This window comes from Petropleomorpha daqingensis (genome assembly GCF_013408985.1).
In the GTDB taxonomy this organism is placed as follows: domain Bacteria; phylum Actinomycetota; class Actinomycetes; order Mycobacteriales; family Geodermatophilaceae; genus Petropleomorpha; species Petropleomorpha daqingensis.
The window spans coordinates 2534200-2764885 of record NZ_JACBZT010000001.1 but is presented as its reverse complement, the minus strand read 5'-3'; the positions used below and the strand labels follow the sequence as shown (position 1 = coordinate 2764885).

At 73.3% G+C, this 230686-nt stretch carries 207 protein-coding genes, 4 tRNA genes and 3 pseudogenes (2 of these 214 running past the window's edge); 106 read left to right on the top strand and 108 right to left on the bottom strand.

Annotation, left to right across the window (positions count from 1 at the left end):
* A protein-coding gene (locus GGQ55_RS13575) for an ATP-binding protein (RefSeq protein WP_179717502.1) crosses the window boundary here: on the top strand, positions 1-2225 show its 3' portion. 604 nt of this gene lie to the left of the window's left edge; only the last 2225 of its 2829 coding nucleotides appear in the window; the start codon falls outside the window, past its left edge; the stop codon is at positions 2223-2225.
* A gap of 40 nt (positions 2226-2265) precedes the next feature.
* On the opposite strand, the gene GGQ55_RS13570 is transcribed toward GGQ55_RS13575, so the two are convergent.
* The 6 genes from GGQ55_RS13570 to GGQ55_RS13545 all read right to left on the bottom strand — a co-directional run bounded on the left by GGQ55_RS13570 (position 2266) and on the right by GGQ55_RS13545 (position 9958).
* The gene (locus GGQ55_RS13570; RefSeq protein WP_179717500.1) at positions 2266-3198 is read right to left on the bottom strand and encodes an FHA domain-containing protein; all 933 of its coding nucleotides are present in this window, start codon (positions 3196-3198) and stop codon (positions 2266-2268) included.
* Positions 3199-3236: 38 nt separating this feature from the next.
* Complete coding sequence (bshB1, locus tag GGQ55_RS13565) at positions 3237-3962, bottom strand: bacillithiol biosynthesis deacetylase BshB1 (RefSeq protein ID WP_218859274.1); 726 nt, start codon at positions 3960-3962, stop codon at positions 3237-3239.
* Positions 3959-5101, bottom strand: coding sequence for a hypothetical protein (locus GGQ55_RS13560; RefSeq protein WP_179717498.1), 1143 nt, complete (start codon positions 5099-5101; stop codon positions 3959-3961). Before GGQ55_RS13560 ends, bshB1 begins: the two co-directional genes overlap by 4 nt.
* 5 nt (positions 5102-5106) lie before the next feature.
* A complete protein-coding gene (gene bshA, locus GGQ55_RS13555) occupies positions 5107-6279 on the bottom strand; it encodes an N-acetyl-alpha-D-glucosaminyl L-malate synthase BshA (RefSeq protein ID WP_179717496.1) in 1173 nt (390 codons plus the stop codon).
* Entirely contained in the window at positions 6276-9254 is a 2979-nt protein-coding gene (locus GGQ55_RS13550) for a cyclic nucleotide-binding domain-containing protein (protein ID WP_179717494.1), read from the bottom strand. The genes bshA and GGQ55_RS13550 overlap by 4 nt, the downstream gene beginning before the upstream one ends.
* Positions 9255-9490: 236 nt before the next feature.
* Complete coding sequence (locus GGQ55_RS13545; RefSeq protein WP_179717492.1) at positions 9491-9958, bottom strand: CBS domain-containing protein; 468 nt, start codon at positions 9956-9958, stop codon at positions 9491-9493.
* A 128-nt stretch (positions 9959-10086) separates the two neighbouring features.
* Between GGQ55_RS13545 and GGQ55_RS13540 the strand changes: the two genes are divergently transcribed.
* The 6 genes and pseudogenes from GGQ55_RS13540 to GGQ55_RS13515 all read left to right on the top strand — a co-directional run.
* The gene (locus GGQ55_RS13540; protein WP_179717490.1) at positions 10087-13506 is read left to right on the top strand and encodes a cytochrome b5 domain-containing protein; all 3420 of its coding nucleotides are present in this window, start codon (positions 10087-10089) and stop codon (positions 13504-13506) included.
* A gap of 10 nt (positions 13507-13516) precedes the next feature.
* Entirely contained in the window at positions 13517-13963 is a 447-nt protein-coding gene (locus tag GGQ55_RS13535; RefSeq protein ID WP_179717488.1) for a hypothetical protein, read from the top strand.
* Positions 13964-13984: 21 nt separating this feature from the next.
* Positions 13985-14509, top strand: coding sequence for a flavin reductase family protein (locus GGQ55_RS13530; RefSeq protein WP_179717486.1), 525 nt, complete (start codon positions 13985-13987; stop codon positions 14507-14509).
* A gap of 65 nt (positions 14510-14574) precedes the next feature.
* Positions 14575-15156 (top strand): carboxymuconolactone decarboxylase family protein, encoded by a 582-nt coding sequence (locus tag GGQ55_RS13525; RefSeq protein ID WP_179717484.1) that lies wholly within the window; start codon positions 14575-14577, stop codon positions 15154-15156.
* Positions 15153-16022, top strand: a complete 870-nt coding sequence (locus GGQ55_RS13520; protein ID WP_179717482.1) for an RNA polymerase sigma-70 factor — start codon at positions 15153-15155, stop codon at positions 16020-16022. The genes GGQ55_RS13525 and GGQ55_RS13520 overlap by 4 nt, the downstream gene beginning before the upstream one ends.
* A gap of 98 nt (positions 16023-16120) precedes the next feature.
* Positions 16121-18805, top strand: a pseudogene (locus tag GGQ55_RS13515) (helix-turn-helix transcriptional regulator); the annotation flags it as partial.
* 54 nt (positions 18806-18859) lie between these two features.
* On the opposite strand, the gene GGQ55_RS26990 reads toward GGQ55_RS13515, so the two are convergent.
* Positions 18860-19639: an SDR family NAD(P)-dependent oxidoreductase gene (locus tag GGQ55_RS26990; protein WP_246323809.1), complete on the bottom strand. Its 780-nt coding sequence runs from the start codon at positions 19637-19639 to the stop codon at positions 18860-18862.
* A gap of 196 nt (positions 19640-19835) precedes the next feature.
* Here GGQ55_RS26990 and GGQ55_RS13510 point away from each other — a divergent pair, with 196 nt between their 5' ends.
* Positions 19836-20684, top strand: coding sequence for an alpha/beta hydrolase (locus tag GGQ55_RS13510; RefSeq protein ID WP_179717478.1), 849 nt, complete (start codon positions 19836-19838; stop codon positions 20682-20684).
* 57 nt (positions 20685-20741) lie between these two features.
* Here GGQ55_RS13510 and GGQ55_RS13505 read toward each other — a convergent pair whose 3' ends face one another.
* On the bottom strand, positions 20742-21110 hold the full coding sequence (locus GGQ55_RS13505; RefSeq protein ID WP_218859273.1) for a Rid family detoxifying hydrolase: 369 nt from the start codon (positions 21108-21110) through the stop codon (positions 20742-20744).
* A gap of 112 nt (positions 21111-21222) precedes the next feature.
* On the opposite strand from GGQ55_RS13505, the gene GGQ55_RS13500 reads away from it, so the two are divergent.
* The 4 genes from GGQ55_RS13500 (at position 21223) to GGQ55_RS13485 (ending at position 23786) form a co-directional block, all read left to right on the top strand.
* Entirely contained in the window at positions 21223-21663 is a 441-nt protein-coding gene (locus GGQ55_RS13500) for a VOC family protein (RefSeq protein WP_179717474.1), read from the top strand.
* 103 nt (positions 21664-21766) lie between these two features.
* Entirely contained in the window at positions 21767-22855 is a 1089-nt protein-coding gene (locus GGQ55_RS13495) for an FAD-dependent oxidoreductase (protein WP_179717472.1), read from the top strand.
* On the top strand, positions 22852-23325 hold the full coding sequence (locus tag GGQ55_RS13490; RefSeq protein ID WP_179717470.1) for a nuclear transport factor 2 family protein: 474 nt from the start codon (positions 22852-22854) through the stop codon (positions 23323-23325). The genes GGQ55_RS13495 and GGQ55_RS13490 overlap by 4 nt, the downstream gene beginning before the upstream one ends.
* A gap of 155 nt (positions 23326-23480) precedes the next feature.
* Positions 23481-23786 carry a hypothetical protein gene (locus GGQ55_RS13485; RefSeq protein WP_179717469.1) on the top strand — a complete coding sequence of 102 codons (306 nt, stop codon included), beginning with the start codon at positions 23481-23483 and terminating at the stop codon, positions 23784-23786.
* Between the two features lie 43 nt (positions 23787-23829).
* Here GGQ55_RS13485 and ychF read toward each other — a convergent pair whose 3' ends face one another.
* The 3 genes from ychF to GGQ55_RS13470 all read right to left on the bottom strand — a co-directional run bounded on the left by ychF (position 23830) and on the right by GGQ55_RS13470 (position 26684).
* Positions 23830-24903, bottom strand: a complete 1074-nt coding sequence (gene ychF, locus GGQ55_RS13480) for a redox-regulated ATPase YchF (RefSeq protein WP_179717467.1) — start codon at positions 24901-24903, stop codon at positions 23830-23832.
* 111 nt (positions 24904-25014) lie between these two features.
* Positions 25015-25560, bottom strand: coding sequence for a cysteine hydrolase family protein (locus GGQ55_RS13475; RefSeq protein WP_179717465.1), 546 nt, complete (start codon positions 25558-25560; stop codon positions 25015-25017).
* Between the two features lie 26 nt (positions 25561-25586).
* Positions 25587-26684 carry a calcium:cation antiporter gene (locus GGQ55_RS13470; RefSeq protein ID WP_218859272.1) on the bottom strand — a complete coding sequence of 366 codons (1098 nt, stop codon included), beginning with the start codon at positions 26682-26684 and terminating at the stop codon, positions 25587-25589.
* Between the two features lie 81 nt (positions 26685-26765).
* Here GGQ55_RS13470 and GGQ55_RS13465 point away from each other — a divergent pair, with 81 nt between their 5' ends.
* Complete coding sequence (locus GGQ55_RS13465; RefSeq protein ID WP_179717463.1) at positions 26766-28808, top strand: transglycosylase domain-containing protein; 2043 nt, start codon at positions 26766-26768, stop codon at positions 28806-28808.
* A gap of 149 nt (positions 28809-28957) precedes the next feature.
* On the top strand, positions 28958-29140 hold the full coding sequence (locus GGQ55_RS13460; protein WP_179717461.1) for a hypothetical protein: 183 nt from the start codon (positions 28958-28960) through the stop codon (positions 29138-29140).
* Here GGQ55_RS13460 and GGQ55_RS26490 read toward each other — a convergent pair.
* From GGQ55_RS26490 to GGQ55_RS13430, 7 genes are read right to left on the bottom strand one after another with little or no spacing between them, the layout of a single operon-like run.
* Complete coding sequence (locus GGQ55_RS26490; RefSeq protein WP_281371615.1) at positions 29115-29411, bottom strand: LytR C-terminal domain-containing protein; 297 nt, start codon at positions 29409-29411, stop codon at positions 29115-29117. The two genes, GGQ55_RS13460 and GGQ55_RS26490, sit on opposite strands and share 26 nt — an antisense overlap.
* 9 nt (positions 29412-29420) lie before the next feature.
* Entirely contained in the window at positions 29421-30494 is a 1074-nt protein-coding gene (locus tag GGQ55_RS13455) for an LCP family protein (protein WP_218859270.1), read from the bottom strand.
* A gap of 37 nt (positions 30495-30531) precedes the next feature.
* Complete coding sequence (locus GGQ55_RS26485) at positions 30532-32145, bottom strand: serine/threonine-protein kinase (RefSeq protein ID WP_218859269.1); 1614 nt, start codon at positions 32143-32145, stop codon at positions 30532-30534.
* Positions 32146-32190: 45 nt separating this feature from the next.
* A complete protein-coding gene (locus GGQ55_RS13445; RefSeq protein WP_179717459.1) occupies positions 32191-32829 on the bottom strand; it encodes a response regulator in 639 nt (212 codons plus the stop codon).
* Complete coding sequence (locus GGQ55_RS13440; protein ID WP_366489258.1) at positions 32826-34031, bottom strand: ATP-binding protein; 1206 nt, start codon at positions 34029-34031, stop codon at positions 32826-32828. Before GGQ55_RS13440 ends, GGQ55_RS13445 begins: the two co-directional genes overlap by 4 nt.
* A complete protein-coding gene (locus GGQ55_RS13435) occupies positions 34028-34849 on the bottom strand; it encodes an ABC transporter permease (protein WP_179717455.1) in 822 nt (273 codons plus the stop codon). Before GGQ55_RS13435 ends, GGQ55_RS13440 begins: the two co-directional genes overlap by 4 nt.
* The gene (locus GGQ55_RS13430) at positions 34846-35676 is read right to left on the bottom strand and encodes an ABC transporter ATP-binding protein (RefSeq protein WP_366489256.1); all 831 of its coding nucleotides are present in this window, start codon (positions 35674-35676) and stop codon (positions 34846-34848) included. The genes GGQ55_RS13435 and GGQ55_RS13430 overlap by 4 nt, the downstream gene beginning before the upstream one ends.
* Before the next feature lie 202 nt (positions 35677-35878).
* Here GGQ55_RS13430 and GGQ55_RS13425 point away from each other — a divergent pair, with 202 nt between their 5' ends.
* The 4 genes from GGQ55_RS13425 (at position 35879) to GGQ55_RS13410 (ending at position 40318) form a co-directional block, all read left to right on the top strand.
* Entirely contained in the window at positions 35879-37348 is a 1470-nt protein-coding gene (locus GGQ55_RS13425) for an AlkA N-terminal domain-containing protein (RefSeq protein WP_179717451.1), read from the top strand.
* The gene (locus GGQ55_RS28420) at positions 37345-37851 is read left to right on the top strand and encodes a methylated-DNA--[protein]-cysteine S-methyltransferase (protein WP_179717450.1); all 507 of its coding nucleotides are present in this window, start codon (positions 37345-37347) and stop codon (positions 37849-37851) included. The genes GGQ55_RS13425 and GGQ55_RS28420 overlap by 4 nt, the downstream gene beginning before the upstream one ends.
* Before the next feature lie 428 nt (positions 37852-38279).
* Complete coding sequence (locus GGQ55_RS13415) at positions 38280-39365, top strand: DNA recombination protein RmuC (protein WP_179717448.1); 1086 nt, start codon at positions 38280-38282, stop codon at positions 39363-39365.
* A gap of 206 nt (positions 39366-39571) precedes the next feature.
* A complete protein-coding gene (locus GGQ55_RS13410) occupies positions 39572-40318 on the top strand; it encodes a DUF6542 domain-containing protein (protein ID WP_179717446.1) in 747 nt (248 codons plus the stop codon).
* A 105-nt stretch (positions 40319-40423) separates the two neighbouring features.
* Here the strand turns inward: GGQ55_RS13410 and GGQ55_RS13405 are convergent, their stop codons facing one another.
* A complete protein-coding gene (locus tag GGQ55_RS13405; protein WP_179717444.1) occupies positions 40424-41374 on the bottom strand; it encodes a 4-hydroxy-3-methylbut-2-enyl diphosphate reductase in 951 nt (316 codons plus the stop codon).
* A 118-nt stretch (positions 41375-41492) separates the two neighbouring features.
* Between GGQ55_RS13405 and GGQ55_RS13400 the strand changes: the two genes are divergently transcribed.
* The 3 genes from GGQ55_RS13400 to GGQ55_RS13390 are packed head-to-tail and all read left to right on the top strand — an operon-like array spanning position 41493 to position 43931.
* Positions 41493-42452, top strand: coding sequence for a lipid droplet-associated protein (locus tag GGQ55_RS13400; protein WP_179717441.1), 960 nt, complete (start codon positions 41493-41495; stop codon positions 42450-42452).
* A 31-nt stretch (positions 42453-42483) separates the two neighbouring features.
* Positions 42484-43713: an exodeoxyribonuclease VII large subunit gene (gene xseA / locus GGQ55_RS13395; RefSeq protein ID WP_179717439.1), complete on the top strand. Its 1230-nt coding sequence runs from the start codon at positions 42484-42486 to the stop codon at positions 43711-43713.
* Positions 43710-43931 (top strand): exodeoxyribonuclease VII small subunit, encoded by a 222-nt coding sequence (locus GGQ55_RS13390; protein ID WP_179717437.1) that lies wholly within the window; start codon positions 43710-43712, stop codon positions 43929-43931. Before xseA ends, GGQ55_RS13390 begins: the two co-directional genes overlap by 4 nt.
* 66 nt (positions 43932-43997) lie before the next feature.
* On the opposite strand, the gene GGQ55_RS13385 is transcribed toward GGQ55_RS13390, so the two are convergent.
* Positions 43998-44615, bottom strand: coding sequence for a DUF4245 domain-containing protein (locus GGQ55_RS13385; RefSeq protein WP_179717435.1), 618 nt, complete (start codon positions 44613-44615; stop codon positions 43998-44000).
* Between the two features lie 44 nt (positions 44616-44659).
* Here GGQ55_RS13385 and glpX point away from each other — a divergent pair, with 44 nt between their 5' ends.
* Complete coding sequence (gene glpX / locus GGQ55_RS13380) at positions 44660-45718, top strand: class II fructose-bisphosphatase (RefSeq protein ID WP_436277831.1); 1059 nt, start codon at positions 44660-44662, stop codon at positions 45716-45718.
* Here the strand turns inward: glpX and GGQ55_RS13375 are convergent.
* The 3 genes from GGQ55_RS13375 to GGQ55_RS13365 form a co-directional block, all read right to left on the bottom strand.
* Positions 45715-47004 (bottom strand): serine/threonine-protein kinase, encoded by a 1290-nt coding sequence (locus tag GGQ55_RS13375; protein ID WP_218859268.1) that lies wholly within the window; start codon positions 47002-47004, stop codon positions 45715-45717. The two genes, glpX and GGQ55_RS13375, sit on opposite strands and share 4 nt — an antisense overlap.
* A 151-nt stretch (positions 47005-47155) precedes the next feature.
* Positions 47156-48064, bottom strand: a complete 909-nt coding sequence (locus GGQ55_RS13370; RefSeq protein WP_179714520.1) for a hypothetical protein — start codon at positions 48062-48064, stop codon at positions 47156-47158.
* Between the two features lie 131 nt (positions 48065-48195).
* Positions 48196-48900 carry a hypothetical protein gene (locus GGQ55_RS13365; protein ID WP_179717433.1) on the bottom strand — a complete coding sequence of 235 codons (705 nt, stop codon included), beginning with the start codon at positions 48898-48900 and terminating at the stop codon, positions 48196-48198.
* Between the two features lie 149 nt (positions 48901-49049).
* Between GGQ55_RS13365 and GGQ55_RS13360 the strand changes: the two genes are divergently transcribed.
* Genes GGQ55_RS13360 through GGQ55_RS13350 form a run of 3 tightly spaced genes read left to right on the top strand, consistent with a single transcriptional unit; the run spans position 49050 to position 52128 of the window.
* The gene (locus GGQ55_RS13360; protein ID WP_179717431.1) at positions 49050-50453 is read left to right on the top strand and encodes a class II fumarate hydratase; all 1404 of its coding nucleotides are present in this window, start codon (positions 49050-49052) and stop codon (positions 50451-50453) included.
* Positions 50454-50456: 3 nt separating this feature from the next.
* Positions 50457-51419, top strand: coding sequence for a glycoside hydrolase family protein (locus GGQ55_RS13355; protein WP_179717429.1), 963 nt, complete (start codon positions 50457-50459; stop codon positions 51417-51419).
* A gap of 16 nt (positions 51420-51435) precedes the next feature.
* The gene (locus tag GGQ55_RS13350; protein WP_179717427.1) at positions 51436-52128 is read left to right on the top strand and encodes an acetyltransferase; all 693 of its coding nucleotides are present in this window, start codon (positions 51436-51438) and stop codon (positions 52126-52128) included.
* 10 nt (positions 52129-52138) lie between these two features.
* On the opposite strand, the gene GGQ55_RS13345 is transcribed toward GGQ55_RS13350, so the two are convergent.
* On the bottom strand, positions 52139-53059 hold the full coding sequence (locus GGQ55_RS13345; RefSeq protein WP_179717425.1) for a GNAT family N-acetyltransferase: 921 nt from the start codon (positions 53057-53059) through the stop codon (positions 52139-52141).
* Between the two features lie 132 nt (positions 53060-53191).
* Between GGQ55_RS13345 and GGQ55_RS13340 the strand changes: the two genes are divergently transcribed.
* From GGQ55_RS13340 to GGQ55_RS27800, 6 genes are all read left to right on the top strand, one after another.
* Positions 53192-53644: a sugar 3,4-ketoisomerase gene (locus GGQ55_RS13340; RefSeq protein ID WP_366489250.1), complete on the top strand. Its 453-nt coding sequence runs from the start codon at positions 53192-53194 to the stop codon at positions 53642-53644.
* On the top strand, positions 53641-54756 hold the full coding sequence (locus GGQ55_RS13335; protein ID WP_179717421.1) for a DegT/DnrJ/EryC1/StrS family aminotransferase: 1116 nt from the start codon (positions 53641-53643) through the stop codon (positions 54754-54756). Before GGQ55_RS13340 ends, GGQ55_RS13335 begins: the two co-directional genes overlap by 4 nt.
* Positions 54753-56096, top strand: coding sequence for a glycosyltransferase family 2 protein (locus GGQ55_RS13330; RefSeq protein WP_179717419.1), 1344 nt, complete (start codon positions 54753-54755; stop codon positions 56094-56096). Before GGQ55_RS13335 ends, GGQ55_RS13330 begins: the two co-directional genes overlap by 4 nt.
* Complete coding sequence (locus GGQ55_RS13325; protein ID WP_179717417.1) at positions 56096-57385, top strand: citrate synthase; 1290 nt, start codon at positions 56096-56098, stop codon at positions 57383-57385. Before GGQ55_RS13330 ends, GGQ55_RS13325 begins: the two co-directional genes overlap by 1 nt.
* Before the next feature lie 120 nt (positions 57386-57505).
* Positions 57506-57697 (top strand): hypothetical protein, encoded by a 192-nt coding sequence (locus GGQ55_RS13320; protein ID WP_179717415.1) that lies wholly within the window; start codon positions 57506-57508, stop codon positions 57695-57697.
* A 158-nt stretch (positions 57698-57855) separates the two neighbouring features.
* Positions 57856-59766 (top strand): NlpC/P60 family protein, encoded by a 1911-nt coding sequence (locus GGQ55_RS27800; RefSeq protein WP_366489247.1) that lies wholly within the window; start codon positions 57856-57858, stop codon positions 59764-59766.
* 60 nt (positions 59767-59826) lie between these two features.
* Here the strand turns inward: GGQ55_RS27800 and GGQ55_RS13310 are convergent, their stop codons facing one another.
* Together GGQ55_RS13310 and GGQ55_RS13305 are read right to left on the bottom strand one after the other, a co-directional pair.
* Positions 59827-60591, bottom strand: a complete 765-nt coding sequence (locus GGQ55_RS13310; protein WP_179717414.1) for a hypothetical protein — start codon at positions 60589-60591, stop codon at positions 59827-59829.
* Positions 60588-60932 (bottom strand): hypothetical protein, encoded by a 345-nt coding sequence (locus GGQ55_RS13305; protein WP_179717412.1) that lies wholly within the window; start codon positions 60930-60932, stop codon positions 60588-60590. Before GGQ55_RS13305 ends, GGQ55_RS13310 begins: the two co-directional genes overlap by 4 nt.
* Before the next feature lie 220 nt (positions 60933-61152).
* On the opposite strand from GGQ55_RS13305, the gene GGQ55_RS13300 reads away from it, so the two are divergent.
* Positions 61153-62421: a YncE family protein gene (locus GGQ55_RS13300; RefSeq protein WP_179717410.1), complete on the top strand. Its 1269-nt coding sequence runs from the start codon at positions 61153-61155 to the stop codon at positions 62419-62421.
* 40 nt (positions 62422-62461) lie between these two features.
* On the opposite strand, the gene GGQ55_RS13295 is transcribed toward GGQ55_RS13300, so the two are convergent.
* The 7 genes from GGQ55_RS13295 to GGQ55_RS13265 all read right to left on the bottom strand — a co-directional run bounded on the left by GGQ55_RS13295 (position 62462) and on the right by GGQ55_RS13265 (position 67835).
* Complete coding sequence (locus tag GGQ55_RS13295) at positions 62462-63553, bottom strand: sigma-70 family RNA polymerase sigma factor (protein WP_366489245.1); 1092 nt, start codon at positions 63551-63553, stop codon at positions 62462-62464.
* 68 nt (positions 63554-63621) lie between these two features.
* Positions 63622-64059 (bottom strand): hypothetical protein, encoded by a 438-nt coding sequence (locus tag GGQ55_RS13290; protein WP_179717406.1) that lies wholly within the window; start codon positions 64057-64059, stop codon positions 63622-63624.
* Positions 64060-64258: 199 nt separating this feature from the next.
* Positions 64259-64552, bottom strand: coding sequence for a carbon storage regulator CsrA (gene csrA / locus GGQ55_RS28725; RefSeq protein WP_179717404.1), 294 nt, complete (start codon positions 64550-64552; stop codon positions 64259-64261).
* A gap of 73 nt (positions 64553-64625) precedes the next feature.
* On the bottom strand, positions 64626-65030 hold the full coding sequence (gene fliW / locus GGQ55_RS13280; RefSeq protein WP_179717402.1) for a flagellar assembly protein FliW: 405 nt from the start codon (positions 65028-65030) through the stop codon (positions 64626-64628).
* Positions 65027-65929: a flagellar hook-associated protein FlgL gene (flgL, locus tag GGQ55_RS13275; RefSeq protein ID WP_179717400.1), complete on the bottom strand. Its 903-nt coding sequence runs from the start codon at positions 65927-65929 to the stop codon at positions 65027-65029. Before flgL ends, fliW begins: the two co-directional genes overlap by 4 nt.
* A gap of 11 nt (positions 65930-65940) precedes the next feature.
* Entirely contained in the window at positions 65941-67353 is a 1413-nt protein-coding gene (flgK, locus tag GGQ55_RS13270; protein WP_179717397.1) for a flagellar hook-associated protein FlgK, read from the bottom strand.
* The gene (locus GGQ55_RS13265; protein WP_179717395.1) at positions 67350-67835 is read right to left on the bottom strand and encodes a flagellar protein FlgN; all 486 of its coding nucleotides are present in this window, start codon (positions 67833-67835) and stop codon (positions 67350-67352) included. Before GGQ55_RS13265 ends, flgK begins: the two co-directional genes overlap by 4 nt.
* Before the next feature lie 165 nt (positions 67836-68000).
* Here GGQ55_RS13265 and GGQ55_RS13260 point away from each other — a divergent pair, with 165 nt between their 5' ends.
* From GGQ55_RS13260 to GGQ55_RS13100, 33 genes are all read left to right on the top strand, one after another.
* On the top strand, positions 68001-68915 hold the full coding sequence (locus GGQ55_RS13260; protein WP_179717393.1) for a sigma-70 family RNA polymerase sigma factor: 915 nt from the start codon (positions 68001-68003) through the stop codon (positions 68913-68915).
* A 132-nt stretch (positions 68916-69047) separates the two neighbouring features.
* Positions 69048-70340, top strand: coding sequence for a flagellin N-terminal helical domain-containing protein (locus GGQ55_RS27790; RefSeq protein WP_179717391.1), 1293 nt, complete (start codon positions 69048-69050; stop codon positions 70338-70340).
* A 110-nt stretch (positions 70341-70450) separates the two neighbouring features.
* Positions 70451-71878 carry a flagellar filament capping protein FliD gene (gene fliD / locus GGQ55_RS13250; protein WP_179717389.1) on the top strand — a complete coding sequence of 476 codons (1428 nt, stop codon included), beginning with the start codon at positions 70451-70453 and terminating at the stop codon, positions 71876-71878.
* A 53-nt stretch (positions 71879-71931) separates the two neighbouring features.
* Entirely contained in the window at positions 71932-72318 is a 387-nt protein-coding gene (gene fliS / locus GGQ55_RS13245; RefSeq protein ID WP_179717387.1) for a flagellar export chaperone FliS, read from the top strand.
* Entirely contained in the window at positions 72315-72674 is a 360-nt protein-coding gene (locus GGQ55_RS13240) for a hypothetical protein (RefSeq protein ID WP_246323808.1), read from the top strand. Before fliS ends, GGQ55_RS13240 begins: the two co-directional genes overlap by 4 nt.
* 88 nt (positions 72675-72762) lie before the next feature.
* Positions 72763-73851 carry a glycosyltransferase family protein gene (locus tag GGQ55_RS13235; protein WP_179717386.1) on the top strand — a complete coding sequence of 363 codons (1089 nt, stop codon included), beginning with the start codon at positions 72763-72765 and terminating at the stop codon, positions 73849-73851.
* 316 nt (positions 73852-74167) lie between these two features.
* A complete protein-coding gene (locus GGQ55_RS13230; protein ID WP_246323807.1) occupies positions 74168-74518 on the top strand; it encodes a flagellar basal body rod protein FlgB in 351 nt (116 codons plus the stop codon).
* Between the two features lies 1 nt (position 74519).
* Positions 74520-74924, top strand: coding sequence for a flagellar basal body rod protein FlgC (locus GGQ55_RS13225; protein WP_179717384.1), 405 nt, complete (start codon positions 74520-74522; stop codon positions 74922-74924).
* A 2-nt stretch (positions 74925-74926) separates the two neighbouring features.
* Positions 74927-75244, top strand: a complete 318-nt coding sequence (fliE, locus tag GGQ55_RS13220) for a flagellar hook-basal body complex protein FliE (protein WP_179717382.1) — start codon at positions 74927-74929, stop codon at positions 75242-75244.
* Positions 75244-76836 (top strand): flagellar basal-body MS-ring/collar protein FliF, encoded by a 1593-nt coding sequence (gene fliF / locus GGQ55_RS13215; protein ID WP_179717380.1) that lies wholly within the window; start codon positions 75244-75246, stop codon positions 76834-76836. Before fliE ends, fliF begins: the two co-directional genes overlap by 1 nt.
* Positions 76833-77924 (top strand): flagellar motor switch protein FliG, encoded by a 1092-nt coding sequence (gene fliG, locus GGQ55_RS13210; RefSeq protein ID WP_179717378.1) that lies wholly within the window; start codon positions 76833-76835, stop codon positions 77922-77924. Before fliF ends, fliG begins: the two co-directional genes overlap by 4 nt.
* On the top strand, positions 77908-78696 hold the full coding sequence (locus tag GGQ55_RS13205; RefSeq protein WP_179717376.1) for a FliH/SctL family protein: 789 nt from the start codon (positions 77908-77910) through the stop codon (positions 78694-78696). Before fliG ends, GGQ55_RS13205 begins: the two co-directional genes overlap by 17 nt.
* On the top strand, positions 78693-80012 hold the full coding sequence (locus tag GGQ55_RS13200) for a FliI/YscN family ATPase (protein WP_179717374.1): 1320 nt from the start codon (positions 78693-78695) through the stop codon (positions 80010-80012). The genes GGQ55_RS13205 and GGQ55_RS13200 overlap by 4 nt, the downstream gene beginning before the upstream one ends.
* Positions 80012-80476, top strand: coding sequence for a flagellar FliJ family protein (locus GGQ55_RS13195; RefSeq protein ID WP_179717373.1), 465 nt, complete (start codon positions 80012-80014; stop codon positions 80474-80476). Before GGQ55_RS13200 ends, GGQ55_RS13195 begins: the two co-directional genes overlap by 1 nt.
* Positions 80464-81408 (top strand): transglycosylase SLT domain-containing protein, encoded by a 945-nt coding sequence (locus GGQ55_RS28410; RefSeq protein ID WP_179717370.1) that lies wholly within the window; start codon positions 80464-80466, stop codon positions 81406-81408. The genes GGQ55_RS13195 and GGQ55_RS28410 overlap by 13 nt, the downstream gene beginning before the upstream one ends.
* Positions 81405-82898 (top strand): flagellar hook-length control protein FliK, encoded by a 1494-nt coding sequence (locus tag GGQ55_RS13185; RefSeq protein WP_179717368.1) that lies wholly within the window; start codon positions 81405-81407, stop codon positions 82896-82898. Before GGQ55_RS28410 ends, GGQ55_RS13185 begins: the two co-directional genes overlap by 4 nt.
* A gap of 14 nt (positions 82899-82912) precedes the next feature.
* Positions 82913-83326 carry a flagellar hook assembly protein FlgD gene (locus GGQ55_RS13180; RefSeq protein ID WP_179717366.1) on the top strand — a complete coding sequence of 138 codons (414 nt, stop codon included), beginning with the start codon at positions 82913-82915 and terminating at the stop codon, positions 83324-83326.
* Between the two features lie 54 nt (positions 83327-83380).
* Positions 83381-84670, top strand: a complete 1290-nt coding sequence (locus GGQ55_RS13175; RefSeq protein ID WP_179717364.1) for a flagellar hook protein FlgE — start codon at positions 83381-83383, stop codon at positions 84668-84670.
* 331 nt (positions 84671-85001) lie between these two features.
* The gene (locus GGQ55_RS13170; RefSeq protein ID WP_366489238.1) at positions 85002-85271 is read left to right on the top strand and encodes a flagellar FlbD family protein; all 270 of its coding nucleotides are present in this window, start codon (positions 85002-85004) and stop codon (positions 85269-85271) included.
* Positions 85272-85274: 3 nt separating this feature from the next.
* On the top strand, positions 85275-86048 hold the full coding sequence (locus GGQ55_RS13165) for a flagellar motor protein (protein ID WP_179717360.1): 774 nt from the start codon (positions 85275-85277) through the stop codon (positions 86046-86048).
* A gap of 79 nt (positions 86049-86127) precedes the next feature.
* Complete coding sequence (locus GGQ55_RS13160) at positions 86128-87036, top strand: OmpA/MotB family protein (protein WP_179717358.1); 909 nt, start codon at positions 86128-86130, stop codon at positions 87034-87036.
* 9 nt (positions 87037-87045) lie between these two features.
* Positions 87046-87495 (top strand): flagellar basal body-associated FliL family protein, encoded by a 450-nt coding sequence (locus GGQ55_RS13155; RefSeq protein WP_179717356.1) that lies wholly within the window; start codon positions 87046-87048, stop codon positions 87493-87495.
* 162 nt (positions 87496-87657) lie between these two features.
* Complete coding sequence (locus tag GGQ55_RS13150; protein WP_366489235.1) at positions 87658-88626, top strand: flagellar motor switch protein FliM; 969 nt, start codon at positions 87658-87660, stop codon at positions 88624-88626.
* Positions 88623-89363: a flagellar motor switch protein FliN gene (fliN, locus tag GGQ55_RS13145; protein ID WP_179717352.1), complete on the top strand. Its 741-nt coding sequence runs from the start codon at positions 88623-88625 to the stop codon at positions 89361-89363. Before GGQ55_RS13150 ends, fliN begins: the two co-directional genes overlap by 4 nt.
* Before the next feature lies 1 nt (position 89364).
* Positions 89365-89814, top strand: a complete 450-nt coding sequence (locus tag GGQ55_RS13140; protein ID WP_179717350.1) for a FliO/MopB family protein — start codon at positions 89365-89367, stop codon at positions 89812-89814.
* Complete coding sequence (fliP, locus tag GGQ55_RS13135; RefSeq protein ID WP_366489232.1) at positions 89811-90662, top strand: flagellar type III secretion system pore protein FliP; 852 nt, start codon at positions 89811-89813, stop codon at positions 90660-90662. The genes GGQ55_RS13140 and fliP overlap by 4 nt, the downstream gene beginning before the upstream one ends.
* A 4-nt stretch (positions 90663-90666) precedes the next feature.
* The gene (gene fliQ, locus GGQ55_RS13130; protein ID WP_179717348.1) at positions 90667-90942 is read left to right on the top strand and encodes a flagellar biosynthesis protein FliQ; all 276 of its coding nucleotides are present in this window, start codon (positions 90667-90669) and stop codon (positions 90940-90942) included.
* 4 nt (positions 90943-90946) lie between these two features.
* A complete protein-coding gene (gene fliR / locus GGQ55_RS13125) occupies positions 90947-91711 on the top strand; it encodes a flagellar biosynthetic protein FliR (RefSeq protein ID WP_179717346.1) in 765 nt (254 codons plus the stop codon).
* 4 nt (positions 91712-91715) lie between these two features.
* A complete protein-coding gene (locus GGQ55_RS13120) occupies positions 91716-92864 on the top strand; it encodes an EscU/YscU/HrcU family type III secretion system export apparatus switch protein (protein ID WP_179717345.1) in 1149 nt (382 codons plus the stop codon).
* Positions 92865-92980: 116 nt separating this feature from the next.
* The gene (gene flhA, locus GGQ55_RS13115) at positions 92981-95017 is read left to right on the top strand and encodes a flagellar biosynthesis protein FlhA (RefSeq protein WP_218859266.1); all 2037 of its coding nucleotides are present in this window, start codon (positions 92981-92983) and stop codon (positions 95015-95017) included.
* On the top strand, positions 94998-97556 hold the full coding sequence (locus GGQ55_RS13110; protein ID WP_179717341.1) for a hypothetical protein: 2559 nt from the start codon (positions 94998-95000) through the stop codon (positions 97554-97556). The genes flhA and GGQ55_RS13110 overlap by 20 nt, the downstream gene beginning before the upstream one ends.
* Positions 97553-97801 (top strand): hypothetical protein, encoded by a 249-nt coding sequence (locus GGQ55_RS13105; protein ID WP_179717339.1) that lies wholly within the window; start codon positions 97553-97555, stop codon positions 97799-97801. Before GGQ55_RS13110 ends, GGQ55_RS13105 begins: the two co-directional genes overlap by 4 nt.
* Positions 97802-97950: 149 nt before the next feature.
* Complete coding sequence (locus GGQ55_RS13100; RefSeq protein WP_179717338.1) at positions 97951-98853, top strand: type IV toxin-antitoxin system AbiEi family antitoxin domain-containing protein; 903 nt, start codon at positions 97951-97953, stop codon at positions 98851-98853.
* Positions 98854-98974: 121 nt separating this feature from the next.
* Here GGQ55_RS13100 and GGQ55_RS13095 read toward each other — a convergent pair.
* The 8 genes and pseudogenes from GGQ55_RS13095 to GGQ55_RS13060 all read right to left on the bottom strand — a co-directional run bounded on the left by GGQ55_RS13095 (position 98975) and on the right by GGQ55_RS13060 (position 106374).
* Positions 98975-99929, bottom strand: a pseudogene (locus tag GGQ55_RS13095) (IS481 family transposase).
* Between the two features lie 110 nt (positions 99930-100039).
* Complete coding sequence (gene phoH2 / locus GGQ55_RS13090; protein WP_179717336.1) at positions 100040-101335, bottom strand: RNA 5'-3' helicase PhoH2; 1296 nt, start codon at positions 101333-101335, stop codon at positions 100040-100042.
* Positions 101336-101576: 241 nt separating this feature from the next.
* Positions 101577-102365 (bottom strand): ABC transporter permease, encoded by a 789-nt coding sequence (locus GGQ55_RS13085; RefSeq protein ID WP_218859265.1) that lies wholly within the window; start codon positions 102363-102365, stop codon positions 101577-101579.
* Positions 102362-103360, bottom strand: coding sequence for an ATP-binding cassette domain-containing protein (locus GGQ55_RS13080; protein WP_179717334.1), 999 nt, complete (start codon positions 103358-103360; stop codon positions 102362-102364). Before GGQ55_RS13080 ends, GGQ55_RS13085 begins: the two co-directional genes overlap by 4 nt.
* A gap of 33 nt (positions 103361-103393) precedes the next feature.
* On the bottom strand, positions 103394-104014 hold the full coding sequence (locus GGQ55_RS13075; protein ID WP_179717332.1) for a PadR family transcriptional regulator: 621 nt from the start codon (positions 104012-104014) through the stop codon (positions 103394-103396).
* A 43-nt stretch (positions 104015-104057) separates the two neighbouring features.
* Positions 104058-104363, bottom strand: coding sequence for a hypothetical protein (locus GGQ55_RS13070; protein ID WP_179717330.1), 306 nt, complete (start codon positions 104361-104363; stop codon positions 104058-104060).
* Positions 104364-104366: 3 nt separating this feature from the next.
* Positions 104367-105581, bottom strand: coding sequence for a DUF885 domain-containing protein (locus GGQ55_RS13065; protein WP_179717328.1), 1215 nt, complete (start codon positions 105579-105581; stop codon positions 104367-104369).
* A gap of 13 nt (positions 105582-105594) precedes the next feature.
* Entirely contained in the window at positions 105595-106374 is a 780-nt protein-coding gene (locus tag GGQ55_RS13060; protein ID WP_179717326.1) for an isoprenyl transferase, read from the bottom strand.
* A 123-nt stretch (positions 106375-106497) separates the two neighbouring features.
* On the opposite strand from GGQ55_RS13060, the gene trhA reads away from it, so the two are divergent.
* Complete coding sequence (gene trhA / locus GGQ55_RS13055) at positions 106498-107316, top strand: PAQR family membrane homeostasis protein TrhA (RefSeq protein WP_179717325.1); 819 nt, start codon at positions 106498-106500, stop codon at positions 107314-107316.
* Positions 107317-107368: 52 nt separating this feature from the next.
* Here trhA and GGQ55_RS13050 read toward each other — a convergent pair whose 3' ends face one another.
* From GGQ55_RS13050 to GGQ55_RS13040, 3 genes are read right to left on the bottom strand one after another with little or no spacing between them, the layout of a single operon-like run.
* Positions 107369-108604, bottom strand: coding sequence for a geranylgeranyl reductase family protein (locus GGQ55_RS13050; RefSeq protein ID WP_179717323.1), 1236 nt, complete (start codon positions 108602-108604; stop codon positions 107369-107371).
* 18 nt (positions 108605-108622) lie between these two features.
* Positions 108623-109225 carry an ATP-binding transcription factor AbmR gene (gene abmR / locus GGQ55_RS13045; RefSeq protein WP_179717321.1) on the bottom strand — a complete coding sequence of 201 codons (603 nt, stop codon included), beginning with the start codon at positions 109223-109225 and terminating at the stop codon, positions 108623-108625.
* A gap of 59 nt (positions 109226-109284) precedes the next feature.
* A complete protein-coding gene (locus GGQ55_RS13040; protein WP_179717319.1) occupies positions 109285-111279 on the bottom strand; it encodes a thioredoxin domain-containing protein in 1995 nt (664 codons plus the stop codon).
* A gap of 76 nt (positions 111280-111355) precedes the next feature.
* On the opposite strand from GGQ55_RS13040, the gene GGQ55_RS13035 reads away from it, so the two are divergent.
* From GGQ55_RS13035 to GGQ55_RS13010, 6 genes are all read left to right on the top strand, one after another.
* Complete coding sequence (locus tag GGQ55_RS13035; RefSeq protein ID WP_179717317.1) at positions 111356-112495, top strand: NHL repeat-containing protein; 1140 nt, start codon at positions 111356-111358, stop codon at positions 112493-112495.
* 62 nt (positions 112496-112557) lie between these two features.
* Positions 112558-113430: an ABC transporter substrate-binding protein gene (locus GGQ55_RS13030; RefSeq protein ID WP_179717315.1), complete on the top strand. Its 873-nt coding sequence runs from the start codon at positions 112558-112560 to the stop codon at positions 113428-113430.
* A 201-nt stretch (positions 113431-113631) separates the two neighbouring features.
* Positions 113632-114177 carry an AMIN-like domain-containing (lipo)protein gene (locus tag GGQ55_RS13025; protein ID WP_179717313.1) on the top strand — a complete coding sequence of 182 codons (546 nt, stop codon included), beginning with the start codon at positions 113632-113634 and terminating at the stop codon, positions 114175-114177.
* 117 nt (positions 114178-114294) lie between these two features.
* A complete protein-coding gene (locus GGQ55_RS13020; protein ID WP_179717311.1) occupies positions 114295-114990 on the top strand; it encodes a PadR family transcriptional regulator in 696 nt (231 codons plus the stop codon).
* Between the two features lie 140 nt (positions 114991-115130).
* A complete protein-coding gene (locus GGQ55_RS13015) occupies positions 115131-116108 on the top strand; it encodes an ATP-binding cassette domain-containing protein (RefSeq protein ID WP_179717309.1) in 978 nt (325 codons plus the stop codon).
* On the top strand, positions 116105-116932 hold the full coding sequence (locus GGQ55_RS13010) for an ABC transporter permease (RefSeq protein WP_179717307.1): 828 nt from the start codon (positions 116105-116107) through the stop codon (positions 116930-116932). The genes GGQ55_RS13015 and GGQ55_RS13010 overlap by 4 nt, the downstream gene beginning before the upstream one ends.
* A gap of 18 nt (positions 116933-116950) precedes the next feature.
* On the opposite strand, the gene GGQ55_RS13005 is transcribed toward GGQ55_RS13010, so the two are convergent.
* Together GGQ55_RS13005 and mca are read right to left on the bottom strand one after the other, a co-directional pair.
* Positions 116951-117259 carry a hypothetical protein gene (locus GGQ55_RS13005; RefSeq protein WP_179717305.1) on the bottom strand — a complete coding sequence of 103 codons (309 nt, stop codon included), beginning with the start codon at positions 117257-117259 and terminating at the stop codon, positions 116951-116953.
* Positions 117256-118167 (bottom strand): mycothiol conjugate amidase Mca, encoded by a 912-nt coding sequence (gene mca, locus GGQ55_RS13000; protein ID WP_179717303.1) that lies wholly within the window; start codon positions 118165-118167, stop codon positions 117256-117258. Before mca ends, GGQ55_RS13005 begins: the two co-directional genes overlap by 4 nt.
* Positions 118168-118414: 247 nt before the next feature.
* Here mca and greA point away from each other — a divergent pair, with 247 nt between their 5' ends.
* The 3 genes from greA (at position 118415) to GGQ55_RS12985 (ending at position 120076) form a co-directional block, all read left to right on the top strand.
* Positions 118415-118918, top strand: a complete 504-nt coding sequence (gene greA / locus GGQ55_RS12995) for a transcription elongation factor GreA (RefSeq protein ID WP_366489224.1) — start codon at positions 118415-118417, stop codon at positions 118916-118918.
* 8 nt (positions 118919-118926) lie between these two features.
* Positions 118927-119250, top strand: coding sequence for an RNHCP domain-containing protein (locus GGQ55_RS12990; RefSeq protein ID WP_366489223.1), 324 nt, complete (start codon positions 118927-118929; stop codon positions 119248-119250).
* 157 nt (positions 119251-119407) lie between these two features.
* A complete protein-coding gene (locus GGQ55_RS12985; RefSeq protein WP_179717299.1) occupies positions 119408-120076 on the top strand; it encodes a phosphatase PAP2 family protein in 669 nt (222 codons plus the stop codon).
* A 47-nt stretch (positions 120077-120123) separates the two neighbouring features.
* Here the strand turns inward: GGQ55_RS12985 and GGQ55_RS12980 are convergent, their stop codons facing one another.
* From GGQ55_RS12980 to ilvA, 4 genes are all read right to left on the bottom strand, one after another.
* Positions 120124-122184, bottom strand: coding sequence for a M3 family metallopeptidase (locus tag GGQ55_RS12980; protein WP_179717297.1), 2061 nt, complete (start codon positions 122182-122184; stop codon positions 120124-120126).
* A 129-nt stretch (positions 122185-122313) separates the two neighbouring features.
* The gene (locus tag GGQ55_RS12975; RefSeq protein ID WP_179717295.1) at positions 122314-123117 is read right to left on the bottom strand and encodes an ABC transporter permease; all 804 of its coding nucleotides are present in this window, start codon (positions 123115-123117) and stop codon (positions 122314-122316) included.
* Positions 123114-124106 (bottom strand): ATP-binding cassette domain-containing protein, encoded by a 993-nt coding sequence (locus GGQ55_RS12970; RefSeq protein ID WP_179717293.1) that lies wholly within the window; start codon positions 124104-124106, stop codon positions 123114-123116. The genes GGQ55_RS12975 and GGQ55_RS12970 overlap by 4 nt, the downstream gene beginning before the upstream one ends.
* Before the next feature lie 121 nt (positions 124107-124227).
* The gene (ilvA, locus tag GGQ55_RS12965; protein WP_179717291.1) at positions 124228-125451 is read right to left on the bottom strand and encodes a threonine ammonia-lyase; all 1224 of its coding nucleotides are present in this window, start codon (positions 125449-125451) and stop codon (positions 124228-124230) included.
* Between the two features lie 70 nt (positions 125452-125521).
* Here ilvA and GGQ55_RS12960 point away from each other — a divergent pair, with 70 nt between their 5' ends.
* The 5 genes from GGQ55_RS12960 (at position 125522) to GGQ55_RS12940 (ending at position 131826) form a co-directional block, all read left to right on the top strand.
* Complete coding sequence (locus tag GGQ55_RS12960) at positions 125522-126961, top strand: sigma 54-interacting transcriptional regulator (RefSeq protein WP_246323806.1); 1440 nt, start codon at positions 125522-125524, stop codon at positions 126959-126961.
* Between the two features lies 1 nt (position 126962).
* Positions 126963-128948, top strand: a complete 1986-nt coding sequence (locus GGQ55_RS12955) for a vWA domain-containing protein (protein ID WP_179717287.1) — start codon at positions 126963-126965, stop codon at positions 128946-128948.
* A gap of 14 nt (positions 128949-128962) precedes the next feature.
* Positions 128963-129427 (top strand): GNAT family N-acetyltransferase, encoded by a 465-nt coding sequence (locus tag GGQ55_RS12950; RefSeq protein ID WP_179717285.1) that lies wholly within the window; start codon positions 128963-128965, stop codon positions 129425-129427.
* Between the two features lie 84 nt (positions 129428-129511).
* Positions 129512-130534: an SGNH/GDSL hydrolase family protein gene (locus GGQ55_RS12945; RefSeq protein WP_179717283.1), complete on the top strand. Its 1023-nt coding sequence runs from the start codon at positions 129512-129514 to the stop codon at positions 130532-130534.
* Positions 130535-130605: 71 nt separating this feature from the next.
* Positions 130606-131826 carry an acetyl-CoA C-acetyltransferase gene (locus tag GGQ55_RS12940; RefSeq protein WP_179717281.1) on the top strand — a complete coding sequence of 407 codons (1221 nt, stop codon included), beginning with the start codon at positions 130606-130608 and terminating at the stop codon, positions 131824-131826.
* Positions 131827-131989: 163 nt separating this feature from the next.
* On the opposite strand, the gene GGQ55_RS12935 is transcribed toward GGQ55_RS12940, so the two are convergent.
* The 7 genes from GGQ55_RS12935 to eno all read right to left on the bottom strand — a co-directional run bounded on the left by GGQ55_RS12935 (position 131990) and on the right by eno (position 137222).
* Entirely contained in the window at positions 131990-132790 is an 801-nt protein-coding gene (locus GGQ55_RS12935; RefSeq protein ID WP_179717279.1) for a Bax inhibitor-1/YccA family protein, read from the bottom strand.
* Between the two features lie 187 nt (positions 132791-132977).
* Positions 132978-133051, bottom strand: a tRNA-Leu gene (locus GGQ55_RS12930).
* Positions 133052-133117: 66 nt separating this feature from the next.
* Complete coding sequence (locus GGQ55_RS12925) at positions 133118-133885, bottom strand: uracil-DNA glycosylase (RefSeq protein ID WP_179717277.1); 768 nt, start codon at positions 133883-133885, stop codon at positions 133118-133120.
* 3 nt (positions 133886-133888) lie between these two features.
* On the bottom strand, positions 133889-134836 hold the full coding sequence (locus GGQ55_RS12920; RefSeq protein ID WP_179717275.1) for a Ppx/GppA phosphatase family protein: 948 nt from the start codon (positions 134834-134836) through the stop codon (positions 133889-133891).
* Positions 134833-135336, bottom strand: coding sequence for a DUF501 domain-containing protein (locus GGQ55_RS12915; protein WP_179717273.1), 504 nt, complete (start codon positions 135334-135336; stop codon positions 134833-134835). Before GGQ55_RS12915 ends, GGQ55_RS12920 begins: the two co-directional genes overlap by 4 nt.
* Positions 135329-135925 carry an FtsB family cell division protein gene (locus GGQ55_RS12910; RefSeq protein ID WP_366489218.1) on the bottom strand — a complete coding sequence of 199 codons (597 nt, stop codon included), beginning with the start codon at positions 135923-135925 and terminating at the stop codon, positions 135329-135331. Before GGQ55_RS12910 ends, GGQ55_RS12915 begins: the two co-directional genes overlap by 8 nt.
* A 10-nt stretch (positions 135926-135935) precedes the next feature.
* Positions 135936-137222: a phosphopyruvate hydratase gene (gene eno / locus GGQ55_RS12905; protein WP_179717270.1), complete on the bottom strand. Its 1287-nt coding sequence runs from the start codon at positions 137220-137222 to the stop codon at positions 135936-135938.
* 72 nt (positions 137223-137294) lie between these two features.
* On the opposite strand from eno, the gene GGQ55_RS12900 reads away from it, so the two are divergent.
* Positions 137295-138260: a hypothetical protein gene (locus GGQ55_RS12900; protein ID WP_179717268.1), complete on the top strand. Its 966-nt coding sequence runs from the start codon at positions 137295-137297 to the stop codon at positions 138258-138260.
* Positions 138261-138315: 55 nt separating this feature from the next.
* Here the strand turns inward: GGQ55_RS12900 and GGQ55_RS12895 are convergent, their stop codons facing one another.
* The 3 genes from GGQ55_RS12895 to GGQ55_RS12885 all read right to left on the bottom strand — a co-directional run bounded on the left by GGQ55_RS12895 (position 138316) and on the right by GGQ55_RS12885 (position 141588).
* Complete coding sequence (locus GGQ55_RS12895; protein WP_366489215.1) at positions 138316-139395, bottom strand: mechanosensitive ion channel family protein; 1080 nt, start codon at positions 139393-139395, stop codon at positions 138316-138318.
* Positions 139396-139672: 277 nt separating this feature from the next.
* The gene (locus GGQ55_RS12890) at positions 139673-140578 is read right to left on the bottom strand and encodes a nucleoside triphosphate pyrophosphohydrolase (RefSeq protein WP_179717266.1); all 906 of its coding nucleotides are present in this window, start codon (positions 140576-140578) and stop codon (positions 139673-139675) included.
* A gap of 5 nt (positions 140579-140583) precedes the next feature.
* Positions 140584-141588: a peptidylprolyl isomerase gene (locus GGQ55_RS12885; RefSeq protein ID WP_179717264.1), complete on the bottom strand. Its 1005-nt coding sequence runs from the start codon at positions 141586-141588 to the stop codon at positions 140584-140586.
* A gap of 124 nt (positions 141589-141712) precedes the next feature.
* Between GGQ55_RS12885 and GGQ55_RS12880 the strand changes: the two genes are divergently transcribed.
* Positions 141713-142594 carry a DMT family transporter gene (locus GGQ55_RS12880; protein ID WP_179717262.1) on the top strand — a complete coding sequence of 294 codons (882 nt, stop codon included), beginning with the start codon at positions 141713-141715 and terminating at the stop codon, positions 142592-142594.
* Between the two features lie 9 nt (positions 142595-142603).
* On the opposite strand, the gene mfd is transcribed toward GGQ55_RS12880, so the two are convergent.
* Positions 142604-146134, bottom strand: a complete 3531-nt coding sequence (gene mfd, locus GGQ55_RS12875) for a transcription-repair coupling factor (protein ID WP_366489213.1) — start codon at positions 146132-146134, stop codon at positions 142604-142606.
* A gap of 112 nt (positions 146135-146246) precedes the next feature.
* A complete protein-coding gene (locus GGQ55_RS12870; protein WP_179717260.1) occupies positions 146247-146705 on the bottom strand; it encodes an FAD synthase family protein in 459 nt (152 codons plus the stop codon).
* Positions 146706-146976: 271 nt separating this feature from the next.
* Here GGQ55_RS12870 and GGQ55_RS12865 point away from each other — a divergent pair, with 271 nt between their 5' ends.
* Both GGQ55_RS12865 and GGQ55_RS12860 read left to right on the top strand, forming a co-directional pair.
* The gene (locus tag GGQ55_RS12865) at positions 146977-148182 is read left to right on the top strand and encodes a hypothetical protein (protein ID WP_179717258.1); all 1206 of its coding nucleotides are present in this window, start codon (positions 146977-146979) and stop codon (positions 148180-148182) included.
* Positions 148183-148365: 183 nt separating this feature from the next.
* Positions 148366-149589, top strand: coding sequence for a YveK family protein (locus tag GGQ55_RS12860; RefSeq protein WP_179717256.1), 1224 nt, complete (start codon positions 148366-148368; stop codon positions 149587-149589).
* 147 nt (positions 149590-149736) lie between these two features.
* On the opposite strand, the gene GGQ55_RS12855 is transcribed toward GGQ55_RS12860, so the two are convergent.
* A complete protein-coding gene (locus GGQ55_RS12855; RefSeq protein WP_179717254.1) occupies positions 149737-150981 on the bottom strand; it encodes an O-antigen ligase family protein in 1245 nt (414 codons plus the stop codon).
* A 104-nt stretch (positions 150982-151085) separates the two neighbouring features.
* On the opposite strand from GGQ55_RS12855, the gene GGQ55_RS28405 reads away from it, so the two are divergent.
* A complete protein-coding gene (locus GGQ55_RS28405; RefSeq protein ID WP_179717253.1) occupies positions 151086-152147 on the top strand; it encodes a glycosyltransferase family 4 protein in 1062 nt (353 codons plus the stop codon).
* A 5-nt stretch (positions 152148-152152) separates the two neighbouring features.
* On the opposite strand, the gene GGQ55_RS12845 is transcribed toward GGQ55_RS28405, so the two are convergent.
* The 16 genes from GGQ55_RS12845 to GGQ55_RS12770 all read right to left on the bottom strand — a co-directional run bounded on the left by GGQ55_RS12845 (position 152153) and on the right by GGQ55_RS12770 (position 188726).
* Entirely contained in the window at positions 152153-153424 is a 1272-nt protein-coding gene (locus GGQ55_RS12845; protein WP_366489210.1) for an MATE family efflux transporter, read from the bottom strand.
* 129 nt (positions 153425-153553) lie between these two features.
* Positions 153554-157090 carry a PKD domain-containing protein gene (locus GGQ55_RS12840; protein WP_179717249.1) on the bottom strand — a complete coding sequence of 1179 codons (3537 nt, stop codon included), beginning with the start codon at positions 157088-157090 and terminating at the stop codon, positions 153554-153556.
* 208 nt (positions 157091-157298) lie between these two features.
* Positions 157299-161759 carry a PKD domain-containing protein gene (locus GGQ55_RS12835; RefSeq protein WP_179717246.1) on the bottom strand — a complete coding sequence of 1487 codons (4461 nt, stop codon included), beginning with the start codon at positions 161757-161759 and terminating at the stop codon, positions 157299-157301.
* A 200-nt stretch (positions 161760-161959) separates the two neighbouring features.
* Positions 161960-167521, bottom strand: coding sequence for a beta strand repeat-containing protein (locus tag GGQ55_RS12830; protein ID WP_179717244.1), 5562 nt, complete (start codon positions 167519-167521; stop codon positions 161960-161962).
* A gap of 221 nt (positions 167522-167742) precedes the next feature.
* The gene (locus tag GGQ55_RS27775; RefSeq protein WP_179717242.1) at positions 167743-172239 is read right to left on the bottom strand and encodes a PKD domain-containing protein; all 4497 of its coding nucleotides are present in this window, start codon (positions 172237-172239) and stop codon (positions 167743-167745) included.
* Between the two features lie 235 nt (positions 172240-172474).
* Complete coding sequence (locus tag GGQ55_RS12820; protein WP_179717240.1) at positions 172475-176041, bottom strand: PKD domain-containing protein; 3567 nt, start codon at positions 176039-176041, stop codon at positions 172475-172477.
* A gap of 158 nt (positions 176042-176199) precedes the next feature.
* The gene (locus GGQ55_RS12815) at positions 176200-179739 is read right to left on the bottom strand and encodes a PKD domain-containing protein (RefSeq protein WP_179717238.1); all 3540 of its coding nucleotides are present in this window, start codon (positions 179737-179739) and stop codon (positions 176200-176202) included.
* A 239-nt stretch (positions 179740-179978) separates the two neighbouring features.
* Positions 179979-180638, bottom strand: coding sequence for a hypothetical protein (locus GGQ55_RS12810; protein WP_179717236.1), 660 nt, complete (start codon positions 180636-180638; stop codon positions 179979-179981).
* A 53-nt stretch (positions 180639-180691) separates the two neighbouring features.
* On the bottom strand, positions 180692-181453 hold the full coding sequence (locus tag GGQ55_RS12805; protein ID WP_179717234.1) for a CDP-alcohol phosphatidyltransferase family protein: 762 nt from the start codon (positions 181451-181453) through the stop codon (positions 180692-180694).
* A 61-nt stretch (positions 181454-181514) separates the two neighbouring features.
* Entirely contained in the window at positions 181515-182714 is a 1200-nt protein-coding gene (locus tag GGQ55_RS12800; RefSeq protein WP_366489207.1) for a DUF1972 domain-containing protein, read from the bottom strand.
* A gap of 135 nt (positions 182715-182849) precedes the next feature.
* A complete protein-coding gene (locus GGQ55_RS12795; protein WP_179717232.1) occupies positions 182850-184349 on the bottom strand; it encodes a sugar transferase in 1500 nt (499 codons plus the stop codon).
* A gap of 185 nt (positions 184350-184534) precedes the next feature.
* A complete protein-coding gene (pth, locus tag GGQ55_RS12790) occupies positions 184535-185122 on the bottom strand; it encodes an aminoacyl-tRNA hydrolase (protein WP_179717230.1) in 588 nt (195 codons plus the stop codon).
* Positions 185123-185183: 61 nt separating this feature from the next.
* On the bottom strand, positions 185184-185897 hold the full coding sequence (locus GGQ55_RS12785) for a 50S ribosomal protein L25/general stress protein Ctc (protein ID WP_179717228.1): 714 nt from the start codon (positions 185895-185897) through the stop codon (positions 185184-185186).
* A gap of 236 nt (positions 185898-186133) precedes the next feature.
* Entirely contained in the window at positions 186134-187117 is a 984-nt protein-coding gene (locus GGQ55_RS12780; RefSeq protein WP_179717226.1) for a ribose-phosphate diphosphokinase, read from the bottom strand.
* 19 nt (positions 187118-187136) lie between these two features.
* Complete coding sequence (glmU, locus tag GGQ55_RS12775) at positions 187137-188618, bottom strand: bifunctional UDP-N-acetylglucosamine diphosphorylase/glucosamine-1-phosphate N-acetyltransferase GlmU (RefSeq protein ID WP_366489204.1); 1482 nt, start codon at positions 188616-188618, stop codon at positions 187137-187139.
* Between the two features lie 32 nt (positions 188619-188650).
* A tRNA-Gln gene (locus GGQ55_RS12770) sits at positions 188651-188726 on the bottom strand.
* Positions 188727-188899: 173 nt separating this feature from the next.
* Between GGQ55_RS12770 and GGQ55_RS12765 the strand changes: the two genes are divergently transcribed.
* Positions 188900-189895 carry an acyl-CoA desaturase gene (locus GGQ55_RS12765; RefSeq protein ID WP_179717224.1) on the top strand — a complete coding sequence of 332 codons (996 nt, stop codon included), beginning with the start codon at positions 188900-188902 and terminating at the stop codon, positions 189893-189895.
* A 79-nt stretch (positions 189896-189974) separates the two neighbouring features.
* A complete protein-coding gene (locus GGQ55_RS12760; protein WP_179717222.1) occupies positions 189975-190610 on the top strand; it encodes a TetR/AcrR family transcriptional regulator in 636 nt (211 codons plus the stop codon).
* Here GGQ55_RS12760 and GGQ55_RS12755 read toward each other — a convergent pair.
* From GGQ55_RS12755 to GGQ55_RS12720, 8 genes are all read right to left on the bottom strand, one after another.
* Positions 190607-191575, bottom strand: a complete 969-nt coding sequence (locus tag GGQ55_RS12755; protein WP_179717220.1) for a 4-(cytidine 5'-diphospho)-2-C-methyl-D-erythritol kinase — start codon at positions 191573-191575, stop codon at positions 190607-190609. The genes GGQ55_RS12760 and GGQ55_RS12755 overlap by 4 nt on opposite strands.
* A gap of 78 nt (positions 191576-191653) precedes the next feature.
* Positions 191654-192385 carry a 16S rRNA (adenine(1518)-N(6)/adenine(1519)-N(6))-dimethyltransferase RsmA gene (rsmA, locus tag GGQ55_RS12750; protein WP_366490346.1) on the bottom strand — a complete coding sequence of 244 codons (732 nt, stop codon included), beginning with the start codon at positions 192383-192385 and terminating at the stop codon, positions 191654-191656.
* Positions 192386-192530: 145 nt separating this feature from the next.
* The gene (locus GGQ55_RS26930) at positions 192531-193643 is read right to left on the bottom strand and encodes a resuscitation-promoting factor (RefSeq protein ID WP_179717218.1); all 1113 of its coding nucleotides are present in this window, start codon (positions 193641-193643) and stop codon (positions 192531-192533) included.
* A gap of 283 nt (positions 193644-193926) precedes the next feature.
* Positions 193927-194766 (bottom strand): hypothetical protein, encoded by an 840-nt coding sequence (locus GGQ55_RS12740; RefSeq protein ID WP_179717216.1) that lies wholly within the window; start codon positions 194764-194766, stop codon positions 193927-193929.
* A 38-nt stretch (positions 194767-194804) separates the two neighbouring features.
* Positions 194805-195698, bottom strand: a complete 894-nt coding sequence (locus GGQ55_RS12735) for a TatD family hydrolase (RefSeq protein ID WP_179717214.1) — start codon at positions 195696-195698, stop codon at positions 194805-194807.
* Positions 195695-197491 carry a methionine--tRNA ligase gene (gene metG / locus GGQ55_RS12730; RefSeq protein WP_179717212.1) on the bottom strand — a complete coding sequence of 599 codons (1797 nt, stop codon included), beginning with the start codon at positions 197489-197491 and terminating at the stop codon, positions 195695-195697. Before metG ends, GGQ55_RS12735 begins: the two co-directional genes overlap by 4 nt.
* 37 nt (positions 197492-197528) lie before the next feature.
* Positions 197529-198200, bottom strand: a complete 672-nt coding sequence (locus tag GGQ55_RS12725) for a hypothetical protein (RefSeq protein WP_179717210.1) — start codon at positions 198198-198200, stop codon at positions 197529-197531.
* A gap of 81 nt (positions 198201-198281) precedes the next feature.
* Positions 198282-199778 carry an amino acid permease gene (locus tag GGQ55_RS12720; RefSeq protein WP_179717208.1) on the bottom strand — a complete coding sequence of 499 codons (1497 nt, stop codon included), beginning with the start codon at positions 199776-199778 and terminating at the stop codon, positions 198282-198284.
* A 97-nt stretch (positions 199779-199875) separates the two neighbouring features.
* On the opposite strand from GGQ55_RS12720, the gene corA reads away from it, so the two are divergent.
* Positions 199876-200988 (top strand): magnesium/cobalt transporter CorA, encoded by a 1113-nt coding sequence (gene corA, locus GGQ55_RS12715; RefSeq protein WP_179717206.1) that lies wholly within the window; start codon positions 199876-199878, stop codon positions 200986-200988.
* Positions 200989-201139: 151 nt separating this feature from the next.
* Positions 201140-202078 (top strand): PDDEXK-like endonuclease domain-containing protein, encoded by a 939-nt coding sequence (locus GGQ55_RS12710; protein WP_366489200.1) that lies wholly within the window; start codon positions 201140-201142, stop codon positions 202076-202078.
* Between the two features lie 65 nt (positions 202079-202143).
* Here the strand turns inward: GGQ55_RS12710 and rsmI are convergent, their stop codons facing one another.
* Positions 202144-202995, bottom strand: a complete 852-nt coding sequence (gene rsmI / locus GGQ55_RS12705; RefSeq protein WP_179717204.1) for a 16S rRNA (cytidine(1402)-2'-O)-methyltransferase — start codon at positions 202993-202995, stop codon at positions 202144-202146.
* A 54-nt stretch (positions 202996-203049) separates the two neighbouring features.
* Here rsmI and GGQ55_RS12700 point away from each other — a divergent pair, with 54 nt between their 5' ends.
* From GGQ55_RS12700 to GGQ55_RS12685, 4 genes are all read left to right on the top strand, one after another.
* Positions 203050-204570 carry a dolichyl-phosphate-mannose--protein mannosyltransferase gene (locus GGQ55_RS12700; RefSeq protein ID WP_179717202.1) on the top strand — a complete coding sequence of 507 codons (1521 nt, stop codon included), beginning with the start codon at positions 203050-203052 and terminating at the stop codon, positions 204568-204570.
* Between the two features lie 119 nt (positions 204571-204689).
* Positions 204690-205136, top strand: coding sequence for a MarR family winged helix-turn-helix transcriptional regulator (locus GGQ55_RS12695; RefSeq protein WP_218859264.1), 447 nt, complete (start codon positions 204690-204692; stop codon positions 205134-205136).
* A complete protein-coding gene (locus GGQ55_RS12690) occupies positions 205133-206437 on the top strand; it encodes an MFS transporter (RefSeq protein WP_179717198.1) in 1305 nt (434 codons plus the stop codon). The genes GGQ55_RS12695 and GGQ55_RS12690 overlap by 4 nt, the downstream gene beginning before the upstream one ends.
* Before the next feature lie 59 nt (positions 206438-206496).
* Complete coding sequence (locus GGQ55_RS12685) at positions 206497-207291, top strand: enoyl-CoA hydratase/isomerase family protein (protein ID WP_179717196.1); 795 nt, start codon at positions 206497-206499, stop codon at positions 207289-207291.
* Here GGQ55_RS12685 and GGQ55_RS12680 read toward each other — a convergent pair.
* The 7 genes from GGQ55_RS12680 to galU form a co-directional block, all read right to left on the bottom strand.
* Positions 207288-208445, bottom strand: a complete 1158-nt coding sequence (locus GGQ55_RS12680; protein ID WP_179717194.1) for a flotillin family protein — start codon at positions 208443-208445, stop codon at positions 207288-207290. The two genes, GGQ55_RS12685 and GGQ55_RS12680, sit on opposite strands and share 4 nt — an antisense overlap.
* Before the next feature lie 24 nt (positions 208446-208469).
* Positions 208470-208685, bottom strand: a complete 216-nt coding sequence (locus tag GGQ55_RS12675; RefSeq protein ID WP_218859263.1) for an NfeD C-terminal domain-containing protein — start codon at positions 208683-208685, stop codon at positions 208470-208472.
* A gap of 159 nt (positions 208686-208844) precedes the next feature.
* Positions 208845-208918, bottom strand: a tRNA-Ala gene (locus GGQ55_RS12670).
* 61 nt (positions 208919-208979) lie between these two features.
* A complete protein-coding gene (locus tag GGQ55_RS12665) occupies positions 208980-209660 on the bottom strand; it encodes a hypothetical protein (protein WP_179717193.1) in 681 nt (226 codons plus the stop codon).
* Between the two features lie 157 nt (positions 209661-209817).
* Positions 209818-210438 carry a GNAT family N-acetyltransferase gene (locus GGQ55_RS12660; RefSeq protein WP_179717191.1) on the bottom strand — a complete coding sequence of 207 codons (621 nt, stop codon included), beginning with the start codon at positions 210436-210438 and terminating at the stop codon, positions 209818-209820.
* A gap of 10 nt (positions 210439-210448) precedes the next feature.
* Entirely contained in the window at positions 210449-211846 is a 1398-nt protein-coding gene (glp, locus tag GGQ55_RS12655) for a molybdotransferase-like divisome protein Glp (RefSeq protein WP_179717189.1), read from the bottom strand.
* 111 nt (positions 211847-211957) lie between these two features.
* Entirely contained in the window at positions 211958-212857 is a 900-nt protein-coding gene (galU, locus tag GGQ55_RS12650; RefSeq protein WP_179717187.1) for a UTP--glucose-1-phosphate uridylyltransferase GalU, read from the bottom strand.
* Positions 212858-212884: 27 nt separating this feature from the next.
* On the opposite strand from galU, the gene GGQ55_RS12645 reads away from it, so the two are divergent.
* Genes GGQ55_RS12645 through GGQ55_RS12635 form a run of 3 tightly spaced genes read left to right on the top strand, consistent with a single transcriptional unit; the run spans position 212885 to position 216290 of the window.
* On the top strand, positions 212885-213490 hold the full coding sequence (locus tag GGQ55_RS12645; RefSeq protein ID WP_179717185.1) for a 5-formyltetrahydrofolate cyclo-ligase: 606 nt from the start codon (positions 212885-212887) through the stop codon (positions 213488-213490).
* A gap of 41 nt (positions 213491-213531) precedes the next feature.
* Positions 213532-214764 carry a CaiB/BaiF CoA transferase family protein gene (locus tag GGQ55_RS12640; RefSeq protein WP_179717183.1) on the top strand — a complete coding sequence of 411 codons (1233 nt, stop codon included), beginning with the start codon at positions 213532-213534 and terminating at the stop codon, positions 214762-214764.
* Entirely contained in the window at positions 214761-216290 is a 1530-nt protein-coding gene (locus tag GGQ55_RS12635; RefSeq protein WP_179717180.1) for a carboxyl transferase domain-containing protein, read from the top strand. The genes GGQ55_RS12640 and GGQ55_RS12635 overlap by 4 nt, the downstream gene beginning before the upstream one ends.
* Before the next feature lie 3 nt (positions 216291-216293).
* On the opposite strand, the gene GGQ55_RS12630 is transcribed toward GGQ55_RS12635, so the two are convergent.
* Entirely contained in the window at positions 216294-216794 is a 501-nt protein-coding gene (locus tag GGQ55_RS12630; protein ID WP_179717178.1) for a MarR family winged helix-turn-helix transcriptional regulator, read from the bottom strand.
* A 110-nt stretch (positions 216795-216904) separates the two neighbouring features.
* Between GGQ55_RS12630 and GGQ55_RS12625 the strand changes: the two genes are divergently transcribed.
* Together GGQ55_RS12625 and GGQ55_RS28400 are read left to right on the top strand one after the other, a co-directional pair.
* A complete protein-coding gene (locus GGQ55_RS12625) occupies positions 216905-218434 on the top strand; it encodes a PP2C family protein-serine/threonine phosphatase (RefSeq protein ID WP_179717176.1) in 1530 nt (509 codons plus the stop codon).
* An 11-nt stretch (positions 218435-218445) separates the two neighbouring features.
* Positions 218446-218727: pseudogene (locus GGQ55_RS28400) on the top strand (FmdB family zinc ribbon protein); the annotation flags it as partial.
* Between the two features lie 14 nt (positions 218728-218741).
* Here the strand turns inward: GGQ55_RS28400 and GGQ55_RS28395 are convergent.
* Positions 218742-218963: a hypothetical protein gene (locus GGQ55_RS28395; RefSeq protein ID WP_366490367.1), complete on the bottom strand. Its 222-nt coding sequence runs from the start codon at positions 218961-218963 to the stop codon at positions 218742-218744.
* Between the two features lie 72 nt (positions 218964-219035).
* On the opposite strand from GGQ55_RS28395, the gene cpaB reads away from it, so the two are divergent.
* Both cpaB and mscL read left to right on the top strand, forming a co-directional pair.
* Positions 219036-219656 (top strand): Flp pilus assembly protein CpaB, encoded by a 621-nt coding sequence (gene cpaB, locus GGQ55_RS12615; protein ID WP_179717172.1) that lies wholly within the window; start codon positions 219036-219038, stop codon positions 219654-219656.
* 48 nt (positions 219657-219704) lie between these two features.
* The gene (gene mscL / locus GGQ55_RS12610; RefSeq protein WP_179717170.1) at positions 219705-220142 is read left to right on the top strand and encodes a large conductance mechanosensitive channel protein MscL; all 438 of its coding nucleotides are present in this window, start codon (positions 219705-219707) and stop codon (positions 220140-220142) included.
* Between the two features lie 2 nt (positions 220143-220144).
* Here the strand turns inward: mscL and GGQ55_RS12605 are convergent, their stop codons facing one another.
* Positions 220145-220819 (bottom strand): YbaK/EbsC family protein, encoded by a 675-nt coding sequence (locus GGQ55_RS12605; protein ID WP_179717168.1) that lies wholly within the window; start codon positions 220817-220819, stop codon positions 220145-220147.
* A 146-nt stretch (positions 220820-220965) separates the two neighbouring features.
* Between GGQ55_RS12605 and GGQ55_RS12600 the strand changes: the two genes are divergently transcribed.
* From GGQ55_RS12600 to GGQ55_RS12590, 3 genes are read left to right on the top strand one after another with little or no spacing between them, the layout of a single operon-like run.
* Positions 220966-221325, top strand: a complete 360-nt coding sequence (locus tag GGQ55_RS12600) for a VOC family protein (protein WP_179717166.1) — start codon at positions 220966-220968, stop codon at positions 221323-221325.
* Positions 221322-221741 carry a PaaI family thioesterase gene (locus GGQ55_RS12595; RefSeq protein ID WP_179717164.1) on the top strand — a complete coding sequence of 140 codons (420 nt, stop codon included), beginning with the start codon at positions 221322-221324 and terminating at the stop codon, positions 221739-221741. The genes GGQ55_RS12600 and GGQ55_RS12595 overlap by 4 nt, the downstream gene beginning before the upstream one ends.
* On the top strand, positions 221738-222586 hold the full coding sequence (locus tag GGQ55_RS12590; protein WP_179717163.1) for a phosphotransferase: 849 nt from the start codon (positions 221738-221740) through the stop codon (positions 222584-222586). Before GGQ55_RS12595 ends, GGQ55_RS12590 begins: the two co-directional genes overlap by 4 nt.
* 18 nt (positions 222587-222604) lie before the next feature.
* Here the strand turns inward: GGQ55_RS12590 and GGQ55_RS12585 are convergent, their stop codons facing one another.
* From GGQ55_RS12585 to GGQ55_RS12555, 7 genes are all read right to left on the bottom strand, one after another.
* A complete protein-coding gene (locus GGQ55_RS12585) occupies positions 222605-223522 on the bottom strand; it encodes an MSMEG_6728 family protein (protein WP_179717161.1) in 918 nt (305 codons plus the stop codon).
* Between the two features lie 39 nt (positions 223523-223561).
* Complete coding sequence (locus tag GGQ55_RS12580) at positions 223562-223789, bottom strand: biopolymer transporter Tol (protein ID WP_246323805.1); 228 nt, start codon at positions 223787-223789, stop codon at positions 223562-223564.
* Positions 223790-223861: 72 nt separating this feature from the next.
* Positions 223862-224722, bottom strand: a complete 861-nt coding sequence (locus GGQ55_RS12575; RefSeq protein WP_366489193.1) for an NAD-dependent protein deacetylase — start codon at positions 224720-224722, stop codon at positions 223862-223864.
* Between the two features lie 41 nt (positions 224723-224763).
* Positions 224764-225204, bottom strand: coding sequence for an SRPBCC family protein (locus tag GGQ55_RS12570; RefSeq protein ID WP_179717157.1), 441 nt, complete (start codon positions 225202-225204; stop codon positions 224764-224766).
* Positions 225205-225225: 21 nt separating this feature from the next.
* Entirely contained in the window at positions 225226-225549 is a 324-nt protein-coding gene (locus GGQ55_RS12565; protein WP_366489191.1) for a DUF2695 domain-containing protein, read from the bottom strand.
* Between the two features lie 71 nt (positions 225550-225620).
* Entirely contained in the window at positions 225621-226319 is a 699-nt protein-coding gene (locus tag GGQ55_RS12560; RefSeq protein WP_179717155.1) for a haloacid dehalogenase type II, read from the bottom strand.
* Between the two features lie 3 nt (positions 226320-226322).
* Positions 226323-226706, bottom strand: a complete 384-nt coding sequence (locus GGQ55_RS12555; RefSeq protein WP_179717153.1) for a hypothetical protein — start codon at positions 226704-226706, stop codon at positions 226323-226325.
* A gap of 125 nt (positions 226707-226831) precedes the next feature.
* On the opposite strand from GGQ55_RS12555, the gene GGQ55_RS12550 reads away from it, so the two are divergent.
* Positions 226832-228754, top strand: a complete 1923-nt coding sequence (locus GGQ55_RS12550; RefSeq protein WP_179717151.1) for a PKD domain-containing protein — start codon at positions 226832-226834, stop codon at positions 228752-228754.
* 22 nt (positions 228755-228776) lie between these two features.
* Here GGQ55_RS12550 and GGQ55_RS12545 read toward each other — a convergent pair.
* From GGQ55_RS12545 to GGQ55_RS12535, 3 genes are all read right to left on the bottom strand, one after another.
* Positions 228777-228849: transfer RNA gene (locus tag GGQ55_RS12545), tRNA-Arg, on the bottom strand.
* A gap of 91 nt (positions 228850-228940) precedes the next feature.
* Positions 228941-229285, bottom strand: coding sequence for a ClpX C4-type zinc finger protein (locus GGQ55_RS12540; RefSeq protein ID WP_179717149.1), 345 nt, complete (start codon positions 229283-229285; stop codon positions 228941-228943).
* Positions 229286-229303: 18 nt separating this feature from the next.
* A complete protein-coding gene (locus GGQ55_RS12535; protein WP_179717147.1) occupies positions 229304-229957 on the bottom strand; it encodes a class I SAM-dependent DNA methyltransferase in 654 nt (217 codons plus the stop codon).
* 244 nt (positions 229958-230201) lie between these two features.
* Here GGQ55_RS12535 and GGQ55_RS12530 point away from each other — a divergent pair, with 244 nt between their 5' ends.
* Together GGQ55_RS12530 and GGQ55_RS12525 are read left to right on the top strand one after the other, a co-directional pair.
* Positions 230202-230522: a GNAT family N-acetyltransferase gene (locus GGQ55_RS12530; protein ID WP_179717145.1), complete on the top strand. Its 321-nt coding sequence runs from the start codon at positions 230202-230204 to the stop codon at positions 230520-230522.
* A 37-nt stretch (positions 230523-230559) separates the two neighbouring features.
* Positions 230560-230686, top strand: partial view of a cryptochrome/photolyase family protein gene (locus GGQ55_RS12525; RefSeq protein WP_179717143.1) — the beginning only. 1247 nt of this gene lie beyond the right edge of the window; only the first 127 of its 1374 coding nucleotides appear in the window; it begins with the start codon at positions 230560-230562; the stop codon falls past the right edge of the window.

The following is a 230686-nucleotide window of genomic DNA, read 5'->3' as shown; positions in this document are numbered from 1 at the left end:
TCGGGCCGGACGCCGTCGCCGAGCTGGTCCGGGAGCGGCTGCCCGACGCCGGGCCGGCCTTCGTGCGCGCCTGCCACGAGGTCACCGGGGGCAACCCGTTCCTGCTGCACGCGCTGCTCGACCACCTGCTCGCCGAGGGGCTGGCGCCGAGCGCCGACGTGGCGACCACGCTGACCGCGTTCGGGCCGGAGCAGGTCGCGCGCAGCGTGCGGCAGCAGCTGGCCCGGCTGCCCGCCGGAGCGGGCGAGCTGGCGATCGCCTTCGCCGTCCTGGGCCGCGACGCCCCGCTGCGGCAGGCGGGCGCCCTGGCGGGGCTCGCGCCGCCGGTCGCGCTGCGGCTGGCCGACCAGCTGCGGGCCACCGGGCTGCTCGTGGCCGAGGGTGGGCAGTACGCGTTCGCGCACCCGCTGGTGATGGGCGCCCTCTACAACGCGCTGCCCCCGGGCGAGCGGGGGCTCCGGCACGGCGCCGCCGCCCGGCTGCTCGAGTACGAGCGGGCCGATCCGGAGCTGGTCGCGCTGCACCTGCTGCACACCGAGCCGTTCGGCGAGCTGGCCACGGTCGGCCGGCTGCGGATCGCCGCCGACCACGCGACGGCCCGGGGGGCGCCGGACAGCGCCGTGGTGTTCCTGCGCCGCGCCCTCGCCGAGCCGCCGGACAGCCGGGCGGCCGAGGCGGACCTGCGCAGCGAGCTGGGCCAGGCGCTCGCCGCCCGCCTGAGCCCGGAGTCCCTCGAGCAGCTGAGCCAGGCCGTCGCGCTCGCCGACACACCCGACCAGCAGGCCCGGATCGCGCTCGCGGCCGGCCGGGCCCTCGCGTTCGCCGGCCACTTCGAGGCCGCGATCGCGGTCTGCCGCAGCGGGCTGGCCACCGGCACGACGCCGGCGCTGGCGATCCGGCTCGAGGCCGAGCTCGTCGGCGTCGCCCTGCTGCAGTCCTGGACGGCGGAGGAGGCGCGGGAGCGGGTGCGCGCCGCATCACCGGAGACCGGCGCGACGTGGCTGTGGCGGATCCTCGCCGGGTGGCAGGCCGCGGCCGACGCCCGCCCGGCGGCCGAAGCGCTCGACCACCTGTACGCGGCCCTGCAGGACGACGGCACCTTCCCGGAGGCCGACACGATCCTCGGCAGCTGCGCCAAGATCGCCTTCATCACCTGCGGCGACCTGGCCACCGCCGAGGCCCTGTGCGCAGGGCTGATCGACGTGGCGCGGCCGCGGGGCTGGCTGATCGCCCTGGCGCACGGCAGCTTCATGCGGGCGATCGCGTACGTGCACGCCGGGCGGGTGCGCGAGGCCGAGACGGACGCCCGGCTGTCGTGGGAGTACAAGCTGCACAGCAGCCCGCTCCCGGCGCTGATGTGGTCGGTGTTCCCGCTGGTCGACGCGCTGACCGAGCTGGACGACCCCACGGGCGCCGACGCGGTGCTCGTCCGGACCGGTCTGCTCGGCGACCCGCCGGCCGGGGCCCTGGCCGGTGCGGTGCTGCTGGAGAGCAGGGCCCGGTTGCGGCTGACCCAGGGCCGCCCGGCCGAGGCGCACGCCGATGCGGCGCAGGCCGGTCGCCGGTGGGCGGAGCTCGGGTTCGCGCACCCGGCGCTGGCCGCCTGGCGGGTGGTCGACGCGGAGGCCCTCGTGGCGCTGGGCGACCGGGCGGGGGCGCGGCGGCTGGCGGTCGAGCACCTGGAGCTGGCCGCGCGGGTGGGGCTGCCCGAGCCGCGCGGTGCCGGGTTGCGGGCGCTGGCCCGGGCGGCGGACCGCGACGAGGCCGTCGGGCTGCTCCAGCAGGCGGTCGCCGTCCTGGCCGACTCCCCCGCGCAGCTGGAGCACGTGCGCGCGCTGGTCGACCTCGGCACCGCGCTGGCGCGGACCGGGTGCCGCGAGCAGGCGAGCGACGTGCTGCGCCGGGCGCTGGACCTGGCCGACCGCGGCGGTCTGCAGCGGCTGGCCCGGCTCAGCCGCGACGAGCTGCACGCCTGCGGCGCGCGGCCACGGCGGACCGCGGTCAGCGGGGTCGAGTCGCTCACCCCGGCCGAGCACCGGGTCGCCGTCCTGGCCGCTCGCGGGCTGAGCAACCCGGAGATCGCGCAAGAGCTGTACGTCACCCGGCGCACGGTGGAGACGCACCTGACGCACGTCTTCCAGAAGCTGTGCATCCCGACGCGGTCGGAGCTGCCGGCGCAGCTGCAGGGCAGGGTCCTCGATCCCTCTGTGGTTTCGCGTGCTTAACCGCGCGCGGTTAAGCACGCGAAACCACCGTTTCGGTGGGTCAGGCGCGGCCGAGCAGGGGGTAGACCGTCTCCTCGCCGGTGCGGCCCTTGGTCGGCACCCGCACCGGCTCACCCCAGACGAACCGGTCGACGACGGCCTCCCGCGCCACCTCGGTGACGAGCACCGGGGCGTGGCCCTGCCGGCCGGAGATCCCGGAGAGCCGGAAAGCCAGGTTGGTGGCGTCGCCGAGCACGCTCACCGCCGAGTGCGGCAGGCCGATCACGGTGCCCGGCCCGCGGACGACGCCCCAGCCCATCTGCACCGGCGCGCCGTCCGGGCCGCGCAGCGGCAGCTGCGGCGCCACCTCGAGCACACGCTGGTGGACGGCGAGGGCGAAGTCGACGGCCAGCGCGTTGGCGTCGGGGATGTGCTTGAGCTCCCAGACGGCGTAGAGCGCGTCGCCGGCGTAGCTGCTGAGCGTGCCGCGGTGCCCGGTGAGCACCGTGGTCAGCTCCGCGTACAGCGACTGCAGGGCCGTGGCGACCACCCCGCCGTCGGTGACCTGCGAGATCGTCGAGTAGTTGGTGATGTCGCCGACGACGAACATCATGGTCGACTGCGTGATCGCCGACCGGGTCGCACCCATGTCGTCCTGGGCGTCGCCGGCGAACCGGTCGGAGCGGAACTCCAGCTCGGTCTCCCCCACCGTGATCCGGTCGCCGGGCCGGATGATCTCGGCCAGCGCCCGGCCCAGCCGGGATCCGTTCAGGTACGAGCCGTTGGTGCTGGTGTCGATGACGTAGGCCTGGTTGCGTTCGACGTCCAGCCGGATCTCCAGGTGCGTGCGCGACACCGAGTAGTCCTCGATGAGCACCCGCCGCTCCGGTTCGATGCCGGCGCACTGCCGCCCGACGAAGATGCGATCGGGGATGGGGACCACGCGCTCGGCCGGTGAGCCGGGAGCGACGACCAGGAGGGCTGGCGCGACCACGGGGGGAATGTAGGGGCTGGTCACCGGCAGCGGAACGTTCAGATGAACGAGCGGTAGACCGGGCCCTCGCCCGAGGGCAGGTCGGGCAGCCGGTCGAGACCCAGCGGACCGGTGCAGGAGAACGGCTCGCCCCACGCCGCGCCGATCATCGCGCCGAACACCCGGGCGCGGGCGGCGAGCAGCTCGAGGAAGCCGCCGCCGTCGATCGCCGTCCGCCGGTCGCCCGGCGCGGCGGAGAACTGGCTCTCGAACGCGGCGATCGCGGCGGTGCGCTGCTCCCACACCGGCGTCACGTCGACGACGAAGGTCGGCTCGAAGACGGTGTGCAGCATGTAGTGGTGCACCCGCGCCGTGCGGTGCGGGTCGCCGTCCCCCCACTTGGCCACCCCGGCCAGGAAGGCCGCGTCGCGCACCAGCCGGCCGGCGGCGGCGTGGTCGGGGTGCCGGTCGTCGAGGTGGTAGGGCGCCAGCACCAGCCGCGGCCGGAGGTCGCGCAGCAGGCCGACGACGGCGGCCCGGTGCTCGGGGCCCAGGCCGCCGTCGGGCAGGTCGAGGGTCGTCCGGCTCTGCACGCCGAGGATGTCCCCTGCCCGCCGGGCCTCGTCCGCCCGCAGCTCACGCGTGCCACGGGTCCCGAGTTCCCCGGCGGTCAGGTCGGCGATCGCCACCCGCATCCCGGCCTGCGCGCACAGCGCGAGCACCCCGCCGCAGCCGACCTCGACGTCGTCGGGGTGCGCCCCCACGGCCAGGACGTCGACGCTCACGGGCCGAGCAGGTGGTCGACCAGCAGCGTCGGCGGCTCGCTGCCCGGACGCGGCGCCGAGGACAGGTCCGGCGGGATCCAGCCCGGGATCGGCCGCCCGCCGAGCACCCTGTCGATCACGGCGTTGAGCACGAGGCCGTAGAGGGCGGTGCTGCGGCCGACGACCCAGCCGCTCGCGGCGTCGTTGCAGTGCACCGGCAGCGAGACGTCGGGGCTCCACCGGCCGGTCGCGCCCAGCTCGCCGAGGCCGCCGCCCAGGTCGAAGCGGTACCCGGTGCCGCACCGGCACGTGGCAGCCGCGGCGCCGTCCACGAGGGACAGCCGCAGCCGGGTGCCGTCGGTCGGGCAGGAGTAGTGCAGCGGCAGGTGGTCCTCGGGCAGCGGGCGGACCTGCGGGTCGACGTCCTGGGCGACGAGCTCGGCGACGGCCTCGTTGAAGACGGCGACGACGTCCTCCCGCCGCTCGAGGTAGGCCTCCAGCGACTCGGTGAACGCGCCCTGCTCGAGCACCGCCGAGAGGGTCACGGCGGGCAGCGAGACGCCGAGCCGGTCCCGCAGCAGGAAGGTGGCGAACGCGGCGTCGACCTCCCCGAGCGTCTCGGGCTTCTCCGCGTGCACGGCCTCGGAGAGCGCGGCCAGCCGCTCCCGGGCCGCGGCGCGGTCGGGCTTCGGCCGGTCCTTGACCGCCTGCTCCAGCCAGCCGCCCAGCTCGCGGAAGGCCTGGTCGAGCGTGGCCGGCGAGACCGGGACGAACCGCGGCTCGCTGCCGCCGGCCGCGCGCGGCGCGAACCAGATGCCGCGCAGCTTCGAGCCCGACGGCAGCACCAGCCGCTGGCCGTAGCGCTCGGCCTCCGCGGAGTACATGTCGTGCCAGAGCAGCACCGGGGCGGCGTCGTCGTAGCCGGCGAGCTGCGCGCCCGCGACGAACTTGGTCAGCGTCCACGGCGCGTAGTCGGCGCAGACCTGCTGCCCGATGTGCACCAGCGGCGCACCCGTGGGCAGACCCGCGGCGGCGGTCAGGGCGTCGCGGACCGGCGGCCGGAGGGCGGCGCGGAACTCGTCGACGTCGGTGAACAGCCCGCGCTCGGCGAGGAACTCCCGGCCGGAGTCGGTGTCGAGGAGGTCGAAGAGGGTGCGCATCGCCGTCACTCCCCCGCGGCGGCCAGGGTCAGGTCGTCCCGCGTGCGCCCGAGCACGTCGGCGTAGAGCCGCTCGTAGCGCGGGATCACCGCGGCGGTGGACAGGCTCCGGGCCCGGGTGAGCGCACCGGCGCTCAGCCGGCGCTGGAGAGCGGGGTCGGCGAGGTAGACCAGCACCAGCCGGGCGGCGCCCTCCTCGTCGCCGGGCTCGAACAGCAGCCCGCTGATCCCGTGCTCGACGAGTTCGGGCAGCCCGCCGACCCGCGGCGCGACGACGGGGACACCGGAGGCCATGGCCTCCAGCGCGACGAGGCAGAAGCTCTCCATCCGGCTGCTGACCAGCAGCAGGTCGGTGTGCGGCAGCAGGTTCTCGACGTCGAGCCGGACGCCGAGCAGCCGCACCCGCCCGTCGGCGATGGGGTCCTCGAGGATCGACTCGACGGCGGGCATCCGCTCGCCGGTGCCGACCAGCCACAGCTCGGACGGGGCGGCGGCGAGCACGCGTCCGGCGATGCGGGCCATGCTCTCGGGCCGCTTGACCTGCCGGAAGTTGGAGACGTGCACCAGCCGGGGCGCCCGCCCGTGCGCCGGCGGGTGCGCGACGGTGCGGAAGCGGTCGAGGTCGACGAAGTTGGGGATCACGTCCGGCGGTTCCGGCAGCCGGAAGATCCGCGTCGCCAGCGCCGCGTGGTGGTCGGAGACCGTGGTGACGGCGTCGAGCGCGGCCAGCGCCGGCTCGAGCCTGCGGCGCACGGCGGGTCGCCGTCCCAAGACGCTCACGTCGGTGCCGTGCAGGGTCCCGACGACGGCGGGGCGGTCCTCCCCCAGCCGGCGGACGACGTCCTGGACCACCCACGCGAACGGCACGGCGTAGTGGAAGTGCAGCACCTGCAGCCGCTCGCGCTGCACCACGGAGGCGACGAGCTCGGCCAGGCCGTGCAGCTCGGCGGTGGTCCAGTCGACGTCCAGCCGGGTGGTGACGTCGTCGGTGGCGGTCAGCCGGTGCACCCTGACCCCGGGCGGCGGCGTCTCCAGCCCGGGCGGGGTGGAGCGGGCGACGACGTGCACGTCGTGGCCGCGGGCGGCCAGCTGCCGGGCCAGCCCGACGGCGACCATCGCGCTGCCGCCGACGCCGCGGTGGCACAGCAGGCCCACCCGCAGCCCCCCGCGCAGGCTCACGACAGCTGGCCCGTCGTCTCGACGACCCGGTGGGCGAGCCGGCGCATCATGCCGCGGCCCAGGTCGGGGTGGCGCTGCAGCCACTCCTCCAGGGCGTCGTCCCGGATGACCAGGACGACCACGTCGGTGGCCGCGCGCAGGCTGGCCGAGCGCGGGATGTCGGCCAGCAGCGTCAGCTCGCCGAGCTCCTCCCCCGGCCCCGCGACGTGCACGAGCCGCTCGCCGTCACCCTCCCCGTGGAGGACCTCGACCGAGCCGTCGACCAGGATGAACATCTCGTGCCCGCGCTCGCCCTCGCGGGCCAGGTAGGCGCCGGCGTCGACCCAGCGCTCGGACACGCTGCGCGCGGCCTCGTACAGCTGGGCCTCGGTCATGAACCGGAACAGCTCGAGCTCGCCGAGCCGCGCCATCCGCTCGCGCACCCGGACCTCGGCCAGCCCGAGCAGGTTGGCGAACAGCCGCACCGCGCCGGCCACACCGGCCGGGATCTGCCGGTGGAAGGAGTATGCGGCGTAGACGTAGGTGCCGCGCCCGAACGACGCCGTGAGCAGCCCGCCCTCCCGGGGCGGCTCGCCGACGTCGGCGCTGGCCAGCACCGGCGTGTACCGGCGGTCCCACTCCCCCAGGAAGTACAGCCCGCGGTCGTGCACCCAGCCGTCGAAGTCGGCCGGCCCGATCGCGTTGGGCGCGGTGAGCACCGGGTTCGCCGGGTCGACGAGCGTGACCGGCGCCTGCGGATCGGTGACCCGGTCGTGCGGCTGGGAGAACCGGACCGGGAACGGGGTGAGGCCTCCGACGTCGTAGCCGTAGGTCTGGTACTGCACGACCAGCGTGCCGCCCTGGGCGACGAAGTCGAGCAGCCGCGCGGCCGAGCGGCGGACGGCGGGCCGCACCGAGTAGGCGTTCGGGCCGAGGACGATCGCGTCGAACTCGCCGAGGTCGGCGAACTCGAGCTGGTCGTCGCCGACCTCGGCCAGGTCGAGCTCGAAGCGCGCCAGCGACGGCACGATCGACTCCTCCAGGCCGTGCACGTAGCCGTAGCGCAGCGTCTTGATGAACCGGGCGTCGACCAGGTCGACCGCCACGGACACGGGGCGGAGCAGGTATGCCTCGACGACCGCGGTGTGCTCGTCCGGCGGCGCGGTCGCGCCCGGCACACCCAGCCGGACCGGCCGCAGCTCGAGGTCGTAGCTGCGCCCGCCGCACTGCAGCTCGTAGCGCAGCGCGTAGCCGCCGGGCGCCGCCGACGCCGGCACGTGCACGCGGAACCGGCGGGTGACGGTGTCGCCGGCGCCGCCGAGCAGCACCTCCCGCGCGGGCGGGTCGACGGTCCACCCGTCCGGGGCGACGGGGGTCAGCACCGCCCGGGCGCCGTCGGGCTCGATGCACTGCACGGTGACGTCGAGGTCGAGCACCCGCTGCAGGCCGGTGATCGGCAGGATCTCGCGCTGCTGGCGGGGACTCAGCGCGACCGGGGGCAGCACGGTGAGCGGCAGCAGCCGCGAGCCGCCGGGGAACCCGCTGCGCTGCACCGCCGCGCTGCGCACGGTGCAGGTGGCGCCGGCCCCGCGGACGACGACCTCGGTCCACACGAGCGGTTCGTCCAGGGGCTGACCGAGTGACGGCGAGCGCTCCGGCCACGCGTAGCGGTACGGCCCGCGGGGTGCGCGCAGCCAGTAGGGCGCCTGCGGTTCGACGTCCGCGGGCACCGTGACGAGGTAGACGACCTCGTGCTGCGCGGTGTGCGAGGGGTGCGGCGGGCCGTCGTCGGCGGACGTGCGGACGGCGAGCCAGCCGTCGGGGACGTGCAGCTCCACCTTCTCGACGTCGACCGGGTCCGCGCCGCCCCAGACGCGGACGACGACCCGGACCTCGCGGCCCGGCGTGATCCGGGCGCGGTCGGCGAGGCACTCGACGCGGACCGAGAGGAACCCGGCGACCACCTCCTCGATCTCGGCGGTGCGGCGGGTGAGGTAGCGGGCGAGCGCCTCGTCGTCCTCGACCGCTTCGAGGGCGCTCAGCGCCTCCCACGCCTCGACCAGCCGGGGCAGGCAGGCGGTGGGGCGGTCGGGCCGGAAGTTCTCCGCCGCCGTCTCGAGGGCGGCGCGGGCGGCGGTCAGCCGGGGGTCGTCGCCGAGGCCGGTGAGCAGCGGATCGAGGCCGTCGTAGAAGCTCGCCTCCCTGCTCGGCGGCGCGCTCGGGCTGCGGACCAGGCGGTAGTAGTAGAAGTACGGCCCCGGCTCGGGCACGAAGCCGATGCCCTGCGAGCGGTGCCGGTTGACCGCGGTGTGCGCCTGCTCCTGGTAGCTCACCTCGGCGACCGGGTCGACCTCGCCGGTGTCCAGGCGCAGGTAGCCGGCCTGCTCGTACTCCGGCACGAGGACGCCGAAGCTGCCGTCCTCCCCGGGCTGCCAGTCGCCGGCCACCGACCGGTAGAGCTTCGCCGCCCGCCACGGCGGCAGCCCGAGCTCCGGGAACCGCTCCGGATCGGCGGCCGCGTCGAACGCCTCCTCGGCGACCAGGCCGACGGCCTGGTGGTGGCCGTGCCCGTCGTCCGCCGTCCCGGACCACCGGCAGACCACCACCAGCGGCTGCACCGACCGGATCGCGCGGACCACCTCGCCGACCACGGCGTCGCGGCCCCACCGGCGCAGGGTGTCCTCGCCGCTCTTGGAGAACCCGAAGTCGTAGAACGGCCCGTAGAGCACCTCGCCGCCGTCCAGCCGGCGGGCGTCGAGGCTCTCCCAGGTGCGGACCACGCCGAGCGCCTCGTTGCGCTCCGGGCCGCGGCGGTTCTGCCCGCCCTCGCCCCGCGTGGCCGACCAGTAGACGGTGCGCGCCGCGTGCCGGCGGGACATGTAGGCGACCATGCCGCTGTCCTCGTCGTCCGGGTGCGCGCCGAGGTGCAGCACCGCGCCGGCGTTGGCCAGGGCGCGGATGCGGTCGTGCTGGCGCGCCACCTGCTCCGGGGCCACGGCGAGGACAGGACGGACGACGGGATCGACGCGCTGTGCCGGCCAGGTCGAGCGTGGGCACATGGGCTGCGCTCCTCCCCCGGCTGCGGGCGGCCGGACGCTACTCGGGACCTGGACGGCCCGACAAGGAGATCCGCCCCGGCTCAGACCACGGAAAGGGCCAGGTGATGTGCGTTGATGGCGGGTTCTGGCGCCAGAACCCGCCACCGACGCACATCACCGCCCGCCGGGCCGGGTCAGCCGACGCCGACCGCCAGCCCCGCGAGCTGGCCGACGACCGCGTTGCAGACGTCGGCCCGGGAGATGACGCCGAGCAGCCGCCCGTCGCTGACCACCGGCAGCAGCCGGATCCCGCGCTCCACGAGGACGACGACCGCCCGCGTGACGTGATCGTCCGGCGCGACGGTGATCGGGTTGCGGATGATCAGCGGCGCGATCGGCAGCGCGGACAGGTCGTGCGCCTTCTCGACGAACCGGCCGAAGGCCACGTCGAGGGAGCCGCCGGCCTCGAGGATCTCCTCGACGTCGGGCAGCGCCGCCCGCAGGATGTCGCCCTCGGAGAGGACGCCGACGAATCCGCCGTCCTCCCCGATGACCATCAAGTCGCTGGAGCCGGCGAGAGCGACCGTCTCCGCGGCCTGGAACATCGTCGACCCCGCCCGGATGCGGGCGAAGCGGTTCGACATGGCCTCCTGGACCTGCACGCGGGCAACGTAGAAGCCCCGACCCGGCCGGGGCAATGAGTTGCGACGCCGAGGAGCGTTGCCCTGCGTGCCGCGGGCCAATAGGTTGCGGCGCCATCGCCCCGCGGTGCTCTGGATGGGAGCCGGTGATGGCCGTTGCCTCGCGCACCGTGCTGGAGGAGGCCCAGGCGCACAACCGTGCCGTCGGGCACGAGAACCTCGGCTTCCTGAGCGAGTCGCACGGCAACATCCCCTCGACGCCGCCGCTGCTGGCGATGTCGGGCAGCCACCGGGCGTGGGACGAGATCGCGGTGCAGCTCCCCCGGCTGTTCAAGACGGTCACGCTGCGGCGGGCGTTCGACGACCTGCCGGTGCTCTCCGCGCTGCCCGACGACCTGCCCGACGCCGAACTGCTGCGCGCCTCGACGCTGCTCGGGATGTTCGCGCACTCCTACCAGCGGGTGCTCCAGGTCCCGGCGCCGGAACTGCCGCCGTCGATCCAGCACCCGTGGGAGCAGGTCTCGGCCCGCCTGGACCGGACCGCCCCGCACCTGTCCTACATCGACCTGATCACCTACAACTGGCGGCTGCTCGACCCCGACCGGGCCGATCCGATGCGCATCGAGAACCTCGAGCTGCTCGTGCCGTCGGTCGACAACCAGGAGGAGCGGGTCTTCTACCTGGTGCAGGTGGAGATCGCCGCCCAGACGGCACCGGTGGTGGCCGCCGCGGTACGGGCGCAGGAGGCGGCCGAGCGCGACGACCCCGCGGCGCTGATCGGCGAGTTCATCGGCATCGCCGACACGCTGCAGCGGGTGGCGCGGGAGTCGTTCCTCAAGATCCGGCCCGACCCGTACGCGCCGTCCTTCGTCGACAGCGTCGTCTGGGCGAAGACCGTCGCGCCGTTCGCCGTCCCGATCAACCCGGGCGTGCCCGGGCCGAGCGGCACCAACGCGATGCTCTTCCACGTCATGGACGCCCTGCTCGGCCGGACGCGCTACGCCTCCCGGTTCGGCGGCGAGGTCGAGCACCTGCGCGGGACGTTCCCGGTGTTCTGGCGGCAGTTCCTCGCCGCGCTGCGCGGGACCTCGGTGCGGGACTACGTGGCCCAGCGCGGCGACCCGGAGCTGGCCGGCATCTTCACCGAGCTGCTGGAGGCGTACTCCGGGGAGCGCGGCTTCCTCATGCGCCACCGGCTGAAGGTGCACGGCTTCCTGGACATCGCGTTCAAGGCCGGCCGCTCGGTCACGATCACCGGCTTCGAGGGCAAGTTCAAGGACCGCACGTGGGAGGAGGTCGACGCCGAGCTCGGCGCCTCGATCGACGAGCGGCGGGTCGACTCGCCGTCGCCGGTCCGCCACGCCCAGGTGGCCGCCGTCGTCCCGGTGCACGTCGAGGGCGACAACTGGGTCAAGCAGGTGACGCTCGGGGTGGCCGGCAGCGGAGTGCGTTACCAGCCCGGTGACCGGATCGCGATCCTGCCGGAGAACAGCCGGGAGCTGGTCGACGCGACGCTGTCGGCGCTGCGCGCCACCGGTGAGGAGGAGGTGCAGCTCAGCCCGCTCTGGCGGGAGGCGGTGACCTCCCGCAACGGGACGGCGAGCCCGACGCACCTGCCGCTGCGCTCGCTGCTGGCGATGGGCCGGATCCGGCCGGTCGAGCGCGAGGTCGCCAAGACGCTGCTGGCGCTGTCCGGCGACGAGGCGCTGCGGGACGTCGTCGAGGCGCGGGCCGAGGACCAGTGGGAGCTGTGGGACCTGCTCGAGCTGCTGACCCGGCGCGGGTTCGATCCCCGGACGCTGTGGCGCGCGCAGCCCGGGGAACGCGAGCACATCTGCCGGCTCGTCCCGCCGGAGAAGGCGCGGATGTACTCGATCTCCTCGACGATGGGCGACGGGCGGACCGCGACCGAGCTGAGCCTCACCATCGGCGGGCTGCGCTACTCGAGCGCCGACGCGCCCCGGTCGGTGGGTGCGGCGAAGCGGGGCACGGCCTCGACCTACCTGGGCGATCCCGACTCGTGGATCGAGGAGGTCGGCACGCCGGTGGCGTTCACCGTCGTCCGGCCGCCGCGCTTCGCGCTGCCCGCCGACGGTGCCGAGCCGGTCGTCATGTTCGCCGGCGGAACGGGCATCGCGCCCTTCCGCGGCTTCCTGCAGGAACGCGTGCGACGAGGGGTCGACGGCGAGAGCTGGCTGTTCCTCGGCACGCGGACGACGGCCGACCTCTACTACCGGTCGGAGCTGGAAACGGCCGTGGCCGCCGGCTCGCTGAACCTGCGGGTGGCGTTCTCGCGGGACCCGCTGACCGCGCGCACCGTGTCGGACGGCGACGGCCGCCGGCTCGTGCTCGAACCGGGCGAGACCCGGCACATCGGGGCGGAGATGCTCGCCTGCGCCGACGAGCTGTGGGAGCTGCTGCGGCCGCGATCCGAGGGTGGCCGCGGCGGCCGGTTCTACATCTGCGGCCGGACCGGCTTCGCGAGGGCGGTGTTCGACGGGATCAAGGAGGTCGGCCGCCGGAAGGGCGGGCTCGACGACGCCGGGGCCTCGCACCTGCTCGGGCTGCTCACCGCGGAGGGGCGGCTGCAGCTCGACGTCTTCACCACCTACCCGGGGCCGCACGCCCTGCAGCCGGCGCGCTACGACGCGTCGGAGGTCGTGCTGCACAACGACGACGAGCACGGCTGGTGGCTGGTCGTCGACGGGCGGGTGTACGACGTCGGCGAGTTCCTGGAGATGCACCCCGGCGGGGCGAAGATCGTGCAGGCCTACGGCGGGGTGGACGCGACGCGCGCCTACCGGGCGGTGCGGCACCACATCGAGCCGGAGGTCGACGCGCAGCGCGGGATCTACGAGATCGGCACCATCCGCCGGCTCGACTTCGGCGCCGAGTGGGGCGTGGCGATCGGGCCCTCCGGCCTGCACCACGTGCCGCTGGCCGAGCTGTACAAGAGCTGGGCGCGGTTCCTGTACGCGATCGTGGAGATGACGAACGCGCTGCGGCTGGACTACACGATCCACCAGCCGCCGCTGACCCGCCGCGATGCGCCCGGGGAGATGACGCCGTACCGGCTCGGGTTCCTGATGGAGGCGCACGACCGGTTCGTGCACAGCTACCTGGACTTCTCGATCGGTGAGGACGTGCAGGACCTCTGGGCGCTGACCAGCGGCCTGTGCTCGTCGTCGGAGCGCGTGACCTACGTCCGGGACGAGATCGCACGGGTGCAGGCGTCCGAGACGGCGGAGGCGGTGGTCCGGGCGACGGCGCACGGGCCCCAGGCGCTGGCCCTCGTGGGGCCGGCCGCGGGTGCCGCGGTCATGGGCGCGATCGTGCGCTGGGTCGACGCGCTGGAGGCGGAGAACAAGCGCTACCTCCACGAGCTCAAGGCGATCGTGCGGGACGGGCTGCTGGTGTTCGAGGAGTTCGGACCGGACGCCGTCCGGCGCGGCGGCGACCGCCTGCTGGAACGGCTGCGCGCGATCCCGGTGCTGCTGGAGTCGTACTACGCCGGCCTCGAACCCCACGCCCGCGCGGTCGAGGGGTTGCTCCAGCCGATCGTCGTCTAGCGGGGGGGTCATGCGGAAGGTCGCCGCACTCGTGGCCGCCGGGCTCGTCCTGGCGGGTTGTTCCTCCACCGTGCAGGGCGTGGCGTCGCCGGCCGGACCCGACGGCAGCCAGAACTACGCGAGCGTGAAAGACCTCTACGAGGACATCGTCGCCGGCGGCACCGACTGCGGGAACTTCCAGGAGGAGTCCTCCTCCGGTATCGCCGAGGAAGCAGGCAACTGCGAGCTCGGTGGGGGCGACCAGCTGGTTCTGACCCTGTGGAAGGACGCCGCCGCCCGGGACGACGGCTTGTCCCAGCTCGAGGACACCCTGGACTCGATCGAGGTCGACTACTGCTTCGTGGTCGGCCGCGGCGACTCCGGCACCTGGCTGGTCAACGCCGGTGACGCGCCCGACGTCTGCCGGGCGGTCGCGGCCGATCTCGGCGGACAGATCGACAGGTCCGCGGGTTCCTAGATCGGGCGTTAGCCTCCGCCGATGAGCGAGGACGCGTTCGACGACCTGATCGCCGCACTCGACCCGGCGATGGCGATCGTCACCACGGTGTCCGGCGGTGAGCGGGCCGGCTGCCTGATCGGGTTCCACGCCCAGTGCAGCATCAGCCCGCCGCGATACGTCGTGTGGCTGTCCAAGGCCAACCACACGTTCCGCGTCGGCGTGCACGCCCGCTCGTTCGCCGTGCACTTCCTCGGCCAGGACGACGAGCACCTCGCGCAGCTGTTCGGCACCACCTCCGGCGACGACGGCGACAAGTTCGGCGAGTGCGCCTGGGAGGAGGCGGACGGCGGCGTGCCCCTCCTCAGCGACTGCCCCAACCGGTTCGTGGCCGAGCGCGTGGCGCTGCTGGACGAGGGCAGCGACCACGTCTGCCTGGTGCTCCATCCGACCGCGGCGTCCGCCCGGACCCCGTTCCGGCCGCTGCGCCTCTCGCAGGTCGAGCACCTCCAGCCCGGGCACGAGTCCGAGGAGCGGCCCAAGCCCGCGGAGGAACGCAGCGCCTGAGAGGGGATGTCACACGGCGGGACCCGGCCGGTGTCTCCATGTCGACGCCCATCCATGGAGGAGACATGACGCGCATCCCCGCCACCGAGATCACCGGCATCTACGGAGCGCTGCTGAAGACGGTCAGCCGCAAGATGATCGGCCAGGTACCCGAGTCGGCCGGCGTCTTCTGGCACTACCCCGCCGTCCTCAAGGACCTGATGGGGTTCGGCCGCAAGGTCGACTCCTGGAACCGGCTGGACCCCGACCTGGCGTCCTTCGCCGGCATGGCCGCGGCCGCCTCGATCGGCTGCAGCTTCTGCCTGGACTTCCACTACTTCCTGACCCACAACCGCTGGCTCGACGAGACCAAGGCGCGCGAGGTGCCGCGGTGGCGGGAGTCCACGGTGTTCAGCCCGCTGGAGCGGCGGGTGCTGGAGTACGCCGAAGCGATGAGCCAGACGCCCCCGACCGTGACCGACGAGCTGTCGGCGGCCCTGCTCGAGGACCTCGGCGCGCCCGCCCTGCTGGAGCTGACGGCCAGGATCGGCGCGATGAACATGACCGCCCGGGGCAACGTCGCCCTCGGCATCCGGTCGCAGGAGTTCTCGGCGTCCTGCGGCCTGCCGCCGCTCGCGGCCGCGTCCCGGGACGGCGACTCGGCATGACCGACGACCCCTTCGTCGCCCACCGCGGCCTGCTGTTCACCGTCGCCTACGAGATGCTCGGCTCGGCCGCCGACGCGGACGACGTGGTGCAGGAGACGTGGCTGCGGTGGGCCGAGGTGGACCGGGCCGTCGTCCGGGACCCGCGCGCCTACCTCGTCCGGATCGTCACCCGGCAGGCGCTCAACCGGCTGCGCACGCTGTCCCGCCGCCGGGAGGACTACGTCGGCGAGTGGCTGCCCGAGCCGCTGCTGACCAGCCCGGACGTCGCCGAGGACGCCGAGCTCGCCGAGAGCGTCTCGATGGCGATGCTGACCGTGCTCGAGACGCTCGGCCCGACCGAGCGCGCCGTCCTCGTGCTGCACGAGGTGTTCGACGTGCCCTACGAGGAGATCGCCGAGGCGGTCGGCAAGTCGGCGGCCGCGGTCCGGCAGATCGCGCACCGGGCGCGCGAGCACGTGGCCGCCCGCCGCCCGCGGATGACCGTGAGCCGGACCGAGCAGCAGCAGGTCGTCGACCGGTTCCTCGCCGCGCTGACCGGGGGCGACGTGCAGGGCCTCATGGACGTGCTCGCACCCGACGTCGTCGTGGTCGCCGACAGCGGCGGCCTCGCGCCAGCAGCGCTGCGCCCGGTCTCGGGCCAATGGCGGGTAGCGAACGCGTTCTCCCGCTTCGCGGCGCTGGCACCCCGGGTCGAGATCACCACCCCGCTGGTCAACGGCACCGTCGGCGCGCGGATCGACCCGGGCGGCGATTTCGACACGGCGATCACGTTCGTCGTCGAGGACGGCCGGATCACCCGCATGTACGCGATGCGCAACCCGCACAAGCTGGGCCGCCTGGACGAGCCGGCCGACCTGCAGCGGTGAACAATCTGCCGCCGCGTCCCGGCAGGGCTGTCCGTCGTCGCTCCCGTCTCCCATAGTGACCCGCGGCGGCACAGCTCTGCCGAGGGGAGCAGTTCGGGATGGACCTGGTGGGCCGGGAGTCCGATCTCGCCACCCTGGACGGCTTGGTCAGCGACATCGGCAGCGGAGGCCGTGCGGTCGTGCTGCGGGGCGACCCGGGGGTGGGCAAGAGCGCGCTGCTCGCGGAGCTCGATCGCCGGGTGACGGCCGCCGGCTGGCGCGTCCTGCGGTCGGAGGGCGTGCTCACCGAGCAGCGGCTACCGCTGGCAGGGCTGGAGAAGCTGATCCGTCCCGTCCTTCGGCACAGCGAGCGGCTGCGCCCGCCCCAGCGGGAAGTGCTCGAGACCGCCTTCGGTCTGCGCGAGGGCGACGCCGAGTTCTTCCGCATCGCGCTCGCCGCGCTCGATCTCCTCTGCGACCTGGCTGCCGACCGCCCGCTGGCGGTGCTCGTCGACGACGGCCACTGGCTGGACCGGGCCTCCGCCGAGGTGCTGTCCTTCATCGGACGCCGCATCGCACCGGAACCGATCCTCTGCGTGGTGTGTACCCGGCCGGCTCCCGAGAGCCCGTTCGCCGAGGCCGGGTTGCCCGAAGTGGCCGTCGGTCCGCTCGGCTCCGACAGCGCTGCCGAGTTGCTGGACGCGGCCGCTCCTGACCTGGATCCCGCCCGGCGCAGGCGCGTCCTCGAGGCCGCGCAAGGCAATCCGCTGGCGCTCCTGGAACTGCCCCAGGCGCTCCGCGACCTCGCGCCGGGGACGAGTCCGGATCACCTGCCGCTCACCGCCCGCCTGGAGCGAGCGTTCGCCGATCGAGCGGGTGATCTGCCCGAGCGCACCCGGCAGCTCCTGGTGCTCAGCGCCGTCAACGACTCCCCGCGCCTGTTCGAGACGCTCGCCGCGGCCGAACGTCTGTCCGGCTCGCCGTACGGGCTCGACGACCTGGACGCCGCCCTCCGCGTCGGTCTCGTCCAGCTCGACTCCCAGCACCTGCGCTTCCGGCATCCTCTCGTCCGCTCCGCGCTCGTCCAGAGCACCTCGCCGGGGCAGCGGCAGCGCGCCCACGCCGCCCTGGCCGGTGTGGTCGGGGACGATCCCGACCGGCGTGCGTGGCACCTCGGGCTCGCCACGGTCGGAGCCGATGATGCCGTGGCCGCGGAACTGGAGGCGACCGCCGACCGGGCCTTCCGCCGAGGGGCCGCGCTGGGTGCCGTCGACGCCCTGGAGCGGTCGGCGCGGCTGAGCGGGTCGGCGACGCAGCGGTCGCGGCGCCTGCTCCGCGCCGCGGAGATCGCGTGCGAGACCGGCCGCAGCGACCTGACCAGGAGGCTGCTGGACGAGGCCCGCCCGGATCTCCGCTCGACGTCCGACCGGCTCCGGTACGCAGTCGTGGAGGACCTCACCGACGAGTCCCTCGCCGGCGGCGCCGAGCAGGTGCAGGCGCTGGTCGACCGCGCCGATGCGGCCGGGGGCATCCCCGACGTCGACCTCGCGCTCCGGTTCCTGATGCGGGCTGCGACCCGGTGCTGGCATCTGGACTTCGGATCCGAGGTGGAGCAGCGGGTCCTGGATGCACTCGACCGGCTTCCCGTCGGGAACGGTGACCCCCGCCGCCTGGTGATCCGGGCGTACACGTCGCCCCTCCAGCACGGCGTCGAGATCGCCGGCATCGTGGCCGAGCAGTCCATCCGGATCGATGATCCCGGCGATCTCCTGCTCCTCGGGTACGCCGCCGCCTGCGTGGGCGCCTCCCGCGAAGCCGACACCATCTGCGCCCGGGCCGCCGACCGGCTGCGCGAGCTCGGCCGGCTGACCGGGCTCGCCGAAGCTCTCAGCCTGCAGGCCTGGGCGGCTCTCCGCCGGGGTCGGTTCGACGTCGTGGAGACGGTGGCGCGGGAGTGCGCCGAGGTCGCAGCGGACATCCGGCGGCCGATCCCCCAGGCCGCCGCCCTCGCGGCGCTGGCCGCCGTGGCCGGGATCCGCGGCGACACCGCCCGGGCCACCGAGCTGGCCACGCGGGCCGAGCAGTTGGCCGTGACCGGCCGCAACACCATCGGCCTGGCCGTGACCCAGGTAGCGCGGGGACTGACCGCGGCGACCGCCGGACGGCCGGACGAGGCGTTCGAGCAACTGGAGCAGCTCTGCTCACGTGGCGGCCGCGCCCACCAGCGCATGCAAGCGTGCTGGGCGCTGGGCAGCTTCGCCGAGGTGGCGGCCCAATCGGGGCATGGCGCATCCGCGAAGGAGGCGCTCGACAGCTGGGAGAACTCAGCCCCCGCGGAGAGAACGCCGGGAGTGGACCTGGCCCTGCGGTCCGCACGCGCCCTGCTCGCCACGCCGGCGGGAGCGGATGAGGCGTACCGGTCCGCGCTGGCCCTCGACTGGAGCGACCGGCCCTTCGACCACGGCCGCCTTCTGCTGGCTTACGGGAGGTGGCTCCGGCACTGCCACCGCGTCGTCGAGTCCCGCATGCCACTGCGCGCGGCCCGCGACGCCTTCGTCCGGACAGGCGCCCAGCCCTGGGTGGAGCGTGCGCGCCGGGAGCTGCGCGCTGCCGGCGCCGGTTCCACGGCGGCACCTCCCGGTGCGGCGGCTCGGCTCTCCCCCCAGGAGCTCCAGATCGCCCGCCTCGTGGCCGAGGGCCTGGGCAACAAGGAGATCGGCCAGCGGCTCTACCTCTCCCACCGGACGGTGGGCAGCCACCTGTACCGGATCTTCCCGAAGCTCGGGGTGAGCTCCCGGGCGCAGGTGGCGCGAGTGCTCGACCGGCTCGAACGGGAGCAGCACCGCCGCGATCGGGGGTCACAGTCCCGGGCTGAGACCGCCGTCGACGGTCAACCCGGCGCCGGTGACGTTGCCGGCACGGTCGCTCGCGAGGAGAACCAGCAGCTGGGCGACCTCCTCGGGGGTGGTGAACCGGCCCGTGGCGCTGCCGGCGACGGCGGACTCGGCGACCTGCTGGGGTGACCGGCCCGAGGTCGCCGAGAGCTGGGCGGCGACCCCGGAGCCCCCGAGCCACAGGTCGGTCGCCACCGGTCCCGGGTTGACCGTCACGACCCGGACACCCCGTGGGCCTACTTCCTTGGACAGTGCCTTGAGTGCGTTGACGAGGGCCGCCTTGGCCGCCCCGTAGTCCAGCACGAGCGGGTCGGGCAGGAAGGCGTTGACCGAGCCGACGGTCGCGATCACGCCACGGCCCGCTGCCAGCATCGGCGGCAGTGCCGCCCGGATCGCCCGCACCGCGGCCATGAGGTCCAGCTGCAGCGTCGCCTCCCATTGCGCATCGGTGATCTCGAGGAACCCTCCGGCCCGCGTGGACACGCCGCCCACGTTGTTCACCAGGATGTCCAGACGAGGGCCCGCGGCCGCGACCAGCCGGGCCGGCGCCTCTGGCTGGGCGAGGTCTCCCAGCACGACCTCGACCGATCCGGTCTCGGCCAGCGCGTCGAGCTCGTCGGAGGAGCGGTGGGCACCGGCGACCACCCGGACGCCGGCCTCCACCAGGCAACGCGTCGTGGCCAGCCCGATCCCCCGGCTCGCCCCGGTGACCACCGCGACCCGGCCGTCCAGTCCGAGATCCATCGCTGCCCCTCACCTCTCGCGACATCCGTGCCGGCGACGGTAGGAGCAGACCTGGCCGCCCGGCTTGGGTCATCCGACCGAAATCGGCGTCGATGTCGTGCGTCGACCGATGCAGTCGTTCGACGCAAGCGGCCCGGTGGTCGGGCCGGTCAGGGTGACAGCGCCGTCCCGACCCGACCGAGAGGAACCACCGACGATGAGCTCCCCCGCCTCACCCCAGCCCGTGCTGTTCATCCACGGTCTGTGGCTACACGCCTCGTCTTGGCAACCCTGGATCGACCTGTTCCAGGACGCCGGCTACGCGGCGAGCGCGGTCGCGTGGCCGGGCGAGGCGGCGACGGTGGCGGAGACCCGCGCGCATCCGGAGGACGTCGCCGGCCACGGCATCGAGGAGGTCACCCGGCACGTCGCCGCGACCATCGAGGCGATGGACCGCCCGCCGATCCTCATCGGCCACAGCTTCGGCGGCATGATCGCCGAGAAGCTGCTGGGCGAAGGGTACGGAGCCGCGGCCGTCGGCATCGACGCGGCGCAGATCAAGGGTGTGCTCCCCCTTCCCCTCAGCTCGCTGCGGGCCACCCTGCCGGTCTTCAAGAACCTGGCGAACAGCCACCGCGCGGTCTCGCTGACCGCCGAGGAGTTCCGCTACAGCTTCGGCAACACGCTGTCACCGGAGGAGTCCGACGCCCTGCACGAGCGGTGGACGATCCCCTCACCGGGCAAGCCCCTCTTCGAGGCCGCGGCCGCCAACCTGTCGCCGCACTCCCCCGCCGCCGTCCACACCGAGAACGAGGATCGCGGCCCGCTCCTGCTGATCATGGGCGGTCAGGACCACACTGTCCCCGAGGTGATCACCAAGTCGACCGTGAAGCAGTACCGCCACTCCTCGGCCGTGACCGATCTGCTGGAGTTCGCCGACCGGGGTCACTCCCTCACCATCGACGGGGGGTGGCGCGAGGTCGCCGACGCGTGCCTGGGATGGCTGGTCGAGCACGGCCTGGGCGGATCAGCCCGTCAGCTGTCCGAAGCCGTTCCCGGGGAGTGACGCTCCGCGCAACCCGGGGCCGCCGGGACGGGCCGGCCGACGTGCAGCGGAAACCGGTCAGCTCGGCAGGACGGCGATCGCGTCGATCGAGATGAGCAGCCCGCGCGGCAGTCGGACGTTGGCCGGCGCCGACCGCGCGGGCGGTGGGTCCGGCACGTGCCTGGCGTAGATGTCGTTGATGACGGCGAAGTCGTCGACGTCGGCGTAGAAGATCGTGACCTTGACCAGGTCGTCCATCGAGGCGCCGGCGGACTCGAGGACGGCGGCGAGGTTCTTCAGCGCCTGGTGGGTCTGCGACTCGATCCCGTTCGCGGGGACGCCCTCCACCGGGTCGATGCCCGCTTGGCCGGAGCAGAAGACGAAGCCGCCGGCGACGATCGCCTGGCTGTAGGGCCCGAGTGCGGCCGGGGCACGATCGCTCGACACTGCTCGCCGATCCATGCTCCTGAGCACGGACGGCGGGAGTGATCGGATCACGACGTCGAGAACCGGCCCCCGGCTCCGTCCCCCGTACGACCTGCATCTGGAGGAGGACCTCATGTCGGACACACCCCGCTTCGACCACGTCGGGATCACGGTCGCCGACCTCGACGTCGTGACGGCGTTCTTCGTCGGGCTGGGGCTCGAGGTCGAGGGCCGGACGTTCGTGGAGGGCGAGTTCCTGGACACCGTCTGCGGCATCCCGAACTCGCGCACCGAGATCGTCATGCTCCGGCCGCCGGGCGGGGGTACCTGCCTGGAGCTGTCCAGCTTCGTCCGGCCCGCCCACGAGCCCGGGTCGCCGAACGCGATGGCCAACGAGCTGGGGCTGCGCAACGTGTCGTTCGAGGTCGAGGACCTGCCGGCGATCGTCGACCGGCTGGGCGCCGACGGCTACGGCCTGGTGGGCGGCATCGGCGAGTACGAGGGCGTCTGGCGTATGGCCTACGTGCGCGGACCGGAGGGGCTCATCGTGTCGCTTGCCCAGCGGATCGGCTGACCCGGGAGCTGCCGTGCTCTTGAGGTGATCCGGACGGCGCCCCTAGCCTCGCCGCTGCAGGTTCGCCGGGTGGAAGGCGGGACCCCATGGCCGGACACGTCCGATGACCCGGGCGGTCGTCGTCGGAGCCGGGATCGTCGGGCTGACCACGGGGCTGGCGCTCCGGCGGGCCGGCTTGGACGTGGTGGTGACCGAGCAGGCCCCGGACATCCGGGTAGCCGGTGCGACCTTGGGCCTGTGGCGCAACGCCCTCGACGTCTTCGACGTGCTGGGCGTCAGCGAGCCGGTGCGGGCGATCGGCAAGGCCGCCGAGATGTGGTTCCACGACCCAGGCGGCCGGCCGATCCCGACGCCCGGCTTCGGCCCGGGCGACCACAGCTACCTGCTGGTGCACCGGGTGAAGCTCAACGAGGCGCTCGCCGACGCCGTCGGCCGCGACGCGATCCGGTTCGACGCCCGCCTGACCGGCTACGACGAGGACGACGACGGCGTCACGGCGCGCTACGCCGACGGCAGCACCGAGCACGCCGACCTGCTCGTCGGTGCCGACGGCCTGTACTCGGCGGTGCGTGCGCAGCTCGCACCCGAGACCGCGGCGCAGGAGCACGCCGGGCACTACGCCTGGCGCGCGGTGATCGATCCCGGCGACATCCTGATCGAGCGGGACGTCCTGGTGATCGGCCACGAGCGGACGCGCGGTGGCTACGCGAGGACGTACGACGGTCAGGCGCTCTGGCTCCTCGCCCAGTTCGGTTCGGCCCCGCCGAACGGCTCGCGCCAGGCCGAGGCGCTGCAGCGGGCCGTGCACCTCGACGACGGTGGGTGGAACTCGGCGCTGGCCGAGCTCATCGCGGCGACCCCGGACGAGCGCATCCTGCAGAACCAGATCATGGTCGTCCCACCGATGCCCCGGTGGGCGTCGGACCGGGTGGTGCTCGTCGGCGACGCGGCGCACGCGATGTCGCCGCACGTCACCGCCGGTGCGTCGCTCGGTGTCCAGGACGCGGCCGTGCTCGCCCGATGCCTGCAGGCCTCCCCCGACATCGCCTCGGCGCTGCGCGGCTACGAGGCCGACCGCATCCCGCGCTACGAGGAGGTCGCGAGGCGTTCCGGCGCGGTCGAGGCCGCCGGGACTCCGGAGGAGTTCGCCGAGCAGTACGCCGCCTTCAGCCACTGGATGACCACGTCATGACGACACCCCAGCTGCTCCTCGACCGCGCGGCCATCGAGGACGTCGTCGCCCGCTTGGCCCACACGCAGGACGACAAGGACTTCGCCGGCTTCGGGGCGCTGTTCGCCGACCAGGTGGGGCTGCGGATGTCCGGCCAGGACGGCGCGCAGGTCCTGTCGCGGGACGAGATGGCGGACCTCGGCCGCTCGGTTCTCGGTGGCTTCACCAGCACCCAGCACCTGACGTCCAACGTGCCCTGCGAGATCGACGGCGACACCGCCCGGTGCCGGGCGAGCGTGCAGGCCTACCACCACGTCCCCACCGAGCCGGGCGTCGCCGACTGGTGCATCCAGCGCAACAGGTGGGAGCTGGAGCTGCGCCGGACCGCGGACGGCTGGCGGATCACCGCCTGGTCGATGGTGCCGAACGGGCCGATCGAGGGATACCCCGGCGTGTACCGGGTCGCCGCGGCCGCTGTCGCCGACGCCTGACGCCCTGTTCGGGGCTCCTGGGCCGGCCGGGACGGAAGTGGCGAGCGGCGCACCCCTGAGGCGGTTGGCGGAGATGAACAAGACGAGCGCCGCACCTGACAGCCCGGTGCGGCGCTCGCCATGACCCAAGCGGGGGCGACTTGGGAGGACACGCGATGGCGAATCAGCTGATCGACACCACCGGGGACGGCGTGCCCCGACTCGCGGCGATCGAGCTGCGGTACGAGCTCGCCAAGGCGCGCATCACACGGGCCGCCGTCCCGGCGGAGAGCAACGGAACGGTGCACGACACGATCGCAGTGGACGTGGAGACCACCAAGCCGCCGCTGGTCCCCGTCCCACTGCCGGACCCGACGCACGATCGCGGCACCCATGCTGCGGAAGCACCCCAGCGAGGACGGCGACTCTGGCGCTCACTGCGCATGTCCCGGTTCGCCTGGACCGGCCTGCCGACGGCGTAGCCGCAGGCTCGGTGGCCCAGGTCGTCGTGGCCGCCGGGGACCGTCAGACGTTGAAGCGGAACTCCACGACGTCGCCGTCCTGCATGACGTAGTCCTTGCCCTCCATGCGCACCCAGCCGTGCGCCCGGGCCTCGGCCATGGAGCCGGCCTCGACGAGCTGGTCGAACGAGACGATCTCCGCCTTGATGAACCCGCGCTGGAAGTCGGTGTGGATCACGCCGGCCGCCTGCGGGGCGGTCGCGCCGATCGGGATCGTCCAGGCCCGCGACTCCTTCGGCCCCGCCGTCAGGTAGGTCTGCAGGCCCAGGGTCGCGAAGCCGACCCGCGCCAGCTGGTGCAGGCCGGGCTCGTCCTGACCGACGGCGGCCAGCAGCTCGGCGGCCTCCTCCTCGGGCAGCTCGGCGAGCTCGGCCTCGATCTTGGCGTCCATCAGGATCGCCTCGGCCGGGGCGACCAGCGCCCGCAGCTCGGCGATCTTCTCCTCGTCGGCCAGTTCCTCCTCGTCGACGTTGAACACGTAGAGGAACGGCTTGGTGGTGAGCAGGGACAGGTCGCGCAGCGGCTCGAGGTCGATGCCGGCGGAGTACAGCGTGCGGCCCTCGTCGAGGATGGCCTGCGCCGAGACGGCCGCGCCCAGCAGCGCCGCCTTCTCCTTGTCCTTGCGCGACTCCTTCTCCAGCCGCGGGATCGCCTTCTCCAGCGTCTGCAGGTCGGCGAGGATCAGCTCGGTGTTGATCGTCTCGATGTCGTCCTTCGGGCTCACCCGGCCCTCGACGTGGACGACGTCGGAGTCGGTGAACGCCCGGATGACCTGGCAGATGGCGTCGCTCTCGCGGATGTTGGCCAGGAACTTGTTGCCCAGCCCCTGACCCTCGCTCGCCCCGCGCACGATGCCGGCGATGTCGACGAACGACACGGTCGCCGGGATGACCTTCTGCGAGTCGAACATCTCGGCGAGCGTGCCCAGCCGCGGGTCCGGTACGCCGACGACACCGATGTTCGGCTCGATCGTGGCGAACGGGTAGTTCGCCGCCAGGACGTCGTTCTTGGTCAGCGCGTTGAACAGCGTCGACTTGCCGACGTTGGGCAGTCCGACGATCCCGATGGTGAGACTCACGGGAGTCCAGCCTACGTGGCCACCTGCCAGGGCTTCGCGATCATGAAGTTCGGGGAGGGACACGCCGAGGCGCAATGGTGTGTTGCTTCCCGAACTTCATGATCGCGGGGCTCAGGGGCGCCAGTCCGCGGACGCGATCACCTCGGCCTGCCGCGGGAACACCTTCTGGGTGAGCACGCGGTGCACCTCCTCGTCCGCGTCGAGGCAGAGGTCCTCCAGCACGGTCAGCGCGTAGTCGCGGTCGGCCGCCTCGCGCACGGTCGACAGGACGACGCCGCCGGTGGAGATCCCGCCGAGCACGAGCTCGGTCACGTCGTGGGACCGCAGGATCACCTCGAGGTCGCTGCCGGCGAACGCGCTCACCCGCTTCTTGGTGACGACGACCTCGCCCTTGCCGCGCAGCAGCCGGTCGTGCGGCTCCGAGCCCCGGTCGTCGGCACCGACCGACATCGAACGCGCCGCGGCGAACATCTTGTTGCGCGGCGAGATCTCCGGCCGCCCCGGCGCGAACTTCACCCGCACCAGCACGACGAGCAGACCCGCCTGCTCCGCCCGCTCCTGCGCGGCGACGACGCGGTCGAGGAAGTCTCCCGACGCCGGCCCGTACCGCTCGAGGATCGTGTTCTGCAGGTCCATCAGCAGCAACGCGGTGGTCATGTCCCCGACGCTGCCACAGCGACCTGTCAGGGGTTGGCGGCCAGGAACATGAACGCCGCGAGCAGCACCAGGTGGACGACGCCCTGCAGCCGGGTCGCCCGGCCGGGGACGACGGTCAGCAGCCCGACCACCACCGTGACCGCGAGCAGCACCATCTGCGTGCCGTCGAGGCCGAGCAGCAGCGGCCCCTCCAGCCAGATCGAGGCGATCGCGATCGCCGGGATGGTCAGGCCGATGCTCGCCATCGCCGAGCCGAACGCCAGGTTGAGGCTGATCTGCAGCCGGTCCCGCCGCGCGGCGCGGGCCGCGGCCAGGGTCTCCGGCGCCAGCACGAGCAGCGCGATCACCACGCCCACGAACGACTGCGGGAAGCCCACCGCCGCGACGACGTCCTCGATCGCCGGCGACTCCACCTTCGCCAGCCCGACCACCGCGACCAGCGCGACCAGCAGCAGACCGAGGCTCACCAGCGCCGCCCGCGCGGTGGGCGGCTCGGCGTGCTCGTCCTCCTCCAGCGGCGCCCCCTCGGGAGCCACGGGCAGGAAGAAGTCACGGTGCCGCACGGTCTGCGTGAGCACGAACGCGCCGTAGAGCACGAGCGACGCGACCGCGGCGAAGGTCAGCTGGGCCGTCGAGAACTGCGGCCCCGGCAGCCCGATCGTGAAGGTCGGCAGCACCAGGCTGAGCACGGCCAGGGTGGTCACCGTCGCGAGCTCGGCGCCGGCGCCCTCGGCGTTGAAGACGACGACGTTGTGCCGCAGCGCCCCGAGCAGCACCGCGAGCCCGAGGATGCCGTTGCAGGTGATCATCACCGCGGCGAAGACCGTGTCCCGCGGCAGCGACGCGGCCTCGTCGCCGCCGGAGATCATCAGCGTGACGATCAGCGCGACCTCGATCACCGTCACCGCGACCGCCAGCACCAGCGACCCGAACGGCTCACCGACCCGGTGCGCGACCACCTCGGCGTGGTGCACGGCCGCCAGCACCGCACCGACCAGCACGATCGCCACGAGCACCGCCGGTACCGCCGGCAGCGACCGGCCCCAGCTGACCGCGAGCACGAGCAGCGCGAAAACGGGGACGACGGTGGTCCAGGTCAGGAGCGGGTGGCGGATCGCTGTCACGATCGTTCAACCGCGACCCGTCACGGGTCTCTCCCATCCGTCGTGCAGCCCGCTCCCAGAGAGCCGGCGAACCGTGGTCACATGCGTGCGCGCGTCCTCCTGCGCCTTGCGCTGGGCGTCGTCCTCGCCGGCGCCCTGCTGGCCGCCCTCGCCGTCCCACTGTTCCTGACCCCTGGCCTGGCCACCACCTGGCTGGCCGCCGAGGTGAACCTGCGGCCGACCGCCTCCATCGACGACCCGCTGCCCGGCGACACCCGGGTGCTCGCCGCGGACGGCTCGCTGATCACGGACTTCTACACCCGTGACCGCACGCCCGTGACCAGCGACCAGATCGCGCCGGTGATGAAGCAGGCGATCATCGACATCGAGGACTCCCGCTTCTACCAGCACGGCGCCCTCGACCTGCGCGGCACGCTGCGCGCCCTGGTCACCGACGTGGGCGGCGGCGCCGTCCAGGGCGGTTCGACGCTGACCCAGCAGCTGGTCAAGCAGACCCTCGTGCAGGAGGCCAGGACGCCGGCGCAGGCGGAGGCCGCGATCGCCGACACGCTCACCCGCAAGATCGTCGAGGCGCACGACGCCCTCCAGCTGGAAGGCCACCTCTCCAAGGACCAGATCCTCGACCGGTACCTGAACACGGTGTACTTCGGCCACGGCGCCTACGGCGTGCAGTCCGCGGCGCGCACCTACTTCTCCACCGACGCCGTGCACCTCACCACGACCCAGGCGGCCACCCTCGCCGGGCTCGTCCAGGACCCGGCCACCCTCGACCCGATCGACCACCCGGAGGCCGCGCAGCAACGGCGCGACGACGTCCTCACCCGCATGCACCAGCTCGGCCACCTCGACGACGCCGACGTCACGGCCGACACCGCGGCACCGGTCGCCGTCCAGCCGGGCGGCGCCTCCCCCAACGGCTGCGCCGAGGCGACGACCGGCGGCTTCTTCTGCGGCTACCTGCAGAACTACCTGACCGGCACGCTGCACCTCACCCAGCAGCAGCTCGACGACGGCGGGCTGGTCGTCAGGACGACGCTGCGGCCGGACCTGCAGCGCGCGGGCGACGCCGCCGTCGTCGCCACCCTGCCGCTGGGCGACTCCCTCGCCGGCATCTACACCGTCGTCGAACCCGGCACCGGCAAGGTGCTGGCGATGAGCGTGAACCGGCAGTTCGGCTGCGACGGCGCCGGCTGCACCTCCGTCGTGCTCAACGACGCCGCGGCGGCCGGGTCGGGCTCGACGTACAAGGTGTTCACGACCGCCGACGCGCTGCTCGACGGTTACCGGTTCGACTTCACCCAGACGACGTCGGACCCCTACACGTCGCAGGTCTACAAGCAGAACGGCGGCACCCGCGGCGCTCCCTACGTGGTCAGCAACGCCGGGCACTACCCGCCGACGCTGAACCTCGCCGAGGCGCTGGTCATGTCGTCGAACACCTTCTTCGTCGGCCTGGAGGACCACCTCGGCGCGATCGACGGACCGGTGCACACCGCACAGCGGATGGGCCTCTACTCGCTCACCGACGCCGACGCGCAGACCCTCATCGCCGACCGCGCGGGCTCGTTCACCCTCGGCCCGCTGCCGACCAGCCCGCTCGCCCTGGCCGGCGCGTACGCGACCGTGTTCTCCGGGGGCACGCAGTGCGACCCGACGCCGGTCACCGCCGTCCTCGGCCCCGACGGCTCACCGCTGCCCGGCGTGGACACCTCGACCCACTGCACCGCCAACGTGCTGCCCGCCGGCCTCGCGCACACGATGGCGCAGGTGATGCGCGGCGACGTCGAGAGCGACCTGGGCACCGCCACCCGCGCGAACATCCCCGGGCACGAGATCTCCGGCAAGACCGGGACCAGCCAGAACAACTTCTCGGTCGCCTTCGTCGGCTCGACGCCGGAGTACACGGCGAGCGTCATGGTCGAGAACCCCGACCACAACCAGGACGTCGGCGGCTTCGGCGGCGGCAAGGGCGCCCAGATCTGGCACGACGCGATGCTGCCGATCCTCTCCGGGCAGTCGACCGCGGACTTCCCGCCGGCCGACGCGGCCTACCTCGGCTCGCTCGCGCACACCACCGGCGGCGGGTGCTCCTTCGCGGTCGGCAACCTGCAACTGCCCTGCTGACGCTGGCAGGCAATGTGCGTCTGTGGCGGGTTTTCGGCCGAGAACCCGCCACAGACGCACATCACCCGGCGTGGAGGGCGGCTCGCATGATCACTTCGGGTGCAGCCGTGCCTCACCGGCGCCGAGGCAACGGTGGATCCGAGGTGATCGTGAGCGGCGGGCGCCGGGCCGACCCGGAGGTCTACTTCACCGTCTCCCACTTCGACGGGTGGGCGGCCGTGCTGTGCCAGCTGGACAGGTTGGACGAGCGGTCGCTCGTCGAACTGGCCGAGGACGCCTGGGCTGCTCGGGCACCGAAGCGACTGCTCAGTTCACGCACGACGCGGAGCTGAAGGACTTCGGTGCCGACGTCGTCGACGCAGAGGACGACGAAGAGGACGACGGCGCCGCGGACGACGAGGCCGCCGTCGGCACCCGCACCCCGTCGCTGCCGAGCGTCAGCGTCACCTGGTCGACGGCCGACGACGCCGCCACCGAGGCCCCCGGCACCGCGTCCGCGACCGCCTTGGCCTGCGCCTCCATGCCCGGCGGATAGGTCACCGTGGTCAGCCCGGTCGTCGCGGCCGTGGGATCCACCCGGGACGCGAAGCCGAGGTCCCGCAGCGCCGTCGCCTAACCGGCCGCCAACCCCGCCTGCCCCGTGCCGTTGACCACCCACACAGTCACCGACGACGGCACAGCAGCCGTGGCGTCCGTGTAGGCGGAGGGCTCCCCGACGATCCGGGTGATGAACGCCGGCAGGGCGGCCGTGTCGACCGCGACGATCGAGACGTTCGCGCCGCTCGAGTCGCGGATGGTCGGCGTCCCGAGGGTCGGGATCGTCGTGAAGGTGACGTCGCCGGCCGACAGCGACGAGAACTGCGACGCGAACGACAGCAGGTCCAGGCCCGGGTCGGTCTGCACCGCCGAGCCGACGGCGGACAGCAGCCGGTGCAGCCTGACCGGGTTGAGCAGCACGCCGCTGGAACTGACCTTGCCCAGCTCCGCGGCGAGGAAGTACTGCTGGCGCACCTCCCGGTCGAGGTCGCCGCGCGGCAGCCCGTGCCGCTGGCGGACGAACGACAGCGCCTGCTTCGCGTCCAGCGTGGAGACGCCGGCCGGCAGCACGGTGCCCGAGTACGGGTCGTCCACCGCCTGGTTCAGGCAGACCTGGATCGGCCCGAGCACCTGCGCGATCTCGTAGAAGCCGAGCAGCGACACCCGCGCGAAGTGGTCGATCTGCAGGCCGGTCAGGTTCTGCACCGTCTCGATGAGCAGCTTCATGCCGCCGGCGTCGCCACCGCCGTCCGCGGCACCGTCGGCGAACGCCGAGTTGAGCTTGCCCTTGCCGACGCCCGGGATGTCCACCCACGAGTCGCGCGGCAGCGAGATCACCGTGGGCTTCCCGCCGGCCGCCGGGGTGTGCAGCACCATCATCGTGTCGGTGTTGGTCGACCCGCCGTCCTCGCCGGTGCTCAGCTCGGCCAGCACCTGCGGGCTCGCGTTCGCCGGCCGGTGGTCGTCGCCGACCAGCAGGATGTTCTCCGCCGGGTCGTCCGCGGCGCCGTTCCCGGCGGGCAGGCCGGCCACGTGCGTGATCGAGTCGCCGAGGGTCCGGTAGGCGACCCAGCCGTATCCGCTGCCGACCAGCACGGCCAGCGACACCAGGGTCGCGAGGCCGCGCGAGATCCGGACGGCGAGACGCACTCCTCCGACCGTATGCAGCCGACCTGCGAGTTCCCTGTCAGGAGCTGTGCTGCACCGAGGCCAGGATGTCGTCGAAGGTCGGTTTCCAGTCGTCGTAGATCGAGGTGGGCGCGGCGAAGACGAGCAGGATCTTCCCGCCCACGGAGGCTCCGTAGATGCGCAGCTCCTGGTCGCCGCTCAGCCGGTAGACGCCCTCCAGCTCCACGGCGTCCTGGCCGTCGACCTGCACCGTCCCGGTGGCGGTCAGCCCGGACCCGGACGGGAACACCGACAGGATCTGGCTGGCGACGTCGGCGGGCTGCTCGTTCTCCAGCCCCGACGCGGGGTCGACGTAGAGGCTGACCAGCCGCTCGGGGTCGTCCGCGGCGATCCCGGCGGCGGTGTTCAGGGTGTCGGCGTCGTTCGACGTCGGGTTGTACAGGTCGGGCGGCCCGAAGGTGACCGCGTTGGTGCTGTCCGCCGGTGGGTGCGACTGCCAGCCGACGGGCAGGTCCGCCTGGTACGGGACGACGCCGAGCTGCCGGGTCACCAGGTCCGGACCGGCCCAGGGCCGCCACACCAGCAGGACGGCGCCGATGACGAGCACCGCCGCGACCGCGGCGTAGGCCACCCACCGCCGCCGCTTCGGAGGGGGCTCGACCGGAGGCGGCGCGGCGACCACCGGCGGGGGCGGCTGGGCAGCGGGCGGGGCCAGCGGCTGCACCGGCGTGGCGCGGCGGGCCTGCTGCACGGTCTCCCCCGCGGCGCGCGGCGGTGGCACGGGCGGCCGCCGGGACGACGGCACCACCACCGGCTCCCCCAGGGCGGAGCGCAGGTCCCGCACCAGCTCGCCGCAGGACGCCGGCCGGTAGCCGCGCTCCTTGGCCATCCCGCCGGCGAGCACGTCGTCGACCGCCGGCGGCAGCTCCGGCCGCACGTCGGTCAGCGGCCGCGGCTCCACCGACATGTGCGCCCACAGCAGGGCGGCGTCCTGGTCCTGCACGAACGGCGGCTCGCCGGCCAGGAGCTCGAACGCGACGCAGGCCAGCGCGTAGACGTCGGTGCGCGGGTCGACCTCCTCGCCGCGGATCTGCTCGGGCGCGACGTAGTGCAGCGAGCCGAGGAACTGCCCGGTGCGGGTCAGCCCCGACACCGACGTGGCGCGCTTGGTCAGGCCGAAGTCGGTGAGGTAGACGTGCGTGCGCGGCGGCAGCGACGTGGCCGTGGCGCCGGCGAGCAGGAAGTTGCCCGGCTTCACGTCACGGTGCACCAGCCCCGCCTCGTGCGCCGCGTCGAGCGCCTCGGCGCCCTGGGTCAGCAGGTCCGTGGCGGTCGGCGGGTCCAGCGCGCCCCGGGTGGCGAGCACGGTGTGCAGGTCGACCCCGCGGACGAAGCGCATGGCCAGGTAGAGCAGGCCGTTCCAGTCGTCGGCCTCGTAGACCGGGATGACGTGCGGGTGGTCGACGGCGGCGGCCAGCCGCGACTCGCGCACGAACCGCTCGCGGAAGCGCTCGTCCTCCGACAGTTCCGGGGAGAGCACCTTCAGCGCGACCGGCCGGTCGAGCCGGACGTCGGTGGCCCGGTAGACCAGCCCCATCCCGCCGCGGGCGTGCAGCTCCTCGACGCGGTAGCGGGAGACGACGGTCCCCGGCTCGAGCCCTGCCTGCAGCATGGGGACCTCCCCTGGGAGGCGGCCAAGCCTAGGGCCGGAGGGCGCTCAGGTGGCGCTGCCCGGACCCGGCAGCAGGCCCCGCTCGACGGCGACGAGCACCGCGCGGGTCCGGTCGTCGACGCCGAGCTTGGCGAACACCCGCAGCAGATGGGTCTTCACCGTCGCCTCGCCGATGAACAGCTCCCGGCCGATCTCGGCGTTCGTCAGCCCGCGCGCCACACCGGCAAGCACCTCGAGCTCGCGTGCCGTCGGGGCCTCCGGCGCCGGCGCGCGCAGCCGCGACACCAGCCGGGCGGCGACCGGGGGCGCCAGCACGGTCTCGCCGCGGGCCGCGGCGCGCACCGCGTCGGCCAGCTGCGGCAGCGGCGCGTCCTTGAGCAGGTAGCCGGACGCGCCGGCCTCGACCGCGCGCACGATGTCGGCGTCGGTGTCGTAGGTGGTCAGCACGAGCACCCGGACGCCGGGGTGCGTCGCGGCGAGCCGCTCGATGGCCGCGACGCCGTCCATCCGCGGCATCCGCAGGTCCATGAGGACGACGTCCGGCGTCGTCTCGGCGACCCGGGCGAGCGCCTCCTGCCCGTCGCCGGCCTCCCCGACGACCGCGAGGTCGGGCTGCGCGTCCAGCCAGCCGACCAGGCCGCCGCGCACCACCGGGTGGTCGTCCACCACCAGGACCGTGATCATGCGCCCGGCACCCGCACCGTCACCCGCGTCCCCTCACCCGGCGCCGACACGACGTCCAGCTCGCCGCCCACCTCGGCCACCCGGCTGCGCAGCCCGGCCAGACCGTGGCCGGCCGGCGCGGACGGGTCGAAGCCGACGCCGTCGTCCTCGACGTGCACCGACACCGCACCTCCCACCGTCGACAGGCGCAGGACGACGGCGCTCGCCCCGGCGTGCCGGCGGACGTTGCTCAGCGCCTCCTGGGCGCCGCGCAGCAGCACCACCTCGTCGTTGCGGGACAGCGCCGGCGCGCCGTCCAGCGCCGCGGTGTCCACGCGGGTGCTCACCCCGGTCTCCCGGCCGAAGCGCTCGGCCAGCCGGTACAGCGCCTCGACCAGCGTGGCCTCCTCCAGCGGCACCGGCGAGAAGGCGGCGACCATGGCCCGCGCCTCGGCGAGGTTCTCCCGGGCCACCTCCTCGATGAGCGCCAGCCGCTCCCGGGCGGCGGCCGGGTCGGTGCCCAGCTGGGCCGCGGCGGTCTGGGACAGGACGACGATGCTCGTGTAGCCCTGGGCCAGCGTGTCGTGCACCTCCCGCGCCAAGCGCTCCCGCTCGGCCACCACCCCGGCCTCGTGGTGGGCGGAGGCGAGCTCGGCCCGGGTCTGCTCGAGCTGCTCGATCAGCGCCGCCCGCTGGGCGCTGAGCGCGAGGCTGCGGGTGATCCACAGCCCCAGCAGCAGGCTCAGCACCGCCCCGACGAGGGTCTCGCCGGGCCCCCACAGCGGTTCGTCCCCCTGCGCCCACGCGATCGTCGGCCCGAGCAGCCCGGCCACGGCCAGCGCGAGCGTCCAGAGCACCCCGGCGCGGATCGTGTCGACCACGAACCACACCAGCGGATAGGCCACGAACATCACGAACAGCAGCGACGGCTGCTCCCAGGCCAGCACCCCGACGACGGCGACGTGCACCGCGAGGAAGGCCCGCGGCCGCCACCCCGACTGGTCGACGAACGCGGGCACCGCCAGCAGGGCGTAGGCCACGGCCCAGATCCCGAGGCAGGCGAGCAGCAGCCCCCGCGAGCCGTCGACGTGGCCGGTCGCCACCTGGACGGCCGCGAGCGCCACCAGGACGGCGAAGGTGGCGGAGAAGGCCACCACGACGGCGCGCCCCGAGGCGGCGGTGGACACCAGCCGCCCCGGGGCCGGGGCCGAGGACGAGGTCACCGGTCGGTCCGGCGCCAGCGGAAGGTCCGGGTGCACACCACGATCCCGATGATCACCCATGCGACCAGCACGAGCGCCGTCTTCCCGTGCTCCCATCCGCCCGCGATCTCGAACGCGCCGTCCGAGTCGGGCAGGAACGCCGAGCGCATGCCCTGCGTCAGCCACTTCAGCGGGAACAGCGCGGCGACCTGCTGCATCCAGCCCGGCAGCTCCAGGAAGCCGAAGAACACCCCGGAGAAGAACTGCAGGACGATGGCGAACGCCGTGATCGCGGTGGTGGTCGCCGTCGCGCTCCCCGGCAGCGCCGAGGCCGCGATGCCCAGCACCGTGCCGGAGAGCGCGCCGAGCGCGGCGACCCACAGGAACGTGGCCCAGTGCGCGGCGTCGGCCGGCATCGGCACGTCGTACGCGACGTGCGCCAAGGGCAGCAGCAGCGCGAGCTGCAGGGCCGCGGTCACCAGCACCTGGCCGGCCTTGCCGGCGAAGTAGGCCGCCGGCGGGGTGCCGAGCAGCTGCAGCCGCTCCAGCCCGCCGGTCTCGCGCTCGGCGGCCACGGCGGAGCCGACCGCCTGGAAGCTGGTCAGCATGATCCCGGTCGCGGCGATCCCGGCCAGGAAGTAGTGCGTGAACGGGACGCCGCCCGGGCGCTCGTCGCCGCCCAGGACGGCGGCGAAGATCACCAGCATCACCAGCGGGTAGGCGAAGCCGAACACCACCTGCTGCCGCTCGCGGAAGTACAGCCGCACCTCGAGGCCCACGCGGGCACGGGCGATCCGCAGCGCCGAGGGCGGTGCGGGACGGGTGAGGGTCGTGGTCATCGGGTTCCTCCTTCGACGAGCTGGAGGTAGACGTCCTCCAGGCCGGGGCGGGTGACGGACAGGCCGGGGACCTCGCGGTGCGCGGCCAGCAGGTCGCGCAGGACGGTGGAGGGTTCCTCGGTGCGGACCGAGCGGCGGTCGCCGTCCTCGGTCCAGGAGACGGTGGTGACCCGCCGCAGGGCGCCGCCGAGCTCGTCGGGCGGGGCGACCTCGACCAGCCGGCCGGCGGACAGCACCCCGACCCGGTCGGCCAGCTGCGCGGCCTCGTCGAGGTAGTGGGTGGTGAGCAGGACCGTCGTCCCGTCGGCGCGCAGGCCCTGGATCAGCGCCCAGAACTGCCGGCGCGCCACCGGGTCCATGCCGGTGGTCGGCTCGTCGAGGAACACCAGCTCCGGCCGGCCCTGCACGCCGAGGGCGACCTCGAACCGGCGGCGCTGGCCGCCGGAGAGCCGGTCCACCCGGGTCCGCGCCTGCTCGGTGAGCCCGACCGCGGCGAGCAGCTCGCCGCTGTCCCGCGGCACCGCGTGGTAGCGGGCGAAGTGGTCGAGGGTGTCCCGGACACCCAGTGCGGCGCTCGCGCCGGCGGTCTGGCCCACGACACCCACCCGGTCCCGCCAGGACCGGCCGGCCCGCGCCGGGTCCGCGCCGAGGACGGCGACCTCGCCGCCGTCCCGCCGCCGGACGCCCTCGAGGATCTCGATCGTCGTCGTCTTGCCCGCCCCGTTGGGGCCCAGCAGCGCGAAGACCTCCCCGCGCCGCACCTCCAGGTCGAGGCCGTCGACGACGGTCCGCTGCCCGTACCGCTTGACCAGGCCGCGCACTCGCACGGCCGGTTCCTCTTGGGGCGCGGGGGCGAACGACCCCGGCGCCGCTGCTGTGCTCTGCATGGCCATGACACTCCCGGCCGGCGCGCGGGCGCGGGACGACCGAAGCGCTGGTCCTGCCGTCCACCGATCGGTGGACGGCGCACCCACGGTGACGTCCGGAAACCGCCAGTGGACGTCGGACCCCGGTGGCAGGCTCTGCGCCGTGGACCTCGAGTTCGAGCGGTGCTACCGGGCGGTCGCCAGCCGCGACGCCCGGTTCGACGGCTGGTTCTTCACCGCCGTGCACACCACCGGCATCTACTGCCGCCCGTCGTGCCCGGCGCGCACGCCGATGGCCCGCAACGTCTCCTTCTTCTCCACCGCCGCGGCCGCGCAGGCCGCCGGGTTCCGCGCCTGCCGCCGCTGCCGGCCCGACGCCGCCCCCGGTTCACCCGAGTGGGACGTGCGCGCCGACGTCGTCGCCCGGGCGATGCGGCTGATCGCCGACGGCGAGGTCGAGCGCTCCGGCGTCCCCGGGCTGGCCCGGCGGCTGGGCTACTCCGAGCGGCAGCTGCACCGGCTGCTGGTCGGCGAGCTCGGCGTCGGCGCCCTGGCGCTGGCCCGCGCCCGCCGGGCGCAGACCGCCCGGGTGCTGATCGAGACCACCGACCTGCCCATGGCCGACGTCGCGTTCGCCGCAGGGTTCGCCAGCATCCGGCAGTTCAACGACACCGTCCGCGAGGTGTTCGCGACGACGCCGACGGCGCTGCGGGCCAAGCGGCGCGGCACGCCGGGCACCCCGGGTGAGCTGACCCTCCGGCTCACCGCCCGGGCGCCCTACGACGCGGCCGAGGTGCTGCTGTTCCTCGGCGCGCACGCGGTCCCCGGCCTGGAGGAGTGGGACGGGACGACGTACGCCCGCGTGCTCGACCTGCCGCACGGCCCCGCGGTGGTCCGCCTCTCCCCCGCCGCCGACGGTTCGGTGAGCGCCCGGCTGCGGCTGACCTCGCTGCGCGACCTGGGCGCCGCGGTCAGCCGCTGCCGCCGCATGCTCGACCTCGACGCCGACCCCTCGGCCGTCGACGAGGTGCTCGGTGCCGACCCCGCGCTGGCCGCGCTCGTGGCCGGCGCGCCGGGCCGGAGGGTGCCCGCGTCGCCGGACGCCGCAGAGCTGGCGATCCGTGCCGTCCTGGGCCAGCAGGTCTCGGTCGCCGGCGCCCGCACGCTGACCGGCCGCGTGCTGCACGCCGCCGGCACGCCGCTGCCCGAGCCGGTCGGCACGCTGACCCACGCCTTCCCCCGGCCCGAGGCGCTGGCCGACGCCGACCTGACCGCCGTCGGGCTCACCGGCTCGCGGCGGCGCACGGTGCACGCGCTGGCCGCCGCGCTCGCCGACGGCGACATCCCGCTCGACCCCGGTGCCGACCGGGCCGAGGCGTCGCGGGCGCTGGTCGCCGTCCCGGGGATCGGGCCGTGGACCGCCGCACTGGTCGGCCTGCGCGGCCTGGCCGACCCCGACGTCTGGCTGCCCGGCGACCTCGCGCTGCGCCGCTCGCTGGCCGCGCTCGGCAGCTCCGACACCGATGCGGCCGGCCGCTGGCAGCCGTGGCGCTCCTACGCGGTGATGCACCTGTGGGCGCTCGCCGTGCCCACGCTGTTCACCCGAGCTCCGGCACTGAGGAGCGCCTCGTGACCGCCCGCTCGGCCACCGTCGCCACCCCGCCCGGGCCGTTCACCGTCGTGGTGGACGACGACGACGCCGTCCTCGCGGCCGGGTGGACCGCGGAGGTCGCCGACCTGCTGCCGGTCGTGCACCGCACGCTGCAGCCGGCCGCCCTGGAACGCGTGCACCACCTGCCGGTGCTCGACGTCGTCGAGGCCTTCCACGCCGGCGAGGTGGGGATCATCGACGGCGTGGTGGTGCGGCAGCGGTCGGGGCCGTTCCTGCAGGACGCCTGGGAGCAGCTGCGCCGCGTGCCGGCCGGTTCCCCGGCGACGTACGCCGAGTTCGCCGTGCGCTGCGGCCGGCCGGCGGCGATCCGGGCGGCCGCCAACGCCTGCGCCCGCAACGCCGCCGCGCTGTTCGTGCCGTGCCACCGGGTGATCGGGTCGGACGGCGGGCTCACCGGCTTCCGCTGGGGCACGCCGGTCAAGCGCTGGCTGCTCGACCACGAGGCGACGCACAGCGTGGCCTGACATGCGGTCAACGGCCGGCCGGCGTGGCCGGCCTGGAAGAAGAAGAACCCGAGCCGGCCGATGCCCGGCGGGGTGCCGGCGGTGGGCTCGACCGTGAGAGCCGCGCTCAGCCAGTTCTCCGGCATGCGGAGTCGACCGGGCCGCCGCCGGTGACCGCCGGGTCGCTCAGGTCGGCCTGGATGATGACCGGGCCGGCCCTCGGCGCGCTCGCGGGCGAGCCGGCTGCCGGGCTCGACGTCGCAGCCGCGCTCGCCCGGGCCGCCGGGGCAGCCGTCAGGTGATGGGCCAGCCCTGCGCCGTCATCCCCCCCCCCCCCCCCCGTCTCGATCCCGGCGGAGTAGAGCACGTCGGCGCGGCGGAATCCAGAACGACGCGGTCCCGCCTGTCGGTACCGGAACTGTCGGTGGTCTCCGGCAGCCTGCCGGACCATGGACGCCGCTTCCCTGCTCCTCGGGCTGCTGCTCGGCGCGCTGCTGGCCACCGCCGTCACCCTCGGCGTGGTCACGCTGCTCGCGCGCCGCCGGCCGGCCGAGTCCGGCCTCGAGCCGGTGCACGAGTCGCTGGACCACCTGCACCGGCTGATCGCCGGCATGGAGCGCGCCCGCGCCACCGCGCACGGCGAGCTGCGCGAGCAGATGGGCACGGTCGGGCAGACCTCGGCGCAGCTGAAGCAGGAGACCGCCGCACTGGTCACGGCCCTGCGCACCCCGCACGTCCGCGGCCGCTGGGGCGAGGTGCAGCTGCGGCGGGTGGTCGAGGTCGCCGGGCTGCTGGAGCACTGCGACTTCGTCGAGCAGCCGGCCTCGGTCAACGACTCCGGCGCAGGCGTCCGCCCCGACCTCGTGGTCACCCTCGCCGACGGCCGGCAGGTGATCGTCGACGCCAAGGTGCCGTTCACCGGCTACATCGAGGCGGTGCAGGCGACCGACGAGGCCACCCGCCAGCAGCGGATGAGCGCGCACGCCCGGCAGCTGCGCGCGCACGTCGACGCGCTGGCCGCCCGCCGCTACCCGACCGCGTTCCGCCCGGCGGCGCCGTTCACCGTGCTGTTCGTCCCGTCCGACGGTTTCCTCACCACCGCGCTGGAGGCCGAGCCCGGGCTGCTCGAGTACGGCTTCGGCCGCGACGTCGTCCTGGCCACGCCGAGCACGCTGCTGGCCCTGCTGCGCACGGTCGCCTACTCGTGGCGGCAGGAGCGGCTGGCCCGCGACGCCGACCAGGTGCTGGAGGTGGGCCGGCGACTGCACGCGCGGCTGACCACGCTGTCCGGGCACCTCACCCGGCTCGGCTCGGCGCTCGGCGCGACGATGGCCCGCTACAACGAGACGGTCGGCTCCTACGAGACCTCGGTGCTCACCGCGGCGCGCCGCTTCGACGACCTCGGCGTGGGCGAGCAGCCGGTGCCCGAACCGCAGCAGCTGGAGGCGACGGTCCGCGCGCTGCGCCCGGCCGAGCTCGGCAACGAGGCGGCACCGCCGTGCGAGAACGACACGCGCAACGGAACGCACGGATAGCGGATCCGGGCACAAACCGTCCGTCCCACCCGTTGCACCCGGTCGAACACCGGCAGTCCTGTCGTTCCGTTCCCGTGTCGACTTCGGCACTTGTTGACAGAGCGACTCGGCCTGGACCTCCCGCGGTGTCGCGGTCGCACTGGTTACCGTGACCCTCGACAGGAGGTGGCCGTTCCGGGCTGCCCGCGAACGGACGGGAGGGGCGCATGGCGGTGAACGCAGCCGACGCCTGGCAGCAGAGCGGGTCCCGCGCCGACCGGCCGTACCGGCCCGCGCCGCGCGATCGGGCGATGGCGTCCGAGCGCCCCGCGCGCCCGCGCGGCAGCGTCCCGCCCCGCCGGAGCGCCGACCGCGCCGCCGAGCGTCCCCGCGAGCGCAGCCGCGCCGACTACTACGACGAGGCGCCGCAGTACTCGCGGCCGCCGGTCCCCCGCCGTCCCGAGACCAGCCGCCCCGTGCCGCGTGACCACGACCGCGCCGCTGAGCGCGAGCGTCCGGCGCGCCGTCCGGTCGAGCGCCGTCCGGTCGAGCGTCCCGACACCGAGCGCCCCGCCCGCCGTCCGGCCCCGGCCGTCGAGACCGGCGGCGGCAAGCTGCGCGGCCTGCTCGCCGTCCTGGCCGTCTTCCTGGTCACCCTGGCCGCCGCCGGCGTCGAGTCGTTCATCGCCACCGGCCTCGGGATCATGACCACGATCGCGCTGGCCGCCTCGACCGCGGTCGCCGCGCTCGTCGTCCGCCGTCGCGACCTGCTCAGCGTGCTGGTCTGCCCGCCGATCGTGTTCTCCGCGGTCGCCGTCGTGAACATGGTGGCGGCGCCGTCGGTGCACATCTCCGGCGTCAAGGCGTTCGGCCTGCTCATGATCACGATGCTGGTGCAGAACTTCCCGGCGATGGGGATCGCCACGGGCATCGCCCTGGTGATCGGCCTCGTCCGGCTCGCCGCGCGCCGCTGACCTACCGCTTCCCGCCTCCCGCGATCATGACGTTCGGGGAGGGACGCACCGTTCGACGACGGCGTGTCCCTCCCCGAACGTCATGATCGTCTCGGAAGGGAGCTCTCAGCTGCGGCGCGGGCGCAGCTCCGGCGGCAACGCGAAGACCAGCCGCTCCTCGGCGGCCTTGACCGTCTCGACGTCGGGGTAGCCGCGCTCGGCGAGCCAGTCGAGCACCTCGCTGACCAGCACCTCCGGCACCGAGGCGCCGCTGGTGACGCCGACCGTGGTCACGCCGTCGAGCCACGTCTCGTCGACCTCGTGCGCGAAGTCGACCAGGTGCGCGGCCCGCGCGCCGGCCTCGAGCGCGACCTCGACCAGGCGCACCGAGTTCGAGGAGTTGGTCGAGCCGACCACGATCACCAGGTCGCAGTCCGGCGCCATCTGCTTGACCGCCTGCTGCCGGTTCTGCGTGGCGTAGCAGATGTCGTCGCTGGGCGGGGACTGCAGGCCGGGGAACCGCTCGCGCAGCTTGTCGACCGTGGAGAGCGTCTCGTCGACCGAGAGCGTGGTCTGCGAGAGCCACACGACCTTCTCCGGATCGCGGACCTGCACGTTCGCGACGTCGTCGGCACCGTCGACGAGCTGGATCCGCTCGGGCGCCTCGCCGGAGGTGCCCTCGACCTCCTCGTGACCGCGGTGGCCGATCAGCAGGATGTCGTAGTCGTCCTTGGCGAACCGGCGGGCCTCCGCGTGCACCTTGGTGACCAGCGGGCAGGTCGCGTCGATGGTCCGCAGCGAGCGGGCGGCCGCCTCCGCGTGCACCGCGGGCGAGACGCCGTGGGCGCTGAAGACGACGACCGAGCCCTCGGGCACCTCGTCGGTCTCGTCGACGAAGATCGCGCCGCGCCGCTCGAGCGTGGCGACGACGTGCTTGTTGTGGACGATCTGCTTGCGGACGTAGACCGGCGCCCCGTGCAGCTCCAGCGCCTTCTCGACCGCGATCACCGCGCGGTCGACGCCGGCGCAGTAGCCACGCGGGTCGGCGAGCAGGACGCGTCCGCGCTGATCAGCCATGCCTCCCAGCGTACGTGCGCGGCCCGGACCGCCCCGGCGGATGAGACGAGCACCACGCTCGGGTGTAACCCCTGCCACCCCGTGTGTCGGGCGCACGGTTGTGGGGCAGGCTGTGCCCATGGCTCGTGAGATCCCCGAGGTTGTCCGCGCCGCCGCCGGGCTGGCCGCCACCGTGCTGGACGAGGCGCGCAAGCTGCCCGAGACGCTGCCCGGCCTGCCGGTCCGGGTGATCGGCTTCGCCATGCAGAAGGCGATGTGGGCGCAGCAGCAGTACGCCGGCCTGGTGGCCCGCGGTGACGAGCTGTTCACCGGGCTGCGCGGCGAGGACGAGCCCGGCCTGGCCACCTTCGACGACGACCTGCCCGAGGACGTCGCCCCGGCCACCGGGGCCGGCTACCGCGAGTCGGCCTTCGACCGCGCCGAGGTGCCCGCCGACGAGGACCTGCTGTCCGGCCTGCCCGAGGACGACGTCGCGCTGCCCGACGTCGGCGCCGCGGAGGAGGCCGACGCCGACGTCCGCGCGGAGTTCGAGGACAACCGGGCCGAGGAGGCGCTCGACGAGATCGCCCTCGACGAGCTCGTGGACGACGAGACCGCGGGTCTGCCGCCGGAGCCGTCGCCGGCCGAGGTGGTCGAGGCCGTCGAGGAGATCACCGCGCAGGTCGAGGACGCCGACGTCCTCGCAGCCGACGCGGCCGAGACCGCTGCCGGCGCCGACGAGGTCGACGTCGTGACCCCCGACGGCGAGGTGGCCACCGTCGAGGCGACCGTCACCGACGAGGGCGTCGCCGCCCCCGAGGCCGAGGCGGTCGACGAGGGCGGCACGACCGTGGCCGCCGCGACCGGACCGAGCACCTCGGCCCCCGCCACCGCGCCGGTCGAGGGCTACGACGCGTGGTCGATCGCGCAGCTGCGCGGCCGGCTGCGCGGCTACCAGGCGAAGACCGTCGTCGAACTCGTCGCCTACGAGGAAGCCACCCGCTCGCGCGAGCCGTACCTGCGCATGCTGCGCAACCGGCTGGAGAAGCTGGACGAGCAGGCGGTCGAGGCCAGCCCGCTCGCCCCGCGCGGCGCCTGAGCCGTCGGAGGCACATGGCAGTCTCGGGGGTGTGACTGCTCCCTCCTCCGCCGAGGCGCCGTGGCCGGTGCGCACGGTCGCCCGCAAGGTGGCGGAGTGGATCGGCCGGCTCGGTGAGGTGTGGGTCGAGGGCCAGGTCGCCCAGCTCTCCCGCCGCGGCGTGAGCAGCACGGTGTTCCTCACCCTCCGCGACCCCGCCGCCGACCTGTCGATCCCGGTCACCTGCGCGCGCGACGTCGTCGACCGCCCGGGCCTGGAGCTCGCCGAGGGCGCCCGGGTCGTCGTCCGCGCCCGGCCCGACTACTACATCGCCCGCGGCTCCTTCAGCCTGCGCGCCACCGAGATCCGCGCGGTCGGCCTGGGCGAACTGCTCGCCCGCATCGAGCGGATCCGGCGGCTGCTCGCCGCCGAGGGCCTGTTCGACGCCGCCCGCAAGCGGCCGCTGCCGTTCGCGCCGGCCGTCGTCGGCGTCATCACCGGCCGCGACAGCGCCGCCGAGCGCGACGTCGTCGTCACCGCCCGCCGCCGCTGGCCGGCGATCCGGTTCGCGGTGCACCACAGCCTCGTGCAGGGGCCCATGGCCGCGGCGAGCGTCATCGAGGGGCTGGAGAAGCTCGACCGCGACCCCGCCGTCGAGGTCATCGTGATCGCCCGCGGCGGCGGCTCGGTCGAGGACCTGCTGCCGTTCTCCGACGAGGGCCTGGTCCGCGCGATCGCCGCCTGCCGCACGCCCGTGGTCACCGCGGTCGGCCACGAGACCGACACGACCCTGGTCGACCACGTCGCCGACGTCCGCGCGGCCACCCCGACCGACGCCGCGCACCGGATCGTCCCGGAGATCGGCGAGCAGCGGCGGCTGGTCGAGTCCATGCGCGCCCGCGCCCGCCAGGTGCTCGCCGCCCGGCTGGAACAGCAGGAGCGGTGGCTGGAGTCGGTGCGCAGCCGCCCGGCGCTCGCCGCCCCCGAACGGATGCTCCACGGCCGGCAGGACGACGTGACGCAGCTGCGCGACCGGGCCCTGCGCACCGTCACCCACCGGATCGAGGGCGCCGAGCGCGACCTCGAGCACGCCCGCGCCCGCGTGGCCGCCCTCTCCCCCGCCGCGACCCTGGAGCGCGGCTACGCCGTCGTCCAGCGGGCCGACGGCGAGCTCGTCCGCGATCCCGACGCCGTCGCCGACGGCGAGCGGCTGCGGGTGCGGGTCGCCGGGGGCCGGCTGCCGGTGCGCGTCGACCGGACCAGCGACGAGGAGGAACCGTGACCGCCACCCCCGAGCCCACCCAGACCTACGAGCAGGCCCGCGAGGAGCTCGCCGAGGTGGTCCGCAAGCTCGAGGCCGGCGGGCTCACCCTGGAGGAGTCGCTGGCGCTGTGGGAGCGCGGCGAGCAGCTCGCCGAGCTGTGCCAGCACTGGCTGGACCGCGCCCGCGAGCGGCTGGCCGCCGCGAAACCAGAAGAGCGGCCTGACGAGACGAGCTGACCACGGCCGGCGTTGCAGGGGCCCGCGCCGAGCGGAGCGAGGCGTGGGGGGCAACGGGGTCCTTCGTCAGCCGGAGTAGGGCTGCACCGAGCCGGCGACGGCCTCCAGCTCCGCCTCCGACGCCGATCCGCTCACGACGACGGTGACGCCGTCGACGGTGCGGGAGAGCACGGTCTCCTCGTCGCGCTCGTGCAGACGGGTCGCGCGGGTCCAGGTGTCCGCGCCGATCTGCACGCTGCCGGCGGCGGTCGCGTCGTTGAGCAGCGAGGTGACGGGGTCGGCGCGCGGGTCGTCGCTCACCACGAACTCGGCGAACTGGTCCGACGGCGTCACGTAGCCGATCTCCAGCGTCACCGGGTCGCCCTCCCCCGCGTTCCCGGCGTCCGTGCGGATGCTCGTCGGGCGGTAGCCGCGCGGCAGGTCCGTCGGCACGAGCAGCGGGTAGCCGGCACGGTTGGCGGCCAGCTGCACGGTGGTCGCCGTCTCGATCGGCTTGACCGGCTGGACGTCGGGGCTCTGCCGGAACGAGGTCCACCAGACGACGCCCAGGATGATGAGCACCAACGGCACCAGCGAGCGCAGCATGTTCGCGAACGTCTGCTTCGACCGGCGGTCGGACACGGGCGGGGCGGGCTGCTCCTCCACCGGAGGTTGCGGTCGCTGGTCGGTCGGGCCTGAGGGCATGCACATAGGATCCCAGGACCCGGTGGTCGCTCGAGGAGGTCTGCGTGTCGCTGCACGATTCCCTGCCCACGAGCCCGGGGGCCGCCTTCCGGGCCGACCGCCCCGCGCCCGATCGCAACCTCGCCATGGAGCTGGTCCGCGTGACCGAGGCCGCGGCGATGGCGGCCGGCCGCTGGGTGGGCCGCGGGGACAAGAACGGGGGCGACGGTGCGGCCGTCGACGCGATGCGCGCGCTGATCGGCACGGTCAGCATGAACGGCGTCGTCGTCATCGGTGAGGGCGAGAAGGACCAGGCGCCGATGCTCTACAACGGCGAGCAGGTCGGCGACGGCCACGGTCCCGACTGCGACGTCGCCGTCGACCCGATCGACGGGACGACGCTGATGGCCAAGGGCATGCCCAACGCCATCGCCGTCATGGCGGTGGCCGACCGCGGCGCCATGTACGACCCGTCCGCCGTCTTCTACATGGAGAAGATCGCCACCGGACCCGACGCCGCCGACGCCATCGACATCACCGCGCCGGTCGCCGAGAACATCCGCCGGGTCGCGAAGGCCAAGCACTGCTCGACCGGCGACGTCACCGTCTGCATCCTCGACCGGCCGCGGCACGAGCAGCTGGTCGGCGAGGTCCGCGACGCCGGCGCGCGGATCAGGTTCATCACCGACGGCGACGTCGCCGGGGCGATCGCCGCGGCCCGCGAGGGCACCGGCGTCGACCTGCTGCTGGGCATCGGCGGCACGCCGGAGGGCATCATCGCCGCCTGCGCCCTCAAGTGCATGGGCGGGGCGCTGCAGGGCCGGCTCTGGCCCCGGGACGACGACGAGCGGCAGAAGGCCCTCGACGCCGGCCACGACCTCGACCGCGTGCTCACCCTCGACGACCTCGTCCGCGGCGACGTGTTCTTCGTCGCCACCGGCATCACCGACGGCGAGCTGCTGCGCGGCGTGCAGTACCGCGCCGGCGGGTGCACCACGCAGTCGCTGGTCATGCGCTCGCGCTCGGGCACCATCCGGATGATCGACAGCCGGCACTCCCTGGCCAAGCTGCGCGCCTACTCCGCGGTGCCGTTCGAGGCCGAGGGCGAGCGGGTCCTCGACTAACCGAGCACGAGGACCAGCGCCACCGCGACCCCGGCCACGACCAGCGCGACGAGCACCAGCACCAGCGGCAGCCGGGAGCGCATCGACGGGCGCTGGTCGTACTGGGGGCGCGCGGAGATCGGCTTGGGCCCGTCGACCCAGGCGACCGGCGCCGGCGCCCGCTGCTCCCCGGACACCGCTCGTTGCGGACTGCTGATCGGTCCCAGCGGCGGCGCGCTCGGCGGCCGCGGCGGCGGTGCGGAGAAGTTGATCCGGGAGGCGGGCGGGGCCGGCGTCGCCGGGCTCGCGGCCGGGTTCCGCTGCGCGGGGATGCGCGGCGAGGCGGCCGGGATGGCCGACGTCGGCGGCTCGGCACCCGCCCCGGACGCCGGCAGGCCACCGGTCGGGTTGGTCACCGGCCGCTGCAGGATCGACGTCTTCGGCGCCTGCGGGACGACGACCTGCGGCCGGGACGGCGGGACGCTGACCGCCTTGCGGGCCGCGGACGCGAGCGCACCGGCCGAGGCGTAGCGCTCGTCCGGGTCCTTGGCCAGGCCCTTCTTGACGACCTCGTCCAGGCCGCGGGGCACGCCGCGGCGCATGGTCGACGGGGCCGGCGCGTCGACCTTCAGGTGCGCGTACATCAGCGCCGCCAGGCCGTCACCGACGAACGGCCGCCGCCCGGTCAGGCACTCGTAGAGGACGCAGGCCAGCGAGTAGACGTCGACCCGCTCGTCGAGCGGCTGCTCGAGGAACCGCTCGGGGGCCATGTAGTCCACCGAACCGAGGGCGGCGCCGGTCATGGTCAGCGCCGGGCCGTCGGCATCGGTCAGCGAGCGGGCGATGCCGAAGTCGAGCAGGTAGGCGAAGTCGTCGTCCTCCTCGGTGAGCCGGATGTTCGACGGCTTCACGTCGCGGTGCACCAGCCCGTCGGCGTGCGCGGCGTCCAGGGCGCGGGCCACCTGGCCGACGATCGACACCGCGCGCTGCGCCGGCAGCGTGCCCTCGACCTCGAGCACCTGCGCGAGGTCGCGACCGGGCACCAGCCGCATGTCGAGGAAGAGCCGGCCGTCGATCTCGCCGTAGCGGTGGATCGGCACGATGTGCGGCTCGTTGAGCCGCGCGCACAGGTGCGCCTCGCGCCGGAACCGCTCGCGGTAGTTGCGGTCGGCCGCGAGCTCGGTGGACAGCACCTTGAGCGCGACGACCCGGTCGTGGCGGGTGTCGTAGGCCCGGTAGACCTCGCCCATGCCGCCCCGGCCGAGCATCGCCTCCAGGCGGTAGTCGCCGAACTGTTCCCGTTCCACCCGCGGCCCCCCACTGGTCCGGCGGAAGCCGCCCTCGCCGGTCTCGTCGCCGGCTGCGGTCGGGCGGAGTCTAAGGACCACAAGGCCTCCCCGGAAGACGAGAACGGCCCGGCTCCTCGAAGGGAACCGGGCCGTTCCGTGTCCGGGGGGCTCAGCCGGGGAAGGCGTCGGTGCAGTACGTCTGCGAACCCGGCGGCTGACGGCCGGCGCAGGTGTCGGCGTAGTCGGTGTAGGCAGCCAGGCCCGGGTCGTCCTTGGTGCCCAGGAACAGCAGGTCGCAGGAGGCCATCAACCCGTCGTGGCAGCTCTGGGCCAGCTCGTTCCAGGTCGGGTCGCTGCCCAGGCCGGTCGGGTCGATGGTCGCCGGTGGGATGTTGCCGTTGGTCGCGGTCTCCTCGGTGCTGGTCGAGGTGTCCTCCGTGGAGGTCTCCTCGCTGCTGGTCGAGGTGTCCTCGGTGGTGGTCGCCGCGTCCTCGGTGGTGGTGCTCGCCGAGGTCGTGCTGCCGGCCTGGCTGGTGTTGTCGTCCTTGTTCAGGAACAGGATCAGCCCGACGATCACGCCCGCGACGACGATCACTCCCGCGACGACCAGCGCGATGATCGTGCCCTTGTTGCTCTTCGGCGGCTGCTGGCCGTACCCCGGCTGAGGGTAGCCGGGCTGGCCGTAGGGCTGCTGCCCGTACTGCGACTGCTGGCCGTACTGCGGCTGCTGCCCGTACTGGCCGTACTCGGGCTGCTGGCCGTACTGCGGCTGCTGCCCGTACTCCGGTTGCTGCCCGTACCCGGGCTGCTGCCCGTACCCCGGCTGCTGCGGGTACTGCGGCTGCTGGCCGTACTGCGGCTGCTGACCCGGGCCGGGCGGCGGGTACTGGCCCGGCGCCGGGAACTGCGTCGTGTCGTCGCGCTGACCCCCGCCCTGCGCGGGGCCGCTCCCGGTCGAGCCGAACTGCTGCGTCGGCTCGTCCTGCGAGGGCTGCCCGGGTTGTCCCCAGCCCTGCTGTCCGGGCTGCTGCCCCGAGGGCTCAGTGCCCCCCGGAGGCGGGTACGGAGGCTGTGACATGTGCCGATCTCCTCGGGTCGGGGGGCGCCGGTGCGGATGCTAGGTGGCGCAACGCAACCGAACCAGCACAATCGGCGTCCCGGTTCCGACCTGATCGGCGCGTCGCCCGGATCCGTCCCCAGGCCGGTCGGTCAGTCGCCGTCGAGGTCCTCGCACGTGGCCGCGGTCAGCACGTCGACCCGACCACCGCAGGTCATCCCGTATCGCTCGTACTCCGTCATCGGGGGCGACAGGGAGTAGAGGTCGTCGCAGGCCGAGAGCAGCCCGTCGTAGCAGCGCTGCGCGTAGCCGTCCAGCCCCGGGTCGTCCGCGACCGGCGGCGCCGACGGCGGCGAGGTGGCCTCCGGCTCGAGCTCCGCGCAGGCCGCGACGTCGAAGGCCTTGACCCGCCCGCCGCAGGTCATGCCGTACTGCTCGTAGGACGAGCCCGACGGCGACCCGTCGAACAGGGCGTCGCAGGCCGTCATCGAGCCGTCGTGGCACTGCCGGGCCAGGCCGTCGAGATCGGTGTCGGTCCCGAGACCCGCGGGGTCCGACGGGGGCGCCGTCGTCGGGGCGGCCCCCAACCCGGGCCCGAAGCCGCCGCCGGCCAGCGCGGTCGCCTGGGTGTGGCCGACGTTGAGCCCGGCGACGACGACCAGCACGACCAGTCCGGCGACGAGCACCGCACCGCCGGCGACCAGGGCGACGGTCTTCCGTGTCCAGCGCCGTCGCGGCGGCGGGGGCGCGCCCCACGGCCCGGGCGGCGTCCCCCAGTACGGCGCCGACCAGCCGGGACCGGCACCGTAGGGAGGCGGCGGCGGTGCGGCGGGCGGGTACGACGGCGGGTGGGTCACGACGGGGCCTTCCGGGGCGAGGGTTCCGGCGGAGCCTAGGTGCGGGCGGGTACCGGAACCGCGGAGGCGACCCCTGACCCCTCCGAACGGGGGATCTAGGGTCGCTCCTGGAGCAGCATCCCCATCGACACCACCGCAGGAGCGCAGCAATGCCCGCAGACCAGGACGGCGCGGAGTTCCGCATCGAGCACGACTCCATGGGCGAGGTCCGGGTCCCGGCCTGGGCCAAGTGGCGGGCGCAGACGCAGCGGGCCGTCGAGAACTTCCCCATCTCCGGCACCCGCATCGAGCGGGAGCTCATCGCCGCGCTGGCCGCCATCAAGGGCGCCGCGGCCGCGGTGAACACCGACCTCGGCGTCCTCCCCGGCGAGGTCGCGAAGGCGATCGCCGACGCCGCCGGCGAGGTGGCCGCGGGGAGCTGGGACGAGCACTTCCCCATCGACGTCTTCCAGACCGGCTCCGGGACGTCGAGCAACATGAACACCAACGAGGTCATCGCCTCGCTGGCCACCGAGGCGCTCGGCAAGCCGGTGCACCCCAACGACCACGTGAACGCCTCGCAGTCCTCGAACGACGTCTTCCCCTCGGCGATCCACGTGGCGACGACGCGGGCGATCGTCCGCGACCTCATCCCGGCGCTGCGGCACCTCGAGTCCTCGCTGTCCCGCAAGGCCGAGGAGTTCGCGACGGTGGTCAAGAGCGGCCGCACCCACCTCATGGACGCCACCCCGGTGACCCTCGGCCAGGAGTTCGGCGGGTACGCCGCGACCGTCCGCTACGGCGTCGAGCGGCTGCAGTCCTCGCTGGCGCGGATCGGCGAGCTGCCGCTGGGCGGCACCGCCGTCGGCACCGGCATCAACACCCCGCCCGGGTTCGCCGCGGCGATCATCGACAAGCTGGCCGCCGAGCTCGACCTGCCGCTGTCGGAGGCGCGTGACCACTTCGAGGCGCAGAGCTCCCGCGACTCGCTCGTCGAGGCCTCGGGCCAGCTGCGCACCATCGCCGTCGGGCTGGTGAAGATCGCCAACGACCTGCGCTGGATGGGTTCCGGCCCCCGCACCGGGCTCGGCGAGATCAACCTGCCCGACCTGCAGCCGGGCAGCTCGATCATGCCGGGCAAGGTCAACCCGGTGATCCCCGAGGCGACCGTCCAGGTCGCCGCGCAGGTCATCGGCAACGACGCGGCCGTCGCCTTCGCCGGCACCACCGGCAGCTTCGAGCTGAACGTGACGCTGCCGCTCATGGCCCGCAACGTGCTCGAGTCGATCCGGCTGCTGGCCAACGTGAGCCGGCTGCTGGCCGACCGCTGCGTCGACGGCATCACCGCCAACGTCGAGCAGTGCCGTGAGTACGCCGAGTCCTCCCCCTCGATCGTCACGCCGCTGAACAAGTACATCGGCTACGAGGAGGCGGCGAAGGTCGCCAAGCAGTCGCTGGCCGAGCAGAAGACGATCCGCCAGGTGGTTCTCGAGCGGGGTTACGTGGATCGCGGCGAGCTCACCGAGCAGCAGCTCGACGAGGCGCTCGACGTCCTGTCGATGACCCACCCCTGAGCCGTGGGCGACCCGGGCCCCGACGCGGGCGCCATGGAGTGGGAGAAGCTCGGCCTCGTCTGGACGGCACCGGCCACCAGTGGACGCACCGGCGCGCTGCAACCCACCCCGCTGGTGCTCGACGACCGCATCCGGGTGTTCACCGGCTGCCGCGACGCCGACGGCGCCAGCGCCGTCTGGTGGGTCGACCTCGACCCGGAGGACCCCACCCGGGTCCTGGCCGAGGCGACCGAGCCGGCGCTCGCGCCCGGCCCGCCGGGCAGCTTCGACGCCGCCGGGGTCGTGCCGTGCGCCGTCGCGAGGGTCGGGGGCCAGGTCCGGCTGTACTACGCCGGGTACCAGCCCCCCGGCGGACCCGGCGAGCGGTTCCGCGTCTTCTCCGGGATCGCCACGGCGCCGGCCGGTGAGACGGAGACGTTCACCCGCCTCCGGGAGACGCCGCTGCTGCGCACCACCGCCGACGAGCGGCTGTTCCGGGTCGTGCACTCGATCCTGCCTACTACCGGCGGGTGGCGCTCCTGGTACGGCGCGGGGCACGAGTTCCGGCAGGGCCGCACCAAGCTGCTGCCGGTCTACGACATCCGGCAGATGGACTCCCCCGACGGCCTGGACTTCCCCGACGCGGGGGAGATCGCCGTCCCGCTCGCCTCGCCCGACGAGCACCGGGTGGGCCGGCCCTACGTCGTCCCGCACGACGGCGGCTACCGGATGTACTTCGGCGCCGGCACCGAGGAGACCACGTACCGGCTCACCTTCGCCGACTCCGCGGACGGGCGGACGTGGCACCGCCACGACGGACGGCTCGGCCTCGACGTGAGCCGGTCGGGCTGGGACTCCGAGATGGTCGCCTACCCGGCCGTGGTGACCACGCCGCGCGCTACGTTCCTGCTCTACAACGGCAACGGCTACGGCCGCGACGGGTTCGGCGCGGCCGTCCTGCGCCGCCCGCTTGCGCTGCAGACCTGACCCCGGGGAGGGCCGCATGGCCGCGAAGAAGCCGATCGTCATCGTGGGTGCCGGCGAGACCGCCGACATCGCCTACGAGTACTTCACGGTCGACTCCGATCGCGAGGTCGTCGCCTTCTCCGTGGAGCGGCAGTACCTCCCCGACGGCCGGTCCCAGGCCGACGGTCTGCCGTTCGTGGCCTTCGAGGACCTCGCCGACACGCACCCTCCGGCGCAGGTCGACACGTTCGTGGCCCTCTCCTCCACCTGGCTGAACCGGGCCCGCGCCCGGCTGTTCCGCGCGGTCAAGGAGCAGGGCTACACCTGCGCCTCCTTCGTCAGCCCGCACGCCTTCGTCTGGCGCACCGCCACCGTCGGCGAGAACTCCTTCATCTTCGAGAACAACGTGCTCCAGCACGGGGTCGTGGTCGGCGACGACGTCGTGCTGTGGAGCGGCAACCACATCGGCCACCAGACCGTGATCGAGGACCACGTCTTCATCGCCTCGCACGTGGTCGTGTCCGGGTTCTGCCGGATCGGCAGCTCGACCTTCATGGGCGTGAACGCCTCCGTCGGCGACGGCGTCACCATCGGGGCCGACAGCGTGGTCGGGGCCGGCGCCGTCGTCGTCAAGGACCTGCCGCCGCGCGGGGTCTACGTGGGCAGCCCGGCCAAGCCGACCGGCGGCGACCCCTTCGACTCGTTCAAGGTCCCGGCCGAGCAGCGGTGAGCCCGGGCGGTCAGCCGACTGCCCGCGTGAACACCTTCCGGGTGCCGGGGACGCCCCCGATGCTGCGCTTGAAGTTGACCAGCCCGACGTTGGGTGTGCCGTCCTTCTCGCTGGACGGACCCAGGTCGAGCAGCCGTGCTCCCCGCTGCACGGACCCGGTGACCAGCAGGTGGGCCAGCAGGTCCATCGGTGAGGTCCGGAGGTCGTGGGCGGCGTCGCCCCAGGCGACGAGCAGGTCGACGTCGTCGAGCACCCGGTAGACCACAGCGGCGGCCACCGGCTGCCCCTCCACCCGCAGGAGCAGCAGCCGGACCCGGTCGGGGAACGCGGCCCGGGCCCGCTCGAGGTAGTCCCGCGGCAGGCCGGCCGGTCGCCCGTGCGCAGCACGGTTGGTGGCGAGGATGCCGTGGAGCGTGGTGAGGTCCTCGCCTCCCGTCGCCTCGACCAGCTCGTGCGGGGCGGCGAGCGCGGCGCGCAGGAGCGCCCGCTTGTTCTTGCGCACCAGCGAGAACGGGTCGGCGCCGGCGTGCAGCGGCTGCAGGTCGACGTGCTGGTTGAGGTCGCAGTGCTCGACGGCGAAGCGGCGGTGCAGCAGGACGTACTCCAGCAGCGGCTCGGCGGCGGAGTACACGGGCGGACGGGCACGCAACCGCACCGTGCGCACACCGGCCTCCGCTGCCGCGGCCAGCGCCCCGTCCACGAGATCCACCAGCTCGTCGACCGTCGGGTCGGCGCGGACCAGATCGGGGCCGCCGAACGGCGCGCTGTGCCCGGACAGCAGGACGCCGTCGTCGACCACCCCGTCGAGGACGCCGACGAGCCGGCCCTCCCGGTGGTGCTCGTACCGCCACCGGTCGGCTGCGGGGACGGCGTTGAGGTCGTGGAACCGAGGGTCGCAGAACAGCAGTCCCCCACCCAGCAGCTGCCTCACCGATGCGCTCCCGTCCTCGTCCGTCGGTTCCACCGATCCTCTCCCCTGCCGATGACTGAGCCCGTGACGACCCAGCTCAACCCTGCCGGCACGTCCTCGCGCGACCGCCGGTCCGGCCTCCCCGGACGCCGCGTGACCGACTGGAACCCCGCGCCTGAGGGCAACGGCGCCGGCTGCCGCATCGTGGACCTCCCGCGCATCACCGATCCTCGCGGCAACCTGACCTTCATCGAGGGCGGCTCGCAGATCCCGTTCGACGTGGCGCGGGTCTACTACCTGTACGACGTGCCGGGCGGCGAGTCCCGCGGCGGGCACGCGCACCAGCAGCTCGAGCAGCTGATCATCGCGGCGGCCGGCAGCTTCGACGTCATCGTCGACGACGGCACCGAGACGGCGCGCTTCCACCTGAACCGGTCCTACTACGGCCTGTACGTGCCGCGGCTGACCTGGCGCGAGCTCGGCAACTTCTCCTCCGGCAGCGTGTGCCTCGTCCTCGCCTCGCAGCCCTACGAGGAGGCGGACTACCACCGCGAGTACGACGGGTTCCTCGCGGCCCGGGCCGTGGCCGACGGAGCGGCCGGGTGACCACCACGTCGACCACCGTCCCGTTCCTCGACCTGAGGGCCCTCCACGCGGAGCTGCAGGACGAGCTGGACGCCGCCGCTCTGGGCGTGCTCCGCAGCGAGCGGGTGCTGCTGGGGCCCGAGCTGGAGCGCTTCGAATCGGCGTGGGCGCAGGCGGTCGGTGCCGGTTCCGCGGTCGGCGTCGGCAGCGGCCTCGACGCCCTGGTCCTCGCGCTGCGGGCCCTGGACGTCGGCCCCGGCGACGAGGTCGTCGTGCCGGCGCACACGTTCGTCGCCACCTGGCTGGCGGTGCTGCACGTCGGTGCCACGCCGGTCCCGGTGGACGCCTCGCCCGAGACCGGCACGTGGGACGTCGACGCCGTCGCGGCCGCGATCGGCCCCCGCACCCGCGTGCTGCTCCCGGTGCACCTGTACGGACAGCCGGTCGAGCTCGACCCGCTGCTCCGGCTGGCCGAGCGCCACGGCCTCGCCGTGCTCGACGACGCGGCCCAGGCGCACGGCGCCCGGTACGGCGACCGTCCCGTCGGCGGGCTGACCACGCTGACCGCCTGGAGCTTCTACCCCGGCAAGAACCTGGGCGCGCTCGGGGACGGCGGCGCGGTGACCACCTCGGACCCCGCCCTCGACCGGCGGCTGCGCTCGCTGCGCAACTACGGCTCCGCGGAGAAGTACGTCCACACCGAGGTGGGCTGGAACAGCCGCCTGGACGAGCTGCAGGCCGCGTTCCTGTCGGTCAAGCTCGCTCGGCTCGACGAGCACAACGCCCGCCGTGCCCGGGTCGCCGACCGGTACGCCGCGGAGCTCGCGGGCACCGGACTGCTGCTCCCGGCGACGGCAGCCGGCACGACACCGGTCTGGCACCTCTACGTCGTCCGCACGCCGGCACGCGACGCGCTGCGCGAGCACCTCGCCGCGCACGGGGTCGAGACCGGCATCCACTACCCCGTCCCCTGCCACCACCAGGCGGCGTTCGCCGACTCCCCGCTGGGCCGCCTCGCGCTGCCCGGCGCGGAGCAGCTCAGCCGGGAGGTGCTCAGCCTCCCCATGGGCCCGCACCTGTCCGACGCGGACCAGGACCGCGTGATCGCCGCGATCAAGGAGTTCCGCCCGTGACCGAGCCCCTCGTCAGCGTGCTCATCCCCGCCTACAACGGCGAGCGCTTCCTCAAGACCGCGGTGCGCTCGGCGCTGGACCAGAGCTACAAGAACATCGAGGTGATCGTCGGCGACGACGCCTCCACCGACCGCACGCCGGAGATCCTCGCGGCCCTCGCCGCCGGCGACCCGCGCCTGCGGGTGATCCGCCACGAGGCGAACGTCGGTGGCTTCGAGAACCCGCGGCTGCTGTTCGGCGAGGCGCAGGGCGAGTACGTGAAGTACCTGCTGCACGACGACGTGCTGGCCCCCGACTGCATCCGCGTGCTGGTCCGCGGGCTGCAGGCCACGCCGGGCGCCGTCATGGCCTTCTCCCGCCGCAACCTCGTCAACGAGGACGGCCGGCCGATCCCGGGCGGGGAGCTGAAGCCGCTGCAGGACAAGGCCGGTCCCATCGACGGCTGGGAGCTGGGCAACGCCTGCCTCGAGGCCGGTTCCAACATCATCGGCGAGCTCACCACCGTGCTGTTCCGGAAGGACGCCGTCACCACCGACTTCATGTGGCAGGTCGACGGTCGGCGGCTCGACGTCCTCGGCGATCTGAGCCTCTGGCTGCGACTGCTCGCCCGGGGACCGGTCTTCTACAGCCCGCAGGCGCTCAGCCGCTTCCGGCAGCACTCCACGCAGACCTCCCAGGACCCGCGGCTGATCGCCCGCGGCATCCGCGACTGGCCCCGGCTGCTCGACTGGGCCGTCCGGCAGGGCTTCCTCACCGACACCGCCCAGCAGCGCCGCGCGTTCGCCCGGATCCTCGCCGGCGCGGCGGCGCGGGTGCACGCCCTCGCCGAGGGCCCGGCGTTCGTACCCTCCCTCGAGGCCGTCGTCCTGGCCACCGCCCGGCTCGTCGAGCTCGGCGCGCGGAACCCGGGCGCCCTCGACCGCCCGCTGGAGCAGCGGGCGCACGGGGAGCAGGCGCTCGCCCACCTGGCCCAGGAGCTCGACGTCTGGTTCGACACCTTCCCGGTCGCGGTGGCCACGGCCACGGCGGACGCCGAGGCGGTGCGCACGGCCGTGCGGGGCTTCCGGGACGTCCAGGACGCCGGTGCCGCCACCCGGTTCGTGCTCGCGGTGGAGCCCGGCGCGCTCGAGCAGTGCGCACCGCTCGTGGCCGACGCCGACGCCGGCGCCGACCTCGACATCGAGCTCGTGCCGACCGATTCACCTGCGTCGTTGTTCCGGACAGGGTGGCTCGCGGTCACGCTGAGGGACGACACCTGGCACGAGGGACGGGCCGACGCGGTCTGGTACGTGGATCCGCCGCGCGTGCTGCGGGGAGGACGCAGTAGCGTCGACGCTTGATGAGCGAGACAGATGTAGCCCTGCGCTACCCCGGTGGAGAACTGCCCCTTCCCGTCGTCAAGGCGACCGAGGGCGCAGACGGCATCGACACGAGCAAGCTGCTGGCGACGACCGGCCAGGTCGCGCTCGACATCGGCTTCGTCAACACGGCGTCGTGCACGTCGGCGATCACCTACATCGACGGTGACGCGGGCATCCTCCGCTACCGCGGGTACCCGATCGACCAGCTCGCCGAGCAGTCGAGCTTCCTGGAGGTCACCTACCTCCTGATCTACGGCGAGCTGCCGACGGCCGACGAGCTGAACGCGTTCGACCAGCGGATCCGCCGGCACACGCTGCTGCACGAGGACCTGAAGCAGTTCTTCAACGGGTTCCCGCGCGACGCGCACCCGATGCCGGTGCTCTCCTCGGCGGTCAGCGCCCTGTCGACCTTCTACCAGGACTCGCTGGACCCGTTCAACCACGAGCAGGTCGAGCTGTCCACGGTGCGGCTGCTGGCCAAGCTGCCGACGATCGCGGCCTACGCGTACAAGAAGTCGGTCGGCCAGCCGTTCCTGTACCCGGACAACTCCTGCGGGCTGGTCGAGAACTTCCTGCGGATGACCTTCGGGTTCCCGGCCGAGCCGTACGAGCAGGACCCGGACCTGGTCAAGGCCCTGGACATGCTGTTCATCCTGCACGCCGACCACGAGCAGAACTGCTCCACGTCGACGGTCCGCCTGGTCGGCTCCTCGCACGCCAACCTGTTCGCCTCCGTCTCGGCGGGCATCAACGCGCTGTTCGGCCCGCTGCACGGCGGGGCCAACCAGTCGGTGCTGGAGATGCTCGAGGCCATCCAGAAGGACGGCGGCAACATCCCACGCTTCGTCGAGCGGGTGAAGAACAAGGAGCCCGGCGTCAAGCTCATGGGCTTCGGGCACCGGGTCTACAAGAACTACGACCCGCGCGCGGCGATCGTGAAGCAGACCGCCGACCAGGTGCTGGACAAGCTCGGCGGCAACAACGAGCTCCTCGACCTGGCCCGCCAGCTGGAGGAGATCGCGCTGTCCGACGACTACTTCATCCAGCGCAAGCTCTACCCGAACGTCGACTTCTACACGGGCCTGATCTACCGGGCGATGGGCTTCCCCACCCGGATGTTCACCGTGCTGTTCGCGCTCGGCCGGCTCCCCGGCTGGATCGCGCAGTGGCGCGAGATGATCAACGACCCGGCCACGAAGATCGGCCGGCCGCGCCAGCTCTACACCGGCGCCACCGAGCGCGACTACGTGGACGTCGCCAAGCGCTGATCGCTCTCCCGCGGGGCCGGTGTCGTCGACACCGGCCCCGCGGCACGTCCGCGCCCGGGTGTCCTCGCTGGTCGGGGGCCCCTACGGTGGGTGGGGCACCACGCTTCCTGGAGGACGCCCATGGCAGAGCCACCCGCCGAGGACGTCCTCGTGCTGCCCCCGATCCCGCTGGCCACCGGCAGCCTCCTCGAGCCCGAGGACGACGGCGAGCCGGTCCGCATCACCAAGCTGGAGTTCGTCGTCTCCACCGAGGACGGCGGCGAGCTGCGCATCCCCCTCGTGCACCGGCACGGCGCGTGGTGGGCGCCCTGATCGGGTGACGATCCCCTGATTTCACCCTCCCCCCATGGGGTGAGAGCACCTCCCCGGCCTCTCCGGCCGCCCCGCCGGCCCGTCGATGGACGGCTAGCGCTCCGTTGCGAACCCGCACGGAGCCGGCCATCGCCGACGAGACCGCGGGGGACGACGCAGTGCCCGGAACACGCACGGCCGCGTCGACCCGTACGGCCTCCGGCCGCCCGGCGTCCGGCCGTCCCGTGCTCACCGCGCGCGAGGCCGCCGCCCTGCAGCAGCTGCTCGCGGAGCGGGCCGCGGCGGAAGGCCGCCCGATCCCGCGCCAGGTCGTCCGGCAGCCCAACCGCAAGAAGCCCGCCTCCCGGCGGCCGCGGACCCGTGCCGCCCGAGAGGCGCGAGCGGCGCAGCGGAAGCTCACCCGCCGGCGCTGGGCCAAGCGGCTCGCGCTCGGCGTGCCCGTGCTGGCGGTGCCGGCCCTGATCGCACTGCTGCTGCCCTCCGGCGCCGCCCCGCCGACGACCGGCCCGCCGGCCGACGCGACCTCGCTGGCCCTCACCGCGCAGACCACGCTGCTCGACGCCGCCGGTCGCTACCGGCAGATGGAGCAGCAGGTCACCCAGCGCACGGCCGAGCTGGCCACGACCGAGCAGGCGTTGAGCGACGCCCGCGCGGCCGACACCGCCGCGCGAGCCGCCGTCGGCAGCTCGGCCGCCGACCTGTACCGCGCGTCCCCCACCAGCCGCTTCCCCGTGCTGGGCCTGGACGCCACCGACCCGGCCGGCGCCGCCGACGCCCTGACCCTGCAGGCCGTGGCCGACGACGCCGACGAGCGGCTGCAGGGCGCCGTCGTGCGCGCCGACCGGGCCGCCGACGCCGTGGCCACCGCCGAGCAGAACGTCGCGATCGCCCGCGGCGCGCTGCGGGTGGCCGAGGCGCGGGCCGCCGACGCCCTGGCCGCCGTGCGCGCGAAGGCCGACGGCCTGCCCACCGACGTCACGCTCACCCTCGCCGGGCTGAGCACGGCCGTGTCCGGTCCGCAGCAGGACCGCAACGCCGCCGCGCAGCAGCGCTGGCAGGCCTACCTGTCCTCGCTGGCCTCGGCGGGGATCGTCCCGCCGTCCGCGACCGAGCTGGCCGATCCCTCGACCATGCCCGCCGGCTTCTCCCCCGCGCTCGACGCGAGCGGGCAGCCGATCCCGGGCGTGGCCTGGGCGATCATCGGCAGCAGCCCGGTCACCGTGGTCTCCTCCGAGACGGTGGCCGCGGTGAGCACCGCGCTGTCGCAGCTGGGCAAGCCCTACGTGCCGGGTGCGACCGGTCCGGACGCCTACGACTGCGGTGGCTTCACCTCGTCGTCCTGGCTGCTGGCCGGGTACGCGCTGCCGGTGAGCCCGGCCGACCAGTGGGCGGTGAGCGCCGCCGTCCCGGTGGAGCAGCTGCAGGTCGGTGACCTGGTCGTCGGCGACGGCGGGCTCGACGTCGGCATCTACCTGGGCAACGGGGAGATGGTCGGCTCGTCCGGCAAGGACTTCCTCGTCGAGGTGCGCGCGGTGCCGGCCGACGTCCGCGCCGTCCGGGTGACCCTGGACCTGCCGTCGACGCCGAACCCGGCGCTGACCCCGGCCGCCGGCATGGGCGCCTGCGGTGCGCCGCTGCCGCCGGCGGTGGTGGCGAACCCGGCGTGGGGTGGCTATGCCAACGGCCGCATCCCGGCGACCTCCCTGTGCCCGCTGGGCGTGGCCGGCCACCGGCTGCGCTGCGACGCGGCGGCGTCCTACGCGGCGATGAGCGCCGCCTTCGCCGCGGCGTTCGGCACCCCGCTGTGCATCACCGACTCCTACCGCGACTACGCCGCCCAGGTGGCCGCGTACCGGGCCAAGCCGCGGCTGGCCGCGTGGCCGGGGACGTCGAACCACGGGTGGGCGCTGGCCGTCGACCTCTGCGGCGGCATCAACATCGCCTACAGCCCGCAGTGGACGTGGATGCAGGCCAACGCCGGGCGGTTCGGCTTCATCAACCCGCCGTGGGCGCAGCCGGGCGCCGAGAAGCCCGAGCCCTGGCACTGGGAGTACGGCAACTTCGGCTAAGCCTCGGTGCGCTTTATCGCGACAAAGCACGCGTGCTTTATCGCGATAAAGCGCGGGAGGTCAGGTCCAGGGGAGGTCGGCGAGGGCGCGCCAGGGCAGGATCACGCACGCCTCGCCGGTCTCGCCCGCGAGCCGCGCGGCCACGGCGGGCCCGGCGCAGGCGACCGGACGGCGCGGCGTCACGACCACCGACATCTCGGCCAGCTCGAGGCCGGCCGCGGCGGTCCGGGCGATCATCCGCTCCGGCGCCACCAGGCCGGCGGTGGCCAGCAGCGGCGCGGTCGGGTGCGACCAGAGGCCGACCGGTCCCTCGATCCGCAGGTCCAGCTCCACGGCGTCCGCGCGGCCCAGGGCGGCCGAGCGCACCCGGTGCAGCAGCCGCAGGTCGACGGCGGCCGAGGGAGTCCAGGGCACCAGCACGTCCCGACGGCGGACGACGACCCGCCAGCCGATCCGGGTCTCCGTGGCGTCGGCCCAGTCGAGCACGGCGATGCCCGCGATGGCCGCGGCCTCGTCGCTCACCGGGCGCCGGTCGACCCAGGCGACCAGCGCCGCCTCGATCGCCTCCGGGGTGGCCCGCACGCCCGCGTCGGTCATGTCCGCGGCGAGATCGGCGAGGTGCACGCGCAGGTAGCGCTCGTCCTCCTCGAGGACGACGACCGGCCCGTCCGCGGCGCGGTCGACCACGGAGATGCGCAGCTGCGCGGTGGCGAGGTCGGGCAGCACCGCGTCGATCGCGTCGCGCAGGTCGTCGACGTCGACCGGCTCGGGCCGCAGCCGCTGCAGCAGGCCCAGCGAGGAGCGCCCGAAGGGGCCGTCCCTCACGCGTGCTCCCCCAACAGCACCGCCCGCAGGTGCGCCGGCAGCGTCGGGACAGCGAGGACGCCGGCCAGTTCCGCGGCGGAGAGCCGGACCGGGAGGACGTCGGCGTCCCAGCCGGTGGCCATCCGGACCCGGGCGGCCGAGGCCGGCCAGACCGCATCGCGCGCGGCGGCGACGTGCAGCTCGGTGAGCACGTCCTGCAGGTGGATCGCGGCGACGGGGTGCACCGGTCGCCCGTCGATCGCCGCGCGGATCGCCGCGGCGAGCTCGTCCCGCTGGGCGGAGGTCAGCCAGTGCGGTACGAGGACCTGGGGCGCCGGGTCGCCTGCGTAGATGGCGGTCACCGGTGCCCCTCCCCCGTTCGGCGCGGCGGCCCGGCTGCTGTGCAGCGGCTGGGAATCCGTCGCGATGTCACGGGTTGGATATCGGCAGCGGGAGAGCCCGATGGACCCGGGTCACGGGCGAAATCCGACAGCGTTCGCGGCGGATGCGCGTAACTGTTGCAGGCGAGGCGCGTTCTTCCCGGGAAAGCCGGATCTGCCCCACCGCCCGGGAGGCACCTCCATGCGCCGCACCGCCGTCCTCACCCTCGCCGCCGCGCTCGGCGCGGGCGTGCTGTCCGCCTCCGCCGCGCAGGCGGAGACCGCAGCTCTGCGCAGCGTCATGTTCGTCGGCAACAACTGGGACGGGACGGCGACCATCGTCGACGCCGTCACCCACGAGCCGCTGCGGACGATCGACACGATCCCCGACCGCGACGCGCGGATGACCGAGATCCTCACCCACCCCGACAAGCTCGCCTTCTACCTGGCGATCAACCAGGGGGTCGGCGAGGGGCACGACCAGTACACCGACGACATGTTCTCCACCCCGGACGGCACGCTGGTCGCGGTGAGCCGGCCCAGCTTCGCCGACGTGGTCGGCATCGACCTGGCCACCGGCTCGATCGTCTGGCGCTTCCCGATGGAGGGCTACCGCGCCGACCACATGGCGGTCTCCCCCGACGGCACGCGGCTGCTGGTCAGCGACTCCACCGCTAACAAGGTGCACGAGCTCGACCTGCGCACCGGGGTGAAGCTCCGCGAGTTCGCCTCGGGCGACACCCCGCACGAGAGCAACTACACGCGCGACGGCTCGCGGATCTTCCACGCCAGCATCGGCCGCGTGTACACGCCCGTCGACCGCCCGGAGCTCGGCGTGGCCTACGACACCGAGAAGGGCGAGCGGGTCTTCCAGATCGTCGACAACGCCACCTTCGCCGTCACCGAGCGGTGGGACATGGGCAAGGAGCTCGCCGAGGCCGGCTACCTGGGCATGAGCTCGGCGGTCCGGCCGATGGCGATCGCTCCGGACGAGCGGTACGTCTACCTGCAGGTGTCGTTCTTCCACGGCTTCGTCGAGTTCGACACCCAGGCGCCCGACCCGACCGTCACCTACCCCGGCGAGCCGACGGTCGGCGCGGTCACCCGGGTGGTCCCGCTGCCGGACCGGACGAACGGCATGCCGCGCGAGCAGTACCTGCTCGACAGCGCGCACCACGGCATCGCGATCGACCGCACCGGGACGACGCTGTGCGTCGCCGGGACGATGGACGACTACGCGGCCCTGGTCGACCGCGCCTCGGGCCGGTACTCGATCCTCGACGTCGGCGCCAAGCCCTACTGGGCCACCGACGGGCCGAGCGGCGACGAGTGCTGGGTGTCGATCAGCGGTGACGACCGGGTCGCCGTCCTCGACTACGCGACCGGGCAGCAGGTGGCCACCGTCCCGGTCGGCGACCACCCGCAGCGCGTCCGCCCGGGCGTCATCACCGAGGACGCCCTGGCCAGCTGAACCGGCGTCCTACCTCAGCGCAACGGCTCCTGGCCGAGCGCTAGTCGGCCAGTTCGGCGAGGCGGTCCTTGAGCGCCTTCTCCACGCGGTCGGCGTAGACGTTCATGTTGCGCACCGACGTGTTGAGCTCGTTGGACAGCTGCGTCTTGGTCCGGCCACCCCAGGTCGTGAGGTACCAGGTCGCCCAGCCCAGCACGTTCGGCTGGCCGGCCCGCTGGTCGCGCCGGGCATCGGGGTCGGGGGCGCAGGCGGCGGTCAGCGCGTGCGAGAGGAGGGTCTGCTCGGCCTCGCCCATGATCTCGTCGGGCGCCTCGGAGGAGTCCGGGAGCAGCACCTCGGCGGTGTCCGGCCCGCCGTCCAGCGACTGCAGGTTGCGCAGCCCGTTCAGCGTCGCCACGGTCTGCGAGTTGCGCCGCAGCGTGGCCACGCTCTGCCCCATGAACGCGGCCAGCTCCTTCTCGCTGGGCCGCCGCTGGTGCTCGGCGATGAAGGCCGCGATCGCCTTCTGCTGCTTGTGCTCGGTGTCGGCGGCGGTGCGGCCGTGGGCGTTGCGGCCCAGGTCGTGCACCCACTTCGACAGCTGGGTGGCCAGGAACGCGCCGAAGGGCACGCCCTTGGTCTCGTCGTACTGGCTGACCGCCTTGAGCACCCACTCGTACACCTGCTGGCCCAGGTCGTCCGGGTCGGGCAGGTGCAGCCGGATCGTGCTCATGTTCCGCTGCAGGCGCTTGAGGCTCACCGGCCCGTAGTGCCGGCAGAGATCGGCGAGGAACGCCGGCGGCAGGTCGCGCGGGCTCCGCCGGCGGACGTCGGTCTCGGCCCGCAGGCCCACGGTGCTCGCACCGTGCCGTGCGCACCACGCCTTCACCCAGTCGGCCAGCACCGACGCCGAGCCGGGCGCGCCGTCGACGCGGTAGAGGCCGTCGCCCTGGTCGTAGCTGACGGTGACGCCGTCGGGGGCGTCGGTCCGGAACTCCTCGAGGGGCAGGTCGCGGTCGACGCGGAAGTGGACACGGTCCCGCGGGGTGATCGGCACGCGCTCCCAGCCTTCGGCCTCGGGGAGGCCGCCGAAGACCAGCGGGGCGCGGACAGCGGACGACGGACGGGACGGGGACAGCAGACGGTCGGACACCGGCACTCCTGGTACTGCGGGGAAGAAGAGGGAAGCCCGGAGGGCGGGAGAGGCCTCGACGTCGAGGATCAGGCGGAGATGCGCTCGGCCGCAGCGACCGTGCGCGGTGCCGGCACCGACTCGAGCCCGGCGCCGCGCGCAGCGCTCTCGACCAGGGCGGCCGCCGCCGTGCGCTCCTCGGCGCTGGGCTCGGCGGTGTACACCGGCATGTGGTCGTACAGCGCGGTGAACAGCGCGCTGACGAACGCGTAGGCGGCCTGGGCCTGCGGCGAGAACTTGGCGATCGCCGCGCGCGGGCCCAGCTCGACACCGACGGTCAGCCGGACGACGCGGTCGTCCTTGCTGACCCCGCTGATCGCGAAGGCGACCGTCTCGTGCTCAGCAGCCAGCGCGGCCAGCGCGGCCAGGCACTTGCGGGTCGCGCCGCGCCGCGGGCGCAGTTGCACGTGCACGACCACGGTCTCGTTGTCGACCGCGGCGGTGCCGCTCATAACACTGCGTTCCATGGTGATCGCCCCCTGTTTCGTGCCTGGGGGAAATCTGCCTCATGGAAGCCCGATCGGCGGCACACAACATGCCGTGTCCTACGCAGTTATGACGGGGTTGGTTCGGCAGGTCTTGCCCGTGTCGCACAGCGACGAGCCCGCTAGGCAGGACTCGCTGGCGAACGGTGCCAAAACTGACCGAACCGCCCCGCGACATCTGTCAGGACGACGGCTGCTCCGCGGCGCTCTCCGCCTCGTCGGCAGCGGCCTCGGGCTGCGCCGCCGCCGGGACGGGCACGAACGCGGCCAGCGCGCCGAGGCTGTCCGCCGTCACCTGGGCGGCCAGCAGGTTGGCCTCGGCGATCTGGCGGTAGACCTCTTCGCGGTGGATGGGCACCTCGCGGGGGGCCTTGAACCCCAGCCGCACCGTGCCGCCGCGGACCTCGACGACGTGCACCTCGATGTCGTCGCCGATGCGGATCGTCTCGCCGACGCTGCGCGTGAGAGTGAGCATCTGTTACCCCTCCATGGGTTGTGGTGGCCTCCTGGCACGGGCGGCCGGCCTCAGCCTCCGCCGCCCAGCATCGTTATCGGCGCAGGGGACGCCGGATCGGATGCGTCCCGTCGGCGAGCACGACCTGGCGGGCGCGTCCGGCGGCGGGGTTGACGACGACGGGAGCCCGCAGGTTCGCCGTCGCGGCGCTGACGTCCCCGTTCGGGACGGTCAGCAGGCAGTACAGCTGCGCGTCGGCCGGGTCCTCCAGGTCCAGCTCGGCGCAGACGGTCCCGGGCAGGACCGGGGCGTAGTCGGGGAAGTAGCGGGCCGGGGGCACGGCCAGGAACCGCGGACCGTCGGGAGCCATCGACTGCAGCCAGTACACCAGCCCGTCGTTGTCGGCGCCGACCAGCACGTAGTCCCGGTGCTTCGGGAACCCGGGCAGCGGGTCGACCAGCCCGAGCACCACGACGGATGCGGGCAGGACGGCGGTCACTTGAGGAAGTCGAGCAGGGTCGGCTGGATCACCTTCGCCGTGGCCTGCAGAGCCGCCTGGTAGCCGTTCTGCTGCATCTGCATTTCCATGATCGTCTTCGGCAGGTCGACGTCCTCGGTGTCGCTCAAGGTGGTCTTCAGGCTCAGCGCCTGGCCCGTGTTGACCGTCCCCGCTGTCTGCATGCGCGACGACCGGGTGCCGATGTCGGCGGCGGCGGCGAGCAGGCCGTCCCGGACGGTGTCGAGGTCCTTGAGGTCGTCGGTCAGCGCGGTGGTGTCGGCGACGTTGGCGACGACCGAGTTGATGACCGAGAACAGGTCCTTGCCCGACGCCGGGTCGCCGAACGCCTCGGGGCCGGTCATGTCGACTCGGATGGTCTCGACGTCGGACACGCGACGGGTCAGCGGCTGGACGGCGACTCCGCCGGTCCCGCCCACGCCGACGTACGCGCCGCTGTCGTCGTAGGCCTTGCTCCCGGCGGTCACGCCGCCGAAGAGCGGCCGGCCCTGCACGACCTGGTTGGCCTGCCCGAGCAGGCTCTGCCGGATGCCGGCGACCTCCGTGGCGATGGCCTGCTGCGACGCCTCCGACTGCGCGCCGCCGTTGAGCGCCTGCACGGTGAGGTCCCGCACCCGGGCGAGCTGGCTGAGCATGTCCTGGATCGACGAGTCGGTGGCGTCGAGGAACGTCTGCCCGTCGGAGATGTTGCGGGCGTACTGGGCGTTGCCCGACATCGCCTGCCGGGTGATCAGCGAGGTGTTCGTCCCGGTCGGCGAGTCCGAGGGCCGGCTGATCGTCTTGCCCGAGGTCAGCTGCTGCTGGAGCCGGTTGTACGCCGCGAGGTTCGAGTTCAGCCCCTGCAGGCTGTTCTGGACGATGGCGCGCTGGGTGATCCTCATCATCGTCTACGTCACCGCACCATGTTGATCAGCGTGTCGAGCATGTCGTTGACGGCGGAGACGAGCTTGCCGGCCGCCGCGTACGCGTGCTGGTACTGCAGCAGGTTGCTCATCTCCTCGTCGAGGTTGACGCCCGAGACCGACTCGCGGGAGGCGTCGACCTGCGAGCTGATCACGCTCTGCGCGCTCAGCCGGTTGGTCGCCGTGGAGGCCTGGACACCGAGGCCCACGATCATCTTCCGGTAGCTGGCGTCCGTGCCGGTGGTCGACAGGCTCAGCTGGTAGATGGCGTCGGCGTTGGTGCTGTCGCCGGAGGCGCTGCCGCCGGCCGCTGCCGGGGACAGCGTCGAGGCGGCGAGCTTGCGGCCGTCGGTGATCGCCAGGGTCAGGTTCGCCGCGGTGATCTTCGTGGGGTCGCCGGCGCCGTCATCGAGCAGCGCCACGCCCTGGACGCCGTCCTGGTCGTAGCCCGCCTGGTGCGCGGCGTTCAGCTCGGTCGCCAGGTTCTTCGCCAGGCTGTCGATCGCGTTGCGGTACTGCGGGATCGTGGACGTCATCGCCGTGAGCTGCCCCTCGGCGGTGCCGCCGGGGCGCACCAGCGTGCCCACCGGGTCGGTGACCACCCGCGGCGGGTCGGTGGCCAGGTCATCGGGGTCGCTGCTGCCGACCAGCTGCAGCTTGAGCGCCGAGCCCCCGGAGACGAGGGTTGCGCCCCCGACCGAGACGGTGATCCTGCCGTCGTCCGCCGGGGCCGACGTCGCGCCGATCTGCTGCGACAGCTGGAGCACCAGCGCGTCCCGCTTGTCGGCGAGCTCGTTGCTCGGGAGCCCGTTGATCGTGGCACGGCGGATCGACTCGTTGAGGTCGGCGATCGACGAGGCCGTGGCGTTCACGTCCTGGACCAGCGTCTTCAGTCCGTCGTAGTTGCCGCCCCACTGCTGGTCGAGCGCCGCCCGGGTGGTGCGGATGCCGGACACCAGGGTCTGCGTGCGCTCGAGGACCTCGCTGCGCGGACCGGGGTTGGTGGAGTTGTCGTGCACGTCGCCCCAGGCCGCCCACATGTCCGACAGCTGCGCCTGGATGCCGGTGTCCCCCGGCTCGCGGAAGGCGTCCTCGATCTGCGAGTAGGTCGTGTCGGCCACGGTCATGCTGGCTGTGGTGGCCTGCTCCAGCTGGGCGCGCGACTCCAGGAAGGCATCGCGGATCCGGCTGACCTTCTCGGCGCTGACGCCCTCGCCCACGTTGTTGTTGACGGCGTACGTCGCCGGGACGGCGGTGCCGCCGAGCGACTGCAGCTCGGCCCGCTGCCGCGAGTAGCCGACCGTGTTCATGTTGGCGATGTTCTGGCCGGTCACGTCCATGGCCCGCTGCTGCGCCCAGAGCGCCGTGCGCGCCGTGTTCAGACCCGAGAAGGTCCCGCTCACAGGGCACCGTCCAGGGTCACCGCGCGGTGGTCGCCGTTGTGCGTGCGCCCGGTGGCGCCGTAGGTGCCGGCGCTCGGCGAGCGGACCGACAGCAGTGCGTCGCCCAGGACGGCCATGCCGCCCTCGATGAGCTCGCGGTTGGCGTCGGACAGGCTGCGCAGGTCGGTCACCAGGACCAGGAGCGCCTCGTGGTGCTTGGCGAACAGGTCGTTCCACGGCGTCGGCGCCTTCTCGGCGACCTGCCGCAGCGACGGGTTCGCGCCGAGCCCGAGCTGCACCGCGAGCGCCTCGGTCGCCGCCGCGCGCTCGACCTCCAGCGTGCGCAGCTGGTCGAGGACGACCTCGATCTCGTGCGCGATGCGGGCCAGCCAGCGCGTCTTGCCCGTGAGGATCAGGTACTGCTTCTCCTCGGCCTTGAACAGCAGCAGGTCGAGCAGCTCCTGCTCGCGCCAGAGCAACGTCGACAAGTGCTGGTAGTCCACGCCGTCCACCGCCTTCCTCTTCTCGCTTTGTCGACACCTGCATCGGCACGCCGGCGGAGGGGGTCAAGCCGAAATCCGGACACGAGCGAGTGATGCGTTCGGGCGCCGGAGGAAATCTGCCGACGACGGTGCGGTGGGGTGCCCAACCCGCCGAGAAGGAACGGCGTGAGACCTGCCCGCGCCCTGGCGACCGATCGCCCCGGCTCCCGGACGCCGCACGAGCGGCGATCGGCGGCCGACGTCGACGCGCTGGTGACCGAGCACCTGCCTCTCGCGCACTTCGCAGTCAATGCGGTGGCCTCGCGGATCTCCCTCCCGGGCCACGTCAGCCGCGACGACCTGATCTCGTGCGCGCAGCTGGCCCTGGTCGAGGTCGCCCGCCGGTTCGACCCCTCCGCCGGCGCTTCGTTCGCCACCTATGCCCTCGCCCGGCTGCAGGGCGCCGTCCTCGACGAGCTGCGCAGCGGTGACTGGGCCAGTCGCTCGGTCCGCGCCGCGGCCCGCCGCACCGACGCCGCCGCCGACGCCCTGGCGATCCAGCTCGGCCGGCCCCCCACGCGGGCCGAGCTGGCCGAGAGCCTCGGCGTCCCGCCCAGCGAGCTGGACGCCCTGCAGGTGGACGTCCACCGCGCCGTCATGGTGAGCATGGACGCCGACCACGGCACCGACGGCGGCTCGTTCGACCTGCCCGACACCGGCGAGTCCCCCGAGCGCGCGCTGCTGCGCAGCGAACGGGCCCGGCACCTGCAGGACGCGATCCGCGCCCTCCCCGACCGGCTGGACGAGGTCATCGAGCGCAATTTCTTCGGTGACGAATCCCTGACCGAGATAGCGGAGGATCTCGGAGTCACGCTCTCGCGCGTCTCGCAGATGCGCGCCCGCGCGCTGACGCTGCTGCACGCGGCGATGAGCGAGGTCTGGGACGGCAAGCCGGTCCCGGCCGACGGCGGCGTCCGCGCCCGCAACCAGCAGCGGATGTACGTCGATCGGGTGACCGGGCGCAGTCCTGCCCCACCGCTCCCCACCCAGCGCACCGCCTGGCAGGTGCCCGGTCGGGGCACCACGGCCCAACCCGCTTGAGGGAAAGTCGTCCGAACTTTCGTCCCATTCGCCTCAAGTCGGGGCGACTCCGGGCCGTAATTCTCTCTGCAAGCAACCCGCAGCACGGATGCAGCGGGACACCCCCGAGACCCGATTCCAAGGAGGAACACCGTGGGTCTGAGCGTCAACACCAACGTTGCGGCGCTGAACGCGTACCGCAACCTGAGCACCACCCAGAACTCGCTGAACAAGTCGCTCGAGCGGCTGTCCTCGGGTTACCGCATCAACAAGGCCGCTGACGACGCGGCGGGTCTGGCCATCTCCGAGGGCCTCCGCTCGCAGATCGGTGGCCTCACCCAGGCCGTCCGCAACACCCAGGACGGCACCAGCGTCGTGCAGACCGCTGAGGGTGCGCTGTCGGAGACCACCTCGATCCTGCAGCGCATGCGTGACCTGTCCGTACAGGCGAGCAGCACCGGTTCGCTGAACGACGACGCGAAGGCCAGCATCCAGAAGGAGATGAGCCAGCTCAAGTCCGAGCTGACCCGCATCTCCGACACGACGACGTTCAACGGCACCAAGCTGCTGGACGGCAACTACAAGGGCACGTTCCAGGTCGGGGCCAACGCCGGTCAGACCATCTCGGTCAACATCGGCAAGGCCATGAGCGCGGCCGGCCTCGGCGTCGACACCGTCGACGTCACCGCGGCCGGCAAGTACTCGGCGGCCTCCGCCGGTACCGCCTCGGGCACCGTGGTCACCACGACCGCCACCTCGGCGGCCTCGGCGGCCATGAACTTCTACAACGCCTCGGGTGTCACGCTCACCGGTGCCAGCGCCGACTCGTCGGACTACACCAGCCTGACCGGCACGATCAGCTTCGGTGGCAAGACGTTCGACCTGTCCTCGGTGGACTACTCCAACCTGGACAACGACAACGACCCGAGCACCTTCGCCACCTCCGCCCAGGCCCTGACCGCCCTCAACACGGCGGCCAAGGCGGCCCTCGGTCTGACCACCGACCCGTTCGCCTCGGCGGCCAACGGTCTGACCTTCGGCATCCGCGAGGCGGTCACGGACTTCACCGGCGCCAACGGTGCGGCCCTGACCTCCACCAGCGGTGGCACCACGTGGGCCAACCCGGCCCAGCTGGCGGCGGCGACCCCGACCTTCAGCGGCTCGAGCGGCGCCTCGAACGCCATCAAGGCGATCGACGCGGCGATCAAGACGGTGTCCTCGCAGCGGGCCGACCTGGGTGCCATCCAGAACCGGTTCGAGCACACGGTCAACAACCTGAACACGGCCATCGAGAACACCACCGCCTCGGAGTCGCGGATCCGCGACACCGACATGGCGTCGGAGATGACCAACTTCACGCGCGCCCAGGTCCTGACCCAGGCCGGCACCTCGATGCTGGCCCAGGCCAACCAGTCCACCCAGTCGATCCTGAAGCTGCTGGGCTGACCTGAGTAGCACCACCTAGCACCACCCGGTGAGGGGGGAGGCCCCGGCCTCCCCCCTCACTGCGTCCCACCGACGGCGAGAGAGAAGGAACTGCTGTGGCAGGCGTGAGCATGGGTACCGGACTGACCTCCGGCATCGACTACACCACGATGATCACGCAGCTCATGCAGATCGAGGCCCAGCCGCAGCAGCTCCTGCAGAGCAAGCTCGCCGACGTCCAGAAGCAGGCCGCCGCTCTGCGGCAGGTCAACACCTCCTTCGCCACCCTCGGCTCCGCCGCGCAGGCCCTGACCAAGGCCGCGGCGTGGAACCCCGCGAAGGCCACCAGCACCAGCAGCACGGTGAGCGCCAGCGCCTCGGCCGGCGCGCTCGCCGGCTCCCTCTCCTTCACCGTCGACAAGCTGGCCAGCGCGCACTCGGTCGCCTCGACCGCGACCTGGACCAACACCACCGACGCCTTCGGTCTCGGCTCGACGCTGACCTTCAAGGACCTCGGGGAGACGTCGGAGTTCGGGCACGTCGACCTGGTCGACTCCGACGCCGACGGCAAGGTCTCCCTCGGCGAGGCGGTCGCCCAGATCAACAAGGCCAACCTCGGCTACACGGCCACAGCCGTGAACACCGGCTCGGGCTACCAGCTGCAGGTCACCTCGACCGCCACCGGCACGGCGAAATCGTTCGCGATCGTCTCCGACACCCAGCCCTCCTCGGCCTACGGCGTCGTGAGCGCCGGGCAGGACGCGCAGATCACCATCGGCGACGGCGCCGGGAAGATCACCGCGAAGTCGGCCACCAACACCTTCACCGGCGTCATGGACGGCACCACGTTCACCGTCAGCCAGACCGGCGTCTCGACGACGCTCAAGGTCGGCACGGACACCGGCGCGATCACCTCCGCCGTCTCGTCGATGATCGACGCGGCCAACAAGGCGATCCAGGCGGTCAAGGACAACACCGACTCCAGCGAGGGCAGCACCGCCGCGCTGAAGGGCAACTTCTCCCTCATCCAGCTCGCCGACCAGATCCGCACGAAGCTCAGCGACGCCATCGCGGTGCCGGTCTCGTCGGACTACCCGACCGGGTCGGCCTCCCCCGCCTCGATCGGCATCCAGCTGACCAAGGACGGGACGATCACCTTCGACGCGGGGAAGTTCTCCGCGGTGCTGTCGAGCAACCCGGCTCTGGCCCAGCAGATCGCCGGCGGTCTCACCGGCGTCGGCCTGGACGGGGCCGCCAACACCCCCGACGACACCGTCGACACCGACGGCCTGGCCGCCCGCCTGTCGGTGCTGGCCGAGATGGCGAGCGACTCGGTGTCCGGGTCGCTGGTCACCATGGCCAACGGGTCGGACACCACGGCCAAGGACATCCAGAGCCAGATCGACGCCTGGACGCTGCGGCTGCAGCAGCGCAAGGACACCATGACGGCCCAGTTCAACGCGCTGGAGACCGCGCTGTCGTCGCTGCAGAGCCAGGGGAACTGGCTCACCTCGCAGATCAACGGCCTGCCGAAGTGGTCCTCGTCGTCCAGCAGCTGACCCCGGACCCGCCCGGCCCGAACCCCTGAACCACTCCCAGGAGAGCCTTCCCCATGAGCACCGCCGCCCTGCGAGCCCGCTACCTGAACGACCGGGTCGCCACCGCGTCTCCGCAGCAGCTACTGGTCATGCTCTACGACCGGCTCGCGCTCGACCTCGAGCGCGCGGAGGACCTGCTGGTCCGCAGCGACCGCGACGCGGCCCGCGAGCAGATCCAGCACGCGCAGGACATCATCGTGGAGCTGCACGCCACCCTGAACGTGGACGTGTGGGAGGGCGGCCCGCGGCTGGCCGCGCTCTACGTCTGGCTGATCCAGGAGCTCATCCAGGCCGGCATCAAGGGCGACCTGCGCCGCGTGCGGGACTGCCGCAAGGTGGTCGAGCCGCTGCGCGACGCGTGGCGCGAGGCCGCGGCCTCGCTGGCGGCGCTGCCGGCATGACCGCCGGCGGGCGCTTCGTCGCCGGCGGCGACGGGTCGACGCCGACGACGTGGGAAGCCGCCCTCGACGACCTCGAGGGCCGGGTCGTCGAGGCCGAGGCGACCCTGGCCCGCGGCCGCGCCGAGGAGATCGCCGCCTGGGGGAACCGTTCCGCGGACTGGGTGCCGCCCAGCGGCCTCGGCCCGCTGCCGGACGACCTGCGCGAGCGCGCGGCCCGCCTGCTGCAGCACCAGCTCGCCGTCGCCGAGCGGATCGTCGAGCGCATCACCCAGAGCCAGCGTCAGCGCGACGTGGCCGCCCGGATGTCCTACGGACCGAGCCGGCCCGTCGCCACCTTCTTCGACCAGGCCATCTGAGAGTTCCGTCAGGGACGTTTCGTCACCTCGCGCAGTCGGACTGCCGATGACTGTCGGGAGTACCCGGCAATCGAAAGGTCCCCGTGCCATGCGCGTCCTCGTCGTCCACTCCGCCGGAAGCGCCGGCTCGATCCACTACCGCGTCACCGAGCCGGTGCGTGCGATCCGCGAGTCCGGCATCGACGTCGACATCCACACCACGGTGGGCCTGACGACGACGGTGCGCGACGACGCGGTCGTCGACGTCGAGGTCGGCGACTTCGACGTCGTCGTCCTCCAGCTGCCCAAGACCGAGGCGATGCTGCAGAGCCTGCGGATCCTCAAGGACAAGGGCCTGGCCGTCGTGGTCGAGGGCGACGACCTGCTCTCCGGCGTCCCCTACGGCCACATGGCGCACGGCGCGCTGCTGCGCAAGGGCATGGCCCGCATGATGCTGGAGTGCGCCCGCGAGGCGGATCTGGTCACGGTCTCGACCCCGGCGCTGCTCGAGGAGTACGCGTCGCACGGCCGCGGCGTCGTCGTCCCCAACGCGCTGCACCGCAGCCTCGCCGAGCTCCCGCCGGCCTACGAGCGCGACGCCGAGACGGTCGCGGTGGGCTGGACCGGCAACGTGCTCGGGCACCCGTACGACCTGCAGGAGATGGGCTCGGGACTGCGCCAGGCGCTGGACCGGACCCGCGGCCGCTCCCGGTTCGTCGTCTTCGGCCAGAAGTGGGACGCCTGGTCGCGCCTGGGCCTCACCGAGGACCCGGAGGAGATCCCCTGGGTCAAGGACACCTACGAGTACGTGACGCGGATGGGCGAGGTGTTCGACATCGGCATCGCCCCGCTGCGCATGGACCGGTTCAACGAGTGCAAGAGCTGGCTGAAGCCGCTGGAGTACTCGGCCCGCGGGGTCTTCTGCGTGCGCGCCCGCACCCCTGAGTACGAGCGGCTCGGCCTGGGCCTGCCGGCGAAGTCCCCCAAGGACTGGGCGAAGTGGGTCGCCACCGGCATCGAGGACCTCGACCGCCGCCGGGAGCTGGCCGCCGCCGCCCGCGACAAGGTCCTCGCCGGCCACCTCACCGAGCACACCGCTCCCCGGTGGGTCGACGCCTGGCGTACGGCCCTGGACAACTCGGCGAAGCGCCGCGGCGCCGGCCGTCCCACCGCCGGGCTGGCCCCCGCCGCGCGCTGACGCCACTCCCCCGCGACCTCCGACGCCCGGGGTCCCGCCTACCGGTGGGACACCGGGCGTCGCTGCGTCACGGCACGGTCACGGTCGCGAGTCACACCCGCACCGCGCACCCCGGCAGTCGAATCCCCCCTCTCGCGTGCCGCCCACCTGGTCACTTGCGACCGGCGGGGTGCCGATGAGGGATGAGCACGGAGTGCAACGTCTCGCCACGGATCGGCGGACCCTCCGCACGCGCGTCTCGCGCGTGCGATGCCGCGTATCCGGAGGTCTCTTTGATGTGGGCTGCGTCCTGCACCGCTGAGCGACGGCGGGTTCCATGCTGATCGAGGACCGCACCATGACGGCGCTGCACAGCGCCCTCACGGGGTTGGCCGAGCGCCAGCGGGTGACCGCCGACAACATCGCCAACATCAACACACCGGGCTTCCTGGCCGGCCGCACCGACTTCGAGTCCGCCCTCAAGGCCGAGATCAGCGGCGGCGAGACGCCGACGATCTCCGGCGGCACCGTCGCCCGCTCGCTGGAGCCGACGAACACGAACGGCAACAACGTCAACCTGGACAGCGAGACGGTCATCGCCACCGAGACCGGGCTGCGCTACCAGCTGGCGCTCAACGCCCTCGACGGCAAGTACTCGCTCCTGCGCAACGCGCTGAAGACGACCTGACATGGCTCTCTTCGGTGCGATGAGCATCGCGGGCTCCGGCATGCTGGCGCACCGCAAGTGGCTCGACGCCGTCTCCGACAACATCTCCAACATCAACACGGCCTCGCGCACCAGCGAGGACGCGTTCAAGGAGCGGATGGTGTCGGTCCAGGCCGTGGACTACGGCCAGGGCGACGGCGGGGTCCAGGTGGCCGGGGTGTCCTTCGGCAGCGGCGAGGGCCGCGTGGTCTACGAGCCGGACAACCCGCTCGCCGACGAGAACGGCAACGTCAAGTACCCGGACATCGACCTCGGTGACCAGATGGCCGAGCTGATGATGGCGCAGCGTGGCTACCAGGCCAACGCCGCGGTCATCGACCGGGCCACCGACGCCTACAAGGCCGCGCTGAACCTCGGGAAGGGCTGACGATGACGTCACCCATCCCCGGCGTCTCGCTCGCCGGGTTCACCGGCGTGTCCGCGATCGGCGGTGCCACCAGCACGCCGGCCGCCTCGAGCACCAGCGGCAGCGACTTCGCCGGGATCCTGGCGAGCTCGCTCGACCAGCTGCAGTCCACGCAGTCCAAGGCCGACAACCTGGCCACCCAGGCCGCCACCGGCGACCTGCAGGACGTGCACGACTACATGATCGCCAGCAACGAGGCGTCCCTGGCCACCGAGATGGTGGTCGCGATCAAGAACCAGGCGGTTAGCGCCTTCAACGAGATCATGAGGATGCAAGTCTGATGCCTGCTGCGCTCGCCGGGCCGTTGGCGCGGATCCGGTCCGTGCTCTCGACGATCAGTCTGGGGCAGAAGGTCGTCATCGGCCTGCTCGCCGCCGGGCTGATCCTCGGCGGGTTCTTCTTCTACAACTGGATCACGGCGCCGACGCTGTCGCCGCTGTTCTCCAACCTGGCGTCCACCGACGCCTCGGCGATCGTCGACGAGCTGAACGCCGAGGGGGTCAGCTACACCCTCGCCGACGGCGGGTCGACGATCATGGTGCCCAACGACCAGGTGTACAACCTGCGGCTCACCATGAGCGGCAAGGGCCTGCCCGCCGGGCAGGACACCGGGTACTCCCTGCTCGACCAGCAGGGCATCACCACCAGCGAGTTCCAGCAGCAGGTGACCTACCAGCGCGCCGTCGAGGGCGAGCTGGCCAAGACCCTCGAGGCGATCAAGGGCGTCAACACCGCCGTCGTGCACATCGCGCTGCCCAAGGACCAGGTGTTCGTGCAGGACCAGGGCAAGCCGACGGCGTCGGTGCTGCTCGACCTCGCGGCGGGCACGAACCTCTCCGGCGAGCAGATCAGCGCGGTCACCAACCTGGTCAGCTCGAGCATCGAGGGCATGGACCCCAAGGACGTGACCGTCGCCGACTCCAACGGCCAGGTGCTCTCGGCGGCCGGGCAGGTCAGCGCCGCCGCCGGCGACCAGCGCTCGGCGCTGGAGACCGACTACGAGAACCGGCTCGCGGCCAACGCGCAGAAGATCCTCGACCAGGTCCTCGGCCCCAACCACGCCGTCGTCTCGGTGCGGGCCGACCTCGACCTGTCCCAGCGGCAGTCGACGTCGGAGACCTACAGCTACAACCAGGGGACCCCGCCGATCTCCTCCAGCCAGAGCTCCGAGACCTACAGCGGCACCGGCGGCGCCGTCGGCGGCGTGCTCGGCCCGGAGAACACCGGCACGACCGGCGGCTCGGGGAACTCGTCGTACAACAAGTCCGACACCACCGACAACAACGCGGTGGACAAGACGACGACGACCACCCAGGACGCGCCGGGCACGATCAAGCGGATGACCGTCTCGGTCGTCATGGACGGCACCGTCGCCGGCAACCTCAACCAGCAGCAGGTGCAGAGCCTCATCGGCAACGCCGTCGGCCTGGACACCTCGCGCGGGGACGCGATCACCGTGGCCGCGATGCCGTTCGACACGACCGCCGCCCAGCAGGCCCAGGCCGAGGTCCAGGCGGCGAAGAAGGCCGAGCAGCAGGCGCAGATGTGGTCGCTGGTGAAGACCGGCGGCATCGCGCTGGGCATCCTGCTGGTGATCCTCATCGTCTGGCTGCGCTCGCGCCGCCGCGGCGAGGTCGAGGAGGAGTACGAGCCGCTCGAGCTCTCCGACGACATGCTGGCCGAGCTGGAGCGCCTGCGGGTCTCCAGCACCCGTGACGAGCCGATCGTCGACACCGCCGCCCTCGAGCTGGAGGCGGCCGAGCGCCAGCGGGTCCGCAGCGAGATCTCGACGATGGTGGCCGAGAAGCCCGACGAGGTCGCGGCGATGCTGCGCGGCTGGCTGAGCGAGTCCAAGTCAGGAGCGTCGGCGTGAGCATCTCGTCCGTGGAGCAGCTCGTCGGCCTCGCCGGCGGGAGCGCCAACCTGCCCGCCACCACGACCCCGTCCGCGCCGGCCCGGCCGGAGCTCCCGGGGCTGCGGAAGGCCGCGGTCTTCCTCGCCCAGATGTCCAAGGAGGAGGCCGGCATCCTGCTCGCCAAGCTGCGCCCGCGCGAGGTCGAGTCGCTCACCCGCGAGCTCATGCGGCTCAACACGGTGGAGCCCGAGGACGTCGACGGCGTCCTCAACGAGTTCCACCAGATGATGACCGCCCAGCGGTTCGTCGGCCGCGGCGGCGTCGACTTCGCGCGCGAGATCCTGGCGGCCGGCCTCGGTGAGGACAAGGCCGACGGCATCCTGTCGCGGCTCAACGTCGTCTACACCGAGGTGCCGTTCGCCTCGCTGCGCAACGCCGACGTCCGGCAGCTGGTCACCTTCCTCAAGGACGAGCACCCGCAGGTCATCGCCCTGGTGCTGGCCCACCTGACCGCCGCGCAGTCGGCCGAGGTGCTCTCCGGGTTCAACCCGGAGCAGCAGGCCGAGGTCGCGCACCGGATCGCGATGATGGACCGCACCTCGCCGGAGATGGTGCGGCTGGTCGAGGAGGAGCTGCAGCGCCGCATGGGCTCGCTGCTGGCCCACCAGGACATGACGACGGTCGGCGGCGTCGAGACGCTGGTCGAGATCATCAACCGCTCCCCGCGGCCCACGGAGCGCTCGATCCTCGAGTGGCTGGACAACACCGACCCGGAGCTGGCCGAGCAGGTCCGCTCGCAGATGTTCGTCTTCGAGGACATCGTCAGCATCGACGACCGCTCCCTGCAGCTGGTGCTGCGCGAGGTCGAGGCCAACGACCTGGCCACCGCCCTCAAGGGCGTGCGCCCCGACGTCCGCGACAAGGTCACCCGCAACCTCTCCGAGCGCGCCGCCGAGAACCTCGCCGAGGAGATCGACCTGCTCGGCCCGGTCCGGACCCGCACGGTCGAGGAGGCCCAGGCCAAGGTCGTCGGCATCATCCGCACGATGGAGGAGCAGGGCGTCCTCACTCTCACGCGGGGCGGTGAGGATGACTTCGTCTCCTGACACCCGCGCTCCCCGCGAGGGCGCCCTGCTGCGGGGCGCCCTCGCGGCACGGGCGGTCTCCTACCGGGACGCCCTCGACCCGGTCCCGACCCCGTCGCCGGTCGACCGGCGGGCGACGATCCGCCGGGCCGCCGACCAGCCGGTGCCGCCGGCCGAGCTGCCGTCGGACGCCGCCGTCTCCAACCGGCCATCGTTCCGCCTCGGCGACGTGTACGCCGAGGAGCTCGACCGGCTGCGCGAGCAGGCGCACGCGGAGGGCTTCGCGGCCGGGCACGCCGAGGGGATGACCGCCGCCGAGTCGGTCGTGGCCGAGACCGAGCGGGCCGCCGCCGAGCGGCTGGCCGAGGTGCAGGCCCGCTGGGAGCGGCGCCTGGTGTCGGCGACCGCCGCGCTGGGTGCCGCGGCCGACCGGCTCGACGAGGCCGCGCTGCCGATCGCCGAGGACATCCGCGACTCGATCCTGACCGCGGTCGTGACGCTGGTCGAGGACCTGCTGGGGCGTGAGCTCGCGCTCGCCGAGTCCCCCGGGCTCGACGCGCTGCGCCGCGCGCTGACCTTCGTGCCCACGGAGACGCCCGCCGTCGTCCGGCTGCACCCCGACGACCTCGCCGAGGTGCCGGCCGAGGCGCTCGCCGCGCTGCCCGCCACGATCAGCGTCGTCGCCGACGCCGCGATCGAGCGGGCCGGCGCGGTCGCCGAGTGCGGCCCGCAGCGCATCGACGCCCAGCTCGGCGCCGCCCTCGAGCGGGTGCAGGCGGTGCTGGCGGTATGACCCTCGAGCTGGTTCTCCCCCGCGCCCGGGCCGCCGCCCTCCCCCAGGTCACCGGTCAGGTCGTCGGCGCGATGGGCCTCACGCTGGCCGTCGACGGCGTGGTCGCGGCCGTCGGCGACCTCGTCGAGGTCAACCCGGCGACCCCGCGCGCGCTGCTCGCCGAGGTGGTGGCGGTGGGCCGGGACAAGCTCACCTGCATGCCGCTCGGCGACCTGTCGGGGGTGCACGCCGGCGCGCCGGTGCGCAACACCGGCCGGCCGCTGCAGGTGCCCGTGGGCCCGGGCCTGCTCGGCCGCGTGCTCGACGGGCTGGGCCGACCGGTCGACGGCGGTCGGCCGCTGTCGGCCGGCGTCTCGTGGGTCGACCTGTCCAGCGAGACCCCGCACGCGCTGTCCCGGACCCGCGTGGACCAGCCGCTCACCTTCGGCGTCCGGGCCCTCGACACCCTCGTGCCGTGCGGCAAGGGCCAGCGCCTGGGCATCTTCGCCGGCTCCGGCGTCGGCAAGTCCACCCTGCTGTCCCAGATCACCCGGGGAACGAGCGCCGACGTCCGGGTCATCGGCCTGATCGGCGAGCGTGGCCGCGAGGTGCGCGAGTTCATCGAGGAGAACCTCGGCGAGGAGGGCCTGGCGCGCACCGTCGTCGTCGTCGCCACCTCCGACGAGCCCCCGCTGGTGCGGCTCAAGGCCGCCTTCGTCGCCACCCGCATCGCCGAGGCGTTCCGCGACCAGGGCCTCGACGTCCTGCTGCTCATGGACTCGATCACCCGCACCGCCATGGCCCAGCGCGAGGTCGGGCTCTCGGCGGGCGAACCGCCGGCCACCCGCGGCTACCCGCCCAGCGTCTTCGCGATGATGCCCAAGCTGCTGGAGAAGGCGGGTACCGGCGCCACCGGCTCGATCACCGGGCTCTACACGGTGCTCGTCGAGGGCGACGACCACAACGAGCCGATCGCCGACACCGCCCGGTCCATCCTCGACGGGCACATCGTGCTGACCCGCAAGCTCGCGACCACCGGCCACTTCCCGGCCATCGACGTCCTGGAGTCGATCTCCCGGGTGGCCGGGGCGGTGGTGCCGCCGGAGAAGATGGCCGACGCCCGCGAGTGCCGCCGGCTCATGGGCGCGCTGCGCGACGTCAAGGAGCTCATCGAGATCGGCGCCTACCAGGCCGGCAGCGACCCGATGGTCGACCGCGCCCGCGAGCTGGCCCCGGCCATCGACGCGTTCCTGCAGCAGCCGGTCGGCGACGCCACGGCGCCCGAGGAGTCGTGGGCCTGGCTGCACCGCATCGTCACGTACGGGACGGCGGCCTGATGGGCAAGCGCGCCGCCTTCCGGCTGCAGCCGGTGCTCGAGCTGCGCCGCACCCAGGAGCGGGCCGCCGCGCAGGCCGCCGCGCAGGCGGCGAACGCCGCGGCCGAGGCCGACCGGCACGCCACCGAGCGGGAGACCGCGCTGGTCGGCGCCCACCCGCCGGTGTCGTCGACCGCGGGCGCCTTCCGCGCCTCGATGGCGCTGCTGCGGGTCGCGGCCGAGGACGCGGCCGCCCAGCGGTCGCTCGCCACCGCCTCGGCCGAGCAGGCCGAGCTGGTGCGCCAGCAGTGGACGGCGGCCGCCCAGCGCACCAAGGCGCTGGAACGGCTGAAGGATCGTCACGCCGAGGCGATCCGGTTGGCTGATCAGGCTGCCGAGGAGAGAGCCGTGGACGACCTCGTGACCGGCCGCGCCGGCCGCCCGCGCGCCGGGTCGGCGGCTGAGGAGATGCCGTGGACGGGGTGACCGCGGTCCAGTCCCGCATCGCCGAGATCCAGCAGCGGTTCATCCTCGGCACCAGGACGACGTCGAAGACCAACTGGGCGTCGGCCGCCGCGGCCGCCGGGCTCTCCGGTACCGACACCGACTACGCCACCGGGACGGCCGGGACGGCGTCCGAGCAGGGCGTGGTCACCGAGGCGTCCAAGTACCTCGGCGTGCCCTACCAGTGGGGCGGCACCGACCCGTCGAAGGGGCTGGACTGCTCCGGGCTCACGCAGCTGGTCTACAAGAACCTCGGCATCGACCTGCCGCGGACCGCCTCGCAGCAGGCCACCTCCGGCCAGGCGGTCGCCTCGCTGGCCGACGCACGGCCCGGTGACCTGGTCTTCTTCGACTACAGCTCGTCGCGGCCCGGCGTCGACCACGTCGGCATCTACGTCGGCGACGGCAAGATGATCGCCGCGCCGCAGGAGGGCGAGACGGTCAAGGTCCAGGACGTCGGCAACCCCACGGTGATCCGCCGCGTGCTGCCGACGACCGCCGCGGCGTCGGGCACCTCGTCGGGCAGCGCGCTCGCCGGTGTCCCCTACGCGAACCTGTTCACCAGCGCCGCGGCCCGCTACGGCGTCGACCCCTCCCTGCTGGCCGCGGTCGCCTCGCAGGAGTCCGGCTTCAACTCGCAGGCGGTGTCACCGGCCGGCGCCCAGGGGCTCATGCAGTTCATGCCGTCGACCGCCAAGGGCCTCGGGGTCAACGCCTTCGACCCGTCCTCGGCGATCGACGGGGCGGCCCGCTACCTGTCGAGCCTGACCCAGCAGTTCGGCTCGACCCCGCTGGCGCTGGCCGCCTACAACGCCGGGCCCGGCGCGGTCCGGCAGTACGGCGGCATCCCGCCCTACAGCGAGACGCAGAACTACGTCCGATCGGTGATGAGCAAGGCGGAGGCCTACCGATGAGCGCACCCGTAGCGCTGCCCGCGCTGCCCGCGACCCGCTCGACGCAGGGTTCCGCCGGCACCGGCTCCGACAGCGGCGCGTTCGCCTCGGCCCTGGACGGCGCGCTGTCCGGTGCCGGGCGCCCCGCGTCGGACAACGGCGTCGGCCGCGACGCCGCGCACGAGCGCGCCGAGCAGCGCCGCAGCGACCGTGCCGCCGACCGGGCGAACGACGCCCCGCACGAGCCGCACGGCCGCGTCCACGGACGTCGGGGTGCGGAGCGGTCGCGTCCCGAGCACGCCACCGACGAGGCCGACGAGACCCCGACGGACGACGCCGTCCCGGCCGATCCCTCGGCCCCGGCGGCGCAGCCCGCCACCACGTGGGCGCTGCTCATCCAGGGCGCGGCCCTGAGCGTCGCCACGCCCGCCGCACCGGGCACGACCGCTCCGGCGACCGGTGCCGCGCCGGTCGACGCGCTCGGCGCGATCGCCGGTGCCACGGCTCCGGCGGCGACCGGCACCGACCTTCCCGCCCTCCCGCTGCCGACGGCGCCGGCTGCCGACGGCACGCCGCTCCCGAGCCTGCTCCCCGGCCCCGATCCGGCGGCTCCCGGCGCGCCCACGCCGGCTGCTCCGGCCTCCGCCCCTGCCGGCCTGCCCGCGGCGCCTCCGGCCGGCGGTCCCACGACCCCGGTGGCGGAGGGCTTCACCGTCGTCCAGGCCCCCGCCGAAAGCCCTGCGCCGGCCCCGGCCGCGGCTCCGGCCACGGTGGTGGGTGCGACGGCACCGGACGCACCGGCCGCGGCGCCGGTCGGCGCGCAGACCCCGGCACCGGTGGCCGAGCCGGCTGCCGACGCGACCGCGACCGCCACGACCGCCGTCCCGGCCGCGTCGGGTGACGTGACGGCCGGGTCCGCCGGCAACGGCACCGACCAGGCGCCCTCCGACGGCGACGACGCACCGGCACCGGCTCCGACTGCGGTGACGGCGACCCCGCCGGCTCCCGTGGCCGCGCCGGTGGCCGCGACCGTTCCGGCCGCTCCGGCCGCGCCCGCCGCCCAGCCGCCGGTCGCCGCTCAGCTGAGCCAGCCGGTCGCCGTCCTGGCCAGCCGGCCCGACGGCGTGCACACGATGACCGTCGTCCTCACCCCCGAGAACCTGGGGCCGGTGCAGGTGCAGGTCACCATGAGCAACGGCAGCCTCGAGCTGAACCTGGCCGGCTCGCACGAGCACGGCCGCGAAGCACTGCTGCAGGCGCTGCCCGACCTGCGCCGCGACCTGCAGAGCGCCGGCCTGACGCTCAACCGGCTCGACGTCTCGCGCGACACCTCCGGGTCCTTCGCGACCCAGCAGCAGGCTGCCGGCCAGCAGTGGGGGCAGGGCTCGCAGCAGCGCGGCGAGGCCCGGTCGGCCCCGTGGCTGCGCGGCGCCCCCGACCCCGGTGAGGGCCGCCCGGTCCGCACCGTTCCCTCGTCGTCCGCGTCGCCCGGCGTGGACGTGCGCGTCTGAACCCGGAGACGACGATGACTGCACCTGTGGGCGGCTCGAACGCGGTCGCCACCAACACCGCCACGACCTCCGTGGACCGGCCCGACCAGATGGACAAGGACACGTTCCTCAAGCTGTTGGTCGCCCAGATGCGCTACCAGGACCCGAGCAATCCGACCGACCCGACGCAGTTCATGTCGCAGACGGCGGCGTTCAGCCAGGTGGAGAAGCTCGACCAGCTGGTCCAGCAGAACGCCTCGATCGTGGCCCTGCAGAAGACCATGAACGCCGGCGTGATCGTCGGTCACACCGTGACCTACACCGACGACAACGGCGCCGCGCAGACCGGTGCCGTGACCTCGGTCCTCCTCGGCGACGACACCACCCCGGCCACCGCGACCATCGGCGGGAAATCCGTCCCGCTGGGTCGCATCACCCAGGTCTCCTGACCTGCCCGTCCCGCCCTCCGCAAGCGAACCGACCCAGCGAGGAGACCTTCCCCCATGCTCCGCTCGATGTTCTCGGCCATCTCCGGCCTGCGCGCCCACCAGACGAAGATGGACGTCGTCGGCAACAACATCGCCAACGTCAACACCGTCGGCTACAAGAGCCAGACCACAGTCTTCGAGGACACCTTGTCGCAGCTGCTGCGCAACGGGTCGGCCCCGACGGCGGACACCGCGGGCACGAACCCCGCGCAGGTCGGCCTCGGCGTCAAGGTCGCCAGCGTCAGCACGAACTTCAGCCAGGGTTCGACCCAGAACACGGGCCGCTCGACCGACTTCATGATCAGCGGTGACGGCTTCTTCACGACGAAGTCGGGCAACGAGAACCTCTACACCCGGGCGGGGTCGTTCGACTTCGACGGCGTGGGCAACCTGGTCACCCCCGACGGCGCGATCCTGCAGGGCTGGACTGCCGACTCCACCGGCGCCATCAACACCAACGGCCCGGTGGGCAACCTGTCCATCCCCTACGGCCAGGTCATCAACCCGGAGGAGACGACGGCGGGCGCCATCACCGGCAACCTGTCGGCCGAGGCCGTCGCCACCGACGCACCCGTGCAGACGCAGGCCACCATGTACGACTCGCTGGGCAACGCCCACCAGGTCACCTACGTCTTCCAGAAGACGGCGACCGCCGGTGCCTGGAAGCTCAACGTGCTGGACGAGAACGGCAACACCCTGCTGCCGACCACAGGTGCCCCGCCCGTGCCCACCCTGGTGGACGTGACCTTCAACGCCTCCGGCGCCATGACGGCCCCGTCGATCGCCTCCTCGCCGGCCCCGGTCGACGGCAAGTTCACCTTCGACCCGACGTCGACGTTCGCCTCGTGGGCCGGCCCGGTGACCGTCGACCTGTCGGGGGTGACGCAGTACGGCGGCAAGAGCACCGCGACCACCACGACGCCCGCGGCCGGTGCCGGCTCCGCTCTCGGCACGCTGGAGTCCTTCTCGCTCGGCAGCGACGGCACGATCACCGGCACCTACTCCAACGGGCTGAAGAAGTCGCTCGGCCAGCTCGCGCTGGCCACGTTCTCCAACCCGAGCGGTCTGACCAAGGCCGGCAACAGCTCCTTCCGCGTGGGCAACAACTCCGGGAACCCGCTGGTCGGCATCGCCGGCACGGGTGGCCGCGGCACGCTGACCGCCGGCGCGCTGGAGATGTCGAACGTGGACCTCTCCGAGGAGTTCACCGGCCTGATCGTCGCCCAGCGCGGCTTCCAGGCGAACAGCAAGGTGATCACCACCTCCGACGAGATCCTCCAGACCCTGGTGAACATGAAGAACTGAGCAAGGACCCCTCTGCCCCCCACGCCTCGCTAGCTCGGCGCGGGTCCCTGCAGAGGGGCCGCTGCAACACGAAACACCCCTTCCCCCGGTGTCGACCCCCCTGTAGACGCCGGTTCCCTTCAGGCGCGGCACTCCCTCCGGCCGCGCGTGACCCGACGGCCCGGTCGCCCGAGCGGCGGCCGGGCCGTCGGCGTCCGTTACCACCCCACCCCCGAAGGGGTGAGCTCGCCGTTCGGCTCAAGCCAGAGCGTTGTCAAGCCGATACGGAGAGTGCCGTTCCATGCCCCGTCCGGGGCCAGATCCGACGACCAGAGGACCCACCGTGATCCGTGTGACGCGCCTGAACGGCGAGGGTTTCGCACTCAACCCCGACCTGATCGAGCGGGTCGAGGCTCACCCCGACACGGTGGCCTTCCTGGTCGACGGCACGAAGTACGTCGTCCGCGAGAGCGTCGACGACGTCCTGCACGAGATCCGCGAGTACCGGGCGAGCATCCTCGCCACCTCGTACGAGATGGACCGCGGTGAGTACCAGTCCCCCAAGGACACCGACGAGCACCCGGCCTCGGTCGTGCCCTTCCCCAGCCGAGAGGAGCGCTGATCCGTGGACCCGGCTTCCCTGATCGGCATCGTCCTCGCGCTGGTCGCCCTCCTCGCCACCATGATCATGGAGGGGAGCAGCCCGATGGCGATCATCCTGCTGCCCCCGCTGATCCTGGTGTTCGGCGGCACGTTCGGCGCGGCGATCGCCGGCTCGGCCATGGCCGACGTCAAGAAGATCGGTGGCTGGTTCAAGCAGGCCCTGCTGCCGCCCCAGGTCCCGCCGATCTCCGACCGCATCCAGACCCTGGTCAGCCTCGCCGAGAAGGCCCGCAAGGAGGGCCTGCTCGCGCTGGAGGCCCAGGTCAAGGAGATCGACGACCCCTTCCTCAAGCGCGGCCTGCAGATGGGCATCGACGGCACCGACCCCGAGGAGCTGCGCTCCGTCCTCGAGGGTGAGATCTCGGCCAAGAAGGCCGAGGACAAGGTCGCCGCCAAGTTCTTCACCGCCATGGGCGGTTACGCCCCCACCGTCGGCATCATCGGCACCGTCGTCGGCCTCATCCACGTGCTGGAGAACCTCTCCGACCCCGGGTCGCTGGGCCCGCTGATCGCCGGCGCGTTCGTGGCGACCCTCTGGGGTGTGCTCTCGGCCAACATCTTCTGGCTGCCCATGGGCGCCAAGATCACGCGCATCAGCGAGCTGCAGGCCGCCCAGATGGAGCTGCTCGTCGAGGGCATCACCGAGATCCAGGCCGGCACCAGCCCGCGCGCGGTCCGCCTCAAGCTGACCTCCCTCGTCCCGCCGAGCGAGGTCAAGCAGCAGGAGGCGGCGTGAGTGCCGCGAGAGCGACGCGTGAGCGAGCATCGCAGGGAGCGCCAGCGACCGAGGAGCGGAACGAACGCGGAGCCGAGCAATGAGCTCGGCCGGCCACGGCCGGCGGAAGGCCAAGAAGCACGAGGAAGAGGAGCACGAGAACCACGAGCGGTGGCTGGTGTCCTACGCGGACATGGTCACCCTGCTCATGTGCCTGTTCATCGTGCTCTTCGCGATGAGCCAGATCGACAAGCAGAAGTTCGCCGCGCTGGCCAGCGGCCTGTCGGCCAGCTTCGGCGCCCCGGTCAGCGCGATGGACACCAACGCCACCGGGTCGCAGGCCTCGGTGCTCGACGGCCTGCCGAACCCGGTCGACATCGCCGCCGGCGTCGGGCAGACCAAGACCTCGCAGGGCCTGTCCCAGCAGCAGATCGACGACGCCGCCGCGCAGGCCGCGCTGCAGCGCTCGCAGGCCATCCAGGCCGAGGCGAAGACCGCCTACGACCAGCTCGCCGCCGTCCGTGACCAGATCGACGCCGCGCTGACCGCCGCCGGCTACCCCGGCGCGGCCAAGTACGAGATCGACGAGCGCGGCCTGGTCGTGCACGTCGTCTCCGACGGCGTCCTCTACGACGCCGAGTCCGCGTCGCTGCGGGCCGACGGCGTCCGCGTGCTCAACGCGATCGCCCCGGAGCTGAAGGCGGTGCCCAACCAGATCCGGATCGAGGGCCACACGAACTCGATCCCGGTGACGCCGGGCGGCCCGTACCCGTCCAACTGGGAGCTGTCGACCGACCGGGCGACCACCGTCGTCCGCTACCTGATCACGCAGGGCATGCCGGCCGGGAAGCTGTCGGCCACCGGCTACGCCGACACCCAGCCGCTGATCCCCAACTCCGACCCGAGCGCCGTCACCGTCAACCGGCGCGTCGACATCGTCGTCCTGTCCAACGCCTCCGCCGAGGCCAACGCCCAGCTCGCGGGGCTCGACGCCGCGAACGGCAACTAGGAGAAGACCATGGCCGAGAAGACCAAGCCCGAGGGCGAGGAGACCGAGGCGAAGGGTGGCAAGAAGAAGCTGCTCGTGATCGTCGCGGTGCTGCTCGTCGCCGTCGGCGCCGGTGCGTACTTCTTCCTGTTCTCCGGTTCGGGCGATGCGAAGGCCGCCGCACCGGAGAAGGGCGCCGTGGAGGTGCTCGACCCGATCGCGGTCAACCTGGCCGGCGGCGGCTACCTCAAGATCGGCATCGCGCTGCAGCTGACCGCCGACGCGGGTGAGGAGAAGCCCGACGGCTCCGAGGCGCTCGACATCGTCATCGCCAGCTACTCGCAGGCGAACCCGTCCGACGTGATCACCGCCCGGGACGCCCTCAAGGAGGCGCTCGAGAAGAAGATCGTCGACGCCTACAAGGAGGACGGCAAGGAGATCGTCATGGGCATCTACCTGACGCAGTACGTCACCCAGTAACGACCCATCCGCTCCACCACCCTCGCGAAGTGCCAGTTCCGGACGCCGGGACTGGCACTTCGCGCATGTGCTCGCACCACTGGTCACACGCCTCCCGCGCTCGCACGGCAACTCCCCACAGAACGGTCAGGGTGACCGGGACGTCCGCCGATGAGGTTCGACGTGACCCGACCCGACCCTGGAGCCGCGCCCGCCGGCGGCCCCTTGTCGCAGGCGCTGGGGTCACGCGCCCGCCGCAGCGAGCCGCGCACCTACGACTTCCGCCGCCCGACCAAGCTCTCCCGTGACCACGTCCGGGTGCTGCAGATCGCGCAGGAGGCCTTCGCGCGCCAGGCGACGACGCACCTGACCTCCATGCTCCGGACCGGAGCGCGCCTCGAGCTCGCCGGCATCGAGCAGTTCTCCTACGACGACTACGTCGCGACGCTGCCCGAGCCGATCTTCATCGCGACGTTCACCATCGAACCGCTGGCCGGCAAGGGGATGCTCGCCTACCCGCTGGACATGGCGATGGCCACCGTCGACCACATGCTGGGCGGCTCCGGCTCGGCCGAGCAGCCCCACCGGCCGATGACCGGCATGGAGAGCGCGATCCACGGTCACCTGCTGGAGCGGCTGCTCGACGAGTTCGCGACCACGTTCGCGCACATCACGACGGTCCAGCCGGAGATCGACAGCATCGAGTACAACCCGCAGCTGGCGCAGGCGGCGGCCGGCTCGGACACCGTCATGGTCGCCTCCTTCTCGATGGCCATCGGGCAGCGCGAGGGCCAGGCCACGCTGGTGCTGCCGTTCTCCTCCTTCGCGCAGGCGCTGAACAACGCCGCCTCGCCGCAGCTGTCGGAGTCGGCGCTGCGCAAGCGCAAGCGGGCCGCCGAGGCGCTGGCCGCGCGCCTGAACCTCGTGCCGGTCGACGTCAGCGTCCGCTTCGCCCCGCTGTCGGTCTCCTCCGAGGACCTGCTCTCGCTCGCCGTCGGTGACGTCCTGCTGCTGCGCCACCCGCGCGACAGCCCCCTGGAGGTCACGACGAACGACGTCACCTTCGCCTACGCGATCGCCAGCAACCACCGCCGCCGGCTGGCCGCCGCGATCGTTCCCACCCCCGCAGCAGCCGTGAAGGACACCGCATGAGCGCGCCACGCACCGCCGAGCACTCCGACTCCGAGACCGTCACCGCGGTGGTCTCGGCGGCCGCGCGTGCCGCCGCCTCGCTCGTGCCCGCCACGACCGAGCTCGTGCCCGGCGCGGCGGTCAGCGACCCCGACACCGTCCCGCTGCCCCCGGGCGCGGCGTCCGCGATCGCCGCGAGCCTGTCCGGCGAGGTCACCGGCGACGTCGTCCTGGTCGTCTCCGCCGAGGTCGTCGAGGCCCTGGCCAACTCCCCCGTCGGCAAGATGGACGTCGCCGCCGCGCTGCGGCCCGCCCTCGAGGCGGCCGCCGGCACGCTGGGCCGGGTCCGCGTCGCCTCCGAGCGGGTGGAGGAGCCGGTCGCCGCCCTCGACGGGCTGCGCGACAAGGGCATGTTCGTCGCCGTCCCGCTGCTGGCCGACGGCGAGCACCAGGCCACCTTCGCGCTGCAGGTCAACCTGCCCCGCCCGTCCGCCGGTGGCGGTCAGCGCGGCAGCCTCGACCTGCTGCGGCACGTGGCCATGGAGGTCACCGTCGAGATCGGTCGCACCCGCATGACCGTGCAGGAACTCCTCTCGCTGCACCCCGGCGAGGTCGTGGAGCTGGACCGGGCCGCGAGCGCCCCGGCCGATCTGCTGGTCAACGGCACGCTGATCGCCCGCGGGGAGGTCGTCGTCGTCGACGAGGACTTCGGCCTGCGGATCAGCGAGATCGTGACCGATGCGGCGGAGGCCCTCTGACATGACGTGGATGGTCATCCGCCTGGTCCTCTCGCTGGCGTTCGTCGGCGGCGTGCTGTGGTTCGCCGCACGCCTGGCCAAGAAGCGCGGCCTGGGCGGCAACGGCAACGGGCTCATCGAGGTCGTCGCGCGCCAGCGCATGGGTCGCGCCAGCACCGTCAACGTGGTGCGCATCGGTGACGTCTGCCTGGTCGTCGGCGCCACCGAGGAGCAGGTGACCCTGCTCGCCGAGGTCGACCCGGAGACCGTCGAGGCCGCCGTGCGCACCAAGCAGGCGCCACGTGCGCTGACGCCGGTGCACGAGGACGACGACGCCGGCTACGAGCCCGTCCCCCGCCCGCGGGTCACCGCCCGGACGTCGTCCGGCGCGCTGAACGGCTCGGTGTTCGACAAGAAGGGCTGGGGCTCGTTCATGACCGAGCTCCGCGAGAAGACGGTCCGGCGATCGTGAGCTCCACCGCAACGCTGACGGCGTCCCGGCGGCCGATCTTCACCTGGCGCCGGATGGCGCTGGTCGTGCTCGTCACGCTGGCCGCCTGCGTGGTCGTGCTGCTCGTCGCCGGGCCGGCCCACGCGGCCCCGACCTCCCCCACCGCGCCGACCGCCCCGGTCGCACCGACCGCCCCGGCCGGCGACGGCGGGGTGAGCGTCTCGGTCGGCGGAGGCAGCCCGAGCACCTCGATCACCCTGATCCTCGCGATCACCGTGCTGTCGGTGGCGCCGTCCGTGCTGCTGCTGTGCACCTCGTTCACCAAGATCGTCGTGGTGCTGTCGCTGGTCCGCAACGCGCTGGGCCTGCAGCAGTCGCCGCCGAACCAGGTGATGACCGGGATCGCCCTGTTCCTCACGCTGTTCGTGATGGGCCCGGTGTTCTCCGACATCAACGACGTCGCGGTGCAGCCCTACCTCAACGGCCAGATGACCGTCTCGCAGGCCTACGACGCCGGCGTCGTCCCGCTCAAGGGCTTCCTGCTCGAGAACACGCGCCAGGACGAGCTCAAGCTGATGATCAACCTGTCCGGGGAGGACGCGCCCAAGGACAAGAACGACGTCAGCATGACCACGCTGATCCCGGCCTTCGTCCTGTCGGAGCTCAAGAGCGCGTTCATCATCGGGCTGGTCGTGTTCATCCCCTTCCTGGTGCTGGACATGCTGGTCAGCGCGGCACTGATGGCGATGGGCATGATGATGGTCCCGCCGGCGATCGTGTCGCTGCCGTTCAAGCTGCTGCTCTTCGTCGTCGTCGACGGATGGGCGCTGATCACCACCGCACTGGTCCACTCGTACGGGGCGGGGTAGCGCCGTGACCGACACGCAGGTGACCGAGCTCGCGCTGCAGACGATGATGCTGGCCGCCAAGGTGGCCGCGCCGGTCCTGCTGACCGCGCTGCTCGTCGGCTTCCTGATCTCGCTGTTCCAGGCGGCGACCCAGATCCAGGAGCAGACGCTCTCGTTCGTCCCGAAGATGATCGCCGTCGCGATCGCGCTGCTCGTGTCGGGCAACTGGGTGCTCTCCGAGCTGGTGAGCTTCACCCAGTCGCTGTTCGACATGCTGCCGACGCTGCTCGGCCGGACGTAGGCCCGTGGACCTCTCGGTCCCCGCGGTCACCCTGGCCGGACTGCTGCTGGCCACCTGCCGGGCCGCGGGCTTCGTGATGCTCGCGCCGCCCTTCAACTCCCGCGGCATCCCCGCACCGGTGAAGGGCGCGCTGGCGCTCGCCCTCTCCGTGGCGCTGCTGCACAAGGTCACGGCGAACATGCCCGAGCCGACGCCGGGCTTCCTGCTCGTCGGCGTCGTCACCGAGGTGGCGATCGGAGCCGGGCTCGGCTTCATCGTCCAGGTGCTGTTCACCGCGGTGCAGATGGCCGGCGACCTCATCGACCTCACCGGCGGGTTCTCGCTGCAGCCGGCGTACGACCCGATGGCCATGACCGTGACCAGCAACGTCGGGCGGTTGCACTACACGCTGGCCAGCACGCTGCTGTTCACCAGCGGCGGGCACATGATGCTGGTCCGCGGGTTCGCCACGTCGTACGAGGGGCTGCCGGTCGGCGGCACCGTGCCGACCGACCAGCTGGGCCACGTGCTGCTCACCGCGCTGTCGATGATGTTCCTGGCGGCCCTGCAGATCGCCGGTCCGCTGGTCGCCGTCCTGCTGCTGGCCGACGTGGCACTGGCCCTGCTGTCCAAGGCGGCACCCGCGCTCAACATCTTCCAGCTCGGCTTCCCGGTGAAGATCATGATCACCCTGAGCCTGCTGGGGCTGACCTTCCCGCTGCTGCCGCCGGCGCTCGACACCCTGATCGAGCACGCCACCCGCGCCATCGTCTCGCTGAAGGGCGGGTAGCCCGATGGCGAAGGACGGTCCGGGTGGTGAGAAGACAGAGAAACCGACTCCCCAGCGCCTGAAGAAGGCGCGCAAGGAAGGGCAGATCGCCCGCACCCCCGAACTGGGGACGTGGATCGGTGTGGCCGTGGCGAGCGTGATGCTGCCCATGCTGGTGAGCAAGTCGTTCACCACCGTGCAGCAGCTGTTCGTGAAGGTCGGCGCGGTCGCCAAGCACCCGGAGACCTCGGCCATCTCCGACCTCCTGGGGGAGGCGCTGTCCGGCTTCCTCACCACGGTGCTGCCCACCGCGCTGGCCCTGATGCTGGCCGGCGTCGCGGCGACGGCGGCCCAGGGCGGGGTGTCGGTCTCGGGCAAGGCGATCAAGCCGAGCCTGAAGAAGCTGAACCCGTTCAAGGGCATCAAGCGGATGTTCGGCACCCAGGGTCTGTGGGAGGCGGTCAAGGCCCTGATCAAGACGGCGGCGCTGGCCTCCGTCGTCCTGGTGACGGTCGGCAAGGCCAAGGCGCTGGTGTCCTCCGCCGGTGCGCTGCCGCTGTCGTCGGTCACCGGCACCTTCGCCGACTGCGCCGTCCTGCTCATGCGGACGATCGCCATCACCGGCCTGGTCATCGCGATCGCCGACTACGTGATCGTCCGGACGCGCACGATGAAGCAGCTCAAGATGAGCAAGTACGAGATCCAGCAGGAGCACAAGCAGTCCGAGGGCGACCCGCACATGAAGGCCCACCGCAAGGGCCTGCAGATGGCGATGTCGCGCAACCGGATGATGACCGACGTCAAGGACGCCGACGTCCTGCTGGTCAACCCGACCCACGTCGCGGTGGCGCTGAAGTACGAGCCGGCGAAGGGCGCGCCGCGGGTGGTCGCCAAGGGCGCCGACGAGATCGCCGCCAAGCTGCGCGAGGTGGCCGCCGAGGCACGGGTGCCGCTCGTGCAGGACATCCCGCTGGCCCGGGCGCTGCACGCCTCCTGCGACATCGGCCAGGAGGTACCGGCGCAGCTGTTCACCGCCGTGGCCCGGGTGCTCGCCTTCGTCATGCACCTCACCGCACGCGGCGTGGTCGGCGGCTTCCACCGGCCCGGCTTCGAGGCGCCGGACACCGAGGGCCTGCCCAAGGCCGGACGACGCCGCTCACCCGTTACCGCTTGATCGGCCCCCTCCCGGGCACCGCCGCGAGCTTGCGAGCGGTGGGGAGGAGGGGGTCCTTGAGCTGGCGATAGGTATCACCGGGACGGCGGACTGCCGATAGGTCCACCGTGGGCAAGATGTCGAAGGTCGCCGTGCCCGTCGGCGTCGTCTCCATCGTGCTCATGCTCGTGGTGCCGCTGCCCTCGGCGGTCCTCGACCTGCTGCTCGGGCTGAACATCACCGCCGCGCTGCTGATCCTGCTGGTCTCGATGCAGATCAAGCGGTCGCTGGACTTCTCGGTGTTCCCGTCGCTGATCCTCATCGCCACGCTGTTCCGGCTGGCGCTGAACGTCTCCTCGACCCGCCTGGTGCTCACCGACGGCTTCGCCGGCAAGGTCATCGACGCGTTCGGCCACTTCGTCGTCGGCGGCTCGCTGGTCGTCGGGCTCGTGATCTTCGTGATCCTGACGATCATCCAGTTCGTCGTCATCACCAACGGTGCCGGCCGCGTGGCCGAGGTCGGTGCCCGCTTCACCCTCGACGCCATGCCCGGCAAGCAGATGGCGATCGACGCCGACCTCAACGCCGGCCTGATCAACGAGCAGCAGGCGCGCAAGCGCCGCGCCGAGGTCACCGCCGAGGCCGACTTCTACGGCTCGATGGACGGTGCCTCGAAGTTCGTCAAGGGCGACGCCATCGCGGCGATCATCATCACGCTGATCAACCTGATCGGCGGCTTCGCGATCGGCGTCATCCAGCGCGGCCTGTCCCCCGCGGACGCCGTCAGCCAGTACTCGCTGCTGTCCGTCGGTGACGGCCTGGTCTCCCAGATCCCGGCGCTGCTCATCTCGACCGCGACCGGCATCATCGTCACCCGCTCGGCCTCCGACGCCGACATGGGCACCGACCTGCTCGGCCAGCTGGGCCGCTACAAGCAGCCGCTGCGGATCGCCGGCGGCGCCGCGGTGGCCCTCTGCCTGATCCCGGGCCTGCCCAAGCTGCCGTTCGCCGTAGTCGGCGGGCTGTTCCTCATCATGGCCGCGCGCATGAAGGAGGCGCCGGTCGTCGACGAGGAGGCCGAGGCCCGCGCGCTCGCGGCGGAGAACGAGCCCAAGCCCGACTCCCCCGAGGCGATCGCCGAGAAGATGCGGGTCGACCCGCTCGAGCTCGAGGTGGCCTTCGACCTGGTCGACCTGGTGGACAGCGCCCGCGGCGGCGACCTGCTCGACCGGGTCAAGGCGCTGCGCCGGAAGGTCGCCATGGACTCCGGCCTGGTCATCCCCCTGGTCCGGACCCGCGACAACCTCGACCTGCCCTCGTCGCAGTACGTCATCTGGCTCAACGGCGTCCCCGCCGCCAAGGGCATCTCCCCCGCCGGCACGGTGCTGGCCATCGGCGACAACCTCGACGGCCTGCCCGGCAAGCCGACCCGCGAGCCGGTGTTCGGGCTGCCGGCCAAGTGGGTCCCGATGGAGCTGCAGCGGCAGGCGGAGATGGCCGGCGCGACCGTCGTCGACAGATCCTCGGTCATCACCACGCACCTGGCCGAGGTCGTCCGGCAGAACGCCGCCGACCTGCTCGGCCGCGAGGACGTCAAGCTGCTGGTCGAGATGGTCCGCCGGACGCACCCGATCGTCGTCGAGGAGCTCACGCCCACGCTGCTCACGCTCGGCGAGATCCAGCGCGTCCTGCACGGCCTGCTCGAGGAGAACGTCTCCATCCGCGACCTGGTGCGCATCTTCGAGGCGCTCTCGGTCCGGGCGAAGACGTCGACCGACGTGGACGGCCTGATCGAAGCGGCCCGCGCGGCGCTCGGCTCGGCGATCAGCCAGCCCTACGTCACGGCCGACGAGCGGCTGCACGTGCTGACGCTCGACCCCGGCTTCGAGCAGCGGCTGCTGGAGTCCATCCGGCAGACCGACGGCGGCCAGGTGCTCGCCATCGACGCCGGCGCCGTGGACGCCCTCGTCCACGGCTGCTCCGGAATGCTCGAGGAGGCCGAGCGGTCGGGCCTCTCCCCGGTCCTGGTGTGCTCACCGCAGGTGCGCGCGGCGCTCTCGCGGCTGATCCGTCAGGTCCTGCCCAGGCTGCCGGTGATCTCCTACACCGAGGTGTCCCGGACAGCGCAGATCGAGTCGCTGGGAGTTGTGAGCGGTGCCGTTGCGATCCGTTGAGGCCGCCACGCGGGACGACGCCATCGCCGCTGCTCGAGAGCAGTTCGGTGCGACGGCGCGCGTCGTCGGCGTGCGGCGGGTGCGCTCGGGGGGCGTCCTGGGCTTCTTCGCGACCGAGCGGTACGTGGCCGAGGTCGATCCCGATGCGCTGGCCCGCCCCAAGCGACCGGCACCGCGCACGCCGGCGTCCCGCACGCCGCAGTCCGACCTTCCGCTGGAGGAGCGCGCCCGCGCCGCGGCCGCCTCGATCGCCCGGCTGGCCGCCGCGGCCGAGGACCCGGTCGACGAGGTCGCCGACCTGCTGGGCGCCGACGGCCCGGCCGAGCCGCTGCCGACCTACACCCGCAGCGCCTTCCAGCGCGCCGCCGCGGAGAGCGCGAAGAAGTCCGCCGTGGCCCCCGCGGCCGCCGCGGCGAAGAAGGCGACGCGCGCCTTCACCCCGGAGCGGGCGTTCAGCCCCGAGCCGGTGAAGCCGGTGGTCCCGGTTCACGAGTGGCCCACGGTGGAGACGGACGACGAGGGACCGGTGATCTCGGGCTCCGGCGCGTCGTCGGCACCCTCCCCCTTCACCGCAGCGCTGGCCCGCATGGTGTCGGGTGACCGTGAGGTGCGCCAGGCCGTGCAGGAGGCCCTGGAGGAACCCGCGGTCGAGACCGCACCCGAACCTGCGGACGAGCACCGCGACCACGAACCATCCCGGCCGAACTGGGCAGCGATCGTCCGGGCGGCGGAGAAGACGGCACAGTCGGGTGCGCAGCACCAGGAGGAGGAACCGGTGGACGAGCACGAGGAGCAGTCCCCCGGGGTGCGCCCGATGGTGTTCCCGACCTGGGCTGCCGAGGCCCCGGTCGCCGAGGCACCTGCCCCGGCGCCGGCTCCGGTGGTCGAGGAGCCCGCTCCGTCGTCCTCGCCGCGCGAGGAGGTCATCGCCGACATCCTGCGGGCGGCGCTGGCCCAGGGTCAGTCCGACGAGGCCCTCGCCGACATCCTGCGCACCGTGCTGGCCGGCTCGTCGCCGGCCGCCGTCGAGGCGCCGCTGCCCGCCGCTGCGGCCGCCGAGACCTTCGCCGAGCCGTTCTCCGAGCCCGTCGTCGAGAGCTTCGTCGAGCCCGTGGTCGAGACGTCGTGGGAGCCCGCGCCGGAGCCGGCGGTCGAGCCGCAGCCGCTGTGGGGCGACCCGGCCCCGGCCGCGCCCGTCTGGACGGAGGCCGCGCCGGTCGAGGCCGAGCCGACGTGGACCGACGTCACCCCGGACGAGCCGATCTTCGCCGAGGTCGTGCTACACGAGCCGGCCGCTCCGGTCGCCGCCCCGCCCGTGGTCGAGGTCCCGGTCGAGGTCGTGCCCGTCGCCGTCGCGCCCGAGCCGGTCGCCATCGCCGAGCCGGTCGAGGAGCCGGTCGTCGAACTGCCGATGCCGCCTCTCGCGCGCACCGCCAGCGACCCGGCGCCCATGCAGATGGACGCGACCACCGTCATGTCGCCGCTCTCGCTGCTGCCGCCGCTGTCCGGCCGGCGCGGCGGCCTGCCGCCGGTGCCGCCGTCGGCGTCCCGCGCCTCCGCCTCGGCGGCTACGCCCAGGCCGACCACCCCGGAGACCGCCCCCATGCCCGCACCGGCCGCCCCGCTGGCCACCGTCGTCCGCCTGCCGTTCGCGCCGCTGCCGGACGCCGACTACGTCGAGCCCGGCGAGCCGGCCGCCCCCGTGGCCGAGGTCGAGGTCGAGGTCGAGGAGACCCCCATGTCCCAGCCGGTCCTGGTCGAGCCGGTCGTCGTCGCTGCCCCGGTGATCGAGGCTGCCGCGGTCGAGGCCCCCGCGGTCGAGGCCCCGGCGCTCCCGGCGACCGCGCCGGTGCCCGCCGCGGCGCCGTCCGGTGACCTGGTGACCCGGCTGGTGTCGTTCGGGCTCACCGAGCAGCTGCTCGGCGCCGGCTTCGCCGCCGACGCCGCGGCGCACGGCACCTACGCCGCCCTGACCGCGGCGCTGGCCGTGCGGCTGCCGGCCGCGCCGCAGCTGCCGACCGGCCCCGGCGAGGTGCTGTTCCTCGTGGGCCCGGGCGTCGAGACCCTCCGCGCCGCCCGCTCGCTGGCCGCCTCGCTGCGGCTGGACCCCGAGCGCGTGCTGTGGGCGACCCGTGGCGACCTGGCCGCGCTGGCGCCGAAGGGCAACCGGATCACCACCCTCGACGCCGCCATCGGCCGCCGGCAGGACGCCGAGCGCTCCGGGACCATGACGATCGTCGCCGTCGACGCCCCGCTGCGCACCGACGCCTACTGGATGTCGCAGATGCTGGCGATCTGGTCGCCGACCGCGGTGTGGGCCGTCGTCGAGGCCACCCGCAAGCCGGAGGACCTCGAGCAGTGGCTCGGCGGGCTGCCCCGCGCCGACGCGCTCGTCGTCCAGGACGCCGACCTGTCCGTCGACCCGGCCGCGGTGCTCGCCCGGGTGGATACGCCCGTGGCCCTCCTCGACGGCGTGCCGGCCACCGCGCACCGCTGGGCGTCGGTGCTCTGCGAGCGGCTGGAGACGCTCCAGGCATGAGCCCTTTCCGCTGGGACGTGCTCGGGGTCGGGTTCGTGCTGGCCCTGCCGCTGCTGGCGCTCTACCTGCGCGGCGACCTCACCGTCGAGGAGATGACCGGCCGGCTGCCGTGGTGCCTGCTCGGTGGCTACGTCGTCGTGGCGCTGCTGCGCTTCGCCGCCCAGCCGCGCCGCAAGGACGCCGTTCGTGGCACGGAGGCGGCCGACCTGGACGCCGCACCCCAGGAGCCCTCCCCCGCCCCTTAGCGCTCCTCGCTGCCGCCACTCTTGCGGTTGTTCACCGGCTCTTGCGGTGCTGCAGCACCGCAAGAGCACCGAAATCACAGCAAGAGCGACCATCCACAACCCTGTGTCAGCTCTCGTGGAGGCGGTCGGATCGGCGCGAGGATCCGGTCATGGCCGATCTGCTGCGCCGCGCCGCCGCCCTCGCCGACGGGATGACCGACGACGAACTGGCCCGGCTCGTCCGGCGCGGAGAGCTGGTCCGGTTGCAGCGCGGCACGTACACGCCCGGCGATCCGCCAGCAGGTGACGACGAGCGGCACGCCGCCGTCGTGATGGCAACTGTCGCCGGGCTGCGCCTGCCCGGCGTGGTCAGCCATCTCTCGGCCGCCGTGCTGCACGGCCTGCCGACCTGGAACGTCCGCTTCGACCGGGTGCACATCACGCGCCGGCCGCCGGCGAGCGGTAGCGGGACCCGTCGCATCCACCTGCACATCGCCCGTCTCGCGGACGACGAGGTGACGGAGCTGAACGGACTCGAGGTCACCGACCTCTCCCGGACCGCCGTCGACGTCGCGCGCACACTGCCGTTCGAGCAGGCCGTCGTCACGCTCGACGCCGCTCTGGCCACCGGGTGGACGACGAAAGAGCTGCTCTCCGACCGCCTGTCCCGCATGGGCGCCGTGCCGGGAGTGCGCCGGGCGGCCCGGGTGGTGGCGTTCGCCGACGGGCGCAGTGAGAGCGTCGGGGAGAGCCGCAGCCGCGTGCTGATGAAGCGGCTCGGACTGCCGGCTCCCGACCTGCAGGTGAGGCTTCGCCGCCTCGACGGTAGCGAGGTCGCCCGGTGCGACTTCGGCTGGCGCGAGCACCGGACCATCGCCGAGTTCGACGGCCGGATCAAGTACGGGCGGTTGCTGCGGCCCGGCCAGGAGCCAGGCGATGCCGTGTTCGAGGAGAAGCTGCGCGAGGACGACATCCGCGATCACGGTTGGAAGGTCGCCCGCTGGATCTGGCGGGAGCTGGGCACACCGCTGGTCATCGGCGACCGGCTGCGCCGCGCGTTCGCGCGCCGCTGAGGCAGCACTCTTGCGGTCGTTCTCGTCCTTCTGCGGTTCTGCAGGACCGCGAGAGCACGAGAAAGACCGCAAGAGTGCCGCGGGAGCGAGCCCCGCTAGATGTCGTGACCGGACAGGTTGTTCACGCGGCGAGGCGGCTGACCGGCGGGTGACCTCCGAGGGCGGAATGGCTACGGGCAGTGTTGTAGTGCTCGAGCCAGCCGTCCAGCGCGACGGTGCGCTCCTCGTTCGATGCCCAGGCGGTGGCGTAGGCCCACTCGCTCTGCAGGGTGCGGTTGAACCGTTCGGCCTTGCCATTGGTCCAGGGCCGGCCGGGCTTGATGAACCGGCGGGCGATGCCCAGCTGGGCGCAGGCCGCGATCCAGGCGGCACCGATCCGGTAGCTCTTGGCGTTGTCGGTCAGCACCCGGGCGATGGTCACGCCCTGGGCGGCGAACCAGGCCACCGCGCGGGTCAGGAAGCCGGCGCAGGTGCCGGTGCGCTCGTCGGGCAGCACCTCGGCGTAGGCCAGCCGGGTGTGATCGTCGATGGCCACGTGCACGTAGTCCCAGCCGATGCCGCGCCCGCGCACCTCCTCGCGGCGGCCGTGGATGCGCCAGCCACCGCCGACCGGCACCCGGCCGAGCTTCTTCACGTCCACGTGCAGCAGGTCGCCGGGGTGCTCGCGTTCGTAGCGGACCTGGCTGTGCCGGCGGCCGCGCAGCAGCTCGCCGGTCAGCCGGTCGACGTCGGCCAGCCGGGGCAGGCCGGCCCGGCGCAGCACCGCCCCGATCGTGGAGGCCGCCAGCCCGAGGATCGCGGCCAGCCGCACCGGCCCGGCATGGTGGGCCTTGCGCGCGGCCACGATCGCCGCGGTCCTCTCGGCCGAGGTGCGCCGCGGCAGCCGATGCGGCCGCGAGGAGCGGTCGGCCAGCCCAGCCTCGCCCTCGGCCCGCCAGCGGCGCACCCACTTGTAGACCGTTTGGCGGCTCACTCCGAGCTGCTTGGCGACCTCCGCCGGGGCGGTGACCAGCTCGGACACGAGCGACGATCAGCTTGCGGGCATAGACAGTCGTGCGGGCATTAGCGTGAGCCACGGAGACCTCCGGTTGGGAACGGCGACGTCAAGCACCGCCACTCCTTCCGGAGGTCTCCTTCGTGATCAAGCCACCACGCCGACTGTCAACAACGTGTCTGGTCGCGACAGCTAGAGCGGGAGGTCCTCCAGCATCTCGGTGACCAGCGCGGCGATCGGCGAGCGCTCGGAGCGGGTCAGCGTCACGTGCGCGAAGAGCGGGTGCCCCTTCAGCTGCTCGACCACCGCCGCGATCCCGTCGTGCCGGCCGACGCGCAGGTTGTCCCGCTGCGCGACGTCGTGGGTGAGCACCACCCGCGAGCCGGAGCCCAGCCGCGACAGCACAGTGAGCAGCACGCCGCGCTCCAGCGACTGCGCCTCGTCGACGATCACGAACGAGTCGTGCAGCGACCGGCCGCGGATGTGGGTCAGCGGCAGCACCTCGATCAGGTCGCGGGCCGCGATCTCCTCGAGCACGTTCGAGGACACCAGCGCACCGAGCGTGTCGTAGACCGCCTGCGCCCAGGGCGACATCTTCTCGCCCTCGCCGCCGGGCAGGTAGCCGAGCTCCTGGCCGCCGACGGCGTAGAGCGGCCGGAAGATCACGACCTTCTTGTGCGCCCGCCGCTCGAGCACCGACTCCAGCCCCGCGCACAGCGCCAGCGCCGACTTGCCGGTGCCGGCCCGCCCGCCGAGGGACACGATGCCGATCTCCGGGTCGAGCAGCAGGTCGAGGGCGATCCGCTGCTCCGCCGAGCGGCCGTGCAGCCCGAACGCCTCGCGGTCGCCGCGCACCAGCCGCACCTGCTTGTCCGGCGTCACCCGGCCCAGCGCCGAACCGCGCGAGGACAGCAGCACCAGCCCCGTGTGCGGCGGCAGCTCGGCGGCCCCGGGCACGAACACCTCGCCGGACTCGTACAGGGCGTCGAGCTCGGCGTCCTCCAGGGACAGCTCGGCCATGCCGGTCCAGCCGGCGTCGACGGCGTCCAGCGCCCGGTACTCGTCGGTGTCCAGGCCGACCGCGGCCGCCTTCACCCGCAGCGGCACGTCCTTGGTGATCAGGCAGACGTCGCGGCCCTCGGCGCGCAGGTTGAGCGCGACGACCATGATCCGCGAGTCGTTGCTGTCGTTGCGGAAGCCGGCCGGCAGCACCGCCGCATCGCTGTGGTTGAGCTCGACGTGCAGCGTGCCGCCGGCCTCACCGATGGGCACCGGCGCGTCCAGCCGGCCGTGCTGCACCCGCAGGTCGTCGAGCATGCGCAGAGCCTGCCGGGCGAACCACCCGAGCTCCGGGTGGTGCCGCTTGTCCTCGAGTTCCCCGATCACGACGAGCGGGAGCACCACGTCGGAGTCGCCGAAGCGCAGCAGCGCGCCGGGGTCGGAGAGCAGGACGGAGGTGTCGAGGACGTACGTGCGGCGTGTGGTCACGAGTCGACTCCCGTGGGGCGCGCGCGGCGCCCCGGCTCGAAGGTGGCCGGGCCCCGGCTGAGAAGCCGGGCACCGGCCCCTCTGGTCGACGAACTCGTCAGCACCAACCGGGCCTCCCGTGGACGGCGAGGTGAGCTCGCCTTCCACCCCGGACGGTAGAACCGGCAGGTGACAGAAGCGTGACGACGAGGCGGCGTGTCCCCCCTCCGAGGGACCCACCTACCCCGTTCGCCCCAACCGTCTAGCTCGATTCCCGCTTGAACCGCCGGACCCCGAACCACCAGCCCAGCAGCACCAACGCCAGCGTCAGGCCGAGCCCCCACCACGCCGTCGAGGTGCTGTAGTTCCCGGCGAAGAACGCGCGGGCGCCCTCGACGATGTGCTTGAACGGGTTGACGTCGCTGATCGTCTGCAGCCAGCCGGGAGCCAGGCTCATCGGCAGCAGGATCCCCGAGAGCAGCAGGATCGGGAAGACGACGGCGTTGAGCAGCGGCGCGAACGCGTCCTCGCTCTTCAGCGTCAGCGCCAGCGCGTAGGACACGGCCGAGAGCGCGGCGCCGAGCAGCGCGACCACGACGAGGGTGAGGACGACGCCGGCCAGCGGGGCGCGCAGCCCGAACAGCAGCGAGACCAGGACCAGCAGCACGCTCTGCACGACCAGGACGACGACGTCGCGCAGCACCCGGCCGAGCAGCAGCGCCGTCCGGCTGGCCGGCGTGACCCGCTGGCTCTCGATGACGCCGGCCCGCCACTCGGCGATCAGCCCGAAGCCGACGAACAGCGCCCCGAACATCCCGACCTGGATCAGGATCCCGGGCACGAAGATCTGGTACGCGTTGCCCGCGGCGCCGAGAGAGCCGGACAGCGGCTTGAGCAGCGGCCCGAACAGCACGATGTAGAGGATCGGCTGCGACAGCCCGATCACCACCCACGCCGGGTTGCGCAGCGACAGCCGCATGGCGCGGTTGAAGATCGTCAGGGTGTCGCGGGGCACGCTGCTGCCCATCACGGGCAGGGTCGCGGCGCTCATCGGAGGGCTCCTTCGGGTTCGGGGGCGGGCGCCGCGGACGGGGCGCCCTCCTCGCGCAGCGACCGCCCGGTCAGCTGCAGGAACACGTCGTCGAGGCTGGGCCGGCGGCTCTCGATGCCGGCCACCTCGACGCCGGCGGTGTCCAGCTCGCGGACCAGGCGCACCAGCGCCGCACCGCCGTTGGGCACCCGGCCGATGACGCGGTCGTCCTGCACCTGCGGCGGCTCGGCGCCGGGCAGCCCGCCGACCAGCCGCGCGACCTCGGCGGTCGCGGCAGGGTCGGCCACGGTCACGGTGAGGACGTCGCCGCCCACCCCCGACTTCAGCTGGTCCGGCGTCCCCGCCGCGACGATGACGCCGTGGTCGATGACGAGGATCCGGTCGCAGAGGGCGTCGGCCTCGTCGAGGTAGTGGGTGGTGAGGAAGACCGTCGTCCCCCGCTCCTCCCGCAACCCCCGGATGTGCTGCCACAGGTTGGCCCGCGCCTGCGGGTCGAGCCCGGTGGTCGGCTCGTCCAGGAAGACCAGGCCGGGCTCGTGCACCAGGCCCATCGCGATGTCCAGACGACGGCGCTGCCCACCGGACATCGCCTTGGGCTTGCGGTCCCACAGCCCCTCGAGGTCGAGCTCGGAGAACAGCCGCTGGCCGTGGGCGGTCGCGTCGGCGGTGCTCATGCCGTAGAGCCGGGCGTGGTCGACGACCTCCTCCCCCGCCAGCGCCTCGGGCTGGGTCGACCCGCTCTGCGACACGTAGCCGATGCGGCGGCGGACGCCCACCGGGTCGGTGAGCAGGTCGCAGCCGGCCACCGTCGCGGTACCGGCCGACGGCACCAGCAACGTGGTCAGCATCCGCAGGGTGGTGGTCTTGCCGGCCCCGTTGGGGCCCAGGAAGCCGACGATCTCACCGGCCTCGACGTCGAGGTCCACGCCGTCGACGGCGCGCACCTCCTGCTTCTTCTTGCGGAACGTGCGGACGAGTCCGCGGGCGTGGATCACGCCGCGGAGTATTCAACTTTGACTACGAGGCGGTCAAGCGGTTTTACCGGTCGGCAGGTCGGTCAGGACGGCGGGCGGCCAGATGCCCTCGACCGGGTGGTCGGGCCCCGGCTCCTCGCCGGCGAAGCGGTAGTGCCCGGCGTCGATGCGCTCGCAGATCTCCCGCACCCACGCCCGCTCGCCCTCCACCCAGTGCCCGGCGACCCGGAACAGCTCGGTGGTAGCCGCCGGCGCGGTGCGGTTCGCCTCGATCGACCGGACCGCCGACGACGTCGCCGACACGGTCGCCTCGAGCACCAGCGCCCGGGCGCGCAGCGCCTCCCGCACCTCGTCGCGCGGCAGCGTGGTGAAGAAGCACAGGCCGCCGAGCAGCCGGGTCGGATCGCTCCAGTCGGGCTCGCGGAGGGCCAGGGCCAGCAGCCGCTGGTACTCGACCTCGCCGTCGGGGGTGAGCCGGTAGGCCACCGGGTCGCCGGGCAGCTCGTCCAGCAGCGCCTGCTTGGCCAGGGTGCGCAGACCGGAGTAGATCGACCCGGGGTTGACGTGCGCCCAGTCCTGCACCTGCCAGCTCAGCAGCTCCCGGCGCAGCAGGTAGCCGTGGACCGGCTGGAAGATCCGGACCGCCCCGAGCAGCAGCAGCCGCGTGGTCGACATGCGCTCACTGTGCCCCGGCAGCGCGTGCGCGGGGTACCCGGCGTCACTCCTCCCGGCGATCCCGGGGCACCTCGGGCAGCCAGGGCAGCTCGCGGGTGGGCGGCTGGCGGGGCGCCGGCGGGACGTCGTCGTCCTCCGGTGGCCAGACGTCGTCGTCCTCGGGCGGACGGCGGACCGCCCTGCGCCGGCCCCGGACCCACGCGACGAGGGCCCAGACCACCGGAACGAGCAGCGCCGGCCACTGCACCCGCAGGTCCCCGACCCACAGCAGCAGGCCGAGCAGGAACACGAACAGCCAGCTCGCCGTCCACAGGCCCACGAAGCGGGACTGCTGCGGGGTCCGGCTCATGGCTCAGGCGCCGCGCAGTTCCGCGGCCACTCGCGCCGGCGTCAGCGGCTCGTCGAGCAGCCGGAGGAAGCGGTCGGCCACCGACTGCTCCCCGGTGCGGTCGCCCAACCAGCGGGCGAGCAGGTCGTAGCCCTCGACGTAGGTGGAGATGTAGGCCCGCCACAGCGGATGGGTGAGGAAGCGCAGCTGCTGGCGCGCCCGGTCGGTGCCGACCAGCGACCAGCGCTGCAGGTACGCCACCACCTCGTCGGGGTCGGCGCCCCGGTCGTGCAGGAGGATCGCGGCGTCCTGGCGCACGCGGTTCAGCGGTGCCGCGGCGGCGGTGACCCGCTCGGCGAGCTCGCCGTCGAAGCGCAGCCCCAGGTCGGCGAGGATCTCGGCCGCCCACGGCCCCCAGCCGGCGGCCACGGTGGCCTCGATGCCGAGATCGGCCAGCCCCTCGGCCATGAGGCACTCCGGGGTGTTGACGAGGAAGACCGTGTGCTCGACGCGGCCGTCCTTCTCCACGAGGCCGAGCTCCTTGCGGCAGTGCTCGGTGTGGTGGCCGGGGTAGGACTCGTGCGCGACCAGGTGCGGCAGCTGGGCCAGCCGGTGCGGCAGATCGGCGTTGATCGCCACCCGCGAGCGGAAGGCGCCCTCGTAGTAGTTGAACCCCGACCACGGCTGGTCGGTGACCACCTCGTAGGTGACGGTCTCGACCTCGGGCAGCCCGTAGTCCAGCCGCACCCGGTCGCGCAGCGCGCTGGACAGCGCCAGCACCGCCACCTCCAGCCGGTCCGGCGGGCACTCCTCGCGGCGCCGGTGGAGGGCGAACCGCTCGCTGAGCGTCCCGTCGCCGGGCAGCAGCGCCTCGAGCTCGGCGTGCGCCGCGGCGTACACGGCGGGATCGCCCAGCTCGACGTCGACCTGGAAGTACGCCGCCACCTCGTCGACGAACCCGACCGGCTCGCCGCTCATCTTCCGGGCGGTGCACTCCAGCCCGGTCAGCTGGCCGCGCAGGTACGCCGTCCGTTCGTCGGACAGCCCGGCCGAGTCCAGCTCGCGGAGCAGGCTTCGGGCCTGGTCGCGCAGCTGCTGCGGCGTCGGGGCCGGCTCGTCGACGACCTCGGCGCGTACGCGGGGGTCGCCGGTGTAGGCGTCGACGAAGCCGGACTCCAGGCGGTCGAAGCGCAGGCCGAGCCGCACGTACTCGAGGGGGACGTCGACGGGGCTCGCCATGCCCCCGAGTTTGTCAGCTACCGAACCGGCGATGCCGCGCGGAGTAATCACGCAGCGCCCGCAGGAAGTCGATCCGCCGGAAGTCCGGCCAGTAGACGTCGGTGAAGTAGAACTCCGAGTGCGCGGTCTGCCAGAGCAGGAAGCCCGACAGCCGCTGCTCGCCGCTGGTCCGGATGATCAGGTCGGGGTCGGGCTGGCCGCGGGTGTAGAGGTGCTCGGCGATGTGCTCGACGTCGAGCAGCTCGACCAGCTCGTCGAGGGGGGTGCCGCGCTCGGCGTGCTCGGCGAGCAGGGAGCGGACGGCGTCGGCGATCTCGCGTCGTCCGCCGTAGCCGACGGCCAGGTTGACCGTGGCGCCCGGCCGGTCGCGGGTCAGCTCCTCCGCTTGCTTGAGGACGGCGACGGTCTCCGCGGGCAGCAGCTCCAGCGCGCCCATCGCCCGCAGGTGCCAGCGCCGGTCGACGGCGGAGAGGTCGGCGACGACGTCCTCGATGATGCGCAGCAGCGGCACCAGCTCCGGCTCGGCCCGGGACAGGTTGTCGGTGGAGAGCAGGAAGATCGTGACGACACCGACGCCCGCCTCGTCGCACCAGCCCAGGAAGTCGGCGATCTTGTCGGCGCCCCGGCGGTGGCCCTCGCTGACGTCCTCCAGGCCCATGTCGCGAGCCCAGCGGCGGTTCCCGTCGATGATCACCCCGACGTGCCGCGGGAGTTCGGCGGTCTCCAGCGCCCGGGCCAGCCGGTGCTCGTAGACCTGGGTCAGTACGTCGCGGACCCTCTGACGCGCCCCCACGACGGTCACCCTAGGCCCCCGCTCGGTCACGCTCTCGTACCGTTCCGGACCTGCGCGTACGCGTCGCGTAGTTGGTGGGAAGGTCACAGTGCCGCGCGACCTACGGATCCGTAGCCTCGGTGCATGAGCGCTCTTCCCCCCGACTCCGAGCCGGTCCGCGTCGAGGCGGACAGCGCGGAACTCGAGGCGCCCAGCGCCCAGGCCGCCGTCACCGCCGTCCTGGAGGAGGGCGAGCACGTCGAGCGGGCGTGGACCGCCGCCGACTTCGCCGACGACGACTGGGACCACCCCGACACCCGGCCGCGGCTGCGCGGCTGGCTGCACCTGTTCGCGTTCTTCGGCGCGATCGTCGCCGGGGCCGTGCTCATCCCGCTCGCGTCGGTGCTCGGCGCACGGGCCGGCTTCTCGGTGGCGGTCTACTGCCTCACGATCTGCGGGCTGTTCGGCATCAGTGCGCTCTACCACCGCCGCCGCTGGTCACCGCGCGGCTGGAAGATCATGAAGCGGCTCGACCACTCGATGATCTTCCTGTTCATCGCCGGCACGTACACGCCGTTCTCGCTGCTCGCTGTGAGCGACCCCGCCGGCTACTGGGTGCTCGGCACGGTGTGGGCGGGTGCGCTGCTCGGCGTCACGCTGAAGCTGTCCTGGCCGACGGCGCCGCGGTGGGTCGGCGTCCCGCTCTACCTGGCGCTGGGCTGGGTCGCCGTCTTCGTGCTCACCGACATCCTGCACATCGCCGGGGTGGCGTCCCTGGTGCTGCTGGCGATCGGCGGCGTGCTGTACACCCTCGGCGGCGTGGCCTACGCGATGAAGAAGCCCAACCCGTGGCCGGGCGTCTTCGGCTACCACGAGGTCTTCCACGCGATGACCATCCTGGCGGCGATCTGCCACTACATCGCCGTCTACTTCGCGATGTACAACTCCCCCTTCGCCGGCTGATCCCCGCGGTTTCGCGTGCTCAACCGCGCGCGGTTAAGCACGCGAAACCCCGTCAGGTCCAGGGTGGGCGGGCGTCGTGCTTCGTCGACCAGGCGCCGGCGCGACGCCAGGTGCGGGCGACCCAGTCGGTGTCCTCGTCGGTCACGAGGTTGCCCATCACGCGCAGGGCGAGGGTCATCAGGTACCGCGAGCGCATGCCGACCGGCCCGGCTGCGGGCAGCAGCCGCGGCACCGTGAGCAGGCCGGCCAGCCGCCGGGCGATCGAGAACGCCGCGCCGTAGTTGTGCCGCAGCGTCGCCGGCCAGGCGGCCGACCAGTCCTCCTCGGAGAGCAGCGCGGCCAGGTCGCGGCCGGTCTCCAGGCCGTAGTCGATGCCCTCGCCGTTGAGCGGGTTCACGCATCCCGCGGCGTCGCCGACCAGCGCCCAGTTGCGACCGGCCACCCCGGAGACGGCGCCGCCCATGGGCAGCAGCGCCGAGGCCGGTGCCCGCACCTCCCCGTCGAGCTGCCACTCCTCGCGCCGGCTCTCGGCGTAGAGCCCCATCAGCGCCTTCAGCTGCACACCGGCGGGACGACGGGCGGTCGCCAGCGTGCCGACGCCGATGTTGACCTCCCCGTCGCCGAGCGGGAACACCCAGCCGTAACCGGAGAGCAGCTCGCCGTCGGCGCCGCGCAGCTCCAGGTGCGAGGAGATCCACTCGTCGTCGCTGCGGCCGGAGCGGATGTAGCCCCGCGCGGCCACCCCGTACGCGGTGTCGCGGTGCCACTCGCGGCCGAGCACGCGGCCCAGCGGGGAGCGGGCGCCGTCGGCCACGACGAGCCGCGAGCACCGGATCGTCGTCCGGGTGCCGTCGCTCCGGGTGAAGACGACGGCGCGCACGCGGTCGCCGTCCCGCTCGACCTCGACGGCGCGCGCGTCCTCGACCGGGACGGCGCCGTCGGTGAGCGCCACCTCGCGGATGCGCGCGTCGAGCTCGGTGCGGGGCACGGCCCCGCCGTGGGCGGGCAGCGAGCCGCTGGGCCACGGCAGCAGCAGCTCCTGGCCGAACCCGGCGGCGCGCAGGCCCCGGTTGCGGCCGCGCTTGCCGACCCACTCCCCCAGCCCCAGCAGCTCGAGCTCGGCGATCGCGCGCGGGGTCAGCCCGTCGCCGCACGCCTTGTCCCGGGGGAAGACGGCGGCATCGGCCAGGACGACGTCGTGCCCGGCGCGGGCGGCCCAGGCGGCCGCCGCGGAGCCGGCGGGACCGGCGCCCACGACGAGGACGTCGGTCGAGGTCGGCTCGGGCACGTGCCCAGTGTCCCGGATTCAGCTGACCTGCGGACCGCGGGCCCGGACCTCCTCGACCGAGGCCATCGCCTCGCGCAGCTCGGTGAGCCACTCGTCGGCGTGCTCCCCGACCAGCCGCACCGCCCAGACCAGCGCCTCCGAGCGGGAGCGGGCCACTCCGGCGTCGACCAGGGTGTCGAGCACCAGCCGCTCGGGCTGGCGCAGCCGGGTCATCACCGGCACCGACTGGTTGGTGAAGATCTCGCGGGCGTCGCCGCAGACCGCGCCCCAGGCGACCGAGCGGCCGTAGCGCTCCTGCGCGGCATCGGCGATCGCCATGCGCTGCTCGCGGGTGTCCTCTCGGAACCGCGAGATCCGCCCGGCGCGGGCCGCGGCCTGGTCGCCCTCGCCCGCCTCGGGCTCGGGCAGCGTGCCGACGACGGTGATCTCGTCGCGGTCGACGATGAGCTCCGGCGCTCCCGTGAACCAGCCGTCGGGCAGCCGTCCGGCGAACCAGCCGGCGACCTCCGACCGGTCCAGCGGCGGTCCGCTCTCCCCGCCTCGTCCCCCGCGGCCTCGGCCGCCCCAGGCCCGCGCGAACTCGCGGGCGAACGGCCCTCCGGCGTGGTGGTGTCCGTGCATGACGCCCTCCCGGCATCCGTGTTGATTACACAGTTACACGGTAAGCCGGGCAGGGGCTGTCAGGAAGAACTCATCGCTGCGCTGAGAGCGGACACGTCGGTCACCGGCGCGGAGCAGACGAAACCGCGGCAGACGTAGGCCGCCGCCCGCCCGCCCACCAGCGGCCGGTCGGCGAGCAGCGGCACGCCGTCGGCGTCGGGGTCCCCCACGACGACGACGGCGCCGGGGCTGGTCGACGCGCGGGCCGCGGCGGCGAGGGCCTCCCGGTCGGCGCCCGCCGGGCCGCTCACCGCCACCTCCAGCGGGCCGGCCAGCAGCGCCTCCCCGATCGCGGCGGCCCAGCCGGCGGCCCGGGGTGCCCGCTCGACCAGCCGGGCGAGCGAGTTCACCGCCGCCTCCCCCAGCTCGCTGTGCCGCGGCTCACCGGCCAGCGCGGCGTAGGTGACGGCGGCACCGGCGGCCGCGGCGATGCCCGACGGTGCCGGCCCGTCGGCGGGATCGAACGGCCGGTGCACCAGGGCCTCGGCGTCGGCCGCGGTGTCGTGCCAGCCGTCGGCGTCCGCGAACTGCTCGGCGACGACGTCGAGCAGCTCACCGGCGAGCTGCAGCCACCGGCCCTCGCCGGTCGCCTGGTGCAGCGCGAGCAGGCCCTCGGCGAGGTCGCCGTAGTCCTCGAGCACGCCGGCCGGGGCGCCCGCGACGCCGTCCCGGGAGACCCGGCGCAGCCGGCCGTCGACCCGGTGCGTGCCGGCGAGGAGCTCCGCGGCCCGCCGGGCCGCCGCGATCGAGCCGGGTGCGCCGGTGAGGACGCCGTGCTCGGCGAGGGCCGCGATGGCCAGCCCGTTCCAGGCGGTGACCACCTTGTCGTCCCGGGCCGGCTGCGGCCGCTGCGCCCGCGCCGCGAGCAGCCGGGCCTTCACCTCGGTCAGGCGCGCGGCGTCGTCCGGGTCGCGGAGCAGCTGCAGCGTCGAGGCGCCGTGCTCGAACGTGCCGGCGGCGGTGACCTCGAAGACGTCGGCGGCCCACCGGCCGTCGTCCTCCCCGAGGACCTCGACCAGCTGGGCGGGGGTCCAGACGTAGGTAAGCCCCTCGACGCCCTCGGTGTCGGCATCGAGCGCCGAGGCGAACCCGCCCTCGGGGGTCGCGAGGTCGCGCAGCAGGAAGCCCGCCGTCTCGTCGGCGACCCGGCGGGCCCACTGCTCGCCGGTGGCCCGCCAGAGGTGCAGGTAGACGCGCAGCAGCAGCGCGTTGTCGTAGAGCATCTTCTCGAAGTGCGGCACCACCCAGTCGGCGTCGACCGAGTAGCGGGCGAACCCACCGGCGAGCTGGTCGTAGATGCCGCCACGGGCCATCGCCTCCAGCGTGCGCCGGGCCATGCTCAGCGCGCGCTCGTCGCCGGTGCGGGCGGCGTGGCGGAGCAGGAACTCCAGCACCATGGACGGCGGGAACTTCGGGGCGCGGTCGAACCCGCCGCGGCGTGCGTCGAAGCTGCCCTCGAGCGCGTCCACCGTCCGGTCGAGCACCTCCGCGGACACCGGCGACGGCTCGAGCTGCAGCCGCGAGGAGATCGCGGCGGCGACCCGGCCGCCGGCGGCCTCGACGTCGTCCCGCTGGTCGCGCCACGCGTCGGCCATGGCCGCCAGCACCTGGCGGAACGCCGGCATGCCGTGCGCCGGCCGCGGCGGGAAGTACGTGCCGCAGTAGAAGGGCCGACCGTCCGGGGTGGCGAACACCGTCATCGGCCAGCCGCCCTGGCCGGTCAGCGCCTGGGTCGCGGTCATGTAGACGTTGTCGACGTCCGGGCGCTCCTCCCGGTCGACCTTGATGCAGACGAAGTTCTCGTTCATCTGCGCGGCCGTCGCCGCGTCCTCGAACGACTCGTGCGCCATCACGTGGCACCAGTGGCAGGCCGCGTAGCCGACCGAGATCAGCAGCGGGACGTCGCGCTGCCGGGCCTCGGCGAACGCCTGCTCACCCCACTCCCGCCAGTCGACCGGGTTGTCCGCGTGCTGCAGCAGGTAGGGGCTCGTCGCGCCGGCGAGACGGTTCGGCATGCGCTCCACCATCCCGCACGCAGCGCGAGGCCGTCTCACAGGTCATCCGCAGGTTGGGGTCGCACACTCGGTCGCCGTGCTCGGCAGCCGGCTCGCCGGCCTGGGTCTGGCGCTGCTGATGACGGTCTCCGCCTGCTCCGGCGGGGCGCCGGGCCGCACCGCGGCCCCCTCCCCGCCGCGGGCCACGACGTCGCCGGAGCCCACGCGCCGGTGGCCACCGGCGGCCGCAGCCGGGACGGCGGGGTACCTGGCGCCCGGTTCGGATCCGAGCGTGCTGCCCGGTCCGGTGCTCATCGCGGACAAGGGCAACAACCGGCTGCTGGTGGTCAGCCCCGAGGGACAGGTGCTGTGGGAATGGCCGCAACCCGGCGACCTCGCCCCCGGGCAGACCTTCCTCGTCCCGGACGACGCGTTCCTCACCCCCGACGGCAGGGCCGTCGTCGCCACCGAGGAGGACGACTTCGTCGTCACCGAGATCGATCTCGCCAGCCGGAGGATCGTCTGGCGGTACGGCACCCCGGGGGTGCACGGGTCGGGGCCGGGTCAGCTGTGGAACCCCGACGACGCGATGGCTCTCCCCGACGGGACCGTGATCGCCGCCGACATCAAGAACTGCCGGCTGGTGGAGCTCTCGCCGTCCTCACCCTCGCCGGTGTGGACCCTGGGGACGCTCGGCCGGTGCAGCCACGCACCGCCGGACGGCTTCGGCAGCCCCAACGGGGTCTTCCCGCTGCCGGACGGCCACTTCCTGGTCACCGAGATCCGCGGCGACTGGGTCGACGAGATCGACCGGGCGGGTCACGTCTACTGGTCGGCCCACCCGGACGGCGTGGCCTACCCGTCCGACTCCAACCAGTATCGGCCGGGGCAGTTCATGACCGTGGACTACTCGAACCCGGGCCAGGTCGTCGTCTTCGACGCGACGGGCAGGGCGCTGTGGCGGTGGAACCCGAGCACGGGGAACGGCAGGCTGGATCACCCGTCGCTGGCCCTGGGGCTACCGAACGGGGACATCCTGCTCAACGACGACGCCGACCACCGCGTGATCGTCCTCGACCCCGCCCGGGACACGATCGTGTGGCAGTACGGCCACACCGGCGTCCCCGGCAGCGCGCCCGGATACCTCGACACGCCGGACGGCCTCGACCCGGTGCCGCCGCACTCCTACGCCGACGCCGTCGGCCTGAGCGCACCCGCCGGCAGGGCTCGCGGGTGACCGCCGCCACGGCGCACTCTGGGTGGGCCAGGCTTCGTCCGCGGGAACGGAGGTCCACCGCGATGGTGTTCCGGATCCAGCCGCACGTGCGGCTGCAGGAGTGGGTGGCCGAGGAGAACGGCTTCTTCGCGGCCGAGGGGCTCGACCACGTCTTCGAGGCCGACGGGTTCGCGATGGGCTCGGCCTCGGTCAGCCCGGCCGCGGACGGGCCCGTGCGCAGCGGAGCGCTGGAGGACATGGCCAAGGGCCGCTCCTCCGACGTCTCCTGCGCCTGCCACTGGGCGGTGAACGCGGCGGCCGGCGCCGGCCACGGGAAGATGTACGGCAAGGCGTACTCGGTGTGCCCGGCCGGCATCTACGTCGCCGAGGACTCACCGCTGCGCCGGCCGGAGGACCTCGCCGGCGTGGAGGTCGGGGTCGGCTTCCACTCGGGCAGCCACTACTCCGCCCTCCAGGCTCTGGAGTCCTTCCTCGACCGGGAGCAGATCGCGCTCGGCTTCGTCGGGCGACCCTTCGACCGGGTGCGGCTGGCGCTGACCGGCCGATCGCCCGCGGTCAACGTCTGGGGTGCGCAGGCCTACCTGCTCGAGCAGCAGGGGTTCCGCAAGCTGGTCGACACCAGCTTCGTCATGGGGTTCCTCGTCTCGGAACAGGCCGCTCCGGACGACGTCGAGCGCTACTTCGCCGCGCTGCTGCGGGCCCAGCAGGAGATCGACCTCGAGCTGCCCCGCTACGCCCGGCACTGGGCCCGCGAGATGCCGGCCGATCTGCTGGAGCTGGTCGACGTCCGCCGCTTCGGCCCGGGCGAGCGGGTCGTGCCGCAGCCCTACACCCCGGACATGTTCGAGCGGACCCAGAGCTGGATGCGGGACTGGGAGCTGATCGACACCGGGGAGCCGGCGGCGGCGCGATACGAGGACACCGTCCTCACGTGACCTGCGACGCCGGTCACCGTGGGTGAAGCGGCGGTCGCCCTAGCGCGCGACAGGCAGGAGTGCAAGTTCCCACGCCGGTAGAACTATCAGGAAATGCCAAGCGGACGCTCAGAACTTCGTGATCAACAGCGTCTTCTGCCTATAGCTGCGCGTGGGGTGTCAGCGGATTCTGACGGCGGCGCAACCACAAGGAGGCCCGCCATGAGAACACCTTTCCGCCTGATCGTTCTCGCCGTCACGAGCGTTCTCGCCGCGCTCGCCCTCTCCGTCCCCGCCTCGGCCGCCACGAGCCCGTACTGCGGCATCACGTGGGGCTCGCTCACCAAGTCGGCCGGGACGACGGCGACCCCGTCGACGACCCTCACCGGCGTCCGGACCGGGCAGCACGACTGCTACGACCGCCTGGTCCTCGACCTCGGCAGCGTGTCCGGACCGGTCAGCTACACGGTCGGCTACACGACGGTCCGCGGCGTCGCCACCGGGGACCCGATCCCCCTGGCCGGCGACGGCGACCTGTCGATCACGCTGCGCGCGCACGGGGAGTCGCTGACCTTCGCCGACCGCAACCACATCGCGAACGTCACCGGCTACCGCACCTTCCGGCAGGTCGCCTCGGGCGGCTCGTTCGAGGGCGTGACCGTCCTCGGGCTCGGGGTGCGGGCCCGCCTGCCGTTCCGCGCGCTCGTGCTCGACGGCCCGGCCGCCGGCCAGAAGCGGCTGGTCATCGACGTCGCGCACGCCTGGTAACCGCTCCTCCCCCGCGGCCGGCCGCCTCCCTGCGAGGTGGCCGGCCGTTCGTCGTCCCGAGGGCTTGACGCCGGGTACACACACTCGGATACTCCATTTCGAGTAATCGGAGGCAGAATGACTCGACGCCGGGTATCCAACCCCCTCGCCCTCGCCGTCCTCGGCTGCCTGTCCGAGCGGCCGATGCACCCCTACGAGATCTCGACGACGCTGCGGACCCGCGGCAAGGAGCAGAGCATCAAGCTCAACTACGGGTCGCTGTACTCCGTCGTCGAGTCGCTGCAGAAGCACGGGCTCATCTCGGCGCGGGAGACCACCCGGGAGGGACGGCGCCCCGAGCGCACCGTCTACGAGATCACCGCCGCGGGGCAGGACGAGTTCGAGGACTGGCTGGCCGAGCTGCTCAGCACGCCGGTGCGCGACTACACCTCGCTCGAGGCCGGGCTCTCGCTGATGGCCGCGATGCCGCCGGACGAGGTGGCCCGCCTGCTGTCCGAGCGCGCGGGCAAGCTGCAGATGGAGATCGGCGCGCTCGATGCGATGTTCGCCTACGGCGACGAGCAGAAGCTGCCCGAGATCTTCATGGTCGAGAACATGTTCCGGCGGGCGATGCTCACCGCCGAGCTGGAGTTCGTCCGCCGGCTGGCCGACGACATCCGCTCCGGCCACTTCGGCGGCACCGCCGTCTGGCGCCGCATGCACGAACTGCGGGCCGAGGGGATCTCGTTCGAGGAGATGCTCGGCGACCCGGTCGCCCACCTCGGAGAGGAGGCCCGTCCGCTCGTCCAGCTGCCGCCGGGCAAGGACCGGTAGCGCAGAACCCCCGTCCGGTGCGGCAACACCGGACGGGGGCCCGAACACCCGAGCAGGACCGCACGCGGCCCGTCCCGAGGCGCACTCCCACGATAGGCGCGTCGGTCCCGCTCCCCATCCCCCGAAAGGGAGCACAGACCATGCACACGCAGACCTCGGCAGCCCTCGCGGCCGCCGACCTGGTCAAGACCTACAAGGGCGGCCGCGGCGCACCGCCGGTCCGCGCGCTCGACGGGCTGTCCTTCGCGGTCGAGCCGGGCACCGTCTTCGCCCTGCTCGGCCCCAACGGCGCCGGCAAGTCCACCACGGTCAAGGTCCTCACCACCCTGTCCCGGCCGGACTCCGGCAGCGCGTCCGTCGCCGGCATCGACGTCCTCCGGGCGCCCGACGCCGTCCGCCGGGCCATCGGCCTGGTCTCGCAGAAGCCCTCCGGTGACCCCATGGCCACCGGCCGGGAGAACCTCGTGCTGGCCGCGCGGATCCAGGGCTGCTCCGGCACCGAGGCGACCGCGCGCGCCGACCGGCTGCTCGCGCGGTTCGCCCTCACCGACGCCGCCGACCGCCTCGTGAAGACCTACTCCGGCGGCATGGCCCGCAAGCTCGACGTGGCGCTGGGCATCGTGCACGCGCCGCGGGTGCTCTTCCTCGACGAGCCGACCACCGGCCTCGACCCGGAGGCGCGCGCGGAGATGTGGGGCGAGATCGAGCGGCTCGCCGTCGAGGAGGACGTCACCGTCCTGCTCACCACGCACTACCTCGACGAGGCCGACCGGCTCGCCGCGCGGCTGGCGATCGTCGACGCCGGGCGGGTGGTCGTGGAGGGGACGCCGGAGGAGCTCAAGCGCGAGCTGCGCGGGGACACCGTGGTGGTCGAGGTCGGTGAGGACGACGTCCCCGCCGGGCTCGCCGCGCTGTCGGGGGTCCGTGGGCTGGCCGACGTCACCGTCGACCGGGCGACGCTGCGCGCGCGGGCGGACGGCGGGGCCGGCGCGGTGCCGGCCGTCCTCGCCGCGCTGGAGACGGCGGGCATCGGGGTGCTCTCGGTGACCGTGGCCCGGCCCTCGCTCGACGACGTGTACCTGCGCCACGTCGGGCGCGCGATGGAGGTGGCGGCATGAGCACCCTGGTCGCGGACGCCGTCCGCACGCCGCGGGTGCCGCGGGCGTCCCTGCTCGCGCACGCCGGGTTCCTCACCGCCCGCTCCACCAGGGCGTTGTGGCGGCAGCCGGCGTTCGCCATCGCCACGCTGGTGCAGCCGATCATCTGGCTGCTGCTGTTCGGCGAGCTGTTCCGGCCGGTCGCCGACATCCCCGGGTTCGCCGCCGAGCACGGCTCCTACCTGGAGTTCATCACCCCCGGCGTCGTGATCATGACGGCGCTGTTCTCCAGCGGCTGGGCGGGCACGGTCTACATCGAGGACATGAACCGCGGCGTCATGGACCGGCTGCTCGCCTCACCGGTCCGCCGCGGCGCGATGATGATCGGCACCCTGGCCTACCAGGGGCTGACCACGGTGATCCAGACGCTGGTCGTGCTGGGCATCTCGCTGCTCGTCGGCGCCCGCTTCCCGGGCGGCGTCGTCGGGGTCGTGATCACGGTGCTGGCGGCGATCCTGATCTCGGTGATCATCGCCTCGCTGTCCAACGCGCTGGCGCTGCTGCTGCGCTCGCAGGAGGCGCTGATCGGGATCAGCCAGTTCATCGTGCTGCCGCTGCAGTTCCTGTCCTCGGCGATCATGGACACGAGCCTGTCGCCGGAGTGGGTGCAGACGGTCGCGAAGTACAACCCGGTCGACTGGGCGGTCGTCGCCGCCCGCGAGGCGCTGTCCTCGGGCACCGACTGGGGCGTGGTCTGGTCGCGGCTGGGGCTGCTCACCGCGCTCGCCGCCGTCATGGCGTGGCTGGCGACGCGGGCGTTCGGCGCCTACCAGCGCTCGATGTGAAGGCCGGTGACCGGCCGGTCAGCCCCGCACGTCGGGGTCGGCCGGCCGGTCGTCGCGCGGCGGCTCGATCGCCAGCGGCGCGCGGCGCAGCGTGTCGAGCAGGTCCTGCCCCGGCTGCGGCTTCTCCTCGAACAGCTCCGAGGCGTCGTCCGGGACGACGACCTCCGGCGGGTCGAAGCTGGCCGGCACACGCTTGAGGTGCCTGCCCATCGACTTGACCAGGAACGCGGTCACGATCAGCAGGAGGACGATCAGCAGGAGACCGATCGGGCCGGCCTTGCCGACGTCCTCGGGCAGCTGGTTGCTGGCCTCGGCGAGCAGGTTCATCGGACCCCCACCTGGCTGCGGATGCCGGCGAACAGATCGTCCTCCGGCGCCGGGGAGTCCACCAGCGAGCGGGCCAGCTCGTAGTCCTCGGTCGGCCAGATCTCCTGCTGCACCTCGATCGGGCAGGCGAACCAGCGGCCGGTCGGGTCGATCTGGGTGGCGTGCGCGATCAGCGCGGCGTCGCGGACCTCGAAGTACTCGGCGCACGGCACGCGCGTGGTGACCCGGTGCGAGACGTCGCGCGCGGGGTCCCAGTTGGCCAGCCACTCCTCGTACGGCGACTCGAGACCGCGGGCGAGGATCGCCTCGTGCAGCGCTCGCGTGCGGTCGAGCGAGAAGCTCATGTGGTAGTAGAGCTTGCTCGGCTGCCACGGCTCGCCGAGCTCGGGGTAGCGGTCGGGATCGCCGGCGGCCTCGAAGGCGTGCACCGAGATCTCGTGCGTCTTGATGTGGTCGGGGTGCGGGTAGCCGCCGCGCTCGTCGTAGGTGGTGATGACCTGCGGCCTGAACCGGCGGATCACCTCCACCAGCGGGGCCGCGGCCTCCTCGATCGGCACCAGCGCGAAGCAGCCCTCGGGCAGCGGCGGCAGCGGGTCGCCCTCGGGCAGACCGGAGTCGACGAAGCCGAGGAACTCCTGCTCGATGCCGAGGATCTCGCGGGCCTTCGCCATCTCCTCGACGCGGATCTGCGGCAGCCGCTCCCACACCTCGGGGCGGTCCATGGCCGGGTTGAGCACCGAGCCGCGCTCGCCGCCTGTGCAGGTGGCCACCAGGACGCGCGCACCCTCGGCGACGTAGCGGGCCATGGTCGCCGCGCCCTTGCTCGACTCGTCGTCGGGATGGGCGTGGACGGCGAGCAGTCGCAGCTGGTCGGGCTGCTGGTCGGGCTGCGGGTCGGGCGGGGTCACCCGGGCATTGTCCCTCGTCCTGGGGACAGGACGGCGGATGCCGGGAAGCCGCCCTCCGGAAACCCCTGTTCGGGTAGCACCACGGGCGGAAAAGTGGTGATGGTCACGGCACTGTCCGGTACGGTTTCGGATTCCGGGAGCCGCGCTCGAACCGTGCATGTGCAGCGACGACGGTGTTAGCTTGGCTCGATTGACCTCAAGGCCGTTCCCTCCGGGGGGCGGCCACCCGAGTTTCAGGAGTACCTACGTGTCCACCCCCACTGACGAGCACGACCAGGGCGTCTGGCTGACCCAGGAAGCCCACGACCGGCTGAAGGCCGAGCTCGACGAGTTGGTGGCGGGCCGCCCGGCCATGGCCGCGGAGATCAACGCCCGTCGCGAGGAGGGCGACCTCCGCGAGAACGGCGGGTACCACGCCGCCAAGGACGAGCAGGGCAAGCAGGAGGCCCGCATCCGGCAGCTCACCGACCTGCTGCGCAAGGCGACGGTCGGCGACGCCCCGAAGAAGGCCGACAAGGCCGCGACGGGCACCGTCATCACGATCAAGTTCGAGGGTGACGACGAGACCGAGAAGTTCCTGCTCGGCTCGCGCGAGATCGCCGGGACGACGGGCCTGACGGTCTACTCCCCCGAGTCCGCGCTGGGCTCGGCGATCATGGGCGCGAAGCCGGGCGCGAAGGTGACCTACCAGGCGCCGAACGGCAAGGACATCTCCGTCGAGGTCGTCGGCATCGAGCCGTTCGTCCCCTGACCCGTCCGGTGAGCGTTCGCTCGCGGCGGGCGGAGAACACCGGCTTCGTCTGCGGGCACTGCGCCGCCGACGTCCCGGCGAACACCGACGGGCACTACCGCAACCACTGCCCGTTCTGCCTGTGGTCGCTGCACGTCGACGACCTGCCCGGTGATCGCGCCAGCGACTGCCGGGCGTTGATGGAGCCGGTCGGCCTGGTCGAGAAGTCCGGGAAGGGCTGGCAGGTGGTGCACCGCTGCACAGCGTGCGGCCACCGCCAGCCCAACCGGCTCGTCCGCGACGGCGACGCCCCCGACGATCTCGACCTGGTGCTCTCGCTCCCCTGGTTGTGACCGGGGCGCAGCGTTGATCAGGTGACCTGATCAAAAACTGTCCTCCCGCGGCAACGTTGGTGCGGGAGGACAGCCGTTGATCAGGGCACCTGATCCAAACTCGGGCGGACGGCGGTTCACAGGTGCGGTCCAGCGGCCGGGCCTACCGTCGCCCCCGATGACCCGTTCCGTCCCGCGGCAGGAGCCGCGCCTCCTGCCGCCGCAGCTCCGCCGCCCCGCCCTCGTGGTGCTCGTGCTCTGCGCCGCGCTGGTCACGGCGCTCGGTGTCCGCTACCACGACGACGCACGGGCGGGCCGGCTCGATGCCCGGGTGTACAGCGAGCTCTCCGACGCCACCGGCGCGTACCACCAGCTGCTCGGCGGGCTGGCGACCGCGGTGCCCGTGCTGGTCACCGCGGTGGCTCTCGTCCTGGCTGCGCTCTGCGCCGCCGCGCGCCGCTGGCGGGCGGCCGCCTTGGCGATCGCCGCCCCGGGCCTCACCACGCTGGTCGTCGAGAGCGCGAAACACGTCGTCGACCGCACCATCCACGGAGGTCTCGCCTATCCGAGCGGGCACACCGCGGGCGCCGCGTCGGTCCTCGTGGTGGCCGGCCTGCTCGTCCTGAGCCGACGCCGCGGGCAGGTGGTGGCCGCGGCGGTCGCCCTGTTCCTCACCGCGCTGGCCGGCGCCGGGGTCGTCGGACTGGTCATGGTGTCGATCCACGCCCACTACGCCACGGACACGGTGGCCGGTTTCGGCACCGCCGTCGTCGTGACGCTCGGCCTCGCGTTCGGTCTCGATGCCCTGCCCTTGCGTGGGCACGTCGCTTCGACGGCCCCGCTGTAGGGGCCCGCGCCGAGCGTGCGAGGCGTGGGGTGCAGCGGGGTCCTTGCTCAGGCGGCGAGACCGCGGCGGCGGAGCAGGGGCGCCGGGTCGGCGTCGCGGCCCCGGACGGCGCGGAAGGCGGCCAGCGGGTCGACCGAACCGCCCCGGGAGAGCAGCCGGTCGCGGAAGGTGTCGCCGTTGGCGCGGCGCAGCCCGCCGTTCTCCTTGAACCACTCGACGGTGTCCGCGTCGAGCACCTCCGACCAGATGTAGCTGTAGTACCCGGCCGCGTAGCCCCCGGCGAAGATGTGCTGGAAGTACGTCGTCCGGTAGCGCGGCAGCACCAGCTCGGAGGCGACGCCGGCCTTCTCCAGCGCGACCCGCTCGAACTCGATCGGGTCGCCGATCTCGGTCTCGGGCGTGATCCGGTGCCAGGCCTGGTCGAGCAGCGTGGCCGAGAGGTACTCCAGGGTCGCGAAGCCCTCGCCCCACAACTTCGCCGCGTCGATCGCCTCGACCACGCTCGACGGCAGCGGCTCGCCGGTCTCCACGTGCCGGGCGTAGTGCGCCAGGACCTCCGGCCACAGCGCCCACATCTCGTTGACCTGGCTCGGGTATTCCACGAAGTCCCGCGGCACGCTGGTGCCGGAGAACCGCGGGTAGGTCACCGCCGAGAACAGCCCGTGCAGCGCGTGCCCGAACTCGTGGAAGAGCGTGTTGACCTCGTCGAGGGTGAGCAGCGTCGGCTGACCGGCGGCGGCCTTGGTGATGTTCAGGTTGTTGAGCACCACCGGCTGCGTGCCGAGCAGCCGGGACTGCGTGACGAAGGAGCTCATCCACGCCCCGCCGCGCTTGCCCTCGCGGGCGAAGTAGTCGCCGAGGTAGAGGCCCACGGGCGCGCCGTCGGCGCCGCTGACCTCCCAGACGCGGACGTCGGGGTGGTAGCCCTCCAGCTCCGGGCGCGGGGTGAACCGGTAGCCGTACAGCAGCTCCGCGGCGTGGAAGACGCCGTCCACCAGCACCCGGTCGAGCTCGAAGTAGGGCCGCAGCGCCCCCGTGTCGACGGCGTAGCGCTCGGCCCGCACCTGCTCGCTGTAGAACGCCCAGTCCCAGGCGGCCAGCTCCACGCCGTCGCGGGCGGCCGCCTCGCGCAGCGCCTCGGCCTCCTTCTCCGCGTTGGCGACCGAGGGCGCGACCATCGAACCGAGCATCGCGTCGATCGCCTCGGTGGTCTTCGCGGTCTGGTCGGCGGCGATCAGGTCGGCGTGCGTGGCGAAGCCGAGCAGCCGCGCCCGCTCGGCGCGCAGCTGCGCCATCCGCGCGGCGACCGGCCGGTTGTCGTGCTCGCCGGAGGACGCCCGCGACACCGACGCCTCGAACACCCGGCGGCGCAGCTCGCGGTTGCGCAGCTTGGCCAGCGCCGGCTGGCCGGTGGGCAGCAGCAGGGTGAGCAGGTAGCCCTCGACGCCCCGCTCGGCGGCGGCCCCCGCGGCGGCGGCGATCTCCTCGTCGTCCAGGCCGTCGAGCTCGGCGGCGTCGGCGACCCGTACCGCGGCGGCCTCGGTGGCCATCTGCAGGTTCTGGCCGAACGTCGTCGCCAGCTCCGACAGCTCCTGGTTCAGCTCGGTCAGCCGTGCCCGGCCGGCCTCGTCGAGCTGCGCACCGGCGAGCACGAAGTCCAGGTGGTAACGCTCGACCAGGCGCACCTGCTCGTCGTCCAGGCCCGACTCGTGCCGCGCGGCGTGGACGGCGTCGATGCGCGCGAACAGCGCCGGGTCCAGGCGGATGGCATCGGCGTGCGCCGCCTCCAGCGGGGCCAGCTCGCGTTCGATCTCCCGCAGCCGCGGGGTGGACACCGACGAGGCGAGGTTGCCGAACACCAGCCCGGCCCGGGACAGCAGCCGCCCGGAGCGCTCGAGCGCGACCACGGTGTTGTCGAAGGTCGGCGGCTCGTCGGAGCCGACGATCGCCGCCACCTCCGCGCGCTGCTCGGCCATGCCGGTCAGCAGCGCCTCGCGGCAGTGCTCGAGGGTGATGCCGGCGAACGGCGGCAGCTCGAACGGCAGCGACGACGGCGCCGCCAGCGGGTTGTCGGCGGACAGGGCGGGGACGGAGTCAGAGGCGCTCATCGGGCTCTACTATCCGCCGCCCTTCCGGGCGGCACCGCGACCAGGTGCCGTCCCCCTCCTGCGTGGAGCCCCGCCACGGCCCGCGTCCGGAACCCTTCGGGCCCCGTCCGCGAGCCGCAAGGGGTCACGTCACCTGCTCGCCGTCCGCTGGTAGAGGCGCACCGACACCGGGACGAACACGATCAGCAGCACCGCGGCCCAGATCAGCGAGTACACGATCGGGTGCTGCAGGGACCAGGCGTCGGAGACCGGCAGCCCCGGCGGGACGTTGCCGAACAGCTGGCGCACCGACGCCACCACCGCCGAGACCGGGTTCCAGTCGGCGATCGCCTTGAGCACCGGCGGGAAGTTGTTGGTCGGCACGAAGGTGTTGGCGATGAACGTCAGCGGGAAGATCACGATGAAGCTGGCGTTGTTCACCACCTCCGGCGTCCGGACCATCAGCCCGACGGTCGCCATCACCCAGCTGAACGCGTAGGCGAACAGCAGGAGCAGGGCGAAGCCCGCGATCGCCTCGCCGACCGAGGAGTGGATCCGCCAGCCGACGATCAGGCCGGTGATCACCATGACGACGATCGAGATCGAGTTCAGGCCGACGTCGGCCGCGGTCCGGCCGACGAGCACCGCCGAGCGGCTCATCGGCAGCGACCGGAAGCGGTCGATCAGCCCCTTCTGGATGTCCTCGGCGATGCTCGCCCCGGTGATCGTCGACCCGAAGATCACGGTCTGGGCCAGGATCCCGGGCAGCAGGAACTCCGCGTAGGAGATGCCGGGGATCGGGATGGCGCTGCCGAACACGTAGACGAACAGCAGCACGAACATGATCGGCGACAGCGTCGCGAAGACGATCAGGTCGGGGACCCGCTTGACCTTGATGAGGTTGCGGCGGGTGACGGTCAGGCCGTCACCGACGGCCTGGGCGAGCGAGGTCATCGGGCACCTCCGGGCGATGCGGGAGCGGGCTCGGGCTCACCGGCCGCTTCCTCGGCGGCGTGGCCGGTCAGGGCGAGGAAGACGTCGTCGAGGTCGGGCCGGCGCAGGCCGACGTCGACGATCTCCTCGGTGCTGCCCTCGAGCAGCCGCAGCGCCTCGGCCAGCGTCTCGGCGCCACCGCGCACGGGCAGGGTCAGCCGGCGGGTCTGCTCGTCGAGCCGCGGCTCGTCGACGCCGAGCGGGCGCAGCCGCTCGGCGAGATCGGGCAGCAGCGCCGCCGTGGTGACGGTGAACTCCAGCCGCTGGCCGCCGACCTGGGCCTTCAGCTCGTCGCCGGTGCCGCGGGCGATGACCTTCCCGTGGTCGATGACCACCATGCGGTCGGCCAGCCGGTCGGCCTCCTCCAGGTACTGCGTGGTGAGCAGGATCGTCGTCCCACCGTCGGCGAGGTCGGCGATGAACTCCCACATCGACTGCCGGCTGCGCGGGTCCAGACCGGTCGTCGGCTCGTCGAGGAAGAGCACGCGGGGCCGGGCGATGAGCGAGGCGGCGATGTCCAGCCGCCGGCGCATGCCGCCGGAGTAGGTCTTGGCCGTGCGGTCGGCCGCGTCGGTGAGGTCGAAGCGCTCCAGCAGCTCGCCGGCCCGCGCCCGCGCCTCGCGCTTGGGCAGCCGGTAGAGCCGCCCGACCATCTCCAGGTTCTCGAAGCCGGTGAGGTACTCGTCGACCGCGGCGTACTGACCGGTCAGGCCGATGGCGGCACGGACGGCGTCGGCGTCGCGGGCGACGTCGAGGCCCACCACCTCCGCCCGGCCCGCGTCGGCGGTCAGCAGCGTGCTGAGGATGCGGACGACGGTGGTCTTGCCCGCCCCGTTCGGGCCGAGCAGGCCGAGGACGCTGCCCTCGGCGACGGCCAGGCTCACGCCGTCCAGTGCTGTCGTGTCGCCGAAACGCTTGACCAGACCTTCGACGACGATCGCGTCGGTCATGGCGTGCACGGTAGGGCCCGGGGGTGACCGAATCCGACCGCTTTTCGCGCTCGGCGGAACATCTGTTCGAATCGCATGCCGGTGCAGACCGCGACCGGCGGCGGAACTCATCGCCGGAGGGTCACTCGGGGGTCGGCGCGAACCCCGCCCGCACGAGCGCGGCGGTCACCTCCGCGGCGTGGTCCGGCCCACGGGTCTCCAGGACGACGAAGACCTCCACCTCGCCGACGTCCAGGCGGGTCGCCGTCCTCTCGTGCTCCACCTCGAGCACGTTGGCGCCGACCGCGGCCAGCTCGGCGAGCACCGCGGCGAGCGAACCGGGGCGGTCGGGCACCCGCAGCCGCAGCGACAGGTACCGCCCGGCGGCGGCCATGCCGTGCTGCACGACCTTGAGCAGCAGCACCGGGTCGATGTTGCCGCCGGAGATCACCGCGGTCACCGGCGGCGCGAACGACGCCGGATCGGCCAGGACGGCGGCCACGGCGGCCACCCCGGCGGGCTCGACGACCATCTTCGCCCGCTCCAGGCAGAACAGCAGCGCCCGGGAGAGGTCCTCCTCGCTCACCGTGCGCATCTCGTCGACCAGCTCGCTCACGTGCGCGAACGTCAGGTCGCCGGGCGCCGGGACGGCGATGCCGTCGGCCATCGTCGCCATCGCGGGCAGCGGCACCGGCCGGCCGGCCGCGAGCGAGCCGGGGAACGCCGCGGCGCCCTCCGCCTGCACCGCGACGATCCGCACGTCGGGACGGCGGCTCTTCACCGCGACCGCGATCCCCGACAGCAGCCCCCCGCCGCCGGCGGAGACGACCACCGTCTTCACGTCCGGGCACTGGTCGAGGATCTCCAGCCCGACGGTCCCCTGGCCGGCGATGACGTCGCGGTGCTCGAAGGGGTGGATGAAGACCGCGCCGGTCCGCTCGGCGTGCTCCGCGGCGAGGACCAGGGGCTCGGCCAGCGACTGGCCGCCCAGGTGGATCTCCGCGCCGTAGGCCTTGGTCGCGGCGACCTTCGGCAGCGGCGCCGTCTCGGGCATGAACACGGTGGCCTTCGCGCCGAGCAGTCGCGCGGCGAGCGCCACGCCCTGGGCGTGGTTGCCGGCGCTGGCCGCGACGACGCCCCGCGCCCGCTCGGCGTCGCTCAGCCGGGAGATCCGCGTGTACGCCCCGCGGATCTTGAACGAGCCGGTGTGCTGCAGGTTCTCGCACTTCAGCCAGACCGGGCCGCCGACGCGTTCGGCGAGGGCGCGGGAGTGCTCGAGAGGGGTGCGACGGACGATGCCGTCGAGCAGGGCGGCCGCGGCCTCGACGTCCGCGCCGGTGACCAAGGGGACGTCGTCAGCGGGCACGGCGCGATCCTCGCAGGCGGCGACGTCGGACCGGTGACCGGAGCCACCTCCGCGTCGTACCGTGGCGGGGGTGACGGACCCCCGCACCGCCCCCGCACCCACGACTCTCGGCGAGCTCCGCGACAGCGGCGCCGTCTACCGCACCGTCAAGGCCGAGCTGCGCGCCAACCTCCTCGCCCGCCTCGCCGCCGGCGAGGACACCCTGCCCGGCATCGTCGGGTTCGAGGACACCGTCGTCCCCGAGGTCGAGCGCGCGCTCATCGCCGGCCACGACCTGGTCCTGCTCGGCGAGCGCGGCCAGGGCAAGACCCGGCTGATCCGCACGCTGATCGGCCTGCTCGACGAGTGGACGCCCGTGCTGCTCGGCAGCGAGCTCAACGAGCACCCGCTGCACCCGGTCTCGGTGTGGGCGCACCGGCAGCTCACCGAGCACGGCGACGCGACGCCGGTGGGCTGGCTGCACCGCAGCGACCGGTTCGGCGAGAAGCTGGCCACCCCCGACACGAGCGTCGGCGACCTGATCGGCGACGTCGACCCGATCAAGGTGGCCGAGGGCCGCACCCTCGGCGACCCCGAGACCGTGCACTACGGCCTCGTGCCGCGGACCAACCGCGGCATCTTCAGCGTCAACGAGCTGCCCGACCTCGCCGAGCGGATCCAGGTCGCGCTGCTCAACGTGCTCGAGGAGCGCGACATCCAGATCCGCGGCTACCGCGTGCGGCTGCCGCTGGACCTGCTGCTGGTCGCCAGCGCCAACCCCGAGGACTACACCAACCGCGGGCGGATCATCACCCCGCTCAAGGACCGCTTCGGCGCCGAGGTGCGCACCCACTACCCGATCGAGCTGGCCGACGAGATCCGGCTGCTGCACCAGGAAGCCCTGGTCGCGTGGGGGACGACGCAGCTCGACACCCCGCTGATCCCCGAGCACCTCGCCGAGATCGTCGCCCGCTTCGCCCGCCTGGTCCGCGAGTCCAGCCACGTCGACCAGCGCTCCGGCGTCAGCGCCCGGTTCGCCATCGCCGGACTGGAGACCATCGCCGCCTCCGCCGTCCGCCGGGCCGCGATCTCGGGCGAGACCCGGCCCGTCGCCCGCGTGGTGGACCTGCCGGCGATCGTCCCGGCCAGCCGCGGCAAGGTGGAGTTCGCCGACGCCGGCTCCGACCCGGACGACGAGCGGGAGCTGGAGATCCTCGAGCACCTGCTCCGGCAGGCGACGGCGCAGACCTTCCGCGCCCGGTGCGCCGGCCTGGACCTCACCGGGCTGCAGGAGCACTTCACCGGCGGCGACACGGTCGAGTCCGGCGAGCTGGTGCCGGCGGCCGCGCTGCTCGGTCAGCTCGGCACCATCCCGCGGCTGGCCGAGCTGCTCGGCCGGCTCGGCGTCCCCGAGGGAGAGCAGTCGGCGGAGCAGGCCGCGGCGGCGGTGGAGTTCGCCCTCGAGGGCCTCTACCTCACCCGCCGGCTGGCCAAGGACACCGACGGAACGCGCACGATCTACGGAGCCTGACATGGTCCAGCGACGCAGCCGCGGCTACCGGTACGGCCGCTGGCACGGCGGTCCCGACCCGCTCGCACCCCCCTACGACCTCGGCGACGCCGTCGACGAGATCGGCGACTCGGTGCTGGCCGGCAGCGGCGTCCGGGAGGCGCTGCGCGAGCTGATGCGCCGCGGCATGCAGGGCCGCCGCGGCCTGGACGAGCTGCGGCGCAGCGTGCGCGACCGGCTCCGACAGGCGCGCAACGCCGGCCGGATGGACGGAACCCTGCAGGAGGTCCGCGAGCTCCTGGACAAGGCGCTGACCGCCGAGCGGCGGGAGCTGTTCCCCGATCCCGACGACAGCGCCCGGCTGGCCGAGGCCGAGCTCGACGCGCTGCCCGAGGACACCGCGGGCGCCGTCCGGGGGCTCAAGGACTACTCGTGGCGCTCGGACGAGGCGCGCCAGGCCTACGAGCAGATCCAGGACCTGCTGCGCCGCGAGGTGCTCGACAGCTCGTTCGCCTCGATGAAGAACGCGCTGGAGAACGCGACGCCGGAGGACCTGCAGGCGGTCAAGGACATGGTCGCCGACCTGTCCAACCTGCTCGACGCGCACAACCGCGGCGAGGACACCGACGAGCAGTTCCGCGACTTCATGGACAAGCACGGCCAGTTCTTCCCGGAGAACCCGGAGAACATCGACGAGCTGATCGACCAGCTCGCCCGCCGCGCCGCCGCCCAGGAACGGATGATGGCCGGGATGTCGCCCGAGCAGCGGGCGGAACTGGCCGACCTGATGGCCCAGACCATGCAGGACATGGGCCTGGCCAGCGAGATGGCGCACCTGCAGGACGCGCTGCGGCAGGCCCGGCCCGACCTGCCGTGGGGGCAGCGCGGCCAGGTGCCCGACGGCTCCCAGCCCCTGGGCATGGGCGATGCCACCACCGCGGTGGCCGAGCTGGCCGACCTCGAGGCGCTGTCCAACCAGCTCTCGCAGGGCTACGCCGGCGCCTCGCTGGCCGACGTCGACGAGGAGCTGCTCGAGCGCGCACTCGGCCGGCCGGCCGTCGACGACCTCGCCGCGCTGCGGCAGATGGAGCGCGAGCTCGAGCGGCAGGGCTACCTCAACCGCTCCGACGGCAAGCTGGAGCTCTCCCCGAAGGCGGTGCGCCGGCTGGGCGCCACGGCGCTGCGCCGGGTGTTCGCCAAGCTCACCGCGACCGGGCGGGGCGAGCACGACGTCGCCGACGCCGGTGCTGCCGGCGAGCTCACCGGCAGCTCGCGGGAGTGGCGCTTCGGCGACGAGCAGCCGCTGGACGTCGTCCGGACGGTGAAGAACGCCGTCCTGCGCACCGCTGCCGAACCCCGCGCCGAGGGCGAGCGCACGGTCAAGATCGCCGTCGACGACTTCGAGGTGGTCGAGACCGAGCGGCGCACCGGCGCCGCGGTCGCGCTGCTGGTCGACCTCTCCTACTCGATGGCGCTGCGCGGCACCTGGGGCGCGGCGAAGTCGACGGCGATGGCCCTGCACTCGCTGGTGACCACCCGCTTCCCGCAGGACGCCATCCAGATCATCGGGTTCTCCTCCACCGCGCAGGTGCTGCGGCCGGAGACCCTCGCCGAGCTGTCGGTGGACACGCTGCAGGGCACCAACCTGCAGCACGGGCTGATGCTGGCCCGGCGGTTCCTGTCCCACCACCGCGATGCCGAGCCGGTGGTGCTCATCGTCACCGACGGCGAGCCGACCGCCCACCTCGAGGACGACGGGACGCCGTTCTTCTGCTGGCCGCCGATGCCCGAGACGATCGCGCGCACCGTGGCCGAGGTCGAGCGGGTGGCCCGCACCGGGGCCACGGTCAACGTGTTCGCCCTCGACCCCGATCCCGGGCTGGTGCACTTCGTGCACGACATGACCCAGCGGGCCGGCGGCCGGGTGTTCCAGCCCGACGCCGACCGGCTGGGCGAGTACGTGGTGGCCGACTACCTGAGGACCCGGCGGGGACGCCGAGCCCGCTAGAGGACACTGGGGACGTGAGTTCCGACGCCCTGACCGGCACCATCACCATCGAGCAGGTCGACGCGGCGGCCACGTACCCGCTGCGCGCGCAGGAGCTCCGCCAGGGCCGTCCCGTGGAGATCGAGGAGGACGACGCCCCGTACACGCTGCACCTGGCGGCGCGGATCGACGGCGGCGAGATCGTCGGCGTCGTCCGGTTTCATCCCCGGGACTGCCCGTGGCGGGACACCGAGGGGTCCTGGCAGCTGCGCGGGATGGCCACCGATCCACGGGTGCGGGGGCTCGGCGCCGGCCGGGCGCTCGTCGCGGAGGGCCTGACGCGGCTCTCGGCCCGCGGTGCGCAGCTGGTGTGGTGCGACGCCCGCAAGCCGGCGGTCGGGTTCTACGAGAGGTGCGGCTTCGCGATCGTCACCGAGGAGTACGACCTGCGGCCGGTGGGGGCGCACCGCGGGATGATCATCGAGCTGCCGATCCGGTAGCCGTCCCCCGTCCGGGGCAGGTCAGGGTTCCAGGGGCCTGCCTGCGGATAACCTGCGAAGAAGGAACGCGAGGACGGAGGCGGCGTGACGCGGGCGAGCACAGCGCGGCGGCTGGCGACGGGGGCCGCGTACGGCAGCGGGGGTCTCACCCTGGCCGGCGCGGGGCTCGTCGCCCTGCTGCGCGAGCAGGCCCGGGCAGCCCGCCGCAAGGTCGAGGCCCGGACCGCCAAGGACGACCCGCCGTCCGGAGACGGGATCTACGGCCGCGGCCGGGGCAAGCCGATCGTCTTCGCCGTCCTGGGTGATTCCAGCGCGGTCGGGCTCGGTGTCGAGCGCGCCTCCGAGACGCCCGGTGTGCTGATCGCCGCCGCGCTGGCCGAGCTCGCCGAGCGGCCGGTGCGCCTGGTGCGGCTGGCCGTCTCCGGCGCGGTCTCGGCCGAGCTGCACGACCAGGTGGACAAGGCGCTCATGGAGCAGCCCGACGTCGCCGTGATCATGATCGGCGCCAACGACGTCACCACCCGGACCCGGCCGTCGGTCGCGGTGCGGCAGCTCTCCGACGCGGTGACCCGGCTGGTCGAGTCCGGGTGCGAGGTCGTCGTCGGCACCTGCCCCGACCTCGGCACGATCCGCCCGATCGGTGTCCCGCTGCGGCTGCTCGCGCGCCGGTGGAGCCGTCAGATGGCGGCCGCGCAGACGATCGCCGTCGTCGCCGCCGGCGGGCGCACCGTGTCGCTGGGCGACGTCCTCGGCCCGACGTTCGCCTCCGACCGCTCGATGTTCAGCGTCGACGAGTTCCACCCGAGCGCGGCCGGGTACGCCGCGGCCGCGGCGGTGCTGCTGCGTTCGGTCGCCGACGCCATCGACGTCTGGCCGGCCGCCGCCGACCGTGGGCGGCTCGGGATGCGCCGCGACAGCGTCCGCCCGGTCGCGCAGGCCGCGGCGCGGGCGGCCAGCCGCCCCGGCACGGAGGTGCAGCCCACCGAGGTCCGTGGCTCCGAGACCGGCCCACGCGGCCCGTGGGCGCTGCTGCGCCGCCGTCGGCCGTCGGAGCTGCCCACCCCCGAAGAGGCCGAGCGGGCCGCCGAGGCACCCATCGCCGGCTGACTACTGCGGAGTAGTTTCGGGCGGGTAGGAACCGCTCCAGCGTCGGAGCCCGCACCCCTCGGAGGACCCTCGTGCCCGAAGCAGTCATCGTCGCGACCGCGCGCTCCCCGATCGGGCGTGCGTTCAAGGGGTCGCTGAAGGACCTGCGGCCCGACGACCTCGCCACCACCATCGTGCGGGCGGCCCTGGACAAGGTGCCCGCGCTCGACCCGGCCGACATCGACGACCTCATGCTCGGCTGCGGCCTGCCCGGCGGCGAGCAGGGTTACAACATGGGCCGCGTGGTGAGCGTCCTCCTCGGCTACGACCACCTGCCCGGGACGACGATCACCCGCTACTGCTCCTCGTCGCTGCAGACCACGCGGATGGCGATGCACGCGATCAAGGCCGGCGAGGGCGACGTCTTCATCTCCGCGGGCGTGGAGATGGTGTCCCGCTTCGTGAAGGGCAACTCCGACTCGCTGCCCGACACCCACAACCCCGCGTTCGCCGACGCGCAGGGCCGGGTGGCCAAGGTCGCCGAGAGCGGCGCCGACAGCTGGCGCGACCCGCGTCAGGACGGCGAGGTGCCCGACATCTACATCGCGATGGGGCAGACCGCGGAGAACCTGGCGCTGCTCAAGGACGTCAGCCGGCAGGAGATGGACGAGTTCGCCGTCCGCAGCCAGAACCTCGCCGAGGAGGCCATCAACAACGGCTTCTGGGAGCGGGAGATCACCCCGGTCACGCTGCCCGACGGCACCGTCGTCTCCAAGGACGACGGCCCGCGCGCCGGGACGACGCTGGAGGGCATCTCCGGTCTCAAGCCGGTGTTCCGCCCCGACGGCCGGGTCACCGCCGGCAACGCCTGCCCGCTCAACGACGGTGCCGCCGCGGTGATCGTCATGAGCGACACGAAGGCCCGCGAGCTCGGTCTCACGCCGCTGGCCCGGATCGTCAGCACCGCGGTCACCGGCCTGTCGCCGGAGATCATGGGCTACGGCCCGGTGGACGCGTCCAACCTCGCGCTCAAGCGGGCCGGGATGACGATCGACGACATCGACCTGGTCGAGATCAACGAGGCGTTCGCCGCGCAGGTCATCCCGAGCTACCGCGACCTGGGCATCGACATCGACAAGCTGAACGTGCACGGCGGCGCGATCGCCGTCGGCCACCCGTTCGGCATGACCGGCGCCCGCATCACCGGCACGCTCATCAACGGTCTGCAGACCAAGGACAAGACCTTCGGCCTGGAGACGATGTGCGTCGGCGGTGGCCAGGGCATGGCGATGGTGCTCGAGCGCCTGAGCTGATGTCCCGAGCCGCTCTCGCGGTTTTCCTGCAGCTCTTGCGGTCCTGCAGAACCGCAAGAGCTGCAGGAGAGCCGCGAGAATGAGCCGCCGAGGCGAGGCTCTCCGAAGACGACGGTGGCCCGGCCCCCTCAGGGGACCGGGCCACCGGTGCGTCTGGCTCAGGCTAGTTGCGCAGGTAGCTGAGCAGCCGCAGGATCTCCAGGTACAGCCAGACGACGGTGACCAGCAGGCCGAAGGCGATGTACCACGCGAACTTCGCCGGGGCGCCGCGGCGGATCGCCTCGTCGGCCATGTCGAAGTCGAGCAGCAGCGACAGCGCGCCGACGCCGATCACGACCAGGCTGAAGATGATCGCGATGGGGCCGCCATCACGCAGGCCCAGACCGCCCGGGGTGATGAACGAGGCGATCAGGTTGACCAGCACCAGGACGAGGACGCCGACCAGCGCGCCGATCATCCAGCGGGTGAACTTCGGGGTCACGCGGATCGCGCCGGTCTTGTAGACCACCAGCATGCCGGCGAAGACGCCGAGCGTGCCGATCACGGCCTGGATCACGATCCCGGGCCAGCGCATGTCGAAGGCCTCGCTGATCGCACCGAGGAACACGCCCTCGACGGCGGCGTAGGCCAGCGTCGCCGCCGGGTTGGAGATCATCTTGAACGCGATCACCAGGCCGAGCACCAGGCCGACCAGGACCGCCGGGAGGGCGAGCGCCCAGCCGGTCGTCCCCGGGAGCGCCCAGACCGCCGCGGCCGCGACGACGGTGACCAGGAAGGTGAGCCCGGTCTTGGTGACGACGTCGTCCATCGTCAGGTAGCGGGTGGTGGACCGCGCGTAGGGCGACGGCGCGGCATACGGGTCGTGCGGCGCCGGCGGGGCGTAGGTGGAGCCCGCGGCGCCGAACTGCCCGCTCCGCGTGGCGCTCTGGAAGCCGCGCCCGAAAGCGGGGTTGCTGCTGGGCATGTCATCTCCTCGAGGTGACCGGTGGGTCCGTGCGTCCACGGTGCTGGACAGCACTCGGTCAGGTCAACGCCCCGCGCGGTGCGGACGTTCCTGAAAACCCCAGTTGACCCCGCAGAGTGAACTCCTGACCCACAACTGGTTGGGCAGGCCATCCAACCGCCGCTGGATCGCCGCGACGGGCGGGGAGTACCCCCGGTCGGGCTCGAACCGACACTGGGACCCTTTTAAGGGGCCTGCCTCTGCCAATTGGGCTACGGGGGCGGGATCGGACAGCACGGTAACCCGCCCGGCCGCGTCGTCCGCCGCCCGGCGGTGCGGCCCGGACGGCTACGTGGTCGCCTGAGCGAGCTCCTTCGCCCGGGACAGGACGGCGTCGAGCATCGGCTCGGTGAGCTTGCCGGTGAAGGTGTTCTGCTGGCTGACGTGGTAGCTGCCCAGCAGGGTCAGCGGGCCGCGCGGACCGGCCAGCTCCACCTCCACGCCGTGACCGAACGCCGGGCGCGGCCGGGGCAGCGCGTAGCCGGCTGCGGCGAGCACCGGCCACAGCGCCGTCCACCCGAACCCACCGAGGACGACGACCACCCGCAACCGCGGCAGCAGCGCGAGCTCGCGGGCCAGCCAGGGGTTGCAGGTGTCGCGCTCCTCGGGCGTGGGAGCGTTGGCGGGCGGGGCGCAGCGCACCGCGGCCGCCACCCGGACGTCGGTGAGCTCGAGCCCGTCGCCCACGTGCGTGGACGTCGGCTGGTTGGCCAGGCCGGCCCGCCACAGCGCGGCGAAGATCGAGTCGCCGCTGCGGTCGCCGGTGAACACCCGCCCGGTGCGGTTGCCGCCGTGCGCCGCAGGGGCCAGGCCGACGACGGCGATCCGCGAGTCGTCCGGCCCGAGCCCAGGGACCGGGCGGCCCCAGTAGTCCCAGTCGCGGAACGAGGCGCGCTTGACCCGCGCCACCTCCTCGCGCCAGGCGACCAGCCGCGGGCAGGCGTAGCAGCCGGAGATGCGGGCGTCGAGCACCGACAGCGTGCGCGCGCCGGCCGCGGAGCGCACCACCCCGGCGGCAGACCGGGTGACCGGGAAACCGGCCTCGTCGACCGCCACCGGTCAGCGGGCCAGACGCAGGGCGATGCCGTCGAGGATGTCGTGCTCGCTGACGACGACCTCGTCGAGGTCGAAGGCATCCATGATCACGCGGAGCACGAGCGATCCGGCGCCGATCACGTCGACCCGGCCCGGGTGCATCACCGGCAGGGCCGCCCGGCGCTCGCGGGTGGCGGTGAGCAGCCCGGCGGTGACCGACCGGACGCCGCCGACCGGGATGCGGGAGCCGTGGATCGCCACCGGGTCGTACTCCGGCAGCTTCAGCGCGAGGGCCGCGACGGTGGTCACCGAGCCGGCCAGCCCGACCAGCGACGCCGCCTCGGCGACGGGCACCTGGTCGGCGACCACGGCGAGCGCGGCGCGGATGTCGGCCTCGGTCCGCTGGATCTCGTCGGCGGACGGCGGATCGCCGTGCAGGTGCCGCTCGGTCAGCCGCACGCAGCCGATGTCGACCGAGACCGCGGCGCGCACGCCCGAGGCGTCCCCGAGCACGAACTCCGTCGACCCGCCGCCGATGTCCACGACCAGGAACGGCGGCCGCGGCGCCGGGTTGCCGTGCGCCTGCGCGGCGGCGTCCAGGGAGGCGGTCGCGCCGAGGAAGGACAGCTCGGCCTCTTCCCGCCCCGGGACGACGTCCGGCTTCTGGCCGAGGGTCGCGACCACCATCTGCTCGAAGTCCTCGCGGTTCGCCGCGTCCCGGGTGGCGCTGGTGGCGACCATCCGGACGGCGGTGGCGCCCAGCTCCCGGCACGTCTCGGCGTACTCGGCGAGCACGCGGCGGGTGCGCTCGATCGCCTCCGGTGCCAGCCGGCCCGTGGCGTCGACGCCCTGACCGAGCCGGACGATCTCCATCCGGCGGACCAGGTCGGTGTGCGGACCCTCGTCGGGCACGTCGGCGACCAGCAGGCGGATCGAGTTCGTGCCGCAGTCGATCGCGGCGACCCGGCTCATGCGCCCTCCTCCTGGGCGCAGGGGCCGGCGGCCCACCACTCCCCCATCCCCTCGACCGCCCGGTCGCCGATCGGGTTCACACCCGGACCGGCAGCCAGGGCGTGCCCGGCGAGGGCGTGCAGGCACTTCACCCGGTCGGGCATCCCACCGGCGGTGGTGCGGGTGGGCAGCACCTCGCGGGCGTCGCGCTCGGCGAGGTAGCTCTCGTGGGCGTGCTGGTAGCCCGCGGCGAGCTCCGGATCGGTGGCCAGCTCGGCCTGCCACTCCTTCATCCGGCCGGCCGCTTCGAGCCGGCTGGCGGCCGCCGCGGCGCGCGGGCAGGTCAGGTAGTACAGCGTCGGGAACGGGGTGCCGTCCTCCAGCCGCGGCGCGGTCTCCACCACGTCCGGCTGGCCGCAGGGGCAGCGGTGCGCGACGTTGACCAGCGCCCGTGGGGGGCGACCGAGCTGGCGGGCGATGATCTCCCGCTCCTCGGGGGTGACGGGGGTCCGTTCAGCCACCGGACCCCGCCGGGTCGCCGTCGGCCGTGGAGAGCGAGTCCATGAGGCCCTCGTACCACGGCGGGCGGTCGGCCGAACCGCCCGCGTCGCTGGGCAGCGTGCCGGCGTCCCCCGCCACCGTCCGGCCGTCGACCACCACGACGAGCCGGTCGCCCGGGAGCACGTAGGTGAGCCGCTCCCGGGCCTGGCGGGCGGTGTAGGCGGGGTCGGCCTGACGGTCCAGCTGGTCCTGCAGCGCCTGGGCCCGCTGCTCGAGGCGGGTGCGCTCGGCGGCCAGCTGCACCAGCTGGGTGCGACCGGCGAGGTACTGGCGCACCGGGCCGGCCAGGGTCAGCGCGAGCAGCAGCACCAGCGCGCCGAGCAGCACCGCCCGGCCGGTGAACAGCGGGCGTCGCCGGGTGCCGGTCGTGCGGCCCGGACGGCGCACCGAGCGCCGCTGCCCCGGCCGCCGCGGCGCGGTCGAGCGCACGCCGGTGCGCACCGGCCCGGTGTGCACCGGACCGGCGGCGCGGGCGACCGTCCGGGCGCCGGTGCGCCGACCGGGCTGGCGGGAGGACGACGTCCCCCGCCGGCCCCGGACGCTGCTCACCCGGTGGACCTCAGGCGTCCTGGTCGGTGAGGCGCGGGAAGGCGGCGGCGCCGGCGTAGCGCGCGGCGTCATCGAGCTCCTCCTCGATCCGGAGCAGCTGGTTGTACTTGGCCACGCGCTCGCTGCGCGCCGGGGCACCGGTCTTGATCTGCCCGCAGTCGGTGGCGACGGCGAGGTCGGCGATCGTGGTGTCCTCGGTCTCGCCGGAGCGGTGGCTCATCATGCAGCGGTAGCCGCTGCGGTGAGCCAGGTTCACCGCGTCGAGGGTCTCGGTCAGCGTGCCGATCTGGTTGACCTTGACCAGCAGCGCGTTGGCCGCGCCCTGGGCGATCCCGTCGGCCAGCCGGGCGGGGTTGGTGACGAACAGGTCGTCGCCGACGATCTGCACGCGGTCGCCGAGGGCGTCGGTCAGCGCGACCCAGCCCTCCCAGTCCTCCTCGGACAGCGGGTCCTCGATCGAGACGATCGGGTAGGCGTCGACGAGCCCGCGGTAGTACTCGGTGAGGTCACCGGCGGTCAGGTTCTTGCCCTCGAACGCGTAGCCCTGGTCGCCGTGGAACTCCGTCGCGGCGACGTCGAGGGCGAATGCGATGTCCGTGCCGAGGGAGAACCCGGCCTGCTCCACCGCGCGGGCGATGAGGTCCAGCGCCGCCCGGTTGCTCGACAGGTTGGGCGCGAAGCCGCCCTCGTCGCCGAGACCGGTCGCCAGGCCGTCCTTCTTCAGCACCGACTTCAGCGCGTGGTAGGTCTCCGCGCCCATGGCCAGCGCCTCGGCGAAGGTCGCCGCGCCGATGGGGGCGACCATGAACTCCTGCACGTCGACGTTGCTGTCGGCGTGGGCGCCACCGTTGAGGATGTTCATCATCGGCACCGGCAGCAGGTGCGCCGACGGGCCGCCGACGTAGCGGAACAGCGGCAGGCCGGCGGAGTCGGCGGCTGCCCGGGCGACCGCGAGGCTGACGCCGAGCAGCGCGTTGGCGCCCAGACGCTCCTTGTTCGGGGTGCCGTCGAGGTCGAGCAGCCGCTGGTCGATCAGCCGCTGCTCGCTGGCGTCGTAGCCGACCAGCTCGGGGCCGATCACGTCGAGCACGTTGTCGACGGCCTTGGTCACGCCCTTGCCGCCGTAGCGGTCGCCGCCGTCGCGCAGCTCCACGGCCTCGAAGGCGCCGGTCGAGGCGCCGCTGGGGACCGCCGCGCGGGCGATCGTCCCGTCGTCGAGGGCGACCTCGACCTCCACGGTGGGGTTTCCGCGCGAGTCGAGGATCTCCCGCGCGCCTACGGCGTCGATGCTGGCCACGAGGGGCAGCCTATCGAGGACGACGACCGCGACCGCGCTGCCCGCCCCGTGCAACCTGCGACGATCTAGGCGATGACTCCTCCCGCCGCGCTCCGGCCGCACCGCCGCGCCGCCGCCCAGCTGCTGCTCGGCTACCTGCCGCTGCTCACGGCGGGCATCGTGCTGCTCGCCGTCCTGGCCGTGCGCCTGTCGACCGAGCGCGAGCCGCTCGAGGCGGCGACCGCCACCGCGACCGCGACCGTCGTCTCCTCGAACGAGGCGCCCGACGGGCGCGGGGTGTCGGTGACCCTGCCCGGCGAGGACGGCGCCGTGCGCGCCGGCGTGATCGTGCTGCGGGACCCGCAGGACATCCCGAAGGACGCGAAGATCGCCGTGCAGTACGACCCGTCCTCCCCCGCGGAGCGCACGGCGGTCTACGCCGACGGCGACGCGGCGCACCGGGCGGTCGAGGACCTCCTGTTCGGGCTGTTCGCCACGCTCGTCATCCTGCTGGTCGTCTCCGTGGTGACCGGCCTGCGCGTGCTGCGGCTGCGCCGGCTGCGGCGGGCCGCGCCGTCCGCGGCGACCGGCAGCCGCGTGGTGGTCCGGCAGGGTCTGGTCGTGCGCAGCTGGCTGGAGCTGGTCACCGCGCGCGGGGAGCGCTGGGTGCCGGTGCACTGGTCGCCCGAGCTGGCCGCGCTGGAGCCAGACTCGTCGCTGGAGCTCCGCGGGGACGTCGGCCGCCGCTGGGTGCTGCCGGTCGTCGACGGCGCCGAGCTCTGGCCGTCGGGCCGGCTGCGCAGCCGCCCGCCCCGCGGGGAGCGGTCCGTCGTCGTCCCGGAGGACGCGCCGGACCGCCCGCCGAGCTGGGCCCGGCAGGTGCGCAGCGACCTCGTCGTCGTCTTCGCCGCACCGGTGCTCGGGCTGCTCTGGGCCTACCTCGACGGCAGCGGGGTGGCCGGCTTCCTCGGCGCCACGGTGCTGTCGGCCGGGGTGCTCTTCTGGCTCACCCAGCTGCTCGGCTCCGACCCGCTGCCGCCACCCCGCCGCCGGGACTGAGGTTTCGCGCGCTCAACCGCGCGCGGTTAAGCGCGCGAAACCTCGTCAGCCCGAACTAGGCGAACGCCGTCGCGCGCTGCTCGTCGCCGGTGAACAGCCCCTCGGCGGTCGACGGCGCCCGGCTGCCGGACGGCGAGCCGCCCTCGACGCCCTCGGTGCGTACCCGCGGCAGGGCGTGCGCGTGCTCGCGCTGCAGGTAGACGACCAGGCCCTCGCGCACGTGGCAGCGCAGGTCGAACAGCGTCGGCCCGTCCTTGGCGCTGACCAGCACGCGCACGCGGACCAGCGTGCCGACCGCGTCGGTCACCTGCAGCACCCCGACGCGGCGGTCCCACAGCGGGTTGTCGGCGAGCAGCCGGTCCAGCTCGGCGCGCAGCCGGTCGAACGGCGTCGACCAGTCCACGTCGAGCTCCACCGCGCCGAGCACGGCGGACTCCTTGCGGGTCCAGTTCTGGAACGGGTTGGTGGTGAAGTACGTCGAGGGCAGCACCAGCCGCCGGTCGTCCCAGATGTGCACGACGACGTAGGTCAGCGTGATCTCCTCGATCCGGCCCCACTCGTCGTCGATCACCACGACGTCGTCGACGCGGATGGCGTCGGTGAAGGCCAGCTGCAGCCCGGCGAACACGTTCGCCAGGGAGGTCTGGGCGGCCAGGCCCGCGACGATGGAGATCACCCCGGCGCTGGCCAGGATGCTCGCCCCTGCGGCCCGGGCGGCCGGGAAGGTCAGCAGCATCGCGGCGGCGGCCAGGACGGCGATCACCACCACGACCAGCCGCCGGAGCAGGAAGATCTGCGTGCGCACCCGCCGGGCGTGGCGGTTGTCGACGACGTCGACGTCGTAGCGGCGCAGCGCGAGGTCACCCACCGCGAAGGCGGCCACGCCGACCAGCCAGGCGATCGTGCCGATCAGCGCCAGGCCCAGGATCCGGACGACGGGCCCGCGCCAGTCGCCGACGGCGGTCGCGGAGTCGAGCACGACGAGCAGCGCCACCAGCACCGCCGCCAGGCGGAACGGCCGGCGGGCGCGGCGGGACAGGTCGCCGACCAGGGCGCGGCGGGCGGCCAGGCGGGTGACGAGGGCGCCGAGGCCGGCGGCGACCAGCCAGGCGGCGACCGCCACGCCGGCCAGCACCAGCAGCAGCGCCCACGTCGCGTCGGGCAGCAGCCCCTGGACGGCGGCGGGTGCCGCGGACGGGACGGCGGACGGGGAAGGTCCGGAGAACAGCGGAACTCACTCCTCGGGGATCGGGGACGGGCGGTCCGCGCGTCGTCGCGGCGGCACCGCCGGTTCGCCCGGGGGCCGGCACGCACACGGGGCCGGCGCCCGACCGGGCTCCCCCCACGCTAGGAAAAGCCGCTACCGGATGTCACATCGATCGGTGGTGCGATGGTTCACGCCGATCGGATGTTTACCCCCGGGCCTCGGCCTGCGCGTCCAGCTCCCCGGCGTAGCGGCGGACCGCCTCGCGCAGCGCGTCCTCGACGTCCCAGCCGCGCTCGGCGGCCGCCACGACCACGCCGAGCAGCCGCTCGCCCAGCGCCTCCGGGCTGTCCACCGACAGCTCCCCCGACGGCGGGGTGTCCAGCCCCGCCCGGGCCGCTCGCCGCACCAGCGCCGCGCCCCACGAGGCGGCCGGCTGCGAGCGGGAGACGCCCTCGGTGGGCGAGCGCCGCTGCTTCTCCGCCCTCTTGATCTCCTCCCAGCCCGCCTCGACCTGCTCGACGTCCCGCGGACCCGCGTCGCCGAACACGTGCGGGTGCCGGCGGACCAGCTTGTCGACCAGGTCGCCGGCGACGTCGTCGATGTCGAAGGCCCGCTCGCCCGCCTCCTGCGCCACGCGGGCGTGGAAGGCGACCTGCAGCAGCACGTCGCCCAGCTCCTCGCGCATCGCCGGGTAGTCGTCGTCGACGATCGCGTCGTAGGCCTCGTGCGCCTCCTCGAGCAGGTAGCCGCGCAGCGAGGCATGGGTCTGCTCGGCGTCCCAGGGGCAGCCGCCGGGCGAGCGCAGCCGGTCCATGACCGTGACGACGTCGAGCAGCCGGGCGCCGGGGGGCTCGGGGGCGCCGTCGATCGCGTCCAGGCCCGCGAGCTCCTCCGCCGTCCCGAGGACGACGACGTCGTCGGGACGGCCCTGCGCGGCCGCCAACCCGGGGACGTCGGTGACGGCGAGACCGGCGGCCCGCAGCGCGGCGGCGGTCGCGGCGGCGCCGGGCAGCGCGACCAGCGGCCGGGAGCCGGAGACCTCGCGCCAGCCGGCCGGGCCGAGCAGGCCGGGCAACCGCGGACTGACGCAGACCTCGACGGCGACGGGCACCGGGGTCAGCCCCCGGTCGAGCTCGACGGGGCGGCCGCGCTGCTCGTGTCCGAGACGATCTGCACCACGCCGGAGTCGTCCGCGACGACCCGGTTCTCCTTGAGCACGCCGTAGCGCGGGTTGATCGTCACGTCGAGGCCGTCGCGGAAGTCCGAGACCGCCTTCGTCGCCGCGTCGTCGACCTGCGACCGGGCGGCGTCCTGCAGGTCGGCCTTCACGTCGGCGTAGGCCTGGAAGGTGACGTCGGTGACGAAGGCGACGACCACCCCGACGTCCTGCACGGGGACGGTGAACCCGGAGCCGGGCGGGGTCGCGGCGATCTGCTGGGCCAGCACCTGGGGCAGCTGGTCGGCCGGCCGCGCCTCGGGCTGCAGCAGCGTCACGCCGTTGTCGTAGCCCGCGGCCACTGCCGGATAGCTGCTCGGGTCGGCGGTCAGCGCGGCGAGGACGCCGTCGGCGGTGGCCTGGTCCGGGACGGCGATGTAGCCGAAGACGTACTGCTTGTACTGGTCGCGGTTCTGCTGGTACTGCTTCTGCAGCGCCGCCTCGGACAGCGGGTCGTCCAGGCCCTCGGCGCGCGCGATCTCCTGCCGGAGCAGCTGCTCGCGGACGAGCTCGAACACGTCCGCCTTGCCGAGGCCCTGCGAGGCCGCCTGGTCGTACAGGGCGGAGGGGTCGGCGCCGTCGAGGATGGTGTCGATGCGGTCGCTCACCTCGGCATCGGAGACGCTGACGTGCCAGTGCTCGGCGGCCGCGGCGTAGACCTCCTTGCCCACGAGCACGCTCAGCACCTGGCGGGTGAAGGCCTCCTCGTTGTCCTTCGCGTACGCGTCGATGGCGTCGTCCTGCCGCCGGGAGTCCTCGGCGGACTGCAGCTCGGAGACGGTGACCGTCTCCTCGCCGACGTAGGCGGCGACGGTCGGCGAGGTCCGGCAGCCGGTGAGGCCGCCGACCGCGACGGCGAGGAGGAAGCCGGCGACCACCGGCCGGCGGACGAATCGCGTGCGCACGCGACCGAGGCTCCCACACGAGGTGTGGGAGCCGTCGCACGCGGCCCTGCGGCAGGGTCCCGCGGCGCGGCGACCATCCGCGCGGGGCGAGGGCAGCGGCCCGGACGAGGCGTCGACTCGGCTCGTGGTGGTGCTGCTGTCGCTGCTGGCCGCGACCGCGTTCGCGCTGGGCACGGTCCTGCAGCAGAAGGGGACCCTGCTGGACGACGGCGGTGCGGCGGACCGGGCCGGGGTGGGGGGCGTCGGCTTCGTCGTCGGGCTGCTCCGGCGACCCGTGTGGCTGCTCGGCGGCGCCGTGACCGCGGTCGGCGGCGTGCTGCAGGCGATCGCCCTGCACCGGGGCTCGCTCGTGGTGGTCCAGGCCCTGGCCACGACCAGCCTGGTGATCGCCCTGCCGTTCGGCGCCTGGCTGACCGACCAGCAGATCACCCCGCCGGTGGTGCTGGGGGCCTGCGCGATGGTGCTCGGCATCGTGCTGTTCGTCGCCGTCGGCAACCCGGAGGGCGGCACCGGTAACCCGACCGCCGCGTCGTGGTGGCTGGCCGGACTGGGCTCGCTGTGCCTGGTCGGCGTCCTGGTGTGGGCCGGCCGGAGCCGGACCGGGAGCCGGCAGGCGCTGCTCTTCGGCGCGGCCGCCGGGCTGGGGTTCGGCATGGCGTCGGCCCTCACCAAGGCCGTCACCGACGTGGTCGGCCAGGGGGCGGCCGCGGTCCTCGGCAGCTGGGAGCTCTACGCCCTGCTGGCCGCGGGGCTCGTCGGGCTGGTCCTCGGCCAGTCGTCGCTGCGCACCGGCGCCCTCGCCCCGGCCATGGCCAGCACGAACTCGGTGATGCTGCTCAGCAGCGTGTGGCTGGGCATCTCGGTCTTCGGCGAGCGGTTCCAGCGCGGCGGCGGACACCTCGCGGTGGCCGCGGCCGGGTTGGTCGCGATCCTCGCCGGGGTCGCGCTGCTGTCCCGTGCCCCGGTGCCCGCACCCGACGGCTCCCTGTCGGGGACACCGTCCTGACCGGGACGGTCAGCTGGCGGCCTTGGCGGGCTCGGCGAGCACCGAGGTCAGCAGGGAGTGCAGGTTCTCCAGCAGCGCCACGTCCCGCAGCGGCGTGCGTCGGTCCGGGCCGACCGGCACCTTCAGCGAGATCGTCTCGACCGCCGACTTGTAGGTGGCGCCGTCGGCCAGCCGGGCCAGCCGCAGCTGCTTGGACTCCGGCAGCGGCACGGGGCTGATCCGGATCGCCCGGCCCTGCAGGGACACCTCGGTGACACCGAGCCGGCGCATGGCCGCGCGGAAGCGGGCGACCGCCAGCAGGTTGAGCACCGGGGCCGGCGGGGCGCCGTAGCGGTCGGTGAGCTCGTCGAGCACGGCCGCGGCCTGGTCGTCGTCCTGGACCGAGGCGACCTTGCGGTAGGCCTCCATCCGCAGCCGCTCGCCGGGCACGTAGTCGTGCGGCAGGTGGGCGTCGACCGGCAGGTCGACCCGGACCTCCAGCGGCTCGGCGGGCGCCTCCTCGCCGCTGATCTGCGCGCGGTAGTCGGCCACCGCCTCGCCGACCAGCCGCACGTAGAGGTCGAACCCCACGCCGGCGATGTGCCCGGACTGCTCGCCGCCGAGCAGGTTGCCCGAGCCGCGGATCTCGAGGTCCTTCATGGCCACGGCCATCCCGGCGCCGAGGTCGGTGTTGTGCGCGATGGTGGTCAGCCGGTCGACCGACGTCTCGGTCAGCGGGCGCGAGGGGTCGTAGGTGAAGTAGGCGTACGCCCGCTCCCGCCCGCGGCCGACGCGGCCGCGGATCTGGTGCAGCTGCGACAGGCCGAAGGTGTCGGCGCGGTCGACGATCAGCGTGTTGGCGTTCGGGATGTCCAGGCCCGACTCGACGATCGTCGTCGAGACCAGGACGTCGTACTCCTTCTCCCAGAAGCCGACCATGATCCGCTCGAGCTCGTGCTCCTTCATCTGCCCGTGGCCGACGGCGACCCGGGCCTCGGGCACGAGACCGCGGATCTTCGCCGCCGCCTTGTCGATCGACTGCACCCGGTTGTGGATCACGAAGACCTGGCCGTCGCGCAGCAGCTCGCGGCGGATCGCGGCGGCCATCTGCTTGTCGTCCCACGCGCCCACGTAGGTCAGCACCGGGTGCCGCTCCTCCGGCGGGGTGAGGATCGTCGACATCTCGCGGATGCCGGTCAGGCTCATCTCCAACGTGCGCGGGATCGGGGTGGCCGACATCGACAGGACGTCGACCGCCGTCCGCATCGTCTTCAGGTACTCCTTGTGCTCGACGCCGAAGCGCTGCTCCTCGTCGACGATGACCAGCCCGAGGTCCTTGAACCGGGTGGTCGGCTGCAGCAGCCGGTGCGTCCCGACGAGGATGTCGATCTCGCCCGACGCGAGCTCCTCGAGGACCACCCGCGACTCCGCGTCGGACTGGAACCGGGACAGCACGCGCACCTTGACCGGGAACTGGCTCATCCGCTCGGAGAAGGTCTTGAAGTGCTGGTTGGCCAGCAGCGTCGTCGGCACCAGGACGGCGACCTGCTTGCCGTCCTGCACCGCCTTGAACGCCGCCCGCACCGCGATCTCGGTCTTCCCGTAGCCGACGTCGCCGCAGATGATCCGGTCCATGGGGACCGGCTGCATCATGTCGGCCTTGACCTCGTCGATCGCGGCGAGCTGGTCGGGGGTCTCCTGGAACGGGAAGGCGTCCTCGAGCTCGCGCTGCCAGACGGTGTCGGGGCCGAAGACGTGCCCCTTGGTCGCCATGCGCGCCGAGTAGAGCCGGATCAGCTCGGCGGCGATCTGCTTGACCGCCTTGCGCGCCTGCCCCTTGGTCTTCTGCCAGTCGGCGCCGCCGAGCTTGGACAGGGCCGGCTGCTCCCCGCCCACGTAGCGGGTGAGCTGGTCGAGCGCGTCGGTGGGCACGAACAGCCGGTCCGGCGGCTGGTTCCGCTTGCTCGGCGCGTACTCGACGATCAGGTAGTCGCGCTGGCCGCCGTTGATCGTGCGGCTGACCATCTCGACGTAGCGGCCGATGCCGTGGTGCTCGTGGACGACGAGGTCGCCGGGCTGCAGCTGCACCAGGTCGACGGCGTTGCGGCGGCGGGCCGGCATCTTGACCGCGTCGCGCATCGTCGTGCCGCGCTGCCCGGTCAGGTCGTGCTCGGTGAGCAGCGCCAGTCCCACGCCCGGGAAGGCGAAGCCGGCCTCCAGGTTGCCCTGGGTCACGTGGGTCAGGCCGGCGTCGGGGGCCGAGGGGAGATCGGGCACCAGCCGGACACCCAGATCGGCCTCGGTGAGCTGGTCGGCGGCGCGCTGCGCGGGGCCCGGGCCGGCGAAGGTGAGCACGACCCGCCAGCCGTCGCGGGACCACGTGCGCAGCTGCTCGGTGGCCTTGCCCTGGTCGCCGTGGAACCGCTCGACCGTCGTCGCGCCGAGGGTGACGTGGGTGTCGTCGTCCTCGACCTGGAGGGTGAACGCGCCGGTGGTCCACCAGGGCAGGCCGCGCGAGCGGGCGGCGGTCTCGACGTCCTCCAGCTCGCGGAAGGACGACGCCCCGAGGTCGAGCGGGGCCTCCCCCGCCTCGGCCGCGGTCGCCCACGAGGCGGCGAGGAACTCCGCGGCGGTGCGGACCAGGTCGGCCGACCGGCTGCGCACCCGCTCGGGGTCGAGCACCAGCACGTGCGTGCCGCGCGGCACGAGGTCGGTGAGCAGATCCATCTCGCCGGTGATGAGGGCCGGCGTCAGGGACTCCATGCCCTCGACGGCGATCCCCTCGGCGAGCTTGCCGAGGATCTCCCGCAGTCCCGGGTGCTCGTGGGCCAGCACGACGGCACGGGCGCGGACCTCGTCGGTGAGCAGCAGCTCGCGGCACGGCGGGGCCCACAGCCGCTCGGGACGGTCGTCGAGCGAGCGCTGGTCGGCCGCGGAGAAGTAGCGCAGCTCGTCGACCTCGTCGCCCCAGAACTCCACGCGCACCGGGTGCGGCTCGGTCGGCGGGAAGACGTCGAGCAGGCCGCCGCGCAGCGCGAACTCACCGCGCTTCTCGACCAGCTCGACCCGGGTGTAGGCGGCGTCGACCAGGGCGCGGGCGACGTCGTCGAGCTCGGCGGTGTCGCCCGGCGCCAGCTCGACCGGGGTGAGCTCGCCGAGGCCGGGCGCCAGCGGCTGCAGCACGCTGCGCACCGGGGCGACGAGGACGTCGATCGTCCCGTTCGCACCGGGGTGGGCCAGGTCGCGCAGGACGGCGAGCCGGCGGCCCACGGTGTCGGCGCGGGGCGAGAGCCGCTCGTGCGGCAGGGTCTCCCACGCCGGGAAGGTCTCGACCCGGCGGCCGGGCAGGAAGCAGCGCAGCGCATCGGCGGTGGCGTCGGCGTCCCGCTCCCCCGCCGTCACGACGAGCACGGGCACGTCGGAGGTGGCCAGCGCGGCCGCCACGAGCGGCTGGACCGGCGGCGGCGCGGTGACGGTGAGCTCGGCGGCGCCGGCCGCGGCCACGACGCGCGCCATGCCCGCGTCGGTGAGGACGACGTCCAGCACGCCGCGCAAGGTCACGGGGGAATTCCTCCTGCTGATGGGGCCGCGCAACGACCGCCGGATGCGGCGGGGGCCGGCTCCCCAGGTTAGTCCCCGGGAACCGGCCCTCGCCGTCTTCCGATCAGGTCGCTCAGGAGGTGAGCGCGCGGGCCACCCGGCCCACCGGCTCCTCCGCGTCGATCGCCGTCAGCGCCTTGCGCAGGATCGTGCTCGAGGTGTGCATCGTGTACGGGAAGTACTTCACCTCGACGCCCACCGCGGCGAAGTCGCGCTCGAGCTTGTCGCCCTTGGGGGTGCCCCGCCAGTCGTCGCCCTTGAAGAGCACGTCGAAGCGGACCTGCTGCCAGGTGTCCAGCTTGTCGGGGACGACCTCGGCGTGCACGTCGTCGACGAAGCGGATGCTGCGCACGATCTCCAGCCGCTCGGCGAGCGGGATCACCGGCAGCTTGCCCTTGGCCCGCAGCAGCATCTCGTCGGAGACCACCCCGGCGATGAGGTAGTCGCAGTTCTCCCGTGCGTGCCGGAGGATGTTCAGGTGCCCGATGTGGAAGAGGTCGTACGCGCCTGGTGCGTAGCCGATCACGGTCATTCTCTCTAGCCCCCCATTGTCCGTCGTCTTCGGATACGCACCGACGGCACGCACCTGCCCGACTACTCTGAGTCATGCCGAGCGACTGCTGTGGCGCACGACGGCTTGCCGAGCTGGGAAGTTACCGGAGATCGGGTCACGCACGGTGAGGTTCGCTCGCCACTTCACTCATTTGGGCAGCACCGTGACCCCGCGGAGCCGGTTCCGGATGCCAGGATGCGGGTCCTCCGCGGCGGGACGCGGAGCGCGCAGGGGCCGACGGGGGGACCACGTGGACGAGGCAGACGCACCGCCGGTGCGCCGGGACGCCCGCTGGCTGAGCCGCCGGGCGGCGCTGCTGCTGAGCACCGCGGGCGCCGGGGCGCTGGCGGGTGCGGCCCTCGTCCCTGGTGAGGCGCCGACCGCGACCGCCGGCCCCGACCAGCCGCCGGCCGACGCACCGGTGCCGACCCCGCGCGGCCTCGGGCTGGTCTCGATCGAGGACTTCCGCCCCTCCGGTGGCAGCGACGACGACGCCCTGGCCGAGGCGGTGCGCTACGCGGCGGCCCGGACGTACAAGCCGGCGATCGTCGTCCCCAACGGGTCGTACACGCTGACCCGGCCGATCAGGCCGTACGCGGGCCTGCACCTCATGGCCTTCCCGTTCGGCGACGAGTTCCTCACCAGCCAGCGGATCACCCTGCCGTCGGGCGGGCTGATCGCCTACGAGCGCGGCGTCGGGTCGATCACGCTGGAGAACCTGTCCTGCAAGGTCACCGACCACGTGCTCGAGCCGATCCCGCTGGACAACTCCCGTGGCGCCTGGACCGACGTGCGCATCCTCGGCGGTGGCTACAACAGCGGATCGACGCTGATCGAGGGCTCGTGCCTGCGCCTGGACTTCCAGCCCGCGTACGTGCAGGCGGTGACCGACTCCGCGGTGCGGATCGGGGGCAGCGACTGCTGGCTCTTCACCCGCGGTGCCCACTTCGTGAGCGGCCAACTGCCCCCTGACCAGCCGTATCTCGACCTGCACAGCCTGGGTCAGTCCGTCGTCGGCAGTGCCTACATCACCGCGCAGGGCGGTTACGGCGTGCGGATCAGCGGCAACGGCACGGGGCTGCGGCTGGCCGGCACCCTCGTCGACGCGAGCAACCGCAGCGGGACCGACGCCACCCAGCTGGCCGGCGTGCAGATCACCGGCGGCACCGACATCACGATCGACGACCTGTGGGTGTTCAACTCCAACGTCAGCGGACAGAGCCGGGGCCAGGTGACGGTGACCGGCGGCTCGGACATCGTGTTCACCACGCCCCGCTTCCCCGGCAGCAACGCGGGGACGACGGCCGCCGACACCACCGGCGCGTGCATCCACACCACCGTGCCGATCACCGTCATCGCGCCCAAGGCGGCCGGTCGCAGCAAGCTGATCACGGCGGCCGCACCGGACCTGGTCACCCTCGTCGGGGCCCCCGGCTGGCAGGTCCAGACGCCCTGACCGGGCCCCTTCTAGCACCCCGCCGTCCGCCCCGAACGGGTGACCCCGGTCGCGGAACCGCTGGTGAGGCGCATGCCCCCGTCTAGCATCGAGACCAGAGAGGCTCACGGACAGCCGGGGGGGCCGTCCACGGACCACCTGCTCCCGTCTGCTTTGTGACCGACGGGCAGACCAGGGACGGACATGGAACTGACTGACTACCTCGCGGCGCTGCGCCGCTTCTGGCTCACGTGGGTCGGCATCACGCTGCTCGGTGCGGTCGTGGGCGTGGTGGCCTTCCAGGTGACGCCCGCGACCTACCAGGCCACGGCCCAGGTCTTCGTGTCGGTGTCCCCCTCCATCCCGAACAGCGCGCAGTTCGTGGCGCAGCGGGTGAAGACCTACCCCGACGTGGCCGAGGGCGCCGCCGTGCTCCGGCCGGTCATCCAGCGCCTGGGCCTCGACGAGTCCGTCGCCGAGCTGCGGGCCCGCGTCACCGCCTCGGTGCCGGTGGACACCTCGCAGGTCAACGTCAGCGTGACCGGCCGCAACGCCCGCGAGGCGGCGGAGGTCGCCAACGCGGTCGCCGACGAGCTCACCGGCGTCGTCGCCGACCTGGAGACGCCGTCGTCCGGCAACCGCCCGGTGACCCTGACGGTCAGCGACCCGGCGTCGGTGCCCACCAAGCCCGTTTCGCCCGTGGCGCTCTACGACATCGGCCTGGGCCTGTTCGTCGGCCTGTTCGTCGGTCTCGCGGTCGCCGTGGTGCGCAGCCGGCTGGACACCGGCGTGTACTCCGAGGAGGACGTGCGCCGGGCCTGGGGCTCGGAGCCGGGCCTCGAGGTGCTGGTGCCGCGGCGCGGCCGTGCCCGCCGCAGCGAGCTCACCGGCCGGGCGGCGACCGAGCTCGCGCGCCGGCTGGAGTTCACCGCCGAGGAGCGCCGCGTCCGCGTGGTGCTGCTCTCGCCGTCGCCGTCGGAGAAGAACGCCGCGCGCGTGCTCGCCGAGGACGTCGCCGCGGAGCTGCGCCGTCGCGGCCTCGACGCCGTCGTCACCGGCCAGGAGGCCGCGGCGCGGGCGGGCACCGACGACGGCCCCGGCGTGCTGCTGACCGTCGCCGAGCCGCTGGCCCCCCTCGCCTTCTGGCGCCAGGTCGCCGAGCACTACGACGGCGCCGTCCTCGTGGCTGCGGCCGGTCGGGTCGACGCCGCCGAGCTGCAGGAGATGCGCGTGCTGCTGCGCGCCACCTCCGTGGAGACGCTGGCGATCGTCGTGACGCCGCGCCGCGGGCGGAAGGCCGCCACGCCGGCACCGGCCCCGACGGCGACGAAGGCCGCTGCGCCGTCCGCGCCGCGCCCGGCGAACACCGCGGTCAGCACCCAGGGCCGCCCCGGCCTCGGCGCCGAGCCCACGGGCGCCAACCGCTGAGACCGTCCGACTGAGAGCCGCTCCCGGGATTCCCGGGGGCGGCTCTCTGCGTTGCGGGGCGCCGCTCTAGCGGTCGAACTCGTGCTTCCGCGGTCCTGCAGCACCGCAAGAGCGCGCACAACACCGCAAGAGCGAGGACTCAGGGGGTCAGGGCACCCGGGGGACGACGACGGGCAGCGGATCGCGGGAGCGCCGCAGCATCGGCGGGACGGCGGCCCCCCGCAGCTCCTCGCGCAGCCGCGCGCGGGACCCGCCCTCGGCGAGCAGCGAGACGGCGAAGAACATGAGGAACGCCGGCGTCGCGTCGAACAGGCCGCTCTCCAGGAGGCTGCGGCCGAGCACGAAGACGGCGACCCCGAGGAACAGCACCCGGTGCGGGTGCGGCGCCCGCAGCGAGCCGCGGAGCACCCAGATCCCCCAGCCGACGCACACGAGCAGCCCCAGCAGGCCCGTCTGCACGAGCGCGGAGACCCAGCTGCTGTCCAGCGGCTGCTCGTTCCACCACTGGCCCTGCACCTGGATGATCTTCACCGACAGCCCGCCGCCGAACACCAGCTGCCAGACGTTGTCGGCCCAGGTCGCGGCGGCCCGCCAGGCGATGAAGCGGGAGTCGAGGGTGCTCGTGCCGGTGCCGTTGCGCTCGATGAACGAGCCGAGCACGCCGGTGGTGATCACGACGACGGAGCCCACCGCGGCCACCACGAGCGCGCCGGTGACCAGGCCGACCCGGGCCCGGCGCATGTGCAGCGCCATGACCGCCAGCGCCACGAGCAGCATGAGCAGCGCCGTCCGCGATCCGGTCACCCAGATGATGCCCAGGGCGACCAGCGCGGCGCCGGCGCGCAGCCAGCCGCTCTCGCCGAGCACGACCCGCCAGGCGACGAACAGGACGACGATGCTGGCCAGCAGCGCCATCTCGTTGGGCGTCAGGGGCGGGATGCCCCCGGAGAGCCGGCCGCTGGACAGCGTCGGCAGGCCGGTGACCGCCGCGACCAGGCAGATCGTGCCGCTGGCGATCGCCAGCGCGGCGAAGAACTCGTAGACCGTGGCGGTGCGCAGCAGGAAGAACACGGTGAGCGCCAGGACGGCGACCCGGACGGCGACCAGCCCGCTGGCCAGCAGGGTCCCGTAGGTCAGCGCGCCGAAGACCGAGCACCCGAGGACGACGGCGAGCACCCACATCGACCCGGTGCCCAGCCGGCGGCGGCCCGCGGTCTGCGCGGCGTAGAACGCCAGCGCCAGCGCGAGCGCCGACAGACCGCCCTTGGCCACCACGACCGGGTCAAGAGAACCGGAGAAGTACTGCCCCCGCCGCCACCCGACGGTGCTGGCCACGAGCAGGAACGCCACGGCGAGCCGACCGAGGGGGCCGTGGAGCAGCCCGGGCCTCATGCCGCCCCCGCGGACGCCTGCATGGTCACGAGGCGGCATGCTACGGGCGCAGGGAACGGATCGGGGCGTTTCCCGCCGCAGGTCAGACTTACGGAGGACAGCCGGTGAAGGTGCTCTTCGACGCGTACTGGTGGGTGGAGGGCCAGCCGTCGGGGCGCCGGGTCGTCGACTCGTTCCTGCGCACCTGGCTGGCCGACTGGCCGGAGGACGAGCTGAGCGCCGCGGTGCCGGCCCGCCACCTCGACCAGGCCCGTGCCTTCGCCGGCGGCGCGCCGCTCACGCTGCACCCGGTGCGGGCGCGCCCGCACGGCGTCAGCGTGCTCACCGAGCTCGGCCGGCTGGCCCGCGACGCCGACGCGGTCCTGTCGCAGAACTACACGCCGCTGCGCGCCCGCGCGGTCCGGGCAGTGTTCATCCACGACCTCATGTTCGACGAGCACCCGGAGTTCTTCAGTCGCGTCGAGCGCGCGTACTTCGCCGGCATGCCGTGGTCGGCCCGCGGCGCCGACGTCGTGCTGACCTCCACCGCCGCCGAGGCGGCCCGCATCGCGCGGGTGCGTCCCCGGCTGGCGGGCAAGGTCCGCCCGGTCGGGCTGAGCGTCCCGGAGGCGTTCCGCACCCGGGTGGCGAAGGACCCGGGCGCCGGCGTGGAGCCGGGCCGGTTCCTGCTCTGCGTCGGCCGGCTCAACGTCCGCAAGAACGTCGACCGGCTGATCGACGCCGTCCTGGCCGCCGACCTGGTCCGCCCCGACTTCCCGCTGGTGGTCGTCGGCGAGCCGAACGGGCTGGCCATCCGGGGTGCCGACGCCGACGACCGTCGCGTCCGCTTCCTCGGCGGGGTGGACGACGAGGGCCTCAAGTGGCTCTACGAGCAGTGCCGGCTGTTCGTCTTCCCCTCGCTGGACGAGGGCTTCGGCCTGCCGGTGGTCGAGGCGGCGCTGTCCGGCGCCCCGATGGTGCTCAGCGACATCCCGGCCTTCCGCGAGCTCGCACCCGGCGCGGCCTTCTTCGACCCGATGAGCACAGCGGCCATCGGGGCGGCGATCGGTGACGAGCTCGGCCGCCCCTCCCCCAGCCCGAGCCCCGAGGTGGCGGTGCCGAGCTGGTCGGAGGTGGTCGGCCGGATCCGCGCGACGCTGGCCGAGCAGGTCGCCGCTCGCCGCTGAGCCGGTCACACCGGCAGCGGCGCGGCGACCTCGTCGGCGTCCGGCACCGACTCGGTGCGCACCAGAGGACGCAGGACGAACTGCCGCACGGCGATCGCGACCAGCACCGGGCCGATCGCCAGCGCCAGCGGGGCCCAGAGCTCGCCGTCCGGCACGCGGTACACCAGCCACACGACGACGCCGAGCGCCGCGAACTCCAGCAGCCGGAGGAACAGCACCCGGCGCTGCCGGCGGTGCACGGTGGCCAGGCCGGAGTACGGCAGCAGGAAGGCGGCCGAGACGGCGTAGGTGCCCCAGCCGACGATGCACAGCACCGGCACCGCGTAGTTGCCGCCGGTCAGCAGCGGCTCGACGACCGGCTGCAGCAGCACGGCGACCGCGGTGATGGCGGCGACCGCCGCGGCCAGCCCGAGCGCGGCGCCGTCGGCCGCCCGGATCGCCCGCCGCGGGGCCCGGTCGCGGGTGGCCACGTAGTGCGGCAGCAGGTAGGAACCGAGGCCCTGGACCAGGATGAGCGTCGGGGCCGTGTAGACGCGGGCCGCCTCGAGCGGACCGTAGGCAGCCGCCCCGAGAGCAGCGACGACGACGAGTCGCAGCGCGGTGAGCAGGCCGGGCCGGACCATCTGCCCGGCCGCCCGCCAGACGCCGAACGACCACACCTCGCCCATGGCCGGGCGCCGCCATGGCCCGCGCGGCCGCTCGCGGGCGGGTGCGCAGAGCCACGCCACCAGCGCCGCCGCGAGCTGCCCGGCCACCAGCGCCCACAGGAACGAGGTGAGGGTGAGCGGGCCGCTCAGCGCGAACGCCACCAGGGTGGCGAGGGAGAAGACGAGGCTGGTCGCGTCGACGGCGGGCAGCGTCCAGTAGCGCCCGGCCGCCATGAGCAGCCGGCGCAGGGCGTCCTCGACCACGTAGGCGGTGACCGCGACGGCGAGCACGACACCGACGACGGGCTCGACGGTGTTCGTGAGGACGGCGACGACGGCCCCGAGGACGCCCGCTCCGACCGAGACGACCACCGCCCAGACGTGCAGGCCGGCCCGCACCCGCGGCTCGTGCCGGTCGAGGACGGTCAGCGAGTCGCCGACCATGCCGCTGGACACCGCGGTGACCAGCACGATCGCGCCGTAGATCAGCGAGAAGGTGGCCAGGCCGGCCGCGCCCAGGAAGCGGGCCGCGGCGACCGAGAGGACGAGCCCCGCGGCGGCCTGCGTCACCTGCCCGAAGACGGCGCCCGTCGCGCGTCTGCGCAGGAGCCCCCCGAGCCGTCCGAACACGACGACCATCCTCTCAGCGGAAACGCGCCGGTCGGGGTGGGAAGACGCGCGGCCTCACCCGGATCTCCCCCTCGCCCGGCGCACCGGAGTCCCGGGCCGGCCGCGCACGGCCGGCCCGGGACCGGTGGATCAACGAGGCACGGCCACCGTGAAGCCGGTGAACCGGACCGCGAGCGGCGCCGTGGCGCTGCCGGACAGGTAGTCCGACAGGCCCACCGCGCCCGGTGCCTGCAGGGCGGCCTCGGTGTCGGTGCGGGTGACCGTCGGCGTCGCCGGCTCGGTCGTGCCCGTCCACACCGTCGCCGCCAGCTGCGTCGTCCCGGTGCCGGTGACGACCAGGTGCACGTTGACCGGCGTGCCCGGGGTGTAGGTCAGCCCCGCCACCGTCACCTCGCTGCCGACCAGCACCTCGCTGGAGGAGCCGGCGAGCTTGGTGATCGCCACCGCGACGCTCCCGGTGGCCAGGAACCGCACCCGGGCCCGGTACTCCAGGTTCGTGCCGACCCGGCGGCCGGTGACGTACACCGAGGCCCCGGAACCCGTCGGCGCCGCCGAGAGCGAGAACGACGTGCGGACGTCGGCGGCCGTCTGGGACACCGCACCGAGGTAGGACCCGGTGAGGTTGCCGGCCGCGTCGAGCCGCAGCGTGGCCGCCCCCGGAGCCACCGACTGGCGGGTGGTGCCGTTGGACATCGTCCAGGCGCCACCGACGTCGGCGGTGCCCAGCCCGCTGGCGACGGTCCGGTTGAAGGTGTCGGAGGCCAGGAAGACCGGCGCGGCCACGGAGACGTCGTGCGTCACCGTCGTCGTCGCCCCCTCGTCGTCGGTGACGGTGAGGCCGACGGCGTAGGTGCCGTCGGCGGCGTAGGTGTGCGCCGCGGTGGCCCCGGTGGCGGTCGCGCCGTCCCCGAAGGTCCACGCGTAGGACGCCACCGTGCCGTCGGCGTCCGCGGCCGTGGCCGAGAGCGCGACGCTCCGGTCGGTCACCGTCGAGGTGAACGACGCCGTCGGGGCCTGGTTCGGCGTGGCCGTCACCGACGAGGTCGAGGTCGCCGTGGCGCCCTCGTCGTCGGTCACCCTGAGGGTGATCGGGAAGGTGCGGGCGCTCGCGTAGGTGTGCGCGGCCGTGACGCCGGAGGCGGTGGTCCCGTCACCGAAGTCCCAGGCGTAGGACGCGATGCTGCCGTCGGGGTCGGCCGAGGCCGACGCGTCGACGCTCACCGTCGCCTTGCGGACGGTCTTGGTGAACGACGCCGTGGGCTTGGCGTTGGTCGCCTTGCCGGTGCGGCCGAGCGTGTAGTGCGCGGCCACCCGGTCGGCCGGCAGCGCGGTCGAGTAGAGCGCGACCTCGTCGACGCTCCCGCTGAAGTACTTCGCACCGGTCCACGTGTTGTCCCCGCCGATGCGGAAGTAGCCGTTGTAGCTCTGCGCGGTGGTCACGTCGGTGCGCGAGGCGACCAGGACGCCGTCCAGGTACAGGGCCATGCCCGAGGAGCTCAGCGACGCGACGACGTGGTGCCACTTGCCGTCGTTGAAGCCGGTCGCGCTCTGCACGGTCTGCATCGAGCCCGGGTAGACGCCGAAGAGCACCCGGCCGCTGCCGTCCATGTAGACGTGCCGGTCGTAGCTGCCCGACAGGCCGCTGGCGGCGGTGCCGAAGCCCATGATCTTCCCGCCCTGGCGCGAGCTCGTCTGGAACCACGCCTCCTCGGTGAAGAGCGCCGGTGCCGCCGCGGCCGTCCGGGTGGCGGCCAGGCCGTTGCTGCCGTTGAACCCGAAGGCGGTGTCGGCGTCACCGGTGAGCGCGCCCGCGCGGCCCGGGGTGACCCCGCCGCTGACCGTCAGGTCGCTGTTGCCGGCGTAGTCCAGCGCCGTGGTGCCCGAGGACTCCCCGAGCGGCCAGTAGCTCTGCGCGCCGTCGGCGCGGATGGTGTCGGCGTAGGCCCGCGGCGTGTACGTCCCGGCCGGCACGGTCACGGAGGTGGCCGCGCCACCGCCGATCTTGTTGCCCCACGGGTCGGTCACCGTGATCTTGTAGCTGTGCGTGCCCGCCGCGACGCCCACGTCGGCGTACGACAGCGTCGGCGTGCGCCACCACAGCGAGGACTGCGTGGTGGTGTAGACCGGCGTGCTCGCGCCGTCCCGGAACACCCGGTAGGTCAGGAACTCGTTGTCCGGGTCGCTGGTCGCCGTCCAGGAGACGCGGGCCAGGCCCGCGACCGGCGCGGTCACGGTCGGGGTGAGCCCCTTCGCGGGGGTCGGGCCGACCTTGTTCGGCGCGATCGACGGGAGCGCGAAGCGCACCAGGCCCTGCTGGGCCACGCCGTTGACCGCGGTGAACTCCCCCGCGTAGGCGACGTAGGAGCCGGCGCCCGAGACGCTCCACATGGCCTGCCCCTGGCCGGTGAAGGTGCCGGCGGTGACCGACGGGAACCAGGGCAGCTGGCTGACGCCGGGCTGGCCGCTCCACGTGCCGCTCGCGCTGCCCAGGGTCTGCGTGGGCGCGACGCTCATCGCGGTGGCGAACCTGTTGACCCGCGGGTTCTGCTCCGGGAAGCCGTTGATGCTGCTGCAGTCGTGCTCGTGGCTGGCCAGGTAGAGGACCCCGCCGGTGACGTAGCTCGAGTACGTGTCCCCGTGGCAGGTGTTCATGGCGATGATCCGGCCGCCGTCCGCGGTGACCTGGAAGTCGCCCTCGAGGTTGCCGGGACCGTAGTAGTCGTAGGCGGTGCCGAAGACCGTCGAGCCGTCGGTCGACAGGCTGTAGATCGCCGAGTTGATCCCCTGGTTGGTGATCATCTGGTTGATCGCGAACGGACGGTTGGCGCCGGACACCGGGTCGAGCGCGGCGACGCCGGTGGCCTTGCTGCCGTTCATGGTGTCGAACCGGCCGGCGGCCACGACCTGGTCCCCACCCCCGGTGACGACCAGGGAGAGGACGTCGTAGTCGAGCGTGGCCTCCTGGGCCGCGGTCTTGCCCGGCTCCTTGTTGGATGCCGTCGACCCCGGACCGGGCACGGGCGCCCAGGGCAGCAGCGAACCGTCCGCGGCGCTGACCGCGGCGAGCTTGGTCCGCGACGTCGAGCCGACCGCGGTGATGCTGCCGCCGAGGTAGACGGTGTCGGCGGTCGCGGCGATCGCCCGGACCTGGCTGCTGATGCTGGGGTGCCACGCCGCGACGAGCGAGCCCGTCGCGGTGTCGAACGCGGCGACGCGCCGGCGGGGCTGCCCGTTCACGGTGGTGAAGTCGCCGCCGACGTAGATCCGCGAACCGTCCGGGGAGGCGACCACGACCAGCGCCTGGCCGTCGAGGACCGGGGCGAAGCCGGGGACCAGCTCACCGGTGCGGATGTCGTAGGCGAGCAGGTTGGCCCGCGGCGTCTCGTTCGTCCCGGCTGCGGAGCCGGCGGGGCGCGCGGAGGTGAACTTGCCCGCGACGTAGACGGTGTTGCCGACGACGACCTGCGACCAGGCGACGCCGTCGATCTGCACCGTCGGGAGCCCGTCGGCGGCGACCGTGGTCGGCGTGGCGGCCGACGGGGTGGCCGGTGCGGAGTCGGCCTGCGCCGACGCCGGGACGGCGACCCCGAGGCCGGCCGAGAGGAGCAGGAGCCCGAGCGTGACGGCGACCGCGCGCCGACCCGGGATGCGTGCACGTGCGGACATCGAGTTCCCCCGTGTTCCTGGATGCCCCGGTCGGTCGACCACGGCGAATCGCTGATACAGAGAGTAACGGCTGTTCGGGTCGAAGAACACCGCCTGCTCACCCGAAACGGTCAGCGAACTGCACTTTTGCGTATTCACAGCAATTACACAGAGTGAACGACCCCGAGCCGGATCTCCCGGCCCGGGGTCGTCGTGGGAGGACCCGCGATCAGCGCGGCACGGTCACCGAGAAGTCGGTGAACCGGACCGCCAGGGGCGAGGTCGCGCTCCCGGACAGGTAGGCCAGCAGGCCCACGCCACCGGGCACCTGGAGCACGGCCTCGGTGTCGGTGCGGGTGACCGTCGGCGTCGCCGGCTCGGTCGCGCCCGTCCACACCGTGGCCGTCAGCTGCGTCGTCCCCGTGCCGGAGACGACCAGGTGCAGCGAGATCGGCGTCCCCGGCGTGTAGCTGAGGCCGGGCACGATCACCTCCGAGCCGACGAGCTGCTCGGTGGTGCCGCCGGTGAGCTTGGTGATCCCCACGCCCACGGTGCCGTTGGCGAGGAAGCGCACCCGGGCCCGGTACTGCAGCCAGGTGTCCACCCGCCGGCCGGTGACGTAGACCGAGGTGCCGCCGCCGGTCGGTGCGGCGGTCAGCGAGAACGTGGTGCGCACGTCCGCGCTGGTCTGCGCCACGTCGGCGAGGAACGAGCCGGTCTGGTTGCCCGCGGCGTCCAGGCGCAGCTCGGCCGCACCCGGGGTCACCGACTGGCGGTTGCTGCCGTAGGCGACGGTCCACGCCCCGCCCACGTCGGCGGTGCCCAGCCCGTTGCCGACCGTCCGGTTGAACGCGTCGGCCGCGAGCACGACCGGCTGGTCGGCGGTCGGGCTGACGGTGACCTGCGCGTCGAGGACCGCGGAGGTCCCGGAGTCGTCGGTCACGACCAGCCGCACCGGGTAGGTGCCGGCCGCGGTGTAGGTGTGCGTCGCCGCCGCACCCGCACCGGTGGTGCCGTCACCGAAGTCCCAGGCGTAGGAGACCACCGTGCCGTCGGCGTCGGCCGAGGGCGAGGCGTCCAGGGTCGTCGTCAGGGCGGACTCCCCGTGCCGGAAGGCGGCGGTCGGCGCCTGGTTCGCGGTGGCCCCGGCGCCCGGGACGATCGCCCGGAACCCGTGCACCGTCACGACCGTGGCTGCGGTCGTGCCGCCGGGCCGGCTGGCGGTGAGGCCCACGGCCCCGGCCACCTGCAGCGCGGCGTTCGCGTCGGTCCGCGTGATCGTCGGCGTCGTGGGCTCGGCCGTGCCGGCCGCCCACACCGACGACCTGACCTCGGTGGTGGCGGTGCCCGACGTCTGGACCCGCACGTTGAGCACGGTGCCCGGCGTCCAGGTCAGCCCGGGGACGACGGTCTCGCCGCCGGGGTAGCCGTCGGTCGTGCCGACCAGCCGCGACAGCGACAGGCCGACCGAGCCGTCGGGCGCCACGCGGACGCGGACCCGGTACTCCCCCACCCCGTCGACGCGGCGGCCGGTCACGAACACGTAGGTGCCGTTGCCGGTCGGGGTCGCCGAGAGCGAGAACGACGTGCGGACGTCGGTCGTGGTGGCCGCGACGCCGCCGAGGTAGGCGGTGTCGTTCTGGCTCGCCGCGTCCAGGCGCAGCTGCGCCGCACCCGGGGTCACCGACTGGCGGGGAGCGCCGGCCGAGGAGGTCCAGGCGCCGCCGGTGTCGGCGGAGCCGAGGCCCCCGGTCGTCGTCCGGCCGAAGGTGTCGGCCGCGAGCACCTGGGTGCCGAGGGCGGCGACGTCCTGGCGCAGGGTGCCGGTCGCGCCCTTGTCGTCGGTGACGACGAGGGTGACGGTGTAGGTGCCGTCGGCGGCGTAGGTGTGCGACGCCGTCGCGCCGGTGGCCGTGCCGCCGTCACCGAAGTCCCAGGCCCAGCGGGCCACGGAGCCGTCGGCGTCGGAGGACGACGAGCCGTCGACGCGCACCGTGCGGTCGGTGACCGCGCTGGTGAACGTGGCGACCGGCAGCCGGTTGGCCACGACGGAGACCGGGACGGTCATGGTGCCGGTCGCGCCCTTGTCGTCGGTGACCGTCAGCGTGGCGTTGTACGTGCCGGTCCCCGGGTAGGTGTGCGACGCGGTCCTGCCGGTGCCGGTGCTGCCGTCGCCGAACGCCCACGCGTAGCTCGCGATCGTGCCGTCGAGGTCGACCGACGCAGTGGCGTCGAAGGCGACCGTCGTGTCGGCCTTGGTGTTCGCGAAGCGGGCGGTGGGGGCCAGGTTCGCCGGCTTGCCGTTGATGCCCAGCGCGCGGTGCGCGGCGATCTGCTCGGCCGTCAGCGCCTTGCCGTACAGCGCGACCTCGTCGATGCGCCCGGTGAAGGTGTCCACGCCCCCCATGGCCTTGTCGCTGCCGACGCGCAGGTAGCCGGTGAACGCCTGCGCCGACGTGACGTCGGTGCGGGAGTCCACGAGAACCCCGTCGACGTAGAGCGCCATGCCGTTGGACCCGAGGGTCGCGGCGACGTGGTGCCACTTGCCGTCGTTGAACGAGGCCGAGCTGGACACCGTGCTCTGGACGTTCCAGAACAGGAGCCGGCTGCTCACGCCGAAGGTCACGCGGCCCCGGTTGTCCAGGTAGACCTGCCGGTCGTAGCTCGAGCTCGTGCCCGTCTTCGCGTTGCCGAACCCGAGGATCCGGCCACCCTTGGTCGACGTGGTCTGGAACCACGCCTCCTCGGTGAAGGTGGTCGGAGCCGCGGCCGCGGTCTGCGTCGACAGGGTCGCCGACGAGGTGCCGTTGAAGGAGAAGGCGGTGTTCGAGTCGCCGGTCAGGGCGCCGCTGACGCTCCTGCTGACGCCGGTGCCGACGGTCATCGGCGAGCCGCCGATGCTGTCGGCCGCCGTCGTGCCGGTCGACTCCCCGAGCCGCCACTGGTTGGTGGCGCCGTCGGCCCGGACGGCGTCGCCGTAGCTCTGCGCGCTGCCCGGCGCGGCCGCGCCGGTGACGGCGACCGAGACCTCGGCCGAGGAGACGCTGTTGCCGAACGGGTCGGTGGCGGTGACCAGGTAGCGGTGCGTGCCGCTGGTCAGGCCGCTGTCGGTGAACGACATGGCCGGCAGCTGCCACCACCGGGAGGCCTGCACGGCCGCGTAGACCGGGGCGGCCTCGCCGTCGCGGAAGACCTGGTAGGTCAGGTTCTCGTTGTCCGGGTCGCTGGTCGCGGTCCAGGTCAGCTTGGCCGTGCCGGCGGTCGTGCCGGCCGTGACGACCGGGGTGAGGGCGTCGGAGACGTCCGGACCCATCGTGTCCGGCGCGATGTCGGCGACGGCGAAGCGCACGAGGCCCTGCTGGCCAGTGCCGTTGACCCGCGGGAACTCGCCGCCGTAGACGACGTACTGGCCGTTGCCGGTGACGCTCCAGCCCGCCTGGCCCTGACCGGTGAAGGTGCCGGGGGTCAGCGTCGGGAACCAGTCCAGCTGCGAGCCGGCCGGCTGGCCCAGGAAGTTGTTGTTCTTCAGCAGGTGCGTCTTGAGGGTCTGGGTCGGCGCCAGCGTGTAGGCGGTGCCGAACTTGTGCACCCGCACCGGCTGCTCGGGGAAGCCGTTGATCGCGCCGCAGTCGTGCGTGTGGCTGGCCACGTAGATCACGCCGTCGGTCGCGTAGCTGGAGTACGTGTCACCGCGGCAGTCGTTGACCTCGACGATCGTGCCGCCGTCGGCCTTGGCCACGAAGGAGCCCTCGAGGTTGCCGGGGCCGTAGTAGTCGTAGGCCGTGCCGATCACCAGGTCGCCCGACGTGGTCAGGCTGTAGACCGCCGAGTTGATGCCCTGGTTGGTGATCTTCTGGTTGATCGCGAACGGCCGGGTGGCACCGGTGACCGGGTCCATCGCGGCGACGCCGGTGGCCTTGGTGCCGTTCATCGAGTCGAACCGGCCGGAGGCGACCACCTGCGAGCCGCCGCCGGTGACGACCAGCGCCATCACCTGGTCGCTGGTGGACTTGTTGCCGTCGCTGTTGCCGGCCGTGGAGCCGACGCCGGGGACGGGAGCCCACGGCAGCAGGGAGCCGTCGGCCGCGGTCACCGCGGCCAGGCGGGTCCGGCTGACCCCGCCGACGGCCGTGATGCTGCCGCCGAGGTAGACGGTGTCGGCGGTCGCGGCGACCGCGCGCACCTGGCTGTTGACGTTCGGCGCCCACGTGCTGACCAGCGCACCGGTCGCGGTGTCGAACGCGGCGACCCGCTTGCGCACCTGGCCGTCGATCTCGGTGAAGTCACCGGCGACGTACACGCGCGAGCCGTCGGGCGACGCGGTGACGGCCAGCACCTGACCGTTGAGGTTCGGCGCGAACGAGGTGATCAGCTCGCCGGAGCGGACGTCGTAGGCGAGCAGGTTCGCGCGCGGCGTCTCGTCGGTGCCCGCGGGCGCGCCGGCCGGGCGGGCCGAGGTGAACGAGCCACCGACGTAGACGGTGTTGCCGACGACGGCCTGGGCCCAGGCGACACCGTCGATCTGCACCGTCGGCAGCGCGTCGGCCGCGACGGTGGACGGCGTGCCGGCCACCGGGCGGGTGTCGGCCGCGGCGGTCCCGGGCAGCAGGGCCACCGCCCCGGCCGCGGTCAGCAGCGCGACGAAGCCGGAGAGTGCGCGCGTGCGGACGCGCGGCGGTACTGCGGTCATGCCGGATTTCCCCCGTGTCAGTTCCCCCAGCGCCGCGCCGGCGGCTGCCGGACGACGCGTACTGAGAGTGACGATGACACGAGAAATGGTGCCCGCGGGTCACACGAACGGCTGACGACCTGCGGAAATACCCTCATCGAGGGACACTGAAGTCACCGTGCGTGACCGGCCGGGCGCGGAGCGCCCGGCCGGTCAGCGGCTCACGCGACGGCGGTGACGGTGAGGGTGCCGAACCGCACGGCCGTGTTGGCCGTCGTCCCGCTCGGCCGGTGCACCGCCAAGCCGATCCCGCCGTTGGCCTGCAGCCCCGCCGTGGTGTCCGTGCGGGTCAGCTGCCAGGTCGTCGGCTCGTTGCCCGACGTCCAGACGCTGGCCCGGACGGTCGTGGTGCCGGTGCCGAACACCTGGACGTGGACGTTGAGCACCATCCCCGCCGTGTACGTCACGCCGGGCACGATCACCTCGCCGTTCGGGAACGCCTCGGTCGTGCCGGTCAGCCGCGAGAGGGCCAGGCCGATCGTGCCGTCGGCGAGCAGCCGGATCCGCACCCGGTACTCGCCCACGTTGTTCACCCGGCGGCCGGAGACGTACACGTAGGTGCCGTTCCCGGTCGGCGCGTTGGTCGACGACACCGTGGTGCGGATGTCGGCACTGGTCTGCGCCACCCCGCCCAGGTACGACCCGGTGTTCTGGCCGGCCGCGTCCAGGGTCATGATCGCCATGTTCTGCGTCACCGACTGGCGGGTGGCGCCGGCCGAGGCCGTCCACGCGCCGCCGACGTCCGCAGTCCCCAGCCCGCCGCTGACGGTCCGGTTGAAGGTGTCGTTCACGATCACCGGCGCCGTCTGGGTCACCGTCACCGCGTGCGAGACGGTGTTGATGGCCCCGCCGTTGTCGGTCACGGTCAGCGTGATCGTGTACGTGCCGCCCGCCGCGTAGGTGTGCGTCGCCGTGGCACCCGTGCCCAACGCGGTGTTGTCACCCCAGCCCCACGAGTACGAGGCGATCGAGCCGCCGGGGTCGCTCGAGCCGCTGCCGTCGACCGAGGCAGTCAGCCCGTTCGCGGCCACCGTGAACGCCGCGGTCGGCGGCGGGTTGGTGTTCGGCGCGACGGTCACCGTGCGGGTCGTGGTGCCGGTGAGCCCGCCGTTGTCCGTCACGGTCAGCGTGATCGTGTACGTGCCGCCCGCTGCGTAGGTGTGGCCCGCCGTCACGCCGGTGCCCGGGGTGGTGCCGTCACCCCAGCCCCACGAGTAGGAGGCGACCGAGCCGCCGGGGTCGTTCGAAGCGCTGCCGTTGACCGAGACCGCCAGCCCGCTCGGCGTCGCCGTGAACGACGCCGTCGGCGGGGTGTTGGCAGGCGTGCCGCCGCCGACCGGGGTCACCCGGAAGCTGGTGAACCGGACGTCGGTGACGGCGGTGGTACCGGTCGGCCGGTGCACGCCGAGGCCCACGCCACCGGGCGCCTGCAGCGCCACGGTGGTGTCGGTGCGGGTCAGCTGCGCTCCGACCGGCTCCGCGCCGGTCGTCCAGACCGCCGCGGTGATCGTCGTCGTGCCCCCGCTCTCCGTGGTCTGCACCCGGGCGCTCATCGTCTGGCCGGCCGTGTAGGTCAGGCCCGGGACGATGACCTCGCCGTTCGGGAAGGCCTCGGTCGTGCCGGTGAGGCGCGACAGGGCCAGGCCGACGGTGCCGTTGGCGAGCAGCCGCACGCGGACCCGGTACTCGCCGACGCCGTTGACGCGGCGGCCGGTCAGGTACACGTACGTGCCGTTGCCGGTCGGCGCCGCGGACAGCGAGAACGTCGTCCGCAGCTCCGAGTCGGTCTGCGACACGTTCAGGTACCCGGTGGTGTTCACGTTGGCCGTCGGCAGGCCCAGCGTGGCGGTGCCGTTGTTCACCGACATCCGGCTGCTGCCCGCCGCGGCCACCCACGCGCCGCCGACGTCGGCGGTGCCGAGCCCGCTGCTCACCGTCCGCCCGAAGGCGTCCTGGGCGATGACCGCCGGGGCGTTGGCCACCGTGACGTCGTGCGTCGTGGTCGCGGTGCCACCGCGGTTGTCCGTGACCGTGAGGGTCACGGTGTAGGTGCCGGCCGCGGCGTAGGTGTGCGACGCCGTGGCGCCCGAGCCGGGCGCGGTGCTGTCGCCCCAGTTCCAGGCGTACGAGGCGATCTGGCCGTCCGGGTCGCTCGACCCGGTGCCGTCCACCCCGACCGTCAGGCCGTTCTGGGTGGCGGTGAACGCCGCCGTCGGGTTCTGGTTCGGCGCGACGGGACCCGCGACCGCGGTGACCCGGAAGCTGGTGAAGCGGACGTCGGTGGCGTTGGTGGTGCCCGTCGGCCGGAACACGCCGATGCCTGCGCCGCCGGCCACCTGCAGGGACGCGTTGGCGTCCGTGCGGGTCAGCTGCGGGGTCGCGGGCTCCGCGCCGGTCGTCCAGACCGCCGCGGTCACCGTCGTCGTGCCGTTGGCCAGGGTGGTCTGCACCCGGGCGTTCAGCGTCTGCCCGACGGTGTAGGTCAGGCCGTTGACGATGGTCTCCCCGCTCGGGAAGCCCTCCGCCGTCCCGACCACGCGGGACAGGCCCAGCGCGATCCGGCCGTCGGCCATGAAGCGCACCCGCACCCGGTACTCACCGACGCCGTTCACCCGGCGGCCGGTCAGGTACACGTACGTGCCGTTCCCGGTCGGAGCTGCGGACAGCGAGAACGCCGTCCGCAGCTCCGAGTCGGTCTGCGACAGGCCGAGGTAGCCGGTGGTGTTCACGTTGGCCGTCGGCAGGCCCAGCGTCGCGGTGCCGTTGTTCACCGACATCCGGCTGCTGCCCGCCGCGGCCGTCCACGCGCCACCGACGTCGGCGGTGCCGAGGCCGCTGGCCACGATCCGCCCGAAGGCGTCGCGGGCGAGGATCGTGCCCGCGACCACCGAGCGGGTGGCGCTCCGGGTGCCGCCGGCGTCGTCGGTGACGGTCAGCGTGATGGTGTAGGTGCCGGTCGTCGCGTAGGTGTGCGAGGACGTGACACCGGAACCGGCCGGGCTGCCGTCACCCCAGTCCCAGGCGTACGAGGCGATCTGGCCGTCGGAGTCGGCCGACGCGGAGGCGTCCACCGAGACGGCCAGGCCGTTCGGCGTGGTCGTGAACGACGCGGTGGGCAGCGCGTTCAGACCGGCGATGGCCAGCGGCCGCGACACGGTCGCCGTCCGGCCGCCGTTGTCCGTGACCGTCAGCGTGACGGTGTAGGTGCCCGCCGCCGCGTAGGCGTGGCTCGCCGTGACACCGGAGCCGGTGCCGCCGTCGCCGAAGTCCCACGCGTAGGACGCGATGGTGCCGTCCGGGTCGCTGGACGTCGAGGCGTCCACCGCGACGTTGAGCGGTGTGCGGGTGGAGGTGAACGCCGGGCTGGGCGAGGCGTTCACCGACTGCCCGGTGGCGGTCGAGTAGTGCTGCGCGACCTTGGCCGAGGTCAGCACCGACGGGTAGATCGCCAGCTCGTCCAGGCCGCCGGTCAGCGAGGGGCTCGCCGGCGCGTTGGGGAAGCCGGCCATGTCGCCGGTGCCGAAGGTCCACCAGGCCGCGCTGAGGTACGGGTTGCCTGCGGTCATGGACGCGTCGCCGGCCACCTGGGCGCCGTCGACGTAGAGCATGGCGCCGGCCGAGCCGATGGTGCCGACGACGTAGTGCCAGTTGCCGTCGGTGAGCACCGACGGGCTGCGCAGCGTCGGGTAGGTCAGCGCGGTCTGGCCGTTGACGAAGCCGATGCCCGTGACGCCGAGGGTCAGCCGCCCGGCGTTGTCGACGTACAGGATCCGGTTGTACAGCAGCTGGCCGGGCAGGGAGTCGCGGTCGATCTCCTGGGCGATGATCCCGCCGGTGGTGGTGCGGACCCAGCCCTCGAACGAGAACGCGTTGCCCGGCGTCTCGATGTGGTCGTTGATCTGCAGCTGGGCGTTGGCGCTGCCGTCGAGGCCGACCGCGCGGTCGGTCCCGAAGGCACCGGGGACACCCTGCGTCACCCCGCCGCTCTCGTTCAGGTTCCGGGTGTTCACGGCGTCCTGCGCGACCGAACCGTTGGTCTCACCCAGCCGCCAGTACTCGGCCGGCGAGTCGGCCAGGATCGCGGTGGCGTAGGCGTCGGTGCTGCCGGCCACGGTGACCTGCGGGCTGCTGAGGCTGCTGACCGTGTTCCCGAACGGGTCGTTGACGGTGACGCGGTAGGTGACGGTGGCGCCGGCCGGCTGCGTGTCGGTGTAGCGCTGCGTGGGGACGTTCCACCACTGCGACTTCACAGTCTGGGTGAGCAGCGGGGTGGTCTCGCTGTTGCGGTACAGGTTGTAGGTCAGGTCCTCGTTGTCCATGTCCCAGCTCGAGGGCCACGAGACGTTGACGGTGCCCGGCGTGATCGACAGCGCGTTCGGACGCTGCTGGGCCGAGGTCAGCTCCGGACCACGGAGGTTGGGGGCGACGTTCTTGGTCCCGAACCGGACCAGGCCCTGCTGCAGGGAGTTGTTCACCGACACGAACTCGCCGCCGAAGGCGACGTAGTCGCCGCCACCGGTGACCGACCACGTGCCCTGGTCCTGGCCGGTGTAGGTGCCCGGCGGGATGGTCGGGAACCAGTCGAGGACCGACGGGTGCGGCCGGCCCGCCCAGCTGCCGTACCGCGGCACCTGGGTGGTGGCCTTGAGGGTGCCGGTGACCGCCGTCGTCATGGCGATCGCGCGCTTCCAGTCACGCGGGTGCGGGTCGGGGAACGAGCCCGAGGTCTCGCAGTCGTGGGTGTGGCTGGCGTTGTAGACGATCGTGCCGTTCGACCAGACGTCGTACGGGTCGCCGTGGCAGTCGTTCATCCAGACCAGCGAGAGGTCGGTCGGGTTGAACGCGACGACGCCCTCGATGTTGCCGACCTGGAACCCGTAGGTCATCGCGTAGGCGCGGACGCCGTCGGACTTCAGGTTGTAGACACCGCCGCTGTCGCCGGCGTTGGTGATGCCGTACTGCCAGGTCTTGGTGTCGCCACCGGCGAGGTTGACCGACGCCAGGGCCACCGCCGGCACGCTGTTCACCTGGTCGAACTGGCCGGCGATGACGACGCGCTGGCCGGTCGGGTCGAGGATGATGCCGCGCACGTTGTGATTGGCGGTGGGCGCCCAGTCGGTGAGCGAACCGTCGCTGGCGAGGTAGGCCGCGAGACGGGTGCGGGTCTGGCCGCCCGCGGTGTTGAACGTCCCGCCGGCGTAGACGGTGTCGTTGGTGGCCGCCAGCGCGTAGGTGATGCCGTTCGACGTCGGTGCGAAGCCCGGGACCAGGTTGCCGGTCGAGACGTCGAAGGCGGCGACGTGCCCGCGGGGCTGGCCGTCCACGGTGGTGAAGTCACCGCCGACGTAGATGCGCGACTTGTCGGGCGAGGCGACGATGATCCGCCCCTGGCCGTTGAGCGTGTGGTTCCACGACGTCATCACGCCGGTCGTCAGGTCGAACGCGACGAGGTTGGCCCGAGGGGTCTCGTTGACGCCGGGGAGCGCGCCGGCGGGCCGGGCGCTGGTGAAGCTGCCCGTGGCGTAGACCGTGTTGCCGACGGTGACCATCGACCACACCACGCCGTTGACCTGGACCGTGGGCAGCGCGTCGGCGCTGACCGTCTCCGGGTTGGTGGTGGGATTCGGCGGGGTGGGCGCCGTGTCCGCCCGCGCACCCGGGGCCAGCAGGGCGAGCACGCCCGCGACCAGAAGGAAGATCAGCGCTGCGGACAGCGTCCTCATCGACGCCGTCGACGATCGAGACATACCAGGTTTCCCCCGCTTCGAACTGGGTACTGCGCGGCGTTGCTTCACGCCAGCGGCGAATACTAAGGGTGACGATCGCCGGTGCGATAGGGGGAAGCGATCCCCCTGATCGGGTGGCGACCAGGGGGAACGCCGTCCTAGCGAGACCAAACGCTCACCGAGTGTGACGAATGCTGTCCGCGGTGCGACCAATCCGATCAACCCGCGACCGTGGCGGTGAACGAGCTGAAGCGGACGGCGGTGGTCGCCGTCGTCCCGCTCGGCCGGTGCACGGCCAGGCCCACGCCGCCTGCCGTCTGGAGGGCAGCCGTGGTGTCGGTCCGGGAGATCGTCGGCGTCACCGGCTCGGTCGTGCCCGCCACCCAGACGCTCGCCTGCAGCTGCGTCGTCCCGGTTCCCGCGGCCCGCATCCGGACGACCAGGGCCGTGCCCGGCGTCCAGGTGACGCCCGGGACGAGCAGCTCCCCGCCCGGGAACGACTCGGTCGTGCCGGTGAGCCGTGACAGCGCCAGGTAGACCTGACCGGTCGGCGTGACCCGGACCCGCGCGCGGTACTCGCCCGCGCCGGCCACCCGCCGGCCGGTCACGTAGACGTACGTCCCGTTCCCGGTCGGCGCGGACGCGAGCGTGAAGGCGGTCTGCACGTCGACGGCGGTCTGCGAGACACCACCGAGGTACGAGCCGGTGTTCTGGTTGGCGGCGTCCAGACGCATCTCGCCCACACCCGGTGTCACCGACTGGCGCGGGCCGCCGGCGGAGGCGGTCCACGTCCCACCGAGCCCGGCCGCGCCCCATCCGCCGGTCACCGTGCGGTCGAACACGTCACGGACGACGTCCGGTGCCCCGCTGGGCGCGCTGACCGTGACCGTGTCCGTCGTCGTCCCCGTGGCCCCGTCGTCGTCGGTGACGGTGAGGCGCACGGTGTAGGTGCCCGCCGCGGCGTAGCTGTGCGACGCGGTCGCGCCGGTCGCGGAGGAGCCGTCACCGAACGACCAGGCGTAGCCCGCGAGGACGCCGTCCGGGTCGTCCGACGAGGAACCGTCCACGGACGCGGTCAGGTCCGACGTCGTCGTCGTGAACGCCGCGGTCGGCGCCTGGTTCGGCGGCGGGGCGGTCACCGTCACCGAGCGCTGCGCGGTCGCCGTGGCACCGGCGTCGTCGGTGACGGTCAGCCGCACGGTGTAGGTGCCCGCCGCGGCGTAGGTGTGCGACGCGGTCGCACCCGTACCGGTGGCGCCGTCGCCGAACGACCACGCCCAGCTGCGCACGCTGCCGTCGGGGTCGGTGGAGCTGCGGCCGTCGAGCGAGGCGGTCAGGCCCGTCGCCGTGGCCGTGAACGCCGCCGTGGGTGCGCGGTTCGCCGGCGGGGCCGTGGCGAGCGCGTAGTGGTCGGCCACCTCCCCGACCGGGATCACGGTCGCGTAGACCGACACGTCGTCGATGTCGCCGGTGAAGTACTTCGCACCGCTCCAGGTGGAGTCCCCGCCGATGCGCCAGTAGCCGCTGAAGGACTGGCCCACGGTGGTGTCGGTGCGCGAGCCCACGATCTGGCCGTCCATGAACAGCGCCATCCCCGACGGGCCGAGCGAGGCGACGACCTGGTGCCAGCGGCCGTCGTTGTAGCTGCGGGGGCTCACGACCGTCGGCAGGCCGCCGTAGGGCGGCGCCACGCCGAAGGTCACCCGGCCCTGAGCGTCGAGGTAGACGTGCCGGTCGTAGTTGGTGCTGTCGCCGCTGCGCGAACCGCTGAGGCCGAAGATCTTGCCGCCCGTGGACGACGACGTCCGGAACCAGGCCTCCACGGTGAAGGTGTTCGGTCCCGAGAGGAGCCGCTGGCTGGCGGCGATGCTGCTCGACGTCCCGGTGAAGGAGGCCGCGGCGTCGGTGTCCCCGGCGATCGCCCCCGCGCTCCCGCGGCGCACGCCACCGCTGACGGTGAGGTCGTCGTCGCCGGCGAGGTCGATGGCGTTGCCGGTGGCCTCGTCGAGCCGCCAGTAGGCCCAGGCGCCGTCGGCCAGGACGGCACGGGAGTAGGCGCTCCCGGCCGGGCCGGAGGACGCCACGCTGATCGCGTCGGTCGTCGTCCCGGTCGCGCCGTCGTCGTCGGTGACGGTCAGCCGGACGCGGTAGCTGCCCGGCTGCGCATAGGTGTGCGCCGGCGTCGCGCCGGTGCCGGTCGTGCCGTCGCCGAAGTCCCACGCGTAGCGCGCGATGGTCCCGTCGCGGTCGACGGAGGCTCGGCCGTCCAAGGTCGCGGTGCGACCGTCGGTGGTGACGCCGATCGAGGCCTGCGGGGCGGCGTTCGGCGCGATGCCGGTGCGACCCACGGTGTAGTGGCGGGAGACCGCATCCGCCGACAGCGCCCTCGAGTAGACCGCGATCTCGTCGAGCTGCCCGGTGAACCAGTCGCTCGACCCGGCCCAGCGCGAGTCGCCACCGAAGCGCCAGACGCCGTTGAGCTGCTGACCGGACACCGCGTCGCTGCGCGAGCCGACGAGCTGGCCGTCCAGGTACAGCGCCGTGCCGCTCCGGCTCATCGTCGCGACCGCGTGGTGCCATGTGCCGTCGTTGTACGTGCGGGCCGACGTGACCACGTACGGGGTCCCCGGCCAGACGGCGAAGGACACGTGGCCGGCGTCGTCGAGGTAGACCATCCGGTCGTGGTTGCCGCCGGTGCTGCCCACCTCGACGTCACCGAAGTCGGCCAGCACGCCGCCCGTGGTGGACCGGGTGGAGAACCACATCTCCACGCTCATCACGTCGGGACCGAGGTCGCGGGTGGACATCGCCCCCGCGCCGTCCGCCGTGCCGTTGAACGCCGCCGCGCCGCTGCTGGTGCCGGCCAGCGCGCCGGACGGCACCGCCGTGACGCCGCTGCCCAGGACCAGGTCGTCGACGTCGACGAGATCGGTGGCGCGCCCGCCCGGGCTGACGCCGTCCATCCGCCAGTAGTGCGCGGGCGAGTCGTCGAGGACCGTCGAGGTGTAGGCCGCCTGCGCCGGGGTGGTGCCCGCCGCCGTGACCGTCACCGGCGAACCGGTCGTGGAGTTGCCCCACGGGTCCACCGCGGTGACCCGGTAGGTGTACTGAGCGCCCGGGGTCAGCCCGGAATCGACGAAGCCGAGGGCGGGACGGTTCCACCACGTGGACGAGGCCGTCGTCTCGTAGACGAGCGAGTTCGGGCGGTCCGAGCGGGTCACCCGGTAGACCAGGTCCGCGTTGTCCGGGTCGGCGGCCGCCCGCCAGGCCACGCGCGCCGTGCCGGCCGCGGTCGACTGCACGCTCGGCGTCAGCCCGTTGCTCGAGGGCCCGACCTTGTTCGGCGCGATCGACGAGACCGCGAAGCGCACGAGGCCCTGCTGCCCGACCCCGTTGATCTGCGGGAACTCACCGCCGTAGACGACGTACGAGCCGTTGCCCGAGACGCTCCACGCGGCCTGGTTCTGGCCGGTGTAGGTGCCCGCCGTCACGCTGGGGAACCACGGCAGCTGCGTCGGCGTGGCCTGGCCGCGCCAGGGACCCCCGTAGACGCGGTAACCCGCGCCGGTCCCGGTGGGCGCCAGGGTGAGCGCCGTGGCGAACCGGTTCACGCGGGGCGACTGCTCGGGGTAGGCACCGATCTCGACGCAGTTGTGCGGGTGGCCGGCCTGGTAGAGCACGCCCCCGGTCGGGAAGCTCGAGTAGGTGTCGCCGTAGCAGCTGCTCACCCAGATCGGGGCGCCGTCGCTCCCCCGCACCGCGAAGGAGCCCTCGATGTCGCCGGGGCCCCAGTAGTCGTAGGCCGTGCCGTACACGTTGGTGCCGTCCGTGGAGACGCTGTAGATCGCCGAGTTGATGCCCTGGTTGGTGATCATCGTGTTGATCGCGTACGGACGGGTGGCGCCGGTGACGGGGTCCAGCGCGGTGATGCCGGTGGCGCGGACGCCGTTCATCAGGTCCCAGCGACCGGCGGCCACGACCTGCGTCCCGCCGCCCAGCACGACCAGGCCCATCGCCGAGTTGCTGTTGCCCGGGTTGCCGTCACGGTTCACCACCGGGCCGTAGCCCGGCTGCGGCGCCCACGAGAGCAGACCGCCGTCGGAGGAGCGGACCGCCGCCAGCCGGTTGCGGCCGACCGAGCCGACCGCGGTGAGGTCGCCTCCGAGGTAGACGGTGGACGCGGTCGCGGCCAGCGCCCGGACGCGGCCGTTGGCGGCCGGCGCCCAGGAGCTCACCAGCTGGCCGGTGGCCGTGCTGTACGCCGCGACCCGGTTGCGGACCTGACCGTTCGCGACGGTGAAGTCGCCACCGACGTAGATGCGCGACCCGTCGGGAGAGGCGGCCACCACGAGCGCCTGGGCGTTGAGGTCCGGCGCGAAGGAGGTGACGAGGTTGCCCGTGGTGATGTCGTAGGCGAGCAGGTTGTTGCGCACCGTCTCGTTCTGGCCGGGCGCGGAGCCGGCCGGACGCGCGCGGGTGAACGACCCGGCGGCGTAGACGGTGTTGCCGACGACGACCTGCGACCACACGACGCCGTTGATCTGCACGGTGGGCAGCCCATCGGCCGTGACGGTGGCCGGCGACGCGGCCGAGACGGTGGCGGGCGCGGAGTCCGCCCGCGCACCCGGGGCACTCACCCCCACCATGCCGAAGGCGAGCAGGAGACCCGACGCCCCCGCCAGGATGCGCTTCGGCGCAGCCGACAGTCCACTCATTCCCGTGCTCCCCGTTGTGGTGCAACCCCCGCAGGCCGGAAGAACGCTCCCGGCGAATACGGAACGTAAGGATCAGACGGGGCGTTGGGGAGTCGCCCTCACCCTTGCTGGGGGGTTGACCTGCACAGATGGGCGACATGGGTGATCACCCAACGTGATGCATGCGCGCAGGCGAAAACGACGTCGGGGCCGACCGCGTGCGCGGTCGGCCCCGACGGGGTTGGAGCTGCTGCGATCAGGCGACGGCGGTGGCCCGGAAGGCGGTGACCCGGACGGTCGTCGCAGCCGTGGTGCCGCTCGGCCGGTGCGCCAGGATCCCGACGTTGCCCGACGCCTGCAGCCCGGCGGTCGCGTCCGTGTACGTCACCTGGGGCGACGCCGGCTCGGCGCCGGTCGACGTCCAGACCTTGGTGGCCAGGGTGAGCGTGCCGGTGCCGGTGCCGGTCTGCACGATCCGGACGGTGAGCGTCTGCCCGGCGGCGTAGGTGATCCCGGGCAGGGTGGTCTCCCCGTACGGGAAGGCCTCCGTCACCGTCGTCCCGCTGGTGGTCAGCCGCGACAGCGCGACCGCGACCTGGCCGGTCGGCGTCACCCGGACCCGCACCCGCAGCTCGTTGTTCGTGCTCACCCGTCGGGTGGTCACGTACACGTAGGTGCCGGCACCGGTCGGTGTGACGTCGAGGGAGTACGACGTCGTCAGGTCGACGTCACCGATCCCGCTCCCGACGTAGGAGCCGGTGTTGTTGTTCGCCGCGGGCAGCGTCAGGTTCGCCCCGCCCGGCGTCACGTTCTGCCGGGTGCCGCCCTGGCTGACGGTCCACGGGCCGCCGGTGGACGCGGTGCCGAGCCCGTTCGACGCGTTTCTGTTGAAGTCGTCGTCGACGAAGACCTGCGGTCCCGGGGTGTCGGACACGGTGACGTCGTGCGCCACGTCGTCGGTGAGCCCGCCGCCGTCGGTGACCGTGAGCGTCACCGTGTAGGTGCCCGCAGCCGCGTAGGTGTGGTTGGTCGTCGGCGTGGTGGTGTGCTCGACCGCCGAGGTGTCGCCGTAGTCCCACGCGTAGTCGGTGACGCCCTGGTCGTCGCTCGACGAGCTGCCGTTGAACGACACCGCCAGGCCGTTGGGCGTTGCGGTGAAGCCCGCCGTCGGCGGCTGGTTCTGCGCCGGGGCGGTGACGGTGACCTGGTGGCTGACCGTCCCGGTCGCGTTGTCGTTGTCGGTGACGGTCAGCGTGATCGTCTTCTGCCCGTCCGACGTGTAGGTGTGGCTCGACGTCGTGCCGGTCGTCGTCGTCCCGTCGCCCCAGTTCCAGGACGTCGACGTGATGGTGCCGTCGGAGTCCGTGGAGGTGGATGTGACGTCCACCGTCCGGTCGGTGACCTGCGTGGTGAACGCCGCGGTCGGCGGGTTGTTCACCGTCCCGCCGCCGGTGCCCAGCGCGTAGTGATTGCTCACCTGCGTGCCCGAGAGCGCCGTCGGGTAGACCGCGACCTCGTCGAGCCTGCCGTTGAACCAGCCCGACCCGCTCCAGGTGGCGTCGCCGCCGACGCGCCAGTAGCCGTAGTAGTTCGGGCCGCCGATGACCTGGTTGTCACTGGCCCGGAGCTGACCGTCGACGTAGAGCCGCATGCCGTCGGAGCTCATGGTGGCCACGACGTGGTGGTACTGGCCGTTGTTGAAGCCGGTACCGCTCTGGATGGTCCGGCGGTTGTTCAGCCAGTTGACGCCGAAGATCACCCGGCCCGAGCCGTCCATGTAGACGTGCCGGTCGTAGGTCGAGCTCGTCCCGGTGGCCGAGTTGCCGAAGCCGATGATCTTGCCGCCGGACGTCGAGCTCGTGCGGAACCAGGCCTCGACGCTGAACACGTTCGGCGCCTGGACCTGGCTGGCGGTGGCCCCGAAGCCGGACGACGTGCCGTTGAAGGCGGTCGCCGGGTTCGAGTCGCCCTGGATGGCGCCACCCTGGCCGCGGGTCACGCCGGTGCCCAGGTTCAGGTCGTTGCCACCGAGCTCGGAGTACGCGCGCGAGCCCGAGGCCTCGTCGAGCGACCACAGGTCGGTCGCCCCGTCGGCCTGGACGGCGTTGACGTACGGCCGGCTGCCGGCGCTGCCCGCCGGCACCGTGGCGCTCACCCACGCGGTGCGCACCGTGTTGTTGAACGGGTCGCTGGCGGTCACGCGGTACTGGTGGGTGCCCGAGGCGTTGAGGTCGGTGCACCCGGCCGGGTTCAGGTCGAACCAGCGGGAGGCGCGCGTGGTGGTGCACACCAGCCCGGCCGTGTTCTCGGTGTCGCGGTAGACCCGGTAGGTCAGGTACTGGTTGTCGTAGTCCCAGGTCTCCCGCCAGCTGATCCGGGCGGTGCCGGCCGCCGGCGAGACGACGGTCGCAGCGAAGCCGCTGGAGATCGGGCCGACCCGGTTGGGCGCGGTGTCGGGCATCGCGAAGCGGACCAGGCCCTGCTGCGCGGTGCCGTTCACCCGCGGGAACTCCCCGCCGTAGGACAGGTACGTCCCGTTGCCCGTGACGCTCCACGAGCCCTGCGACTGGCCGGTGTAGGTCCCGGCGGAGATCTCCGGGTTCCAGGCGACCTGGTAGCCGGCCGGCTTGCCGACCCAGTTCACGTTGGTGCCCCAGCGGACGACGGTCGTGGGGGTCGTCGTGTACGCGGTGCCGCGCTTCTCGACGCGCGGGTTCTGCTCGATCGAGCCGCCGATGTACTCGCAGTTGTGCGTGTGGCTGGCCACGTAGAGCAGCCCGTTCATCGGGAACGTCTGGTAGGTGTCGCCGTTGCAGTTGTTGATCTCGATCAGGGCGCCGCCGTTGGCGTTCGCGACGAACGTCCCCTCGACGTTGCCCGGCCCGTAGTAGTCGTAGCCGCTGCCGTAGACGGTGTTGCCGTCGGGTGAGACGGCGAGGCTGTAGATGGCCGAGTTGACGCCCTGGTTGGTGATCAGCTGGTTCACCGCGAACGGGCGGTTGGCGCCGCTGACCGGGTCCAGCGCGGCGATGCCGGTGTTCTTCACGCCGTTCATCGAGTCGAACCGGCCGGAGACGACGACCTGGTTGCCGCCGCCGGTGACCACCAGCGCCATCGGGACGTTGCTGGTGTTGGTGTTGCCGTCGCGGTTGCCGGAGGTCGGGCCGACGCCTGGCTGCGGGGCCCACGGCAGCAGCGAGCCGTTGGCGGTGGTGACGGCGGCCAGGCGGTTGCGGCTGACCCCGCCGACGGCCGAGAGGCTGCCACCGATGTAGACCGTGTCTGCCGAGACGGCGAGCGCGCGCACCTGCCCGTTGACGCTCGGCGCCCAGCCGGGGACGAGCGCTCCGGTAGCGGTGTCGTAGGCGGCGACCCGGTTGCGGGTCTGGCCGTTGGCCTGGCTGAAGTCACCGCCGACGTAGATGCGTGAACCGTCGGGCGAGGCCTTCACCACGAGCGCCTGGGCGTTGAGGCTCGGCGCGAAGGACGTGATGAGCGCGCCGGTGCGGATGTCGTAGGCGAGCAGGTTGTTGCGCACCGTCTCGTTGGAACCGGCCGGGGAGCCGGCCGGACGGGCCCGGGTGAAGGACCCCGCCACGTAGACGGTGTTGCCGACGACGACCTGCGACCAGACGACGCCGTTGATCTGCACGGTCGGCAGCGCGTCGGCGGTCACCGAGACCGGGTCGGCCGGCGACGGGTTCGGCGGCTGCGAGTCCGCCGAAGCGGTGCCGGGCGCGATCAGCGCCAGCACGCTCGCGACGAGCAGGAGGCCCGCCCATCCCGCAACGATCCGCTTGGACGTGGCGCGCTTCGAACTCATCAACTGTCCCGATCCCCGTGTGTCCCTGGTGCGTCCCTGCCGGTGGCGGCCGGTATCCGACCGGCGCCGCATACTAGGTGTGACAAAGGCCCGGTCGACAGGGGGTTCGTCGTCACACGATGTAGTGGCCGGCCGTCCCACGCCCCTCCCATGGCCGGTCAGCCGGCCGTCGAGGCGGTGTAGGCCGTGATCCGCACGGTGGTCGCCGCCGTCGCCGAACCGGGCAGCGACGCGGCGAGCCCGAGCCCCCCGGCCGCCTGCAGGGACGCCGTCGCGTCGGTCCGGGTCAGGGTGGGCGTCGCCGGCTCCGTCGTCCCGTGGGTCCAGACGGTCGCGCGCAGCGTCGTGGTGCCGGTGCCGGTGGTCTGCAGCCGCACGTCGAGGGTCGTCCCCGGCGTGTAGGTCAGGCCGGGCACGATCAGCTCCCCGCCCGGGAAGGCCTCCGCGGCGCCGTCGGCCAGGCGGGAGAACGCCAGGGCCACCGTGCCGTCGGCCAGCAGCCGGACGCGGACGCGGTACTCCTGGTTGCTGCCGAGCCGCCGGCCGGTGACGTACACGTACGTGCCCGACCCGGTCGGCGTGGACGACGCCGAGAACGAGACCAGCACGTTCGAGCCGGTCGACGAGACGCCCTGCAGGAAGGCGTTGTCCAGGTTGCCCGCCGCGTCCAGGCGCAGCACGCCGGCGCCCAGGGTGACCGAGGTGCGGGTGCCGCCGTTGACGGTGGTCCACGCGCCGCCGGTGTCGGCCGTGCCGAACCCGGCGGCGACGGTGCGGGCGAAGGTGTCGGCGGCGAGCAGCTGCGGTCCGGGGACCGCCGTCACGTCGTGCGAGACGGAACCGGTGGCGCCGTCGTCGTCGGTGACGGTCAGCGTGACGGTGTAGGTGCCGCCGGCGGCGTAGGTGTGCGCGGCCGTCGCGCCGGTCGCGGTGCCGCCGTCGCCGAACGCCCAGGCGTAGGAGGCGATCGAGCCGTCGGCATCGGTGGAGCCGCCGCCGTCGACCGTGACCGCGAGGGCGTTCGGCGTGGCGGTGAACGCCGCGGTCGGTGGCTGGTTCGGCGGCGGCGGGGTCACGGTGACCGCGCGGGTCTGCGTGCCGGTGGCGCCCTTGTCGTCGGTGACCGTGAGCGTCACCTGGTACGTGCCGCCGGCGGCGTAGGTGTGCGCGGCCGTCGCGCCGGTCGCGGTGCCGCCGTCGCCGAACGCCCAGGCGTAGGAGGCGATCGAGCCGTCGGCATCGGTGGAGCCGCTGCCGTCGAGGCCGAGCGCGAGGTCCTGCGCGGTCGAGGTGAACGAGGCGGTCGGCGGCACGTTCGTCGCCGTCCCGGTGCTGCCGAGGGTCCAGTGGTTGGTCACCTGGCCCGCGGAGAGCACCGTCGGGTACACCGCGACCTCGTCGATCGTGCCGTTGAACGCGTTGGCGCCGGACCAGGACGCGTCCGCGCCGATCCGGAAGTAGGCCGTGTAGTTGGGCCCGGAGGTGGTGTCGGCGCGCGAGCCCACCAGCCGGCCGTCGACGTAGAGCGCCATCCCGGCCGGGCCCATCGAGGCGACGACGTGGTGGTACCTGCCGTCGTTGAGCCCGGCCGCGCTCTGCAGCGTCCGGCGGGTGTTGAGCCAGTTGACGCCGAACAGCACGCGCCCGGCGGCGTCCATGTAGACGTGCCGGTCGGTGGTCGTGGAGGTCCCGGTGCTCGCGTCGCCGTAGCCGACGATGCGCCCTCCGGTGGTCGACGTCGTCCTGAACCACGCCTCGAGCGTGAAGACGTTCGGCGCCGCGATCGCGGTGGGCGAGGCGGCGAACGCGGTCGAGGACCCGGCGAACGACGAGGCCGTGTCCGGGTCGCCGGCGATCGCGCCGGTCGCGCCGCGCGTCACGCCGGCGCCGGCGGTGAGGTCGGTGCCGCCGAGGTCGCTGTAGACCGTCGTCCCCGTGACCTCGTCCAGGGCGTAGTGGTCGGTGGCGCCGTCGGCCCGCACCGCGGCCGCGTAGGTCCGCGCCGGCGTCGTCCCGGTGGGGATGGTCACCGTCGCCGACCACGGCGAGGCCGTGGAGTTGCCGAACGGATCGGTCGCCGTGACCTTGTACCGGTGCGACCCGGTCTGCCCGGTGTCGGACCAGCCCATCATCGGGGTGCTCCACCAGGTCGACGGCGCGGTCGTCGTGTAGACCGGCGCGGTGCTGGTGCTGTCGCGGAACACCCGGTAGGTCAGGTACTCGTTGTCGTTGTCGTAGGTCGACTTCCAGGCGACCCGGGCCACCCCGGGGGACGGCGTCGCGACCGTGGTGGTGAACCCGGTGAACACCGGCCCGATCTTGTCCGGTGCGATCGTCGGGACGGCGAAGCGGACCAGGCCCTGCTGGCCGGTGCCGTTGACCCGCGGGAACTCCCCGCCGTAGACGACGTAGTCGCCGTTGCCCGTCACGCTCCAGGTCGCCTGGTTCTGGCCGGTGTAGGCGCCGATGGAGAAGTCGGGGAAGAAGTCCAGCTGCGTGCCTGCGGGCTTGCCGACCCAGTTCACGTTGGTGCCCCAGCGGACGACGTTCGACGGGGTCGCGGTGTAGGCGGTGCCGTGCTTGTTGACCCGGGGGTTCTGCTCGGGGAAGCCGCCGATGTAGGTGCACTGGTGGGTGTGGCTGGCGACGTAGAGCACGCCGCGGGTCGCGTAGCTGGAGTAGGTGTCGCCGCGGCAGTCGTTGATCTCGATCAGCGCGCCGCCGTCGGCCACCGCCGCGAACGACCCCTCGACGTTGCCCGGGCCCTGGTAGTCGTACCCGGTGCCGTAGACCGTCGTCCCGTCGGTGGTGAGGCTGTAGATCGCCGAGTTGACGCCCTGGTTGGTGATCAGCTGGTTGACCGCGAAGGGGCGGGTCGCCCCGGTGGTCGCGTCCAGCGCGCCGATGCCGGTGGACTTGACGCCGTTGAGGGAGTCGAACCGGCCCGAGGCCACCACCTGCGTGCCGCCGGAGGTGACGACGAGGCCCAGCACCTGGTCGCTGGTCGCGGTGTTGCCGTCGCGGTTGCCCGCCGTCGAGCCGACGCCGGGCACCGGCGCCCAGGGCAGCAGTCCGCCGTCCGAGGCGCGGACGGCGGCGAGCCTGCTGCGGCTGACCCCGCCGACCGCGGTGATGCTGCCGCCCAGGTAGACGGTGTCCGCGGTGGCCGCGATCGCACGGACCTGGCTGTTGACCGTCGGGTGCCAGGCCGCGACCAGCGCGCCCGTGGTCGCGTCGAACGCGGCGACCCGCTGCCGGGGCTGACCGTTGGCCTGGGTGAAGTCACCGCCGACGTAGATCCGGCTGCCGTCCGGCGAGGCGGCGATGGTCAGCGCCTGCGCGTTGAGCGTCGGCGCCCAGGAGGTGAGGAGGGTGCCGGTGGTGATGTCGTAGGCGAGCAGGTTGCCGCGCGGCGTCTCGCCCGTGCCGGCGGCCGCGCCGGCGGGCCGGGCGCTGGTGAACGAGCCGGCGACGTAGACCGTCGTGCCGACGACGACCTGCTGCCAGGCCACCCCGTTGATCTGCACGGTGGGCAGCGCGTCGGCGGCGACGGTGGCCGGCGTGCTCGACGTCGCCGGCGGGGCGGAGTCGGCGCGGGCCGACCGCGGTGCGAGGAGGCCGAGGAACCCGGCGACCAGCAGCAGCGCCGCCAGCACGGCGGTGCCCCGCCGCGACGCGGCGGTGCCTGGTGCGCTCATGGATCGTCCCCCAGCGGCAGAGCGCCGGGCCCCCGCCCGACTGGGCGGCGATACTAAGCGTGACGATCAGCCGGTGAACAGGGGGCTGCGCGCGGTAAAACCGCAGGATAAGGGCACTGTCGCGTCCCGGATCCCCGCCCTCGACTACTCTCCGCCACAGCCGGGTCCGCGAGGGCCGACGGCGCGCGGGTCGCCGGCCCGAGTCTGTGCGGCGGCTGTGCGCCGCGTCCCCCCAGCTGTCAGCGGACCGGGCCGCTGAACAGCAGCAGGGGCGCGCCGGCCTCGTAGCCGACCTCGACGGTGACCTTGTCGCGCTGGTCCGCCGGCACCGAGAAGACGTAGACCCCGTCGGCCGACTGACCCGGCGCGATCATGTCGATGCCGAACGGCCGCGCCGACGGGTCGTCCAGCGGGGACGCCGGGGTGGCGTCGGCGCCGAAGTACATGTTGATCGCCGCACCGGCGAGCGTGATCGGCGCCGAGGTGCCGTTCTCGACGTGCACGGTCACCCGGATGGCCGGGCCGGCGACGTTGCCTGGCCCGTTCGCCGTCCCCTGGATGCCCTCGATGGAGGTGAGGCTCGCGACGACGCCGTTGCCGACGGCGGCCGGCGAGTCCAGGGGCACCTCGGCCGCCGGCGTCGGCAGCGCGTCGACGTCCGACGTGGGCCCGGTCGGCGACGGGGTGGGCGGGTTCGGGATGACGCTGGTGTCCCGGGCCGTGCTCGTCGGGGCCGAGGCGGAGGCGTTCGACGTCCCGTTGTCGCGGTTGAGGACGAGCACCAGGGCGACGATCGCCGCGACCAGCACCACGGCTGCGATCGCCAGCAGCAGGCCGCGGCGGCGAGTGCGGGCGCCGTCGGGCACGGGGCCCTTCGTCGGGTTCTGGGTCGTGGTCACGGCATCCTTCTTCCCGGCACCGCCCCGGCGGGCGGCACCGTCGTCTCGGGATGTCATCTCGGCAGTCGACCGATCTCGCGGAACCACTTGAGGCAGGCGAGCAGCAGATAACCGGCCGTGGCGGCGAACAGGGCGGTGTAGACGGAGAAGAACACCACGGGCGCGCCGAGGAGCACGAACACCCAGCAGAGCAGGCCGTAGTCGGTCGGGACGACGAGCAGCGAGCGCAGGATGCTAGGCCGCTCGGCCGTGCGGGAGGCACGGGTGACCGCGCCGTGCCGCTCGCGCAGCGCCTCGTTGAGCATCGTGCCGAAGAACAGGACCGCGGCGACGACGGCGAAGCCCATCGGGACCAGCAGCCAGGGGCCGCGGCCGACCGCCTCGGACCGGTAGAAGTTCAGCAGGACGGCGAGGTGCAGGCTCGAGGTCTTGGCGGCGTCCACCATGTGGTCGAGCCACTCCCCCGCCGGCGAGCCGCCGCCGCGCAGGCGGGCCAGCTGGCCGTCGGCGGCGTCGAAGGCGTAGCCGACCACCAGGCAGGCGGTGACCGCGAGCGCCATCGGCCACGACGGGCGCAGCACCGCGATCAGGACGATCGCGGTGGCCGTGAAGCAGGCGCTGATGCCGGTGACCACGTTGGGGGTGAGCCGGGCGTGGAAGGCCACGGCCGCGAGCAGCCGGCCGAGCTTGCGGTTGACGAACCGCGAGTAGGCCGGGGCCCCCTTGGCGCCCTTCTGCGCGCCGGAGAGCCGGCGCAGGGTTTCGCCCAGGGTCTCGGTCCCGGCGGCACCGGGACGGAGGCTGGTGGCGGTCATCGGTTTCCCCCGTGTCGGACTGCCCGCCTGCGGCGGGGCTGCGGAGCGGTCGGACGGACAGTCATCGGCGACCCGTCAAGGTCGCAGAGCTTGCCACGGCCGCGGCCGGATCGGATGCCCCCGCGGCACGACGTCCGCTGGGGCGGCGGCGCGGGACGTCGCGGGCTGCGAGCCGCCGCGCGAGCTGCTCGTAGCCGGCGGCGACGTCGTCCCAGTCGTAGCGGGCGGCCAGCTCGCGGGCGCGGGCGCCGGCGGAGGCGACGGCGGCCGGGTCGTTCTCGGCCTCCTCGACGCGCGCGGCGACGTCGTCGGCGTCGGCGAAGAACCGGCCGGAGTCGGCGACGACCTCGCGGTTGAAGTCGACGTCGAAGGCGATCACCGGCGTGCCGGCACCGAGGGCGCGAAGCAGCGAGGGGTTGGTGCCACCGACCGAGTGCCCGTGCACGTAGGTGTAGGCCGAGGCGTACAGCTGGTCGAGCTGCACCTGGTCCCAGACCCCGCCGAGGAAGCGGACGCGGTCGTCGGCCAGCGCGTGCACGCGGGCGGTGTACTCGTCGGAGTACGGCGCCGAGCCGACGACGACCAGCGGCTTGCGGGCGGCGCTGCGCCGGTAGCCGTCGACGATCACGTCCACGTGGTTCTCGGGCTCGAAGCGGGCCACGACGAGGTGGTAGCCACCCGGCTCGAGGTCCAGCTCGGCCAGCCGGTCCGAGCCCGGCGCGATGAGCGGAGCGCCGTAGGTCAGCAGCGTGGTGGGCGCCGCGAACTCGCGCGTGTAGTAGTCGGCGATGCCGACGGCGTCGGCGATGAGAGCGTCGGACCAGCGCACGGAGAGGGCCTCGGCGGCGCGGTAGTAGCGCTGCCCGGTGGGGCCCCACTTGGCCCGCTTCCACTCCAGGCCGTCGACGTGCGTGGCCACCGGGATGCGCGCGGCGCGGATGACCGGCAGCAGCGGCGAGTTGGCGGCGTTGAAGACGAACGCGACGTCGGTGCGGTGCCGGACCAGGTGGCCCACGGACAGCGCGGTGTGCGACAGGGTCTCCAGCGACCGCTTGCGGGCGGCCGGCAGGTGGACCAGCTCCATGCCGAGGTGCCGCTCGGGCCGCGGGGCGTCGTCGTCGGCGCCGGTGCGGCAGTAGACGACCACCCGGTGCCCGGCGTCGGCGAGCCGGCGCCCGATCTCCTCGACGGCGGTCTCGAAGCCGCCGTAGCGAGCGGGGACACCCCGGGTCCCGACCATGGCGATGCTCAGGGGTGTCACGCGCGGTGTCCGTTCCGTCGAGGGTGCAGATGGATCCGGGCGCCCCGTCGAGGACGGAACGCCCGGATCACCGTAAGTGCTGATCACCCGTTCGCGCTGCCACCTCTCCCCCGCCGGGGTGAGGGGCCGCGGGCCTCAGTACGCGCCGTTGCGCGAGAGCACCGCCCGGCCGGTCTTCCAGAGGATGAGCAGGTCGAGGGCCAGCGACCAGTTCTCGACGTAGCGCAGGTCGAGGCGGACCGACTCCTCCCACGGCAGGTCGCTGCGGCCGGAGATCTGCCAGAGCCCGGTCAGGCCCGGCTTCACCAGCAGCCGGCGGCTGACCTGGGAGTCGTAGTTGGCCACCTCGCCGGGCAGCGGCGGGCGCGGACCCACCAGCGACATCGAACCGCCGAGGATGTTGAACAGCTGCGGCAGCTCGTCCAGCGACAGCCGGCGCAGCCAGCGGCCGACCGGGGTGATGCGCGGGTCGGCCCGGATCTTGAACAGCAGACCGTCGGAGATGTTGTCCTGGCGCAGCCTCTCCAGCTGCCGGTCGGCGTCGGCGACCATGCTGCGGAACTTCAGCATCGTGAACGACCGGCCGTTGATGCCGATCCGCTCCTGCCGGAAGAGGACGGGGCCGGAGCTGGTGCAGGCCACGGCAAGGGCGATGATCGCCATCACCGGGGCGAGCAGGAGCAGCGCGAAGCCGGCCACGGCGCGGTCGACGCCGCCCTTGACCACGCGCCGCCAGCCCTCGAAGCAGGGCTGCTCGACCGAGAGCAGCGGCAGCCCCTCGAACGGCCGGATGTGCAGCCGCGGCCCGGCGACCTCGATCAGGCCGGGCGCCACGAGCAGCTCGATCCCGGTGCCCTCGAGCTGCCAGGACAGCTGGCGGAGGTACTGGGCGGCGGTCTCGCTGGCGGAGGTCACCGCGATCGTGTCGGCGGAGAAGCGACCGGCGAAGGCGATCACGTCGTCCAGGCTGCCGACGGGCACACCGGCCTCCTCGCCGACGCGCACGCGGTCGGTCAGGGTGGTGCACGCGGCGACGACCTTCAGGCCCGCGTAGTTCTCGCGCTGGAGCCGCTCGACGAGCTCGAGGACGGCGCCGCCGCGGCCGACGACGACCACCCGCTTGGTGCAGCGGCCGACCGAGCGCAGCCGGCGCAGGTAGCACCGGGCGGCGTAGCGGCCGATCGCGGTGACGACGACGAGCGCCGGCATGGCGAGGACGACGAACGCCCGGCTGAGCTCGAGCACCATCGCGTAGGAGATGAAGCCGGTGATCGCGAGCAGCAGGAACCCGGCGCGGCCGACCCGGCGGTACTCGTCGCTGCCGGTGCCGAAGACGCGCTCGGAGTGGGCGCCGCTGATGCCGAGCAGCACCGGCCAGCCGACCACGAGGACGAGCGCGGACCAGAACAGGTTGCTCGAGGTGTCGAGCCCGCCGGGACGCGTGAAGACGACGGCCGCCCCGGCGACCGCAGCGGCCAGCGCCTCGAACGCGGCCAGAGCCGCGGAGTACTTCCGGACCCATGTCGGCGATGCGCGATGACCGAGCGATCGAGGTCGCGAGGCAGCGACCGATCCCCTCGGTGCATCGAGCAGCGGCAGCGCCCCAGAGCTGCGCTGGTGGTGCTCGAGCAGCATGACTTCCCCCGAACGTCGTGACACTCTGTAGTCAGAGCCATACCGAACGAGCGAATGCTTCGGCCCTCAGCAGGCCGTTCGTTCAAGATCTGGCTCGACGAGACTGCCACCCTCACACTGCGTCACTGCCGAGTCAATACAGGCTGTGACGCTTCACCCGTTCGGGAGGAGCATCACACGACGGGTCAGGCGCGGGTGTGGACCTCGTTCTGGGCGGCCTCGAGACCGCGGGCCAGCAGCAGTTCGACGGCGTCAGCGGCCTCGGCGATCAGGAACGGCAGTTCCTTGCGCTCGGTCGCGGAGAAGTCCTTGAGCACGAAGTCCGCGGGGTCCTGCCGGCCCGGCGGTCGGCCGATGCCGACGCGGACGCGGAGGTAGTCCTTGGTGCCGGTCGACCGGGTGATCGACCGCAGGCCGTTGTGACCCCCCTCGCCACCGCCCCGCTTGAGCCGGATGTTGGCGAAGTCGATGTCGAGCTCGTCGTGGACGACGACGAGGTCAGCGGGGTCGAGGTGGTGGTAGTCGAGCAGGCCGCGGACGGGGCCGCCGGACTCGTTCATGTACGTCGTGGGGCGCGCGAGGACGACGCGGCGGCCGGCCAACCGGCCCTCCCCGGACAGGGCGCGGGCCCGGGCGCCCTTCCCGGGCGTGAGCCGGATGCCGGCGCGGGAGCCGAGCTCCTCCAGGACCATCACGCCGACGTTGTGCCGGTTGCCCGCGTAGCCCGGGCCCGGGTTGCCGAGCCCGACGACCAGGAAGGGGCCTTCGGGCACGACGACGGGGGCGCCGGCGGTGCCGGCGCCCCCGCGGGTCGTGTTCTCGGTCAGCGGAGCCTCAGCTGTCGGCGGACTTCTCGGCCGACTCCATCGACTCGCCGCTGCCCTGGTCCAGCGGCTCGGGCACGACGTCGCCCTCGCCGGCGCCCTCGGCGGCCTCGCCGGACTCCTCGCGCTCGATGCCGGCCTCGGCCTCGGCCTCGGCGAGCTCGGCCTCGAGAGCCTCGGCGGACACGGCCGCCGACACGTTGACGACCAGCGCGTCGGCGTCGGTGAGCAGCGTGGCGCCGCGCGGCAGGTCCAGCTCGCCGGCGGTGACGCCCTGGCCGGCCTCGCGGCCGGTCACGTCGACCTCGATGTTCTCGGGGATGCTCGTCGCGGCGACCTGCACCGAGACGGTGTTGAGCTCGACGTTGACCAGCGTCTCGGGCGCGGCCTCGCCGATCACGTGGACCGGGACCTCGACGGTGACCTTCTCGCCGCGGCGGACGATGAGCAGGTCGGCGTGCTCGTGCTGGCGGGTCAGCGGGTCGCGCTGCACCGACTTGGTGAGCGCGAGCTGCTCCTTGCCGTCCAGGACGACGGTCAGCAGGGCGTTGGACCCGCCGTTGCGCAGCGCCGCGGCGAACTCGCGGGCCGGCAGCGACAGGTGGACGACGTCCTGGCCGTGCCCGTACAGGACGGCGGGGATGCGGCCGGCGCGGCGGGTCCGGCGGGCGCTGCCCTTGCCGAACTCGGTGCGCGGCTCGGCTTCGAGACGGTAGTCAGCCACGGTGGTGTGCTCCTCTGGTGCGGGTCTGGGCCGGCGTACGGCGCGCAGCACACCCGCGAACGGGCACACGCACGTCGATCACGGAGCGCACGCTCCCTCGCCGGGCTGTGCTTGATGGTACCCGCGCTCCGCACGGGTACGCGGCCAGGTGCCGTACCCCGGGTGGCGGCCGCCCTTCCCGGCTCCGCCTCGGGACCCCTCCGGGGCCCGCTCTGCGCAGCCGAGGATCAGCCCGCTTAGCTCGCTCCGCCGAACAGCGAGGTCACGCTGCCGTCCTCGAAGACCTCCTTGATCGCGCGGGCCAGGAGCGGCGCGATCGAGAGCACGGTCAGCTTGTCGAACTGGCGCTCGGGCTCGATGGGCAGCGTGTTGGTCACCACGACCTCGCTGACCTGGCTGTTCTTCAGCCGGTCGACGGCGGGGCCGGAGAGGACACCGTGGGTGGCCGCGACGATCACGTCGGTCGCGCCGGCCGCGAAGAGCGTCTCGGCGGCCGCGACGATCGTGCCGCCGGTGTCGATCATGTCGTCGACGAGGATGCAGGCCCGGCCCTCGACCATGCCGACCACGCGGTTGGCGACGGCCTGGTTGGGGCGGGTGACGTCGCGGGTCTTGTGGATGAACGCCAGCGGGGTGCCGCTGCCGAGCTTGTTCGTCCAGCGCTCGGCCATGCGGACACGACCGGAGTCCGGGGACACGACGGTGAGCTCGCGGTCGCCCCACTTCTCGCGGACGTGGGCGACGAGCAGGTCGATGGCGAACAGGTGGTCCACCGGCCCGTCGAAGAAGCCCTGGATCTGGTCGGTGTGCAGGTCGACGGCCATGAGCCGGTCGGCCCCGGCGACCTTGAACATGTCGGCGACCAGGCGCGCGGAGATGGGCTCGCGGCCGCGGTGCTTCTTGTCCTGCCGGGCGTAGGGGAAGAACGGGGCGACGACGGTGATCCGCTTGGCCGACGCGCGCTTGAGCGCGTCGACCATGATCAGCTGCTCCATGAGCCAGGTGTTGATCGGCGCGGTGTGGCTCTGGACGACGAAGGCGTCGCAGCCGCGTACCGACTCCTCGAACCGCACGAACAGCTCGCCGTTGGCGAACTCGTACGCGGCAGTGGGCGTCGGCGTGACGCCCAGGTGGCCGGCGATCTCGTCGGTGAGCTCGGGGTAGGCCCGGCCGGAGAAGAGCATCATGCTCTTGCTGGTGGTCTGCCGGATGGCGCTCATCGCTCGTCCGCCCTCACTGTCATGCCGTGGTGGAACCCCCGGGAGAGCCGGTGTCCGATGCCGCCCGCGCTTCGGCCGCCTCGGCGGCTTCGGCCGCGGGTGACCCGGCTCGGCGGCGGCGTACCCAGCCTCCCACATTCCGCTGCTGCGCCCGCGCGACGGCCATGGCTCCGGGTGGGACATCGGACACGATGACCGATCCCGCCGCGGTGTAGGCGCCGTCCCCGATGGTGACCGGCGCGACCAGCATCGTGTCCGAGCCGATGCGCACGTGGTCGCCCACGGTCGTGTGGTGCTTGGCCACGCCGTCGTAGTTGACGAACACCGTCGCCGCCCCGATGTTGGCGCCGCGGCCGATGGTGGCGTCCCCGACGTAGGACAGGTGCGGCACCTTCGAGTTCTCGCCGACGTCGGCGTTCTTGGTCTCCACGAAGGCGCCGACCTTCGCCCCACGGCCCAGCCGCGTCCCCGGCCGCAGGTAGCTGAACGGGCCGACCGACGCCTGCGCGCCGAGGACCGCTCCGGAGCAGTGCGAGCGGACGACGCTGGCCCCCTCGCCGACCTCGCAGTCGGTGAGCGTGGTGTCCGGCCCGACGACGGCGCCGGTGGCGACGGCGGTGCGCCCGAGCAGCTGCGTGCCGGGCTGCAGGACGGCGTCCGGCGCGACCGACGCGGTGACGTCGACCCACGTGGTCGCCGGGTCGACGACCGTGACGCCGGAGAGCATCAGCTCGTCGAGCACCCGGTCGTTGAGCAGCCGGCGGCGAGCGGCGAGCTCGCGGCGGTCGTTGCAGCCCAGGATGTCGTCCGGGTCCCCGGCGACGACGCCGCCCACCTGCGCGCCGTCGGCCACGAGCAGCCCGACGACGTCGGTGAGGTACTGCTCGCCCTGGTCGTTGTCCTCGCCGACCCGGCCGAGCGCGTCCCGCAGGGCGGCGGCGTTGCCGACGTAGACGCCGGCGTTCACCTCGCGGATCGCCCGCTGCTCGGGGGTGGCGTCGCGTTCCTCGACGATCGCGACGACCGTGCCGTCGTCCCCCCGGACGATGCGCCCCAGCCCCGTCGGGTCGTCGACCTCCGCGGTGAGCACGGTCAGGACGTCGCCCGCCGCCGCGGAGGCCTGCACGAGGGCGGCGAGGGTAGCGGTGCGCAGCAGCGGTGAGTCGCCGTTGACGATGAGCACCCGGCCGGCGAGGTCGGGCAGCGCCTCGAGGGCGACCGCGGCGGCGTGGCCCGAGCCCCGCTGCTCCTTCTGCTCGGCCGGGACGGCCTGCGGCGCGATCGCGGCGAGGTGCTCCTCGACCACCTCCCGTCCGGCGCCCACGACCACGACGGTGTGCTCCGCGCCCAGCGGCTCGGTGGCGGCCAGCACGTGCCCGAGCAGCGAGCGCCCGCAGAGGTCGTGCAGCACCTTCGGGGTCGCCGACTTCATGCGGGTGCCCTGGCCGGCGGCGAGGACGACGACGGCTGCCACCGCCGTCGGGGAGGGCTGGGCGCTCACGGATCTCCTCGTGATCGGGCTGTGCTCTGCGGTGGCTGGGGGACTCGGACTCGAACCGAGACTTCCCGGCTCCAAAGGCCGGCGGGCTGCCGATTACCCCATCCCCCACCGCGCCGGACGGACCGGCGTCTGCGCCGAGCCTAGGACCGCTCCCCGCAACGGGCAGCGAGGGCCGAATGGCGAGACTCCCTACGGACACGTAGGTTACGGGGACGTAGCTTCTGCCGGCGGTCCTTCCGCCGGCTTTCCCTTGTCCGCCCCCACGCTCCCCCGGAGGCCCCTTGTCCGCTCCCGCTCTCGACCGGCCCACGACCCGTCCGCGGGTCCCCCGGCCGGCCGGTCCCGCCGCCCCGGACGCCGGTCTGCCGGCCAACGCCCTCGGCGCCGAGAAGGGAGCGGTCGAGCAGATAGCGCTCTACGCCTTCGTGCTCGTGCCCTTCCTCGCCCTCGCCGCGGTGGTGCCCGCGGTGTGGGGCTGGGGTCTGTCCTGGACCGACGTCTCGCTGTTCGTCGCCTTCTACGTGGTCGGGTGCCTCGGCATCACGGTCGGCTACCACCGCTACTTCACGCACGGCTCGTTCAAGGCGAACAAGGCGCTGCGGATCGCGCTGGCGATCGCGGGCTCCGTCGCCGTCCAGGGGCCGGTCGTCCAGTGGGTCGCCGACCACCGCCGGCACCACGCGTTCTCCGACCGGGCCGGCGACCCGCACTCCCCGTGGCGCTACGGCGACGACCTGCGGGCCCTGGCCAAGGGCATGTTCTGGGCGCACATCGGCTGGCTCTTCGACCGCCGGCAGACCAACCCCGCCCGCTACGCCCCCGACCTGCTCAAGGACACCGCCCTGCGCCGCACCAGCCGGCTGTTCGTCCTCTGGGCCGGGCTCGGCCTGTTCCTGCCTGCGCTCATCGGCGGCCTGGTCACGATGAGCTGGACCGGCGCCTGGACGGCGTTCTTCTGGGCCGGCCTGGTGCGCGTCGCGCTGCTGCACCACGTCACGTGGTCGATCAACTCGATCTGCCACACGGTGGGATCGCGGCCGTTCGCCGCCCGCGACAGGTCCACGAACTTCTGGCCGCTGGCGATCCTCAGCGCGGGCGAGTCCTGGCACAACCTGCACCACGCCGACCCGACCTGCGCCCGGCACGGCGTGCTCCGGGGCCAGATCGACATCAGCGCCCGGACCATCTGGATCTTCGAGAAGCTCGGCTGGGCGCGCGACGTGAAGTGGCCGGACCCGGTCCGGCTCGCGGCCAAGCGTCAGGTGCCGGCTTCCTGACCGATCACCTCCTCCGCCCGGGCGACCCGCTGACCGCCGGACGCCCGGGCGGAGTGCGTCTCGGGGGACGATGGGCCGCATGACCAGCAGCGCAGGGCGGCCCCGCGTCCGGATGACCGGTGCGCAGCGCCGTCAGCAGCTGCTCGACATCGGCCGCGAGCTCTTCGGCCAGAAGGGCTACGAGGCCACCTCCATCGAGGAGGTCGCCGCCCGCGCCGACGTCAGCAAGCCGGTCGTCTACGAGCACTTCGGGGGCAAGGAGGGGCTGTACGCCGTCGTCGTCGACCGGGAGATGCAGCTGCTGCTCGACCGGTTCACCTCCGCGCTGTCGGCCCCGGGCTCGCCGCGCGAGCTGCTCGAGCGGGCCGCGCTCGTGCTGCTGGACTACATCGAGGACGACACCGACGGCTTCCGGGTGCTCACCCGGGACTCCCCCGTCACGAGCGGGACCGGCACCTTCTCGTCGCTGATCGGCGAGGTGGCCCGCAAGGTCGAGCACATCCTCGGCGACCAGTTCGCCGGCCGCGGCTACGACCCCCAGCTCGCCGAGCTCTACAGCCAGGCGCTCGTCGGCATGGTCGCGCTGGTCGGCCAGTGGTGGCTGGACACGCGGTCACCGGGCAAGCGGGAGGTGGCCGCGCACCTGGTCAACCTCGCCTACAACGGGCTCTCGCACCTCGACCCGACCCCCGGCCTGGTCGAGAAGAGCTCCTAACCGACGAGGCGGGCCCCGGGCACGGGGCCGTGCACGACCCGGACGGTGCGGAAGACCCCCTCGCCGGCGAGGGTGGCGGCCAGCCGGACGGCGGTGTCCTCGTCCTCGGCCAGGGCCGCGACGGTGGGCCCGGAGCCGCTGAGGAACGCGTTCAGCGCCCCGGCGTCGGTGGCCGCCGTGAGCGCGCGCCGCAGTTCCGGGCGCAGCGCGATCGCCGGCGCCTCCAGGTCGTTGGTCAGCGCCTCGGCGAGGGCGGACGGCGGACCGTTGGACAGCGCCGCGATCACCGGCTGCGGCGAGGGCAGCTCGGTGCCGTCGGGCAGTCGCCCGGTGGCGCGCAGCCGGTCGAGCTCGGCGTAGACGGACGGCGTCGACAGCCCCTCGCGGGCGATGCCGAGCACCCAGTGGGTCTGCCGGCGGGCGAGCACCGGCGACAGCCGCTCCCCCCGCCCGCTACCGAGGGCCACGCCGCCGAGCAGGCTGAACGGGACGTCGCTGCCCAGCTGCGCGGCCAGCCCCGCGAGCTCCCCGCGGGTCGCGCCGGTGTTCCAGAGCGCGTCGAGGGCGACCAGCGCCGCCGCGGCGTCCGCGCTGCCGCCGGCCAGACCCGCGGCCGCCGGGATCGCCTTGGCGATGTCGATGGCGGCACGCGCCTTGACCCCTGACTGCTCGGCGAGCAGCACCGCCGCCCGCCAGACCAGGTTGCGCCGGTCCGTGGGAACGCGGTCGACGCCGGGCTCGGCGGTCGTGCCCTCCCCCGACACGGTCAGCGACAACCCCTCGGCCGGCCGGACGGTGACCGTGTCGAACAGCGAGACGGCGAGGAACACCGTCTGCAGGTCGTGGTAGCCGTCGGGGCGCAGCGGGGCGATCGACAGGTGCACGTTCACCTTCGCCGGCGCACGGGCCACCACGGCTCCGCCCCCGGTGATCCGCCCCGGGCCGCCCGACGTCGACCAGCTCACGCGACCTCCTCGCTGGCGCTCGTCAGCCGCGTTCGCGGCGCTGCTGTGCCCATGCGTGAGCTCGCAAGCTCGCTCACGTCATCCATCCTGCGGCACGGTGCCGGCCAGGCGGGTGAAGTCCTCGACCGAGAGCTGTTCCCCCCGCGCGTGCGGATCGATTCCCGCGGCCCTCAGCCGCGCCTCCGCGGCCGCGGGGCTCCCGGCCCAGCGGGCCAGCGCGGAGCGCAGGCTCTTGCGCCGCATGGCGAAGGCGGCGTCGACGACGGCGAAGGTGGCGGCGCGGTCCCCGGGCGGCGGCGGACGGCGGTCGAGGGCCACCAGCCCCGAGTCGACGTTGGGCTCGGGCCAGAACACCCGCCGTCCGATCGATCCCGCGCGGCGCACCGAGCCGTACCAGGCGGCCTTGACCGAGGGCACGCCGTAGGCCGACGTCCCCGGCCCCGCGGCGAGCCGCTCGGCGACCTCGGCCTGCACCAGCACGAGCGCCCGGCGCAGCGTGGGCAGCAGCTCCAGCAGGTGCAGCAGCACCGGGACGGCCACGTTGTAGGGCAGGTTCGCGACCAGCGCCGTCGGCGGCGGGCCGGGCAGCGCGTCGACGCGCAGGGCGTCGGCCTCCACCACGCTCAGCCGGTCGGCCAGCGCCGGCAGCCGGTCGGCCACGGTGCGCGGCAGCTGCGCGGCCAGGCGGGGATCGATCTCGACCGCGACGACCGACGCGGCGGCCGGCAGCAGCCCGAGGGTCAGCGAGCCCAGGCCCGGGCCGACCTCGAGGACGACGTCGTCCTCCCGCAGCTCCGCCGTCCGGACGATCCGGCGGATCGTGTTGGCGTCGTGCAGGAAGTTCTGCCCGAGCGTCTTGGTCGGCCGCAGCTCCAGCTGCCGGGCCAGGTCGCGGATCGCGGCCGGGCCCAGCAGTCCGTCACCGGCCTCCGGGGTGGTGCTCAGCGCCGTCCGATCAGTCGAACAGGTGCTTGCCGCAGGCCGGCCACGGCGAGGCGCCGCGGGCGGCGTAGGTCTTCTCGCCGATCGCGATCTGCTGCTCGCGGGTGGCCAGGTCGGGCCGCGGAGCGTAGGCGTCGCCGCCGTAGGCGTTCCACGTCGAGATGTTGTACTGCAGCCCGCCGTAGTAGCCGTTGCCGGTGTTGATGGCCCAGTTCCCGCCCGCCTCGCACTTGGCGAGGGCGTCCCAGTTGAGGCCGCTGCTCGAGCCCGGGGGGACGGCGCCGGTGTTCGCCGGCTTGGCCTTGGTGCCGACGGTGACCTGCTCGTCGACCGGCTGCGTGGTGACCGTGGAGGAGAGCTGCTCGCGGGCGGTCTCGACGCCGTCGGTGACGGTCACGCGGTAGACCGTCGTCGTCTGGCCGTCGACGCCGGGCACGGTGACCGTCGTGTCGCCCTTGTCGGCGTTCGGGTCCTGCGTCTCGACCCGGCCGTGCGGGATGGGGGTGGTCTCGGTGACCTCGTTGACCTGCACCCGGTAGACCTGCAGCCGCATCTTGTCCAGCAGCGCCTGGGTCGGGTAGAGGCTGGTGCGGTCGGTCTGGCCGAGCGAGATGCCCTGCTCGGCGAGCAGGTCGCCGGCGGTGGCGGCCGTCGTCGTCACCACGCGCTGCTGACCGTCGGCGATCAGCGTGATGTTCTTCGGCGTCGTGATCGACAGCTGCATGCCGCGCAGCGGGAGCCGCTCGCTGCGGCTGGCGGACAGCACGAGGTCGTCGGCGCGGTACCCGAGCTGGTCGAGCGCCTCGTCGACGGACAGCGCGGTGACGTAGACGTCCTTCTGCACGCCGTCGACGGTCAGCTCGAGGTGCCGGGCCCGGTTGAGGACGACGGTGTCGCCGTCGGAGACGGGAGCGTCCTCGGCGGGGAGGACGACGTCGTGCGCGGCCGGGGCCAGACCCTCGTCCTCCAGCACCTCGCCGACGGTGCCCGCGTAGGTGCTGACCGAACGGGACTGCCCGTCGACGGTCAGGGTCAGCGACTTCTGGGCCAGGTAGTAGGCCACGGAGCCGCCGACGAGCCCCACGAGCACGAGGGCGAAGAGGCTGAGCTGGAGGGATCGGCGCACGAGACTTCCACAGGATCACGGGACCCGGGCAGGAGTCGGGCCGCGCGCGACCGGGGCGAGGCCCAGGTCGGTGAACGCCGCCCGGGTTCGGTCTCCACCCCGGCTGTCAGTCACGACACGATAACGAACACGGTGCGTCGGGCAAGATGCGCAATCAGTAAATCAACGGATCGCCATGTCGCTTCGTGGGCGCGCCGTCACGTCAAGTAACCGCCGTGCCGTGTGCGCCTGCTGAGACCACTGCGCAGGGTGAGGCCGGTGGGGTGAGCAAACCCACAGGGCCTCAGCCGGCGAGTGCCCTTGCGGAGGACCGGACCGGCCGCAGCCAGGTGAGCAGGAAGCCGGCGACCGCGAGGCCGGCCGCGAGCGCCGAGAACCCGCCGGCGACGGACGCGACGGGGAGCAGGTCGAAGCCCTCGGTGACCTCGTCCCCGCGGTCGATGCCGGCCACGAGGAGCAGCGCGCCGAGGGGCAGCAGCGCGAGCACGCTGGTGGCCGCCGTCACGAGGTGCGCGGTCCAGGTGCGCAGGGCCTCGTCCACCGGGACGTCGGCGCCCTCGGCGGGCAGCGGCCGCACCAGCACGCGCAGCAGGGCGAGCTCGGCCAGCGCCCAGGCGGCCAGCGGGACCACGAGCGCGACCCAGCCCACGGGATCGGCCAGGTGGCCGCTGCGCCACAGGACGAGGTCGCCGATCACCTCGGCGACCACCACGGCGCGCATCGTGAACAGCAGCCAGAGCGAGATCTGGTCGCTGCGGCGCGGGCGGCGGGCCGGGGTGGCGATCTCCCAGCGCGGCCGCGGACGGGTGACCTCGGCCAGCAGGACGCCGATCAGCAGCCCGATCACCAGGGCGGGCACCCACAGGAAGACCGACGCCTCGGCGAACAGGACGACGCTGACCACGATGCCGATCAGCCCGAGCAGCCAGCCCAGCCGACGGACGCGGCGGGCGTGCAGGGCCTGCCGGCGCAGCACCGCGGTGCCGGCCTCGGTCGGGGCGGCGAACTCGACGGCCGCCGCGGCGACGGCACGTCGGTCGGCCGCGAGCCACCACGCGCGCGCGAGCAGCACGCCGGGCACCAGCACGGCGATGAAGAGCACGACGGCGATGAGGCGGCCCACGGGCCCAGTGTGCCTCGCTTCGCTGCGTGTCGGGGCGCCTACTCTCCCCAGGTTCCGAACACGCGCAGCGCGGTGCTGGTCAGCGCCTCGCACAGCGGCGCGAGCTCGATCCCGGTCGCCTCGGCCAGCGCGCGGACGGTGTGCGGCACCAGCCGGGAGGCGTTGGGCCGCCCGCGGTAGGGCACCGGCGTGAGGAACGGCGCGTCGGTCTCGACCAGCAGCTGGTCGGCCGGTGTCAGGGCGGCCGCTTCCCGCAGGTAGCCGGCGTTGGCGAAGGTGAGCGTGCCGGCGAAGGACAGCACGTACCCGCGCTCCACGCAGGCCTTGGCGAAGGCGACGTCACCGGAGAAGCAGTGGAAGACCGTGTGCTCGGGGGCACCCTCGTCCTCGAGCACCGCGAGGATCTCCTCGTGGGCGTCGCGGTCGTGGATGACCAGCGCCAGCCCGTGCTCCTTGGCGATGCGGATGTGCGCCCGGAACGACGCCTCCTGCGCCGCCCAGCCCTCCGGACCGGTGCGGAACCGGTCGAGCCCGGTCTCGCCGATCGCCCGCACGCGCGGCAGGGCGGCCAGCCGGTCGATCTCGGCGAGGGCGTCGTCGTCCGCCCGCCCGTCGCCGGCCTCGTTGGGGTGGATGGCCACCGCCGCGAGCACCTGCGGGTGCCGGTCGGCCAGCCCGGCCGACCAGCGGGACGACGGCACGTCCACCCCGACCTGCACCAGCCGAGGGATGCCGACGGCCGCCGCGGCGGCGATCTCCGCGCCGACGGCCTCGTCGTCCGGCCAGCCCTCGTCACCCGCGCCGTGGGCCGGGCGCTCCCCCACCACGATGTCGAGGTGGGTGTGGCTGTCCAGGGCCGGGGACGGCAGCGGCTCCGGGTCGGGCGGGAGCTCCCCGCGCCGGTTGGCACGGGACGCGGAACTGCGGCTCACTTCGCCTCGGCCTCCAGGCGGGCCAGCTCCTCCTCCACCACCGACTCGTCGAGCTTCTTGAACACCGGCGTCGGCGGCTGCAGCGGCGTGCCGGCCTCGAGCGGCCGGGACGCCCACACGGCCCCGGCCGCGTCGTAGTCGCCGGTGATGATCGGGTACGGCGAGCCGTCGTCGAGGTCCTCGGTCTCCACGACCTGCGGAGCCGGGGACCACACGCCGGTGCCGCCGAGCAGCTCGTGCACCTTCTGCGCCGAGTGCGGGAGGAACGGGGTCAGCAGCGTGTTGCAGTCGCTGACCGCCTGCAGCGCGGTGTGCAGCACGGTGTCCCGGCGGGCCGGGTCCTCCTTGAGCTTCCACGGCGCCTGGTCGGACAGGTACTTGTTCGCCTCGCCGACGACCCGCATCGCCTCGGTGGCCGCGGCCTTCTGCCGGTTGCGGCCCAGCAGGTCGCCGATCGTGCCGAAGGCGGTCTGGGTCGTGGCCAGCAGCGCGCGGTCGGCGTCGGTGAGGTCGCCCGGCGTCGGGACGGCGCCGACGTTCTTGGCAGCCAGCGAGACGCTGCGGTTGACCAGGTTGCCCCAGCCCGCGACCAGCTCGTCGTTGTTGCGGCGGCGGAACTCCGACCAGGTGAAGTCGGTGTCCTGGGTCTCCGGCCCCGCGACGGCGATGAAGTAGCGCAGCGCATCGGCGTCGTAGCGGGCCAGGAAGTCGCGGACGTAGATGACCACCTGGCGGCTGCTGGAGAACTTGCGGCCCTCCATCGTGAGGAACTCGCTGGAGACCACCTCGGTCGGCAGGTTGAGCCGGCCGAGGTCGCCGGGGGTGCCGCCCTTGTCGCCCTCGCCGTTGTAGCCCTGGAGCTGCGCGGGCCAGATCTCGGCGTGGAAGACGATGTTGTCCTTGCCCATGAAGTAGTAGGCGCCGCTGTCCGGCGTCTGCCACCACTGCCGCCACGCCTCGGGGTCGCCGGACCGGCGGGCCCACTCGATCGACGCGGACAGGTAGCCGACGACGGCGTCGAACCACACGTAGATCCGCTTGTCCGGCCGGTCGATCCAGCCCTCCAAGGGCACCCGCACGCCCCAGTCGATGTCGCGGGTGTAGCTGCGCGGCTTGAGGTCGTCGAGCAGGTTCTTCGCGAAGTTGAGCACGTTGGGCCGCCAGCCCTGGCGGCTGTCGAGCCAGTCGCCGAGGGACTTGGTGAACGCCGGCAGGTCGAGGAAGTAGTGCTCCTCCTCGACGAACTTCGGGGTCTCGCCGTTGATCCGGCTGACCGGGTTGATCAGGTCGGTCGGGTCGAGCTGGTTGCCGCAGTTGTCGCACTGGTCGCCGCGGGCGCCGTCGTAGCCGCAGATCGGGCAGGTGCCCTCGATGTAGCGGTCGGGCAGGGTGCGCCCGGTCGAAGGGCTGATCGCGCCGAGCGTCGTCCTCGGGAAGACGTACCCGTTCTTGAGCAGGCCGAGGAAGATCTCCTGGCTGATCGCGGCATGGTTGGCCGTCGTCGTCCTGGTGAACAGGTCGTAGGACAGCCCCAGGCTCGCCAGGTCGTTGACGATGATCCGGTTGTTGCGGTCGGCGATCTCCCGCGGCGTGACGCCCTCGGCGTCGGCCGCGACGGTGATCGGCGTGCCGTGCTCGTCGGTGCCGCTGACCATCAGCACCCGGTTGCCGGCCATCCGCTGGTAGCGGCTGAAGACGTCGGAGGGGACGCCGAAGCCGGAGACGTGGCCGATGTGCCGCGGGCCGTTGGCGTAGGGCCAGGCCACGGCGGTCAGGATGTGCCGATCACTCACATCACGAGAGTAGTGAGCGGCGTCGAGCGCTTTCCGCTCAGTGCGTGCTGGAGACCGTGCCGCCGGGGTTGCTGCCCGGGTCGTCGGTGCTCCCGCCGGCCGCCGGGACGCCGATCGCCGCGACCGCGGTCAGGACGACGCCGATGACGGCGAGGGTGCCCACGCACAGGTCGCGGTGGGACTTCGTGGGGTCGGCCCGGCGCTCGCGCGGCCGGGGGCCCTCCGCCACCCACGCGACGGCGGTCGGGGAGCCGGCGAGCAGCAGCTTGCCGACCGGGACGGCGAGGACGAGCAGCGCGACGGCGGGCAGCGGCAGGGCCGGCGGGATCGGCACCTCGCCGCGCGGGGTGAGCAGCGCGACGAAGAAGAGCACGGTGATCAGCACGAGCTCGCCGTAGGCGACCCCGGTGACCAGCCGGCGTCCGGCGCCGTCGATCAGCGTCGCGGCGCCGGCGGCGCACACCACGATCCAGCTCGCCAGGACGACCACCGAGCTCAGCACGATCGCGGGGCCGGGGCGGTGCACCGAGGAGAGGATGCCGTCGAGACCGGTGAGCGCCCCGGCGAGCAGGGCGACCGACTCGACGAGCGCGACGGCCGCCGTGGCGACCACGGTCATCGGCGGACGGGTGCGCCGCGGGGTCTCGACGTCCGTCGGGCGCGGCTGCGCTGCGCTGATGTCGCGGATGTCGATGGCGCTGATCGCCACGGGAGCTCCTCGGCCGGGGACTGCTGTCCCTGGTTGCGTCGGATCTCCCGCGGCGGCGCTGGACGCCCCGCGCGGGGGGTCTCACCCCTGGGGGTGAGACGCCACCTCCTCGCGCCGCTCGCCCGTGCCGCCCTTGGCGAGCCGGCTGTGCCGGTGGCTGTAGGCGAAGTAGAGGACCAGGCCGAGCACCATCCAGATGACGAACCGCAGCCAGGTCTCGCCGGGCAGGTTGAGCATCAGCCACAGGCAGGCCAGCGCCGAGACGATCGGCAGGACCGGCACCCACGGCACCCGGAAGGAGCGCGGCAGGTCGGGGCGGGTGCGGCGCAGCACGATCACGCCGATCGAGACCAGGATGAAGGCGAACAGCGTGCCGATGTTGACCAGCTCGGCGAGGGCGGAGATCGGCAGGAAGCCGGCCAGGAGGGCGACGACGATCCCGGTGCCGATGCTGATGCGGTAGGGCGTGCCCCACTTCGGGTGCACCTTGCCGATGGCCGGCGGGAGCAGCCGGTCGCGGCTCATCGCGAACAGCACCCGCGACTGGCCGAGCATGAGGATGAGCACCACCGAGGTCAGCCCGGCCAGGGCGCCGACGGAGATGAGGCTCGAGAAGAACGACAGGCCGACCGACTTGAACGCCTCGGCCAGCGGCGCGGCGACCGAGAGGTCCTGGTAGTTCTGCATGCCGACGACGACCAGCGACACGGCGACGTAGAGCAGCGTGCAGACCGCCAGCGAGCCGAGGATGCCGCGCGGCAGGTCGCGCTTCGGGTTCTTCGTCTCCTCCGCCGCCGTCGCCACGATGTCGAAGCCGATGAAGGCGAAGAAGACGATCGCGGCCCCGGCGAAGATGCCGCCGACGCCGAAGGTGCTGGGGGCGAAGCCGAACAGCGTCTGCACCAGCGGAGCGGCCAGCCCTCCGCCGTCCCCTTCCGGGGCCTTCGCCGGCGGGATGAACGGCGAGTAGTTCTCGGCCTTGATGTAGAAGAGCCCGACCACGATGACGAGCAGGACGATGACGACCTTGATCGCGACGATCACCGACGTGACCCGCGACGAGAGCTTGATCCCCAGCACGAGGACGCCGGTCATGATCAGGGCGATCGCGATGGCCGGGATGTTGACGACCGCGTTCTCCCCCGCCAGCGAGTCCGGCAGCGGGATGCCGATCACCCCGAGCAGCTGGTTCAGGTACTCCGACCAGCCGACCGAGACGGTCGCGGCGCCGAGGGCCAGTTCGAGGACGAGGTCCCAGCCGATGATCCAGGCGATGAACTCGCCGAGGGTCGCGTAGGAGAACGTGTAGGCGGAGCCCGCGACGGGGACCGTGGAGGCGAATTCGGCGTAGCAGAGCGCCGCCAGGCCGCAGACGATGCCGGCGACGACGAAGGAGATCGCCACCGCCGGGCCCGCGTCGGTCTTGGCCACCTCGCCGGTGAGCACGAAGATGCCGGTCCCGATGATCACGCCGACGCCGAAGACCGTGAGATCGAGGGCCGAGAGGTTCTTCTTGAGCTGGTGGTCGGGTTCCTCGGTATCGCGGATGGAGTCCTCGACGGACTTGATCCGGGCCACGGCGTCCTCCCTGCTCCCTGGGGGTGAGGGTGATCAACTTCCCCGGGCGCCTGGTGGGTAACCGCGACCTACGCTGGCGTGTCGACGAGGAGGGCTGATGAGCACCACGGATTCCGACGACCGGGCGGTGGGGGTTCCAGGGGTTCCGGGGGTTCCCCCGACCCGGCGTCCGCGACCGGCCGGGACGTCCCGGTGGCAGCCGGCCCCCCGCGACTCGGCGACGCCGGTCGTCGACTGCGCCGTCTACGTCGACGGGCAGCGGCAGCCGGAGGTCTCCGCCGACGACGCGCTGCAGGTGGCGACCGAGCGCGACGGCTTCGTCTGGCTCGGCCTGCACGAACCCACGCAGGAGGAGCTCGACCACATCGCGCAGCGCTACGAGCTGCACCCGCTGGCCGTGGAGGACGCCGTCGAGGCCCACCAGCGGCCGAAGCTGGAGAACTACGACGACGCGCTGTTCATGGTGCTCAAGACCGGGCGCTACGTGGAGCACGAGCACCTGACCGCGACGAGCGAGGTGGTCGACACCGGCGAGGTGATGGTCTTCCTCGGGCAGCACTACGTGATCACCGTCCGGCACGGCGACCACAGCGGGCTCAAGGAGCTGCGCCACCGCCTCGAGGGCCAGCGCGACCTGCTCTGCCTCGGGCCGTCGGCGGTGCTCTACGCGATCGCCGACCTGGTCATCGACAACTTCACCGACGTCGCCACCGACGTCGAGGAGGACGTCGCCGAGCTCGAGACCTCGGTGTTCAGCCCGGAGCGCACCGACGACGCCGCCCGGATCTACCAGCTCAAGCGCGAGCTGCTGCAGCTGCGGCGGGCCGTCGCGCCGCTGGAGATCCCGCTGACCAAGCTCGCCGAGCGGCAGATCGACGTCGTCCCGGACGAGATGCGCTCCTACTTCCGCGACGTCCTGGACCACGCGCTGCGCGTGCGCGACCAGGTGGCCTCGATGGACGAGCTGCTGTCCTCGATCCTGCAGGCCGCGCTGGCCCGGACCTCGCTGTCGGACAACGAGGACACGCGGAAGATCTCCGCCTGGGCCGCGATGATCGCCGTCCCGACCCTGATCACCGGCGTGTACGGGATGAACTTCCAGCACATGCCGGAGCTGAGCTGGCGCTGGGGCTATCCCGGGGTCCTCCTGCTGATCCTCGTCGTCTGCTGGTTCCTGTACCGCGGCTTCAAGCGCAACGGCTGGCTGTAGGGCGTCGCCACCCCAGGCATGGGAAGCCATACGTGCGTTCTCGGTGTGAAAACGCACGTATGGCTTCCCATGCCTGGAGGCGCGTAGGTCGGATCGGTCTCGGGCCTCATCCACAGACTTCCGGAGAGCGCTGCGCGAGGATGCCCGAACTGTGCAGGCTGCGCTGGTGGACTGGCGACAGGTGATCCGACAGACGCTCGCTGATCGCGGTGGACTGGCGACACGGCAACAGCTGCTCGAGCGGATCCCCGCTGTGGTCCTGGACGGCCACATCGGTCGGAAGAACCTCACGCGGGTGTTCCCGCACGTGTACCGCCTACGTGATGGCGCAGAGGACGAGATGACCTTGATGCGCGCTGCGCTCGCTCATGCCGCGCCCGGCGCAGCACTCAGCCACACCACCGCCCTCTTCGTCTGGGGCCTCTGGAGGTTCGAACGGCCGCTGCACCTGACCGTCGACCACGGCGTGCGGCGAGCCGGCGCTAGCGACCTGATCGTTCACCGACGACTTCGGTTCGACCCCACATCGACTCAGGTGGTGGAACGACGCGCCCTGCCCGTGACCACACTGCCGCGGACCATCGTCGACTCGTGGCCGCTCCTCCCGGTGCACGACCGGCGACCTCTGCTCCTCGACATCACCCGTCGAGGACTCACGACGGCAGATCTCGTGCGAGAAGCACTCACCGAGCGGCCCAACGTGGGGGGACGTCGACTTCTCCTGCAGACTCTCGACCTCATCGACGACGGCGTAGAGAGCGAACTCGAGGCACACGGCGTCCTCAATGTCTTCAGGCATCGCTCACTACCGCGGAGCGTCGGCCAGTACCGCCTTCCGTTGCTTTCCGGGACGGTCAAGCTGGATCGAGCCTGGCCGGAGGCGAAGCTCGCGATCGAACTCGATGGCGCGAGATACCACACGTCCCCGGAGGACCGCCGCCGCGATCTCGCCAGGGATCGAGAGCTGGCCGCTCTCGGCTGGGTGGTTCTGCGGTTCACGTTCGCAGATGTCCTGCGGGATCCGGACGGTGTGCGAGCCAAGGTGCTCGAGGTCTACCGCACCCGAATGGCCCAGCTGCGGGCCAGCTGACTCTCGAGGCATGGGAAGCAATACATGCGTTCTGGCGCGGAAAACGTATGTATGGCTTCCCATGCCTAGGGTGCCGAGGGCGACGGTTTCGAGGTGACGACGGCGTCGTAGACGGTGCGGCGCGGCAGGCCGGTCCGGACGACGACGGCGCGGATGGCGTCCTTGCGGGTCGCGCCCGCGGCCTCCTCCGCCGCGACCGCAGCCGCCAGCTCCTCGGTCGACAGCGCCACGGGCGCCGCCACCGCGCCGGCCACCACGAGCGTGATCTCGCCGCGCACCCCGTCGGCGGCCCACTCGGCGAGCTCGGCCAGCGGACCGCGGCGGATCTCCTCGTGCGTCTTGGTCAGCTCCCGGCACACCGCGGCAGGGCGGTCTGAACCGAACGCGGAGGCGGCATCACGCAGCGCGTCGGCCAGCCGGTGCGGCGACTCGAAGAAGACCATCGTGCGGCGCTCGTCGGCCAGGCCGGCCAGCCGCGACCGCCGCTCACCGCCGCGGCGCGGCAGGAAGCCCTCGAAGCAGAACCGGTCGCAGGGCAGCCCCGAGACGGCCAGCGCCGTCGTCACCGCCGACGGGCCGGGCACGGAGGTCACCAGGATCCCGGCCTCGATCGCGGCGCGGACCAACGTGTAGCCGGGATCGGAGACCGACGGCATGCCGGCGTCGGTGAGCAGCAGCACCGTCTGGCCCTCGGCGAGCGCGGCCAGCAGTCCGGGCAGCCGTGCGCGCTCGACCGACTCGTGGAAGGTGACGATCCGCCCGGTCAGCGAGACCTCGAGGTCCGAGGCGAGGCGGTGCAGCCGGCGGGTGTCCTCGACGGCGAGCACGTCGGCCGAGGCCATCGCCGCGCGCAGCCGAGGCCCCACGTCGCCGGGCTGCCCCAGCGGCGCGCCCCCGAGAACCAGCCGCCCGTCCACGCCGGTCAGCCTGTCATGACCATCCACTCAGGCAGCCCACTTACCCTGGCCCGCATGGCCGTGGAGGTGGAGACAGCTGTGCCCGCAGCGGTCGTCGACACCCCACCCGCGCCGGCCCGCCGCTGGCCGCTCCCCCGCGCGCGCCGCGATCCCATCCCTCGGCTGCCGACCGACACCCGGCTCTCGTGGGTGCTCACGCTCGCCCTCGCCGTCGTCAGTCTCGTCAGCCGGCTGGTGTTCATCAGCTACCCCAGCGACAAGCTCTTCGACGAGGCGTACTACCCGCCCGAGGCGCACGAGCTGCTGCGCTGGGGATTCGAGTACAACCGCGGCTACACGTTCATCGTCCACCCGCCGCTCGGCAAGTGGCTGATCGCACTGGGCGAGGCGGTCTTCGGCTACGACTCGCTGGGCTGGCGGGTGCCGAGCGCCATCGCCGGCACCATCGCCGTCGTCGTCCTGGTCCGGCTGGCCCGGCGGCTGACCGGCTCGACCCTGCTGGGCATGGTCGCGGGCCTCCTGCTCGCCGCCGACGGCTTCAGCTTCGTCCTGTCCCGCGTCGGCCTGCTCGACGTCTTCCTCGAGGTCTTCGTGATCTCGGCGGTCATGTGCCTGGTGGTCGACCGCGACAAGGTCCGCCAGCGGATCCGCGAGCACGGCGAGGCCGTGGGTTTCCGGCTCGGCCCGCGCGGCTGGCGGATCGCGGCCGGGGTCCTGTTCGGCGCGGCCTGCGCGGTCAAGTGGAGCGGGATCTACTTCCTCGCGTTCTTCGCGATCCTCTCGCTGTTCTGGGACCGCACCGCGTGGCGCGACGCCGGCGTCCCCCGGCCGACGCGGACCGCGCTGCGCTACGGCCTGCCCGGCGCGGTCTGGGCGCTCGCCGTCGTCCCGGTGCTGACCTACGTCGCCAGCTTCACCGGCTGGTTCCTGGGCGAGAACAGCCAGGGCCGGCACTGGGCCGACCAGCACCCCGACACCGCGTTCCCGTTCATCCCCGGCGCGCTGCGCTCGCTGTGGCACATGCACGCCGAGTGGTGGACCTTCCACAACAACCTCGACTCACCCCACCCGTGGCAGTCGGGGCCGTGGTCGTGGCTGGTCGACGGCCGGCCCATCCTGCTGTGGAACCCGCAGGGGCTCACCGACTCAGCCGGCGACCAGGTCATCCGCTACATCCTCATGGTCGGGACGCCGACGCTCTGGTTCGCGTTCGCCCCCGCACTGCTCTGGACCATCTGGCGGATCGTCGTCCGCCGCGACTCCGCCGCGATCCTGGTCGCCGTGGCCGTCGCGGCCGGCTGGCTCACGTGGTTCCTGAACCCCGACCGGACGATGTTCATCTTCTACATGGCGCCGGTCGTGCCGTTCTTCGTCCTGGCGATCACGCTGGCGCTGCAGGACGTCCTCGGGGCGCGCTCCCCCGAGCCGTGGCGGCGGCAGGTCGGGCTGGGCGCGGTCTGCCTGTACGTGGCGATCGTCGTGGCGACCTTCGCCTTCTTCTACCCCGTGCTCACGGGCAGAGAGCTGAACCGCGCGGACTGGCTCCTCCGGATGTGGTTCCCCTCCTGGTTCTAGGAGGACCCGCCTGCCCCCCACGCCTCGCAGGCTCGGCGCGGGCCCCTGCAGGCGGGCCGCTCCAGCACGTTCGGTCATCGGCTGGCGCCGATAGATAGTTGGGTGTTACAACTGAGTGCGTGGAGTTCGACGACCTGGCAGAGCAGCTGGACGACGCCGTCGTCGCGCTGCGCTCGGCGACGCTGCCGCGCGGGGGGCTGAGCCTCACCGCCGCGGCGACCCTGGCCCGGCTGCAACGCTCCGGCCCCGCGCGGCTCACCGAGCTCGCGAGTGCCGAAGGGGTGAGCCAGCCGTCGATGACGGCGCTCATCGCCCGGCTCGCCGACCAGGGACTGGTCCGCCGGGACGCCGATCCGCACGACGGGCGTGCCGTCGTCCTCACCCTCACCCCTGCCGGCGGTGAGGTGCTCGCGCAGCGCCGCGCCGAGCGCACGCGCCAGATCACCGGCCCCCTGGCCGGTCTCTCCGAAGACGACGTGCGGCGCATCGCCGACGCCCTGCCCGCACTGATCCGCCTGGCCGACGCCCTGCGTCGGCCCCCTGCCCCCCTGGAGGTCTCGCAGTGAGCTCCGCCGCCGGCGTCAGCCTGTTCAAGCAACCGAAGGCGGTCTTCGCGGTCGCCTTCGCCTGCGTCGTCAGCTTCATGGGCATCGGCCTGGTCGACCCGATCCTGCCGGCGCTCTCGGCGCAGCTGCACGCCACACCCGCGCAGGTCAGCCTCCTGTTCACCAGCTACCTGGTGGTGACGGCGGTGGCCATGCTCTTCACCGGCTGGGTCTCCAGCCGGATCGGCCCGAAGCGCACCCTGATCGCCGGCCTCGCGATCATCGTGGTGTTCTCCGCGCTGGCCGGGCTCTCCGGCTCGATCAACGGCATCGTCGGCTTCCGCGCCGGCTGGGGACTGGGCAACGCGCTGTTCATCGCGACCTCCCTGGCCGTGATCGTGGCCAGCGCGACCGGCGGCTTCGCCGGCGCGATCGTGCTGTACGAGGCGGCTCTGGGTCTCGGTATCGCGGCCGGCCCGCTGGTCGGCGGCCTGCTCGGGAACATCAGCTGGCGGGGCCCCTTCTTCGGGGTGGCCGTGCTGATGGCCATCGCCCTCCTGGCCACGGTGGTGCTGCTGGACAAGACGCCGAAGCCCGCCACCCGGACCTCGCTCGGCGCCCCGCTGAAGGCGCTGCGGCACCGCAGCCTGCTGACCATGAGCATCACCGCGCTGCTCTACAACTGGGGCTTCTTCACGATGCTCGGCTACGCGCCCTACCCGATGGAGCTGTCCGCGATCCAGCTCGGCTTCGTGTTCTTCGGCTGGGGTCTGCTGGTGGCCTTCTTCGCCGTGATCGGTGCGCCCCGGTTGCAGGCCCGCTTCGGGACGGCGCCGTCGCTCTACGGTGCGCTCGGGTTCTTCGCCGCCCTGCTCCTGCTCATCGGGCTGTTCACCGACGTCCGCTGGGCGCTGATCGTCTGCGTCATCGCCTCGGGCATCGTGGTCGGCATCAACAACACGCTCACCACGCAGGCGGTCATGCTCGTCTCGCCGGTCGAGCGGCCGGTCGCCTCGGCGGCCTACGGATTCGTGCGCTTCATCGGCGGCGGCCTGGCGCCCTTCGCGGCGGGCAAGCTGGCCGAGCACTTCAACCTCCACGTGCCGTTCGTCGTCGGCGCCGTCGCCGTCGTGGTCGGCATCGCGGTCCTCTCCACCGGCCACCGGATGCTCAGCCGGGCCGACGCCGACATGACCGGGCACGGGGCGTCCGACGACGACATCGCCGGAGAGGTCGCCGACGAGTTCGGCGGCGCCCCCGGCGCGATCGACGACGAGCTGCAGGTCGCGCACGGCCGGCACGCGGCACCCAGCCGCTCCTGACGCGCGGCTGCCTGCCGCCCCATACGGTGGGCGGCAGGCAGCCCCGCGAGAGGACGGCGATGACGAGCACGGACGAACGGCCGCGCCTGCGCACCGAGGTCGACGGTGACGTCTGGCGGATCACGCTGGACCGCCCCGAGGCGGGCAACGCCCTCGACCCGGCGCTCGCCGAGCAGCTCGCCCAGGCGCTGAGGGCCCGGCCCCGTGAGACGCGCGCGGTGCTGCTGCTGGCCGAGGGCCCACGGTTCAGCGTCGGCGGCGACATCAACCACTTCGCCGCGGCCGCCGACCCGGGCGCCGCGGTCGGGCAGCTGGCGCACGACTGGCACGAGGTCGTCCGGCTGCTGGTCACCTGCCCCGTGCCGGTGGTGGCCGGCGTCCAGGGCGCGGTCGCGGGCGCCGCCGTCGGCCTGATCGGGGCCTGCGACATCGTCGTCTGCGCCCGGTCCACCAAGATCCGCCCCGCCTACGCCGGGATCGGCCTGTCCCCCGACGGCGGCTCCTCCTGGGCGCTGACCCGCGCCCTCGGCGCACCACGGGCGCTCGACCTCATGCTCACCGACGGCGCGCTCAACGCCGCCGAGGCGCACACGTTCGGCCTGGTCAGCCGGCTGGTCGAGGACGACGACCTGCGCGCCGAGTCGATCGCGCTGGCGCACCAGGTCGCCGCCGGGCCGATCCGCGCGATGGTCCGCACCCGGTCGCTGGTGCGCCGTGCCGCCGTCCGGACCCTCGACCAGCAGCTCGACGACGAGGCCCGGCTGATCGCCGAGTCCGCCGCCGACCCCGAGGGACGCGAGGGCGTCCGCGCCTTCCTCGACAAGCGCGACGCCGACTTCCGGAACGCGACCTAGCCCTCCAGCTGCACCCGTTCGGCCACCGGGCGGCCGTTGGCGGACGCCCGATCGGCCACGTCGCCGCGGTTGTTGAGCCCGTCGAGCACCGTGCGGAGGATCGCCGAGCCCTGCGCGGCCATCGAGGCCACCGTCTCGTTGATCCCCTCCGCGCCGTTCAGCACGGTCACGTTCGCGCCCTGCAGGCCCTGCGCCGCGGCCCGGACGAGCTCGGGCAGCTGGTTGATGATCGCCTGGTCGAGCGCGATCCGGTTCGACGTCGCGGCGGCCTCGGCGGCCAGCCGGGTCGCAGCGGCCTGCGCCTCGGCTGCGATGCGCACCCGCTCGGCCTCGGCCTGCGCCGGCTTGACCACCTCGGCCTGCAGCTGCGCCTCGCGCAGCTCGGCGTTGCGGGCGGCCACCTTCGCCTGCTCGGCCAGCACCGCCTGCTGGGCCTGGGCGGCGGCCAGCGGGCCGGCCTGGCCCGCCTCCTGCTGGGCGCGGTCGATCTCGGCCTGGTACTGCGCACGGGCGATCGCGGTCTGCCGGGCGTACTCCGCCTGGTTGCGGTCGCTCTCCTGGCGGGCCTGCGCGGCTGCCTGATCGGCGACGGCCTGGGCGATCTGCGCCGCCTGGTTGACCGCAGCCCGCTGCGGCGCCGACAGCGCGTCGATGTAGCCGGAGTCCTTGTCGTCGATCGACTTGATCTGCAGCGAGTCGACGATGAGCCCGAGGCTGGCCATCTCTACCTTCGAGGCCTCGAGCACGTTCTCGGCCAGGGTCTGCCGCTCGCGGATGATCGCCTCGACGGTCATCGAGCCGATGATCGAGCGCAGGTGGCCGGAGAAGATCTGCCCGGTGAGCTCGTCCATCTGCGGCTGGTTGTCCAGGAAGCGCTGGGCCGCGGCGGCGATCGACGCCTGGTCGGAGCCGACCTTGAAGGCGATGACGGCGGAGACCCGCAGCGCGATGCCCTGCTGCGAGACGCACTCCTCGTTGACCACCGACTCGCGCATCGCCAGCGTCAGGAACGAGGCCTTCCGGAAGACCGGGAGGACGAAGGCACCGTGCCCGACGACGATCCTGAACGGCAGGGTGGTGCCGTCGGCGGTGCGCTGCTTGCCGCCGGAGATGAGCATGGCCTGGCTAGGGGCCGGCACGCGGTAGCCGAACACGGGGGTCCTCTCTTCGGGTCTTCGCTAGACGACGGCCCAGGGCGCCGGCGTCACGTCGACGGCCCGGTTGCCGCGGGAGGAGAAGACGAGCACGGTCTCGTCGAGGTCGATGGGGTCGTCGCTGTAGGCGATGAAGGTCTCCTTGGTGCCACGCACCAGGACGACGACCTCGCCGGGGCGCTCTCCACCGCGGATCCGGGTCACCACGGTCCCGAGCTTCCCGACGACCTCGGGGTCCACCAGTCGTCCGCCTCCTGCTCTGTCGCCGGCCGGAGCGATCGCCGGCCGAGCAGCGATGATGCACCCCAGACCTGTTCCGAAAAACAGGGACCGGCGCGCGCTGTGGAGGAATGACGAACGCCGCCGGGGCTTCAGTGCCCCGACGGCGTCGGTGAAGGGTGGAGCTGAGGGGATTTGAACCCCTGACCCCCTCGATGCGAACGAGGTGCGCTACCGGACTGCGCCACAGCCCCTCGGTCGACAGAGTACCGGCCGCGAGCTCCGGCGCCGCCAAGGGGGGCGCCGGAGCGTCGGTCAGCCGTTGACGACCCGTGCCGGGCGGTACTCGTCGATGTCGGCGAAGCCGATGTCGTCGTCGTCCAGGCCGACGACCGCGCTGTGCTGCCAGCCGGACGGCGTGGCCGTGCGGGCGGCCACCACGCGACCCGGCCGCAGCGGGTGCACCGGCGCCAGCGGCAGGCTCGGGTGCGGCAGCACCGGCGCCGCCTCCTGGACCGGCTCGGGGCGGCGCTCCCGCACCGGACGGGCCGTGGCCATCCGGGCCTCGCGCACGGCGGCACGGGCGGCCCGGCGGGCGGCCATGCGCTCGCGGCGGGCGACCTTGCGCAGCACCAGCACGTAGCCGACCACCGCCAGGTCGAGCAGGACCTGCACCGGCCACACCCAGGCACTGAGGAGGAAGGCACCGGCGAGGGCCAGCAGGCTCAGCGCGACCAGGCCGCCGAGGGTGCGCCGGCGCAGCTTGTGCACGTCGACCTTCAGCTCGCCGCTGGAGAGCAGAGCACCGCGGTCGACGGCCACCCGCTCGGTGTCGACCGACGTGACCGGCGTCGCCGTGCGCCGACGTTGCAGCGTGCGGCCGGTCGAGGTCGGCTCGCCCTTGCCCGACTGCGAGTCACCGCGGGTCACCACCATGGGCACCAGCACGACGAACCACAGCACGACCAGAGCGGCCAACAGCGCGCCCGATCCCATCCCCAACACCACCTGTCACACGAGTCACCGGCTTCGGCAGGTTAAGCAGGAAGTTCACCCGAAACGGGGAGGCGCGCTGGAGTGTCGCGAGGCAAGTCGTGGAACGCGTGTGACTCGTGAGGTGTCGCGCGCCTCTCAGGACGGCGATTCGCCGCGCTCAGCGTGGTATGGACGCGCGCCAGCGCTCGAGGACGCTCACCGACACGTCCTCGGCCAGCAGCGAGAACGTCAGGTGGTCGCGCCAGTCGCCGTCGATGTCCAGGTAGCGGCGCAGCAGCCCCTCCTGGGTGAAGCCGAGCCGCTGCACCAGGCGCTGGCTGGGCCCGTTCTCGGGGCGGATGTCGGCCTGCAGGCGGTGCAGGCCGACCGCGCCGAACGCGTGGTCGCAGACGAGGGCCACCGCGAGCGAGGCCATCCCGCGACCGGCCACCGCCCGGTCGATCCAGTAGCCCAGGTGCCCGGAGCGCATGGCGCCCCTGACGATGTTGTCGATCGTCACCTGACCGGCCAGCCGCCCCTCGACGCGGATCGCGAACGGCAGCGACGTGCCGGTGCGCGCCCGGCGGCCCACCGAGCGGCGCATGACCCGGTACGCGGCCGGCGTGTGCCGCAACGCCCACGGCACGCCGGCGGAGGGCTCCCAGGGCGCGAGCCAGGCCTCGTTGGCCATGCGGATCCGGCTCCACTCGGCGGCATCGCCCCGGCGCAGCGGGTGCAGCTCCACCGGCCCCCAGGTCAGCCGCGCGGGCCAGCCAGGGTGCAGGAAGGGATCGCTCACGGTGTCGTCGTCAGCCGCCCAGCAGCAGCGGCATGACCGTCACCAGCCCGCCGGGAGCCACCTCGGTGACGTCCTCGTCCACGACGATGAGGCAGTTGGCCCGTGCCATGCGGGCGAGCTGGGCTTCGGTGCCGTCGCCGACCGGCTCGACGACGTAGCCGCCGTCGGGGTGGCGCATGACCGTGCCGTGCAGGTACTGCCGGTACCCCAGCGGCGAGACCAGCTGGGTCGCCGAGATCGCCTGCACCGTGCGGCGGAACAGCTGGCGCTTGCCGAGCATGAGGCGGATCGCCGGGCGGACGAACACCTCGAACGAGACCAGCGCGCTCGTCGGCTCCCCCGGCACGCAGATCACCGGCACGCCGTCGCGGCCGAGCCGGCCGAAGCCCTGCACCGGCCCCGGGTGCATCGCGATCGGGGTGAACGTCGTCGGACCCAGGTCGTTGAGCACCTCCGGCACCAGGTCGACGCCCTCCCCGAACGTGCCGGCGACGAGCACGAGGTCGCTGCGCAGCAGCGCGCTCTCCAGCCGCTCGCTGAGCCGGTCGCGGTCCCGCGGCAGGATGCCGCCGCGGTGGGCCTCGGCGCCGGCGTCGCGGGCGGCCGCGGCCAGCGCGTAGGAGTTGACGTCGACGACCTGGCCGGGCGCGGGCTCGGTGCCGACGTCGACCAGCTCGCTGCCGGCGCACAGCACGGTGATCCGCGGCCGCGGCCGCACCAGCACCCGGTCACGGCCGACGGCGGCGAGCAGGCTGATCTGGGCCGGCCCGATCGGCGTGCCGACCTGCACCGCGGCGTCGCCGATCGCGACGTCGTCCCCGGCCCGGCGCACGTAGCTGCCCGCGGGCGGCGCGGCGTGCACCGCGACCCGGACCTCGCCCTGGTCGGTCCAGACGCCCGGGACGACGACGTCGGCGCCGGCGGGGAGCATCGCGCCGGCGGTCACCTTCAGCGCCAGGCCGGGCCCGATGGACGAGGGCGCGTCGGCCCCGGCGACCGTCTCCCCCACCACGGCGAGCTGCACCGGCGCCTCGAGGGTGGCGGTGGCGATGTCGGCGGCCCGGACGGCGTACCCGTCGAGCGCGGCCTGGTCGAAGGCGGGCAGCTCGCGGCGGCTGACGACGTCCTCGGCGCAGAGCAGCCCTTGCGCGTCGAGCACCGCGAGCTCGATCGGGTGGACCTCCGGCACCGCCCCGAGGATCTCGTCGAGGTGCCGCTCGACGGTGCGCACCTGGCTGGCCGGCGTCGGCGGCGGCGAGGGAATCCGGTCGAGGTCGATCTGGGTGGTGTCGCGCTGGTGCGCGGGCGCGGCCGTCTCGTGGACGGCGACGGTCCGGACGGCGGTGCCCCGGCGCAGATCCATCTGCGTCGTGTCCCGCGGCCGGTCGATCCTGCTGTCCTCGGTCATCGCTCCCGCCGTCCGCCCCGAAGTCGTCGCGCTCCGTCGCCCCGCTCTACGCGGGCTCCTCGCGACCGATGGTGCCCCTGGACGCGCCGGTCGGGCGGGCGACGCGCCACGTCAGGACAGCTCGGCCACGAACTCGGTGAGCCAGGCCCGCAGCGGAGGGCCGAGGTCATCGCGCTCGGAGGCCAGCCGGATGACCGCCTTGAGGTAGTCCAGCCGGTCGCCGGTGTCGTACCGGCGGCCGCTGAAGACGACGCCGTGCACCGGCTCGCCGCGCGCCACGAGCGTGGCCAGCGCGTCGGTCAGCTGGATCTCCCCGCCCCGCCCGGGCGCGGTGTCGCGGAGCACCTGGAAGATCTCCGGCGCCAGGACGTAGCGGCCGATGATGGCCAGGCTGCTCGGCGCCTCCTCGACCGGCGGCTTCTCGACCAGGCCGGTGATCCGCACGACGTCGTCACCCTGCCCGCTGGGCTCGACGGCCACCGCGCCGTACTTGTCGATGTTCTCCCGGCCGACGTCGAGCAGCGCGATCACCGAGCCGCCGTGCTCGGCCTGGACGGCGATCATCTGCTCGAGCAGGTGGTCGCGCTCGTCGATCATGTCGTCACCGAGCAGGACGGCGAACGGCTCGTCGCCGACGAACGCGGCGCCCTGCAGGACGGCGTGGCCGAGGCCCCGGGCCTCGCCCTGGCGGACGAAGTGCACCTGCGCGACCTCGGTGGACGACCGGACGGCGTCCAGCCGCTGCGCGTCGCCCTTCTTCTCCAGCGCGTCCTCGAGCTCGGGCACCCGGTCGAAGAAGTCCTCGATCGCGGCCTTGTTGCGGCCGGTGACCATGAGCACCTCGCCGAGCCCGGCCCGCGCCGCCTCTTCGACGATGTACTGGAGCGCCGGGCGGTCGACGACCGGCAGCAGCTCCTTCGGCAGGGCCTTGGTCGCCGGGAGGAAACGGGTTCCGAGCCCCGCCACGGGGAGGACCGCCTTGCGGATCGCACGGGAACTCGGGGTCGGCATGCAGGGAAGCCTAACTAGGCTTCCGTGGTGACTTCCCCGCACGACCCGGTCGCGGCCAAGGCTGCGCTGCGCGAGCAGATCCTCGCCCGCCGTCGCGCTCGCCCCGCACCGGAACGGGCGGCGGCCGCCGCGGCGGTGATGAGCGCACTGCTGCGCGGGCTGGCCGGCACCCGCACGCTGGCCGCCTACGTGCCGGACGACATCGAGCCCGGCGCGGGCCGGCTGCCGGCGGCGTACACCCAGCTCGGGGCCCGGGTGCTGCTGCCGATCATCCCGGCCACCGGCCGCGAGCTGGGCTGGGCGGTGGACACCGGCCGGCTGGCGCCCGGGCGCTTCGGCCTGTTCGAGCCGGTGGGGCCGCGCCTCGGGCCGACGGCGATCGGCGCCGCCGACGTCGTGGTCGTGCCGGCGCTGGCGGTGGACCGCCGCGGGGTGCGGCTGGGCCGCGGCGGCGGGTACTACGACCGGGCTCTGGTGCACGTCCGGCCGGACGCCGTCCTCGTCGCGCTGGTGTTCGACGACGAGCTGGTCGACGAGCTGCCGGCCGAGGAGCACGACCGGCGGGTGGACGCCGTCGTCACCCCGTCCGGCGGCTGGCAGCCCCTCGGGTCGGCGGAGGAACCGGAGCGCTGAGACAGTTAGGGCGCTTTCGCCGCTGGAAGGAGCCCTGCACCATGTCCGGACCGCTCGACGGCGTCCTCGTCGTCGACCTGACCCGCGCACTCGCCGGGCCGCACGCCGCGATGATGCTCGGCGACCTCGGCGCGCGGGTGATCAAGGTGGAGAACCCCGGCGCCGGGGACGACACCCGCGGGTGGGGTCCGCCCTTCGTGCAGCCGGATTCCGGCGACCGGGAGTCGACCTACTTCCTGGCGGCCAACCGCAACAAGGAGTCGATCACCCTCGACCTCAAGGACGACGGCGACAAGGCGCTGCTCACCGAGCTGCTGCGCCGGGCCGACGTCCTGCTGGAGAACTTCCGACCGGGCACGCTGGCCCGGCTCGGCTTCGGCACCGACGTGCTCGCCGAGCTCAACCCCCGGCTGGTGACCCTGGCGATCAGCGGGTTCGGGCACGACGGGCCGGAGGGCGGCCGGGCCGGCTACGACCAGATCGCCCAGGGCGAGGGTGGCCTCATGTCGGTGACCGGTCCGGGGCCGGACGACCCGCAGCGGGTCGGCGTCCCGATCGGTGACCTGCTCGCCGGCATGTACGGCGCCTACGGCGTGCTGGCCGCGCTGCTGGAGCGCGAGCGGACCGGGCGCGGCAAGGTGGTGCGCACCTCGCTGCTGGCCGCGATCGTCGGCGTGCACGCCTTCCACGGCACGGCGTGGACCGTGGCCGGCCAGGTCGGCCGCGCGCAGGGCAACCACCACCCGTCGATCGCGCCGTACGGGCTGTTCCACTGCGCCGACGGCAGCGTGCAGGTGGCCTGCGCCAACGAGTCGCTGTGGCGGCGGCTGTGCGCGGAGTTCGGCTTCGACCCGGAGGCGGACGGCATGGCCACCAACGGCGACCGGGTGGTGAACCGGCCGGCGGTGATCGCGCTGCTGGAGGGCGCGTTCGCGTCGATCGGGGCCGAGGAGCTGCTGGCGCGGCTGAACAAGGTGGGCATCCCGGCGGGCAAGGTGCGCACCATCGACGACGTCTACACCTGGGACCAGACCGCCTCGCAGGGCCTGCTCGTCGACGTGGAGCACCAGACCCTGGGCGCGCTGACGATCCCCGGTCCCCCGCTGCGGTTCTTCTCCCCCGGCCCGGACGGCGAGACCGAGACGACCCGACGCGACCACCTGCCGCCGCCGGTGCTCGGGTCGTCGAACGACGCCATCCGGAGGTGGCTCGCCGCCTCCGACGGTGTCCCGCAGCCGGCCGGGGACGACGTCGAGGACGGGCACGCGACGTGACGGGGCGACCGGCCCGGCTCGACGCGCGGACGCTGCGCGATCTCGTCCTGGACCCGGGCTCCTGGAAGTCGTGGGACACGCCGGTGCAGCCGCGGGACGTGGACCCGGAGTACGCCGCCGACCTGGAGAAGGCCCGCGAGCGGACCCGGCAGGACGAGGCCGTCGTCACCGGTGAGGGAACGCTGCGCGGACGGCGGGTCGCGGTCGTCGCCGGCGAGTTCGGCTTCCTCGCCGGGTCGATCGGCGTGGACACCGCCGAGCGGCTGATCCGCGGGGTCGAGCGGGCGACCGAGGAGGGGCTGCCGCTGCTGGCCGCGCCGGTCTCCGGCGGTACCCGCATGCAGGAGGGCACCGTCGCCTTCCTGCAGATGATCGGGATCACCGCGGCGATCGCCCGGCACAAGCAGGCCGGGCTGCCCTACCTGGTCTACCTGCGCGACCCGACGTTCGGCGGGGTGCTCGCCTCCTGGGGCTCGCTCGGTCACGTGACGATCGGCGAGCCGGGCGCCGCAATCGGCTTCCTCGGCCCGCGGGTCTACGAGGCGCTGTACGGCGAGAAGTTCCCCGAAGGCGTGCAGACCGCCGAGCACATGGCCGAGCACGGCCTGCTCGACGCGGTGGTCCCGCACGAGGAGATCGCCGACGTCGCCGACCGCGCGCTGCGGGTGCTGTCGGCCCGCCAGACGTGGCACCTGGACGTGCGCGACGCCGAGGGCCCGCGCGCGGAGGACGGCACCGACGCCGACGACCCCGAGGACCACCGCAGCGCGTGGGACGTCGTCACCGCCTCGCGGCGTACCGACCGCCCGGGCGTGCGGCGGCTGCTGCGCACCGCGGCGACCGACGTCGTCGGCCTGTCCGGCACCGGCGCCGGGGAGAAGGATCCGGGGCTGCTGCTGGCACTGGCCCGCTTCGGCGGCGCGCCGTGCGTCGTCCTGGGCCAGGACCGCCGCGGTCAGTCGCTGTCGGCGCCGCTGGGCCCGGCCGCGCTGCGGGAGGCCCGGCGCGGCATGCACCTGGCCGAGGAACTGCGGCTGCCGCTGCTCACCCTCATCGACACCCCGGGCGCCGCGCTGTCCCAGGAGGCCGAGGAGGGCGGCCTGGCCGGGGAGATCGCGCGCTGCCTCGAGGACCTCGTGATGCTCAAGGCGCCGACGCTGTGCGTGCTGCTCGGGCAGGGCACCGGCGGCGGCGCGCTGGCGCTGGTGCCGGCCGACCGGGTGCTGGCCGCGGCCAACGGCTGGCTCGGGCCGCTGCCGCCGGAGGGCGCGTCGGCGATCGTCTACCGCGACGTCGACCACGCCGACCTCATGGCGGCCGACCAGGGCGTGCGCGCCACCGACCTGTGGCGGGCCGGCATCGTCGACCGCGTCGTCCCGGAGCGGCCCGATGCCGCCGACGAGCCGGTCGAGTTCTGCGGGCGGCTGGGCCGGGTGCTCGGCGAGGAGCTGGCCGGGCTGCTCGGCCGCGACGACACCGAGCGCTTCCGCAGCCGGCTGCACCGCTACCGGTACCTGGGGCGCTGAGCGCTACCCCTCGTCGTGCACGGCGTCGCCGTGCTCGACCCGCAGGCTGTGGTCGGGGTCGAGGCGGTCGAGGACGGTCTCCAGCGCCTCGCGGAGCGCCCTGGTCTGCTCGTCGGTGAGCGGGTCGAACATCGCCGACCGGACGGCCTCGACGTGCCCGGGCGCCACCGACCGGACGACGTCCCAGCCCGAGTCGGTGAGGACGGCGAGGTTGCCGCGACCGTCGTCGGCGGCCCGCTCGCGCCGCACCCACCCGCGCTCCTCGAGCCGGGCCACGGTGTGCGACAGGCGGCTCTGCGACTGGTTGGCCCGCCGGGCCAGATCGCTCATCCGGCGGCTGCGGCCCGGCGCCTCCGACAGCATCGCCAGGACGACGTAGGCGGCGTGGGTCAGGCCGGCGTCGCGCTGCAGCTGGGCGTCGAGGACCCGCGGCACCAGCTCCGAGACGGTCAGCCATGCCCGCCACGTGCGCTGTTGCTGCTCGTCGAGCCACTGCTGCGCCACGGTCCGAGACCGTACCGGTCAGAGCGTCCGCCGTTCCGGCGCGGAGGGTCGACGGAGGCCGTGCAACCGTTATGGTTGCTAACGAAATGTCCATCTCTGCTGTACGCAAGGTGACCGTCGGGGTCGCGGTCCTGCTGCTGGCGATCACCGCGGGCCTCACCTTCCTGACCTGGCGGGTGGACGAGCACAGCGAACAGCGGCTGCTCGCCCGCCAGCTGGCGCAGGTGGGCACGCTGCTGACCAGCCAGGCGGCGGTGCTGCAGGTCCAGCTCGCCGACATGGGCCAGGTGGCGGTCAACACCGGTGCCCGGCCGGACACCTTCGCGCGGTGGGCGGCCCGGCAGCTGCAGCAGACGCAGCAGTCGCTGTCGCTGTGGCGGGTCACCGACGGCCAGGTGTCGCAGGTGGCGCAGCAGGGGCTGGAGGCGCGGCTTCCCGCCGACGGCCCGGCCGCCCTGGGGAGCCTGAAGGCGGACGGCTCGCTGAACGTCCTGGGCATCCTGCCCGGTGACCCCGACCGCCTGGCGTACGCGCTGCGCCCGGCCGAGGGCGCCGGCGACCTCGTGATCTACGCCGAGTCCCCGCTGCCGAAGGGCCACCGGCTGCCGGTGACGTCGGACTCCCCGTTGTCGGGGCTGGATCTCGCGCTCTACCTCGGTCCGACCGCCGACCCCGAGCAGCTGCTCGAGTCGACCGCACCGGTACCGATCCGGGGCGAGACCCAGCGCACGACCGTGCCGTTCGGCACCGGTCAGGTGACCATCGTCGGCGCCTCGCCGACCCACCTGGCCGGCGGGCTGGCGGCGGCGCTCCCGTGGATCGTGCTGGCCGTCGGCGTGGTGCTCTCCCTCGGCGCCGCGGCGGTCGTCGAGTACGTGTCCCGCCGCCGGGCGGTCGCCGAGCGGCTGGCGGTCGAGAACGAGCGGCTCTACCGCCAGCAGCGCGGCATCGCCGGCACGCTGCAGCACGCCCTGCTGCCGCCGGTCCCGGAGCTGGAGGGCGTGGAGGTGGCCGCCCGCTACGTCGCCGGTGTCGACGAGCTCGACGTCGGCGGCGACTGGTTCGACGTGATCGAGAAGGGCCCCGGTCGCTGCGTGTTCGTCGTCGGCGACATCTCCGGACGCGGCCTGCCCGCCGCGACCACGATGGCGTCCCTGCGCTTCGCCGTCCGCGCCTACCTGGCCGAGGGGCACGACATCGACGTGGTGCTGACCAAGCTCCGCCGGCTCATCGACGTCGACGTCGACCACCAGTTCGCCACCGTGCTGCTCGGCGAGCTGGACTCCGGCGCCGGGCGGTTGCGGCTGGTGTCCGCGGGCCACTTCGGCCCGCTGCTCGTCGCCGACGGCCAGGGGCGGCTGCTCGAGTGCCCGGTGTCCGCGCCCGTCGGTGTCGGCGGCCCCGCCGCCTCGGCCGCCGCGCTGGAACTGCCGGCGAAGGGGACGCTCCTGGCGTTCACCGACGGCGCCGTCGAGCGCCGCGGCGAGGTGATCGACACCGGACTCGACCGGCTGCGCACCGCCGCGCTCGACGCTGACGGCCAGCCGCTGCCCTCGCTGGTCGACTCGCTGCTGGATGCGCTCTCCTTCGAGGGGCAGAAGGACGACACCGTGATCCTCGGACTGCGCTGGCCCGGCTGAGCGCCGACGCCGTGCCGAACGGGTCGCCCCGCGACGCGAGAGTGACGCTCGTCGTCAGACGTGGACGTGGCGGCCGTCGAGGCGCATCATTAGCAGTCGACAGGGAAGAGTGCCAATTCGGCTCAGCCCACGAGGAGCGCACCACAGTGCCCACGTACCAGTACGTCTGCACCAACCCCGACGGCAAGCACGACTTCGAGCTCGTGCAGTCGTTCACCGACGAGCCCGCCAGCGAGTGCCCGACCTGCGGCAGCTCGGTGCGCAAGGTCTACGGCTCGGTCGGCGTGGTGTTCAAGGGCTCCGGCTTCTACCGCACGGACAGCCGGGCGGCGGCGGGCAAGAGCTCGTCGTCCGGCGGCTCGTCGAGCAGCAGCTCGTCGACCAGCAGCTCGTCGTCGGACTCGTCGTCCTCGTCGAGCTCCACCTCGTCCTCGTCGTCATCGAACTCCTCCTCGTCGAGCGGCACCTCGAAGGCCGCCGCGAGCTGACCGTGCTCGACCTGCGCGGGTGAGTGCTGCCGGCTGTCCACAGCCGGACGCCGGATCCACAACCTGAGCCGCCTGCTTCCACGACGGTCCGGCCGCGGCCGAGGCTTGCCGGCGTGTTCCGGATCCGCCGTCCCCGCTCCCCCGTCCACGCACTGCGGCGCGCCCTGGCGGCGCTGCTCGCCGCGGGTGCGCTGGCGCTGGCGCTGCGCTCGCCGCCAGCGGCCGACGCCGGTGTCGCCAGCACGCCGGTGGTCGTCGCCGCTGCCGACCTGGCGGCCGGGACGACGCTGAGCGCCGGTGATCTGCGGGTGGCGCGGCTGCCGCTCGACACGGCACCGGCCGGCCGGGCCGACGACCCGTCCGAGCTGATCGGCCGGGGGCTGGCCGGGGCCGTGCGGGCCGGCGAGAGCGTCACCGACGTCCGGCTGGTCGGGCCAGGGCTGACCAGCGGCCTGCCCGACGATCAGGTGGCCGCGCCGGTCCGGCTCGCCGACCTCGCGGTGACCGCTCTCGTGCGCGCCGGCGACCGCGTCGACGTGCTCGCGACCGCGCCCGACGCCGCAACCGCCGAGGTGGTGGCGGCGGACGCGCTGGTGCTGGCCGCACCGGGCCCGGTCGACGAGGCCACGGGCGATGCCGGTCTGCTCGTCCTCGCGGTCGACGCGTCCACCGCGGCCCGGCTCGCGGCGGTGGCCACCACGGCCACCCTCACGGTGAGCCTGCCGGCGCCGTGACCGGCCCGTCGTCCGGCCGCCGGCGCCCGGTCCGTGCAGGATGGTCCGGTGCTGAAGGGCTTCAAGGACTTCCTGCTGCGCGGCAACGTCGTCGACCTCGCGGTCGCCGTCGTCATCGGTGCAGCGTTCACCGCCGTCGTCAACTCGTTCGCGGACTCGTTCCTGACCCCCCTGATCGCCCTGGTCACCGGTGGCGGCAAGTTCGGCGGCGTCGTCACGATCGACGGCCAGGACTTCACCTACGGCGCGTTCATCAGCCAGGTGATCACCTTCGTGGTCACCGCCGCGGTCGTCTACTTCGTCGTGGTGCTGCCCATGAAGCGGCTGATGGAGCGACGCAGGCGTGGCGAGGAGCCCGGCCCGACCCTGCCGACGCAGGTGGAGCTGCTCGCCGAGATCCGCGATCTCCTGCGCGCGCAGCAGGGCGTCGGCCCGGGCCACGACCCGTCCGGTCCGGGCACGACGACGCTGCCCGGTCAGGTGTAGGCCTAGTCGCTGCCCCAGTGCGGCGGCCGGTCCTCGAGGTAGCGGCGGTCGTCGTCGTCCGGGTCGCGCGGCCGCTCACCCCAGCCGACGTCGGTGTCGTCGGGGGCCCGTTCGGGCCGGGGCGGCTGCCGCTGCTCCAGCGGCTGCCCGAGCCCCTCGAGCACCTGGGCGCCCGGGAGCTGGGCGAGCAGGGCGCCCGGGACGGCGAGCTTGCTGCCCCGCGTCCCGGATCCGATGACGACGAGGTCCGCGGCCGCCACGGCTGCGTCGACGAGCACCGGCCAGCCGGCCGGCAGCCCGATCGGGGTGATCCCGCCGTAGGCCATCCCGCTCTCGGCGACCGCGACGTCCTGGGGGGCGAAGGAGGCCTTGCGGGCGTCGAGGTGCCGGCGGACCAGGCCGTTGACGTCGGCGCGGGTGGTCGCGAGGACGACGCAGGCCGCCATCGTCGTCTGGCCGGCGCGGCGGGCGGCGACCACGACGCAGTTGGCCGAGGCGGCGGACGGCACCTGGTAGGCGTCGGTGAAGGCGGCGGTGTCGGCGAGGTCCTCGTCGATCTCGGCCACCCACGCCGGGCCGGGCAGCGACGGGAGGGCCGCCGCGACGGGTGCTCCGAGCAGCTCCGGGTGGTCGGCCGCCGGCTGCCACGGCAGCGTGCCGAGCACGGGCGCGGTCATCGGATGGCGAGGGGTCGACGGGGACGGCGCATGCCCCGATCGTCCGACACCGCATCGCGTCGCCGCAGGCCGGGTGGCCGGATCTCGGCGACCGGCGACCGGTATCCGGCTGTCGCGCACGTGAGGAGTGTGGTGAGGATGGAGGCATGATCGGCCAGCTGCACTCCGTCGTCATCGACGCTCCGGACGCCCACGCGCTCGCCACCTTCTACGCCCAGCTGCTCGGCATGGACGTGACGGGCTCTCCCGGCGACGACTGGGTGGTGATCACCGGTGCCGGCTACCGGCTGGCCTTCCAGCAGGCCCCGGACCTGCAACCGCCGGACTGGCCCGATCCCGACCGGCCGCAGCAGTTCCACCTCGACGTCTACGTGCAGGACGTCGACGAGGCCGAGCCGAAGGCACTCGCCCTCGGCGCGCGGCGGTTGCCCGGTGAAGGCGGCGACTTCCGGGTCTACGCCGACCCGGTGGGTCACCCGTTCTGCCTGGTGTGGGACGCGGCATGAGCACCGGCTTCCCCTCCCCCGACCTGGCCAAGGCCAGCGCGTTCGTCGCCGCCTCCGGCTTCGAGGTCGCCGAGTTCAGCGGCACACGGGTGACCGGGCACGTCGACCTCGGTCCCGACCAGCACACCCCGTGGGGCGTGGTCCACGGCGGGGTCTACTGCACGGTGATCGAGTCAGCGGCCTCGATCGGGGCCAGCGCGGCCGTCGCCGAGCGCGGCCAGTTCGCGGTCGGCGTCAACAACCAGACCGACTTCCTGCGCCCGATGAACGAGGGACGGATCGACGTCGTCGCCGAGCCCATCCAGCAGGGCCGCACCCTGCAGCTCTGGCTGGTCACCCTGACCCGGGCGGACGACGGCAAGACCGTAGCCCGTGGCCAGGTACGGCTGCAGAACGTCGCCCTCCCCGGGGCGTGAGCCGCGTCGCGGCGGCCGTGGCCGCCGCCCGCGCGGTCGCGGCCGCCCACGGACTGCGCACCGACGACGCCCGGGTGCTCCACGACGGCGCGAACGTGGTCGTCGACCTCGCACCGGCACCCGTGGTGGCCCGGGTCGCGACCCTGACCGGCCGCCTCCGCGCGGAGGTCCGGGTGCCGTTCGGCCGGGAGGTCGCGCTGGCCACCGCCTTGACGGCGGCCGGCGCGGCGGTGGTGCCGCCGTCCGACCTGCTGCCGCCGGGCCCGCACGAGCACTCGGGCAGCGTGCTCTCCTTCTGGCGCCGCGTGGAGCTGCTGCCCGATCGGCCGACCCCGCAGGACGCCGGGCAGGCGCTCGCCGCCCTGCACGAGGTGCTCGCCGAGCTGCCGGCGCCGGCCACCCCGCCGCTGGACACCCCGCTCGACGACCTCGCCGCCTTCGCCGTGCGGGGCGCGGAGTGGGAGGTCCCCGAGCAGCAGTTGGACGCGCTGGCCCGGCGGCTGGACGCGCTCACTCCCCGGCTCGGTGGCCCGACCCGGGCCCTGCACGGCGATCCGCACCCCGGCAACCTGCTCGCCACCCCCGACGGCTGGGTCTGGGGCGATCTCGAGGACACCTCCACCGGCCCGGTGGAGTGGGACCTCGCCTGTCTGCGCCGCACCGGCCGGCTCGACGGCCGGGCAGCACTCGACTTCTTCCCCGGCGCCCCGACGGACGACGAGCTGGCCCCGTTCCTGGAGCTGCGCCGGCTGCACGCCGCCGTGTGGGGCGTGGTCATCGACGCCGAGCACCCGCGGTTCGGGCTCGACGGCCGGACCCGGCTGGCGGCGGCCCTCGCCGGTTGAGCCGGTGAGCCCGGTGGGTCAGCCGCCGACGTGCGCCGGGTCGAGGACGACGGAGAACAGCGCGCGCGGGTCCTGCAGGCTCGCCGGCGGACGCGCGGCAGCTCGCGGGACGACCCGGTCCCACCGCGCCGGGCGGCGGTGCGGCAGCAGCTCGCGCCCCTGGAACAGGTAGTCGCCCACGACCTCCCCGAGCAGCAGTCCCGCGCCGTGCTCGATCGGCAGCGCCACCGGATCGCCGGGCTTCACGTCGTCGAGGAAGGCCGAGAGCTGCCGCAGGTCCTTGGCCGGTCGCCGTCCGGACAGCTCCTTGGCCAGCGCGCGCAGCTCCGCCGGCGACAGGCCGGTGGCGTCGACGTCCACCCCCGACTGCGTGCCCACGCCCACCACCCCGGCGGCGAGGCAGGCGCCCAGCTCGTCGTGGGACCGCGGCCGGACCACCCAGACGCGCACCCCCTCGGGCTCCGGCGCGGGCGGGAGGTCGTCGGGATCGGGCCAGACGTAGGGCAGGTCGTCGGGTTCGGAGCCGAAGAGCTCGGTGAACCGCGGGCGGTAGAACCCCGGGTCCTTCGCCAGGAGGTTGGACCGGTGGGAGCGGTGCAGCGCCTCCTCACCCATCCACGACGGCAGCAACCCGTCGGCGGCCAGCTCCGCCTGCGGGCGGCCGACCACCTCGGGCGCGAACTCCGCGATCTGCGCGTGGGTCGTGTCGGCGAACCCCCGCTCGCGCCAGATCCGGACCATCGCCAGGCCGTAGGCGACCAGCGCCGGCGTGCGGCCCCGCCACATCAGGACGGCGGGGTGGTTGGCCCATCCGTAGTCCGGCAGCTCCAGCGCCCGCAGGATCTGCAGGGTCTCCACCCGCTGCTTGCCCAGGCGCGGGGAGTCCAGCAGCCGCGCGCTCTCCTCGAAGTCGGCCACCGGGACGAAGGTCTGCATCGCGGCCCATCCTCGCCGAGCCGGACCGACCCCGCCGGGTCAGCCGGCGTCGAGCTCGCGCAGGGCGTCCTCCCACCGGGCCCGGCGGGTGGTCTCGTCCTGGTCCCACCACGCCGGCCCGCGCTCGCCGAGCCCGGTCTTGGCCCGGTGCACGCGCGCCCGCGCCGCGGCGACGGCGGCCTCGTCCCCCGCCCGGCCGGCGCTGCGCACCGTCGCCCGGGCCTGCCCGAGGTGGTGCTGCAGGCGGGCCCGCACGTCCTGGGGCACCGCAGGGTCGGTCGCCCGCCACCGCCGGCCGTCGACGACGATCCAGCGCCCGTCCTCGGTGCGCTCCAGCGGTCAGCCCGACACTCGGGCGGCGAGGTCGGGCAGGACGACGCCGAGCGGCGCGTGGACGCGGACGTCGGCCTTCGCGTCGCCCCGCGTCGGGCCGACGTTGACGATCGCGACCGGGATGCCGGCCTTGGCGGCGCGCAGCACGAACCGGTAGCCGCTCATCACCGTCAACGACGAGCCGAGCACCAGCAGGCAGCCGGCGTCGTCGACGAGCTCGAAGCAGGTGTCGACCCGGTCGCGCGGGACGGTCTCGCCGAAGAAGACGACGTCGGGCTTGAGCGGTCCGGAGCCGCAGGCGGTGCAGTCCACCATCACGAAGCCGTCGAGGACCTCGTCGGGCAGCTCGGCGTCGCCGTCCGGGTTGATCTCGTCGGTCCGCGGGCCGAAGTCGGGGTTGGCCGCGCGCAGCCGCTCGTCGAGAGCGGCGCGGCCGGCGACGTCGCCGCAGGCCAGGCAGACCGTCCGGTCCAGCCCGCCGTGCAGCTCCACGACCTCCCGCGCACCGGCGGCCTGGTGCAGCCCGTCGACGTTCTGCGTGATCACACCCGAGACCAGACCGGCGTCCTGCAGCGCGGCCACTGCCCGGTGCCCGGCGTTCGGCCGGGCGCCGCGGATCTGCCGCCACCCGACGAAGCTGCGTGCCCAGTAGCGGTGGCGGCCGCGGGGGTCGCGGGTGAACGTCTGGTAGGTCATCGGCGTGTGCCGCCGCAGCGATCCGGTGGCACCGCGGTAGTCGGGGATCCCGGAGTCGGTGGACAGCCCGGCGCCGGAGAGCACCACCACGTCGCCGTCGGCGACCAGCCGCGCCAGCGCGTCGACCCCGAAGGACGGGAGGGTCTCCTCCAGGGAAGGTGCGGCGCTCACGCTCACCATCGTCCCTCGTCGGCGGCCGGCGTGCCGCGAGGTCAGGTCAGCTCGCGCTCGAGCCGGGTGAGCAGGTCGAGGTGCACGCGCCGCAGGCCCTTCGGCGCGAAGGTGCGCTCGAAGAAACCACCGATGCCCCCGGCGCCGTTCCAGGTCGTGCGCACCGCGACCGTCGTGACCCCCGCGTCGGCCGGACGGACCGTCCAGGTGGTCACCATCGAGGAGTTGGCGTCCCGCTCGACGAGGGTGTCCGCGTCGGTCTCGCTGACCTCGACCAGCTGGTCGCGCACGCGCTTGGAGGTGGCGGCGAACCGCCAGTGCACGCGTGTGCCGGCCCCGGTGCCACCGGCCTCCACCCGGTAGTCGCTGAACTGCTCCGGCATCGCGCGGCGGCGCGCGCCCTCGTAGTCGGAGAGGGCGGCCATCACCTGCTCGGCGGGGGCCCGGACGACGTGCTCGGCGGTGGCGACGACCTGGTTCATGGCCTCCAGTCTGCCCAGCGCTCACCACGAGGCCCGACCGAAGGACCCCCAGTTGTCGCACGGCGCCGACGCGCCGTCCGACCCGGCGCAGCGCTCCGGCGCGCGAAGCGCGGACTCGCGGTCGGTGAACAGCTCGCAGTCGCAGAGCGCGCCGCGGGCCGTCAGGCGGGCCTCGAGCCGCGTCGCCCGGGGTGCGCGCCGGTCCCGCCAGCGCAGAGCCCAGCGCAGCGTGCCGTCGCAGCCGAAGGCGCTGATCATCCGGTGCACGTAGCAGAGCACGCACTCGCCGGGCCGGGTGCTCATCGCCACCGCAGCGGCCCGCCAGTTCTCGTAGTCGTCGTCCACGCCGTCGGTCTATCGACGGGGACAGCTCCCGTGCCGTCTGCAATCCACAGGCGAGGCCGCCGTCCCCAGGTTCAGCAGCCCAGTTGCGCGGCGAGGTCGTCCAGGTCGTCGGCGACCACGAGTCCGGGCAGGTCCGGCGGGTCCTCCGGAACGCCGGTCCCCCACTCGTCGGGCCGGCGGACGAACAGCGGACGCAGCCCCACCGCTGCGGCGGCCTCCAGGTCGCCGGCGTGCGCGGCCACCATGCCGACCTCCTCCGGCGCGCAACCGAGCAGCTGCGCGCCGCGCAGGTACACCGCCGGATCGGGCTTGTACGAGGCCGCGAGCTCCGCCGACAGGACGGCGTCCACCCGCCAGCCGCCGAACCGGACCAGGTCGACGAGCAGCGCCACGTGCCCGTTGGACAGGGTCGCGGTGACGAACCCGCTGCGCAGGCGCTCCATCCCCGCGACGGTGTCCGGCCAGGGCCGCAATCGCCGCCAGGCCTGCACGAGCACCTCGCGGTCCGCGGCCGGCAGGTCGATGCCGTACCGGGTCAGGACGTCGTCCAGCGTCTCCCGCTGCAGCGCGTCGAGGTCGCGCCACGCCGGCTCCTTGCGCGCCCGCTCCAGCGCCGGCGGGTAGGCCCGCCGCCAGTCGTCCACCACGGCCGCCCAGTCGGCGTCCACGCCTGCGCGCAGCCCCGCCTCGGTCGCCGACGTGACCAGGCTGGACCGCCAGTCGACCAGCGTGCCGAACACGTCGAACACGAGCGCGCGCAGCTCGGCCACGACCTACTCCCTCGAGTCCTCGGCGTTGAGGTAGCTGCACCGGTAGCGGGCGTTGGCCAAGCCCTCGGTGAACCGCGCCTCCCAGGCCGGTTCGTCCGACGGGAAGGTCTCGAACACCCGCTCCTCCAGCACCGCTGGCTGCCCGTCGAGCCCGGTGTAGCCCCGGCGCAGCAGGATCCGCGTCGTCCCGTCGACCTCGTCGTGCGCCGCCGTCCACCGTGCCCGCGCGATCTGCTCGGCCACCCAGGCACGGTCACCGGCCGGGAGCCGCGGCGGCCCGCCGGCCGGCAGGCCGCGCTGGAACGCCCGGTAGGCACCCCACACCACGAACCCGATCAGCCCGATCACCAGGGCGACGAGCAGCACCTCGACCAGCCCCATCACCACGTCGCCGACGGTAGATCGGACGAGCGATACGCGCCGCACCCTCTTACGCGCCGCCGTCGCCGCAGCTAGCGTCCGCCGCCAACACAGCGGGGTCACAGATGCGTGCGCCCCCACGGGAGGCCGACATGCGGATCCGGACCATCGCCGAGCTCGCCGCCGTCCTGCTGCTGCTCGCGTTCGTGGGCGCATCCACCGCAGAAGGAGCGAACGAACCCGGCGTCGTGGAGTTCACCGCAGCCGGGGACTTCGCCCAGACCTCGGCGACCAGCGGCGTGCTCAACGGGATGAAGGCGGCCGACGCCGACCTCGCCCTCGCCCTCGGCGACCTGTCCTACGGGGTCACCGGGCAGGAGCAGTCCTGGTGCGACTTCGTCACCTCGCGGATGGGGGCCGGGTACCCGTTCGAGCTGATCTCGGGCAACCACGAGAGCAACGGGCAGAACGGCAACATCAACGACTTCTCCGCCTGCCTGCCCAACCAGCTGCCGGGCGTCGTCGGCACCTACGGGCGGCAGTGGTACGTCGACGTTCCGCGGGTGAACCCGCTGGTCCGGTTCGTGATGATCTCCCCCGGCATCCCGTTCGCGGCCGGCAACACCAGCTACGCCGCCGGCACCGCGCCCTACAACTGGACGTCGGCGGCCATCGACGGCGCCCGCAACCTGAGCATCCCGTGGGTGGTCGTCGGCATGCACGTGCCGTGCTGGTCGCAGGGTGAGTACGACTGCAGCGTCGACCCCGACCTGCGCGCACTGCTGCTGAACAAGAAGGTCGACCTCGTGCTCAGCGGCCACGAGCACCTGTACCAGCGGTCCAAGCAGCTCGCTCAGGGCCGGCCCGGGTGCACCACCATCCCGGTCGGCTCCTACGACGCCGACTGCGTCGTCGACTCCGACAGCGACCTCGTCGCCGGCGCCGGCACGGTCTGGGAGACGGTCGGCACGGGCGGCCAGGCGCTGCGGGCGGTGACGACGACCGACACCGAGTCGCCGTACTTCGCGTCGTCCGGGGGCTCCAACCTGGGCGGCTCGCACGGCTTCCTCGACGTCACGATCACCGCGGACGACCTCAGCGCGCAGTTCGTGGCGACCGACGGGACCTTCAACGACTCGTTCGCGATCCACCGCGGCCCGCCGCCGCCGAACCAGAACCCGGTCGCCGACTTCACCTCGACGACGTCCGGGCTGACCGCCTCCTTCACGTCGACGTCCACCGACGACGGGTCGATCACGAGCTACGCGTGGAACTTCGGCGACAGCTCGACCGGCAGCGGCCCAACGCCGCAGCACCCCTACGCCGCGGCGGGCACCTACGACGTGACGCTCACGGTCACCGACAACCTGGGTGCCACCGGGACGACGACGAAACAGGTGACGGTCACCCAACCCACGGGGCCGGTCGACTTCGCCACCGACACGTTCAACCGGAGCGTCTCGAACGGCTGGGGGACGGCGGACCTCGGCGGCACCTGGACGACCAGCGGGACGGCGGCCAACTTCTCGGTGACGCCGCAGACCGGCAGCATCGTGATCCCGGCCGCCGGGAACACCCGGTCGGTCTACCTGGGCAGCACCACCCGGACCGACACCGACTACCGGTTCACCCTGTCGCTGGACAAGGTGCCCACCGGCAGCGGCGCCTACCTCGACGTCGTCGGTCGCCGGGTCGGCACCAACACCGAGTACCGCGCGCGGATGGTGATGGCCTCGACCGGCCGGATCACCGTCCAGCTGACCGCGCTCAAGGGGACGTCGACGCCGGTCGCGATCGCCTCGGCGGTGACCCTCCCGACGACGATCACCTATGGCGCGAACACCCAGCTCAACGTCCGCATGCAGGTGACCGGCACCAGCCCGACGACGGTGCGGCTGAAGGTCTGGCCGGCGACCCAGACCGAGCCGACGGCGTGGCAGACGACGGGCACCGACACCTACGCAGCGCTGCAGGCGGCCGGAGCGGTGGGGCTGACCGCCTACCTGTCCAGCAGCGTGACCAACGTGCCGGTGACCGTGCGGCTGTCCAACCTGAGCGCCCGGCCCACCGCCTGACGCGAGGGTTCGAGCCTGCCGGTGCCCCCGGCAGGATTCGAACCTGCGACCTACCGCTTAGGAGGCGGGCGCTCTATCCCCTGAGCTACGAGGGCGGGACCGGGTTGAGCCTACGGGGAGGCTTTCCGACCTCGCGCATCGCCGCTCGTCCTGATCCGCGGTCAGTGCCCCGACACAGCGCGGGAGTCAGCCGGCGAAGCGCTCCCATGCGGACTGGCGCTTCATGCCGAGGGCAGCGCCGATCTTGTCCCAGGACAGCTCGCGACGCCGGGCCTCGGCCACCCAGGCGCGCAGGTCGTCGTCCACCTGGTCGCGGACGGCCTCGATGCGCGGCAGGTGGGCGAGCAGCGCCTCGTCGCCGACCTGCTCCCACATCGGCACGCGCGGCGCCGGGCCCGACGTCTTCTTGTCCTTGACCAACTGCGCGCACAGCGCGACGCACTCGTCGCAGATGAAGACCCCGGCGCCGGCGACCAGCGTGCCGACCGAGTCCGCGTCCTTGGTGCAGAACGAGCACCTGCTGTCAGGCATGTCCTGACAGCAGATGCGTCAGGCGTCTCCTGACAAGCGGGTCGCCAGCAGGTAGGCGCGCGGGCCGACCTCCACCCCGTCGTCGTCCGGCTGACGGACCGTCGACATCCGCACCGCCAGCCCGACCTCGGCGAGCTGCTCCGCGACGACGTCCGGTTGGTTGCGGTAGACGTGCAGGTCGATCGGGTGGCCGAGCCACTCCGTGCCGTGCCGGACCTCGTCGCCGACCTGGAACACCATCAGCAGCACCCCGCCGGGGGCGAGCACGCGCGCGAACTCCGCGAACACCACAGGCAGCTCCGCCCGCGGGATGTTGACGATCGAGTAGTACGCGACCAGCCCGGCGAGAGAGCCGTCGGGCAGGTCGAGCCCCAGCATCGAACCGACCGAGAACCGCACCGAGGGGTACGCCCGCTGCGCCACCTCCACCATCCCGGGCGACAGGTCGATGCCTGAGATGTCCAGCCCCAGCGACGTCAGGTGCGCCGTCACGTAGCCGGGCCCGCACCCGACGTCGACCACCGGTCCGTCGGGCACCAGCTCGGCGAACGCGCCGAGGAGGGCACGGTCCAGCGGCTTGCCGTCCAGCTCGTCGGAGAACGTCGCGGCATAGGCGCCGGCGACGGCGTCGAAGCTGGCACGGGTCTTCGTCACGAATACGGGCTCGCTCACGGGCGCATCCTCGGACCAGGTGCCGACAGACTCGGCCGGGCGTCACGGAACGCACCCGCCCGGATGCACAAGTGGTGCAGAGACGCACACAGACGGTTGACCACAACCGAAGCGGGGAACAGAACCCGACACCCGCTTCGTCGTTCATGCCAAAGAGCGTCGGAGCAGACAGCACGGGTTACCGTGCTCGGCACACGTGCCGTACCGGCAACGACGCCGGGCGACGGAAGGTGGAAGGCGCACGATGGAGACGAGCGTGGTCGACGTCCCCGAGCGGGGACGCTTCGAGATCCGGGTCGGGGACCGCACGGTCGGACTGGCGAGCTACCACATCGAGAACGGCACCATGGCCCTCCCGCACACCGAGGTGGACCCCGCCGTCGGCGGCCAGGGCATGGGCACGGCGCTGGTGGCAGGCGTGCTCTCGGCCGCCCGCGAGCGCGGCCTGCACGTGCTCCCCTACTGCTCCTTCGTGCGGCACTACATCCAGCAGCACCCCGAGGACGTCGACCTCGTCGCCGAGGACGACCGCGGCCACTTCGGCCTGGAGCCTGCCGCCCGCTGATCTGCAGATCGGTTGCGCCCCACCTAATCTGGCGGGCGTGCCGACGTCGCTGCTGTGGTTCCGCCGCGACCTCCGGCTCGCCGACCACCCGGCCCTGCTCGCCGCCCGCGACGCCGCCGGTCCCGACGGCGGCATCCTGCCGCTGTTCGTCGTCGACCCCCGGC

Coding starts and splice junctions, on each gene's coding strand:
- GGQ55_RS13240 (WP_246323808.1), top strand. CDS start 72,315: ATGACCGCCGGCGGGCGCTTCGTCGCCGGCGGCGACGGGTCGACGCCG.
- GGQ55_RS12550 (WP_179717151.1), top strand. CDS start 226,832: ATGCGGATCCGGACCATCGCCGAGCTCGCCGCCGTCCTGCTGCTGCTC.
- GGQ55_RS12600 (WP_179717166.1), top strand. CDS start 220,966: ATGATCGGCCAGCTGCACTCCGTCGTCATCGACGCTCCGGACGCCCAC.
- GGQ55_RS13525 (WP_179717484.1), top strand. CDS start 14,575: ATGACGCGCATCCCCGCCACCGAGATCACCGGCATCTACGGAGCGCTG.
- GGQ55_RS13025 (WP_179717313.1), top strand. CDS start 113,632: ATGAGAACACCTTTCCGCCTGATCGTTCTCGCCGTCACGAGCGTTCTC.
- GGQ55_RS13500 (WP_179717474.1), top strand. CDS start 21,223: ATGTCGGACACACCCCGCTTCGACCACGTCGGGATCACGGTCGCCGAC.
- GGQ55_RS12820 (WP_179717240.1), bottom strand. CDS start 176,041: ATGAGTTCGAAGCGCGCCACGTCCAAGCGGATCGTTGCGGGATGGGCG.
- GGQ55_RS12860 (WP_179717256.1), top strand. CDS start 148,366: ATGGAACTGACTGACTACCTCGCGGCGCTGCGCCGCTTCTGGCTCACG.
- GGQ55_RS12970 (WP_179717293.1), bottom strand. CDS start 124,106: ATGACCGACGCGATCGTCGTCGAAGGTCTGGTCAAGCGTTTCGGCGAC.
- GGQ55_RS13495 (WP_179717472.1), top strand. CDS start 21,767: ATGACCCGGGCGGTCGTCGTCGGAGCCGGGATCGTCGGGCTGACCACG.
- GGQ55_RS13010 (WP_179717307.1), top strand. CDS start 116,105: ATGAGCACCCTGGTCGCGGACGCCGTCCGCACGCCGCGGGTGCCGCGG.
- trhA (WP_179717325.1), top strand. CDS start 106,498: ATGAGCGCTCTTCCCCCCGACTCCGAGCCGGTCCGCGTCGAGGCGGAC.
- GGQ55_RS13100 (WP_179717338.1), top strand. CDS start 97,951: ATGGCCGATCTGCTGCGCCGCGCCGCCGCCCTCGCCGACGGGATGACC.
- GGQ55_RS12530 (WP_179717145.1), top strand. CDS start 230,202: ATGGAGACGAGCGTGGTCGACGTCCCCGAGCGGGGACGCTTCGAGATC.
- GGQ55_RS13200 (WP_179717374.1), top strand. CDS start 78,693: ATGACCCTCGAGCTGGTTCTCCCCCGCGCCCGGGCCGCCGCCCTCCCC.
- GGQ55_RS12985 (WP_179717299.1), top strand. CDS start 119,408: ATGACCCGTTCCGTCCCGCGGCAGGAGCCGCGCCTCCTGCCGCCGCAG.
- GGQ55_RS13475 (WP_179717465.1), bottom strand. CDS start 25,560: ATGACCACCGCGTTGCTGCTGATGGACCTGCAGAACACGATCCTCGAG.
- abmR (WP_179717321.1), bottom strand. CDS start 109,225: ATGCACGGACACCACCACGCCGGAGGGCCGTTCGCCCGCGAGTTCGCG.
- GGQ55_RS12760 (WP_179717222.1), top strand. CDS start 189,975: ATGACCAGCAGCGCAGGGCGGCCCCGCGTCCGGATGACCGGTGCGCAG.
- GGQ55_RS13230 (WP_246323807.1), top strand. CDS start 74,168: ATGCTGATCGAGGACCGCACCATGACGGCGCTGCACAGCGCCCTCACG.
- GGQ55_RS12900 (WP_179717268.1), top strand. CDS start 137,295: ATGACTCCTCCCGCCGCGCTCCGGCCGCACCGCCGCGCCGCCGCCCAG.
- GGQ55_RS12955 (WP_179717287.1), top strand. CDS start 126,963: ATGGTCCAGCGACGCAGCCGCGGCTACCGGTACGGCCGCTGGCACGGC.
- GGQ55_RS12830 (WP_179717244.1), bottom strand. CDS start 167,521: ATGAGGACGCTGTCCGCAGCGCTGATCTTCCTTCTGGTCGCGGGCGTG.
- GGQ55_RS13485 (WP_179717469.1), top strand. CDS start 23,481: ATGGCGAATCAGCTGATCGACACCACCGGGGACGGCGTGCCCCGACTC.
- GGQ55_RS12605 (WP_179717168.1), bottom strand. CDS start 220,819: ATGACCGCGCCCGTGCTCGGCACGCTGCCGTGGCAGCCGGCGGCCGAC.
- GGQ55_RS12540 (WP_179717149.1), bottom strand. CDS start 229,285: ATGCCTGACAGCAGGTGCTCGTTCTGCACCAAGGACGCGGACTCGGTC.
- glp (WP_179717189.1), bottom strand. CDS start 211,846: ATGACCGAGGACAGCAGGATCGACCGGCCGCGGGACACGACGCAGATG.
- GGQ55_RS13410 (WP_179717446.1), top strand. CDS start 39,572: ATGGCGGTGAACGCAGCCGACGCCTGGCAGCAGAGCGGGTCCCGCGCC.
- GGQ55_RS12980 (WP_179717297.1), bottom strand. CDS start 122,184: ATGAGCGCCTCTGACTCCGTCCCCGCCCTGTCCGCCGACAACCCGCTG.
- GGQ55_RS12665 (WP_179717193.1), bottom strand. CDS start 209,660: ATGGGATCGGGCGCGCTGTTGGCCGCTCTGGTCGTGCTGTGGTTCGTC.
- GGQ55_RS12835 (WP_179717246.1), bottom strand. CDS start 161,759: ATGACCGCAGTACCGCCGCGCGTCCGCACGCGCGCACTCTCCGGCTTC.
- flhA (WP_218859266.1), top strand. CDS start 92,981: ATGTCGAAGGTCGCCGTGCCCGTCGGCGTCGTCTCCATCGTGCTCATG.
- GGQ55_RS13325 (WP_179717417.1), top strand. CDS start 56,096: ATGAGCGAGACAGATGTAGCCCTGCGCTACCCCGGTGGAGAACTGCCC.
- fliS (WP_179717387.1), top strand. CDS start 71,932: ATGAGCACCGCCGCCCTGCGAGCCCGCTACCTGAACGACCGGGTCGCC.
- GGQ55_RS13520 (WP_179717482.1), top strand. CDS start 15,153: ATGACCGACGACCCCTTCGTCGCCCACCGCGGCCTGCTGTTCACCGTC.
- GGQ55_RS12935 (WP_179717279.1), bottom strand. CDS start 132,790: ATGCCCAGCAGCAACCCCGCTTTCGGGCGCGGCTTCCAGAGCGCCACG.
- GGQ55_RS13445 (WP_179717459.1), bottom strand. CDS start 32,829: ATGATCACGGTCCTGGTGGTGGACGACCACCCGGTGGTGCGCGGCGGC.
- GGQ55_RS13510 (WP_179717478.1), top strand. CDS start 19,836: ATGAGCTCCCCCGCCTCACCCCAGCCCGTGCTGTTCATCCACGGTCTG.
- GGQ55_RS13155 (WP_179717356.1), top strand. CDS start 87,046: ATGGCCGAGAAGACCAAGCCCGAGGGCGAGGAGACCGAGGCGAAGGGT.
- GGQ55_RS13120 (WP_179717345.1), top strand. CDS start 91,716: ATGGCGAAGGACGGTCCGGGTGGTGAGAAGACAGAGAAACCGACTCCC.
- GGQ55_RS12640 (WP_179717183.1), top strand. CDS start 213,532: ATGTCCGGACCGCTCGACGGCGTCCTCGTCGTCGACCTGACCCGCGCA.
- GGQ55_RS13205 (WP_179717376.1), top strand. CDS start 77,908: ATGACTTCGTCTCCTGACACCCGCGCTCCCCGCGAGGGCGCCCTGCTG.
- GGQ55_RS12795 (WP_179717232.1), bottom strand. CDS start 184,349: ATGCTGCTCGAGCACCACCAGCGCAGCTCTGGGGCGCTGCCGCTGCTC.
- GGQ55_RS13360 (WP_179717431.1), top strand. CDS start 49,050: ATGCCCGCAGACCAGGACGGCGCGGAGTTCCGCATCGAGCACGACTCC.
- GGQ55_RS13015 (WP_179717309.1), top strand. CDS start 115,131: ATGCACACGCAGACCTCGGCAGCCCTCGCGGCCGCCGACCTGGTCAAG.
- GGQ55_RS26990 (WP_246323809.1), bottom strand. CDS start 19,639: ATGGATCTCGGACTGGACGGCCGGGTCGCGGTGGTCACCGGGGCGAGC.
- GGQ55_RS12815 (WP_179717238.1), bottom strand. CDS start 179,739: ATGAGCGCACCAGGCACCGCCGCGTCGCGGCGGGGCACCGCCGTGCTG.
- GGQ55_RS13415 (WP_179717448.1), top strand. CDS start 38,280: ATGGACGCCGCTTCCCTGCTCCTCGGGCTGCTGCTCGGCGCGCTGCTG.
- GGQ55_RS13535 (WP_179717488.1), top strand. CDS start 13,517: ATGCGGAAGGTCGCCGCACTCGTGGCCGCCGGGCTCGTCCTGGCGGGT.
- GGQ55_RS13350 (WP_179717427.1), top strand. CDS start 51,436: ATGGCCGCGAAGAAGCCGATCGTCATCGTGGGTGCCGGCGAGACCGCC.
- GGQ55_RS13160 (WP_179717358.1), top strand. CDS start 86,128: ATGAGCTCGGCCGGCCACGGCCGGCGGAAGGCCAAGAAGCACGAGGAA.
- GGQ55_RS13560 (WP_179717498.1), bottom strand. CDS start 5,101: ATGCGCACCCTCTTCGACCTCCTCGACACCGACTCCGGCCGGGAGTTC.
- GGQ55_RS13185 (WP_179717368.1), top strand. CDS start 81,405: ATGAGCGCACCCGTAGCGCTGCCCGCGCTGCCCGCGACCCGCTCGACG.
- GGQ55_RS13385 (WP_179717435.1), bottom strand. CDS start 44,615: ATGCCCTCAGGCCCGACCGACCAGCGACCGCAACCTCCGGTGGAGGAG.
- GGQ55_RS13405 (WP_179717444.1), bottom strand. CDS start 41,374: ATGGCTGATCAGCGCGGACGCGTCCTGCTCGCCGACCCGCGTGGCTAC.
- GGQ55_RS26485 (WP_218859269.1), bottom strand. CDS start 32,145: ATGCTGCAGGCAGGGCTCGAGCCGGGGACCGTCGTCTCCCGCTACCGC.
- GGQ55_RS13085 (WP_218859265.1), bottom strand. CDS start 102,365: ATGAGCGCCGCGACCCTGCCCGTGATGGGCAGCAGCGTGCCCCGCGAC.
- GGQ55_RS13435 (WP_179717455.1), bottom strand. CDS start 34,849: ATGACCACGACCCTCACCCGTCCCGCACCGCCCTCGGCGCTGCGGATC.
- GGQ55_RS12805 (WP_179717234.1), bottom strand. CDS start 181,453: ATGACCGCCACCAGCCTCCGTCCCGGTGCCGCCGGGACCGAGACCCTG.
- GGQ55_RS13005 (WP_179717305.1), bottom strand. CDS start 117,259: ATGAACCTGCTCGCCGAGGCCAGCAACCAGCTGCCCGAGGACGTCGGC.
- GGQ55_RS12570 (WP_179717157.1), bottom strand. CDS start 225,204: ATGAACCAGGTCGTCGCCACCGCCGAGCACGTCGTCCGGGCCCCCGCC.
- GGQ55_RS12840 (WP_179717249.1), bottom strand. CDS start 157,090: ATGTCCGCACGTGCACGCATCCCGGGTCGGCGCGCGGTCGCCGTCACG.
- GGQ55_RS13075 (WP_179717332.1), bottom strand. CDS start 104,014: ATGTCGACCACGCGGCTGCTGCTGCTCGGGGCGGTCCGGATCTTCCAG.
- GGQ55_RS27775 (WP_179717242.1), bottom strand. CDS start 172,239: ATGAGTGGACTGTCGGCTGCGCCGAAGCGCATCCTGGCGGGGGCGTCG.
- GGQ55_RS13300 (WP_179717410.1), top strand. CDS start 61,153: ATGCGCCGCACCGCCGTCCTCACCCTCGCCGCCGCGCTCGGCGCGGGC.
- GGQ55_RS13175 (WP_179717364.1), top strand. CDS start 83,381: ATGCTCCGCTCGATGTTCTCGGCCATCTCCGGCCTGCGCGCCCACCAG.
- GGQ55_RS12685 (WP_179717196.1), top strand. CDS start 206,497: ATGACGAGCACGGACGAACGGCCGCGCCTGCGCACCGAGGTCGACGGT.
- GGQ55_RS13290 (WP_179717406.1), bottom strand. CDS start 64,059: ATGGAACGCAGTGTTATGAGCGGCACCGCCGCGGTCGACAACGAGACC.
- GGQ55_RS12780 (WP_179717226.1), bottom strand. CDS start 187,117: ATGAGCGCCATCCGGCAGACCACCAGCAAGAGCATGATGCTCTTCTCC.
- GGQ55_RS13070 (WP_179717330.1), bottom strand. CDS start 104,363: ATGAGCCGGACCCCGCAGCAGTCCCGCTTCGTGGGCCTGTGGACGGCG.
- GGQ55_RS13490 (WP_179717470.1), top strand. CDS start 22,852: ATGACGACACCCCAGCTGCTCCTCGACCGCGCGGCCATCGAGGACGTC.
- GGQ55_RS13400 (WP_179717441.1), top strand. CDS start 41,493: ATGGCTCGTGAGATCCCCGAGGTTGTCCGCGCCGCCGCCGGGCTGGCC.
- GGQ55_RS13225 (WP_179717384.1), top strand. CDS start 74,520: ATGGCTCTCTTCGGTGCGATGAGCATCGCGGGCTCCGGCATGCTGGCG.
- flgL (WP_179717400.1), bottom strand. CDS start 65,929: ATGAGGATCACCCAGCGCGCCATCGTCCAGAACAGCCTGCAGGGGCTG.
- GGQ55_RS13040 (WP_179717319.1), bottom strand. CDS start 111,279: ATGCCGAACCGTCTCGCCGGCGCGACGAGCCCCTACCTGCTGCAGCAC.
- GGQ55_RS13030 (WP_179717315.1), top strand. CDS start 112,558: ATGGTGTTCCGGATCCAGCCGCACGTGCGGCTGCAGGAGTGGGTGGCC.
- GGQ55_RS13020 (WP_179717311.1), top strand. CDS start 114,295: ATGACTCGACGCCGGGTATCCAACCCCCTCGCCCTCGCCGTCCTCGGC.
- GGQ55_RS12920 (WP_179717275.1), bottom strand. CDS start 134,836: ATGAGCCGGGTCGCCGCGATCGACTGCGGCACGAACTCGATCCGCCTG.
- GGQ55_RS13105 (WP_179717339.1), top strand. CDS start 97,553: ATGAGCCCTTTCCGCTGGGACGTGCTCGGGGTCGGGTTCGTGCTGGCC.
- fliN (WP_179717352.1), top strand. CDS start 88,623: ATGAGCGCGCCACGCACCGCCGAGCACTCCGACTCCGAGACCGTCACC.
- GGQ55_RS13140 (WP_179717350.1), top strand. CDS start 89,365: ATGACGTGGATGGTCATCCGCCTGGTCCTCTCGCTGGCGTTCGTCGGC.
- fliF (WP_179717380.1), top strand. CDS start 75,244: ATGCCTGCTGCGCTCGCCGGGCCGTTGGCGCGGATCCGGTCCGTGCTC.
- fliE (WP_179717382.1), top strand. CDS start 74,927: ATGACGTCACCCATCCCCGGCGTCTCGCTCGCCGGGTTCACCGGCGTG.
- GGQ55_RS13195 (WP_179717373.1), top strand. CDS start 80,012: ATGGGCAAGCGCGCCGCCTTCCGGCTGCAGCCGGTGCTCGAGCTGCGC.
- GGQ55_RS13235 (WP_179717386.1), top strand. CDS start 72,763: ATGCGCGTCCTCGTCGTCCACTCCGCCGGAAGCGCCGGCTCGATCCAC.
- fliD (WP_179717389.1), top strand. CDS start 70,451: ATGGGTACCGGACTGACCTCCGGCATCGACTACACCACGATGATCACG.
- GGQ55_RS12870 (WP_179717260.1), bottom strand. CDS start 146,705: ATGACCGTGATCGGCTACGCACCAGGCGCGTACGACCTCTTCCACATC.
- GGQ55_RS12595 (WP_179717164.1), top strand. CDS start 221,322: ATGAGCACCGGCTTCCCCTCCCCCGACCTGGCCAAGGCCAGCGCGTTC.
- GGQ55_RS13180 (WP_179717366.1), top strand. CDS start 82,913: ATGACTGCACCTGTGGGCGGCTCGAACGCGGTCGCCACCAACACCGCC.
- GGQ55_RS12700 (WP_179717202.1), top strand. CDS start 203,050: ATGGCCGTGGAGGTGGAGACAGCTGTGCCCGCAGCGGTCGTCGACACC.
- GGQ55_RS13465 (WP_179717463.1), top strand. CDS start 26,766: ATGCGTGCGCGCGTCCTCCTGCGCCTTGCGCTGGGCGTCGTCCTCGCC.
- GGQ55_RS13540 (WP_179717490.1), top strand. CDS start 10,087: ATGGCCGTTGCCTCGCGCACCGTGCTGGAGGAGGCCCAGGCGCACAAC.
- corA (WP_179717206.1), top strand. CDS start 199,876: ATGAGCACCACGGATTCCGACGACCGGGCGGTGGGGGTTCCAGGGGTT.
- GGQ55_RS13320 (WP_179717415.1), top strand. CDS start 57,506: ATGGCAGAGCCACCCGCCGAGGACGTCCTCGTGCTGCCCCCGATCCCG.
- GGQ55_RS13370 (WP_179714520.1), bottom strand. CDS start 48,064: ATGTCACAGCCTCCGTACCCGCCTCCGGGGGGCACTGAGCCCTCGGGG.
- csrA (WP_179717404.1), bottom strand. CDS start 64,552: ATGCTCACTCTCACGCGCAGCGTCGGCGAGACGATCCGCATCGGCGAC.
- GGQ55_RS12975 (WP_179717295.1), bottom strand. CDS start 123,117: ATGACCTCGCTCGCCCAGGCCGTCGGTGACGGCCTGACCGTCACCCGC.
- GGQ55_RS13065 (WP_179717328.1), bottom strand. CDS start 105,581: ATGGCGAGCCCCGTCGACGTCCCCCTCGAGTACGTGCGGCTCGGCCTG.
- GGQ55_RS12855 (WP_179717254.1), bottom strand. CDS start 150,981: ATGAGGCCCGGGCTGCTCCACGGCCCCCTCGGTCGGCTCGCCGTGGCG.
- GGQ55_RS12585 (WP_179717161.1), bottom strand. CDS start 223,522: ATGCAGACCTTCGTCCCGGTGGCCGACTTCGAGGAGAGCGCGCGGCTG.
- galU (WP_179717187.1), bottom strand. CDS start 212,857: ATGCCGACCCCGAGTTCCCGTGCGATCCGCAAGGCGGTCCTCCCCGTG.
- GGQ55_RS13530 (WP_179717486.1), top strand. CDS start 13,985: ATGAGCGAGGACGCGTTCGACGACCTGATCGCCGCACTCGACCCGGCG.